Genomic DNA, 226,884 nt, shown 5'->3' on the forward strand with positions numbered 1-226,884 from the left:
AGTTGTCTTGGCCCTCAAGGTTCGTGCCGTGGCAGGCGGCGCATTGTGCCTTGTAGATGGCTTGGCCATTTTCGGTGGCCTTGGCATCGGTATAGGGCAGGAGACCGGCGGGGGCCTCGGCCCAGAGGGGGGAAGCGATGAGGCAAAAGGCGAGGGGCAGGCGGGACATGGTCATTCCGGTAATGCGTTGGGTTGGGACGTAGCATTACGTGGTGGCGGAGCAATGCAAATCACCCTTGCGTGAAGCTATCCGCACTGGACGCCGGGGAGCTTGGCATTTACCTCTTGGGGCAACAGGAGACTGCGCAAATGACCACCAAACCGCCTTTGACACTTTACCTTGCCGCGCCGCGTGGATTTTGCGCCGGTGTGGACCGGGCGATCAAGATCGTCGAGATGGCCCTGCAAAAGTGGGGTGCGCCCGTCTATGTGCGCCATGAGATCGTGCATAACAAGTACGTCGTGGACGATCTGCGCGAAAAGGGGGCGGTGTTTGTCGAGGAACTTGAGGAATGCCCGGATGACCGGCCGGTGATTTTTTCCGCCCATGGGGTGCCCAAGGCGGTCCCTGCCGAGGCGGCACGGCGTGAAATGCTATATGTCGATGCGACATGCCCCTTGGTGTCAAAAGTGCATATCGAGGCCGAGCGGCATCACGAGAACGGGTTGCAGATCGTGATGATCGGTCACGCGGGCCACCCCGAAACCATCGGCACCATGGGGCAATTGCCCGAGGGCGAGGTGTTGTTGGTGGAGACAGTGGCGGATGTGGCCGGGTTGGCTGTGCGCGATCCCGGGAAGCTGGCCTTCGTGACGCAAACCACGCTGTCGGTGGACGACACGATTGATATCGTGGCCGCCCTGCAAGCGCGGTTCCCGGCAATCAAGGGGCCGCACAAGGAAGACATCTGTTATGCCACCACCAACCGGCAGGAGGCGGTAAAGGCCATGGCCCCCAAGGCCGATGCGATGCTGGTTGTGGGGGCGCCGAATTCGTCGAATTCCAAGCGGTTGGTCGAGGTCGGGGCCAAGGCGGGCTGTTCCTATTCCCAGCTTGTGCAGCGCGCGGGTGATATCGACTGGCGGGCCTTGGAGGGGATTTCGAGCATCGGGATCACCGCCGGGGCCTCGGCCCCCGAGGTTTTGGTCAACGAGGTGATCGACGCCTTTCGCGAGCGGTACGAGGTGACCACCGAGGTGATGGAAACGGCGCAGGAGAACGTGGAATTCAAGGTGCCGCGTGTCATGCGGGAGGCGTCATGAGCCTGCAATTCTTGTTGACTGCCCTCGTGGTGGTCGTGGCCCCCGGCACGGGGGTGATTTACACGTTGGCCATTGGTCTGGGGCAGGGGCGGCGCGCGGCGACGATGGCCGCTGTGGGCTGTACCTTCGGGATCGTTCCGGCGCTTTTGGCGGCTGTTCTGGGCCTGGCGGCGATCATGCATACCTCGGCCTTGCTGTTTCAGGTGGTCAAGTTCGCCGGGGTGGCCTATCTTCTGTATCTGGCGTGGCAGATGCTGCGCGATAAGGGCGGCGTGGCGGTGCGCGCCGAGACGCGAGACCGCGCAGATAGGGCGATTGCCCGGCGCGGGGCCTTGATCAATATTCTCAATCCCAAGCTGTCGATCTTCTTTCTGGCGTTGTTGCCGCCGTTCTTGTCGGGCAATCCGGCGGCGGCGACTGCCGAGATGCTGGGGATGGGCGCGGTGTTCATGGGGCTGACTTTCGTGGTTTTCATGGGCTACGGGGTGTTTGCCGCCGCCGCGCGGGACAAGGTGTTGTCCTCGCCCCGCGTGGTGCGTTGGATCAACCGCGGCTTTGCCGCCGTGTTTGCAGGGCTGGCGGCGCGGCTTGCCATGGAGAAGGCCACATGACGGCGGTGCCGCGCGCCCCGCTGATCCTTGGGCTGGCGGGGTTGACCCCCTTTGTCTGGGGGGCTTTGACCGTGCTTTTGCCGGGGTTGGCGGACTGGACCCTGGCCAATATCGGGGCGCGGTTTGTCGGGCCTTACGTCATGTTGTTTTACGGTGCGGTGATCCTGTCGTTCATGTCGGGCGTCCTTTGGGGCTTTGCCGCGCAGCTTGAGGGTGCGCAGGCCGCCACGGGTTATGCCCTGTCGGTGATCCCGGCGCTTTGGGCGTTTTTCATGACCGGTGGAGGGCCGACCAGTTCGGGGATTTCCCTGATGGTGGGCTTTATCGGCATTCTGGGGCTGGACTGGATGTTCTGGCACCATGGCGCGGCGCCGGCGTGGTGGATGCAGTTGCGGGTGCTGTTGACTGTTGTTGTCGTGACCTGCCTCGCGATCGGAGTGTTCTTGTGACCTCGGACAAGGAGACGCTGGCCTATTATGGCAAGGCGGCGGGTGAGTATGCCGAGCGCACCGCGCATCTGGACAAGGACCCGGCGCTGGATGCTTTTCTGGCGCAGGTACCGCCGGGTGGGCGGGTACTCGACCTAGGCTGTGGCCCGGGTGTGATGGCGGCGCGCATGGCGGGCGAAGGATTTGCCGTGGTGGCAACCGATGCCGTGCCGGAAATGGTGGAGATGGCCGCTGTGTCCCCCGGGGTGGAGGCGCGCGTGGCGCGGTTCGATGAGATCGAGGGCGAGGCGGAGTTTGATGGCGTTTGGGCCAATTTCTCGCTTTTGCATGCGCCGCGCGGGGATTTGTCGGGGCATTTGCGGGCCATTCATCGCGCGCTCAGGCCCGGGGGGCAGTTTCATATCGGGATGAAGACCGGCGAGGGGGAGCGGCGCGATGAGCTTGGGCGGCTTTATACCTTTGTCACCGAGGTGGAGTTGCGCGGGCTGCTGGCGGACGCGGGATTCGCGCCGATCAGCGACAGGCGCGGGCGCGAAGCGGGAATGAGTGGTATTCCCGAGGATTGGATCACGATTTTATCGGAAGCGATTTAGAGCATGAGCAACTTGACCCTCTATTCCATGCCCTCGTCCGGCAATAGCTACAAGGTGCGGTTGTTGCTTGCGCTTTTGGGGCGGGATTACCGGCATGTGTCCTGCGAGACGCAATCGGCGGAACTGGAGCGGGCCAAGGCCGAGGGGCAGTTGCCCTTGGGCAAGCTGCCCGCGTTGCATCTGGGCGATGGGACGATCCTGTCGGAGTCGAACGCGATCCTGTGGTACCTTGGCGCGGGCAGTGATTGGGTGCCAAGCGACGCGCTCACGCAGGCGCAAATGCTGGGCTGGATGTTCTTTGAGCAAAACCGGTACGAGCCGGTGGTGGCGGTGCGCGCCTCGCTCAACACGTATCCGCACCTCAAGGATGAGGCGACACCGGAGGTCATGGCGAAGTTGTTGCAGGAGGGTCATGCCCTGCTGCACCTGATGGAGGATCACTTGCAGGGGCGGGCCTGGTTCGCGGGTGCATCCCCAAGCCTTGCCGATATCGCGCTTTATGCCTACACCCACACCGCCGGGGAGCGGGGTGGTTTCGAGATGAACCGTTTCCCTTTGATCAATGGTTGGTGCGCGCGGGTGGCGGCACTGCCGGGATATGCGGGGTTGTTCGATCATGGCTGAGCTTTTCGCCTATACCGATGGGGCCTGTTCGGGGAATCCCGGCCCGGGGGGCTGGGGGGTTCTGCTTCGGGCCAAGGAGGGCGACCGCGTTGTCAAAGAGCGCGAGTTGCAGGGCGGCGAGGCGGAGACCACCAACAACCGGATGGAGCTTTTGGCGGCGATCAATGCGCTGGAAACCCTGAGCCGCGCGTCGCAAGTGACCGTGGTGACCGATAGCGCCTATGTGAAGAACGGCGTGACGGGCTGGATTCACGGCTGGAAGCGCAATGGCTGGAAAACCTCGGCCAAGAAGCCGGTGAAGAATGCCGAGCTGTGGCAGCGGCTGGATTCCGCGCAGGCCCGCCATGACGTGACGTGGGAGTGGGTCAAGGGCCATGCGGGCCACCCCGAGAACGAACGCGCGGATGAACTGGCCCGCGCGGGGATGGCGCCCTTCAAGCCAAGCGCGCGGGCCGAATGAGTGCGCTGTCGCTTCTCGACTATGCCTCGGTGCTGGTCTTTGCCCTGACCGGGGCCTTGGCGGCCTCGCGCAAGCAATTGGACCTTGTGGGGTTTGCCTTTCTGGCCTGTCTGACGGCGGTGGGCGGCGGCACGTTGCGCGACGTTCTTCTGGATCGTAACCCGGTCTTCTGGATCGCGACCCCGGGCTATATCGGGATCGCTTGCGCGGCGGCGGGCCTGATTTTCTTTACCGCCCATCTGGCCGAAAGTCGCTATCGGTGGCTGTTGTGGCTGGATAGTTTTGCCTTGGCCGTGGCGGTTGCGGCGGGCGTCGCGGCGGCGCTGACCATGGTGCAGCCGTGGCCGATCGTGGTGATCATGGGCATCCTGACGGGCTGTGCCGGGGGATTGATGCGCGATGTGGTCTGCAACGAGGTGCCGCTGGTCCTGACGCAGGGCGAGCTTTATGTGTCGGCGGCTTTCGCCGGGTCGCTGCTGGCCGCGGTGTTGGCGGCCTTTACCGATGACATGACGATGATCCTTGGCGGCTGCGCGGTGGTCACCTGGGGATTGCGCGCGGGATCACTTGCGTTTGGCTGGCGCTTGCCGGTCTATCGGGGGCGCCCGCCAAGAGCCTAGGGTCCACGGACCCTGGTTATTTCCGCTTGGCGATATAGGTCTGGTAAAGCCAGATCAGCAGGAGCGCGCCCAGAACCGCCCCGATCAGCCCACCCAGAAGACCCGCCACGGTGAGCAGTATGCGCAGGACGAAACCGCCGATCAGCGCGCCCGCGATGCCGATGGCGATGGTCGTCAGGATGTCGGTTTCGAGTTTCATCAGGCGGGTGGCCAGAAACCCCGCCGCGGCCCCGACAATGACAAGATAGATGACGGTCATGGGCTATCTCCTTGAGCGCCAGTGAAATGGAACAATGATGAGCGCCCCGATGGAAGACAGGATCGCATCCATCCCGGCAGATCCGAAGTTGAACCCGAACATGATGCGGATGAAATAGAACAGGAAGGCCCCGCCGACGCAGATGATGATGGATTGCAGGTATCCATTGCGGGTGAAGCCGGATTTCTCGCTGATATATCCAACGATGCCAGCAATCACCACGGTTCCGAAGAGCCTTAGAAACAAGGGGTGTACCTCCTGTTCAGGTCAGTTGGGTGCCTGCGGGAAGGGCCATGCCGCGCAGGAAGGTTTCCGCATCCTGCGCGCCCTTACCCGCGCGTTGCAAGCGCAAAAGCCGGATCGCCCCTTCGCCGCAAGACACGGTGAGGATTTCGTCGAGGATTTCGCCGGGGTGGCCTTGGCCATTAGCGAGTTGCGAGGCCAGAAGTTTGATCCTTTGTCCCTCGACCTCGCTCCAGGCGCCGGGGAAGGGCGAGAGGCCGCGGATATGGGCATCGACCTCCGGGGCAGGGCGGGACCAATCCACGCGGGCCTCGGACTTGTCGATTTTCTCGGCGTAGGTGACACCCTCGTCGGGTTGAGGCTCGGGCGTGAGGCTGTCGAGGTTGGCAAGCGCCTCGGTGATCGCCTCTGCCCCCATGGCGGAGAGGCGGTCGTGCAATTCGCCGGTGGTTTCCGTGGCCCCGATGGGGGTGGCGCGGCGCAACAGGACAGGGCCGGTATCAAGGCCCGCCTCCATTTGCATGATGCAGATGCCGGTTTCCGCATCGCGGGCCATGACCGCGCGGTGGATCGGAGCGGCCCCGCGCCAGCGGGGCAGAAGCGAGGCGTGAATGTTGAGGCAGCCAAGGGGGGGCGCATCCAGCACCGCTTGTGGCAGGATCAGGCCATAGGCCACGACGACGGCCACATCGGCGTTGAGGGCGGCGAAGGCGGATTGCTCGGCCTCGCCCCTGAGGCTTTCCGGGTGGCGGACCTCAAGGCCCAGTTCAAGGGCGCGTGCATGAACGGGGGTGGGGCGGTCTTTCTTGCCGCGTCCGGCAGGGCGGGGCGGCTGGCAATAGACAGCAGCCACTTCATGCCCGGCCTCGACAAGGGCATCGAGGACAGGAACCGAGAAATCGGGGGTGCCCATGAAGATCACACGCATGGGTCAGCCTGCCTTTTTCGCTTTGCGCAGCAGCATGTCGCGCTTCATCTTCGAGAGGTGTTGAAAATAGAGCTTGCCGTTCAGGTGGTCGATTTGGTGTTGCACGGAAGTGGCCCAGAGACCGACGAAATCGCGTTCTTCCATCTCGCCCTGTTCATTGAGAAACCGCACGGTCACGGCGCGGGGGCGCTTGATGGTGGCCGAGACACCGGGGAGGTTGGGGCTGGCCTCTTCATGCGGGCGCAACTCGATACTGGAATGCAGGATCTCGGGGTTGGCCATGCGGATGGCCTGACCGCGTTCGGAGCTGGCATCGACCACGGCGAGGCGTTGCATCACGCCGATTTGCGGGGCGGCGAGGCCGACTCCGGGCATGGCCTCCATCGTGTCGATCATATCGGTCCAGATGGCGCGGATGTCGTCGGTGATCGCCTCGACAGGCTCGGCCACTGTGCGCAGGCGTTTGTCGGGCCACGGCAGGCAAGGGCGGGCGGGCATGATCAGGCCCTCGCCTTGGCCTGTTCGCGTTTCAGCTTTTGCATCTTGCGGGTGATCATCTGCCGCTTCATTGGGCCGAGGTAGTCGATGAACAGCTTGCCGTTGAGGTGGTCGATCTCGTGCTGGACACAGGTGGCCCAGAGGTCATCGAAAGTTTCGGTCTGTTCGTTGCCGTCGCGGTCGATCCAGCGGACATCGACGACTTTTGGGCGCCTTACCTCGGCGTATTGTTCGGGAATCGACAGGCAACCTTCCTCGTAGACGTTGGTTTCATCCGAGGAGGCGATGATTTCCGGGTTGAACATCACCAGCGGGCGGGGCTGTTCGCCCTCGTCCTTGACGCAATCCAGCACGATCAGGCGATCCATCACGCCGATCTGTGGCGCGGCCAGCCCGATGCCCGGCGCGTCATACATGGTTTCCAGCATGTCGTCGGCCAGCTTGCGCAGATCGTCCGAAAGGTCGAGCACCGGGGTGCAGACCTTTTTCAGGCGCGGATCGGGGTGAATGAGGATCGGGCGTTTCATGGCGTGGATTTATGTCATGCGCGTAGAGCGTGCAATGGGCCAATGTTTCACGGTGGCTGTCGGTTGCATGTGGGAGTCGGGTGATTTGTTCTTTTCTTTGGTTTTAAAATGGGAAATTCTCCCAAATTTGCAACCATTGTTAAAACATACTTCCAAATCTGTGTGCTTGTGTGGAATAACCGCCCTTGGCCCTTCTGGCCTACACCTCATGGGAAACAGGATATACCCTGCGCGACGACGCAGCAAGGAGACAGGCATGGATTTCGACCGCATTATCGACCGCCACGGCACCCATTCGCAGAAATGGGACATGATGGAAAAGATTTATGGTGTGCCCGCCAAGGACGGGATCGCCATGTGGGTGGCGGACATGGATTTCGAGCCGCCCAAATGTGTCTCGGAGGCCCTGCGCGGCATGGTCGACCATGGGATATTTGGTTACTACGGCGACGACCGCAGCTATCTTGAGGCGATCGGGTGGTGGATGCAGGAGCGGCACGGTTGGACCGTGAGTCCCGAATGGGTGTTTACCACCCATGGTCTGGTCAATGGCACCGCGATGTGCGTGGACAGTTTCACGCAACCGGGCGACGGGGTGGTTCTGTTCACGCCGGTGTACCACGCGTTCGCCAAGGTCATCAAAGCCGCGGGTCGGCGCGTGGTGGAGTGCCCGCTTGTGAACAATGCGGGCCGTTACGAGATGGATTTCGCCGCCTACGACGGGATGATGGACGGCAGCGAGAAGATGGTGATCCTGTGTTCCCCGCATAACCCCGGTGGCCGGGTCTGGACGCGCGAGGAATTGCAGGGGGTGGCCGATTTCGCCAAGCGGCATGATCTGGTTCTGGTCTCGGACGAGATTCACCATGATCTGGTGATGCCGGGGCAAAAGCACCTGCCGATGGCCACGGTGGACGAGAGCATCCTTGACCGGCTGGTGATGATGACGGCGACCACCAAGACCTTCAATATCGCGGGTTGCCATTCGGGCAACGTGATTATCGCCGATGGAAGCCTGCGCGCCAAATTCGGGGCGCGTATGGCGGCGCTTGGCCTATCGCCCAATTCTTTCGGGCTGGTCATGGCCGAGGCGGCCTATAGCCCGGGCGGGGCCGAATGGGTGGATGCGCTGGTCGGGTATCTCGATGGCAACCGCAAGGTGTTCGATGCCGGTGTGAATGCCATTCCCGGCCTCAAGTCGATGCCGCTTGAAGCGACGTATCTTGCATGGGTCGATTTCGCCGGAACAGGTATGGAACGGGCAGAGTTCACGCGCCGCGTTCAAGAGGATGCGCGTATCGCTGTAAACCACGGGCCGACCTTTGGCCAAGGTGGTGAGAGCTACCTTCGGTTCAATCTGGCCACGCCCCGCGCGCGGGTGGAAGAAGCCGTTGGTCGTCTGCAAGAGGCCTTTGCCGATTTGCAGTAATCGGGCGGGGCAACGAAAAACCGGGGCGCACAGCCCCGGTTTATAGGTTAGCTTTGCCGCTCGTAGCTGGCTTCGCGCTCAACCGGGGTTTCGCGCGGCGGGCGGCCGATCACGTCTTTGAGATCATCGAGTTCGATGAAGTTGTCGGCTTGTCGGCGTAGGTCGTCGGCGATCATCGGCGGCTGGCTGCGGATGGTCGAAACCACCGAAACACGCACGCCCTGCCGTTGCAGGCTTTCCACCAGAGGGCGGAAATCGCCATCGCCGGAAAACAGGACGATATGGTCGATACGCGGGGCCAGTTCCATGGCGTCGACGGTCAGTTCGATGTCCATGTTGCCCTTGACCTTCCGGCGGCCTTGACTGTCGGTGTATTCCTTGGCCGGTTTCGTGACCATGGTGAACCCGTTGTAGTTCAGCCAGTCCACCAGAGGGCGGATCGGGGAGTATTCGTCGTTTTCCAACAGTGCCGTGTAGTAAAAGGCCCGCAGCATTTTTCCGCGACGCATGAATTCCGTGCGGAGAAGCTTGTAATCAATGTCAAATCCAAGGGCCTTGGCGGCAGCGTATAGGTTTGAGCCATCGATGAACAGCGCGAGCCGTTCGTCTTTGTAAAACATAAAATGTCCTTCCGAATGTCTTGGCCCTGTTCGAGGGTTGGATTAAGTGAGTGGTCAAAACGAACAAGGCTATATTAATTAGATAAGTCGTGCGTAGGTGTTAGGCAAGCAGGCACGGTGGTTCAAAAGGATAGGGTTTTGTGTATGGCGGAACGGTGTTTGATCGCGCTTGGCGCCAATGTTCCATCGGGGATGGAGGCGCTGGAGCGGACCTTGCGTGCGGCCTTGGATCGCCTGAAAACCCTTGGGTTTCAGGGCTTGGAGGTCAGCCGGTTTTACCGTACCCCCTGTTTCCCTGCCGGGGCGGGGCCGGATTACTTGAATGCGGCGGCTTGCGTGAACTGGGCGGGAACTCCGGGCGAATTGTTGCGCATGCTGCATGAGGTCGAAGCGGAATTTGGCCGAGAGCGTGTACAGCGTTGGGGGCGCAGGACACTGGACCTTGACCTGATCGCGATGGGAGGCAGGGTTTTGCCCAATGCCGAAACGCAAGATGCATGGCGCGCCTTGCCCATGGAAGAACAGGTGGAAAAAGCACCTGCGCATCTCATCCTGCCGCATCCGCGAGTGCAAGATCGGGCTTTTGTTCTCGTGCCGCTGGCAGAGGTCGCGCCGGATTGGGTGCATCCGCGTCTGGGGCGAAGTGTGATCGAGATGCGGGATGCCTTGCCTGAAGATGCCTTGAATGAGGTTGTCGCCCTATGATTCCGGGCTTGTAAATATACGGTCAAGGCTTTAGATACACGGTTTCTGATACCCCTATGACTGCCTGATCGGAGGTCCCATGGCCCGCGTTACCACTGAAGATTGCGTTGACAAGGTTCCCAATCGCTTTGACCTTGTGATGCTTGCCGCGCACCGTGCGCGCGAAATCTCGGCCGGTGCGCCGATCACCGTGGACCGTGACAACGACAAGAACCCGGTCGTGGCCCTGCGCGAGATCGCCGAGGAAACCCAATCGGCCGACGAGCTGCGCGAACGTCTGATCGAGTCCAACCAGACCCAGATCGAGGTGGACGAGCCGGAAGAAGATTCCATGGCGCTTCTCATGGGCGGTGGTGCGGAAGCCGCCGACAAACCTGCCGACGACGATATGTCGGAAGAGAAGCTGTTGCGGGCGCTGATGGAGGCTCAGGGCCAGGGGTAACCCCGGCCCGCAGCGGAGATGCGGACCGTATGATCGCCTGCCAAGACCTGATTGACCTGGTCCGCGCGTACAACCCGAAGACAGATGCAAAGCTGATTTCGGCGGCCTATGAATATGGCCGCGAAATGCACGAGGGGCAGTTTCGCCACTCGGGGGAGCCTTATTTTTCGCATCCCGTGGCCGTTGCTGCCATCCTGACCGAACAACGGCTGGACGATGCCACGATCATCACCGCGCTGTTGCATGACACGATCGAAGATACCCGGGCGTCCTATGCCGCGGTCGCCGAACAATTCGGCAGCGAGATTGCCGATCTTGTGGATGGGGTCACCAAGCTGACCAACCTGCAACTGAGCAGCACCGAAACCCAACAGGCCGAGAACTTTCGCAAGCTGTTCATGGCAATGTCCAAGGACATGCGGGTGATCCTTGTTAAGCTGGCCGACCGTTTGCACAACATGCGCACGATCAAGGCGATGCGCCCCGAAAAGCAGCTCAAGAAAGCGCGCGAGACGATGGACATCTATGCGCCGCTTGCCGGGCGCATGGGGATGCAGTGGATGCGAGAGGAGCTGGAGGACCTGGCGTTTCGGGTAATCAACCCCGAGGCACGGGCCAGCATCATCCGCCGGTTCATCACCCTGCAAAAGGAAACCGGTGACGTGATCGAGCGAATCACCGGCGACATGCGGCGCGAGTTGGACAAGGCGGGGATCGAGGCGGATGTTTTCGGGCGCGCCAAGAAACCGTATTCGATCTGGCGCAAGATGCAGGAAAAGGAGATGGGGTTTTCCCGTCTGTCCGACATCTATGGGTTTCGCGTGATCACCCGGAAAGAAGAAGACTGTTATGGCGTTCTGGGGGCCATTCACCGCCGCTGGCGCGCGGTGCCGGGGCGGTTCAAGGATTATATCAGTCAGCCCAAGTCGAACGGCTATCGCAGTATCCATACCACCGTTTCAGGGCGGGACGGCAAGCGGGTGGAGGTGCAGATCAGGACGCAGGCCATGCATGACGTAGCCGAAAGCGGTGTGGCGGCGCATTGGTCGTATCGCGACGGTGTCCGCTCGGAAAACCCTTTTGCCGTGGACCCGGTCAAGTGGATTGCCGGTTTGACCGAGCAATTCGACGCGGAAGAGGATCACGCCGAGTTCCTCGAAGCTGTGAAGCTGGAGATGTACGCCGACAAGGTGTTTTGCTTCACGCCCAAGGGTGATGTGGTGAAGCTGCCGCGCGGGGCGACGCCGATTGACTTTGCCTATGCCATTCACACCCGGATCGGGCATGCCTGTGTCGGGGCCAAGGTCGACGGGATGCGTGTGCCCTTGTGGACGCGAATCAAGAATGGCCAATCCGTCGAGGTGATCACCGCCGACGGGCAGGCACCACAGGCCACATGGCTGGATATTGCGACGACCGGAAAGGCGCGGGCGGCCATCCGCCGTGCCCTGCGCGAACAGGATCGCGACCGCTATATCAAACTGGGTCGGGAACTGGCGCGATCGGCATTTGAGCATGTCTCGAAGAAGGCGACCGACAAGGCCTTGGATACTGCGGCCAAGACCCTTCGTCTCAAGGACCGGGACGAGGTTCTGGCGCGCTTGGGCAGTGCCGAACTGACCGCGCGACAGGTTTTGCACGCAGTCTATCCCGACCTCGCCCCGGGCGACGATGAAGAGGTGGGCCGGGAGCGGGCGGTGATCGGTCTTTCCCCGGATCAGAGCTTTGAGCGGGCACGTTGTTGCCAGCCCTTGCCGGGTGAGCGGATCGTCGGCATCACCTATCGTGGCAAGGGCGTGGTGGTGCATGCCATCGACTGCGAGGCGCTGTCGGCCTATGATGAACAGCCGCAACGCTGGCTGGACCTGCATTGGCACAGCGGAACACACCCGGCGGCGTATAGTGTGACGCTGGATGTCACGATCGGCAACGATGCCGGGGTGCTGGGACGGATTTGCACATTGATCGGAGAGCAGAAGGCCAATATCTCGGACCTGACATTCGTCGACCGCAAGCCGGATTTCTTCCGGTTGCTTGTCGATGTCGAGCTGCGCGATGCCGAGCACCTGCATGGGGTAATTTCCGCGCTCGATGCCGAAAGCGATGTGGCCGCCGTGGAACGGCACCGGGATCCGCGTCAGGCGGGCACGGCGCCATCAACCGAAGATTAGGAGCCCCCAAGGTGGTCTTCAAGCGACGTGACAGACGCCCCCTGTGGAAGGTGGTGGCCGATTTTTTCTGGCCGCGCGGCGGATGGACGCGTGCGTTTCATTACGTCAAACACCGCTTACGGCGGTTGCCCGACCCGCCGCATCGCATTGCGCGGGGCATCTTTGCGGGCATCTTCGTGACCTTCACACCGTTCTTCGGGTTGCATTTCTTTCTTGCGGCCTCTTTGGCGTGGATCATGCGCGGCAATATCGTGGCCGCGCTTCTGGCGACGTTCGTGGGCAATCCGCTGACTTTCGTGCTGATCGCGGCGAGTTCCCTGCAAACCGGGTATTTCCTGTTGGGTATGGGCACGCCGGTTGGCCATTCGGTCGAGCGTTCCCTGGGCGGCAAGTTCGTCGATGCGGGCACCGACCTGAAACACAACCTCTGGGCCATGTTCACCGATGAGCCCGCGGATTGGAGCCATCTGCATCTTTTCTATGACGAGGTCTTCTTTCCCTACATGATTGGTGGGTTGATCCCCGGGTTGATCACGGCGCTGATCGGTTACTACGTCAGCCTGCCGCTGATTCAGGCCTATCAGAACCGCCGCAAGGGGGCGCTCAAGGCGAAACTGGCCGCGCTCAAGGAAAAAGCCGCGCACAAGGCTGACGTTCGCAACAAACCCGACTAATCTGCCCGCGACTCGGAACAAAGAGGGACGCGAGATGGCAAGTGAAGGCAAGTTGCGGCTTGGTGTGAATATCGACCACGTGGCGACCCTGCGCAATGCGCGGGGAAGTCCCTATCCCGACCCTGTGCGCGCCGCGACACTGGCCGAGGAGGCCGGGTCTGACGGGATCACGGCGCACCTGCGCGAAGATCGCCGTCATATCGTGGATTCCGACATTGATGGCTTGATGGCCGCGCTAGGTGTACCTCTCAATTTCGAGATGGCCGCCACGTCCGAGATGCAAGCAATCGCCCTGCGCCACAAACCCCATGCAGTTTGCCTCGTGCCCGAAAAGCGCGAGGAACGCACGACCGAGGGCGGTTTGGACGTGGCGGGCGATGACAACAGGCTGGCCGATTTCATCGCGCCCCTGCGCGAGGCCGGGTGCCGGGTGTCGCTGTTCATCGGACACGAGGCACGGCAGATCGAGGCCGCGGCCCGGATCGGGGCGGCGGTGGTGGAACTGCATACCGGGGCCTATTGCGATTTTCACTACGAAGGCGATTTCGACAAGCGCGACAAGGAGTTGGAGGGGCTGCGCGCGGGTGCGGCGCTGGCAAGTTCCCTTGGCCTTGAGGTGCATGCCGGTCACGGGCTGACCTATGAAACGGTTACGCCGATTGCCGCCATGCCCGAGGTGATGGAACTCAACATCGGGCATTTCCTGATGGGAGAGTCGATCTTCCGAGGCCTCGGGCCTGCGATTGCCGAGATGCGCCGCCTGATGGATGAGGCGCGGGCATGACCCTGTGGCGGTATGCCTTGGTGTTCCTGGCCGTGGCCATCGGGGCAAGCCTTGCGGTGCAGGCCTTGCAGGGCCGGGTTGCCGGTGTGGTGGGGTCTTCGGCGCAACTGATGGTGCCGGCGATGATCGCTGCATTGATCGAAGGGCAGCAGTTCGTTCGCCACAATGGGCGCAAACCGGAAAGTCGTGAAATCTGGGGCTTTGTTTGGGGGGCGACGGGGGTGGCCGTGGCCTTGAATATCGGGTTGTCTTTTGCCGGGCAGGGGTATTTCCCCGAGTTCGAAAAACTGGCCATAGCACGGGTTTTTTCCAAGCAATTCATGATCTTGCTGGGGCTTTATGCGGGGGGGTATCTGCTTTGTAACCGATTTTTCGCGGGGCTTGGCGCGGGCAACCAACTCAGCCTCATGAAGGACAAGGATGACACCGAATGATCCTTGGTATCGGGACCGACCTGGCCAATATCGAGCGCATCCAGAATACTCTGGACCGTTTTGGCGACCGTTTTCGCAATCGCGTCTTCACAGAGGTTGAACAGCGAAAGGCCGAGCGCCGGGCCGATGTGGCGGGCACCTATGCCAAGCGCTGGGCCGCGAAGGAGGCCTGTTCCAAGGCGCTGGGCACGGGGCTTCGGATGGGGATCGCGTGGAAGGATATGGCCGTCAGCAATATCGACACCGGGCAGCCCACCATGGCGGTCACGGGCTGGGCCGCCGACCGGCTGACCGAGATGACGCCCGAAGGGTATGAGGCGGTGATTCATGTGACCCTGACAGACGATCACCCGTGGGCGCAGGCCTTCGTGGTGATCGAAGCGCGGCCGGTTTTCGCGAATCAATCCTAAGTCTCTGTTAACGCGGCATAACTCCATGCTGCAAAGCGTCGGTATCCTATCGGTATTGCGTCGGTTTTCGCGCGCCTGTCATGCATGGTTAACATGGCGGGCGCGGGGCTTGCCTTGACTCCCTGTTGCGGGCACCTCATGAAGCGGACAACACCTTATACCGGAGGGCGGGATGGCGAGCGACGGCAAGACAGGCAGCGGCATTTGGGAAACGGTGAAAACCGTTTTCTGGGCATTGGTGATTGCCGGCATTTTTCGCACGATTTTCTTTCAGCCGTTCTGGATTCCCTCGGGGTCGATGAAAGATACGCTGTTGATTGGCGATTTCCTGTTCGTCAACAAGATGGCCTATGGCTATTCCTATGCCTCCTGTCCGTCGATCCGTATCCCTGCGGTGGGACTGGATATCGACGCCAAGGATATTTGCGGATTCCTGGACGGTGACAACACCCGCATTCTGGGTGGCGAGCCCGAGCGTGGCGATATCATCGTCTTCCGTCATCCGGTGAATGGCACCGATTTCATCAAGCGCCTGATCGGCTTGCCGGGGGACCGGATACAGATGAAGGACGGAGTGCTTCATATCAATGGCGAGGCGGTCAAGCTGGAGGATGCAGGCACCTTCGAAGAGGAGTTCGCGGCACAGGGCCCGATGCGGCTTCGCCCGCGCTGTGAAAACGGCGTGGTGGGCGAAGGGGCGACCTGCGAAAAATCGCGCCAGATCGAGACATTCCCCAATGGTCAGGCGCATCAGATTTTGAATATCGGGCGCCAGAGGTCTGATGATACGGGCGTTTATACCGTGCCGGAAGGACATTACTTTTTCATGGGGGACAACCGTGACAATTCCACCGACTCGCGGTTTCCGCAGGCCGTGGGTGGGGTTGGGTTTGTTCCTTATGAAAACCTGATCGGGCGCGCCGGGCGGGTAATCTTCTCATCTGCGGGACGGTCGATGCTGTTTTTCTGGACATGGCGCGGCGACCGCTTTTTCGAGAAGCTTGACTGAGGCCCGCGATGAAGCTGTCGGGGGAGTTGAAGGCGTTCCAGACCCGGTTGGGACACGAGTTTAGCGATCCGGCCTTGCTGGTTCGGGCGGTGACGCATTCCTCGATGTCCTCGCCGACGCGCGACGACAACCAGCGGCTTGAATTCCTCGGTGACCGGGTGTTGGGGCTGGTCATGGCCGAAGCCCTTCTGGAGCATGACCGAGGCGCCAGCGAGGGTCAGTTGGCGCCGCGTTTCAACGCCTTGGTGCGCAAGGAAACCTGTGCCGAGGTGGCGCGCGAGATCGATATCGGGGCGGTGCTCAAGCTGGGACGCTCCGAGATGTTGTCTGGTGGGCGGCGCAAGATGGCGCTTCTGGGCGATGCCATGGAGGCGGTGATTGCTGCCGTTTACCGCGATGCGGGATTCGACGCGGCCAAGGCGCTTGTTTTGCGGCTGTGGGGGGGGCGGATCACAAGCGTCAAGGAAGATGCGCGCGACGCGAAATCGGCGCTTCAGGAATGGGCGCAGGCGCGCGGCTTGCAGCCGCCGGAGTATCTGGAGACCGCCCGCAGCGGCCCCGATCATGCGCCGCAGTTCACCATCAAGGCGCGGTTGTCGAGCGGCGAGGCCGAGAGTGCCACGGCGGGGTCCAAGCGGCAGGCCGAGCAGGCGGCGGCCAAGGCTTTGCTGGCGCGCGTCGAGGGGTAGGGAGCATTCAAAATGTGCCCTTCGGGCGCAGGTTTGATTTGGATGAGGGGCTTTGCCCCGTTTGGGCCTCAATCGCTCCCCCGGAGCGATTGCTAGACGGCCCAAACACCCCAGAGTATTTATCGAAAGATGAAGCGGGTTGTGGCGTGGCCTGAGGAAATAGGCTAGGGCTGCGCCGTTCATAAGGAATTGACGTGACATGAGCCAACGTGCCGGATTTATCGCCCTGATCGGGGAGCCCAATGCGGGAAAGTCGACGCTTCTTAACCGGATGGTTGGGGCGAAGGTTTCGATCGTGACACACAAGGTGCAGACCACGCGGGCGCGCATTCGCGGGGTGGCGATCGAAGGCGAGAGCCAGTTGGTATTCGTCGATACGCCGGGCCTGTTCCGGCCGCGCCGCCGGCTGGACCGGGCCATGGTGGCCGCGGCTTGGGGCGGCGCGGCGGATGCAGATGTGATCGTTTTGATGATCGAGGCGCACCGCGGGATCACCGAAGGGGTCGAGCGTATCCTTGAGGGGTTGGACGAGGTGGCGACCGGGCGCACCGTGGCGCTTGCCATCAACAAGATCGACCGGGTGAAATCGGAGGTTTTGTTGGGTCTGACCGAAGAAATGAATGCCCGGTATCCTTTCGCGAAGACCTTTATGGTCTCTGCCGAGAAGGGGCACGGGGTGGAGGATTTGCGCAGATGGCTGGCGGGCGAGGTGCCGGAGGGGCCGTGGCTGTACCCCGAGGATCAGATCGCCGATTTGCCGATGCGGATGATCGCCGCCGAGATCACGCGCGAGAAACTGACCCTGCGTTTGCATCAGGAGTTGCCCTATCAGTTGACGGTGGAAACCGAGAACTGGGAGGAGCGCAAGGATGGCTCGGCCCGGATCGACCAGATGATTTACGTGGCGCGCGACGGGCACAAGGGGATCATTCTTGGCAAGAAGGGCGAGACCATCAAGGCCGTCAGCAAGGCCGCGCGCGAGGAGCTTGAGGAATTCCTTGGCCGCAAGGTGCACCTGTTTTTGCAGGTCAAGGTGCGGCCCGGGTGGCTTGAGGAATCCGAGCGTTATTCCGAGATGGGGCTTGAATTCAAGGACGGCAACGCGTGACACGCCTGACGGCGGAATTCTGGGTGCAGGCCTATTTGGCGAGGCTACGGTTGCAGGACATCCCGGCCTTCGTCGTGGCGCATGGCGATGATACGGCGGGGGCGGTTCTGGTCAAGCTGAACACCTTGGACGGGCGGGCGACGGCCTTCCAGCGGTCCTTTGACCTGATGAGCGGGGCGCGACAGTGGGTCGTGCTGTCCGAGGGGGAGGAGCGTGCGGTGGATGAAGCCGTGGCAAAGCAGCGGTCGTTCGATCCCGATCTGTGGGTGATCGAGGTGGAGGATCGGGCCGGTCGGCATTTGCTGGATGAGCCGGGCCTGAGCGAGTGAGACATTGACGGTGATCAAGGCCGGTAGCGGCCTGTAACTCTAGCCTTTGGTCATCATGATCAAAGGGGGATCTCCATGAAAACGCATATTCTTGTGGCAACCGATGGGTCGGACACGGCGATGCGGGCGGTGGAATTGGCCAGCGAGATCGCGGCGAAATTCGAAGTGCCGTTGACAGTGGCACATGCCATGCACTTCGGGCGTCCACCCGAAGAATTGGCGCGTATGGCCGAGGTGGAGCACCTGGTCGAAGGCGCAAAAGCGCGTGCGCCGGTGGATTTTCCGGATGTTCCGGACACGATGATCGGACTGTTTCGTGATACCCGGCCCGGGGACGAATCGATGCGCTTGGTGACGATGATCGGTGACGAGTTGATGGAGCGCGCGGCGGAGCGCGCCAAGGAACTGGGGGTGAAAAGTGTTTCCACCCGGTCCGTTGTGGATGATCCAGCGGAGGGGATCTTGCATGTTGCCAAGGATGTCGGGGCGGAGATGATCGTAGTTGGTCATCGCGGGCTTGGGCGGCTGAAGCGAGCGGTTCTGGGTTCGGTGGCTCAGAAGGTGCTGGACCACGCCGATTGTACTGTCGTGTCGGTGCGTTGACGGCCATCAACACCGTCCCTCGTGGTCACGGGTAGGCTTGTGTCTGTTCAGGCGTCAACGAAGAGGACAGAAGGATGAGACAGACATTCTTGGGGCTGGCCGTGGCAGCGGTTTTCGGTCTTACAGCATGCGAGGATATGACCCGCGAGGAGAGCATGGTTGTAGGCGGGTTGACCGGGGCTGCGCTTGGCGTGGTGACAGCTGATGCACTTGGCGCTGATAGCGATTGGAAAATCATTACTGGACTGGCCGGTGCGGCGGCGGGGGTGCTGGTGGCGCAAAACAGGCACCGTAACCGCTGTGCCTATGCGCGTGGGGATGGCACGTACCTAGTGCGGCGCTGTCCGTGATTGAAGATTTAGCTTACGATAACTTTAAGAAGTTATTGTTTTTCGTTAGCTAATTTCAAGATTATAACTTCCGAGAGGATGTTGATCCAAATCTCGGGAGGGGTGACGTGTCTGCGGATAACGGCAGTATGACGGTAAAAGTCTGGCGTGGCGCCGGGCCAGTAGGGCAGTTCGAGACCTTCGAGGTGCCGCGGCAGGAAAGTCAGACGGTTCTGGATGTGGTGAGCTGGATTCAGCAATATGCCGATCCGACGCTGACCTATCGCTATGCCTGCCGGGTGGGGATGTGCGGCAGTTGCGCGATGATGGTGAATGGCGTGCCGCGTTGGACCTGCCGAACCCATGTGGGCAAGGTGGCCGAAGATGGCGTCTTGACGGTGGAGCCGTTGCGAAACCTGCCGGTGATCAAGGATCTGGCCGCCGACATGGACCCGTTTTTCGACAAATGGGTCAAGGCGGAGGCGGTCCATCATCCCAGTGCAACCCGGCATGATCCGATGCGCCCGGTGGACGTGGACAGCGCCGCGCGCCAGCAGGCCAATGCCGGCATCGAATGCATCAATTGCGCGGTCTGTTATGCGGCTTGTGACACGGTGGCGGGCAACCCGGATTACCTTGGCCCGGCGGCCCTGCAACGGGCATGGACCCTATACAATGATGAGCGCGAGGCGGACCCGGAGGCGGTTCTGGATGCAGTTTCCGGGCAGGGAGGCTGCCACAACTGCCATTCCATGGGCAGTTGCACACAGTATTGCCCGAACGAGTTGAATCCTTTGGCGGCGATTGCTGGGCTGAAGCGCGAGACGACCAAGCGGGTATTCCGGAGGCGCAAGGATGCTTGATTTACGGTTATACATGGCGCAGCGCCTGAGTGCGCTGATCATGGGCCCCTTGGTGTTGGGGCATATCGCGGTGATGATCTATGCCATTCAGGGTGGCCTGAGCGTGGGCGAGATATTGGGCCGCACGCAGGGGTCACTGGCGTGGTTTGCCTTTTACGGGTTGTTCGTGCTGGCGGTGTCCATTCACGCGGCGATTGGCCTGCGGGTGATCGTGCATGAATGGCTGGGCCTCAGGGGAGGGGCTTTGCAGGCGTTCACATGGGCCGTGGCATTGGGCCTTTTGGTGCTGGGAGGGCGGTCTGTCTGGGCCGTGACCTTCGCATGAAGGCCCCGGCGCGCGCGCACCCCCTATGGCTGGCTTTCGTGCTGCATCGGGTGTCCGGTTTGGCTTTGGCGCTATTCCTGCCGGCGCATTTCTGGGTTCTGGCCAAGGCGGTGACGGCACCGGACCAGTTGGACAGTTTCCTGCAACTGACCGAGCAACCCATGGTGAAGCTGGCCGAGTTTGGCCTTGTGTTCCTGCTGGCGGTGCATCTGTTCGGCGGTCTGCGCCTTCTGGCGCTGGAGTGGCTGCCATGGAGCGATACCCAGAAGTCCCTTGCCGCGGGTGCGGTCGGGGTGGCGGTGCTGGTTTCCGGCACGTTTTTCCTGAATGCGATATGATATGACCACACAGATCGACACACACGATACCGATATCCTGATCCTCGGCACCGGGGGGGCGGGGCTGTTTGCCGCGCTGCATGCCCAGCAATCGGCGCCCGAGGGGACGAAGATCACCATCGCGGTGAAGGGCTTGATCGGGAAATGCGGCTGCACCCGGATGGTGCAGGGCGGCTATAACGTGGCGCTTGGCGGCGGTGACACGGTTGAGCGGCATTTCATGGACACGATCAAGGGCGGCAAGTGGCTTCCCAATCAGGACATGGCGTGGCATCTGTGCAAGGAGGCGGTGACGCGTATCCACGAGTTGGAAAACGAGGTGGGCTGTTTCTTTGACCGCAACGGTGACGGCACGTTGCATCAGAAGGCCTTTGCCGGGCAGACCGCTGACCGCACGGTGCACAAGGGCGACCTGACGGGGATCGAGATCATCAGCCGCTTGATGGAACAGGTTCTTTCGCGCCCCGTCGAGAAATTGCAGGAGCATCGGGCGATCGGGTTGATTCCCACGCGGGACGGCAGCGCGCTTGCCGGGGTCTTGATGATCGACATGCGTACCGGGCGCTTCCGGTTGGTGCGGGCCAAGACGGTGCTGATGGGCACGGGCGGCGGCCCGACCATGTACAAGTATCACACGCCTTCGGGCGACAAGACGATGGACGGCCTTGCCATGGCCCTGCGCGCGGGGTTGCCCCTGCGTGATATGGAGATGGTGCAGTTCCATCCCACGGGTCTATTGGCGGGCGATCACACGCGGATGACGGGCACCGTTCTGGAGGAGGGGTTGCGCGGGGCCGGGGGGCAGTTGCTCAACGGAGCCGATCATCGGTTCATGTTCGATTATGACCAGAAAGGCGAACGCGCCACCCGCGACGTGGTGAGCCGTGGTATCTACGAGGAAATGCGCAAGAGCAACACGACCGAGAACGGTGGCGTCTATATCTCGATGAGCCATCTTGGGCCGGAGTACGTGGCCGAGAAGTTCAAGGGTATGGTGAAACGCTGCGCTGATTGCGGATTCGACCTTGCCGGGGGCAAGGTGGAGGTGGTGCCGACGGCGCATTACTTCATGGGCGGTGTCGTGGTGGATGTGGAGACACGTACCGCGATGGAGGGCCTGTACGTGGCCGGTGAGGATGCGGGCGGCGCGCATGGCTCGAACCGTTTGGGCGGCAACGGGGTGGCCAATTCCACCGTTTATGGCGGGATTGCGGGCGATACCATGGGTGCCGATATACGCACCATGGGAGCGTTGCGAGAGCCGGACCCCGAGGTTCTGGAGGCCGAGGTGGCCCGCGCGATGCAGCCTTTCAGCAAGACACCGGACCTGATCCAGCCGCTGCGCGACCGTTTGCAGGAGGTCATGTGGGACGACGTGGGTGTCATGCGCATCGCCGACAAGATCGTGCGGGGGCAGAAACAGGTCGCGTCGATCCGCGACGACCTGATGGAGGTCGGTGTCTCGGGCGAGGACCGGGCCTTCAACCTGACATGGCACGATTGGCTGAACATGGCCTCTTTGTGCGATATTTCCGAGGTAATCGCGGGGGCGGCACTGGCGCGGGAAAACTCGCGCGGGGCGCATTACCGCGAGGATTTCCCCGAAGAGGGGGATTTGGAAACCTCGTATTTCACCGTGGCGCGGCAAGTTGACGGCGCGCTTGAGGTCGGCCGCGAAGCGGTTGATTTTTCCATTGTTCGCCCGGGCGAGACGATCCTGCCTGAGGGGGAACCAGATACATTGGTGGCAGCGCAATGATTGCAATCGACACGATCCAAAGCACCGCCGAAACCCTGATGGACAAGGCGGCCATCGAAATTCCGCAGGATTACCTGGACGGGCTTCAAGCAGCGGCAAAAAGCGAGGATGGCGACCTGTCGTCATTCGTCTTGCAGGCCATGCTTGAAAACTACGAGGCCGCCAAGGAGGACCGCCGCGCCATGTGTGGCGACACCGGTGTGCCAAGATGGTTCGTCAAGATGGGCAACGAGGCGCAGGTCGAGGGCGGCATGTGCGCGCTTGAAACCGCGCTGCGGCGGGCCACGGCCAGTGCAACAAATGGCGTGCCGCTGCGGCCCAACCGGGTGCATCCGCTATGGCGGACGGATCACAACAACAACGTCGGTATCGGCGCGCCCGAGATCGAGTACGGGTTCGAACCCGAGGGCGACTGGATCGACTTGATCACGGTGCACAAGGGCGGGCTGTTCGGGACGGATTACCGGATGCTGTTCCCTTCGGACGGGATCGAGGGGATCAAGCGGTTTTACCTTGATACGCTGGTGGCCTTCGGCAAGCGCGGCCTTGCGTGTCAGCCCGCGATCATCGGCATCGGCCTTGGCGGGTCGAAAGATACCTGCATGGTTCTGGGCAAGCGGGCCTCGGTCCTGCGCACGGTGGGCAGCCGCAATTCCGACCCCAAGATTGCCGAGCTTGAGGATGAACTCAAGGAACTGGGCAATTCCATCGGCATGGGGGCTATGGGCTTTGTCGGCAAGAACATGGTCATCGATTGCAATATCGAGGTGGGCTATTGTCACACGGGCGGGATGCAGATGAGCGTGCATGCCTTCTGCCTGAGTTCGCGGCGCGCTGTGGCGCGGATATATCCCGATGGCCGCGTCGAATACCGCACCGACCCCGATTGGTTCACCCCCTACCAGCGGCGTGAAACGGTGGAGTGGGACCCGGCAGCATCGCAGGCGGCGGAGTGAGCAGGTCATGAGCACCGGCGCCCCTCTGGACGGCTTGCGTATCCTTGACCTGACGCATGTTCTGGCCGGGCCATATGCCACCGGGCAACTGGCCCTGATGGGGGCCGAGGTGATCCGTGTGGAACGGCCCGGATCGGTGGATTTCGTGCGCCGCCACGGGGGCGATGCCGCGATGCAGGACGCGGGGCTGGGGGCCTCGTTCCTGAGCCAGAACGCGGGCAAGCGTTCCACGGTGATCGACCTGAAAAGCGATGAGGGCCGCAATCTTGTTCTGCGCATGGCGACGCAGGCGGATGTCTTCGTTGAGAATTTCCGCCCCGGCGTGATTGACCGTCTGGGGTTGGGGTATGATGCGATACGTGCGGTTCGCCCTGATGTGATTTATGCCAGCATCTCGGGCTTCGGCCCTGATGGGCCAATGTCGGACCGTCCGGCGTATGACCATATTTTACAAGGCCTTAGCGGGCTGATGGCGATGACCGGCACACCCGAAAGCGGGCCGATGCGAGTGGGCTTTCCCATTGTCGATTACATCGCCGGTCAGGCACTTGTCGCCGCCATTTTGGGGGCAGTCATCCAGCGAGGCAAAGACCCGGGGCAGGCACAGCGTTTGCATGTGTCGATGTTGGATGCCGTGGTGAACCTGATGGGCCCTTATGCGATCAACTGGCAGGCGACGGGTGCGATGCGTGGGCTTGAGGGGAACCGGGCCTTTTCGGATTCGCCCTTTTCCGGGCGGTTCGATACCTCGGATGGGCAGATCGTGGTGACCGCGAACACGCCCGCGCAATCGGTGCGTTTGTGCGCCGCGATCGGGCGCGAGGATCTGGCCGAGGAGGCAGAGCCGGAGGCTGTGCGCGCGGCACTGGATACGGTGTTCGCCACGAAAGACACGGCGCATTGGGATGCGGCCCTTGCAAGAGCAGAGGTGCCGGCGGGGCCGGTTCTGGGGCTTGATGAATTGTTGTCGGATGAGCCGCTTTCGGCGCTGTTGTCATGGCACGATTTGGATGTGCCGGAACTGGGCCGCGCTTTTCGCGTACCGGGATTGAGTTTTCGCGCGCCCTGGGGGCCTGACAGTCTTGCGCCTGCGCCCCGTTTCGGGCGCGATACGCGCGATGTTCTGGCCATGCTGGGCCTTGAGGATGCAGAGATTGACCGGCTGTCAGGGGCTGGCATTGTTCACACGGAAACCGAAAAGGAGGACCAGTTATGAAACCACGTGAGGTCCGACTGAGCACGACACCGACGGATGAGGATATCGCCGCCCTGCGCTTGGGCGATATCGTCTACCTGGATGGGCTGATGTATACCGCGCGGGAAGGCGTTTACATGCGTGCATTGGAGGAAAAAGCCAATATTCCCATGGAGTTGCCATCGGAAAGCGCGGCGAATTTCCATTGCTCGCCCGCCGCCGTGATCCGCGAGGACGGCAGTTTCGACATGGGCGCGGTGACGGCGACGGCCTCGTTCCGCTTTGCCAAGTGGTTGCCCGAATGGATCGCCAAGACCGGCGCGAAACTGATCATCGGCAAGGGTGGGATGAGTTCCAAGGATTACAAGGAATACTTCGTGCCCAATGGCGCGGTGTACCTGTCGACCGTGGGCTATGGCACCGGCGCGCTGTTGGGGCGCGGGGTCGAGAACGTGGAAGCCGTGCATTGGAACGAGGAACTGGGCCTTGCGCAGGCGATGTGGGTGATCCGTTGCAACAAGATGGGGCCGTTCATCGTGGCCTCGGACATGGAAGGCAATTGCCTGTTCGAACGGGAAAATGAGAAGATTTCCAAGAACCTGGAGCATGTTTATGAGGGTACGAAGCCTGCCGTGTTGCGGCGGTATGGCGAAACTGACGACCGAAGCGACGAGGTGATCGGATGACCGACAACCCCTTTACCGGCGCGCCGGGGCGTGAGGAGACGACACCGGGGGTCTTTTCCGAGGCCGAGGTGGGCTTGGCGAACCGTAACTCGGGGGCCTTTCTTGAGATGCTTTCGCTGGATGTGACGCCGGTCGGGGCGCATTACCTGCTGACCCATTTCGATGTGCCCCTGTTGGAGGAAGGGGCGCATCGGGTGGTGTTTGACGGGGCCTTCGAGGCCCCTTTCGAAATGAGCTTGGAGGAGGTCAAGGCGGCGCCGAAGGTGACCATGCCGGTGACCATGGAATGCGCGGGCAATGGGCGGACGGGCATGAAACCACGCCCGTTTTCAATGCCTTGGTCCTATGAGGCGGTCGGCACAGCCGAATGGACGGGCACACCGCTTGCCCCCTTGATCGAAAGGGCCAAACCGCAGGCCGGGGTTGTGGATTTTGCCTTCGAGGGGGCGGATTTCGGCTATGACAAGGGGGTTGGTCATGCCTTTGGCCGGAGCCTGACGCCCGAGCAATTGGCCGATCTTGAGGTACTGCTGGTCTATGAGATGAATGGTCAGCCTTTGCTGCCGCAACATGGCGCGCCGCTGCGCCTGATCGTGCCGGGGTGGTACGGGATGGCGAGTGTGAAGTGGCTAAGCCGCATCACCGCCATGACCGAAAGATATCAAGGATTCCAGCAGGTTGAGACCTATCGCTTTCGCCAAGCCGCGGATGAACCGGGGGAGCCTGTCACCGAGATCAAGGTCAAATCCCTGATGGTGCCGCCGGGCGTGCCGGACTGGATTACCCGCAAACGCTGGCTGTCGCCGGGCAAGGTGACCTTGCAAGGCCGGGCGTGGTCGGGGGCCGGTGTGCCGGTTGAGCGGGTCGAGGTGCGGATAGGCGATACATGGCACGAGGCCGAGGTCGAGGCGCCCTTGGGGCGCTATGCCTGGTCGGGGTGGTCGTTCGAGTGGGAGGCCGAACCGGGGCATTACAGGCTGGCCTGTCGGGCGACAGACACCAACGGAAACGTGCAGCCCTTGGAGGCGGAGTGGAACCTGTCGGGGTTTGCAAACAATACGCTGCATGAGGTCGAGGTTTTCGTCGGCGATTAACCCGAGCCGCGAATCGGGGCTAAGACCTTGAGTTAACAAGAAAACCCCTTGTCGGCATCGCGTCGGTGTTACGTCGGTATCGCATCGGTATTTTTTCCCGCACCCCCCGGAATTAACAGGGCGTGCGGTGAGTTTTGTACGAAACGTACGTGAGTTTCGTACAGTTTGTCGGGCGTTCATCAGGCCTTGCTGTCGCCTTGGCGGTCAGCGGTGCGGTGAGTGCGAAATCTTGAAAAGATTTCGGTCCGATTTCTTTCGAAGAAATCGGCTGGGGGCCGGATCAGGCTTTGGCCTCCAAGGTCAGCGTTTCGAACTTGGAAAGGCTATCGGGCAGGGTTTCGACGCCGAGGCCGGGAGCGTCCGGGAGGTGGAACGTGCCCCGATGCAGAGTGCCCTCGGGGAGCAGATTATCGCGCAGGGGGTTGGCGTTGATGTCGAGTTCCAAGAGGCCGTCACCACCTGCGGCGGCGAGCAGGTGGGCAGAGGCCAGAAGGCCCACGCCGCCGCCGAGGAAATGCGGGCAGTAGGTGCGGCCTGCCTGGGTGATCTTCTGGGCCGCATCGAAGCAGCCGGTGACCCCGCCCCATTTGGCGACATCGGGCTGGATGTAGCTGAGGTGACCGTTGGCGATGGCGGTCTCGAAGCCGTCGGTCCCGGTGATGTTCTCGCCGCCTGCGAGGGGCGGGGCTTTGAGCACGGCGAGGCTGGCCCAATCGGTTTTGGGCGCATCTGCGGCGATGGGCTCTTCCAGCCAGCCGAGGCCAAGGTCTTGGGCCGCTTCCATGAAATGCCGGGCGGTGGCGGCGTCCCATGCTTGGTTGGCGTCGGTGAACAGGCGTTCGTTGTCTTTCAGATCGGCTTTGACCGTTTTGAGAGCGGCAAGGTCGGTTTCCATGTCGAACCCGATCTTGAGTTTGAAGGCGGTAATCCCTTGGGTTCGGGCTTTGTCGACCTCGACCTCGGCCTCGGTGATCTTGATGCCGCTGGCGTAGACCGGGACGGATTTTGCCGCGTCGGGATTCAACGACTGGGTCAATGGTAGCCCCGCGCGGCGCGCGGCAAGGTCGTGGCAGGCGGTATCGAGACCGGCCAGCACCTGGGCGAAGGGCCCCCATTCGCCGCATTGCAGGGCGCGGATGTGGGTTTGCCGGGTGAGGCGATGCCAAAGCCCGGCCGGGTCGTCCGAGGGCTGGCCAAGGACCAGTGGCGCGATGTCCTGAATCAGGAGGTTGGCGCGGTGTTCGGCCCCGGCGGCGGGCCAGTTGGCGAAAACCTCGCCCCAGCCGAAGGCGCCATCGTTGGCGGTGAGGCGAACGAAGACGGCAGGGCGGTCGCGCATGATGCCGAAAGAGGTGGCGACGGGGCGCGGGGTGGGCGCGCGGAAGACGCGGATTTGGATATGCTCGATCATGAGGTGAAGGCCCGTATCATAAGGATGATGCCCGACAGCAGGCACATGGAAATGAGAAGGCGGCGGAAAAGATCGTCGGAGAGGCGGCGGAAGACGCTGATGCCGATCTGTGCCGAGATGAGTGCGCCGGGAATGGCGATGGCGAGGTTCCAGAGCACATCGCGCGTATAGACCCCCTGCCACCAGAGCATCAGCGCGGTCAGGCCGAGGATCACCACGTTGAAGGGTTGCAGCACGGCGCGGGTTTCGGCCTTGGGCCATGGCCGCATGGAACACCACATGGTGGGCAATGCGCCCGAAAGCGAGGCTGCGCCGCCAAGCACGCCCCCGGCAAAGCCGACGATCATGTCGATCATCGGGGTGGGGCGGTCAAACTTGGGCAGGGCCCGGCGCAGGGTGAAGAACCCGCCATAAATCAGCAGGAAGGACGCAATGACCAGTTTCAGGCTGGCCGCGTCGATCACGGCGAGCGCTGCGATGCCGAGCGGAATGCCGACCACCCCCGGCCCCATGAACCGGATCATGCGCCGGGGTTGATCCCATATGGCGTGCCGGACGATCCAGAGGCCTTGCAGCCCGCTGGTGACCGAAAGCACCACGACGATGGCCACCGCCTGTGGCGGGGTCATGACGTTGAGAAAGAAACCAAGGGCGAAAAGGGCCGTGCCGAAGCCTGCCAGCCCGTTGATGAAGCCCCCCGCGGCGGCGCCGAGGGTGACCATGAGGATCGTTTCGGTTGACATTACGCCCCCCCGGTTTGGTGTCTTTCGGGCCCCGGCATGTCGGTGCCCGCACTATCGAGCAGGACCGTTTCGATCTCTTCCAGAACGCGCAGGCGGAGGCTGTCTCGGCGGTAGACGAGGCCGAGTTGGCGGACAGGGGCATCCGAGCCGAGGGGAATGCGTTCGATCGGGATCGGATTGTGCGGAGGGACGCAGCTTGACGGGACGATGGAGACGCCGAGGTTTGCGTAAACCATGCTTGAGATCGCCTCTAACCCGTCGAGTTCCATGCTTTCCTGCACCCGGATGCCTTTGCCCTGAAGCCAGCCTTCGATCATTTGCCCGACCACGGCATCGCGGTTGAATCGGATGAAGGGGCGGGAAGCCAGCAATTCGAGCGGGTCGTCACAGGTGGTGCCTTTGGCGGCCAGCAATTGCAGGGGTTCGTCGGCAATGTGACGATAATCGAATGCGGGTGGGATGACCGGCGGGCGCGAGACGAGGGCAACATCGAGTGTGCCGCGTTCGATCTGTGACATGAGTGGCGTGGTCAGGCCCGGATGGACCTGTACGTGCAATTCTGGGAAGGCGTGTTTGAGCCGGGACATTGCCACGGGAACCAGCCCTGTCAGGGTGGTGGGCACCGCACCGAGGGAGATATCCCCTTGAAGGGCATCCGCGCTGATGACCGAGGGCACGATGTTGTCATAAGCCCGCACCACTTCGCGGGCCTTGGCGACGATGGCGCGCCCCATGGGGGTGAGTGCGGGGGTGCGTTTGGCCCGGTCGAACAGGGTGATTTGCCATTCGTCTTCGAGGGCGCGCATTTGTTGGCTGACGGCGGCATGGGTCACGTGCACCGCTTCGGCGGCGGCGCTGAAGGTTTTGTGTTCGTCCACGGCGATCAGGGTGCGCAGCATACGGATCGACAAGTGCTGACTCCTTGTGTTAGCTGTGCTAACTGTTTTGGTAAGTGATTATTACTTCTATTAAGTTCACCTTAACGATATACGAAGTCAAGGGCACAAGAAAAGCGTAAGACTTTGGCCCGGACCAACAGATGAGAAAACTGGGAGGACGACATGACATTCAAATCAATCCTAGCGGCCGGAGCCATGGCTGCCGGGCTGACGGCAACGGCGGCTTTTGCAGAATATCCCGAGCGCCCGATCAACATGGTGATTCCATATGGTGCGGGCGGGGCGACGGATATTTCCGCGCGTACGATTGCCGAGCCCTTGGGCAATGCCGTGGGCAAGCCTTTGGTCATGGCCAATGTGACCGGCGCGGGCGGGGCCACGGGATCGGTGACGGTGCAGAACGCGCAGCCCGACGGCTATACCATGCTGTTCGCACGGGTCGGCTCGCATTCGGTGAGCCCGGCGATGAAGGCGACCCTGCCTTATACGCTGGATGATTTCCGGTTCGTGACCGTTTACGAGATCAACCCGGTGGCCTGTGCGGTGAACCCTTCGTCGGGGATCGAGAGCATGGATGACCTGATCGCCAAGGTGAAAGAAGGCGGCGTCACCTATAGCTCTTCCGGGGTCGGGTCGCTGCTGCATCTGGCGGGGGCCATGGTCTTGCGCGAGTTCGGGATCGAGAACCCGCTCGAAGCGGCCACGCATATTCCGCTCAAGGGCGGTGGGGCCGCGGCGACCGCAGTTCTGAACGGAACGGCAACCTTCATCTGCACCAACTCCTCGGCCTTGGCGAGTTTCGTGGCCAACGATCAGTTGAACCCGATCCTCGTGACCACGGCCGATCCGGTGCCGGGGTTCGATGCGCCGACGGCGGCGGATCTGGACAAGCCCGCGCTGCATCAGCTTGTCGGCTGGACCGGGATTGCCGGGCCCGATGGCCTGCCCGATGACGTGGCGGCCAAGTGGGGCGAGTGGATGGCAGAGGCCACCGCCGACGAAGGCTTCCTTGAGAAGATGACGGCGCGCGGCTCGGTCATTCGCCTGATGGACCCGGTGGAGGCCAATGAGTTTATCCAGACGCAATACGAGACCTTCCGCGCCTTGGTGGACGAGTTGGGGATGCGGATCGAAGGGTGATCCCGCGACCACAATCTTGACATGACGAAGCGCCGGGCCTGTCATGGCCCGGCGTATAACCGACAAGGGAGGGGTTGGTGAGCGAACGTCGTCTGCATTTGCAGCTTGGAGTCGGGGCCTGTGTTGCCTCGGGCCTGCTGATTTTCCTAGCGATACCGCAATGGGTCGCGGCACCCAGCAACATCAAGAACATCATCCTGTCACCGCTGTTCTGGCCCTATGTGCTGGCCGGGTGTACCGGGGTGGCCGGTTTGGGCCTGATTGCATCCGGTTTGCGGATGCCGGTTATCGCCCATGACCGCCCGACCGACCCCGAAGAAGGTCCGGGGGCCTTGGGCCGCCTGTTGGGCATGGCCTTGATCATGGTGATGACGATGTACCTGCTGCCGCGGCTTGGCATGGTCTGGACGTCGATGCTGTGCTTTGCGCTGACTGCCTTTCTGGTCAAAACACGCCATCCGAAACTGGCGGTCGTCTGTGCCGTTGTCATCCCATTGGCGCTTTATGCCTTTTTCGCGCATGTCGCGGGTGTGGCGATCCCGCAGGGTCATTTTGTGAGGCTGCCATGAGTTTTGTCGATAGCCTGATGGCGGGGCTTTCCCTGGTCGCCAACTTTGAATCCTTTCTGGCGCTGGCCGGGGGGGTGGCCATCGGTGTCATCGGCGGGGCGATTCCGGGGATGTCGGCCACCATGGCCGTGGCCCTGACCCTGCCGTTCACCTTCGCGATGCAGCCGATCACCGGCATTCTTTTGTTGCTCGGGGTCTACAAGGGCGGGATTTTCGGTGGGTCGATCCCGGCGATCCTGATCAAGACACCGGGCACGCCTGCCTCCTCGGCCACGATCCTTGATGGCTATCCCATGGCCGAGAAGGGCGAGGCGGGGCGCGCGTTGGGCATGGCGCTTTGGGCGTCCTGCACGGCGGACCTGATTTCAAACCTCGCGTTGATTGTCTTTGCCGGGTGGCTGGCCTCTTTCGCGCTGAGTTTCGGGCCGCCCGAGTTTTTCACCCTGATCCTGTTCTCGCTGACGATTATCGCGGGCGTGTCGGGCGAAAGCCTGTTGCGTGGGGCGCTGTCGGCCATTCTGGGGCTTTTGCTGGCCACGGTGGGGCTTGATCTGGTCTATGGCACGAACCGCTTTACCTTTGGTGATCCGAACATGATGGGCGGTTTGAACTTCATCGCCGTGCTGATCGGGTTGTTCGCCATTCCCGAGGTTCTGGCGATGGTCTGGCACCCGACGGCGCATCTGGGGAAGGCGCGGTCGCTTGGCAACAACTGGGTCAGTTTCGCCGATTACAAGAAGAGTTTCCGCTCGATTGTGCGCGGCAGTCTGATCGGCGTTTTCCTTGGCTCGATCCCCGGGATCGGGGCGGCGCCCTCGGCCTTCCTGAGTTATTCCGAGGCGCGGCGCAAATCCAAGGACAAGGCGAATTTCGGCAAGGGCGAGGTCGAGGGCGTGGCCGCCTCGGAAGCCGGTAACAACGGGGTTGCGGGAGCGACGCTTATCCCGCTTCTGGCGCTTGGTGTGCCGGGGGACGTGATCACCGCGATCATCATCGGGGCCTTCATGATCCACGGGCTTCAGCCGGGGCCGATGATGTTCATCCTCAACGTCGATCTGATTTACGGGCTGTTCATCGGGTTGATCGTCAGTTCGGTTTGCCTGTTTTTCATCGGCTCGGTGGCGATCAAGGGGTTCAAATACGTCGCCGACATTCCCAAGCGGCTGTTGATCCCGGGGGTTCTGGTGCTGTGCATCTATGGTGTCTTCGCGGTGAACAACAATATCTTCGACGTCGGCGTGATGTTCGCCATGGGCTGGGTCGGCTATGCGATGATGCGTTGGCGCATTCCGGCCGCGCCGTTCCTGATCGCTTTCATCCTCGGGCCGCTGTTGGAGGATAATTTCCGGCAGGCGATGCTGATGTCGGGCAGCGATTGGAAGATACTGTTCCGGGGGCCGATCACGTGGTTCTTCTGGTCTGTAACGGCAATCACCATTTTTGCGATCATCCGCATGGGTGTGAACGCGACGCGCGAAGGGCGTCGTGCCGCCAAGGATGCGGGGTAAGGCGATGCGTGGTGCGGACAGTCTTGTGCAAACGTTGGCCTCGGCGGGGGTGACGCGTATCTTTGCCCTGTCGGGGAACCAGATCATGCCGATTTTCGATGCCTGTCTGGAGGCCGGGATCGAGTTGATCCACACCCGGCACGAGGGGGCGACGGTGTTCATGGCCGAAGCCTATGCGCAACTGACCGGGCAGGTCGGCGTGGCGCTTGTCACCGCCGGGGGCGGTCTGGCCAATAGTGTCGGGGCGGTGGCCTCGGCGCGGGCGTCGGACACGGCCCTGTTGTTGCTGTCGGGGGATAGCCCGCGAGGGCAGGACGGCACCGGGGCCTTTCAGGAAATGGATCAGGTGGCAATCACGCAGGCGGTCACGAAATGGTCGTTCCGGGCCGAGGCGCCGGATGGCCTTGGGGCCGATGTGGCGCGGGCCATGGCGTGTGCCAGGGCGGGGCAACCGGGGCCGGTGCACCTTGCGTTGCCGTTCGATGTGGTCAAGGGCGCGGCTGATGGGGCCGTGCCTGTGGTCGAACTCACCGAAGACAGATCTGCGCCGGAGGATGTTGAGGCGGTCAGAACCCTTGTGGCGGAGGCCGAGCGGCCCTTGGTGTTGTTGGGGCCATCCCTGACGCCAACGCGGCACCCCGGGCTGTGCGATGAATTGTCCGCGGCGTTGAACGCGCCGGTTTTCGCCATGGAAAGCCCGAGGGGCCTGCGCGATCCGGCCATGGGGCGGATTGGCGAGGTGGTGGCGCGGGCCGATCTGGTGTTGTGCCTTGGCAAGCGGGTGGATTTCACCCTTGGCTTCGGGGCCGGGGAGGCCGGATGGATCACGGTGAGTGCCGATGAAGCCGATCATGCGATGGCGGCGGGAAACCTTGGCGTGCGGCACCGGGCCGGGGTCGTGACCCCGGCACTGGGCATGGCGCGGGCCTTGTGCGACGGGCCTGTGGCGCAAGTGCGGGATGACTGGCAGGCCGAGGCGGCGCGATTGGTGTCAATCCGGCCTGACGGGACGGGCGATGGCCTGACCTCGGCCACGTTATGCGCGGCGGTGCAGGAGTGCGTGGCGGGCTGTGACGAAAGCGTTGTCATTTGCGACGGCGGGGAGTTCGGGCAATGGGCACAGGCCCTGACCCGTGGCACGGCGCGGGTGATCAACGGCGTGTCGGGCGCGATCGGGGCTGGGTTGCCCTATGCCATGGCGGCGCATGTGGCGCGGCCCGGGGCGACTGTTTTCGCGCTGTCGGGGGATGGATCCATCGGGTTTCATTTCGCGGAGTTCGAGACCGCCGCGCGGCACGGTCTGCCGTTCGTCATGGTGATCGGCAATGACCAGCGATGGAACGCCGAGCATCAGATCCAGTTGCGCGATTATGGCGAGGAGCGGCTTTCGGGCTGTGGGTTGACGGCGGCGCGGTATGACTTGGCCGCCGAGGCCATGGGAGCGCATGGCGAGTTCGTGACACATGCGGCGGATTTGCGGCCCGCCCTGGAGCGGGCCGTGGCGAGTGGCAAACCCGCCTGCGTGAATGTTATGATCGAAGGTCTGCCTGCGCCGGTGGTTTAGGTGTCGCGCAGGGCCTGCCATGCCTCATATTGCGACAGGTAGACGGTGCCACCCATCTCTTGCAGGAAATGGCTACGTTGCAGGCGGTCCATGACCGGGCCTTTGACCTCGGACAGGTGCAGTTTGACGCCCATGGCCTTGAGGCGGGTATTGATGGCTTCAAGGCTTTCAAGCGCAGACATGTCCACCTCGTTCACCGCGGTAAATTGCAGGATGACGTGTTTGACGGCGCAATCCTCGGTGATGCGGTCGGCGATGTAATCTTCGAGGAACCGGGCGTTGGCGAAGTAGAGGCTTTCATCCACCCGCAGGGTGACGACGCTTGGGCAGGTGGTGACGCTGTGGCGCTTGATGTTGCGGAAATGTTCGGTTCCCGGGACAAGGCCCACCTCGGCCACGTGGGGCTTCGAGGTTTTGTTGAGGTGCAGGGCGATGGACAGGATCACCCCCGCCGAAACGCCGATTTCCACGCCGAACCCGAGGGTCAGGAGGATGGTCGTCAGGATCGCCGCGAAATCCGCGCCGGAATAGGCCCACGCGCGTTTCAGGATCGACAGGTCCACGAGGCTGAGCACGGCGACGATGATGGTGGCGGCCAGCGTGGCCTTGGGCAGGAAGTAGATGAGCGGGGTGAGGGCGAGGGCCGCGATGGCCAGCCCCACGGCGGTGAAGGCCCCGGCCGCGGGGGTGGCGGCGCCCGCGTCGAAGTTGACGACCGAGCGCGAGAAACCGCCGGTGACGGGATATCCGCCCGAGATCGCCGCCCCGAGGTTGGCGGCACCCAAGCCGATGAGTTCCTGATTGGGGTCAATGCGTTGGCGTCTCTTGGCGGCGAGCGTTTGCGCGACCGAGATCGATTCCACGAAGCCGATGATCGAGATCAGCACGGCAGGCAGGATCAGCGCCTTGATCAGGTCAAGCGAGGTGTCGGGCAGGGTGAAGGGCGGCAGGGATTGCGGCACGGTGCCGACGATTGCCACGCCCTGAGTGTCAAGCCGCAAGACCCCTGCAAGTGCCGTGGTGACGACAACGGCGGCGACGGGGCCTGCCTTGGTCAGCACATCCGCGAGGCGGGGGCCGAGGCCGAGGTTGAGCAGAAGCGGTTTGAGGCCCTTTCGGACCCAGAAAAGGAATGCCGCAGCCGAGCCGCCGATCAGCAGGGTGATCAAGTTGAAGGTGCCCAAGCCGCTCCAGAGGCTATGGAGCAGGTGGGTCAGGGTATGGCCCGAGGTCTTTATGCCGAGGATATGGCCCATCTGGCTGAGCGCGATGAGGATGCCGCTGGCGTTGATGAACCCGGCGATCACCGGATGCGACAGGAAGTTCGCGAGAAACCCCAAGCGCAACAGGCCGAGGCCCAGAAGGATGGCCCCCGACAGCCCCGCGAGAGTCAGGGCCGCCGTGGCATAACCTGCGGTGCCTTGGGCCGCGACCTCGCCAATGGCGGCGGCGGTCATCAGCGAGACCACGGCCACCGGCCCCACGGCCAGAACGGTGGAGGTGCCGAATAGCGCGTAGAGCACGATCGGCAGGATCGAGGCGTAAAGCCCCGCCTCGGGTGGCAACCCGGCCAGAAGCGCATAGGCCAGCGATTGCGGGATCAGCATGATCGTCACGATCACGGCCGCAACCATGTCCTGCGAGAAGGTCTCGCGGGTGTAGCTGCGAGCCCATGTCAGGATGGGCAGGTAGCGGGCGAGCGTGCGGGGCATGGGCGGGACCTTTCGGGAAAAGGGAAGACGGGCGCAGGGCGGGACCTGCACCTGTCATGCTTGAAAACGGGCGGAATCAGAGCTTGTTGACCGGCACCTTGAGCATCGGGTTGCCGTCATCATCCGAGGGCACGTCGCCTGCCCGCATGTTCACTTGCAGCGACGGGATGATCAGGCGTGGCATGGCCAGCGTGGCATCGCGTTCGGTGCGGAACTTGATGAATTCCTCGCGGGTCTTGCCGCCGCCGACGTGGATGTTGTGCTCTTTCTCTTCGGCCACGGTGGTTTCCCACGCGATGTCACGCCCGTTGGGGCCGTAATCGTGGCACATGAAAAGGCGCATGGCGTCGGGCAGGGCCAGCACCTTCTGGATGCTGTCGTACAGTGTGCCCGCGTCGCCGCCGGGGAAATCGGCCCGGGCCGAGCCGCCATCGGGCATGAACAGCGTATCGCCCACGAAGGCCGCATCGCCCATGACGTGGGTCATGCAGGCGGGGGTGTGGCCGGGGGTATAGATGGCGAAGGCCTGCATGTTGCCGATCATGTAGGTATCGCCATCTTCGAACAGGGCGTCGAACTGCGATCCATCGCGTTGAAACTCGGTGCCTTCATTGAAGATCTTGCCGAAGGTATCCTGCACCACGAGGATATTGGAGCCGATGCCGATTTTCCCGCCCAGTTTGTCCTGAATATAGGGCGCGGCGGAAAGGTGGTCGGCGTGGACGTGGGTTTCGATGATCCACTCCAGCTTGAGCCCCTGTTTTTCGACCTGCGCGATCAGTTCGTCGGCGTGGTCATAAGTGATGCGGCCCGCGGCATAATCGATGTCCATGACTGAATCCACGATGGCGCAGCTGTCCGAAGAGGGATCTTTGACGATGTAGGAGATCGTGTTCGTGGCCTCATCAAAGAAGGCCTGAACCTTGGGCTTGATCTCCATGTTGACGGGGTACTCTGTCATGGGGTGGACTCCTTTGTCGGTTTGTCAGGATGTGCCGTGCGCGCTGTGGCGCGCGGCAAGGTTTTGCAGGGCCTTGGCAAGCATAATGCCTGCGATCAGGGATGCGGTGAAGATCAGGACCTCGGGTTTGAAGGCGCCCAAGGCGGGCAGGGCCGCGCCGGGGCAGAAGCCCGCGATGCCCCAGCCCACGCCGAAGACGGCCGAGCCGCCGAGAAGACGGGCATCGATGGTGCGGTTTTGCGGGACGTGGAAGGTATCGTCCATGACGGGTTTCTTCGGGCCTTTACCAAAGATCAGGCGGTAGCCAATGAAGGTGACAACAAGGGCACCGCCCATGACAAAGATGAGCGAGGGATCCCAGGAACCTGCCACGTCGAAGAAATTGAGCACCTTGGCGGGGTTGGCCATGCCCGAGATCATGATGCCGAGACCAAAGAGAAGCCCGATGAGGTAGGTGATGATGATACGCAGCATTGGGTTACCCTCCGATCACGTGGCGCAGCACGTAAACCGTGATGCCCGTAAAAAGCATGAAGGTGAGTGTGGCGGCGATGGAGCGCGGCGAGAGCCGCGCATTGCCGCAGACGCCATGGCCACTGGTGCAGCCCGACCCGAAGGTGACGCCAATCCCCACGAGGATGCCGCCGACGATCAGCATCGGGGTGCTCACGGGGACCTCGATGTTGGGCATTTGGCCAGAGGTGACCAGCATCAGCGCGGGGGCTGTGACCATGCCGGCCAGAATGGCGGCGCGCCATGTCCAATCGCGCGGCGAGGTGGGCTGCATGAAGCCGGCCAGAATGCCGGTGGCTCCCATGACGCGGCCCAGTGTCAGCATCAGAAGGACACTGGCCAAGCCGATCAGCGTACCGCCGATCAGGGATTGTAGGGGGGTGAAGTCGGTGATCATGTCTTGCGTTTCCTGTTCCTGTCCTGTGGTGCGGTACGCCTTTTGTAGCTGTACCGGCTAACATGGGGTCGCGCACCCCGCAGTATCGCAGAATGATATATAGTGAAAGCTGAATGTGTCTACCCCGTGGGCTGAATTTAATTGCGGCAGTTGTCAGGGTAGGGGTTGCCGGATGTTTCAAAGCAGCCGAAGGCTTGCTAAGCATTGATTGGCCTTATTCTTCGGCTTGATATGTCCATCAGACAATTTTGCGGAGCTTTTCAGTGGTGATTCCCTTTCATGTGACGGAGATGCTGCGCCGGGTGATGGCGCGCTATGATGCGGAAAAGACCCCGCAGAAGATGGCCCCCAACGACGATGCCTTCAGCCTGCTGCGGCCCATGCGCAAGATCAGTCAGGCGACGGTTGAAAAATACTGGGCGCGGTTGAGGCCCACGGCCTGCGCTGCGGATCAGGCAGAACTGGCCGATCCGGTGACGATGGCGCAGGCGGAGCAATACAGCGCCAATATCGAGAATTTCATCGGCACGGTGAAACTGCCGGTGGGGATCATCGGGCCGCTGCGCCTGACGGGGATGAATGCCAACGGCGATTATCACGTGCCGCTGGCCACCAGCGAGGCGGCTTTGGTGGCCTCATATGCGCGGGGGGCGGCGGCGGCCACGAAGGCGGGCGGAATCAGCACCGCCGTTTTGTACGAGGGCGTCATTCGCACGCCTGCCTTCGTGATGAAAGACCTGCTGAGCGCCGGGCAGTTCGTGGAATGGGTGGTGCGCAATGTCGAGGATTTGCAGGCGGCGGCAGAGGCCACGACGCGGCATGGCAAACTGGTGTCGCTGGAGCCGTTCATCGACAACAACATCGCCTTCTTGATCTGCCGCTATACCACCGGGGATGCAGCGGGGCAGAACATGGTGACGATTGCCACGGATGCCCTGTGCCAACGCATTGCCGAAGCCTGCCCCGTACCGATCGAGGCGTGGTATATCGAGGGGAATTTCTCGGGCGACAAGAAAGCCTCGGCGCTTGGCATGGTCACGGGGAGGGGCCGGAAGGTAAGTGCCTCGGTCATCTTGCCCCGCGAGGTGGTGGAGCAGGTGCTTGGCACCACGGTCGAAGACATGCTGGCCTATGGGCGGGTGGCGAATTTGGGCTCGCTTCTGTCGGGGCAATTGGGGGCGCAGGCGCATTATGCCAACGGCTTGGCCGCGCTTTACATCGCCACCGGGCAGGATGCGGCCTGTGTCGCCGAAAGCGCCATGGGGGTCACGCGGATGGAGCCACGGGGCGAGGATTTATATGTTTCGGTGACCATGCCGAATATCCTTGTGGGATCGGTCGGCGGCGGCACCGGATTGCCCAGCCAGTCGGCGGCGCTGAATATCCTTGGATTGAAGGGTGCGGGCCATGGTGCGGCCCTGGCCGAGATCGCGGCGGCCACCTGCCTGTGCGGCGAGATTTCCATTGTTGCGGCGATTTCGGCGGGCGATTTCACCCGCGCGCATGAAAATCTGGCGCGGCACAGATGAGTTTCGCAGCAGCCCTTTGGACCTATCAGGCCCAACGCTTTCCCTTGAAGAAGACCGCGCCCTTGCTGGCGGTGTTTTCGGCGGCGAGCATCTGTGTTTCGTCGCAACTGGCAGGGCGGGATTTGCCCGGCTGGCCCGCCTTCGTGGCCGGGTTCGTGGTGGCCATGGCGCTGTTTTTCCAGATGCGGGTTTGTGACGAGTGGAAGGACGCCGAGGATGACCGGCTTTATCGCCCCGAACGGCCCATTCCGCGCGGACTGATCGCGCAGAGCACGGTCTTGTGGCTTGGGGCGGCGACGTTGCCCTTGGCGGCGGGGGCGGTGTGGCTGTGGCATCCGCCCGCCTTGTGGCTGTTGGCGCTGGTCTGGCTGTGGCTGGCGGCGATGACACTGGAGTTCGGCGCGCCGGAGTGGCTCAAGGCGCGGGCGGTTTTATACCTTCTGAGCCACATGATGATCATGCCGCTGATCGACCTGCTGTTGACAGGGTTGGAGTGGGTGCCCGGCGGCGGGGCCGCGCCGCAGCTTTGGCTGTTTCTGGCGCTCTCGTTCGTGAATGGCTGTGTGCTGGAGATCGGTCGGAAGCTGTGGGCGCCGGAGAACGAGATTGTGGGGGTCGAGACCTATTCGGGCCTTTGGGGGCCGGGGCGGGCGGCGCTGATCTGGATGGGCTGTGTTGTACTGTCGGCCGCGTTGTTGGTGGGCACGGGGTTTGCCACTGGCGTTGGATGGGTCACGGTGGGTTTGGCGGCTGTGGCGCTTTTGGCCTGCCTTTGGTCGGCTTGGCGGTATCGCGCGACCCCCACGGCCAAGGCGCAGGCGCGGATGGATACCGTGGCCGGGCTTTGGGTGTTTTTCTGTTATGCAACGGCGGGGTTCCTGCCCTTTGTCATCGGGTGGTTTGAATGAGATTTGTTTTGACTTCGGATCAGGCGAAGGACGCGGAAGTGGTGGGTGGCAAGGCGGCGGCGCTGTCGCGACTGGCGCGCGAAGGGTTTGCCCCGCCCGCGTTTTTCGTGATCTTGGCCGATGCCTTTGACCACGGGAAAACTGGGCCTGTGATGGGGAAGGGCCTGAAGGCCGAAGTCACGCGCGCCTTGGCAGATTTGGGCGCGGGGCCTTATGCGGTGCGCAGTTCGGGGCGCGCCGAGGATGGGGCCGAGCATAGCCATGCCGGGCAGTTCGATACGGTGTTGAATGTCGAAGCGGGTGAGATTTTGGCGGCAGCCAAAAAGGTCTGGCAATCGGGGTTTTGTGACACGGTGGAGACCTACCGCGCCAAGACCACGGGCGACGGGGCGGAGGCCCCGGCGGTGATCGTGCAACGGATGGTGGACGCCCGCGCCTCGGGTGTCGCCTTTTCGGCGGATCCGGTGAGCGGGCAGCGCGGGCGTGTCGTGATCTCGGCCATCCAAGGGCTCGGGGAGCGCTTGGTTTCGGGCGAGGCGGATGGCGAGAATTGGGCCTTGGATGGTGCGGGGCAGGTGGTGACCGCCCCCGATGCACCGCAAGCCCTGAACGCGGAGGAGGCCCGCGCGGTGGCCGATCTGGCGCGGCGGACCGAGGCGGGTTTTGGCCACCCGCAGGATATCGAATGGGCGATGGATGCGGAGGGCCTGCATATCCTGCAAGCGCGGCCCATCACCACGGCGCTTTTGCCTGCAGCACAGCCCGACAAGACCCTGACCATTTTCGACAATTCCAACATCGTCGAAAGTTATCCGGGGATGGTCAGCCCGCTGACCTACTCCTTTGCCCTGCATGTTTATGCCCGGGTCTATCGCGCTTTCGTGCGGCTTTTAGGGGTCCGCATGGCGGTTGTGGCCGAGAATGCCGCCGTCTTCGACAACATGCTGGGGCGTGTCGATGGGCGGGTCTATTACAACCTTGTGAACTGGTATCGCGCACTGGCGCTGTTGCCGGGGTTTGCCCTGAACCGCGACCACATGGAAACCATGATGGGGGTGTCCGAGCCGATGCCGCGCGAGGTGACCGATGCCATCGGGCCGCCGCCGGCCACGGGGCTGGCGCGGGTGCGGGAATACGCCAATCTGGGGCGTGTTGGCGCGGGGCTTTTGTGGCAGGCTATTCGGTTGCCGCGCACCCGGCGAGATTTCTATGCGCGGTTGAATGCGGCGTTGGAGGGCGATCTGGAAATTGCCACGGCCAATGCCAGTGAATTGGCGCGCGAATACCGGCGGATTGAAAGTACACTTTTGGACCGTTGGGATGCGCCCCTAGTCAATGATTTCCTGTGCATGATGGCCTTCGGGGCCTCGCGCAAGGTGATGGAAAAATGGCTGGGCGAGGCGGGGCTACAGCTTCATAACGACGTGATGATCGGGCAGGGGGATATCGTCTCGGCCGAGCCTGCACAACGGATCGCCAAGATGGGCGCGATGGTGCGGCAGGCCGGGCTGGCCGAGGCATTGCGGGCGAAGGGCATGGCGGCGCTGGAGGATGCGCCGGAGATCCGCGCCGAGGTTGAGGCGTATCTGGAGCGGTTCGGCGATCGCTGCACCGAGGAGTTGAAGCTGGAAAGCATCCCCCTGAGCGAGGACCCCAGTAGCCTTTTGGCGGCGGTTGCGGCCTCGGCCGGGCGTGCGGAGGGGGCCAAGCACGCGGTGCGGGAGCCGGATTGGCAGGCGCTTTTCGCGGGTAAGCCGGTGAAGCGCGTTCTGGCGCGGTGGATCATCGGCTGGACCAAGGCGCGGGTGCGCGACCGCGAGAACCTGAGGTTCGAACGCACACGGATTTTCGGCCATGCGCGGCGGGTGTTTCTGGGGATTGGCCGCGAGTTGACAGCACGCGGGCACCTGGCCGCGCCGCGTGACGTGTTTCACCTGACCACGCAGGAGGTTCTGGGTGCCGTCGAGGGGTTCAACCTGTCGCCGGATTTGAAGGGCATCGTGGCAATGCGGCAGGCCGAGGACGCGGCATCAAGCGGGCGGCCCGATCCGCCCGAGCGGATCGAGGTACGAGGGCCTGCGATCCTGCCCCACTGGCAGGAGGACGAGGGCCCGCGCGACGACAGCCGTCGCAAAACCGGCACGGGCTGTTCGGCGGGGCAGGTGCGGGCCAGGGCGCGGGTGATCCGCGATCCGCGCACCGAGGCGCTGGAGCCGGGCGATATTCTGGTTGCGCGGCATACCGACCCCGGCTGGATCGCGGTGTTTTCCAATGCTTCGGCCATCGTGGTTGAGCGCGGCTCGCTTTTGTCGCACTCGGCGATCGTGGCGCGGGAGTTGGGCATTCCATGTGTTGTCGGCCTGAAGGGCGCGACGCAGTGGATCGAGGACGGTGAGACATTGGCCGTCAACGGGGCCACGGGCGAAGTGGAGCGCGTTGATGACGGGAAGTGAGATCGAAAGCCGCGCCGCGTTTGACCACATCCGCTATGCGCAACTCTGGGAAGATGCCGATGTGTTGACCCAAGGCTTGGGGGAACAAGCGGGCCAGACGCTGGTTTCGATTTGCTCGGCGGGGGATAATGCACTGGCCATGCTGACGCTGGACCCCGCGAAGGTGGTGGTGGTGGACCTCTCCCCGGCGCAGATCGCCTGTTTGCGGGTGCGGATCGGGGCCTATCGGGCGTTGTCGCACGCGGAGTTTCTGGAACTCATGGGATCGCGGCCAAGTGCGCGGCGCGGCGCGCTTCTGGCGCGGGCTTGTGAGGGTTTGGATGCGGAAACACGCGCCTTTTGGGAGGATCTTGCACCCGAAGTCGAGGCGCATGGGCTTGGTGGTGTGGGTAAATTCGAACGCTATTTCCGCATCTTCCGCCGCTGGCTTTTACCGCTTGTTCATTCGCGCCGGACCATCGCGGCGATATTCGAGCCGCGCGACCCCGAGGCGCGGGAAGAATTTTTTGACAAACGCTTTAACACATGGCGTTGGCGGCTGTTGATGCGGGTCTTTTTCTCGCGTTTCGTCATGGGGCGGATGGGCCGTGACAAGGCGTTTTTCGACCATGTGGAGGGCAGCCCGGCACAGCATGTGGCGCGGCGGTTGCGCCATGCCGGGGTTGGGACCGACCCGTCGCAAAACCCATACCTGCACTGGATCATGACAGGCACCCATGGTCCGGCGTTGCCGATGGCGTGGCGGGAAGAGCACTTCGAGGTGATCCGCGACAGGCTGGGCCGGTTGGACATTCGGCCCGGATCGTTGGAAGCCTTTGTTTCAACGGGGGAAAAGGCGCATGGGTTCAACCTTTCGGATATTTTCGAATACATGTCACCGGATGTGTTTGCGCAGGTTTACGGTACGATCCTCGGGGCATCGGCACCGGGGGCGCGGCTGGTTTATTGGAACATGATGGCGCCGCGCCGGGTGCCCAAGGTTTATGCCGACCGGGTCGAAAGCTTGAGCGACCTTGAGGATCGCCTGAAGGCACAGGACATGGCGTTTTTCTATTCCGATTTCGTTGTGGAAGAGGTGCGCGGGTGAGCGTGGCGGTGCAAATCGGTTTGGCGGTCGCTTCGGTTGCCGTGTTGCTGGGGCTGATGGCGCTTGTCCGCAAGGGAGCACGTGCCATGGGCCTTGGCTCCGAGGTGCAGAGGAAACTGGTGCATGTGGGCACCGGGCTGTATGCGCTGACCCTGCCCTGGCTGTTCCCGGAGCGCTGGCCTGTTTACATGCTGATCGGACTGACGCTGGCCGTGATGCTGCTGCTGCGCCTGCCGCGCTTTGCCAATGGGATCGGCGGGGCGCTGCATGGGGTTGAGCGCCGGTCCTACGGGGATGTCCTGTTGGCGGCCTCGGTGGGGCTGTGTTTCTTCTTTGCCAATGGTGATGCGCTTCTTTATGTGTTGCCGCTCGCGGTGCTGACGCTGGCCGATGCCGCCGCCGCGCTTGTTGGTACACGATATGCCACGCGGCTTTACCGGGTCGAGGAGGGCTACAAGAGCGTTGAGGGCACGGTAGCATTTTCCCTTGTGACGCTGCTTTTGTCGATCATCTGCCTGATGTTTCTGGTCGACCTGCCGCCGGGGAACATCCTTGCGCTGTCCGTGATGGTTACCGGCTTTGCCTCGTTGGTCGAGGCGCAAAGCTGGCGCGGGTTCGACAACCTGTTCCTGCCGCTTGGCCTGTTGGTTTTCCTGTCGGTGCATGTCGATAGCAACCTTGTGGAACTGGTTGTTTTCGCGGTGCTTTTCCTGATCGCGATTGTAGGCTTTCGGCTGGTCGGAACGCGCGCGGGGCTAAGTGCGCATGCCTGCCGGGTTTACGTGGTGGCGATGTTTTTGGTGTTGGCCGTGACCGCGCCACAAAACGCTCTGCTGCCTGCCTTGGTCCTGTTGTCGCATGCCTGGGCCAAGGTTCAGGCGCCGGGGCAGGATGACCATGGCGATCTGGATGTCGTGGCGGCTCTGGCGATCATCAGCTTTGGCTGGCTGGCTTTGGGCGATGCCACGGGATGGAGTGCGATTGGCTTTTACGGATTGACCGCGATGGGAATGACGATGGGGTTGTCGGTGATCGCGCTCTGTGGGCATCTCCCATGGATCATACTGATTTCACTGGGCCTTTTGGGGTTGCGTGAGGCCGTTATCGTAGTGAATTCGGACGCCTCGAACTGGGCAGAGCCCTTGGGGGGGGCTCGCCGGGGCGACGTTGGTGTTGACGGCGCTCATGGCCAAGTTTTGGCCATGGGCCTTTGCCAGCGACCGGGTTTTGAAGTTAACCCTCTTGTCGCTGTTTTTTCCATTGATTGCATATATTTACATGACATTCACACAGGTCGCTGATGTAGGGGTGCCAAGATGACGAAAGAGGTTTTGAAGACAGATGGCGGGCGCCTGACATTGTATTGGGATGCACCTGAATGGGATGGCGTGCCAACGGTGGCAATTGGAGACATCGCCTTTCGGTCGCGCGCAGACGGGAAGCAGATTTTGCAACAAGCCATTGATATGGCAGGGGAAAAAGGCTTCGACCGTATGGTCGGGCCAATGTCGGGGGATACATGGCATAGTTACCGTTTCGTCAGTGAAAGCGACGGGAGTCCGGCGTTCTTGATGGAGCCCAAGGAGATGCCGGAGGCGCGGGCGGCGTTTCATGCGGCGGGGTTTTCGGTGATTGGGCGCTATTTCTCGGCGCGGCAATCCCTTGAGGACATCGGCGCGTCGCCGCCGGAGAGTGAAGGGTTTCGGATCGAGGCATGGGATGGGGCCGATCCAGAAAACTTGTTCCGGCAGGTGTTCCATGTGTCCTCTCAAGCTTTTGAAAACAATGCCTTTTATAAGCCGATCACGGTGGAGCAGTTCCTTACGATGTATATGCCCATCGTGCCGATGCTCAAGAAAGAGCTGATCGTTTTCGCCCGAACGCCCGAGGGGGAATTGGCGGGGTTCCTGTTTGCTATTCCTGACTATGCGCATGGGCCGGAGAGTGAAACCGTGATCCTGAAAACCTATGCCAGCCTTGTGCGCGGGGCCGGGCGGGCCTTGGTGCATGCCTGTCAAACTGCGGCTAAGTCATTGGGGTACAAGCATTTAATCCATGGTTTGATCCATGATGCCAACCAATCCGCTGAGCGCAGTGAACAGGAAGGTGGCAAGATTTTTCGCCGCTACGAATTGTTGGGTCTTGAGCTAAATGACTGATTTGCTTGATCATTTCGACGCGGCCGTGGCACGGCACCCGGAGCGGGTGGCGATTGTCGATGGCAGCGGCCGGGAGGTCACGTTTCAGGAATTACAAAGCCTTTCCAGAGGGTTAGCGGAAGAATGGCGGGCCAAGGGAGTGCGACCCGGCGACCGGGTGCTTATGGCAATGGGGGTTAACGTCGAGCTTTATGCCAGCCTTGCCGCCCTGTGGTCCTTGGGGGCGACGGTGGTTTTGCCGGAACCTGCCATGGGGCTGAAGGGGCTGCGCCATGCGGTGGCGACGACCAAGCCAAAAGCCTTTTGTGCCAAGGGGTTATACAGGTTCCTGAAGTTGATTATACCGGGGCTTTGGAGGGTGCCGGTTTTGCGCCCCCACGCGCCAGCGGAGGTAACAGAGGTTAAGGAACGGGTTAACGAGGCGGTGGCGCTCATCTCGTTTACCTCGGGGACCACGGGGGCACCCAAGGCGATCCCGCGGAGCCATTTTTTCCTTATGGCACAGTATGATGCGGTCGCGTCGATCTTGGAGAGCGAGGGGGAAGAGCGCGATCTGGTGGCATTCCCTGTCTTTACCTTGGTTAACCTTGCGGCGGGGCGAACCTCGATCCTGCCCTGTTGGAAAATGAGCCGATTGGCGCGCCTGACGCCGGCGCGATTGGGGGATTGGTTGCGCGAAACCGGGGCGACACGGGCGCTTTTACCGCCGTCGCTGGCGGGGCTTTTACCCGGGGCGGGCAAGACCGGCCTGCGCCATGTGTTCACCGGGGGCGGTCCTGTTTTTCCCAATGTTGTCAAACGCCTGCAAGATGATCTTGGGGTTGATGTGACCTGTGTCTATGGCTCCACCGAGGCGGAGCCGATTGCCCATCTGAAGGGCCAAGAGATCGACGCAGAGGACATGGAGGAAATGGCGCGGGGGGCGGGCCTTTTGGTGGGCCGCCCGGTGCCGGAGGTGCGATTAAGGATTTGTGAGGGTGAGATCGAAGTCACCGGAGATCACGTTAACAAGTCTTACCTCGACCCCGCGCAGACCCGTGAGAACAAGATTTTCGAGGGGGACGACGTTTGGCACCGCACGGGGGATGCCGGGCGCTTGGACACGCAAGGGCGCTTGTGGCTTTGGGGTCGGGTGGGCGATGAGGTTGACGGGCCGGATGGGCCGATCCACCCTTTCGTCGTGGAAGTGGCGGCAGCCGGGTGGAAAGGTGTAACCCATTGTGCATTAATGGAAAAATCAAATTCCCCGGTCCTGCTGATCGAGGGTGAGCGGCGGTATTTGCCAGAGTGGAAAGAGGCCGCGCGGACCTTGGGGATCGAAAAACTGGAGCTTGTATCGGCCATGCCGATGGATGCGCGGCACCATTCCAAGATCGACCGGGTGAAACTGGCCCGGATGCTGAATGGTTAACGTACGAGTCGTACGTTTTAACCATGGGTTTCGTACGAAAATCCGGGGGACCAACCAGAGTTTCGTACGAGTCGTACGAAACGCGGTGCGCCTGCGCGCCCGGCGGTCCGTTTTTTCGCAATAGCCCGATGGTGAATTCTTTGATCTTTGCTCTGGACCTGTGGCCGGGGACGCGCGACGCTGTGGGGGACCGCATGTGATGAGCCGGGATTTTTCAGGGGCGCTGCCCCTTGGTTGAAAATGGGATTTTCAACCCACCCCGGGATACTTGTGAAAAGAAGAAAGGGGGGCGTCATGCGCGCATCCGAGAGGTTCGATCAGGATTTAGGCGCGCGGCTGAACGGGCTGCGCGAAGAGGGGCTTTACAGGCGCGAGCGGGTGATCACCTCGATGCAGGCCGGAGAGGTTTCGTTGGAGGGGGGAGCGGAGGTGGTGAACCTGTGCGCCAACAACTACCTTGGCTTGGCCGATGATGCGCGGGTGATCGCGGCGGCGCATGAGGCCTTGGACCGCTATGGGTTCGGGATGGCCAGCGTGCGGTTCATTTGCGGCACCCAAGAGGAACACAAGGCGCTGGAGGCGCGGATCGCGGCGTTTCTGGGGATGGAGGATGCGATCCTTTATGCGGCGGCGTTCGATGCCAACGCGGGGTTGTTTGAAACGCTTCTCGGGCCGGAGGATGCGATCATCTCGGATGCGCTCAATCATGCGAGCATCATTGACGGGGTGCGTTTGTGCAAAGCGCAGCGGTATCGCTATGCCAATTCGGATATGGCGGACCTTGAGCGCTGTTTGCAGGAGGCGCAGGGCGCGCGGCATCGGATGATCGCCACCGACGGGGTGTTTTCCATGGACGGTTATATCGCCAAGCTGGAGGCGATTTGCGATCTGGCCGAACGCTATGACGCGATGGTCATGGTGGATGATTGCCATGCCACCGGGTTTCTGGGCGAGACCGGCCGGGGGAGCCATGAGCATTGCGGGGTCATGGGGCGGGTGGATATCCTGACAGGGACACTTGGCAAGGCGCTTGGCGGGGCCTCGGGCGGGTATACCGCGGCCAGTGCGCGGGTGGTGGATTGGCTCAGGCAACGCTCGCGGCCGTATTTGTTTTCCAACACGCTGGCGCCGGTGATTGCCGGGGCATCCCTGACGGTGTTCGATTTGTTGGAGAGCGAGGGTGCGGCGATGCGCGCGCGGCTTTGGGAGAATGCGGCGTATTTCCGCGAGCGGATGGGGGCCTTGGGTTTCGAGTTGTTGCCGGGAGAGCATGCGATCATTCCGGTGATGTTGCGCGACCCGAAGCTGGCGCAGGACATGGCGGCGCGCTTGGGCGAGCGGGGGGTTTACGTGACCGCCTTCAGCTTCCCGGTGGTGCCGAAGGGGCAGGACCGGATCAGGACACAGATGAGCGCGGCGGTCACGCGCGAGATGCTGGATCGGGCGATTGATGCCTTCGAGGCGGTGGGCCGTGAACTGGGGGTGATCTGATGGAAAACCGGATGAAGGCGCTGGTCAAGGCGCGGCCCGAGCCGGGGCTTTGGATGGAGCATGTGCCGGTGCCCGAGGTTGGCCCCGGTGAGGTGCTGATCAAGGTGCGCAAATCGGCGATATGCGGCACGGATGTGCATATCTGGAAATGGGATGAGTTCAGCGCCAAGACGGTGCCGGTGCCCATGGTGGTGGGCCATGAGTTCATGGGCGAGGTGGTGGATTGCGGGCCGGGGGCCGGGAAGTACCACCTTGGCCAGCGGGTGAGCGGCGAGGGGCATATCGTGTGCAATGCCTGCCGCAATTGCCGTGCGGGGCGGGGGCATTTGTGCCGCAATACCAAGGGGGTGGGCGTGCAGAGGCCGGGGAGTTTCGCGGAATACATCTGTTTGCCGGAAAGCAACGTGGTGCCGATCCCCGATGACATCCCCGACGAGATCGCGGCGATTTTCGACCCCTTCGGCAATGCGGTGCATACCGCGTTGAGTTTCGACCTGGTGGGCGAGGATGTTCTGGTGACCGGCGCGGGGCCGATCGGCATCATGGGCGCGCTGGTGGCGCAGCGGGCCGGGGCGCGCAAGGTGGTGATCACCGATATAGCCCCCTATCGGCTGGAGCTGGCGCGCAAGATGGGGGTGCAGCACGTGGTGGATACCTCGGCGGTGACCCTGCGCGAGGTGATGTCGGATATCGGCATGAGTGAGGGGTTCGACGTGGGGCTTGAGATGTCGGGGGCGGCGCCGGCGATGCAGCAGATGATCGCGCGGATGAACAACGGCGGGAAGGTGGCGTTGCTCGGGATCGCGCCGACGGCATTCCCCGTGGATTGGAACACGGTGATTTTCAAGATGCTGCATATCAAGGGCATCTATGGCCGCGAGATGTACGAGACGTGGTACAAGATGATCGCGCTGGTGCAATCGGGGCTGGATGTTTCGGGGGTGATTACCCATCGGATCGGGATTGATGAGTTCGAGGATGGCTTTGCCGCCATGATCTCGGGGCAGTCGGGGAAGGTGGTGATGGATTGGGGGGGCGCCTGAGCGGCGGCCCCCGCCTTACATCTGCCCCGGCAGGTAGGTGACGATGCCGGGGAATACCGCGATCAGGACCAGGGCGGCGACCATCAGCAGGAAGAAGGGCAGCGCGGCCTTGGCGACGAAGAGGATGTCGCGCCCGGTGAGCGACTGGATCACGAAGAGGTTGAAGCCCACGGGCGGGGTGATTTGCGACATCTCGACCACGATCACGAGGAAGATCCCGAACCAGAGCGGGTCGATCCCGGCCTCAAGCACCATGGGCATGATCACCGAGGCGGTCAGGACCACGACCGAGATACCGTCGAGAAAGCAGCCCATGATGACGAAGAACACCGTCAGCGCGGCCAGAAGCGTGAAGGTGGACAGCCCGAGGGAGCCGATCCATTCGGCAAGGATGCGCGGGATGCCGGTAAAGCCCATGGCCACCGTCAGGAAGGAGGCCCCGGCGAGGATGAAGGCGATCATGCAGGAGGTGACCGTGGCGCCCATCAACCCGTCGATGAATGTTTTCTTGGTGAGTGAGCCGCTGCTCCAGGACAGGAGGAGGGCCAGCACCACGCCCACGGCGGCGGCATCGGTGGGCGAGGCGAGGCCTGCGTAGATCGAGCCGATCACGCCGAGGATAAGCAGGACGACCGGGATCAGGCGGCGGGATTGCCGGAGCCGCTCGGCAAAGCCGACGTGGAGCGTTTCATCGGGAAGGCGCTTGCGGTTGAGCAGCGCCCAGAGGATCACGTAGCCCACGAAAAGCCCGACCAGAAGCACACCCGGCAGGACGCCCGCGACGAAGAGCCGGGCGATGGATTGTTCGGTGGCCACGCCATAGACGATCAGGATGATCGAGGGCGGGATCAACAGGCCGAGGGTGGCCGACCCGGCCAGCGTGCCGATGATCATTTTCTCGGGGTAGCCGCGCTCTGACAGTTCGGGGATCGAGAGTTTGCCGATGGTGGCGGCGGTGGCCGCCGAGGAGCCGGAGACGGCGGCGAAGATCCCGCAGGCAAAGACATTGACGTGGAGCAGTTGCCCTGGAAGGCGGGTGAGCCATGGCGAGAGCCCCGCGAACATATCGTCCGAGAGGCGCGAGCGGAACAGGATCTCACCCATCCAGATGAACAGCGGCAGGGCGGCAAGCGCCCATGAGTTGCCATGCCCCCAAAGGGTGGTGGCCATGACAAGGCCAAGGGGGGCGCCGCTGTAGAGGGCCATGGCGGCCATGCCGACGCCCAGAAGCGCGAAGGCCACCCAAAGTCCCGCGCCGAGAAAGGCGAAGAGCAGGACAAGCAGGATGATGGACAGAAGGGCAATGGACATGGCCGGGCCTCACTCGTTCAGAAGGGTTTCGCCCTTGTCCGCCCAGCTGGCCGGGTGGCCGCGCAGGAGGCTGACAAGTTCATCGGCGAGGGCGAGGGTGAGCACCGCGAGGCCAAGGGCCACGGGAAGTTGCGGAATCCACAGAGGGACCGAGACCATGCCGGAACTTTTGTCGCCGAATTCATGCGATTCCAGCACCAGCAGCACCATGTACCATGTCCCGAAACCGGCCATGCCGAGGGCCAGCGTGGTGACCACGATCTCGGCCACGTGGTTGGCGCGTTGGCCGAGCCCCTGGGTGATGAGCGTGACGCGGATATGGCCGCCCTTGCGCAGGGTATAGGCCAGCGCAAGGAAGCTGGAGGCGGCGAGGAAAAAGCCGGTGAAATCGGCGTAGGAGGGGATCGTCACGCCGAGGCCGGTGCCGGTGAGGGCGGCGGTGATCTTGTCCGCGAGATTGAGGCCGACCTGTGCAAAGACCAGGGCCACGATCGCCACGATAAAGAGCGCCGCAAGGCCGCCAGCCGCACGATAGAGCATGTCGAGTGCGCGCCGCATGAGTGGTGTCTCCCTGTGGGTGGAGGGGGTGCCCGGGCGCGTCTTGCGCGCGCCGCGGGCTTTGGTCGGCTTAGCCCTGGTAGGCGTCGAGAAGCTGCTGGCCGGTGTCGCCGGCGTCTTCTTTCCAGCTTTCCAGCATTTGCGCGCCGATTTCGCGCAGGCCGGTCATCAGGTCATCGGAGGGGTCAACCACGGTGATGCCGTTTTCCTTGAGGACCTCGACCATTTCGGCGGATTCCGCCTTGCTCATCTCCCAGCCGCGGGTTTCGGCCTTGGCGGCGGCATCGAGGACGGCCTGTTGGGTGTCCTCGTCAAGGCGACGGAAGGCGCGCTTGTTCACCACGACGATGTTTTTCGGAATCCAGGCCTGGATGTCGGTGTAATGCGACAGGAAATCCCATGCCTTGGAGTTCACGCCGGTGGAGGGCGAGGTGATCATCGCCTCGACGCGGCCGGTGCTGAAGGCCTGCGGGATGTCGGGCACTTCGACCTGTGTCGGGGCCGCGCCCGCGAGGTTGGCGAACTGTTCCAGTGTGGCGTTGTAGGTGCGGAATTTCAGGCCCGCGAGGTCATCGACCGAGGCGATTTCCTTGGTGGTATAGAGCCCCTGCGGCGGCCACGGCACGGCGTAGAGCGGCATCAGGCCCTGTTCGTCGAGCAGGCCGGTGATGACCTCTTCCTGCGCGTCCCAGAGCTTCATCGCCTCGTCATAGCTGGTGGCGAGGAAGGGCAGGGAGTCGGCACCGAAGACCGGGTTGTCGTTGGCCAGAAGCGACAGGAAGAATTCGCCCGCGGGGACCTGCCCGCTGCGGACCGCCTTGCTGATTTCGGGGTGTTTGAAGAGCGACCCCGCCGAGTGGACCTTGATCGACAGATCGCCGCCGGTGGCCTCTTCGATGTCCTTGGCGAACTCGTGGATGTTCTTGGTGTGGAAGGTGGCGTCGGGGTATGGCGTGGGCATATCCCATGTTTCGGCACTGGCCGGAATGCTGAGCGCGGCGATGGCAACGGCGGCCCCGCCAAGAAGTCGTGACATAAACATCGGTTTTGGCTCCCTGTGTTTGTTATGATGTGGGAACACTGGGTTAACGTTTGCAATTTGTCAACGTTTTGTCATTTTTAGATCGCGGTCGCGACTGCCCGTCCGCGCGGTAGCCCCAAGGCGCGCTTGGACATCGGCGCGGTGGTTTGGGCGAACGGGCAATTGTCATGGGCCGGGAAATGTGAAAAAGTTTGTAAAACGCAGGTGTTTTGACAGCGATGAGGGCGAAAGCATGGTTCAACCCCAATCCGACAACCGCCGTATTGTATCATCCCGGCATCTTGCCGAGGGCGAGGGTTGGGAAATGTCGGAGTTCGAGTTTGGCCTGATTATCGCGTTCAATGCGTTTTCGCGGTGGATGACCCGCTGCATGGCGGCGGCGGGGCAGGCGGATCTGAACCCGCTGGATATCCTGATCTTGCACAACACGAATCATCGCAACCGGGACAAGCGGCTGTCGGATATTTGCTTTTTGCTCAATATCGAGGATACGCACACGGTGAATTACGCCTTGCGGAAATTGTCCAAGGCCGGGCTGATCGTTTCGGAGAAGCGCGGCAAGGAAGTGTTCTATCGAACTTCGCAGGAGGGGGCCGCGCTTTGTGAGGCCTATCGCGATGTGCGGCGACAGTGCCTTTTGGATGTCTCGGGTGGAACCGGCGTGTCAGGCGAGGAACTGCGCGAGTTTGCCCGGACCCTGCGGGCCCTTTCGGGGCAATACGATCAGGCCAGCCGCGCGGCAGCCTCCTTGTAACGTCACGCGGTTGCGGCTTTGGCCCATATCTCTTCGATGCGGGTGGCAAGGGTCATGGGATCGACCGGCTTGGTGATGACGGCCAGGGCACCTTTGCGCAGCAATTCCTGAGACAGGGAATCCTCGGCTTTGGCGGTGAGGAAAATGGTTGGCAGATTGCCTCCGGCGGGTTGCTCGGAAATCTTGCGCCAGACATCTTCGCCCGACATGTCGGGCATCATCATATCAAGCAAAAGCATCTGGGGCTGGACGGTTTCGACGGCATCCACGGCCTCTTGTCCGGTGGCGAACTGGTGCACCTCGAAGGACCCCACGGTTTCCAGGGCCATCTGGATAATGACGCGGATATCGACATCGTCGTCGACATGGAGGATCGTTTTCAAAGTGTCTTGTGGCACGCCTGTCTCCTGTTTGGGGGCGATTGGAAAGGGTAGGATGCGCGCGGCAGTCATGCCGCTCCGGTGGTTTTTGTCCGCGGGGCATCGGTCTGCACGACGCGATGTTCGGGGATTCGGAATGAAAACGTGCTGCCTTGGCCCACTTCGGATGCGCAATCGACCGGATATTCAAGACGATGCAGGATTGCCGCCACGATCGCAAGGCCAAGGCCGGTGCCCGGCCTTTTGCTACCGTCCCCGGCGCGGGCCTGTGAAAAGGGTTTGAACAGCATGGTCTGATGATCTTTCGCGATTCCGGGCCCCTCGTCAGAGACGGAAAACAGAATGCTGCCGTCTTTGGGCGTGACCCCGAATGTTACGGTGCCGCCCTTGGGAGAATACTTGATGGCATTGGAGGCGAAGTTGGTGATGACCTGCGCCACGCGGTCGGGATTTCCAAGGACCGTGGCACTGTCCAGATGGGTTTCCACGTCAAGCGTGACATCGTTTTCGGCGGCGATCCCCGAGACCAGCTCAAGGGTGTCGTGCAGGCACTGAAGGATGTCCATCTCGGCAATCGAGAAATCCATCTTGTTGCCCTTGATCTTCTCGAAGTCGAGAATGTCGTTCACGATGGACAAAAGCCGGTCGGTATTGCGCGAGGCGATATCGACGATGCAGCGCGCATTTTCATCAAGGTTGGCCACCGCCCCGGCCTGCAACAGGCGCAGCGCGCCGTGGATTGAGGTCAGTGGGGTGCGCAATTCGTGACTGACTGTCGAGACGGTTTGCAGCTTGGCGTTTTCGAGGGTCTTGCGGCGGGACAGGTCGCGCACGACCGAGAGGAAGAAGTTGCCCTCGCCCTTCGTTTTGAGAAGTTTTGTCGAAACTTCGATCGGGCCGCTGGGGAAGGTCAGTTCGACGATGAGCATATCCTGCCGACCGTCCAGCAGGGGGGCGGTTTTGCGGTGAAAGGCGTCGGTGTCGAAGGTGGCGACGGTGTCATGGATGCACTTGTCACGCGCCTGTTCCATGGTCCAGCCGAGGCGCTGGCGCGCCGCCCCGTTCAAGTAGCGAAAGCGCATCGTGTCACAGGCATAAACGTAAACCTCGTCCTGCAAATCTTCGAGCACGGTTTCGAGGAAAGACAGGTCTTCCGTTTCGGGCAAGGATGGGCTTGCCGCGATCTGCAAGTGGCTTTGTCTGTTTGCGTCTTGATGCATTGTTACTTTCCTACCCTGAACGCTTTGTTACAAAACTTATAAAGCAACCATACGGTTGTCTTAGGGCCTGATCGTGGTCATCTTTGGGCAGGCGCGGGTTAACCATGTCGGAGACTGGCGTCATCATGCGGCATACCCCAATTTACACAGCCTGACCGGAAGCGTGATTGTGAAGGTGCTGCCATTCCCCAGTTCGCTGTCAACGGTGATGTCACCGCCGTGCAGGTTGATGATTTCGCGGGTGATGGCCAGCCCGAGCCCCGCGCCCGAATTGCGGCGTGTCACGGATGTATCGACCTGCACGAATTGATCGAAGATGTCCTCGTGATCCTTGGCCCCGATGCCGCAGCCCGTATCCCGGATGGTGAGCCGGATTTGGTTTTCATCCTGTTCGGAGGAGATATAGACGCCGCCCGTTTCAGTGAACTTGATGGCGTTGCCGATCACGTTGATCAGGGCCTGCCGAAGGCGTTTGGCATCGGCCAGGAGAATAACGTCGCTGACATCGCTTTCAAGAGTGAGGCCTTTTTCAGCGGCCTTGAGTTCAAGCGTTTTCGTCACGCTTTTCACAATGTCCCGAAGGTTGCATTGGGCGGTGTAGAGGTGGATTGTTTCGGCCTCGAATTGCGCCCGGTCCAGAATGTCGTTGATCAGGCCCAGCAAGTGATCACTGGATGATGCGATCCGGTTGGACATATTCGCGATCTCGTTGTGCAGCTCGGTCAGTGCGCGTTTCTGTGCGTCGGCCTCATGGCCTTTGGCGATGCTGTCCTGGACCTTCTTGAAGGCGGGCAGAACCGACAGGTTTTCGAGAAAGCGGGCGTACCCGATGACGGAAGTCAGGGGCGTGCGCAACTCGTGACTGATGATGTTGAGGAAATCGGTCTTGGCCCGGTTTGCGGCTTCGGCTTTTTCGCGTGCCAGTTTCAGTTCGGTCACATCGACGCGGAAGCCGGCGGTGTTGCCCTCTGGTGAACGGGTTTCCGCGATCTGGAGCCAGCGGCCGTCTGCCAGCTTTTGTTCGACGGGCTCACAGGGGTTGCGGTGGGCCGCAAGCCGTTCCTGAAGCCATTCTTCCTCACGTCCGATCGCCTCGTCGTACTGGCCTTCCTCAAGACCGGTGCGGAGAATGTTTTCGAATGTATTACCGGGATATATCGCGTCGCCTGACAGGGTGTAATAGCTGCGATATTTGTCATTGGCGAACACGAGGCGGTCATGCTTGTCATAAAGCGCGAACCCGTCTTCGATGGAGTTGATGGCCGAGCGGAGCTGATTTTCGGTAATGGATTTGGACCGGTACATCGTCCAGAGGGCCAAAAGCAGAAACCCCAAAAGCCCGTACGCCAAAGCGGTTGCCACCCAGACCGCGAGTGATGCGCCGGGTTCTTGTGGCCAGCCTGTGCTGGGCCGCAGGCCGATTTGCCATGTGCCTGTATCGGTTGGAAGATTGCGCAAGACCGGGTGGAGATTGAAAACAGTCGGGTCGCCGTAGAGCAGCCCGGCGGGGCGCGCCCTTTCGTTGAGCTTGCGCAGTGCGATATCCATGTGACCGGGGCCGTGGTTTTGCATGGTTTGGGCGATCAGCCTGTCGCGATCAATGATCAGGGATATGATGCCTGTTGCAGGGCCGCCGTTGTTTTGATCCTCCTCGGCGTAATAGGGGGAGCGCTGGATGAAGGCGGTGCCCCCCTGAACAAGGTCAATGGGCCCCAGAAGCTTGGTGTCTCCGCTGCGCAAGACCTCATTGACCGCTGGGAACTGATCGGGAATGTCGCGATAATCCAACCCGATCGCGGCCTGATTGCTTTCGAACGGATAAACCCGGTCGACAATGAAGCCATCGGAGCGGGCGGCATTGATGATCGAGGGCGATGTTTCGACCAAGGGCTTCACAAGTTGTTGGTATTCCTGTTGGTTCAGGTTCGGGTGCCGTTCGATGACGGATCGTATCGCGTGCGCGATGACCTCGAATTTTATGATTTCCCGTTGCAGGGAGCGCGCAATCATCTCGGCTTCGCGGCTGGCGTCTTGCACGGCTTCCTGGCGTGCGTCTCTCAGCAGAAAAGCATTGATCTTGTTCGCGGTTATGGTGGTCATGAGAATGGTCAACGTGACCGCGATCATGACCGCGATGGGGAAATCGCGCGGTTTGAAGACTTTGTTCAGCCTGTCAGGTTTTCCAACCACTTTTATAGGCCCCTTTCGTGGTGTTCTTATTGGCCGTGCGCGTGCCAGTGGCGGTTCGTGCAGCGTGGCTATTCTTCGTTCAGTTCCTGCTCAAGGCGGTCAAGAAACCCGTTTATCCGGGTGTCGAGCTCGGCCAGATCATGTTCTTGCAACGCGCTTTTGGATGTCGCCATGATCCGCGCTTCCAATTCATGTGCCTGCGTGCCCAGGCGTTTGAGGCCGAGGCTTCCGGCGACGCCGCTGATCCGGTGGGCTTCAAACTCGACAACGGAAAGGGCGTCGCCCATATCCATGCTGCCGTTTTTGGCCGAGACCCATGCCGTTTCAATGCGGCAGATGCGTTCGTCCAGCCCATCGCAAAAGTTATTTCGAAGGGTCAGAAGTGCCTGTTCGAAATTGGCGCCGTTTTGCGATTGCCGGTCGGGGGTTTGGGCGAGTGTCCGAGTCATGCGCTGTCTCGCATAAAGATTTCATCGTTGTGTCGGGGCGGCTGACCTGCCGCGTCGCGCGCCTTGCTGATAAGGGTCGTCGGGCATTGCATACGCCACAGGCTGACATGGGTGGGGGCGCCCATCCTGACGGTCGGGACGGTCATGTCGAGGTTCGCCAACCGCAAGCGGAGCTTGGTCATTTCCTCTTGGAAGTTGCGTTCGAGGCTCTGGGCATCGGGATTGGGGTGATCCAGCAGAAGCGCCACGACATCCCCTTTTCCGGGGCAGACCAACATATGGGGGCAAAAATCCAGAGTTCTTGAGACCGCCAGCGATACTTCCCCCATCAGGACCGCGTAATAGGTCGGGTCCATCATGCGGAAATAGCTTTCGGCGTTGAGCATGTGAAAGCCGATGGCACAGCTTTGGCGCAGGCGGATATTTCCCTGTTTCAACAGGAAATTTTCCATCGACATCATGCTGATCGAACTTTGGACATCTTCCAGGATGATTTCGTCTTCGAAATTCATGGGGGCGTAGAGCGCCGCTTCCTGTCCCAGAAGGTGCTCGTGCAGGAGGCGTGTCTGGGCACGTTCTTCCAGAATGGAATTCGCCATTTCGAGCCGGATTTTCAGCTCTACCGTATCAAGCGGCTTGGTGATGTAGTCATTGGCACCGGCCATGAAGGCCGCATCGATCGAGGCCTTGTCGGTCAGGGACGAGATCATGATGATCGGTGTGCTCATGTGGTGCGGGATCGCGCGGATTCCCCGGACGATCTCGATGCCATCCATCGGGATCATCCGGATGTCGACAAGGAAGCAATCGAACGGATTGTCGGTGTCAGACGCTTTCTCAAGCGCCTCCTGCCCTGTGTAGGCGGTTTCGACATCTGAGATACCGAGTTGTGCAAGCCGTGTTTGCAGCAGGTCGCAAAATGTCGGTTCGTCGTCTATCGCAAGAACGCGCATTGTTTTTTCCTGGCTCGATTATTGTTCTCGCTGAAGTTGTTCTCGTGATAGTTGGGCGAAATTAAGGCAATTGGCAAACTGAAGGCGATTATTAACAGTAAATTCTTCTTTAGGTTGAGTTTGTGGCGCGTATTTCCCGTTAATGAGGTTCAATCCTTTGAGTGTAGCGGTTTTGTTGTGAAAACGGAAAAAATTGGCGCCTGCACGAGCCGAGCTTTTGAGGCCAGCTTCGGGCAAGTGGGCGTCGTGCCGTGGGCCTGCTCGTGGCGTGTTATAACAAGTTTTGCAGGATTTGCGCCGCAATTCGGGGCGCGGGTTTGACAGGGCCGGGGGGAGTTGGTACCGCTTTGCGTAACCGTTGGGGTGCCTTTTCAAGGCTGAGAGGCGTGATTGCGTCAACCCATCGAACCTGACCCGGGCAATGCCGGCGTAGGGAACGGTCTTCTATATCTGGATGGACAGTTTCCGCGTTCGGTGCCCTTGGTAAACGGAGCATCGACATGGCTCATGTGTCGGCGATCATCGCAGGCAGTGATTGGGGGGCGGAATGACCTGTTTTACCGTTATCGGCGCCGGGGTGGCGGGGCTTGCCGTTGCCACCGAACTGGTCGGGCGCGGGGCAGAGGTGCAGGTTTACGACCCCTCCGGCCCGCCGGGTCCGCATGGCTGTTCATGGTGGGCCGGGGGCATGTTGGCCCCGTGGTGCGAATATGAAAACGCAGAAGAGCCGGTTTTGCGCCTTGGGCAGGAGGCCATTGGCTGGTGGGCGGACAAGACCGAGGTGGCGCATCGCGGAACGCTCGTGGTGGCCGCGCGCCGGGACATCCCGGATATGCGCCGGTTTGCCCGGCGCACGGAGGCGTTCCGCGAGGTCGGCCCGGAGTTGGCCGAGCTTGAACCCGATCTGCCCGGATTTTCCAGGGGCCTGTTTTTCGAGGGGGAGGCGCATCTGGACCCGCGCAAGGCATTGCAGGACCTTTACAAGGGACTGCAGGCCAAGGGGGTGCCGTTTCACAGGAAGCCGGCGCCGCCACGCCTGAAAAATGCCATTGATTGCAGGGGGTTACATGCCCGCGACATCCTGCATGATCTGCGTGGGGTGAAGGGCGAGATGCTGGTTATTCGCTGCCCGGATGTGAACCTGTCGCGGCCCGTGCGCCTGCTGCATCCGCGTATCCCGCTTTATATCGTGCCGCGCGGCGACGGGATTTACATGCTGGGCGCGACGATGATCGAAAGCGAGGACAGCAGCCGGATCACCGCGCGGTCCATGCTGGAACTGCTCAGCGCGGCTTATGCGCTCAACCCTGCCTTCGGCGAGGCGGAGGTTCTGGAAATCGGCGTCGATCTGCGCCCGGCGTTTCCCGACAACCTGCCGCGTATTCGCAGGCTGGGACATACGATTTATGCCAACGGGCTGTATCGGCACGGGTATCTTCTGGCGCCTGCGCTGGCGCGGGGGGTGGCCGATCTGGCCCTGAACAACAGACATTCGGAGATGGTCGATGAAGATCGTAGTTAACGGAGACCCCCGCGAGGTCACCGCCGCCACCCTGTCGGGTTTGCTGGCGGAATGCGGCTTTTCCGGGCGGGTTGCAACGGCGGTGAACGAGGCGTTCGTTCCTGCGGGCCTGCGGGAGCAACACAGGTTGAACGAGGGTGACCGGGTCGAGATCGTCGCCCCGATGCAGGGGGGATAAGCCATGAAGACGTTTTATGGGACCGAATTGCCCAATCCTTTGATGCTGGGCACGGCGCAGTATCCAAGCCCGGCCATCCTTGAACAGGCGTTCAGGGAAAGTGGCGCGGGGGTCGCCACGGTTTCCTTGCGCCGGGAAGGCGCCGGGGGCGCGGGACAGGCCTTTTGGCAGGTGATTCAGGACCTTGGTGTTCTGATCCTGCCCAACACCGCCGGGTGCCATACGGTCAAGGAGGCGGTGACGACGGCCCAGATGGCGCGCGAGGTCTTTGGGACCAAGTGGATCAAGCTGGAACTGATCGGCCACACCGATAGCTTGCAGCCAGATGTGTTCCAACTGGTCGAGGCGGCCCGCATCCTGACCGACGAGGGGTTCGAGGTGTTCCCCTATACCACCGAGGACCTGATCGTGGCCGAGCGCCTGTTGGGCGCGGGTTGCGAGGTGTTGATGCCATGGGGCGCGCCGATCGGGTCGGGGCGGGGCCTGACCAATGAATATGCCCTGCGCGCGATGCGGGCGGAGTTCCCCGATGTTCCCTTGGTCGTCGATGCGGGGATCGGTTTGCCCAGCCATGCCGCACGGGCGATGGAGCTGGGCTTTGACGCGGTGCTGCTGAATACCGCCGTGGCGCGGGCCGGGGACCCGGCGGCGATGGCGCGGGCGATGATGGGGGCGATTCAGGCCGGGAAACTGGCGCATGAGGCCGACCCCATCGAGGCGCGGGACATGGCCGAAGCCTCGACCCCGGTGATCGGAAAGGCCTTTTTGTCATGACGCTTGATCGGTTTTACCCCATTTTCGACCATTCCGATTGGCTGCGCCGGATGCTGCCGCTGGGCGTGAAGCTGGTGCAGTTGCGGATCAAGGACCAGCCCGAGGACGTCATCCGAGACGAGATTGCCGCATCGCGGGACCTGTGCCGCGCGCATGGGGCGGTTCTGGTGGTGAACGACCATTGGCGGGAGGCCATCGAACTGGGCTGTGACTGGGTGCATCTGGGGCAGGAGGACCTTGATGAGGCGGATTTGCAGGCGATCCGCGCGGCGGGACTGAAACTGGGCGTGTCGACCCACGACGAGGCGGAGTTGGAGCGCGTGCTGGACATGCGGCCCGATTACGTGGCGCTGGGCCCGGTCTATCCGACGATCCTGAAGAAGATGAAATGGCACCAGCAGGGCCTGCCGAGGGTTGCCGAATGGAAGGCCCGGGTCGGTGTTGTGCCCCTGGTCGGGATTGGTGGCATGTCGGTGGAGCGCGCGCCGGGGGTCTTCGAGGCGGGGGCGGATATCGTCTCGGTCGTGACGGATATTACCCTGAATACCGACCCCGAGGCGCGGGTGCGCGCGTGGATCGAGGTGACGCGATGAGCCGCTATGCCCGCCAGATGATCCTGCCGGAGGTGGGCGCGGAGGGGCAGGCCCGCATCACCGGGGCGCGTGTTCTGGTTGTCGGGGCCGGTGGGCTGGCCGCCCCGGCCTTGCCGTTGCTGGCCGGGGCCGGTGTGGGCCATCTGACGATCGTCGATGCCGATAGGGTTTCCCTGTCGAACCTGCACCGGCAAACCCTGTTTGCCGAGGAGGATTGCGGGACGCCCAAGGCCGTGGTTGCCGCGGATCGCTGCCGGGCGATCAACGGGGAAATCAAGGTTGAGGCGGTTGAGACCCCCCTGACCCCGGCCAATGGGCCGGGCCTTGTGGCGGCGGCGGATCTGGTTCTGGATTGCGCGGACAGCTATGCCGTCAGCTATACCCTGAGCGATATTTGCATGGCGCAGGGTGTGCCGCTTATCAGTGCCTCGGTTCTGGGGCTCGGGGGCTATGCGGGCGGGTTTTGTGGCGGGGCGCCATCGCTGCGCGCCCTGTTCCCCGAGGCCCCGGACAGCGGGGCGAGTTGCGAAACCGCTGGTGTTCTGGGGCCGGTTGTCGGGATGATCGGGGCGATGCAGGCGCAGATGGCGTTGAGTGTTCTGCTGGGGCTTGCGCCCTCGCCACTAGGGCAGTTGGTGCAGTTCGACGGCCTGCGCTTTCAGTCCAGCAGTTTCCGTTTCGATGGCGCGCCGGAACCTGACGCGCGGTTTGCCTTTGTCGCGGCCTCGGAGCTTGGGGCAGGGGACAAGATCATCGAGTTGCGCGAAGATGGCGACCCTTTGCATCCGTCGGCGCACCGCCTGGCTGCCGCCGAAGTGTCCGGGCATTTGCCCGACCCCGGGACGCGCCTCGCGTTGTGCTGTGCAACGGGCCTGCGGGCGTGGCGGACGGCCGAGCAGGTCAGGCAGGTCTGGCCCGGGGAGATTGTTCTTGTGGCTGCGGCGGCGTCCTGATCAAGGCCGACCGGGGTGGTTTTCGCCCGCCACAATCGCTATTGGCGAGGGGGCTGAATTCCCGCCCTGTCGGGCATTTGGTTAATAAAGGTTAACCTCGTCGCCGAGGATTGATATAAATCATTATTAACAAGGGAAAATGTTCCATACTTGGCGTATTCGGGCAGGTGCGGTGTGCATCGGTTTACGAATCCCGCCGCAGAAGTCTGGAGTTTCCGGTGACCGCCTTGATGGAGCAAGTACAATAGCGCGCCTTGGAAAGACAGTGATCGTGACTGGCGGGAGTGGATTCCTGGGGTCGTGGCTATGTGATCGGTTGCTGAAGGAAGGCCACCGGGTCATTTGCATCGACAACTTGATGACAGGCCGGATTCAGAACATCCAAGCCTACCTGAGCCTGCCGAATTTTACCTTCTGGCAGCAGGATATCATCAACCCGGTCTATATCGACGAGCCGGTACACCAGATTTACAACCTTGCCTGCCCGGCCTCGCCGAAATGCTATCAGGCCGATCCGGTACACACTTTCAAGACCAGTGTTATCGGGGTCATGAACATGTTGGAACTGGCCGGCCGGCACGGTGCGCGGCTTTTGCAGGCCTCGACATCCGAGGTTTACGGCGACCCCGAGTTCAACCCGCAAAGCGAAACCTATTTCGGCAACGTCAATGTCTATGGGCCGCGTTCCTGCTATGACGAGGGGAAGCGCGCGGCGGAAACCCTGATCCGCGAATACCACCTGCATCGCGGTGTCGACACGCGCATCGCGCGGATATTCAACACCTACGGACCGCGCATGCGGTACGATGACGGGCGCGTTGTTTCAAATTTCATTGTCGAGGCCCTGAAGGGTGAGGATATTACCGTTTACGGTGACGGGTTGCAGACGCGATCCTTCTGTTTTTACGAGGATCTGATCGACGGTCTGGTCCGGCTTATGCACGCGTCTTCCGAAGTGGATCATCCGGTGAATCTTGGCAATCCGGACGAGCACACGATACTGGACCTCGCCGAGCGGGTGATCGAGATGACCGGCGCGAAATCCCGGCTTGTGTTCTCGGACATGCCACAGGACGACCCGCACATTCGTCGGCCCGACATCGCCTGTGCGATGCGAGAGCTGGACTGGAAACCCAAGGTGCCGCTGCAAGACGGGTTGGCCCGGACCGTTGCTTATTTCCGGCAAGACCTGCAAGACCGTGGCGCCACGGAGGTGGCAGGATGAGCGGTGAACCCATTTTGGTGACCGGCGGCGCGGGGTATATCGGCAGCCATGTGTGCAAGCAGCTGTCGAAGGTCGGGAACCTGCCGGTGGTGATGGACAATCTTTCGGTCGGTCATGCCGATGCGGTGAAATGGGGGCCGCTTGTAACGGCCGATATTCGCGATACGACGGCGGTCGAGGCCACGCTGCGCGATTACGGGATCAAGCGCGTGATGCATTTCGCCGCCTTTGCCTATGTCGGCGAGTCCGTCGCGCATCCAATCGCGTATTACGACAACAATGTCGGGGGCATGATCTCGTTGCTCAAGGCCTGTGGCGCAGCCGGTGTCGAGTCGCTTATCCTGTCCAGTAGCTGTGCCACCTACGGCATCCCCGAGCACCTTCCGATCTCGGAGGACACGCCGCAAAATCCGGTCAATCCTTATGGCCGGACAAAGCTTATCTGTGAACACATGCTGCGCGATGCGCAAACGGCACCTGGCCTGCGCTTTGCGGCGTTGCGGTATTTCAATGCGGCGGGGGCCGACCCCGAGGGCGAGTTGAGCGAAAGACACGACCCGGAAACCCATGTCATCCCGCTGGCCTTGATGGCCGCCGCCGGACGGCGGGCGCATTTCGATGTCTATGGCACCGATTACCCGACGCCGGACGGCAGTTGCATTCGCGATTTCATCCATGTCGAGGACCTGGCGCGCGGCCATGTCGAGGCCTTGGCGCATCTTGACGCCGGGAAAGACAGCTTTGCCGTCAATCTTGGCACCGGGAAAGGGCATTCGGTTCTGGAACTTGTGGCGGCGATTGAGCGATTGACGGGATCACGCCTGCCGGTGCGCCATCGGCCCAGACGGGCAGGGGACCCGCCTGTTCTGGTGGCTGATGCCGCGAAAGCGCGGGATTTACTTGGTTTCGAGGCACGGTCAAGCGATCTGGATACCCTGATTCGTGATGCAATGCCGGGATTTGTGGGACCCATGCAATGACCCCAGCGTTCCAAATCCTTGAAGGATATAGTATACTTACCGGATATAGAGGCGCATATTCCAAGGCGCCCCGTTAAGAAGGGAGACGAAAATGACGTTCCTGATTGCGGCGAAAGACCATTGCGGGGGGCGATGGTTGTCCGTTTTGGCACTGGCCTGTGCCGGAGTTTTTTCATTTGCTCCAGTCCATGCCGCCCCGCCGGGTGAATTGCCCTTCGGTGTTTATGACCCGAATGGCGATTTCGAGTCTGATCCCGAAGTGACCATCGAACATTTGTTCCTGCCGTGGGAAGACGTTTTCCTGCCAAGCCTCGTGGATGCCGATGTTTACGCCAAGGATCGAAATCGCGCCATTCTGGCGACGATCGAGCCTTGGACATGGTCACGCTCGGAGCGCAACAGCCCGGATATCCTCAAGCGTAATCTGGCGTCGGGTGAGTATGACCAGTACATGCGCGGTATCTGTGCGGTTCTGGGCACGATGGAAAGCCCGGTCACCGTGCGCTGGGCCCAGGAGATGGATGACTACACCAGTCAGTTCATCTGGGCAGGCTGGCAGCCCGGACAGTATATCGAGGCGTATCGCCGGGTCGTCGATATTTGCCGGGAAGAAGCCCCGAACGTGAATTACATGTGGTCGCCGCTTGGATATGAAAACCTTGCCGAATTCTATCCCGGCGACGATTACGTGGACCTTGTCGGGGTATCCGTCTTCGGCTTGCAGGCGTGGGAGCAAGAGAAGTTCGGCGAGGAATTGAGTTTTGTCGATATTCTGACGCCGCGCTATGAGCGTGCCGTGGAATTCGGCAAACCGGTTGTGGTGGCCGAATTGGGATACGTCGGTGATAGCGACTATGTTCAAAAATGGGAGAACGACGTGCGCCAGGCCTATCCGCAGTTCCCGGAGTTGGTGGGCGTGGTCTATTTCAACCAACACGAGGTTTACCCGTGGCCCGATGGCTATGGCCTGCCCGATTGGCGTATCGATCACCGGGTGACGGACCAATAACGCCGGACAGCCAGTTTTTTGGGGGGCGCTGCCGTTGCAGCGCCCCTTTTTGTATGAGGTGGTGTGTCAAATGGCGAAAATCCGCTAGCGTTCGAAGGGCCGGAAAAGCGCCGCCTGAGTTTTGGCGCTAGTTTTAAGAAATTATTCAGAAAATCAGCCTAAGCCTGTCTGTCATTCGAAAGGTTTTGTCACGAACAGACCCTGCAAATGCCGCAAAAAGACCACGCTTATGTGGTCCTTTGGGAATTGCGAGTTGCTCGTGTCAAAGGTTGCACGGTATTTGTAGCTTGTGAGGGAAACCTCGCGTTACAGGCAAGTCAGCAGTGACTACCGCAAGATTGGACCTTTGATTTTACCGCTTTGGCGGGCGGGTGACGTTTTGCTGGTCAGATCCTCAACAAGGGGCAGACGAATGAAGACTATCGGAGCATACACGAAGCGCGCCATCGCCATGAGCTTGATTTCGGCGGTGACGCTATCGGCGGCCCCTGCATTGGCAGGTGGCAAGGTGGGTCAGAACGGGCGCGCCATTCAGGTGAGCTATGATTGGCTGAGCGAGTCCAGTTCCTCGCGTCTTTCGGCAGCAGAGCGCCGCCGTCTTGCCGCGCGTATCGCGAAACACGGCAATGGCTCGTATATCTGTTCGCCCTCGGGGTTCGGGAAGAAATCGCGCTGCTACGCGCGGTGACGTGATCTAGGTTAACCCGGCTGGGGCATTCTTGAGCGCGCTTTCGGGGCCAACCCGCCCCGCTTGGGCGCCGGGGGTCTTGCGCCTATTCATCCTGCCAGGGCGATACGAATTGGTAATGTACCGGTGCGCCGCGCCCCCTGAGCCCGGCGCCCGAAACGACGTATTGCACCTTGACGAACTGGTACTTTCCCAAGCCCGATGAGAGTGCATAAAGCCCATCCATCCCACGTAAATACAAGGATGCCGTTGCAAGGGTGACCAGCAGCGGGATCATCGCCATCTGCGGCGCAAGGGTGCGTAACGCCCGGCCAAAACCGATCTGGTGGTCGCGGATATGGCGCACGACGATCACGATGACCACGACCAGATAGGCAAAACCGCTGATGAAGGTGAGCAGGTAAAACCCGGCCGCGTCCTGCAAGAAATCCACCATGATCACCGGAATGAAACAGCCAAGGGCCAAGCCGACATAGGGCAACACCACCCGAAGCGGCAGCTTTATGTCAACGGCTTCGCCCTTGGGCGTTATCCGGAAATCCACGAACCCTCCGAATACGCGGTCTCGTACGGCCATGAGACAGCCCCATAAAACCCAGGGCCATTGCAATGCGGGAAACAACGCCTTTTCCCAGCTCCAGACGCGCCCATCCTTTGGGCGATAGAAACCATCGCGTTTCAATGAGACGGAAAAGGCGATCATGGCCAGGGTCGGTGCGGTTATATGCAAGATGAACTGGGGATATGTCACATCGGCATAGCGTATGTCGAAGAGTACCGCGACGATCGGCACAAAGTAGAAAACGACCATCACCCCGGCGATGATGGGGTAAAGCAACTGGCACAGCACGAACTGGTAACGCAGGCGCCTTGGCAGGTCCTGAAAATATCTCGGTGTATGGAAGAGCAACAAGGATACAAGGCTGCGTGACCACTGGAATTCCTGTGTGCACAGGTCGCTGACCGTGGCTGGCCCGTCCCCCATGGCGATAGCGTCGAAGGCATGCACGCCTTTCCAGCCGCCCGCACTCATGATCATGGTCGTGGAGTGATCCTCGGCCAGTTCCGGCCCGAGGCCGCCAACCTGTTTCAACGCCTTTGTCCTGACGGCGTAGTGTGACCCGATGCACATGGGCGTCAGGGTTCCGGCATAGCCGCATTGGAATATTCCGTGAAACCCGGCCTCGGTATGAAGGCGGGTGCGTGCGGCCCAGCTTTCGTCGGCATTCGCGCCACAGATGCTTGGCGCGCTGACATAGCCGACCTCGGGGTCGGCGAAGCCGCGCATGATTTCCTCAAGGTAGGTGGGGCGTGGCACGTGGTCGGCATCAAATTGTGACACGAAATCATACTGGTCATAGCCGTAATGATCATAGAAATAGGCAAGGTTGCCTTCCTTGCACCGCGTGCGGCGCGGCCAGCTTTGGCGATGGTAATCGGGACGGTCCTTGCGTGTGGAGATTTTGACGCCATGCGCCTTGCACCAGGCGATGGTTTCTGGCTGCGGGTCTTCGTCGGCCAGCCATGTATCGTGCGGATAGGTCTGGGCGAGCATTGCCTCAAGCGTTTTCCTGACCAGTGAAAACGGTTCGGACGGGGTTTTGGTGACAATCATCGCCACGCGAACATCATCCGGGTTTGGGGGATCGAGCGCCGGAACAACGGCCCGCCGCGACACGACGATCAGCAGGATTTGCAGTATGAACAACCAACTGAGGGCAAAGGTTACGACCCAGTAACGCGCCCCGGGCAGGATGTGATCGGGATGTAGCCACCACGCCCAGAACCACAGTGCTGCCAAGGCCCAGATTATCGCCAGAATATGATATTTTATGCGTTTGCGGCCTTGCAGGAGAGGCTTTGTATAGGTCGTCTTGCCGGACTCCTGCCGGGGTTTGGGCGATGTCTCAGATGTGACTGTGTCAGGCGCCGATTTCATCGCTTGGTCCAAACCGTCAGGGAAGGCGTGCAAAATGTCTTGCGTTATGAATCAGGTTATCCGCTTGTCCTTTAAAGACAAGCTTTGAAACTTGCGGAAGCGGTGGAAATCAGTCCTCAGTGGGATGTATGGCGGGCAGGTAGATCCCCAAGGGGATCTACTCGGCCACAAAGATTTCCGGCGACGGGTTGCGAAGTTCCCGGGCGAAGTAGGGAATTGTCCGGCGCAATCCCTGTCGCAAGCTCACCTTCGGCTGCCAGCCCAGCAACGCCTTGGCCTGAGTGATGTCAGGGCACCGTTGCAACGGGTCATCCTGCGGTAAAGGCTGGAACGTGATCCCGGATTTCGAGCCGACCTCTTCTATGACAATCTCTGCCAGTTCGCGCATGGTGAACTCGCCGGGGTTGCCGAGGTTGACGGGAGTGTGGATCGGCGGCTCGGAATGCATGAGCAGAACAAGACCGCGCAAGAGATCGTCGACATAGCAGAACGAGCGGGTCTGCAACCCGTCCCCATAGATCGTGATGTCGTCACCACGCAGGGCCTGCGTGACGAAATTTGAAACCACGCGCCCATCTGCGGGGTCCATTCGCGGCCCGTAGGTATTGAAAATCCGTGCAATGCGGGTGTCGATCCCTTGCCGGAGACCGGATTCGTAGAAAAGGGTTTCGACGGCGCGTTTGCCTTCATCATAGCAGGCGCGCGGCCCCATGGTGTTGACGTTGCCATGATATTCCTCGGGTTGCGGCGTTATATCGGGATCGCCGTAAACCTCGGATGTCGAAGCCTGAAGGATGCGCGCGCCTTTCGCCTTGGCCAACTCAAGCAGGGTTTCGGCACCGTGCACGTTGGTCCAGAACGTCTTGATCGGGTCAAGCTGGTATCGCGGTGGCGATGCCGGGCAGGCCATGTTGTAGATCAGGTCGATCTTGGCCTCGGTCCAATAGCGTTCGGTCACGTCGTGCCGGACAAATTCGAAGTTTGGCCGGTCGAGAAGGTGCGCGATATTCGCTATTCGTCCTGTCGACAGGTCGTCAAGGCACAGGACGCGGTCCTTCCGCTTGATATAAATGTCGCAGAGTTGAGAGCCGAGAAATCCCGCCCCTCCTGTAATCAAAACCGTTGTAACATCACTTTTTATTGTATGGAGCGGACCGAGCTTTGCGACGCTCACAGTGTCTACCGAGTCGTACAACATTGTTTTCCCCCACAAAGTGGGCACACAATGCGCCTGCTCGTTGGATTTTCTGGATTGTTCCCCCAATCAGATCATGACGCGATCTGGAAACATCCGCGCAATCGAAGGTTTTTCCCCCGTGTTTTTAAAGTGTACCCAGCATCCAAAATTGGACGTTTCAACAAATTTAGTACGAACCCTTGGCGACATTTCGTCAATGACTATCGCGGCGAACGTACGAAATAGCAATAAATTCAATCAATTAGTGTGATTCCGCGCGGCGCGACCACTTTTGCGCGAGTCCACGGGGAAGTGGTGATCACTCTTGTCGTAGGCCATGACGGCTGAGGTCCGCGGGTGGGCGGCTTTCTGCCATGCGGCCGGGTAGGGGGGCGCAACGGTTGACCCTTGGTCGCGTTGCTTTAAACGCAAATGAAGTGATGAGTATCTGGCGCCGTGTGGAGACTGCTTCAAGAAGAAAGCGCTCCGCCTGCGCCGCAAGCGATGTCTGGTCGCAGGTTGATTGGTGGGGATAGTCGAGCAGATCTTCGATCTCCGTTCATGTTTGCCGGAATACGCGCGGGCTTGTCCTGTCGTGTCGTGGCTGTGCAAATGATCGGAAAATCGTCTCGTTACGGCCTCATTTCCGCCGCCCTGATTTGCGACCATCAGAGGCCAGATCGAGGTGGACATGACCAGATTTCTACTCATCTTTGCGACACTTTTGGCGCTTGCCGGGCAAGCGACCGCGCAGAAGGCCGGGGTGGGTGCGTGGGAAAACCCGCGCCGGACCATGATGTCGTGGATAGAAGAGACCCCAGCCTTGGGGTGGTATTACAATTGGCGCACCGATCAAATCCATTCACGCAAACACACGGCACGTGATGTCGAATTCGTGCCGATGATCCACGGGGCCAAGGACATCAACAAGCGCATCCGTTCGGATGTTCCGGTGCGGGCGCTTTTGGGATTCAACGAGCCCGATGGCGGGCAGGGCGCCCATCAGGCGAATATGCCCATCCGGGAGGCTGTGCGCCTTTGGCCGCGGCTTGAGCGTCGGGGCCTTCGCCTGGGCAGTCCGGCCACGACACAGGGGCAGACGCTTGGCCGCAATTCGTGGCAGCGGCGCTTCATGAACCAAGTCGAGGCCAAGGGCCTGCGGGTCGATTTCATGGCCGTGCACTATTATTCGACCACCGGCGACGTCAGGGAGTTTCAAAGGTGGCTGAAAGCGGTTTATGCCGAATATCGCCGCCCGATCTGGGTAACCGAGTTCGCCTTTATAGATTGGCGCCGGCCAAGCAGCGCGTCATACGCGAAAAACGCCAGGTTCATTCAGCAATCCATGCTCATGATGGAACGTCTGCCCTTCGTTGAGCGCTATGCGTGGTTCGCGGCCAATCCCTATCCTTGGAAAGGCCGCGCGCCACAAATTAATCTGGTCAGCAATGATCTGGCTCGTACCCCAGTGGGGCGGGCTTTTGATCAGGCGTTGTCGCAAATTTCCGGTGTCCGGGTGTCGTCGGCGGACTGATCCGGCCGCGCCGTGTGGCCACCTCTATTGACCAAGCCGCTTTTTCTGACGGGCAAAGCGTTTGGCATAGACATTTCCCCTGACCAGATTGTCACGCGGTGCAAAAACGCTCCAAGCCCAGTTTTGACCGGTTGGAGATTGCCAGATCGTGCCCTTCTCGTCCTTGGCATGGCGCCAGCAACGTTTGTTTTCCACGCTGCCGTATTCGGGGCTTGTCCAAGTGGCGTCAACGCAAAGCCGACCCTGTGAGGTGGCATACCACTTGCCTTCGCCAATCTCGTTGTCCCCTGCAATGGCGGTGAATGTGCCGTCATTGCCAAAGTATCCGTGGCCGTTTTTCCAAGTCCAGGTTTTCCCCAGGAAGGTATCGGCCACGGCCCGGGCCTCCAACGGCTTGGCATTGATGCCTGGCCGCTGCCCGGTGACATACTGGTACCGGTATTCGTAGATATTGCCGGTGACGAGGTCGTCGCGGGGATCGAAGCGCGAGAAGTTGTACCAAAGACCGCCTTCAAGCGGGGCTTGCCAAACCTGTTTTTGTTCGTCCGCGACATGCTTCCAGCATTTCTTGGCCGGTGCCGCCGTGTTTCCACTGGACCACTCGGCCTTGAAGCAAACCTTGCCGCCCGGTGCGGTGTACCATTCGCCTTTGGCGCTTTGCGTGCGCCCTACAACGGCCTGAAAGCTTCCGTCCGGCCCAAAGTAGGCGTGGCCGTCGTCCCATTCCCATGTCTTGTTGCTGAAAGCCTGAGACAGCCAGTCCTGAGCTATGGGCAAGGGGTTGTGTTCCGGGGTTTCAGCCGAACTTATGCTCCCGATCATGGCGACCACGGAGAAGACGGCGAAAAAGTCTTTCAATTTCATGGCAATAATCCCCAATAATCATGTTATCATACCAGAGAATTCACAAATATTCCAGATACTTGTAGCGATTATGCCTGATCGGGGCCTTTGGAATACCGGGGGTCTGTTGCGTATTTTGAGGCAAAACATCTGCAACCGCGCACTACATAATTGCTTTGTCGGGTGCGCTGCCCCTTGGCGGGCATTTCTTTCATCTCGGGTTCGTGCTTTTAATCGGTCATGGACAAGTTGTCAGTCATGTACGCGTTTTGCCGGATCGTCGAGCGCAGCAGCTTTGCACGTGCTGCAGAGGATATTGGTGTATCGCCGGCCTTGTTGAGCCGTGAGGTGAAGCTTTTGGAAGAAAGCCTTGGGGCGAGTCTGCTGACCCGCACGACGCGCAGCATGTCGCTGACCGAGAATGGTCAGCTATTTTATGACGAGGCCCATCGGATTCTCGGTGCTGTCGGCCAAATGGAAGACCGCATCCGAAAAGGGGCGGGGGAGGTCAGCGGACACCTCAAGATCAACGCGCCGAGTTCCTTCGGGCAGATGGTGATCGCGCCCATGCTGCCGGATTTCGTGGAACGGTATCCCGACTTGCGCCTGACCCTGTCGCTTGATGATCGCGTTGTCGACATGATCGAGGGCGGCTTTGATGTCTCGATCCGCATTCGACCGTCCATGCCCGATTCCGCGCTTATCGCCCGAAAGATCGGGACCATGCGGCAACGCATCTTCGCCGCTCCGGGATATGTCGCCAAGCATGGCGCACCAAAGTCACCGGGCGAGATTGTTCAGCATCGTATCATCGGGTTCCTGCTTGCGGACCACCTGACGTCTTGGGCTCTGCACAGGGATGGCGAGGTCACCGAAGTCCCGGTGGACCCTTCGATACGGGTCGGGAACAGCCTTGTGCTCAGGGATCTTCTGATCGCGGGGCAGGGGATCGGGACCTTGCCGGATTTCATCTCGGATGCGGAAGAGTCAAAAGGGGCGCTTGTCCGAGTGCTGCCGGATTATGACCTTCCGGCGCCGGGGATTTTCGCGGTCACCGGATCGCGGCTTGGGCTTGATGCGCGCGTTTCGGCATTCCTTGAATATCTTTACAAGGTGCTGCGGCGCTGACATTCTTCAATCAGCGTAAAGAGTGATCTTACATCGCGCCGGTTATTCCGCCGCCTTCCATGACCGATCTTCTTGGCAGTTCAAACCAAGCCAAGGAGATTCCCATGACCCGGATCCTTATTGCCTATTATTCCAGCTATGGCCATGTGCGCGCACTGGCCGAGGCCGAAGCCGAAGGGGCCCGTGGTGTGCCCGGCACGACGGTCGACATCCGCCGGATTCCCGAAACAGTTCCAGAGGCCGTTCGCGAAAGCGCGGGTTACGTGGCCGATGACACCCCCGAGGCGTCGCCGGCCGATCTGGCGAATTACGATGGCATCCTTTTCGGCACGCCCACCCGGTTCGGGATGATGGCGGGGCAGATGAAGCAGTTTCTCGATCAGGCGGGCGGCCTTTGGGCGCAAAACGCACTGGTCGGCAAAGTCGCGGGCGTCTTTGCCTCGACCGGCTCCCAGCACGGCGGCCACGAGGCCACCCTGCTGTCCACACAGATTCCGCTCCAGCATTTCGGCATGTTGATCGCGGGGATGCCCTATACATTCGCGGGCCAGACGTCGCGCGAGGGCATCATCGGGGGCGCGCCCTATGGTGCGGGGACGATTGCCGGTGCCGACGGGGCGCTTGCGCCGACCGAGACAGACCTTGCCGGTGCCCGCTTCCAGGGGGCGCATGTGGCGCGGATCGCCGCACAGCTCGCGGCGGGTGCAGATAGGTCGGAGGCGGCATGATGACCCGTTCTCTGACCATAGATTTCTACCATGACGTTGTTTGCGTCTGGTGCTTCAATATCTCGTCCCGAATGCGCAGGTTGGTGTCCGAATGCGATCTCGACATTCGCCACCGGACCTTCGTGCTTCAGGACAGCGAGCAGGCGATGGCCGAACGCTGGGGCACCCCCGATCAGGCCCGCGAGACCATTCTTGGCCACTGGGCCGCTTGCCGAAGGGCCAGCGATCATCCCGAAGACATCAACATCGACGGGATGCGCCAAGCGGGGTTCGATTACCCGCATGGCATGGTGGCGGCGCTGGCCTGCAAGGCGGCCGAGCTGATCTCGGGGCACACCGGCCATTGGGATATGTTCGACCGCTTGCAACACGCGCATATCACCGAGGCACGCAACATCGCGGACCGCGATGTCGTGGCCGGGTTTGCCGCATCCATTGGGTATGACCGCGCCGCGTTCGTAACGCTGCTGGACGATCCCGAAACAGCGCGGCGCGTGGAGGCCGACCGCCAACACGCGCGACGCTTTCAGGTCTACAGCATTCCGACGCTGATCGTACGGGAGACCGGGACACGCCTTGTGAATGGGCCGGTCGAGGACCTGCGGGCCCAGCTGAGCTTTGCCCTTCGCCTTGCCGAACAGCGGGAGGGAGCGGTCTGATGCGGTGTCTTGCCCCTCTTCAGCGGTGGTATCGCGCGCGGCGCCGCCTGCGCGGCGTGCCCGATGACCTTCCCCGTACCTTATGCGCGACATAGGGCTTGAACCACGAGCCGAGTTGCGCCGCCTTCCGTCCACGCTCCATTGGTGAGCCCTTAGCGGAGATGCATGTCATGTCTCGAACTTCCGATATTCTTATCACGGCGCTTGCCCCGGCCATCTGGGGCAGCACCTATTTCGTCACCACAGAGTTCCTGCCGGCGGGCTACCCGATCACCCTTGCGGTGTTGCGGGCCCTGCCGGCGGGCCTGCTGCTTCTGGCCGTCACACGGTGCCTGCCGCCGCGTGATTGGCTGGGCCGGGTGTTCCTGCTCGGGGCGCTGAACTTCGCGGTGTTCTGGACGCTTCTGTTCGTTGCGGCCTACCACCTGCCGGGGGGCGTTGCCGCGACCGTGACCTCGGTGCAGGCCCTCATCGTGATCGGCATGGCGCGCGGGTGGCTGGGCACACCCGTCCGCTCGGCGGCTGTCATCGCGGCCATCACGGGGATCACGGGCGTCGGCCTTCTGCTTCTCGGGCCGGGTGCGGCGCTTGATCCGGTCGGGGTCACCGCGGCCCTTGGCGCCGCGGCGGCCATGGCCGCGGGAACCGTCCTCAGCCGTAAATGGCAACCCCCGGTCGCCGCCTTGAGCTTTGCGGCGTGGCAGTTAACCGCAGGTGGCCTTATCCTCCTGCCTCTGTCACTCATCGTGGAACCCGCCCTGCCGCCGCTTACGCTGACCAATATCGGCGGACTTCTTTGGCTCGGGCTGATCGGGGCCGCGGTGACCTACTGGATCTGGTTCCGGGGTGTTGCCCGGATTGAACCCGGCGCGGTTTCGATGCTCGGGATGATGAGTCCTGTGACCGCGGTTGTCCTTGGCTGGACATGGCTTGGACAGGCCTTGAGCCCACTCCAGATACTCGGCGCGATCGTGGTGTTGGCATCGGTCTGGGTCAGCCAAGCGGCGAACCGCCCCGGCGGGATGGCGATGCCGCGGTTGTTTATGCGGCGCAGGCCTTCGATCTGACTTTGCAAGGTTCGAATATTGCGCAGAAGCAAGGAGGGCGCCCCGATCCCTTCATGAAAACAGGCATATTGCGGGCTCGTGATGCGAGCCTGCTTTGCCATGTCATCATTTGTGGATCATGGCGTGACCGACTGTCCTGTCATCTTCGTTGGCGACATGGGGCAGGTGGGCTACCGGCCCGAGCACCCCATGCAGATGATCTTGTCATTGGATGAAATGACAGCCGCCGCCTGAAGGCTGAAGGCGGCCCAGGGATCGAAGTGCGAAGGGGGCTTTGGTCTTCCTCCAGCGAGACTTCATTGGATGTCGCCACCTGCGCTTACTGCCAAGGACACCTCATCGTTCAATACTGCGGCCCACTGGACGAGATGCAAAAGGGAATGACGCTCTGATCAAACAAGCGCTGTTTTGAAAGAAGAGATCGCCTTTCCAACGTCCTCATCGCGCCGTTTCTTGGGAGTCACGCAGGCCATCGCGCGGGGGCGCTGGATGAACGTGGGACGGTCCGGCGAAAGGCAGCTACAGAGGCAATACGGACATTTGGCAGTGGATTCCTTTGTTGCTGTTGCACGAGCGTTCTGATCGCGCTTTATCCGGGGGGATGAGGCCGCCCCGAACATGCAGGACGGCCCAGATGGATCACACGGGTTGCACCGTCGGACGAAACAGGATTTCGTTTACATCGACGTTTTCAGGTTGCGACACCGCGAACGAGACCATGTCGGCCATCGTGTTCGCAGGAACCGCGATCTGGCTGACAAACTCACGCACATTGTCGCCGAGTTCGGGTTCGGTGATGTGCTGGGTCAGTTCGGTGTCCACCGCGCCGGGCGAGATGACCGTGACACGCACGTTGTAGTCCTTAACCTCTTGACGCAGCCCCTCGGAGAGAGACCGGACGGCATGTTTTGTCGCACAGTATACGGCGCCGGACGCAACCGTGATGTGGCCATAGACGGAAGAAACATTGATCACCTGGCCTGATTTCTGTTCCTTGAAAATCGGCAGGGCGGCGGCGATGCCGTAAAGCGTGCCTTTGATGTTCACATCGATCATCTGGTCCCATTCGTCGATCCGCAGGCTTTCGAGCGGTGAAAGCGGCATCAGACCCGCATTGTTGAAGATCACGTCAACACGGTCGAACCTGTCCTTCGCAGTATCGACGAGAGCCTGAACATCGGCGCGCTTGGTGACATCCGTGGCGACAGCGACCGCTTCGCCGCCGGCCTCGGTGATGTCCTTCACGATGCCGTCGAGCCGGTCCAGCCGCCGCGCGCCGAGGGCGACCTTGGCCCCATTGGCGGCGAGATCCCGGGCGGTTGCCTCGCCCATACCGCTGGAGGCGCCGGTGATGACGATGACTTTTCCTTTGATGTTGTCGGTCATGATTTTTCCTTTTGCATTGGACAAGATCGAGTAACAGCGATCCAAGGTCGGACCGCCTGCATATGTGTTTGGAATTGGGTTTTGGGATCAGTCGGTTGCTTCGATGCGGACCGGAATGGACCCATCCCGGATCAGAGCGTCGATCGGCCCGTCGAATTCGCCCAGGCGAACGAGACCGCGAGACTCCTGAAACGGCTTGTAGAAGATCGCAAGATTGCCCCAGGGCGCATAAAGCGTGATGTCGCCCGTCTCGGGCTTGTAACTGGCGGGCGCGCCGGAGGTGTCAATCTCACGCGGAAGATCTGCGACCTTCTCGATCCCGTGGTAATCCGTCAGCGTCACTTCCAGCGGAAGCATTGCGGCGAAGTCCTGTCCCGGCGTCGTGTCGTCAAGTGTGGCGAACAGCACGTTACCACCGACGGTCACCTGGATTCTGGTCATGGCGGAGTGATCCTTCGTTTCTACTACGGTGTCGGCCAGTGCCGGACCGACAAGGGACAGCACCGACGATATCGTCACAACTATGATCCTGGACAGCTTCATCATCGAAATCCCCTCGATTACGGATGACATAAACCTACACGCTGCCTCTTTAATCTGCTTTTTGCCACTACCTCTCATGAGGAAAATTCATCAATCCGAGAGTCGCAGGCGAACCCCGGATATCATCCCGTCATGCGAGAGGACGGCACCGGAAACGTCTGTTGCATGTAGAGATGGGCCCACACGGCCAATGGAAATTAACCGTGCCAGAGAACGTGATGGCATGACTGGCGGCAAGGGCGATCTTACCGGAACGGCATACATCAAGCCTGTGTTCCCGGCCTGTGACCGGTTCGTCGTGGCGGTCCGCAGGCCATGACGATACCTGTGTCGAAACGGACACTCCATCGACACATGAGTTGTGCACATATATCCTGAACATGGCGCCCAAATATCAACGACCAACAGATCACGGAATTCTTCATGCTCCGAGAGAACATTCAAGACTTGATTGCGCTTGCCGCAGTCGCCGAGGAGCGCAGCTTTACCCGCGCCGCCGCCCGCCTGAATGTCTCGCAATCGGCACTCAGCCATACCATCAAGGGGCTGGAGCAGCGGCTTGGATTGCGTCTTCTCACTCGGACGACCCGGTCGGTTGCTCCGACGCTGGAAGGCGAGGATCTGTTGGCAGCATTGAACCCGTGTTTCGAGACAATCGAGGCTCGGCTGCAAGCCTTGAACGATTCACGGGATGTGCCTTCGGGGACAGTGCGGATTGCCGGGGTGGAATATGCAATCGAGTCTCTTCTGTGGCCCAAGCTTTCGCCGGTGTTGAAGCAATACCCGGACGTCAAGATCGAGTTCGTCATGGACTATGGATATACCGACCTGGCCGAAGCGCAATGTGATGCAGGCGTGCGCTATGGCGACCAAGTGAGCGAAGGCATGATCGCCATGCGTATCGGCCCTGATGAACGCATGGTCTGCGTGGGCGCGCCATCCTATTTTGAAACAGTCGGCACACCCGAAACACCGTACGACCTTGCAAACCACCAATGTATCAATCTGCGCCTGTCGAACCACGGCGCGCTCTATGCGTGGGAGTTCGAGGATACGGACGGAAACGAGATCCGCATAAAGGTGCGGGGGCAGGCAATCTTCAACACGATCAATCCCGTGTTGCGGGCGGCGAAAGATGGTCACGGTCTTGCGCTGGTTCCCGAGAGGCTGGCGCAGGAGCTTCTCGACAAGGGCGATCTGCGGATCTGCCTGGGCGATTATTCGCCTTATTTTCCGGGGTTCCACCTTTACTACCCCAGTCGGCAGCGTCCATCTTCCGCGTTCGAGGTGGTGCTTGAAGCACTGCGAGAGCGGGGCTGAGGATTTATTAGGGTCCCTCATGAATGGCTTGCAGATTTGGGCCATTAACCGCAGCGCAGGGTTGCTCCATATCTGCGGAGACTGAATACCATCCTCAAGGAGTTGCCGATGAAGATCTATCTCACCGCCTCCGCTCTTGCATTGATCACGACAACTGCTGTGGCTCAGGACGCTTCGGGAACCACATGGAGCAAGAGCAGGCATCGGGGCCCGAACGCCCCGTTCGTCTAATCCGAAAAGGAGCTAGCAGGACATGAAGATCGGGATTCTCGGATCGGGATTGATGGGCGCCAATCTGGGCAAGCTATGGGCCCGAGAGGGGCATGAGGTAATCTTTGCTTACTCCCGCAGCGTGCAAAAGCTCGAACGCCTCGCGCAAGAATGCGGTGGATGTCATGGATCCGTTTCCGATGCTGCGAACACGGCCGATGTTCTGTTGCTGGCGGTCCACTGGTCCCGTATCGAGGATCTGCTGGAAAAGGCGGGCGAACTGTCGGGAAAGGTTGTTCTGAACTGTTGTGTCCCCCTCAACGAGACAGATACCGAAATCGCAGTCGGCACGACAACCTCGGGCGCCGAAGAACTGGTCCGGTTGCGGCCGAAGGCGCGGTGGGTGTCGTGTTTCAACACGGTCCCGTCCGAAGCCTTCGAGCCGGTATATGCCCGCAAGGGTGCCATCCCCCAGCCGCAGGTGCTGATGTATGGCGACGACGCGGGCGCGAAAGACGTCGCTGACGGCCTGATCCGCGAGATCGGCTTCGAGCCGCTCGAGGCAGGCCCTCTGCGAACCGCCCGGTTTGCAGAACCCTTCGCCATGGTCACCGCCGAGCTGGCCTATTCCCAGCCCGGCGGTCCAGCTCTGACCTATCGTTTTGAAAAGCTGCGCTGACTGCGCGGGAAAGGAAAGACATGAAAATCACGCGATCCGGTGCAAACCCGTCCAATCCCGGACCCGAGGACTATTTCACAGGCACAGTTCGCATCGATCCGTTGTTCGCAGCCGAAGACCCGGGGAGGGCCAGCGGCGCGCAGGTCACGTTCGAGCCCGGTGCGCGTACGGCATGGCATACGCATCCGGCGGGCCAGACACTCATTGTAACATTCGGTCGGGGCCGCGTTCAGCGCGACGGCGGCCCTGTCGAAGAAATCCGCCAGGGGGATGTTGTCTGGTTTCCCGCCGGGGAAAAGCACTGGCATGGGGCCGAGCCGGATACGGCCATGAGCCATATCGCCATTCAGGAAAGCATCAATGGCTCACCCGTCACCTGGATGGAGAAAGTTTCGGATGAAGACTACGGCGGTTGAAATCCGCCGATGTCCCGATCAGCCGTGGCTTTGCAGCGGCAGGGCCCTACCATCCAAAGCAACAAGGGGAATCATCGAAGCGCCGCCCCGACCGCAACACAGACCCGAAAGGAGTTCTCATGCAGCTTAACATCAATGGAACGACCCATGAGGTCGACGTCGAGCCAGATACCCCGCTTTTGTGGGTCATCCGCGAAGAGATCGGGCTGACCGGCACGAAATTCGGGTGCGGGATTGCACAATGCGGAGCCTGCACCGTGCTGGTCGATGGTCAGCCCACCCGGTCCTGTGTGACCCCGGCCGAGGGGCTTGAAGGGGCAAAGATCACCACGATCGAAACCGTTGAGAATGATCCGCTCGGCAAAAAGGTGGTCGAGGCCTGGGTCGATCACCAGGTACCGCAATGCGGCTATTGCCAATCCGGGCAGGTGATGGCGGCGACCGCGCTTCTGGCGCAGACCCCGAACCCGAGCGAGGCGGACATCGACGCCGCGATGACCAACCTTTGCCGCTGTGGCACCTATAACAAGGTCCGCGCCGCCATTCGCAGCGTTTCGGAGGCCTGAACCATGAAAGACCTGACACCAGACCCCAACCGCCCGCTCAATGTCTCGCGCCGTGGCTTTATGACTGGAACCGCTGCGCTTGTCCTCTCGGTCAGCCTTCCGACACGGAACGCCCGCGCGCAAGGCGAAGCCGCTCCGGTCGACGCGTATCTGACACTGAAGACGGATGGCACGGCCACCCTGCAAAGCCCGTTCATCGAGGGCGGGCAGGGCGTCTTTTCGGCATTGGCGCAGATCGTCGGCGAAGAGCTCGATCTCGACCCTGCGCAGATTGCCGTGGAATGTGCGCCTCCCGGCGACGCCTACAAGACCATCGACGGCGCCCGCTTTACCGGCGGCAGCCTGTCGATCCGGTCAAGCTATACCCTCATGCGGACGCTCGGTGCATCCGCCCGCGCGATGCTGGTGCAGGCGGCGGCCGAAAACTGGGGCCTGGACGCCAGCGAAGTGACGACCGAGCCCGGCCATGTCCTGCACGAGGACAGCGGCAAGCGGGCCGGGTACGGCGACTTTGCCGAAGCGGCGATGGATATGCCCGTGCCCACGGATGTCAGCCTGCGCGATCCCGCCGATTTTCGCTGGATTCGCCAGCCCTTGCCGCGCTTCGATGTGCGGTCCAAATCCACGGGACAGGCGAAGTACAGCATCGACGTCGACGTCGATGGCCTTCTGAATGCTGCCGTGCGTCACGCACCGCGCCTTGGTTTGACGCCGGTGTCGGTGAACAACCTCGATGACATCGAAGCGATGCGCGGCGTGCATTCCGTGCATATGCTGGACGGCGCCGTCGCCGTTGTGGCCGATAAGTTCTGGCAGGCCCGGCGCGCGGTCGAAGCCGCGAAGATCGCGTGGGAGGCAGGCGATTCCAACTACCCGATGCCCGCCGACTTCTCGTCGACGGGATTTCATGAGGTACTGCGGGCCGAGGCCGGACCCGGCGTCGAAGTGGAAGCCGAGGGCGATGCGCCTCAAGCGCTGGCAAACGCCGAGACCGTGATCGAGGCGGACTACGACGCGCCCTTCCTTGTCCATGGTCAGCTTGAGCCGCCCTCGACAACCGCACGGTTCAACGAAGACGGGACGCTCGATCTGTGGCTGCCCAACCAAGCGCCTGAAATGTTCCAAGGGGCTGCGGCGGGCGCCGCCGGTATCCCCGCGGAAAACATCCGCATCCATTCGCAGCTTCTGGGTGGCTTTTTCGGGCGGCATTTCCTTTATGCCGGCGCCAGCCCGTTTCCGCAGGCCATCGAACTGGCCCGTGCCACGGGTCGTCCGGTCAAGGTGCTGTGGACCCGCGAGGAAGAGTTCCTGCGCGATGCGAACCGACCCATGGCGGTTGCCCGGTTCCGCGGCGCAGTCGATGCAAACGGCCCCTCCGCACTGACGATCGAAGCGGTCGGCGAAGGCCCTGTCGGTCGCTGGTTCGGGGCGCCACCGGGCCAGGACGGCTCGGCGCACGAGGGCCTGAGCGGAAAACCCTACGCTATCGACAACCGGCGGGTCGGACATGTCTTCGTGCAGAACCCGGCGATGATCGGTTTCTGGCGCTCGGTCGGGCACTCGATGAATGACTTCTTTTATGAAGCGTTCCTCGACGAGCTGGCGGATGCGGCGGGGCGCGATCCGTTCGAAATGCGCCGCGGCTTGCTGGAGGGATCGGACCGCCACCGCAGGTTGCTGGAGGCCGTCGCGGACCTGTCCGGCGGCTGGCAGGGCGCGGCCTTCGACGCCGAGGACGGCAGCCGCCGGGCGCGCGGCGTGGCCATGGCCTCACCTTTCGGCTCGGAGACGGCCACTATCGCCGAGGTCTCGCTCGACGGCGGCGCAGTGCGCGTGCATCAGGTCTGGGTCGCGATCGACCCGGGGCAGATCGTCAATCCGGCGGTGATCGAGGCGCAGGTCCAGTCCGCCGTCGCGCTCGGCGTGTCGCAAACACTGGTCGAGGAACTGGTCTACGAGAACGGCGAGCCGCAGGCGCGCAATTTCGACCTCTATCCCGTCCTGCGCCCTGATCAGATGCCCGAGGTCCATGTCCGGATCGTCGAAAGCGGTGCCACCATGGGCGGAATCGGCGAGCCCGGCCTGCCCGGGGTCGCACCGGCTATCGTCAATGCCGTGGCGAACCTGACAGGACAACGGGTACGCAGCCTGCCGATGTCAAAACACGATTTCGGATAAGGCAAATGGATAGCCGGCGTATTGTACGCGGCGGCAGAACCTGATCGGCCGCTTGATCTCTGCTCAGCACAGCGATCAAGCGGCCGTGCCCTTCTAAACAATATCCAGAAATTCATGACGGTAGATCAGGCATGTGTCTCTCGCTGACCAAGGTCACCGCCTGATGACCGCGCATCGGAACGTATTGTGGGGAACGACCTTCCGATTGTCAGGAATTGGCCGGGGTTGAACATTCGGTCGCGCAGGTCCAGAGCGGAATCAAGGCCGCAGGCCGCTGCGCATCTCTGGGCCGCCGCCCCCGGTACGGCGATTTGGCAAAGCTAAAGAAGAAGTGGCTGGGGTGGTAGGATTCGAACCTACGATACACTGTACCAAAAACAGCTGCCTTACCACTTGGCTACACCCCAACGGTGACGCGCTAGTTACTCTGGTCAGGCATCGGTTTCAAGAGTGCACCGTTAAAAAAATCGCGGCTTTTTGAAATGACCGTTAAAAGCCGCTCACTCAAGGATTTCACCGGCCTTCACGCCCCATAAACTCGTCTTGGGGGCCCAGCCTTCGTAACCGCCTGCCGAGATGTCGCACCAGTCGGTGCTGCATTCTTCAAGATGGGCGATCACGCCCATTTCCAACCGTGCCACTACCATCGCCCCCTCCACGGGTTTCGACAATAGTTCCAGCATGTCTTTCTCAACGATGGCCGTGCGGGCGCCGGACAGCAGGGAATAGTGAATCCAGCCCCCCGCACCATCGCGGTCGCGCACCCGGCGCCAGTGGCCGTGCTCGGCGGTGATCTCAAGCGGAACATCCTTGCGCTTGAATACCCAGTCGATTCTATGGGTCAGGCTGGGCCCGCGCCGCACGTTGCCTTCCGAGGCCTTCATCGACACGAAGCGGGGCAGCGGCAGGTTGGTCACCGGTCCACGATCCTGGGCCCGTGCCGCCCCTCCGACGATCAGGGCCACAGCCACGGCCAATGCCACGCTCGTTTTCATCCGCATCTTCCGATTTCTGCCCGATACTCACGGCGGGGTTCTTGTGCCCCGGCCTTTCCTGCGTCACTCTGACAGCAATGCGCGGGATTTGGAAGATGAAGGAGGCCCCCATGGCATCTGATCGCCTGAGTGTTGTCGTAACGCGACGCTTGCCCGACCCGGTCGAGCAGCGATTGGGCGAATTGTTCAACGTCCGATTGCGCGAGGAGGATACCCCCATGACCCGCGAGGAATTGATCGCGGCGGTGCAGGAGGCGGATGTTCTGGTGCCCACCTTGACCGACAGGATCGATGCAGGGCTCATCGGGCAGGCCGGCGAACGGCTCAAGCTGATTGCAAACTATGGCGCGGGGGTCGATCATATCGACGTGCAGACCGCGCGGGAACGTGGCGTTCTGGTCTCCAACACGCCGGGTGTTTCGGCCGATGACACCGCCGATATGGCGATGGGGCTGATTCTGGCCGTCACCCGCCGCTTGCCCGAAGGGCTGGCCGTGATGCAAAGCGGAAACTGGCAGGGCTGGGCACCCACCCGGCTTCTGGGTGGGCGCATCGCGGGGCGGCGCCTTGGTATCCTTGGCCTTGGCCGCATCGGTCAGGCGGTGGCCCGCCGCGCGGCGGCCTTCGGGATGGAAATCCATTATCACAACCGCCGCCGCCTGCGGTCGGAAATCGAGGATGAGCTTGCCGCGACCTACTGGGAAAGCCTTGATCAGATGGTGGCGCGCATGGATGTAATTTCGATCAACTGCCCGCATACCCCGTCAACCTTCCACCTGATGAATGCCCGGCGTCTGAAACTGATGAAACCCGATGCGGTGATCGTGAACACCTCGCGCGGAGAGGTGATTGATGAAAACGCCCTGACCCGCATGTTGCGGGCTGGCGAAATCGCCGGGGCCGGTCTGGATGTGTATGAAAACGGGGCCGAGGTGAACCCGCGGCTTCGGGATCTGGAGAACGTGGTTCTCTTGCCGCACATGGGCTCGGCCACCGTGGAAGGACGGCTTGAGATGGGCGAGAAGGTGATCCTGAACATCAAGACCTTCGACGATGGCCACCGCCCGCCGGATCAGGTGGTTCCGGCGATGCTGTGATCCATTATCGCACCCGTCCCGGAGGTCCGGCCATGAAACGACTCGTCCCGCTCTTGCTGTCGCTGGCGCTTGCCTTGCCGTTGTACGCTCAACAGGCTGCCGATGCGGTGGCCCCCGAAGGGGCAGGTGCGGGGGCGGTTTCGAGCTCACCTGCGGTGACCAAGGCACAAGAGGCGAAGGCCGCTGGCCGCCCCGTCGCGGCGCGCGACTGGATGATCTCGGCGGCCAACCCGCTCGCGGTCGAGGCCGGGGCAAAGGTCTTGCGTGCGGGCGGCACCGCGGCCGACGCCATGGTGGCCGTGCAATCGGTGCTGGGGCTTGTGGAACCGCAAAGCTCCGGCATGGGCGGCGGGGCCTTCCTTGTCTGGTATGATGCCGCGACAGGGCAGGTGACAACGCTGGACGGTCGCGAAACCGCGCCGCTTGCCGCCACCCCGCGCCTGTTTCAGGACGATGAGGGCGAACCACTGCAATTCTACGATGCGGTCGTCGGGGGCCGTTCGGTCGGTGTGCCGGGCACGCCCGCCCTGATGCAGGCCGCGCATGACCGTTGGGGCACACGGCCTTGGGCCGGGTTGTTTAAGGAAGCCATCCGGCTGGCCGACGACGGTTTCGCCGTCAGCCCCCGACTCTCGACCATGGTGGCGGGCGATGCCCTGCGGCTGTCGCGGTTCGAGGCCACGCGCGACTATTTCATGCCAGACCTGCAATTGCTGGAGGTGGGCCAGACCCTGAAAAATCCCGCCTACGCCGAAACCCTCCGCCAGATCGCAGGGCAGGGGGCAAAGGCGATCTACACCGGCGAGATCGCCCGCGACATTGTAAAGACCGTCCGCACGGCACCGGGCAACCCCGGTGTGCTGCAAGAGATCGACCTAGCGATTTACGAGGTTCACGAACGCGCCCCCACCTGTATTGAATACCGCGCGTATGAGGTCTGCGGCATGGGCCCGCCATCCTCGGGTGGCTTGACCGTGGGCCAGATCCTCGGGCTTCTCGAACCCTTCGACTTGGTCGCGCTCGGCCCTGACAGCCCCGAGGCATGGCGCCTCATCGGCGATGCCAGCCGCCTCGCCTTCGCCGACCGGGGCCGTTACATGGCCGACAGCGATTTCGTGCCGGTGCCGGTCAAGGGCCTGCTCGACAAGGCATATCTCGGCAAACGCGCCGACCTTCTCAAAGGCGACGACGCGCTGCCCGAGGTCACCCCCGGAACCCCCGAATTCGACCATGCCCTGAACCGCGCCGACGACGAGTCGATCGAATTTCCCTCGACCTCGCATATTTCCATCGTCGATGGCATGGGCAACGCACTCTCGATGACCACCACCATCGAAAACGCGTTCGGTTCGCGCCTGATGACCCACGGGTTCCTGCTCAACAACGAATTGACGGATTTCTCCTTTCGCACGCACCGCGATGGCCGCCCCATCGCCAACCGGGTGGAACCGGGCAAGCGGCCCCGCTCATCCATGGCGCCCAGCATCGTTCTGAAAGACGGCAAGCCGATCCTGATCGTCGGCAGCCCCGGCGGCAGCCGGATCATCGGCTACGTGGTCAAAACCCTGATCGCCCACCTGGATTGGGGCATGGACGTGCAAGAGGCCATTGACCTGCCCAATCTGGTCAATCGGTTCGGCCCCTATGACGTGGAGCCCACAAGCCCCCTTGCCCCCGCGTTGCAATCACTCGGCTACGAGGTCAACACCCGCCCGCTGATCTCGGGCCTCCACGCCATTGCCATCGGTGATACCCTGCAAGGCGGGGCCGACCGGCGGCGCGAGGGCGTGGCTCTGGGCGACTGACCTTCCCATCCCCCGCGCCTGCGTGTATCCGGGGCGAAAAGACCCCCTGCAAGAAAGACGCCCCCATGCCCGAAACCATGCTTCTGATCCAAATGCTTGTCGTGCTCCTCGTGATCGGGGGCTTTGCCGGGGTCCTTGCCGGCCTTCTGGGCGTCGGGGGTGGCATCGTTCTGGTGCCGGCTTTTTTCTATGCCTTCCAGACGCTTGGCTATGACGGCCCGCAACTGATGCAGATCTGCCTTGCCACCTCGCTGGCCACGATCATCGTCACCTCGGTGCGCTCGGTCCTGAGCCACAACAAGAAGGGCGCGGTGGATTGGGGCATTCTGCGCACATGGGCGCCGGGGATCGCGCTGGGCGCGATATTGGGCGTACTGGTGGCCTCGAACCTGCGCTCCAACACCCTGCAAGGGATCTTTGGCGTGCTGGGATTGGTCATCGGGGCCTACCTCGGGCTGGGCCGGTCCGAATGGCGGCTGGGTGCGGCAATGCCCAAGGGGGCCACCCGCGCCGTGCTTTCGCCGATGGTCGGGTTTCTCTCGGTTTTGATGGGCATCGGCGGCGGAAGCTTCGGCGTGCCTCTGATGAGCCTTTACGGCACGGCCATCCACCGCGCCGTGGCCACCGCCGCGGGCTTTGGCGTGACCATCGCCGTGCCCTCGGTGGCAGGGTTCCTGTTCCTTGAAATCGCCGCCGAAAACCGCCCGCCGTTCACCATCGGGGCGGTTAACCTCGTGGCCTTTTTCATCGTGATCGCCATGACACTCATCACCGCGCCCTGGGGCGTGAAACTGGCCCATGCGATGGATCCCAAGCCGCTCAAACGTGTCTTCGCGGTGTTCCTGACGCTGGTGGCCCTCAACATGCTGCGCAAGTCGCTCGGATGGTAGAGGGGCTGCTTGAGAAAGGCTGGACGCGCTTCCCGGCGGAACAAGGCGTTCTGGAGTGGGCGGAGGAGGCCCGGCGTGTCGCGCTTGACCGCATTAACGACCCCGAAGAACAGGCCAAATGGCTGCAATGCGAAGGCACATGGTTCGTGGGCGTCGATACCCTGCCCAATGATGCAACCGGCGCAGTGGGGCAGGCGGGGCAACTCCCCGGAGCCGCCATCGCCGCGGCGCGCAGCCTTTACGGCAACCTGCCCCTTCACCCCGGCCAGGTCTCGGTCACCTACCCGGGTTATCCAAAACCCCGCCAAGGCGAAGGCGAGGCCGCCTTCCGCTACCGGCTGAAGCGGGATGCGGCGCATGTGGATGGCCTGATGGCCGTGGGGGAGGCCCGCCAGCGTATGCTGCGCGAACGCCATGCCTATATTCTCGGCCTGCCTCTCACCGCCACCGGCCCCGGCGCCAGCCCCTTCGTGGTCTGGGAGGGCAGCCACAAGATCATGCAGGCCATGTTTGCCGACCGTCTGGGGGCAGACCCCGAACCAGACTGGGGCAACATCGACTTGACCGAGGCCTACCAAGCGACGCGCCGCGAGGTGTTCGAGACCTGTAAACGCGTCGAAATAAGCACCCAACCGGGGGAGGCCTACCTTGTCCACCGCATGGCCCTGCACGGCGTCGCCGCCTGGACTCCGGGTGCCAAGGCCCCGCTCGAAGGCCGGATGATCGCCTATTTCCGTCCCGAACTGCCCTTCGGCACCCGCGACTGGCTGGACCTGCCCTGACCAAATTGAGCGCGCTTCGCGCGCGCCTTATATCTCGTCAATCGCCTGCGGCGCTTGCCTCGGGATGCCTCCGGCGGGGGTATTTCACCAAGAAAAAGCCAAAGCTCTTTTCGGCTTCATTTTTCTTGAAATACTCTGGGGGGTTTGGGCCGTCTTGCAATCGCCCCGGGGGCGATTGAGGCCCAAACGGGGCAGCGCCCCTGATTCCTGCAAAACCTGTGCGGCGCAGCCGCGCCTTTTGGTTAGCCGCGTGCCAGTCGCGCGGCACGTCCGCCGCGGCGTTTCTTGAGAAGGCTGGCGCGGTCGGGCAAGGCGTCGATCACCTCGCGGCGGGCTTCGGCACTCATTTTCGACCAGCGGGTGATCTCGTCGATCGAGCGGTAGCAGCCTGTGCAGATACGCGCCTCGGGGTGTACCACGCAGACCCGCACGCAGGGGCTTTCGATCTCGTCGCGGCTCCAGACCTTGTCGTCACTCACGTCTCTGTCCTCATGTGCCTTAGGCGGTCCAATGCACCTTGCAGGATATAGGAGGCGGCGACATTGTCGATAACCTCGGCGCGACGCTTTCGTGTCGCATCCGCTTCCAGAAGCGCCCGTTCGGCGGCCACGGTGGACAAACGCTCGTCCCAGAAGGTGATCGGCAGGTCGGTGAGTTTTTCCAGGTTACGGGCAAAGGCGCGGGTCGATTGACAGCGCGGGCCTTCGCTTCCGTCCATGTTGCGTGGCAGGCCGAGGATGATCCCGCCGGCCTCGCGCGCCATGGCGATCTCAAGTAGCCGCGCGGCATCCAGACCGAATTTCTTGCGCTTGATGGTTTCCAAAGGCGAGGCCACCGACAGAAGCCTGTCGGACAGGGCGACGCCGATGGTCTTGGTCCCAAGATCAAGGCCCAAAAGACCCCGGCCCATTGGTACGGCCACGGCAAAGCCTTCGATCTCCTCGTAGATCATTCTGCCACGCCCGCCGCCTGCGCTGCCTCGCGTACGAGAGCCATGGCCTCGGGCGCCTCGGCAAAGCGCGTCTGAGCCTCGCCCCAGATGGCGGCGGCCCGGTCGGTTTCGCCCATCACGCCGAGGGCGCGGATCAGGCGGGCCCATTCGGCAGGGGTGCCGCCCTCGTTGGCAAGCCGTTCGGACAGGCGCTGCACCATGCCCTGGATCATCTGCTGACGGTCCTCCGTGCTCATCTCGCCCGCGGCTTCGATATCCGCAGCGCTCGGGCCGGGGGCCGTTTGCCCCGGGGCGGAGGGCAGTTGGTAATCGGTCACGCCCGCGCGCCAGGCCAGTTCCTCGATCCGCTCACGGATCGTCGGCACCCAAGGCGCCGAAGGATCGCTTTCGCGCAGCAGCGCATCCCATGTCCGGAAGGCTCCGTCGGGCCGGTCCACTTGCATCAGGTAAACGCCCAGGTAATACCGTGCCGTCGGTTCGTCCGGGTTGCGTTCCAGCGCCGCGCGCAGGGCCTGTTCGGCCTCTTGGCTGACATATCCACCCGCCGCACTGATCATCAGGTCGGCCATATGGGCGTAATCCCCGGCGCTGGCCCCGTTCCCCTTGGCGGCAATCAGCTTGGCTTGCGCCTCATGTGCCGCCGTGAAATTGCCAAGCGCCGCCTCGTTGCGCACCAGAAGGGTCAGCCCGCGCAGATCGCCCCCGCGTTCGGCCACCGTCTGGCGCAGCTTTTCCATCAATTCCAGGAACTCGGGGCTGGCCTCGGGGGTCACGTCGGGGGCGGGGACCTTTGCCTCGGCCTCGGCCTGGGTCAACCGGTTTTGCCGCGCCTCATCCGAGACCGCCAGCCGCGTTTTCAGGGGCAGGTCGCGATATCCCGGCGCGCCGACTTGGCTATAAAGCGCGAAAGATCCACCAGCCAATCCAAGGATCACCAACCCCGCCACGATAAGGCCCGCACGCCCCGGTTGCCCGCCGCTTTCACCGCCCGCGCGCAATTGCGCATCCGCCGCCAGCACCCGGCGCGAGACCTCGGCGCGCAGCCGTTCGGCCTCGGCCTCGGAAATCACCCCGCGCGCAAGATCGCGGTCCACTTCCTTCAACTGGTCGCGATAGACCTGCAAATCATAGGCCGCAGGCGGCGCATCGCCCACCCGTCCGCGCAACAGGGCAAGCCCCAGTATCAAGCTGACAACTAGGGCCAACACCCCGGCGATGATCCAAAATAACATGGCTTCTCCCCAAAATCCGCCCCCTCATGTAGCCATCGTGCCCGCGTGATGAAAGAGACAAGAGGTCACAATCGCGCCGATGCGCGCCGATGTCGCTTATCGCGCAATTTATGCCGCGCAGAATGGGATTCCAAAGGCGATCCTGTACCATACCGGAATCCATGCGGCCCCCGGGCCCGCGAATCCATCAGATTTCTGAGAGCGCGCATGAAACGTTATTCCGCCTTTGCCGTCGCCCGCGAAGCCCTGCGTTACCACATGGGGTGGGAGCGGGCCTGGGCCTCGCCCGAGCCGAAGAAAAAATACGATGTCATCATCGTGGGGGCAGGGGGCCACGGTCTCGCCACCGCCTATTACCTGGGTAAAAACTTCGGGATCACCAATGTGGCGATCCTTGAAAAGGGCTGGCTGGGGGGCGGCAACACGGGCCGCAACACCACGATCATCCGCTCCAACTACCTGCAGGATCCTTCGGCGGCGATCTATGAAAAATCCCGCTCGCTCTATGAAACCCTGTCGCAGGATCTCAACTATAACGTCATGTATTCGCCCCGCGGCGTGATCATGCTGGCCCAGACCGAGCACGAGGTGCGCGGCTACAAGCGCACGGCGCAGGCCAACGCCCTGCAAGGCGTCTCGACCGAGTTCATCTCGCCCCAGCGCGTCAAGGAAATCGTGCCGATCATCAACCTCGACGGCCCGCGCTATCCGGTCCTTGGTGGCCTCTGGCAGGCCCGCGCCGGCACCGCGCGCCACGATGCCGTGGCCTGGGGCTTTGCCCGCGCCTGCTCGGCCATGGGCATGGACATCATCCAGAAATGCGAAGTCACCGGCGTGTCGCGCGACGGCGACAAGGTCACCGGGGTGACCACCAACCGCGGCGATATCGCCTGCGATAAACTGGGCATCGTCGTGGCGGGCAACTCCGGCCACCTTGCCGATATGGCGGGCTTCCGCCTGCCCATCGAATCCGTCTCGCTTCAGGCGCTGGTGTCCGAGCCGATCAAACCCTGCATGGATTGCGTGGTGATGGCCAACACCGTGCATGGCTACATGTCGCAATCCGACAAGGGCGAAATGGTCATCGGTGGCGGCACCGACGGCTTCAACAGCTACACCCAACGCGGCTCCTTCCACCATATCGAGGAAACCGTGCGCGCCCTCGTGGAGACCTTCCCGATGGTCGCCCGCCTCAAGATGCTGCGTCAATGGGGCGGCATCGTCGACATCACCGGCGACCGCTCGCCGATCCTGTCGAAAACCCCGGTCGATGGCGTCTTCATCAACTCCGGCTGGGGCACCGGCGGCTTCAAGGCCACCCCCGGCTCGGGCTGGGGCTTTGCCGAGCTGATCGCCAAGGGCCACTCGCCGCTTTGCGATGAATTCTCGCTCACCCGCTTCAAAGAAGGCCGGTTTATCGACGAATCCGTCGCCGCCGGCGTCGCACACTAAGGAGGGAAAGACATGCTCATTCTCGATTGCCCCTGCTGCGGCGTGCGCGGCGAAGAAACCGAATTCCACTCCGGCGGCGAGGCGCACCTCAAACGCTTCGGCCCCGGCTCCTCGGATGACGAGTTCCACGGCTACCTTTTTGAGAAGGTAAACCCCAAGGGCGTGCATTTCGAACGCTGGCGGCATGTCAACGGCTGCGGCAAGTGGTTCCACGCCGCCCGCTGCACCATGACGCTTGAGGTTTTCGGCACCTACTCGGCCCAAACGCTTGAGCCACCGCAAGAGATCAAGGACAAGATCACAGCCAAGCGCCCCGGCTGGAGCTGGAGAGAATTCTCATGAGGCTTCATCTTTCCGAAAATACTCACATTCCGACCATCACCACTGGCACGAGGGCCTAGGACATGAGCACACGTCTCGCCACTGGCGGCCGCCTTCTCAATAAATCCCGCACGCTGGGCTTCTCTTTCAACGGCAAACAGTTGAAGGGCGTCGAGGGCGATACGCTCGCCTCCGCGCTTCTCGCCAATGATCAGATGCTCGTCGGGCGGTCCTTCAAGTATCACCGCCCGCGCGGCATCGTCGCCTCGGGTGGGGAAGAACCTAACGCGCTCGTCGGTCTGGGCGAGAACAACAAGTTCGAACCCAACCAGCGCGTCACCACGACCGAGCTTTTCGATGGTCTGACCTGCGCCTCGCAGAACCACTGGCCCAGCCTCGAATTCGACGTAGGCGTCATCAACTCCAAGCTTTTCGCGCGCTTCCTGCCCGCGGGCTTCTATTACAAGATGTTCATGCATCCGCGCCCCCTGTGGAAGCACGTCTATGAGCCCTTCATCCGCCAGTCGGCGGGTCTGGGCAAGGCGCCGCGCGACCGCGATCAGGACCGCTATGAACATTTCTACGCCTTCTACGACGTGGTGGTAATCGGCGGCGGCGTCGCCGGGCTTCAGGCCGCCAGATCGGCGGGGCAGGCCGGGGCCAAGGTCCTGCTGATGGAACAAGACCCCCACTGGGGCGGTCGCGCCCCCGTGGATGGCGGCACCATCGACGGCGACACCCCCGAGGCCTTCGTCGAGGCCACGCTGGCCGAGTTGCGCGACATGCCCAACGTCACCCTGCGCAACCGGATGATGGCGGCGGGCGTCTATGACCACGGCTATGTTCTGGGCTACGAGCGCGTGAACGATCACACGCCCGAGGCCAAGGGTCCCCGGCATCGCCTCTGGCGTATCCGCGCGGGGCAGGTCGTCACCGCTACTGGCGCCATCGAACGTCCGCTCAGCTTTGCAGGCAACGACATTCCCGGCGTGATGCTGGCCTCCGCCGTGCGCGACTACGCGGTCAACTACGGCGTGTCGATCGGCGACCGCACTGTCGTTGTCACCAATAACGACGATGCCTACCTCACCGCGATCACCCTCAAGGAAATCGGCCTTGATGTGCCGGTGATCCTCGATGCCCGCGCTTCGGGCGGTGGGGCTCTGGCCGACCGTGCCCGCGAGATGGGTATTCGCGTCGAGACCGGCAAAGGCATCGCCAAGGTCAAGGGCAACAAGCGCGTCGAAGGCGTGGCCATCTGTGCGCAGGCCGGCGAAGGCGCCGTGCTGGAAGAGGTCAAGTGCGATGCGGTCGCCATGTCGGGTGGCTGGTCGCCGGTCGTGCACCTCTGGTCGCATTGCGGCGGCAAACTCCTCTGGGACGAGGATGAGGCCATGTTCCGCCCCGACTCCGACAAGGCGCCGACCGGCGACGATGGCAAACCCTTCGTCATTGCCACCGGCGCGGCCAACGGCATGTTCGGCCTTGCCGACACCCTGAGCGATGCGCAAGCCGCCGGGCAGGCCGCCGCCACCGCGACGGGCCACAAGGGCAAGGCCACCAAGGCCCCGGCAGGTGAGACACCGCAATATGCCCCCATCGAACCCGTCTGGCTGATGCCGCAGGGCGCCAACATCAAGCTGCGCATGAAAGCATGGCTCGATTACCAGAACGACGTGAAGGTGTCGGACGTGCAACTGGCCGCCCGCGAGGGCTTCGAGTCGGTCGAGCACGCCAAGCGCTATACCACGCTCGGCATGGCCACCGATCAGGGGAAACTCAGCAATATCAACGGTCTGGCGATTCTCTCGGATGCGCTCGGGCAGGCGATCCCGCAGACCGGGACCACCACCTTCCGGCCGCCCTATACGCCGATTTCGCTGTCCTCCATCGCGGGCAATGCCATCGGCGACACCTTCCAGCCGATCCGCAAATCGCCCATGCACGACTGGCACGACGAGAACGGCGCCCATTGGGAGCCGGTGGGCGCATGGCGCCGCCCCTATACCTTCCAGAAACCGGGGGAAAGCGTCGAAGAGGCCGTCAACCGCGAGATCACCCAGACTCGCGAAAGCCTCGGACTGCTGGATGCCTCGACGCTTGGCAAGATCATCGTCAAGGGCCCCGACGCGGGCAAGTTCCTCGACATGCTCTACACCAACATGATGTCGACCCTGAAACCGGGCCGCTGTCGTTATGGCCTGATGTGCGGCGAGAACGGCTTCCTCATGGATGACGGCGTCGTGGCGCGAATCGACGAGGATACCTTCCTGTGCCACACCACCACCGGCGGGGCCGAATCGATCCACGCCCACATGGAGGAATGGCTGCAAACCGAATGGTGGGACTGGAAGGTTTACACCGCCAATGTCACCGAACAATACGCCCAGATCGGCGTTGTCGGCCCCAAATCCCGTGAAACCCTGCAAAAGCTCACCGATGACGACATCAGCGCCGAAGGCCTGAGCTTCATGGGCTGGAAGGACATCACGCTGAATAACACCACTGCGCGAGTTTACCGCATTTCATTCTCTGGAGAGTTGAGTTATGAAGTCTCCGTGCCTGCCAGCCAGGGGCGCGCTCTTTGGGACAGGTTGATGCAGGCTGGGGAAGAGTACGGCGTGACCCCATACGGTACCGAAGGACTGCACGTGATGCGGGCCGAGAAAGGTTTCATCATGATCGGTGATGAAACCGACGGTACCGTCATTCCCCAGGACCTGATGATGCACTGGGCCATTTCCAAGAAGAAAGAGGATTACCTGGGCAAACGCGCGCAGGAACGCTCCTTCATGGCCGATCCCAACCGCTGGAAACTGGTGGGGCTGGAAACCACCGATGGCAGCGTCCTGCCCGACGGTGCCTATGCCGTGGCCGAAGGCACCAATGCCAACGGGCAGCGCAACGTGCAGGGCCGGGTCACCTCGACCTACCACTCGCCCACGCTGGGCCGTGGCATCGCCATGGGCCTTGTCCACAACGGGCCCGACCGCATGGGCGAAGTGCTCGATTTCCCCAAGGTGGATGGCACCGTGGTCAAGGCGAAAATCGTCGATCAGGTCTTCTTTGACAAGGACGGAGAAAAGCAGAATGTCTAACGCAGCTGTCAGCGCCCTCAATGGCGCCACCGTACAGGGCTTTGCCCGCGTCGAAGAGATGGGCCTTCAGGGCATGATCACCCTGCGCGGCGATCTGGCCTCGGACAAGGTGAAGAAAGCCGTCAAGGAGGCCACCGGGCAGGACATCCCCGCCACCCGCACCATCAACGCGGGCGAGGGCGGCGCGGTGGCATGGATGTCGCCCGATGAACTGCTCATCATGGTGGGCTACGACAGCGTGACCGACACGCTGGCCGCGATCGAAACCGCGCTGCAAGGCGAACACTTCCTTGCCGTCAACGTCTCGGATGCGCGTGCCATGTTCCGCGTCACCGGCACCGGGGGCGGGGTTCGCGAAGCACTGGCCAAGCTCTGCCCGGTCGACATGACCCCGGGTGAGTTTGAGCCGGGCATGTTCCGTCGTAGCCGCATGGCGCAAATCCCCGCCGCCATCTGGATGCCCGATGCCGAAACGGTGCAGATCGTCTGCTTCCGCTCGGTGGCCGAATACACCTTCAACCTGCTGCGCGACGCGGTGGCCGAAGGTGGCGAGGTCGGGCTCTTTTCCTGACGGTTTTAGATGGATTTATGCGCCTTTGGGCCTTGACCTTACCGGGTCAAGGCTACCATGTAGTGGCATATGAATTTTCAAAACGAACAGGGGGCCCTCATGGCTTTTGAACTTCCCGATCTTCCCTATTCGCATGACGCCCTTGCCGACCACGGCATGAGCCGCGAAACCCTGGAATACCACCACGACATCCACCACAAGGCCTATGTGGACAATGGCAACAAGGCCATCGCCGGGACCGAGTGGGATGGAAAATCCGTCGAAGAGATCATCAAGGGCACCTACGACGCCAAGGCGATCGCCCAGTCGGGTATCTTCAACAACGCCTCGCAGCACTGGAACCACACCCAGTTCTGGGAAATGATGGCGCCGGGCGGCACCGGGATGCCCGGTGACTTGGAAAAAGCGCTCACCGAAAGCTTTGGCTCGGTCGATGAATTCAAATCGCAATTCGCCGCCGCAGGTGCGGGTCAATTCGGCTCGGGCTGGGCGTGGCTTGTGAAAGACAGCGACGGTTCGCTCAAGGTCACCAAGACCGAAAACGGCGTGAACCCGCTCTGCTTCGGCCAGACCGCGCTTCTGGGCTGTGACGTGTGGGAGCACTCCTACTACATCGACTTCCGCAACAAGCGTCCGGCCTACCTCGACAACTTCCTGAACAACCTCGTGAATTGGGAAAACGTCGCCTCGCGCATGTAATCGCGAGTTTGAACGACTGTTCACCGCGCCCCTCGGCCCCTGCTGGCCGGGGGGCGTTTTTTTTAAAAAAAAATCTGTGCCACCGGGTTTGCGTTTCATCAATGACATCGACGCGACCGAGGCAAGAATGATAAAATGTCCAAGGGCAACAGATAGACGCGGCACCTGTGGGCCAAGTCTTGGCACGCTGGCAACGCCCCTCTGGGTGGTCCGCGCCTAAGGCAATCTTGCCCGCAAGATTGCGGCCCGTAACGAATGAAACCGTGCCAGCCACCTCCGGGCGGGATGCACCGCCTCACGGACATGGGAAAGGGGGATGGCGGCACAGATCGGGGAGAAGACAAAGATGCCAGTTTTGACAAACGGAACATGGGTTCTGATTGCCGATGGCGAAAAAGCCCTCTTTCTCAGAAATACCTTGGACGCAATCAATCCGGGGTTCGAGGTCGTGAAAAAAGAGGAACAGGATAACCCCTCGGACTTTGAACAATCCGCCAATCGCCCCGGGCGGATGCACGATGGTGCAGAGCATCAGCTTTCCGCGATGGATGACACCGACTGGCACGAACTGGCCAAGGAGCGTTTTGCCGATGATCTGGCGGACAAGCTTTATGCTTACGCGCACAAGGGGGCATTTGACCGGATCGTTCTGGTGGCCTCGTCCCGGGTTCTGGGCCAGTTGCGCAAGACACTCCACAAGGAGGTCGAGACTCGCATCGTCGGTGAATTGGCCAAGGATCTCACGAACCACCCGCTCGACAAGGTCGAGACCATGCTCAAAAAGGAATTCGATCCGAACCTGTAAGGGCGCGGCCGGGGCTTGGGCGGATCAAGTCAGCCCGGGGTTTAAACCATGAACAACGCCTGACGTTCACGCGGGGATCTGGGCCTGAACTGGGTCACGGCCTCGATGTGCCTCTCGTCTTTTGGTCAAGCACGGCCACTATTGATGGCCTTGATACACGCACCGCATTTCGCTTTGTACCTGAAGCGTCCCGCCTTATACCTGAGACAGGAATGGGGCGGGGCGCCGCGCAACATATGAGCGTTGCGCACATTTCGCCAAAATCCAGTGGTTCAGGTTTTGGACGAACGCTGTAGGATAGCAGCCACCGGTAGAAGCGCGAGCACCGACTGTGTGGTGCCTGGCATTTTGCGAAACGCTTACGTGCCGGGGGTGTCCGCTGGCCTTGGGGGCAACACCTGCCCCGCGATGCAAAGTTCACCGTAACGATGTCCCGATCCGCTGTACCGGGCCTGCCCCGATCCAAACAGGGCGCCTCGGTAGGCTCGCTGCCAAGACACAAGGGCTTAGCCCCAAGGCACCGTATGGTCAGCCGGGAGGTCCGCGCAGGTGCCCAACGTCTGAATGAGACTCTCGATGAGATCCGGGCAGGCCATTTTGTGACGCTGCCGGTCGGATCGTGTCGTGTTGCGGTGTGTCGATGCCCGTTTCCATCCCGATTCCCGATCTGTTGCTGGGTTTCAAGATGCCATCCAAAGGTTAGCAAAGGGTTTAAACGTACGAGTCGTACGATCGCCCGAAATCATCGCCCGATTTTCGTACGAAACGCGCGTACAAAACGTACGACTCGTACGGTTTCCCGCTTGCCATTCCGCGCGCCATACCCCACCCCTTGAGCGTGGCCAAAACGAACGGGAATGATGATGCGCGAGCCGGTCAAAGGTGTTCTTGCAATGGTGTCTTGTTGCACCATCTGGGGTCTTTCGGCCATCTATTACAAATTGCTCGAACATATCCCGCCAATCGAGATATTGGCCCATAGAACCCTGTGGTCATTGGTTTTTTTCGCCTTGGTCCTGATCGTTCAAGGCCGGTTTCACATGCTGGTATCCGCCGTGGGCACCCGCCGTTCGGCGGCGGTGATCGGCGCGGCGGCGCTTCTCATCTCGCTCAACTGGTTTACCTTCATCACCTCGATTCAACTAGGGAAAGCGGTCGAGGCGTCCCTGGGCTACTACATCTTCCCTCTGGTCAGCGTCATCATGGGTGCCATCGTCTTCAAGGAACGGTTGGGCCGGGTGCAACTCATGGCCGTCATGCTGGCCGGATTGGCGGTCGTGACCCTGACGGCGGGCCTCGGTGTGGCCCCATGGATCGCCCTCGTCCTGGCCATGAGCTTTGGTATGTACGGTGTTGTAAAGAAAGGCCTTTCCGTCGGGCCCGTGGTCTCGGTCACGGCCGAGGTTCTGATGCTGTCGCCCATCGCCATCGCGGTTCTTGGCATCGTGCACGGCCAAGGCGGCGGCACCTTCGCCACCAACTGGCACGACAGCCTTCTATTGGCCTTTTCCGGCATCCTCACCGGCCTTCCCCTGATCCTGTTCAGCTACGCCACCAAGCGCGTGATGCTGTCGACCATCGGGCTTGTCCAGTACTTGAACCCCAGCCTGCAATTCCTTGTTGCGACACTGATTTTCCGCGAAGTCTTTAGTGTCTGGCACGCCATTGCCTTCGGTATGATCTGGACGGCTTTGGCGCTCTATACCACCTCGGCCCTGCGTCAGGACAGGGCCGCGCGCAGGGCCGCCATCAGTTCTTGAACATCCTCGATTTCCTCGATGAACCCAAGCAGGCTTGCATCGGCGAACCCTTCGTCGATCACGTGGTTCATCAATCGCATGAGGGGCGTCCAGTAGCCATCTGTATTCAATAGATAAATCGGCTTTTCATGAAGGCCCAGTTGCCGCCATGTCAGAACCTCGAAAAACTCGTCCAATGACCCGGCGCCCCCGGGCAGAACCACGATCACGTCCGAATTCATGAACATCACTTTCTTGCGTTCATGCATGGTTTCGGTCACCACGTAACGGGTCAGGTCGGTCTTGCCCACTTCCCAGCGCACCAGATGCTCGGGGATCACGCCGAAGGTCTCGCCACCCGCAGTTTGCGCCGCCCGCGCCACGGCCCCCATCAATCCAACGTCCCCCGCTCCGTAAACGAGGCGATACCCAGCTTCGGCAAGCAAGGCGCCAAGCCGGGTGGCCTCGGCTTCATAGGCGGGCTTGCCCCCCGCGCGTGAGCCGCAAAAGACACAGACCGAATGTGTTGACATGAAATTGTCCCCGTTTGTCAAAGGGTTGTTTTGACCAGTGATAGCCTTGTTGCTATGGTCCGGCAAGCGTGTGGCGTGGGGACGTCTCACAGGGGGAAGAGCATGAGCAAACTCGGTGGACTGGCTAGTGGACAGGGGCTTGCGATGACAGCGGCGGTGGTCGTTGTCATCGGCGGTGGCCTTGGGCTCTGGGGATCGGGGATATTGACCCGAGACACCCCTGTGGAAACGGCTGAACCTGTTGTTTTGAAAGACGAAAACCATGTGTCGCCCTCGGAGCCCGACCAACCCACGGCTGAAGCAGCGGCCCCGGTGGATATGCCCGAGGCCCCCCGGATTTCCAATTTCCGCTTGTCGCCTGACGGGGCTTTGCTGGTGGCGGGGCAGGCCACGGCAGGTTGGGACGTGGCCGTGCTTCTGGATGGCACGGAATTGACGCGGGTGCCCACCGAACCCGATGGGGCCTTCGTGGCCTTTGACGATATCGCGCTCAGTTCAGATGCGCGTGTCCTGACCTTGACCATGTATGCACCGGATGGAACGGCATCGCTTGCCTCCAAGGATGAGATCATCGTGGCACCGATGTCAGCGCCTTCGCAGGTCGCTACGATCGAAGGTTCGGATGCGCCTGAGATACCAGTCGCCGCACCGGAGCAACCTGCCCCGGACACAACTGCGAAGGATGCACCCGATCTCGCGGCGACCTCCACTCAACCTTTTGAAGCAGATGGGAAAAAACCTCCGGCCCAGACGGTTCTTCTGTCCAATGCCAGTGGGGTTGAAGTGCTGCAAACCGCTGCCCCACAGGCGACGTCCCCCGAGGTCATGGAAGGTGTGGCACTCGATGCCATCACCTATGCCGAGGATGGAGACGTGCGCCTTACGGGACGGGGTCAGGGGCAGGGGTTCGTCCGGATTTACCTCGACAACAAGGCCGTGACCTCATCTCGTATCACCGAGGACGGGGCGTGGCGCACCGACCTGCCAAGCATCGATACAGGGGTCTATACCCTTCGCGTCGATGAGATGGACGCCGGGGGGCAGGTAACGTCGCGCGTCGAAACCCCCTTCAAACGCGAGGCCGAGGAGGTTGTGGCCACTCAAGGCGATCTAGATCAAAGCGTGCGGGCCGTGACGGTCCAGCCAGGCTCGACTCTCTGGGCCATTTCGCGTCGCAACTATGGTGAAGGCACCATGTATGTCCGCATCTACGAGGCCAACCGAGACCGCATACGCGACCCGGACCTGATTTATCCCGGACAGGTCTTTACGGTGCCCGAGGGCGACTGAAGGCAGGGGTGGCCTTTCGGCCCGTCGCGGCCTATCTGTGGACGGTATATTCAAGACAGGCCGATCCATGCGCCGCAACACCCTGACAACAACCGAAATGCCCGCCAATGGCTGGTCCACGATCCGCCGGGTCGTGCCTTACCTGTGGCCCGAGGGGCAGACATGGGTGAAGCGCCGCGTGGTTCTGGCATTGCTTACGCTTTTCTTCGCCAAGCTCGTGGCGGTGGGCACGCCCTATTTCTACAAGGCCGCCGTGGATGCGCTGGCGGGCGAGGGGCAAAACCCGGCCTGGATGCTGGGCGCGGGGGCCGTGGGCCTGACGGTGGCCTATGGCATGGCGCGTCTGATGAACGTGGGATTTCAACAGCTTAGGGACGTGATCTTTGCCCGCGTGGCACAACGTGCCCTGCGGCAACTTGCGCTTGAGACCTTCACGCATATTCACCGCATGTCCCTGCGCTATCACATCACCCGCAAGACCGGCGGCCTCAGCCGCATCATCGAGCGCGGGGTGAAAGGCGTCGAGTTCCTCTTACGGTTCCTGCTGTTTTCCATCGGGCCACTGGTGCTGGAATTGCTCTTGATCAGCATCGTCCTCTGGACGCTGTTCGATTTCTGGTATCTCGCGGTGGTCGTGGGGGTGATCGCCGCCTATGTGGGGTTCACCTTCAAGGTGACCGAATGGCGCGTGAAGCTGCGCAAGCGGATGAACGATCAGGACACCGACGCCAACCAAAAGGCCATCGACAGCCTGTTGAATTTCGAAACGGTCAAGTACTTTGGCGCCGAAGAGCGCGAGGCCTCGCGCTATGACGCGGCGATGGAGGGGTATGAGGCGGCGGCGCTGCAAACCTCCTATTCACTGGCGTTCCTGAATTTCGGGCAATCCCTGCTGATCACAAGCGGGTTGGTCGCGGTCATGGTGATGGCCGCACTCGGCGTGCAGAACGGCAGTTTGACCGTGGGGGACTTCGTCATGGTGAACGCCTACATGGTCCAGATCACCATGCCGCTGAACTTTCTGGGAACCGTGTATCGCGAAATTCGGCAATCCCTCGTTGATATGGGGGAAATGTTCGGATTGTTAGAACAAGCGCCGGATGTCGTGGATAAATCTGATGCCAAGGTTCTGAATGTTAAAGGTGGTGAGGTTCAGCTTGAGAGCGTGGAGTTTGGGTATAACCCCGAACGCCCGATCCTGAAAGGGGTCGATCTGCGCGTAGGCCCGGGGGAAACCGTGGCTGTGGTCGGGCCTTCGGGCTCGGGGAAATCCACCATCGGCCGGCTGCTTTTCCGGTTTTACGATGTGCAGGGCGGCGCGTTGCGGATCGACGGTCAGGACCTGCGCGACGTGACGCAGGACAGCCTGCACGCCGCCATCGGCGTGGTGCCGCAGGATACCGTGCTGTTCAACGATACCGTGGGCTATAACATTGCCTATGGTCGTGACGGGGCGACTCAGGCCGAGATCGAGGAGGCCGCCAAGGCCGCGCAAATCCATGACTTCATCCAAGGCCTGCCAGACGGCTACAATACACAGGTAGGCGAACGCGGCCTGAAACTCTCGGGCGGCGAGAAACAGCGCGTCGGCATTGCCCGGACCCTTCTCAAGAACCCGCCGATCCTGCTTCTCGATGAGGCGACAAGCGCGCTGGACACCGAGACCGAGCGTGACATCCAAGGCGCGCTGAAGCGTGCAGGTGAGGGGCGTACCGTCATCACCATCGCGCATCGTCTGTCCACGGTGGCCGATGCCGACCGGATCGTGGTGCTTGAAGAGGGCCGCATCGTCGAAGCGGGCACTCACGCGGATCTCTTGGCAAGACAGGGGCGCTATGCCGCTCTGTGGCGGCGCCAACAAGCGGACGAGGCGGCCTGACGACACCGTAATTTCCTTGCAATCTCCATCTTTTGACCACGGTCTGGGAACAGGGTGGCGCGCATGACACAAGTGGAGTCCTTCAAGATGCCGCAACGGGCGGTCTGGATCTGGATGCTATTCGCGGCGGAGCTGGTGGCGATCGTGGTTGCCTTTCAGGTTCTGGCCTCGGTCGAGTGCCGATTGACCAGCCTTGAGGTGGCCTGCCGCGGTTTGCGCGGTACCGTGGTGCGGACCATGTGCTTTGGCTGTATGGTGGGCATTTACCTTTGGGCACGATCTCCGGCCCGGCGTGACTTTGCGGCCATGGCCGCTTCGCAAGAGGCGGGCACGCCATGGATGATCCTGCACGCGGTTGGCCTCGGGGTGGCCTTCCTGCCGCTGCTTCTGGTGCCCCAGGCCGAGATGAACACGATGTTTGGCCTGATCTTCCCTGTGCTGGTGGCCGGTGGTGCCATGGCCGCAGTGGGAGGGCTTTTCTGGCTGGCGCGGCCCGGTGATTGGCGGGCATGGCTGCGACCGCGCTGGCGCGAGCTTCTGGGGCTGAGCGTGGTGGCTCTTGTACTGCCGGATGTCGCCGATTTGGTGGCGCCGCTGTGGTATTGGCAGGTGCTGACCGAGATCACCTTTTTTGGTGTGGCGGTCCTTCTGACGCTTCTGTCCGGTATGCCAGTGGTGAATCCCGAGGCCCAGATCATCGGCACCAACGGTTTTCTTGTAGCGGTGGCTGACAGCTGTTCGGGGATCGAGGGGTTTGCCCTGATTACGGCCTTTCTGGGGCTCTACGCCATGCTCTTTCGCGATACCCTGCGAATGGGGCGGTTCTGGCTGGTGGTCTGGCCGGTATCGATTTTCCTGAGTTGGCTTCTCAACGTGGTGCGGATTACCGTGTTGATCCTCATCGGCGCCCATGCCTCGCCCGAATTGGCCGTGAACGGCTTTCACAGTTTTGCAGGCTGGCTGTTTTTCACGGCTCTGGCCATCGGGGTCCTGATCGCGGTGAGCAAGCTTCGCTGGCTTCATAAAGAAGCGGCAGCCTGGGGTGCCACGCCCCTGTCACATGACGGTATGGCGGCCCGCATCCTGCCTTTCGTGGTTTTCATGCTGTCGGGGATCGTGGTGAATGCCTTCTGGCAGGCGCCCGAACTGGGCTATCCCTTGCAGGTTCTGGGCATGGCGGGGGCGCTTTGGTATGTACGCCGCCCTCTGAGAGCTTATTTCGCGCGGCCCTCTTGGTTGGCTCTGCTGGCGGGGCTTGCGATTGGGGTCGGGTGGGTCCTGATGGCCCCTGCGCCCGAAACGCCCGCGTCGGCGCTTACCGCACTCACGCCGGCGGTTTTCGCGGCTTGGGCGGCGGTACGCATCCTTGGCACGGTGGTTTTCGTGCCGCTGATCGAAGAGTTGTTTTTCCGCGGCTACCTGCAAACCCGGATCGACGATGGCACTTGGCCGCGCCGTATTCTGGCGATCGCCTTGTCTGCCGCGGCCTTTGCCCTGTTGCATGGCCGCTGGATCGAGGCCGGGGTTGCCGGGGTCATCTTTTCAGCGCTCTATATAAGGAAAGGGCGGCTGGCTGATGCCATAACCGCCCATGCCGTGGCCAATGCCCTGATCGCCGTTCTTGCCGCTTGGCGAGGCGATTGGACCTTGATCTGATGTTTACTGCGCGCGGCGGCGCTTGAGTTCCCACGCCAAGGCCAGAGTGGCCAGAACAGCCGCCAATGCCAGAAGGCCGGTCGAGGCATCGATTTCCGGAACCGCCGACGCGGTCGAGGTGTCTGTCGACGAGCCCGAAGAACCCGACCCCCAATTGTACCACGAATCCCACCAGCTATAGCTTTGGGCCGATGCCATTACAGTGGTGCTTGCATAGGCAAGAGCGGCAAGCGTGGATGTTTTAAGAAATTTCATGGTTACAGTCCCCAGATGTCTATCTTGTTTCATCATACACCAAATTCGAATTATGGCAAAAACTTGGTGCACGGTGACTCGGTTTGTTGCCAAACTGGAAACGCCTTGGGGCTCATCGTGAAATTGTACGGCGAAATGCGATAAAAATTCCCAATCCGCAGGGGATTGAGGCGAAAAGGTGGCCGTGTCCGGTGATTCGATACGGGGCTTATTCGGCCGCGCGTAGAGGGCGGCCGTTTTCGTCTTTTTCCATCCTTGATTTGTCGCGATCAGCGACCACGCTCTTGATGGCTTGGGCATCCGGCGCGCCGCCTTGCTCGTCCTCATACGCGCTCCAATCGCCATGCTCGCTCCACAGGATTTCGGGGGCCGGGGTATGGCCTGCGGCACGGTTGAGCGCCCAGTCCTGCGCGGCGCGGCTACTGCGCCCGAGCGAGAGCATAGCCAGACCCCGCGCGCCCCATTGTACATAGGTCGTTGCCCAGACCCGCAGCGCCAGCATTGAGGGTGTGAAAACCAGTGTCAGAACCGTCGCGATACCAAGGCCGAAAACCACCGCCGTGGCCAGTTGTTTCCACCACAGGGCAGTGGGCGAGTTGAAGGAATAGCCGCCGTTGATGAAATCAAGGCTCAGGCCGAACATCATTGGCGCAAGGCCCGCCATGGTGGTGATCGTGGTCAGCAACACGGGGCGAATGCGCGCCTCGGCGGTGCGGGTGATCGCATCGATCCGCGGCATGTAGCGGCTGTATTCCTGGTAGGTGTCGATCAGCACGATGTTGTTGTTCACCACGATCCCGGCAAGCGCGACAATCCCGGTGCCGGTCATGATGATCGAAAACGGCTGGTTCATCACCAGCATCCCGATCAGGACCCCGGTGGTCGAAAGCACAACTGCCAGCAGAACCAGAACTGCATTATAAACGCTGTTGAACTGCGCCAGAAGGATAATGAACATCAGCCCCAAGGCCCCGGCGAATGCCTTTTGCAGGAAGGCGCCGGATTCCTCCTGATCTTCCTGATCGCCGGTCCATTCATAGGAGACACTGGCGGGCAGAACCCCACTGTCCAACCATTCCGTCAAGACCTCGATGCGTTCGTTGGCGGTGATCGGCACATCGATGCTGTCGTCACCTTCTCCGGGAACGGTTTTGGTCAGCCCCTCTTTCACACCCGCCTTCACATCGAAATATCGGGTCTGGTCCACCCGGTCGATCTGGGCAAGTTTCTGCACCGGCTCGCGGGTGATGAAGTTGGACAGCGGCACAAGCCCATCCCCCGTGCGCACCTTGAGGGTGTCCAGCGTACTGAGAACGCGGTCTTTCTCGGGCAGGCGCACGCGGATGTCGATCTCTTCATCCGACGATGGCACCCGCATCGTATCAAGCAGGATCCCCCGCGTCACAAGTTGCACCATGGCCCCTACGGTGGCGACATCCGCACCATAGCGGCCCGCCTTTTCCACATCGACATTGATCTGCCAGTCGATCCCGGGCAGGGGCAGGGTATCTTCCACCAACGTCAGGCCACGCATGCCTTCGAACTGCTCCCGCGCGAGGCTTGTGGCCTCTTTCAACTCGTCCCAATTGTCGCCTTTCAGACGCAAATGCACCGGCTTGGCCGAGGCCGGGCCGCGGGCCTGTGCGAGGATCTCGATCTTGATGCCGGGGATTTGCTCCAGTTGCGCGGTCAACTCGTCGATGATCGTGTCACCGTCATAGGCTTCGGCACTCACCGCGCGCCGCACGGTATAGTCGATGACCGGAATGGTGAACCAGGCCTCGGTTTCGGTCGGGCGGTCTTCCCACGGGATGGTTTCAAGTTGCACCTGACCGATGGTATCCAAGGGGGGCTGCGCGCCGCCGGTATTGTTGTTCAGCCCGCCTTCACCCGCAAAGGCAAAGGCCGTTTCAACACCGGGGTGTTGCAGGACGATACGCTCCACCTGTTCGACCAGTTCATCTTTCTGATCAATCGACAGGTTGCCGCGCCCACGGACATAAACGATGGCCTGCTCGGGTTCGGATTCAACAAAGAACTCGGTGCCGTTGTTGTTGTTCACATAGTAGATCAGGACCGACCCGACGAGAACAAAGATCATCGCGAAGGCCACCAGCGGCATGACCGGGTTGGCGGCAATCGCATGTATGACCCAGCCAAAGGGGGACCGGCGATAGCCCGCTTTCACCCGGCCCGCCCGGTTTGGGAAAAGTTTGGATTTGGCCCATGCTATGGCGTTCCGGAATCGCCGGAAAATCGCCATCACGCCCAGAAGCAGCGCCACCACCCCGGCGATCGCCATGGCGGCCAGCGTCACGACGCCCAGCAGGATCATGAAAACCGTGGCCAATGTGGGGATGACCGATGTCACGATGCGGCCCGCGTCCATGTCGGCGAACTGGGCCGAGACATCGCCCAATAGCAGTGGGAGCACCGCTCCAGCGACAAAGACAGCCCCCGCCGCCACCGGGAAAAGCAGTATATGCCACAGCCAATACCCATCACCGATCTGCGAAATACGCGTGTTGAACCAGCGTTCCGTACGCCCCGTGACCCCGCCCATCACCGGCAAGTAGACCAATGCCACCAGAAGCGAGGCACTGAGAACGAAGATCAGCGTCACGGGCAACATCCCCATGAACTCACCCGGCACCCCCGGCCAGAACAGCATCGGCAGGAAGGCGCAAAGCGTGGTGGCCGTTGAACTGACCACCGGCCAGAACATCCGCTTGGCGGCTTCGACATAGGCGTGCATCGGGCCTTCACCCTCGGAAATCCGCTTGTCCGCGTATTCCACCACCACGATGGCCCCATCCACCAGCATCCCGACGGCAAGGATCAGGCCGAACATCACGATGTTCGAGACCGCGACACCCATCACCGCCAAAAGCGCAAAACACAACAGGAAGGACGTGGGGATGGCAAAGCCCACCAGAAGGGCCGGTCGGATGCCTAGCGCGGCCAGCGTCACGATCATCACCAGCGCGATAGCCGTCAGGACAGAGCCTTCAAGCTGTTTCACCATGGATTCCACGGTGCGCGATTGGTCGTTCGAGGTGCCGACGTCGACTGCCGCGCGCAGTTTGTCGGGCCAGTTCGCCTCGGCCTTGGCCACGGTCTCGCGCACCAAATCGGCGGTCTCGATGATGTTGAACCCTTTGCGTTTGACCACCTGCAAGGCAACGGTGTTCTCGTCGTTGAACCGCGCGGTGCCCTTGCGGTCTTCGAAGGTCAGGTTGATCCGCGCCAGATCGCCCAGTGTGACCACCCGGTCACCATTGGTTTTCACCGGCAGGTCATAGATGTCGCGGGTCTCGTCGAAGGATGACGGGATCTTGACGGAAAACGCCCCGCTTTCGGTCTCGACTTCACCGGCGGCGATCAGTTGGTTGTTGTTCTGGACCACATTGATCAATTCGCCCGCCGTGACGTTGTAGGCCTCAAGGCGCAGCGGGTCGATCACCACCTCGACCATCTCGTCGCGATTGCCCGCGATCCCGGCCTCCAGGATCGGCTCCAGCCCTTCCAGATCGTCCTGCAAATCCTTGGCCAGCCGCGCCATGGTACGTTCGGGGACATCGCCGGTCAGGTTCACGATGATGATCGGGAACTCGGAAAAATTGATCTCGTTGATGGTATATTTTTCCGCGCCCTCGGGAAACTTGGCCTCGGCCGCGTTCATCGCATCGCGGACATCGGCCATGATCTTGGTCTTGTCCCAGCCGAATTCGAATTCAAGGGCCACACCGGCATAGTTTTCCGCCGCAGTGCCGGTCATTTCCTTCAACCCATCGAGATCGGAAAGCTCGGTCTCCATCACCTTGACCAGCAGTTTCTCGCTATCCTCGGCGGAAATGCCGGGAAACTGCACCGAGACGAAAAGCGCCGGAATCTCGATATCCGGTTCGCCTTCCTTCGGCAGGCTGACATAGGCAAGACTGCCCGCCAGAATGGACAGCACGATAAACGCAACGACCATCCGCGCCCGGGCGGCGGCCCAGTCGACGATGCCGGTCATTGGCCCAACTCCTGATATGTCGGGTCAACCTTGACCCCATCGGTCACGTATTCCTGACCGATGGTGATGACATTCGCCGTATCAGGCAGGCCAGAGAGCCACACACCGTTGGGTGTGTCGCGCAGCAGGGAAACGGCGGCGAACCCGGCTTCGTTCTCGTTTGTCACCAACCGCACGCCCAACGTCCCCTCATCATTCAGGGTCAGCGCCGATTGCGGCAACAGGTGCGCTTTGGTGCCATCGGCGGCGATGGTGATCTCGGCGGTCTGGCCGTCGCGCAGGGTCAAATCGGGATTGGGCACCCGGATATCCACCCGGAAGGTACGGGTTGTCGGATCGGCCTTGCGCGACAGGAAGGTGACTTCGCCCTCCACACGCCCGCCCGAAGCCAGATCGGCCACCGCCAAGGCACCGGTTTCTACCCGCGAAACCTCGGTTTCAGGGACATACCCCACCAGCATCACGGGATCGAGTTGGATTACCGTGGCGCAAAGCCCGCCGGGTTGCAAAAGGCTGCCAAGTTCGGCGGTGTCTGTTTCCAGAAGCCCCGCGAATGGCGCAGTGATGGTCAGCCGCTCAATCTCTTTTTCCGCTGCCGCAACGGCGGCCTCGGCGGATTGGATGGAACTCCGCGTGGTCGCAAGGCCCGAGCGCGCGGTTTCCACCGCTGCTTGTGCTGAACTTACCGCGGCCTTGGTCGCGGCGACACGGGTTTCCGAGGCAAAGCCATCCTGCGAAAGCGCCTGCGCGGCGCGGTCGTTGATCTGTGCTTCTTCCAGACGCGACTGCGCCTCGGTCAGGCGCGCTCGGGCCTCGGGGACACGCGCCTGCGCTTCTGCAAGGCGTGCTTGCGCCTCGGCCAGCGTGGCATCCCGGGTGCCCGGGTCAATCCGACACAGCGTATCGCCTTCGTTGACCATGGTGCCCTTGCGCAGCGGTTCGGAAATCACCTGACCTGAGGTTTCAGCGCGCAGATCCACCTGCCGGAAGGCCTCGGTCTGGCCGCGCAGAACCACTGCACTGTCAATTTCGCGTGCTTCCGATCGGATCGCGACCACGCCCACGGTTTCGAATTCGGGCGCGGCCTCGGGGGTGGCCTCTTGCCCGACATCTGCCTGTGGCGCTTCGTCGCCGCCAAGCACGGCGGTGATCCGCTCGCGCTCGAAAACGAAGGCATAAATCATGCCAATCACCACGAGCGCGGCCAGAATAGGAAAAAGTCGCATCTATCAAACCTTCCGCACATGCAGGCAGGGCCGTGCAGTCTTTGCCGACCTTGCTACATGACATACGCTGAACTGTCCGGTTCAGATTAGCCGTTTCGACCTGATGCTTCAAGTCAGGCATTCCTGCAACCATGCAGGCTGGGCTGTGCGCAGGTGCTGTCATGTTGGCTGCCCCTTGGCAGGGGCGGGGCTTCGCGATAAGAGGGGGCAATATTCGCAAAGGGGGCGCGCGTGAGCGAGACCGACAGTTTTATCGACGAAGTGACCGAAGAGGTCCGGCGCGACCGCTTGTTTGGCATGATGAAGCGCTATGGCTGGATCGCGGCCCTTGCCGTGCTGCTGATCGTCGGCGGCGCGGCCTGGAACGAATGGCGCAAGGCGCAGGATCGCGCCGCTGCGGAAGCCTTCGGTGACTCGATCAAGACCGCGCTGGAACTGCCCGAGCGGGACGCCCGCGCCAAGGCGCTGGCCGCGATCGAAGCGCCCGATGCGGGCGGGCAGGCCGTGGTCGATCTGTTGGCCGCTGCCGAACTGGGCACCGCGAATGCCGCAGAGGCCGCCACCCGCCTTCTGGCCGTGGCCGACCGCGACGGGATCGAACCCGTCTACCGGCAGTTGGCCACGCTCAAGGCCGTGGCGTTGCCCGGCTCTGGCCTGTCGCCTGAGGACCGGCGCAATCGGTTGGATGGCCTTGCGCTCTCTGGTGGCCTCGTACGGCTTCTGGCCGAGGAACAACTGGCGATGATCGAGATCGAAACCGGCGATACATCCGCCGCGATCGACCGCCTGACTCAGGTGGCGCAGGATGCGCAGGCAACGGCGGGCTTGCGTCGGCGCGTTTCACAAGTGATTGTAGCCCTCGGTGGCGACCTGCCCGAAACCGGCTTTGCCGGTCAGGGCGGCACCGAAGGCTAAGGACCACCCGCGTGTCACCCAAGACCGCGAGTGAAAGGTTAGGAACGGGGGCGAAAGCGTTGAAATCCACAGCAATCTTTCTGGGACTTGCCGCAGTTGTGTCGCTCGCGGCGTGTGACAAACGCGAAGCCATCCTTCAGGGTGAGCGCGAGAATATCCGCTCGGTCCTCACCGATGAGGTGGCCGCGGCCACCGACGCGGTGCCGGAAAACCGTGCCCTGCCGTTGTCATTGCCCGCGACTCGCGCGAATGCCGACTGGCCACAGGCCATCGCGACCCCCGCCACCCGCACCGCGCATCCCGCGCTGGGGGCCAATCCGCAACGTATCTGGTCGGTCAACATTGGCTCCGGCGATGGTCGCCGCACCCGTATCACCGCTGATCCGGTGGTGGCCGGAGGCCGTGTCTTCACCCTCGATTCGCAGGCGCAGGTCACCGCGGTCAGCACCGCGGGCGAGGTCCTTTGGACAACCGACCTGACCCCGGCAAATGACAGGTCTTCGGATGCGTCGGGCGGCGGGCTCGCCTATGGCGACGGTAAGATCTTCGTCACTTCGGGCTTCGGTATGCTGACCGCGCTTGACCCCGCCACGGGGGCGCAAATCTGGCAACAGGACCTTGATGCCACCTCCACCGGCGCCCCGACCGTCCGCGATGGTCTTGTCTACCTCGTCGCGGGGGATGAAATCGCCTGGGCGGTGAATGCCGACACGGGCCGCATCGAATGGCGCCTAGGTGCCACGCCTGACATCAACAACGTGTTGGGCGGTCCGGCCCCGGCCGTGACCGACAAATATGCCGTCTTCGCATTTGGCGCGGGTGAATTGCAGGGCGCCTTCCGCAAGGGCGGTTTGCGCCTGTGGGATGCACAGGTCGCCGGCACGCGCGATGGATACTCCAGTGCTCTGGTCGACGACATCACCGGCGCGCCGGTGGTCGATGGGGAAACCATCTATGTCGGCAATCACTCGGGCCGCACCGTTGCCCTCAACATTGCCAATGGCGAACGCCTCTGGACCGCCAACGAAGGCCCGCTCGATCGCGTCTGGCCTGCGGGCGACTCGATCTTCATGGTCTCGGACCGCAATCAGCTTCTGCGCCTCTCCGCCGAAGACGGAAGCCGCATCTGGGCGCAAAACCTGCCGTTCTTCACCAAGAAGCGGCCGCGCCGTCAGACACAGATATTTGCCCACCACGGGCCGGTGATCGCGGGGGGCCAATTGATCGTGGCCTCCTCGGACGAAAAGCTGCGCTTTTTCGACCCGGTGAACGGTGCGCTGCGCCGCGCGGTGGACCTGCCCGGTGGGGCCACCTCGAACCCGGTGGTCGCGGGGCGCACGCTTTATGTCGTGTCGAAGAAGGGGCAATTGCACGCTTTCCGTTGACGCGTCGATGCTGTAACAGGGCGGCTTGATCCGCTCCGGAGCCTGAACCATGAGTTTCACCCTTGCCATCGTGGGCCGCCCGAACGTGGGCAAATCCACGTTGTTCAACCGCCTTGTCGGCAAACGTCTGGCCTTGGTCGATGACCAGCCCGGGGTCACGCGCGACCTGCGCGAAGGTGAGGCGCGCTTGGGTGACCTGCGGTTCACCGTCATTGACACCGCCGGCCTTGAAGAAGCGACAGACGAGTCGCTTCAGGGCCGGATGCGGCGGCTGACCGAACGCGCGGTGGATATGGCCGATGTTTGCCTCTTCCTGATCGACGCCCGCGCCGGGGTGACCCCCAGTGACGAGGTCTTCGCCGATATCCTGCGCCGTCGCGCCGATCACGTGATCCTTGCCTGCAACAAGGCCGAAGGCAGCGCCGCCGATGCCGGTGTCTACGAATCCTATGGCCTTGGCCTTGGCGAGCCGGTGCGCCTGAGCGCCGAACACGGCGAGGGCCTCAACGAGCTTTACACGCTTCTCGCGCCGGTGGCCGAAACCTTCGAGGCCCGTGCCGCCGCCGATGCCCCCGAGGTCGAAGTGGATGTGAACGAGGACGGCGAGGTTGACGCCGACGCGCCCCGCAAACCCACTGTCGACAAACCCTTGCAAGTGGCCGTGGTGGGGCGTCCCAACGCGGGGAAATCCACCCTGATCAACAAGATTCTGGGCGAAGATCGCCTGCTGACAGGCCCCGAGGCCGGGATCACCCGTGACTCCATCTCGCTGACGCTGGATTGGGACGGGATGCCGACCCGGATCTTCGACACCGCCGGGATGCGCAAACGCGCCAAGGTGCAGGACAAGGTTGAAAAATTGTCCGTCGCCGACGGCTTGCGGGCCGTGAAGTTCGCCGAGGTGGTGGTGGTCCTGCTCGACGCCGCCATCCCGTTTGAGCAACAAGACCTGCGCATCGCCGACCTTGCCGAGCGCGAGGGCCGCGCCGTGGTGCTGGCCGTCAACAAGTGGGACGTGGAAACCGAGAAACAGCAAAAGCTGCGCGACTTGCGCGAAGCCTTCGAGCGCCTGCTTCCGCAACTGCGTGGCGCGCCCTTGGTCACGGTGTCGGCCAAGACGGGCCGGGGGCTGGACCGCCTGCGCGCGGCGGTGGAAAAAGCGCATGATGTCTGGAACACCCGGATTTCCACCGCGCAACTGAACCGCTGGCTTACCGGTATGGTCGAGGCGCACCCGCCCCCCGCACCGGGCGGGCGGCGGATCAAGCTGCGCTATATGACACAGGCCAAGACGCGCCCGCCTGGGTTCGTTGTGATGTGTTCGCACCCCGACAAGCTGCCCGAAAGCTATTCACGCTACCTGGTCAACGGGTTGCGGGAAGATTTCGACATGCCGGGCACGCCGATCCGGCTGCACATGCGCTCGCAATCGTCCAAGAACCCCTACAAGAACAAGAAGAAATCAACGCCTTCCCGTTTGCGAAAGCATATCCACGGGCGCGGTGGGGCGCAGGGTTAAGCGGGACGCACGCGCAGGGCGGTGACCACCAAAACGGCGATTCCACCTGCGCATAGCACCAGCACAGCGACATTGGATGTGCCTAGATTGGCCACGATGACGCCGATCAAAGCCCAGATGACCGCGCCTGCATATTCCGGGGCATCGCGGCGCAGCATCGTCACCACCAAGGATATAACTAGGGCCAGCACGATCATCGCCAACGCTGCTAGTTGTGCATTGATGATTCCATGCCCGGCCAGCATCAGCCCCAAGGCCACGCAGGAGGCCGCCGTCAGCCACCCGGCATAAAGCGCAATCGGCGTACGCATCCATATCCTGTCCGCCGCGCCCGCACTGAGCAGCGCCCAAAGGGCGGTGACCAGCATCCCCCAGATCAGCACCGTGGCCCAAAACGGTGACATCTGCGCCACCGGAATCCATGCCGCGCCAATCACGAGACTTGCGATCAAGGGCCAGCGCATCGCGTCCCAGTCCGCCGCCTCGGCGCGTTTCAGCAGGCCAAAGATGGCTCCCGCGATGAGCCAAAGGTAAATCACCCCCCAAATGGCAAAGGCATAACCCGCTGGCTGTACTGGCGGGTCGACTTGCGGGATCGGGAATTGATCGGGACGAAAACCGGCAAACCCATCCGTCATCAAGGGGGACAGGGCAAAGGCCATGGCGGCGGTCACAACGAAGATGGCTTTCATCCGTTCCATGAATGTCATTTGGGCCGCGCTTTGCCCATGGTCAATGCCAAGACGTGATTATTCCCGCTATGCGGGTCTTGCCCCGTCGTCAAAGCGACACATCTGGTGTGTTAGGCCGATGTATTGAAGGGCCTGTCCCATGGTTTCCAATTGCACGAGGCATGCCATGACCGCCAATGAAATCAAAACCCATACCCGCAATTTCGCCCGCAAAAGCGATGCCTTGGGGGCATTCTCGCTGTTGGGCACGTTCGCCACATACATGGCCGCGCTCTGGACCGGGGCGACCTACGTCACCAACCCGCTGATCGCGATCCCGATGGTCGTGGTCCTCGCCTTCGCCTCGGTGCGGCTATACGTTTTGCAACATGACTGCGGGCATTATTCCCTGTTCGCCACGCGCCGCTTGAACGATTGGGCCGGACACCTTCTGTCGCTGCCCTCGCTCACGCCCTACCGGGTGATGCAGTACAATCATAACCTGCACCACGCCTACCTTGGAAATCTCGACCACCGCGAGACGACCGAGGTCTATACAATGACCCTTGCGGAATGGCAGGCCGCGCCTTGGCGGCGGCGGCTTTGGTACAGGCTCTATCGCAACCCTGTCCTGATGCTGGGGCTGGGCGGGGTTTACGCCTATTTCATCGCCTACCGCTGGCCGGTGAATACCCGCAAGGTGGGCGTCTTAGGGGTGGTGCTGCATAACATCGCGGTTTTGGGCTATGTCGCAACGATCTGGTGGGCGTTTGGCTCGGCAGGGCTGGCCATCTGGGCCGCAAGCGCGGTTCTGGCAGGTGCCATCGGGGTCTTTCTCGTCTACCTGCAACATAATTTCGAGGACACCTACTGGGACCGCAAACCCGATCTGGATTTCCACAAGGCCACGTTGGACGGGTCAAGCTCCCTCGACCTGGGCTGGCTGTGGGACCTTGGCACCGGCAATATCGCCTATCACGACCTGCACCACTTCAACCCCGGCGTCCCATCATACCGCTTGCGGGCCTGCCAAAAGGCGCTACCCATGCACCTGCGCCCGCATGAGCCCATTCGCTGGCCCGAGGCGTTGCGCGCGTTCCGCCTGAAGCTTTGGGATGAGGAGGCGGAGCGCTTGGTGCCTTTCCCGAAGAGCCGCGAGGACCAGCACACCGTACCGGCGGAATGAGCTGGGGCAGGGGGCTTTGCCCCCCTACGTTGAAAATCCCCGGATTTTCAACGCTCCCCCCAGGATATTTTTAAAAAGAAGAAGCGGCCTGTCAGGCCAACTCCCCTTCGGCGGTGAGCTTGGTCTTGCCGCGCAGGTAGGGGTGCAGAACTTCGGGCAGGGCGACCGAGCCATCGGCCTGCTGGCCGTTTTCCAGCACCGCAATGAGGCAACGCCCCACCGCAAGGCCCGAGCCGTTGAGCGTGTGCAGGAATTGCGGCTTGCCGCCGCCCTCGGGCTTGAAACGGGCGTTCATCCGGCGGGCCTGAAAGTCACCGCAGACCGAGACCGAGGAAATCTCGCGGTACGTGTCCTGCCCGGGCAACCAGACCTCGATGTCATGGGTGCGCCGCGCGCCAAACCCCATGTCGCCGGTGCACAGCACGATGGTCCGGTACGGCAGGCCGAGCTTTTCAAGGATGCCCTGCGCACAGTCGGTCATCCGGTCCAGCTCGCCGCGGCTGTGATCGGGGTGGGTGATCGAGACCATCTCGACCTTTTCGAACTGGTGCTGGCGCAGCATGCCCGCCGTGTCCTTGCCCGCGCTGCCCGCTTCCGAGCGGAAACACTGGGTATGGGCCACGAAGCGCTTGGGAAGGCTGCCCTCCTCGACGGTCTCGCCATTGACGATATTGGTCAGCGGCACCTCGGCCGTGGGCACCAGCCACCAGCCGTTCGTGGTCTGATAGCTATCCTCGCCGAACTTGGGCAATTGGCCGGTGCCGTACATCATGTCATCGCGCACTAGGACGGGTGTCCATGTCTCGGCCAGCCCGTTTTCCTCGACATGCGTATCAATCATGAACTGCGCCAGGGCCCGGTGAATCCGCGCCACCGCGCCCTTGAGCACCACGAAACGCGACCCCGAGAGTTTCGCGGCCAGTTCGAAATCCATGCCCGGTTTCACACCGTCCAGCTCGAAATGCTCTTTCGGCGTATAATCGAACACCTTGGGCGTGCCCCAGCGGTGAATTTCGACGTTATCTTCTTCGTCGTCGCCGTCGGGGATGTCGTCCATCGGCAGGTTGGGCAGACCCATCAGCATATCGGTGAGCTTTTGGTCCAGCTCCTTGGCCTCACCCTGCATCGCGGCCACCTCGGCCTTTTTCTCGCCCACGAGCGCGCGCAGCCGTTCAAACGCCTCCTCGTCGCCCTTGGCCTTGGCGGCGCCGACCTCCTTGGAGGCCTTGTTCTGCTCGGCCTGTGCGGTCTCGGCGGCAAGGATTTTGGCGCGCCGCGCCTCGTCCAGCTCAAGAATGGGGGCCGAGGCCCCGTCCACCCCACGGCGGGCCATGGCGGCGTCAAAAGCTGCGGGGTTTTCACGGATCGCGCGGATATCGTGCATGGGTCTTGTCCTTGAACCTCTGAGTCGTCGCCCGCCTTATGCACCAGATTTTTGATGAGGTGTAGGGTGTGCGTCATGCCGGCGCAGAGGAGCCGCCCTTTGGGGGGGCTAGGTCGCCGATAAGCCACTGAGGCCAGAATCGCGGGCTGTGCCACATCCCCGCGGAGCATTGTCGTGTGTCGCCGCCCCTTTGGGGCGCTTTCATCAATCCCCCGCAACCTAACCACGAAAACCGCCTCGCGCCCACCCTCGCAACCGTACCGACGCGATACCGACGTTTTACCGACGTCAAACCGACGCGGTTTTCGCACCTTGCAAATACCCCGCCCCGCCCATAGTTTCCGCCACAATCCGGCGGCAGCTCCGCCCCTATGAATTAAGGACACATCCCATGGAAGCCATTGGCCAGTTCATCCCCCTCATCCTGATTTTCTTCATCATGTACTTCCTGCTGATCCGTCCGCAGCAGAAGAAACTCAAGGAACATCAGGCCATGGTCGAGGCCCTGCGCCGGGGCGATCAGGTGGTCACCCAGGGGGGGCTGATCGGCAAGGTCTCGAAGGTCAAGGATGGCGACGAGATCGAGGTCGACCTGGCCGAGGGCGTGCGCGTCCGCGTTGTCAAATCCACCATCGCCCAAGTGTTGTCGAAGACCGAGCCGGCAGAGGGCTGACAGGCCCTTTCCCCATCTCTCAACTTATTGAAAAGGCAGGATAATGCTGCAAATCGACCTGTGGAAACGTGTGGTGATCTGGGGCCTCGTGGCGCTTGGTTTGCTGTTGGCCCTGCCCAATGCCTTTTACCCGCGGGTTGAGCGGTACAACGATGCCACGGCGGCCATCGAGGCCGGGGTGGAAGACCCGCAAGTGATGGAAGATTCTGGCCTCTGGCCCGATTTCCTGCCGTCTGATCTGGTCAATCTGGGGCTGGATTTGCGCGGTGGGGCGCATTTGCTGGCCGAGGTGCAGGTCGAGGATGTCTATGCCGCGCGAATCGAATCCATGTGGCCCGAGGTGCGTGACCTGCTGCGTGAAGAGCGCGATCGTGTCGGCCCCATTCGCCTGCAACCCACTGAAAACGCGGAGCTTCGCGTGCGTCTGGTCGAGGGGGCCGAGGAGGTCTCTTATGCCGCCTCGCTGGTGCGCGGCCTTGCCCGCCCGGTGACCAGCCTCACGGGGGCCGGGGCCTCGGACATCGACGTGACCACGCAGGGCGCCGACATCATCGTGCGCCTGTCCGAGGCCGAGCAACGCGCCACTGACGAGCGTACCGTCCGCCAAGCCCTTGAAATCATTCGCCGTCGGATCGACGAGGTCGGCACGCGGGAACCCAACATTCAACGCCAAGGCGCCGACCGTATCCTGATCCAGGTGCCGGGCATCGGCAGCGCCGCGGAGTTGAAAGACATCATCGGCACCACCGCGCAGCTGACCTTCCAACCGGTGGTCAGCCGCACGCAGAACGCCGACGAACGCCCCGGCGCGGGCAACGAGGTTCTGCCAGCCCTCGATCAGGAGGGGCTTTATTACATCCTCGAAAAGGCCCCGGTGGTGACCGGCGAGGAACTGACCGACGCACAGCCCGATTTCGATCAGAACGGACGCCCCGCCGTGTCCTTCCGCTTCAACCCGGGCGGCGCGCGCAAGTTCGGCGATTACACGGCGGAAAACATCGGCAACCCCTTTGCCATCGTGCTGGATGGCGAGGTGGTCAGCGCCCCGGTGATCCAAAGTCACATTCCCGGTGGTTCGGGGATCATCACCGGCAATTTCACCGTCGAGGAAAGCACCAACCTTGCCGTGCTCCTGCGTGCCGGGGCCTTGCCAGCCGGGCTTGAGTTTCTCGAAGAACGCACCATCGGCCCGGAACTCGGCGCTGACAGCATCGAGGCCGGACAGATTGCCTGTATCGTGGCCTTCGTTCTGGTGCTGGTCTTCATGGTGGCCAGCTATGGCACCTTTGGGGTTTTCGCCAATATCGCCCTGATCATCAACGTCGGGTTGATCTTCGGCCTGCTCAGCATGATCGGCGCGACGCTGACCCTGCCGGGGATTGCCGGGATCGTGTTGACCATCGGGATGGCGGTGGACGCCAACGTGCTGGTCTTCGAGCGGATTCGCGAAGAACTGAAATCGGCCAAAGGGCCGGCACGGGCCATCGAACTGGGGTATGAAAAGGCGCTGAGCGCGATTGTCGATGCCAATATCACCACGCTGATCACAGCCGTGATTCTTTTGATCATGGGGTCTGGCCCGGTGCAGGGCTTTGCCTGGACGCTGATGATCGGGATTTTCACGTCCGTGTTCACGGCACTCTTCGTCACGCGCCTGATCATTGTCATCTGGTTTGAACGTAAACGCCCCAAAACCGTGCTTCAGGGCCGTGCCCTGCGCCTGGTTCCCGAAAGCACAAGCTGGGATTTTTTCCGCCGGTGGAAGGTGTCATTGGGTGTCTCGGCTGTCCTGATCGTGATCGCGGCAGGCTCCTTCATGCTGCAAGGTCTGAACTTCGGGATCGATTTCCGGGGTGGCACCACGGTACGTACGGAAAGCGCCCAACCCATCGACATCGGCCAGTATCGCGACGCGATCCAGCCACTGGACCTGGGTGACATTTCCATCACCGAGGTTTTCGACCCCACCTTCGGCCCCGAGCAAAACGTTTCGATGATCCGCATCCAGGCCCAGGAGGGACAGGAGAGCGTCAGCGCCGAGGTCGTGGCCAGTGTCGAGGCCGCGCTGCAACAGGCGGTGCCGGATATCGAGTTCACCTCGGTCGAATCCGTCGGCCCCAAGGTCTCGGGTGAGTTGATCAATGCCGCCATCATCGCGGTCTCGCTCGCCATCGGGGCGGTGCTTGTCTACATCTGGTTGCGGTTCGAATGGCAGTTTGCCGTGGGGGCCGTGGCCGCGCTTGTGCATGACGTGGTGCTGACCATCGGGATATTCTCGGAACTGCAAATTCAGTTCGATCTTGCCATCATCGCCGCGCTTCTGACCATCGTGGGCTATTCGCTCAACGATACGGTGGTGGTCTTCGACCGGGTGCGCGAGAACCTGCGAAAGTACAAGAAAAAGCCGCTGTCCGAGGTGCTGAACCTCTCGATCAACGAAACCCTCAGCCGAACGATGATGACCTCGGTCACCACCCTCCTGGGGCTGCTGGCGCTCTATATGCTGGGGGGCGACGTGATCCGTGGCTTCGTTTTTGCGATGATCTGGGGCGTGGTGGTCGGCACCTATTCCTCGGTCTTCGTGGCCAGCACCATTTTGCTTTGGCTCGGGGTCAAGCGTGACTGGTCCAAGCCCGACGCCAACGCCGGGAACCAGTTTGCCAACGTGGATGCCTGATGCCCTGATCACGGCCGGGGCCACCCCCGGCCTGATCTTCCTGATGCTTGCCATCGGCGTGGCGGGTATCGTGCGGGGCTTTACCGGGTTCGGGACGGCGCTGATCTTCGTGCCTGTCGCGGGAATATTCTTGCCGCCCGCCGTGGTCATCGGGGTGATGGTCATCACCGGCATCTTCAGCACTGGCGCCCTGCTGCCCCGCGCATGGGGGCAGGCCAGCCGCGCCGAGGTGGGGCTTCTGGCACTGGCCGCGCTGATCACGGTGCCCTTGGGTATCTGGCTTCTGGAGCGGCTGGATGGCCTGACCATCCGCTGGATCGTGGCGGGCGTTGCGGGGCTTACACTGACGGCCCTGATCTCGGGCTGGCGCTTCTCGGGCCGGGTCTCGCGCCCGGGGCTTGCGGGCATCGGCGGCGCGGCGGGGGTCGTGGGTGGCCTGACGGGCCTGACCGGGCCGGTGGTGATCCTCTTCTATCTTGCCGGTCAATCGGCGGCCCAGACGGTGCGCGCCAATACCATCCTGTTCCTTGCCGCGCTCGACGTGGTGATCGCCGTCAATCTTTTCCTGCGCGGCTCCATCGCATGGGAAACCCTCTGGCTGGCCCTGATCCTTGCGGTGCCCTATTTTACCACCACGATGATCGGCCAATCGCTGTTTGACCCGCACCGTGAGCGTCTGTACCGATGGGCCGCCTATGGCGTGATCGGCCTTGCGGTGCTGACCGGCCTGCCGATCTGGGAATAAGGGGGCTGCCATGCAACTCAACGAGATGAGCTTTGAAAACGCGACACCCATCGAGGGCTACGGCCCGGGCTTCTTTCGCGTTGGCGGCGGGATGATCGAAGGCGCGGCACTGGTCACCGTGCATGGTGCGCGGGGCTGGGGCGGCTATGACGACACCGCGCCGCTGTTGGAACTGGCGGAAGAGGTCGACGTGATCTTCATCGGCACCGGGGCCGAAACCGCGCATGTGCCGCCCGCCTTCCGCGATACATTGGAAGAGGCGGGCCTCGGGGTCGAGGCGATGAACTCCCCCGCCGCCTGCCGTACATACAACGTGCTTCTTTCCGAAGGCCGCCGGGTCGCCCTCGCGGCGCTTGCGGTCTGAGAATATTCACCACGGCTTGATTTAGGTCACTTTCCGCCGCCGCACCTTTGGGGTAGGGACATCTGCATGGGATTGAATGTATCCGACCTCACCATCGCGCGCGGCGGGATCAAGGTGCTCGAAGGCATCGGCCTCCGGCTTGAGCCCGGTCAGGCACTTGTCCTGCGCGGCCCAAACGGGGTGGGCAAGACAACCCTTCTGCGCACCATCGCCGGGCTGCAACCACCCCATTCCGGGCAGGTCGAAGCAGACCCCGAAACGCTGGTTTATGCAGGCCACGCCGATGGTCTCAAACCCACCCTGACGGTCGAGGAAAACCTGACCTTCTGGGCGCGGGTCTTTTGCACTCCCGATATTGACCCCGCCATAGACGCCTTTCAGCTCGACGCCCTGCGCACCCGCCCCGCCGGGGCCCTGTCGGCAGGCCAGAAGCGTCGCCTCGGGCTGGCGCGCCTTCTTGTCACCGGGCGGCCCATCTGGATTCTGGACGAACCCACCGTGTCGCTGGATGTCGAGGCGGTGCAAATGTTCGCGGACACGATCCGCAGCCATCTGGGGCAGGGGGGCTCGGCGCTCATCGCCACCCATATCGACCTTGGCCTGCCCGATGCGCAAATCCTTGATGTCGGCCCCTTCCGCGCCCGCGCCATGGACCCCGAAGACTTTGACGAGGCTTTCCTGTGATCGCGCTGCTGACCCGAGATTTGAAACTCGCCATGCGCGCGGGCGGGGGCTTTGGCCTCGGCCTTGCGTTTTTCCTGATCGTGGTCACGCTGGTCCCCTTCGGCGTCGGCCCGCAATCCGAGCTTCTGGCCAAGATCGCGCCGGGTATCCTCTGGCTGGGTGCGCTTCTGGCCTGCCTGCTGTCGCTGGATCGCATCTTTGCACTGGATTGGGAGGACGGAAGCCTCGACCTGCTGGCCACCTCGCCCTTGCCGATGGAGGGCATCGTCACCGTCAAGGCGCTGGCCCATTGGCTGACCACCGGCCTGCCGCTGGTCCTTGCCGCGCCGCTGTTCGGCCTGCTGCTCAGCCTGCCCCCCGCAGGTTACGCTCCGCTTGTCCTGTCGTTGCTGCTGGGCACCCCGGCGCTCAGCGTGATCGGCACCTTCGGCGCGGCGCTCACCGTGGGCCTGAAACGCGGTGGCCTGCTTCTGTCGCTGCTTGTCCTGCCGCTTTACGTGCCCACATTGATCTTCGGGGCCGAGATGGCCCGCCGGGGTGTCGAGGGCCTTGAGACCACAACGCCGCTCCTGATGCTGGCCGGCATCACCTGCGGCACCATCGCGCTTTTGCCTTTCGCCTCCGCTGCGGTATTGAAGGTCAACCTGCGCTAGCCAACGGGAATGCCGATGAACCTGAATTCACTCTGGGAATATGCCAACCCCAAGAAATTCATCCAGACCACCGAAAAGGTGCTGCCCACCATTTCGGTGCTGGCGGTGCTCTGCCTCGTGGTGGGGTTGATCTGGGGGTTCTTCTTCACGCCCGAGGATTACCGTCAGGGCTCTACCGTCAAGATCATCTACCTGCACGTTCCCTCCGCGCTGATGGCGATCAACGCGTGGATCATGATGCTGGTCACCTCGCTGGTCTGGATCGTGCGCCGCCACCACGTCAGCGCACTGGCCGCCCGCGCCGCGGCCCCCGTGGGCGCGGTGATGACGGTGATCGCGCTGGCCACCGGCGCCATCTGGGGGCAGCCGATGTGGGGCACGTGGTGGGCCTGGGACCCACGCCTGACCTCTTTCCTGATCCTGTTCCTGTTCTATCTCGGCTATATCGCCCTGTGGGAAGCCATCGAGAATGACGATACCGCCGCCGATCTCACCTCGATCCTCTGCCTCGTGGGCTCGGTCTTTGCGCTGCTGTCGCGCTATGCCGTCAACTTCTGGAATCAGGGGTTGCATCAGGGCGCTTCGCTCAGCCTCGACAAGGAAGAGAACGTCGCCGACGTCTTCTATTACCCGCTGCTTGTCTCCATCGCGGGCTTCGTTCTGCTTTTCCTTGCGTTGGTTCTGCTGCGCACCCGTACCGAAATCCGCGCGCGCCGGATGCGCGCGCTTCTGGCCCGTGAACGGATGGGATAAGTGAAATGATGCCTGATCTTGGAAAATACGCCGAGGCGGTCCTGTCGTCTTATGCCGTTTCTCTCGCTTTGTTGATCGTGTTGGTCTGGCTCAGCCTGCGGCGCTCTGCCAAGGTGCGCAAACAGCTTGAGGACGTTGAACAGAAGGCCCGCAAACATGGCTAAACTCTCCCCCTTGATGATCGCGCCCCCGGCCATTTTCGCCGGTCTGGCCGCGCTTTTCTTCGTCGGGATGCTGCGTGAAAACCCCGATGAACTGCCCTCGACCATGACGGGCAAACCCGCGCCTGCGGTGCAGGTCACGCCACTGGGCGACAAGCCTGTCTTCACCGATGCGGATATCCGCTCGGGCGGGGTGAAACTCCTGAATTACTGGGCAAGCTGGTGTGCCCCCTGCCGGGTGGAACACCCCAAGCTGGAAGAGCTTGCCGATCAGGGCATCACCATCTACGGCGTGAACTACAAGGACAAGCCGGGCAACGCCTTGGGATTCCTGCAAGAACTGGGTGATCCCTATACCGCCATCGGCGCCGATGAAAACGGCCGCATGGCGCTGAACTGGGGGGTCTACGGCGTTCCCGAGACCTATGTGATCGACGGGCAGGGCAACATCGTGCTGCGTTTCGCCGGGCCGATCACCGATCGCGTTCTGGAAAACCAGATCATGCCAGCGATCGAAAAGGCCAAGGCCGGGGAATAACCTGAAGCGTTTCGCGAAACGCTTCAGTCATCACAATACTGACCCGACTGAGATGAGGGCAGGGGGCAGGCTTGGTCTTGGCCGCTGTCCCCCATGGCGCCCACGACCGCCAGTAAACTCAGGATCGCCGCTTGGAAGATGATCAATGCCGCGCGCATGTGCCTGCCTCTCGTTGTCTTGTTATAAGACCTATCTGGGCAGGACAGCCGCGGATTTTTAGGGGGAAGGTCCCGCGCGCGACATCACGGATGCGCGATGGGCGGAAATCGGATCATCTGCCACGCAAAACCGCGCCGGGGTTCATGATGCCCACGGGATCAAGGGCCGCCTTGATCGCCCGCATCGCCGACAGATGCGCCGGATCACCATAGCGTTCGAGGTCCTCCACCTTCAGCCGCCCGATACCATGCTCGGCACTGACCGAGCCTTCCATCTCATGCACCAAGTCATGCACCACGCGTTTGACCTCATCGCGCAAATCGAGGTGGTCCGCGCGGCTTTCCCCCGGGGCGGGGAAGACGTTGTAATGCAGGTTGCCATCCCCCAGATGCCCGAAACAGTTGATCCTGAACTCCCCCAACCGCGCGATATGGTCGGGGGCCGTCGCGATGAACTCGGGGATCGCGCTCATCGGCAAGGAAATGTCATGCGAACTGATCGACCCGATCAGGCGGTTGGCCTCGGGGATCTGCTCGCGCACCTCCCAGAACTCGTGCCGCTGCGTCTCGTTCTGGGCGATCATGCCGTCGCTCACAAGCCCGGCCTCAAGCGCCTCGCCGAACAGGGTTTCCAAGGCCTCCGCCGGGTCCAGCCCCCGCGCCAGCCCCACGTCGATCAAGACGAACCATTCCGGCATCTCGGCAAAGGGTTGCCGGATGTCGGGCAGGGTCTCTGCCAGAAAGTCCAGCCCCGCCTTGTGGATCAGTTCAAAGGCACTCACGCCATCTCCCATATGATCGCGCGCCATGGACAAAAGCGACAGCGCCGCTTGCGGGTTGTCCACCACCATCAAAGCCGTGCCTTCCCCCGCCGGTCGCGGGGCCAGCCGCAGGCTGGCTGCGGTGATCACGCCAAGCGTGCCTTCGGCGCCGATCAAAAGGTCCTTGAGGTCATAACCCGCGTTATCCTTCCGCAGGCGTTTCAGCCCATGGTAAATCTGCCCATCAGGCAGGACAGCCTCGATGCCAAGGCACAATTCCCGCGCATTGCCATATCGCAGCACGTTGACCCCGCCCGCATTGGTCGAAAGCAGCCCGCCGATCCGCGCGCTGCCCTTGGCGGCAATCGACAGGGGGTAGAGCCTGTCGGCCTCCAGCGCCGCGTCATGCACATCCGACAGGATCGCCCCGGCCTCGACCACCATGGCGTTCTCCTCCGGATATATCCCGCGAATGGCGCGCATCCGTTCAAGGCTCAGAAGAACGGGGGCTGGCCCATCGGAAACGATCTGCCCGCCCACAAGTCCGGTGCCGCCGCCATAGGGGATGACCGGAACGCTGGCCTCATGCGCCAGGCCGATGACCTTGGCCACATCCTCCACGTTGTCCGGCGCCACGACCACGCCCGCTTGCCCCGCCCACCGGCCTCGCGGTTCTTCAAGGTAATTGGGGGTGATCTCACGCAATGCGCCCTCGGGTAGCGTGGCGTGCAAGGTATCGACAAAGGCGGGGGTGACAGGCTTCAGGCTCATACCAGATACCTATCACGTCAGGCGCGATGGTCTAGCGCCAAGCCCGTTCGAAAGGCCTTGGCCCGCAAAAGAAAATGCAGCCCCGAAAGGCCGCCCCTTGCCGGATGCGTTGATGGTCGTGACCATCAAAAGGGCGATCCGCTGCGCCGAACCCGTGTTGGATATTCGGTCGCGAAGGTCCAGCGCGGAATCAAGGCCGCAGGCCGCCGCGCGTCGCCGCACCGCGGCCCGTCGAGGCGCGGCTATTTCAATGTCCGCTCCGCACCCGCAAAGCCGATACTCTGAACGATGGACCCGGCGCCTCGTTCTCTGCAATGGCATTGGTCAATTTAGAACCAAGGCGCGGCAACGGCCCGTCGAACCAACAAAAAAGGGCGGCCCCGAAAGGCCGCCCCTCTATCTTGTCTGATCCGAAAATCAGGCCGCCGATTTGGCAAGGTTACGCAGCACGTAGTGCAGTACGCCACCGTTCTCGACGTATTCCTTCTCCACCGCCGTATCGATGCGCGACTTCAGGGTGATCTCCTTGGTCGTGCCATCGGCATAGGTGATGGTGCAAGGGATCTCGGCCTGCGGTTTCATATCGCCTTCCAGCCCGGTGATATCGAAGCTCTCTTCGCCGGTCAGGTTCAGGGTCGTGCGCGTGTCACCCCCGGTGAACTCGAAGGGAATCACGCCCATGCCAACCAGGTTCGAGCGGTGAATACGCTCAAAGCTTTCGGCGATCACGGCCTTGACGCCCAGAAGGTTGGTGCCCTTCGCGGCCCAGTCCCGGCTGGAGCCCGCGCCGTATTGCTCACCCCCCACCACGATCAGCGGCGTGCCCTGCTCCTGGTAGGCCATGGCGGCCTCGAAAATCGAGGTTTGCTCGCCATCCGGGCCCTTGGTGTAGCCGCCTTCGACACCGTCCAGCATCTCGTTGCGGATGCGGATGTTGGCGAAGGTGCCGCGCATCATCACCTCGTGGTTACCCCGGCGTGAGCCATAAGAGTTGAACTCGCGCACCGGCACCTGGCGTTCGGTCAGGTATTCCCCGGCCGGGGTCGAGGGCTTGAAGCTGCCTGCCGGGCTGATGTGGTCGGTGGTGACCATGTCACCCAGAAGCGCCAGCATCTTGGCGCCCTTGATGTCGGAAATCGTGCCCGGCTCCTTCGCCATCCCTTGGAAATAAGGCGGGTTCTGCACATAGGTCGACTGCGGCGGCCAGTCATAGGTTTCCCCTTCCGAGGTCTCCACTTCCTGCCACTTCTCGTCGCCCTTGAAGACATCGGCGTATTTCGACTGGAACGCTTCGCGCGTCACGGTCTTTTCGACCAGATCGGCGATTTCCTTCTGGGTCGGCCAGATGTCCTTGAGGTAGACGGGGTTGCCGTCCTTGTCCTCGCCCAGCGGCTCGGAACTCAGGTCGATGTTCATGTCACCGGCCAGCGCATAGGCCACGACCAGCGGCGGGGAGGCGAGGTAGTTGGCGCGCACATCGGGGCTGATCCGGCCTTCGAAGTTCCGGTTGCCCGACAACACGCTGGTCGCCACCAAGTCGCCCTCGGCAATCGCTTCCGACAGCTCTTGCTGGATGGGGCCCGAGTTACCGATACAGGTGGTGCAGCCATAGCCGACAAGGTTGAACCCGATGGCGTCAAGGTGATCTTGCAGGCCCGCGGCCTCAAGATACTCGCTCACCACCTGAGAGCCGGGCGCCAGCGAGGTCTTGACCCATGGCTTGCGGTTGAGGCCCAGCTCATGCGCCTTCTTGGCGACAAGGCCCGCGCCGATCATGACGTAAGGGTTCGAGGTGTTGGTGCACGACGTGATCGAGGCAATCACGACCGATCCGTCGCGCAGCTCGTAATCCTCGCCCTTCACCTTTACCGATTTGCGCGGATCGATCAGGGCGTCGGGGGCAGGGCCCTCGGCGGCCATATTGGTCGCGGCACTGGTTTCATCCTCGCCACGGTAGTCCGAGACGACGTCAAAGAACTTGGCCGCGGCCTGATCCAGTGCCACGTAATCCTGCGGACGTTTCGGGCCCGAGATGGCGGGCACGATAGTGCCCATGTCGAGGCTCAGGGTGTCGGTATAGACCGGCGCATAGCTGGCGTCGCGCCAGAACCCGTTTTCCTTCGCATAGGCTTCGACCAGCGCCACGCGATCCTCGTCGCGGCCCGTGTTGCGCAGGTAGCGCAGGGTTTCGTCATCGATCGGGAAGAAGCCACAGGTCGCGCCGTACTCGGGCGCCATGTTGGCAATCGTTGCCCGGTCGGCCAGCGGCAGCTTGTCCAGACCGTCGCCGTAGAATTCCACGAACTTGCCGACAACGCCCTTCTCGCGCAGCATCTCGACGACCTTCAGAACAAGGTCGGTGCCGGTGGTGCCTTCGACCATCTCGCCGGTCAGTTCGAAACCCACGACCTCGGGAATCAGCATCGAAATCGGCTGGCCCAGCATCGCGGCCTCGGCCTCGATGCCGCCCACACCCCAGCCCAGAACGGCCAGGCCATTGATCATGGTGGTGTGGCTGTCGGTGCCGACAAGCGTGTCGGGATAAGCCACTTCGACACCGTCTTGGTCCACATCGCTCCACACGGCCTTGGCCAGGTATTCAAGGTTCACCTGGTGGCAGATGCCGGTGCCCGGCGGCACCACGCGGAAGTTGTTGAAGGCGCCCTGACCCCACTTGAGGAATTGATACCGCTCCATGTTGCGCTCGTATTCGCGGTCCACGTTCATCTGGAAGGCGCGCGGGTTGCCGAACTCGTCGATCATCACCGAGTGGTCGATGACCAAGTCCACGGGGTTGAGCGGGTTGATCTGCTCGGCCTTGCCGCCCAGTGCCACGATCCCGTCACGCATCGCCGCCAAATCCACCACGGCGGGAACGCCGGTGAAATCCTGCATCAACACGCGGGCCGGACGATAGGCGATCTCGCGGGGGTTCTTGCCGCCCTTGGTGGCCCATTCGGAAAACGCCTTGATGTCGTCGACCGACACCGTCTTGCCATCCTCGAACCGCAGCATGTTTTCCAGCACCACGCGCAGCGCGGCCGGCAGTTTCGAGAAATCGCCAAGGCCGGCGTCCTCGGCGGCTTTGATGGAATAATAGGCAAATGTCTTGCCGTTGACGCTCAATTCCTTGCGCGTCTTTGTGGTGTCATGTCCGACGGTGATAGGCATTGTTGGCCTTCCTTTCACGTTCAAGGCAGGAATAGGAATTCGCTGGCCTGCTTCTGACCGATTTGAAAAGACCGATCAAGAGGAGTCAGGCGAAATTGTATACTATTGCACACAAATTGCCGCAGAATCATCGTGAAATCAAGTCTCACCGGCTACTGACGAAACCTTGATTGGCTGTTTCAGCCATGTGTACATAAAACATATGAGGTAGTCAGAACCGTCACGAACACAGGACCCCACCATGCCATATCTGCGCCGCTGGATTGTCGCCATGCTGATGCTGGCCAGCCCCGCTATGGCCGAAGGGCCCGGGCCCGTGGTGGTCGAGCTGTTCACCTCGCAGGGCTGCTCCTCCTGTCCGCCCGCGGATGCCTACCTGCATGAACTGGCGGCGCAAGATGGCGTCGTGGCACTGGCCCTGCACGTGGATTACTGGGATTACATCGGCTGGAAAGACAGCTTCGCCAGCCCCGCCCATACCGCCCGGCAAAAATACTATGCCAAGGCCCAGGGGCATCGCATGGTCTATACGCCGCAGATGATGGTCGATGGTACCTACGGTGTCGCGGGGACCAAACCCGAAGCCGTGGCCGCCGCCATCGCGAAACATCGCGCAACACCCAACCCCGTGAAACTCGACCTGCGCCGCGAGGGCGACACACTGCACATTCTGGCCACGCCCCGTGACCCGTCACCGGGGCGCATGGATGTGACGTTGTTCCGCTATGAACCCAAGGCCAGCGTGGCGATCAAATCCGGCGAAAACGCGGGCCGCACCCTCAGCTACGCCAATATCGTCACCAAGATGGAACCCTTGGGCACATGGAGCGGGGCCAAACCCCTGCGCCTGACATATCCGATCAAGGGCGACCGCCCCGTCGTTGTCCTGATCCAGAAAGCGGGCCACGGCCCGGTGACAGGCGCGGCCAAGCTGGAGTGAGGGCCGGGACCAAAGGCTGGCGGGACGATCCTGTGGGCAAAGCCGATGACGGCTTGGCGCGGGCGGGGCCGACATTGCAATAGCCGCGGCTCAGCGATGCGCGGCGGTCTTCGGCCTTGATTCCGCGCTGGACCTTCAAGATCGAAAGTCCCAACAGGCCTCAAAATCGTCATGTGAAGCACTTCGGCTAAGCGTCAGCCACGCATCCGAAACTCATTCACCCTTCATCAAGCGATCCGCCTTTTTGCGCACCAGAACCGTGCGCAGATCGTGCATCGCCAGCAACAGGGCGTCGGTGATCTCTTCCAATTGCTCGTCCGTGGCGCGCGACTGCGCCCAATGGGTCGTGGTGTTCAGGTAATCCACCGCCCGTAAAATATCGTCGATGTCACGATGGGCGAGGATTTCGGCGCGCTCGGCCATCCATTCCTCGATGGCGGCAATATCGGCTTCGCTCAACTCGCGGTCGCCATGCGGTTTGATCTCGGCTTTGCGGATATTGACCACGGCGATCTGGTCCATGTCGATCCGCCGCTGCCGGTTCTCGGTATCGACACGGAACACGAAGGCGCCGTTCTCGCGGACCCTGAAGTAATATTCCGGCAGGTCTCCGGCCATGGTGCCCCCTGTCTAACGACACGCTTTGTGGCGTGCATCATGCTGTCTTTAGGCCGTTACAATCCACAAATCGGCGGTCTGATCAATATTGCCCGTGCCACGGGGGGCGCTTTTCGCCCCGCCTGCGGCATTCGGATCAATGTAATCCGGCGCGCGCGGCCTTACCGAAGCCCCCCGCAAAACCGCTCGATCCGGGTGCAGGCCTCCTCCAGCATCTCGTCCGAGGTGGCGTAACTCACCCGGAACGCGGGCGACAACCCAAAGGCCGCACCAAAGACCACGGCCACGCCTTCCTCCTCCAGAAGGGCGGTGGCGAACTCCTCGTCAGTCTTGATCGTTGCGCCCCCCGCACTGGTCTTGCCCATCAGCCCCGCAATCGACGGATAGACATAAAACGCCCCCTCCGGCACCGGGCAGGTGATCCCCTCGATGGCATTCAGCCGCGCCAACACCAGATCGCGACGGCGTTTGAAGACCGCGTTGTTTTCGGCAATGAAATCATGCGGCCCGGTCAGCGCCTCCAGCGCCGCCCATTGGCTGATCGTGCAGGGGTTCGAGGTGCTCTGGCTCTGGATCTTGCGCATCCCCCCGATCAACACCTCCGGCCCGGCGGCATATCCGATCCGCCAGCCGGTCATCGCATAGGCCTTGCTGACCCCGTTGCAGGTCAGGGTGCGATCATAAAGCCCGGGCTCCACCTGCGCGGGCGTGCAGAAGTCGAACCCGTCATAGGCCAGATGCTCATACATATCGTCGCTCATCACCCAGACATGGGGATGACGCATCAAAACATCCGTCAGCGCCTTCAACTCATCCCACGCATACCCCGCCCCGGTGGGATTGCTGGGCGAATTGAAGATGAACCACCGGGTCTTCTCGGTGATCGCGGCCTCCAAGGCTTCGGGCGTCAGCTTGAAATTGGTCTCGACCCCGGCCTCGGCAATCACCGGCGTGCCACCCGCCAGCAACACCATATCGGGGTAACTGACCCAATAGGGGGCGGGAATCACCACCTCGTCCCCGGGGTTCAGCGTCGCCATCAGCGCGTTGTAGAGGATCTGCTTGCCGCCCGTTCCAACACTCACCTGCGCCGGGGAATAATCCAGCCCGTTGTCGCGCTTGAACTTGGCACAGACCGCCTCTTTCAACTCGGGGATGCCATCGGGCGCGGTATAGCGTGTCTTGCCCTCTTCGATGGCCCGGATGCCCGCCGCGCGGATATGCTCGGGCGTGTCGAAATCCGGCTCCCCCGCGCTCAGGCCGATCACGTCCTTGCCCGCCCGGCGCAATTCCGCCGCCTTGGCGGTCATAGCGATCGTCGGAGACGGTTTGACGCGCGATAGTGTCGCGGAAAGAGGGTTCATGACAAGCTCCGGTTTGTATCACTTCTTCGAATGTCTTAGAGTCCGCGACAAGACGTATCAAGCACCCTGCACGATCACGCGAAAGGAAACCCGATGAACGAGCAAACCAACGATGGCTGGTTCGACCCCGAGGCCACCACCTTCGGCGACCGCGTCGCCGGGGCCCGCGAACAGGCGGGCATGTCGCAGGCGGAACTGGCCAAACGCCTTGGCGTGAAACTCAAAACCCTCAAAGGCTGGGAAAACGACCTGAGCGAACCGCGCGCCAACAAACTGTCGATGATGGCCGGGTTGCTCAATGTTTCGCTCCTGTGGCTGCTCTCGGGCGAGGGCGAAGGCCCCGACGCGCCCGGCGAGGAAGGCGAACTGTCGCGCGACGTTACCGAGATGCTGACCGAGATTCGCGACATCCGCACCCATATGGCGCAATATGTCGACCGCCTGGGCCGTCTGGAAAAAACCCTGCGCTCCAAACTCAAGGACGAGGCGGGTGCCTGACGAAACCCCCGACATCCGGCTCAAACGGCTCTACATGCGCTCCATTCGGCGTGGCATCAAGGAAATGGACATCATCCTTGGCCGCTACGCCGAAACGCGCCTGCCCGAATTGGACAAGGCCAGCCTCGACACATACGATGCGCTGCTGTCGGAAAACGATCAGGACCTCTACCAATGGGTGACGGGGCAGGCCTCCGCACCCGACGCGCTGGCCCAGATGATCGCCGACATCGCCCGGCTGTCCAACGCAAGCGGCGCCAAATAATTCGGATTTTACACGCTCCCCGCAGGGTTTAACCGATTATTCGGCAATTTATCCCAATGTCCTCCCCGAGCAGTATCGCATGGAGACGGACATGAGTTTGCACACCCCCTTCGAGGCCCCCGCGAACAAGCAGGGTTTCATGACAGGCTATCTTGACGCCCTGGCGCTGGTCGAACGGCTGCACCGGCTCTTGCTGGATGTCATCAAGGATGAATTCGAACGCGTCGGCGTGCTTGAAATCAACGCCGTACAGGCGCTTTTGCTGTTCAACATCGGCGATAACGAGGTGACCGCGGGGGAGTTAAAAACCCGCGGTTACTACCAGGGCAGCAACGTCAGCTACAACCTCAAGAAACTGGTCGAGATGGGCTATATGCACCACCAACGCTGCGAGGTGGACCGCCGCTCCGTTCGGGTGCGCCTGACGGATAAGGGCCGGGGCATCCGTGATGTGGTGGCAGACCTGTTCGAACGCCACGCCGACGGAATGCAGGCCAAGGGTGTTCTGGGCCTCGACGGGATCGATCAGATCACCGGCGCCCTGCGCCGCGTCGAACGCTATTGGACGGACCAAATCCGTTATATCTACTAATCGGGGGCCAAGTGCTCTTGGCAAGCAATGGACGCCTCCGGCGGGGGTATTTACGCCAAGAAAAAGCACCATCGCCCGGTTTTTTCTTGGGTCAAATACCCCGGGGGAGGCGCCCGAAGGGCGGCGGGGGCAGCGCCCCCAAAACCCACGTGCAGCTTATCCGCGCGGCGACCGGGGGATCGCGCCGCCCAGCATGATATCGTTGATCTCGCGATACAGCTTCCGGGTCATGGCATTGCGAAAATCCCCGAACCCGTTGGCGGTCTCGACAAAGGCATTGCGCCCCCGGATCACCTCGTTTCGATAAAAGCCAAGCACCTCGTCGTCATGGCCAAGGATGACAAGGCCGTTCACCGTCACATCCGCCAAGGGAAAATGCCGATAGGCGATGCGTGGCCCGAAGCCCTCGTTGTTCACCCCGTCGCCCGAAACGTCGATCACCCGCCTCTCGCAGGTCGGCGCGCGTGACAGCATCTGCGCGGCATAGCCGATGCCATAACCCATGGCCGTGGGAAATTCGCTCTCGCTGCGCGTTGCCCCGGCCAGTGCATCGACCGCCCGGTCAATATCCGCCTCCGCCTGCAACAGTACCCAGTCCAGCAGCACGGTCTGCTTGTATCGTCCGCTCCACTCATAAACCGACAGCGCAACCGCGCCCGTACCCCCGCGCAGGACAGCATGGCGTACCTCCGGGGCATTCAGTGCCGCGGCCAACCCGATGCGCTGCAAGTCATACTCCACCTCGTCCACCGATGAGGAGACATCCAAAGCCAAGACCAGCGCCAGCCGACAGCCCTCGGCCCCGGCGGGCAGTGCCGCCAGGGCCCAAAGCCAGATCGCGGCGACAAGCCTTACCAATGGCCCGTGTTTTCCATGCTGGCCCAAGGCTCGGCCGGCTCCAGCGCCTCGCCCTCCTGCAACAATTCCACCGAGATATTGTCGGGGCTGCGTACAAAGGCCATGCGCCCGTCGCGCGGCGGGCGGTTGATGGTCACGCCGTTGTCCTGCAAATGCTGACACATCTTGTAGATATTCCCCACCGAATAGGCCAGGTGCCCGAAATGGCGGCTGTCATCGGGCAGGGCGTCATCGCCATCCCAGTTATAGGTCAATTCAACCGGGCACTCTTCCTGTCCCTCCGGCGCCATGAAGACCAGCGTAAAGCGCCCGGCCTCCACATCCATGCGCCGCACCTCTTTCAGGCCCAGCAACTCGTAGAATTCCTTGGATTTATCCAGGTCCTTCACCCTCACCATGGTGTGCAGGTATCTCACGCGCATTCTCGGTTCTCCTTTGCGTTTGCACTTCCACGAAAGGATAGCGGCTCAATTGCGCCTGTCGAGGGAGGCGCGGCGCAGAGACTTCAAAAGGTCGAGCGAAAGCCAATCGACAGGCCGAATTCCCGGCTGTCGAATAGCGATACATTCGACTGGGTGCGCGCGTAATTCAGGCCAAGCGTGGGCGCAAAACTCATGTATTCCAGCTTGGAAAAGGTGAACTCGGCCCCGGCCACGAGTTTGCGGTCGCTGCGCGCCGAGGGACCATAGCGGGCCCGGTCATACTCCCGCCCGACAAGGGCCAGCGAAAACCGGCCCCGCGTCCCCAGAACCTCTGCCTCCGGGGCGTAATTCACCGAGGCCACAAGCGCGTCATGGGCAATCGCCGAGGAGTCCGAGGTCGTCTCCGCCACCGACAGCCCCAGCGTCAGCTTTCCCTTGCCTGCCACCGGCGTTCGCCAATACCCCGAGAACCGCAGGGTTTCGGAGGATCGCGCGCGGATGTCATGGCGCGTCTGGTCCTCGTACGACAGGCCCAGCCCCGTCAATCGCCCGCCGCCCAGGGCCCAATCGCGCCCAAGGTCAAGCCGTGCATATTGCGCAAGCGGGTCATGCCCATACCAGTTGTGCCCGAGTGTCAGGTCAATCGTGCTCTGCGCGCGCCCCGAGGCGTCGGGCAGGGTCGCCCCGCCAAAGACCTCCAGTTCGGTGAAGGCATAATCGCTGGCCTTCGCGGTCGGAACGGCGCTCTTGGCCTCGTCCGACAAGGAATACCGCCGGTCATCCACCGATACCCCAAGATGCAGCTTTGGCGCGGCTTTCGCGGCCGTCGGCGTGATGTCCCGCCGCAATGTCAGGGAACTGCTGTACTCCACCCCGGAGAGTGGCACCGCCGAGGGATCAACAAAGGTGACCCCGCCAATGGTAAAGGTGTTCGAGGTCGGCCCGCCGTTGATATTCGACGAGGGCTTGACCGAAAAGGCAAGTCGCGTCGTCATCGGGTTGGCCGCCCGCACCCGCGCGAACTGTGCCTTGGCCGCACGATCCAGCACGGGCCGGTCCGAGGCCTGCCGGGCCCGCCGCAACCACCATTGCGCGGCGCCATAGCGGCCTTGCCCGCTCAGGGCCTGCGACAGGGTGTAAGCGGCGGCGAATTTCTCGTCCCCCGTGTCTGCCACCCGCCAGGCCCGGCGTGCCGCGATCTCGCTTTTGTCCGGACGGCCCAGTTTCGCCTCGGCCCGCGACAGGATCATCAGGGCGGAATAATCCCGGGCATCGGCCTCCAGCAGGCCAAGGGCCAGGGCATGGGCCGCCATGGGCCGGTCCTGCCGCAAGAACACCGTTGCCAGATCGCGCGCGTCGGGGCGCGTGAGGCGGCTTTCTTCGGCCGTGACTGGGACGGGGGCCACCACCGCCAGCAGGCCAAGGATCAGCAGGCAACAGCGGGCCAACCACGCGCCCATGACGCGGCGCTCGGGCGTCCCCAAGCAAGCTGGCCCAGACCCTATCGGCATTGCCATGCCCCCGCGCGCCCCAGCCCCGCTTACGGTGTCGCCACGACATCGGTGGCAATCACGCCGATCTCCCGCGCCTGCCCGTCGCCGGTGATGAAGGTCGACTTGGTCTCGCTGCTTTCGATCACGGCGGTAGCCGGCAGGTCACTGGTATCGGCCCCCAAAACGCCAAGCTGTATCCCCTGATCGACCTGCTCCTGGATGGCGTCGCGGTTCTGCGCATTCAATCCCGAGATCGTCCCGCTCGTGGTGCGCTCTTCGATGACGGTCAGGCCAGTGTTGCCAATTTCCACTTCGACTTGCTCGGTATTGGTCCAGGTGAGCTCCTCATAGAACACCTCCTGAATTTCACCGGGCCCCTCGATCACCACGCTGGCCGCGATTTCGTTGCCATTCGGACCACCGATGAAGCCCTGATAATCCCCGGTATCGAAATCGCTGCCGTCGCGGGGGTTGCGTGTCACGGCGGTGCCCCCGGTAAAGGTGCCGGTCTGGTTGTCGAAAGACACCCGTTTGAGGACAATCGGCGGCAGATCGGCCCGCGCCGCCCCGCCGGTGGTCGTGCGGGTCCGGCCGGTGACCTCGCCGATGATCGAGCCCTGGATATTCCCGTTGGGATCAAGATCCAGCACGTCCAGCAGCAACCGCGCATCGCCCTGGACAAGCTCGATCCCCGTCCGGTCATTCTTGTTGCGCAACCCGGCATAAGTGCCAAGATAAACGTATTCCCCGACACCCGAGGGCAACTCGTAACTGTCGCGCTTCACGTTCGCGCCACCATAGCCGAAATCCCCCCAATCCCCGAGGGCCGCCGCGGCGCGCACGTCGTCACCGGGGATAAAGACGGCATAGTGGTCGATCTGCCCGGTCGTCGCGGTGCGGCGGCTTTGGAAAATGCGCGTGTTGCCATTCTGCTGCAACAGGTCATACCGGCCCTCGGGCCCGTCAAACGGCAGGTTGTTCACCACCAGTTCGTCGTTCGCCGCGTCGTATTCGACATCATTGAGCGTCAGCCCCTCGTCCGGGGCAAAGGCGAACAGGGAATTCACCGTGGTCGGGTCCGCTGTCTCGACCGTCTCCGTGTCCCCACCGCTTTCAACGGTCACGTCTTCATCGGGATCGAAAGGGTTGCTGCCACCACCGCAGGCCGCAAGAAAGAAAACTTGCAAAAAAACACTACCCAACAACCGTGTCATGATACACCCACCTCAAATAGCACTTGTGATAATCACTCGCCTAAATCGGGAAAATTCTTCGTTTTCGTAGAAAAGTCAATCGAATATCACTCGAAAGTTGCAGGGAATGCCCCGGCTGTGGCATGAGGGTCAGCACCCCGCATATTGTCGTTTTGTCCCGCCATTCCGCGATATATAGTTTGACGCGACTCGCCCCGCTTGACGAAAGGAAGCCCCATGCCCCTCAGCCCCGAACAACAGGCCGAAATCGACGCACAGCGCGGCGCGCCGCAATCCACCCTGCGCACCACCGCGCCGGGCATGGAAAAACACCTCTATACCGCCTACCCGGTGCTCGATCACGGGTTTGTCCGGGTGATCGACTACATGGGCGACGATGCCGCCATCTGTCAGGCCGCCCGCGTGTCTTACGGCAAGGGCACCAAATCGGTCAGCAACGACGCGGGGCTGATCCGTTACCTGATGCGCCACTGGCACTCCACGCCGTTTGAAATGTGCGAGATCAAGCTGCACGTCAAACTGCCCGTCTTCGTGGCGCGCCAATGGATCCGCCACCGCACCGCCAACGTCAACGAATACTCCGCCCGCTATTCGATCCTCGATCGGGAATTCTACATTCCCGCCCCCGATCACCTCGCCGCGCAATCCACCACCAACAACCAGGGCCGGGGTGAGGCCTTGCAGGGCGAGGAGGCACAGCGCGTCCTGCGTCTCCTGCAAGAGGATTCCATGCGCGCCTATGACCACTACGAGGAGATGATCAGCCAAGAGGGCCAACAGGGCCTCGCGCGTGAGCTGGCGCGCATGAACCTGCCCGCCAATGTCTATACCCAATGGTATTGGAAGGTCGATCTGCACAACCTGCTGCACTTCCTGCGTCTGCGCGCCGACCACCACGCCCAATACGAAATCCGCGTCTATGCCGAGGAACTCTGCAAGATCGTCGCCGATTGGGTCCCCGCCGCTTATGGCGCCTTCGAGGATTACCGCATGGGCGGCGCGACCCTCTCGGCCAAGGGCCTCGACTGCATCCGCCGGATGCTGAAAGGCGAGGAGGTGACCCAGGAAACCTCGGGCATGAGCAAAGGCGAATGGCGCGAGTTTCAGGAGTTGTTGGGGTAACTCAGCTTGCCCAACAAACCGACGCTGGGGGGCTTGCACGCCACTATCAACCCACACCGCCCGGCTCTGCCGGGCCACGCCCGACCCTCCCCCCGGGAGGGCGTTTTGCAACGGTTGTAACAGGGAATGTCCGTCTGCCCTAATTAGACCGACACGCATCCAACCCCCGTCCCAATGCCCTCCCAGGCTCGGGCGTGGCCCTCTGTTGCAATACAGCTTCTAACTTTACCGGAGCCGCGCCAATGCCGACGCGCGCGGGGGAGTTTGAATCCGTATGAGCGGCAGCACTTTATCCTAGCCACATCCGAAAAACCTCAATCGGCGCTCTGCAATGGCCAAAAAGCCGCCGCGTCACGCCGGAGGCGTGCCATCATCATGTCGGCGCCCCTTTGGGCCGACGGGGCGCGTCGGTTTTGGCGCGGCGGGCCTGCGACCCTCGATTCCGCGCCGGTGCTTCGCTCCATGGGCAGGGCAAAACCTATGACATCTCGAAACCACATGCCGCCACTCTCCCCGCAATGCGTTAACACCGCCTGACACCACCGTGCGCCGGTCTCGGGGCAGGGCGAATTGGGGGGGAAGGGGCAATCTGTACAGTTTGTACATGCTGCCCCTCAGGTCCCCCGATTTCTGTACAAAATGCGCGTACAAAACGTACGACTCGTACGAAACAGTTTCGGCACCCCCGGATTTTCGTACGAAACTCGGGGGGTAAGCGTACGACTCGTACGAAAATTTGGACGGCGCTACTGTCCGGCTGGCGTGGTCAATAAGACTCACTCGTTCAGATTGTTTCTAAGGTGTCCCCATCCCGGGTCCAAAAGGTTTGACAGGGGCGGGGGATCGGCTACGATTGCTCGCAGTAATTGGATTATTTTCCTGCGTTTTCAAGAGGTTCCACATGCGCTTCACCCTCTCCGCCGCTCTTCTCGCCGCCGTCATCGCGGCCCCGGCTGCCGCCGAAGGCCCGAAAATCTATGCCTTCCAATCCGGTGCCAACTATTGTCCGAACGGCTTGCAGCCGATCACCATGAACGGTGTCATCTGCTGTGGTGAGCCCAATCAAACCCAATCATATCAACAGGTTATGCGCCATCCGGTCGCCAAGCCGCGCCATGTCAGGCGCGCCCGCATGGTCGATACCTGCGCCGAGGGCGTCAAGGGCTGCTACTAAGCCCTTGGGCCGAAATTTCGGTTTGATTACAAGGGCTTGAGGTCGCCAGCCATCTGGCGTCCGTCTTTGCCCTCCACCAATTCATAGCCGACTTTCTGATTGTCCGCCAACCCGGTCAGGCCTGACCGCTCGACTTGGCTGATGTGGACGAAAATATCGCTACCGCCTTGATCTGGCTCGATAAATCCGTATCCCTTCGTGGTGTTGAACCACTTCACGGTGCCGGTGGGCATGCCGTTTCTCCTTCTGATCTTCATCGTCCCCGGATCCTGCCGGGCCAAGCGCCAACCCCCGTAAAGCATTGGCACCCAAGGATGATTACACGGGCAATGTAAAAAGCAAGCGAAACCCCCGTGACTGTTTCCCCGCTGCCCGTTATTGAGGCGGAAAACATGGGGAAATGCGATGATCATGTACGGTTTGAAAACCTGTGACACCTGCCGCAAGGCCTTGAAATCATTGCCGGAAGCGCAGTTCGTCGATGTCCGCGCCGAGGGCGTTCCCGGTGACGTGCTGAATTCCGCTTATGAGGCTTTGGGTGATGCTCTGCTCAACACCCGCTCCACCACGTGGCGGGGCTTGGACGAGGCCACCCGCGCCCGCCCACCCCTTGATTTGCTGGCCGACCACCCGACCCTGATGAAGCGCCCACTCATCGATGTCGACGGCCGCTTCTACCTTGGTTGGGGCAAGGACGTGCAAGCTCAACTGCTTGGATAATCAGGAAAAATGCTTATTTCCGTTGAAACGGTTAGGAGAGTGTGATGCGAAACGCGGCTTTGGTTCTTGGCATTATCGGCGGGTTGCTTGCCTTGTTCGTGGGCTTCTTCAGCTACGGCTACACCGAATTCGTGGACCAATACGGCGAGATCGAAGGGCTTGCCGAACAGGTGGACCGCGTGGGCCTGATCCGCACAGTGAGCTTTTTGTCGCCACTTCTGGCAATCGCGGGCGGAGCCATGGCCAAGATCCGCGCACTTTGGGGTGGGGTGCTTATGCTGATCTCGGCCGGGGCGATGTTTTATGCGTTTGATTTCAATGTCTTCACCATGTTCCCTATTGGGTTCACGGTGTTGGGTGGTCTGCTTGCGATCGCGGCGGGGAAGCCGGATGAGCCCAAGGCGCATTTCTGAGCAAAACCCGATCCAGCGATAGCGGCCCGGCCCCTTTGATCACCAATACCAAAAGCAGGAAGATCCATAACGCGCGTTGATCCATGATCACGGCATCGGGCATCTTGTCGAACCACGCGCCGAGGGTCGATGCCTCGTTGATCACGCCGTGGCCATAGAGATCGGTCAGGGTTTGCACGATGACAAAGCCGATCATGCCGAAGGCGGACAATCGGGTCAGGAAACCGATAACAATCAGAAAAGGCAAAAGAAATTCTGCCCAGGTTCCCGCCAGAACCACCAGCGTGTGAAACAGGCTCAACTGGCTGCTATCATACCCCACGGCCTCCATGGCGCGTGGAAAGATCTGTGCATAGGCCCCCAGCGAAGGCGAGACAATCCCGAACAGGCCATCCCCCAATTTGGTCAAGGCAGAAACCCAGAAGTACACAAGAAACAGCGCCGCAAAGAGGAACCGTGCCACCGTCGGAAGAAGCCATTCGGCGCGCGTTAGCTTACGCGCCGCGGTGTGATACAGGGATAAGAAAAGGGGCATGGTTTAATCCTCCGCCTGAACTTCGGTAATAGAAGAGGTGTCGAGCAGTAGGGTGAGCAGCCCTGCAAGATCGAGGTCTGGTGCATCTTTCACGGCAATCTCAAAGGCGTCCTCCATGGTTGCCCCAGACATGAGTGCCGAGACGAAAGCCCCGCCACCAGAGGAAAGAACGTGGCATGTTGGGTCATAGGCAGGTCTGGTGACAAGAACATCCTGCGCGACATCGTGTGGTTTGGGCGCACCGTCTTCCAGTGTGTAGGACCAGATCGCATGAACGGGCCAGGATGATCGAACCACCCTTAGGGTGGGGGCCAGTATGATACGGGAAGCGGACAGTTTTTCATCCGACAACCCGGACAAGGCCGCGGGGGCGACAGGCGTTGAATCCGCTGCGTGGTAGGATTCGCGCAAGGCTTGCTCTAGCCGCGCGACATCGGCCAAGTATCCGAGGTGCTGTAAGGGCTCGAACTTCTCTAAAAAATCCGAAAAGTTAGCGCCATAGTACATGATCATCGGGCTTGTCGGCGGGTGCTGGCGCAAAAAGAGGCCGGCAACCCTTTTGAAGTTTTCAGGCCCGATGAGTTTGACGACTGCGGGAAAGCTGACTTCGAGGGCTTCAGTCAGGCTTACAGCGACATTGTTGCGATAGACGGAAAAACGCGCCCCCGCGGGCCGGTCTTGCCCGTCGCGCAATCCACTTGGAACGGGACGAGTGTTGTCCAGCAGGGCGTCGTGAAACTGATCTTGATCCACAGTCATGCCTGCACCCTGTCAAGGGCCTTCGCGGCCCGTTTGGCTTCGGCGGCAAGTTCAGGCCACTCGGGAACATTGGCGTCCCATTCAATCAACAAGGGCCGCGGGCCGCTGCGCTCAAGCACATGATCCAGCAAGTCCCAGACCGGGTCGGCCACCTCGCGGCCATGGCTGTCGATGAGAAGGGGGGCGTCATGGTCATCTTCGTCCTCATCATGCCCACCCAGGTGGATTTCACCAACCTTATCAATGGGAAAGGCGTCAATGTAGGCACGTGGATCAAGCTTCAGATTTGTGGCGGAAACAAAGACGTTGTTCACATCCAGAAGCAGGCCACATCCCGTTCTGCGCGACACTTCGGTCAGGAATTCAGTCTCGGAATAGGTGCTTTCGGCAAAGGCGAGATAGCTCGACGGGTTTTCCAGAAGCATCTGACGGCCCAGAACCTCCTGTACCTCGTCGATGTGATCCGCCACGCGTTGCAGGGTGGTGGCGGTATAGGGCAGGGGCAGCAGATCGTTCAGGAAGTGACTATCGTGTGTGGACCACGCCAGATGCTCGGAAAAACTGGCCGGTTGAAGCCAGCTGCACAGATGTTTGAGCCGCGCAAGGTGCTCGGGGTCAAGCCGCCCTTCGCCTCCGATGCTCAGGCCCACACCATGCACGGAAATCGCGAAACGCTCGGCTAGGTGGCGCAGTTGCGCCAGCGGTCGACCGCCGTCGCCCATGTAATTCTCGGCATGGATTTCAAGCCACTCAACGGGGCGGGCATCCTCCAGTATGTCTTTGAAGTGCTGGGGTTTGTAGCCGACACCCGGCGCGGGGGGAAGCTCGGGAAAGCGGGGGGCGGTATCAAGCATGGGGCACCTTTTGAGAAGATGAACTTGAGAAGATGAACATGGGTGCGCCCAACAGGGCGCACCCTGACTGGTTTTAGGACGGCATGTCGCGGTCCAACGGTTCGAGGCTTCCCATGCGATCGCCGGGAAGTTCGATTTCTGTGCAGGTGCCAGCATCAACCAGCGTCCAGGCGTTACCTTGATAATCCACGGTCGAGGTGCCCGCACAAGTGGTCCCGGCTCCGGCCTTGCAGTCGTTCTCGCCAGCCAGTGAAACGCCATAGCATTTCTCTTGCTCTTGAGCGGCGGCAGGCGTGCTGTGCGCGGCCAAGGCTGCTGTCATTGCGCCAGCGATGGCGACTGTTTTCATGGTCTTGGACATAATCGGAATCTCCCTTGAAGGTTTCAACTTTCATCGCTGCCCTGATTGCAGGATCAGCAATGCCGCAAGGGTAAGTTCAGGGATCATCACAGGGCTATTCACGAGCGCGTTAAACACGGCTGCGTCAGGTGACGTGAGGTCGGCGGGAATGGGAAGGTGCTGAAATCAGGTAATAAAATGCCAAAAAGCAAACGGGCCGCGTAATTTGTTACACGGCCCGTTATACGTTTTTTGGATAATGTTACAGAAGATCGGGTGGTGTTGCCTCTTTCGACAAGGCGTCGATCGTGCTGTCGAGAGCCTCGACACTGGTTTTCTTTTCGCCGAGGCGACGAACGGAGACCGTGTTGTCCTCCACTTCCTTCATACCGCAGGCGAGGATCACCGGCACCTTGCCCACCGAATGTTCGCGAACCTTGTAGTTGATCTTCTCGTTGCGCAGGTCGGCCTCGGCACGGACGCCCGCAGCGTTCAACTGATCGACGACGTTCTGCACGTAATCGTTGGCTTCCGACACGATCGAGGCGACGACCACCTGACGCGGGGCCAACCAGAAAGGCAGCTTACCTTCCCAGTTCTCGATCAGGATGCCGATGAAGCGTTCGAAAGACCCAAGGCAGGCCCGGTGCAACATGTAGGGGCGGTGCTTTTCACCATCGGCGGCAATATAGGTTGCGCCAAGGCGTTCCGGCAGGTTCGGGTCAACCTGGAAGGTGCCGCATTGCCAGACCCGTCCGATGGCGTCGGTCAGGTAGAAGTCAAGCTTGGGCCCGTAAAACGCCCCGTCGCCCGGCTCCAGCGTATAATCGCGGCCCACGGCCTTGATCGCGTTTTCGAGCGCGCCTTCGACGTAGTCCCAGCTTTCATCGGTGCCGACACGTTTTTCGGGCCGGGTGGCGAAGCGGATTTCGAACTCGGGGAAGCCGAGCTCGCGATAGACATCCGCGAGAAAGTCGATGAAACGCGCGCATTCTTCCTGAATTTGCTCTTCGGTGCAGAAAATATGTGCGTCGTCTTGTGTGAACCCGCGCACCCGCATGATGCCATGCAGCGCGCCCGAGGGTTCGAACCGCGCGCAGGAGCCGAACTCGGCCAGGCGCAGCGGCAGGTCGCGATAGGATTTCAGGCCTTGATTGAAGACCTGCACGTGGCAGGGGCAGTTCATCGGCTTGAGTGCGTTGATCCGGGTCTGATCCTTGTTCTTGGCCGACGCATCGTCGTTCTCGCCGTCGCGGCTCTCGTCGACTTCGACCACGAACATGTGGTGTTGATACTTGTCCCAATGGCCGGAGGCCTCCCAGAGTTTGCGATCAACGACTTGCGGGGTGTTGATCTCGTTATAGCCACCTGCGCGCTGTTTGCGGCGCATGTAGTCTTGCAGCGCGGTATAGATCGTCCAGCCGTTGGGGTGCCAGAAGACTTGCCCGGGGGCCTCTTCCTGCATGTGGAAAAGGCTCATTTCGCGGCCCAGTTTGCGGTGGTCGCGTTTTTCCGCCTCTTCAAGGAAATTCAGGTATTTCTTGAGTTTTTCCTTCCCCGTAAAGGCAACACCGTAGATGCGTTGCAGCATCTTGCGGTCGGAGTCGCCGCGCCAGTAGGCCCCCGCGACGGACATCAATTTGAAAGCATCTGCCGGGACTTGGCCAGTGTGTTGCAGGTGCGGGCCGCGGCAGAGGTCTTGCCAGTGGCCGTGCCAGTACATGCGAAGGGGTTCATCCCCGGGGATGGCCTCGATCAGTTCGACCTTGAAGGGTTCGTCATTGTCGCGATAGTGCTGGATCGCGCGGTCGCGATCCCAGATTTCGGTGCGGACCTCGTCACGTAGGTTGATGATTTCCTTCATCTTTTTCTCAATCGCCCCAAGGTCTTCGGGGGTGAAGGGTTCATCGCGGTCGAAGTCGTAGTACCAGCCGTTCTCGATTACCGGGCCAATGGTGACCTTGACGCCGGGATAGAGCTCCTGAACGGCGCGGGCCATGATGTGGGCGAGGTCGTGGCGGATCAGTTCGTTCGCCGGCGCCTCATCCTTCATGGTATTGATATTAATGGAAGAATCCTGATCGATCGGCCATTGGAGATCCCAGTGCTGATCGTTCACAGTGGCCGATATGGCCTTCTTCGCGAGGGATTTGGAGATGTCGGCAGCGACTTCGCCGGCGGTGATGCCAGCCTCATAAGAACGCGCGTTACCATCCGGAAAAATAAGGGAAATCTGGGCCATTGGCCTGATGCTCCTCGTCAGTTTGGCGCCCACGGAACGCCCGGTTGCGGGTTGTTTGGTTCGCGGGTCTTTTGGCCTTTGAGCGGCGCCAAGTCAAGCACGGGTATGTCGTACGAGTCGTACGCTGGCCCCCCCATTTTCGTACGAAAATCCAAGGGTGCGCCCGAGATGTCGTACGAGTCGTACGAAACGCGGCCCGATTTTCCGCCATTTTCCACCGCCACCTCGCATCCCGCCATCGGGTGGGCCTGTTTCCGCCTGCGGCGGTATGCAGTGGGGTTCGATAGTGTGCTTATCGAACAAGTTTCTGATCGGAAACAACCTTTTCCACTTTGTGTGCAGCGGTATCCGGGAGGGGGCCGAGGGAGCCGTCCAGATGAGTAGCAACACATTGACGCAGTTGAAAATTTGATCTGGCCGTGTCGGAAACGATGCGTATATTGCCGCATATCACCTATCGAGAACTTCTTGTGAGCATCGCCATCTGGGGGAGCGAGACATGCCAAAGTATAATGAGACATTCGAACTGTCTGTTGAGGATGTGGACTTGATCGAAACCGCCTTGCGCCAAACCAAGAGCGAATTGGCAGGCCAAATGGTTGAGCAGGATGAGGTTGACGAAGAGGTTGATCAGTCGGTTCGGCAGATTCATGATCTTTTGGGCCGCTTGCACAATCAAAAAGTCTTTTACCGCCCGCACCAGCAGCCCTACATCGGTGGTTGACCGATAACGGAACTGCAAAGGGACGAATTTGCCGCATTTGTTCGAACGCCTGACAGGGCGCGAAAGCGACCCTGTCGAGGCTGGCAACGGGGTGCGCCATATCATGGCGCTGAGCCTGTCCAAAACGGCTGACGGTCTGATCAATCCAAAGTTGGTGTTGAGCTGGCTTTTGGGGGTCTTGGGCGTGCCTGCGGCTTTTATCGGGATGCTGGTGCCGATCCGTGAAGCCGGGGCGTTGCTACCGCAGGTCCTGATGGCTGGATATTTGCAATCGATGAGGGAGCGGCGCTGGGTCTGGGTGCTGGGCAGTACAGGGCAAGGGATTGCCGCACTATTGATCGCAGGCGTTGCTTTGGTTGTCGAAGGCTGGGCCGCGGGGCTTGCGGTATGTTTGATCCTTGTGGGGCTGGCGATATCGCGTGCGGCATGTTCCGTGTCCTATAAGGACATTCTGGGCAAAACCGTCGGGCAGGCACGCCGTGGTGCCGTGACGGGAAGCGCGGGGTCGGTCGCCTCGGGCGTGGTTTTCATTTTCGCTTTGCTACTGGTTACCGGAGTGTTGCAGACCAAAACATCCGTTATAGGAGCAATTGCAGTCGCCGGGGTCATGTGGCTTTTGGCAGCGCTGACGTTGGCGCAGTTGCGCGAAGAGGATAGCGAAACCGATGGTCCGGCGGATGTAAGCAGTTATTGGCGCATCCTGCGCGAGGATGTGAACCTGCGCCGCTATATCATGGTCCGGGGGCTTTTGGTGTCGACGGCGCTGGCGCCGCCTTATCTGGTCGTCTTGGGTACGCAGGCGGGATCGACGGCTTTGGGTATGTTGGGGGCGCTTGTGCTGGCCTCCTCGGCGGCCGGGTTTATCAGCGCCTATGTTTGGGGCTGGATGGCGGATCGGTCTTCGCGCCTGATGTTGTTGCTGGCAGGAGTCCTGGGCGCGCTGACCATGGCGGCCGCGATGGGCGCGCATCTTGCGGAGATGACCGGAGAGATTTGGGTGATTCCGACGATCCTGTTCGGTCTGATGGTGGCCTATCATGGGGTTCGGCAGGCACGATCAACCTACCTTGTGGATATTTCGCCGCAAGACCGACGGTCTGTGAACGCGGCCGTGGCCAATACGCTGATTGGCGTGATCTTGTTGCTATCTGGGCTTTTGGGGGGTGCGCTGACGTGGATCGGCCCATTGGGGGCGTTGAGCTGTTTTACGGTCATGTCCCTGACAGGCGGTTTCATGGCCTTGTCGCTCAAGCCGGTGTGAAATGTGTGCAGATGTGCGCGCATGTATGCGATTGTCTATGTAACAGCCTGTCACAAAAAGAGATTTTTCTTTTATGTCAGTTTTGTTAACGCTGGAGATGCCGTGTTTTGCATGGCGTAAATGGCAACAAGAGGCATGAGAGCCCCCGAAATGGCACAGTCCGACAATGGGACAACCCTGACTGAGCAATATGTTCAATTGACCCGTGAAGCGCCGCGCAAGATGTGCGCCTCGGAGGGCGAGAGCAACGGCAACATGACGCAGGCCGCGCGTGAGGCGGAATGGTCGCTCAGGCGGATAGAAGGGCGGGTCGGGTCGATTACCTGACACGCGGCCCTTTGCGGCTTGCATCTGCCCCCTGCTTTCGGCGACGGTTGCGCCGAACGAACAGATTGGGGAGGTAGGAATGACGCAGCCTGAGTTCTACACCTCGCCGCAGGGACGGCGACTGGCCTATCATCAGAGTGAGGGCGAGGGGCCCGGCGTGGTGTTCCTGGGCGGGTTCAAATCCGACATGGAGGGCACCAAGGCGGTGTATCTGGAGGATTGGGCTCGGGCGCAGGGCCGGGCCTTTTTGCGGTTCGATTATTCCGGGCACGGGCAATCGTCAGAGGAGTTTACCGCTGGCGGCATCGGAGATTGGGCCGAGGATGCGATGGCGGTGATTTCGGCGCTGACCGAGGGGCCGCAGGTTTTGGTAGGATCGAGCATGGGAGGGTGGATTTCCCTGCTGTGTGCGCGGGCGATGCCGGAACGCGTGGCGGGCATGGTGACCATCGCCGCGGCCCCTGATTTCACCGAAGATTCCATGTGGGCGGGATTTGATGCCGCACAGCGCGCGACGCTGGAGGCTGAAGGGCAGGTGGCGCTGCCGAGTGACTATGGAGAGCCCTATATCATCACCAAGCGGTTGATCGAGGATGGTCGCGAGAACCTTGTTCTGCGTGATCCGCTGGCGCTTCCCTTTCCGGTTCGATTTTTGCAAGGAACCGCCGATGAAGATGTGGATATGTCGGTTGCATTGCGGCTTTTGGACCATGCCGAGGGAGGGGATATGCGCCTGACCATCGTTGAGGGTGCCGATCACCGATTTTCCGATGCCGACTGCCTGGCCTTGATCGGGACCTCGATCGAGGAGGTGACCACGCGGGTCGGGCACGTGTGACGTGGACGCGCGTCCGGGGTGCAACGCGGCGTTGAGAGTGGTTGAGTGTTGGCAGCCTTTGCTTGACCTGCCGGTGTTCTGTGTCAAGGTGGATGGCGAGGCAAGAGGGCAGTCAGCCCCTATGAAACAAAGGATATTCCACGATGCGTGAGCCGCTGGTGTTCCTGCCGGGCATGATGTGTGACGCGCGGGTGTTCGCGCCGCAAGTGGTGGCGCTCAGCCGTGAGACCATGGTCAGTGTCGCGCCCATCAGTTTTGGGGAGCGGATCGAAGAGATCGCTTCGGGGCTGTTGGATATGTTGCCGCGACGGTTCGCGGTGGCGGGGCTGTCCATGGGCGGGATCGTGGCCATGGAACTCATGCGCAGGGCCCCGGAACGGGTGACGCGGATCGCCTTGATGGATACCAATTCCTTGGCCGAGACACCACAATCGGCGGCGGAGTATGAGCCTCTGATCATCAAGTTGCGGGCGGGACGTTTGGGAGAGGCCGTCGAGGGGCTGTTGCCGCCCGAGAGCCTTGCGCCCGGGGCCGGGCGCACCGCCTTGATGGCGGATGTGCAAGCGATGGCCGCGTGTGCCGGGCAAGAGGTCATCATCCGGCAGATGCGCGCGCTTCAGCGTCGGCGCGATTACCAATCGACGTTGCGGCGCTGCAAGGTGCCGGCGCTTGTGTTGTGTGGGGAGCATGACCAGCTGACGCCGGTAAAACGACATGGTTTCATGGCGGATCTCATTCCATATGCCGATTTTCAGGTGATAGAGGGCGCAGGGCATTTGCCCACGCTGGAGGCGCCGGAGGCGGTGACGCGCGCCTTGCAGGCCTGGCTTGCTCAGCCATTCGTGCTGCAAACCCGGGCCGATGCCTGAACGGGAAAGCGCCGCCAGAGTGCGGCTTCGCCGCATCCGCAGGCGCGTGCAGGTTTGGACCAAGCGGCACATCCCGCCCGGCATGCGCCTGCTATTGGGGCTGATCCTGATGGGCTTTGGTGTTTTGGGTTTTCTGCCGGTACTTGGGTTCTGGATGTTTCCCTTGGGCCTGGCGGTGGCGGCCCTGGACGTGGTGCCGGTTTTGCGTTGGTTGAAGGGGCGAACACGTAAATAAATGTTTGGAATCTTGATTTCTTCTTAAGGTAGAGAGCTTTGCGGTTTCTTCATGGTTGAGTTATGATTCTTCGGGGTGCCGTCAAGTTGTTCGAGGTTACCTGTAAACTTTGAATTTGTTGGCGTAATTCGTCTCTGGTCAAGGTAGTTTGAGAATTGTTGAATGTCTGATCGCAAGCCTCGCTTGAAATCGAATTTGTCATGCCATCTGGATGAACCCCGGATGAGGGCAGTTTATGTCAGTGATGCGCTGGCGACGGGCTGTGCAGAGCAGGTGGCGCAAGCTTTACACGACTTGCATCATTCGGGGCGCCTCCCAGAGGAATCCGCCAGAAACGCCGAGGATTTGACGCTTCGTGATTTGATGGAAATCCTGCGCAATTCCGGGGTGCAATTGGTCGCGATCCGGCGGCCCGACTCGTGATTCACCGGCCCTGATCAGGCAGCTGTGTTCTTGTTCGCGGCTTTCTGCTTGGCTTTGGCTTTGCGCGGCTTCGTGCGGTTGCGCTCTGCTGGGGCCTCGGAATTTGCATCGATGAAATCGAGAACCAGCGGGCGGATGTTGTTGCGCCAACTGCGGCCCGCGAAAATGCCGTAATGCCCGGCCTCGGGTTCGAGGTGGCTGGCTTTTTTCCCGTCGGGCAGGCCGGTGAGCAGGTCGAGGGCCGCCACGCATTGGCCGGGGGCCGAGATGTCATCCTTGGCGCCTTCCACGGTTTTCACCGCGACGCTGGTGATCGCGCCGATATCGACCTTGTGGCCGTCTACGACAAATTCGTTTTTGGCGATCTCGCCGTTTTTGAAGATGCGTTCGACGGTGGAAAGGTAAAACTCGGCCGGCATGTCCATGACGGCGAGATATTCATCGTAGAATTTATTGTGCGGGTCATGGTCGCTGGCTTCGCCGCGCGAGACGCGGGCGATCTGATCCATGAAGGCCTGACCGTGGCGTTCGGCGTTCATCGACATGAAGGAGCTGAGCTGTAGCAGGCCGGGGTAAACAAGTCGGCCCACGCCCGAGTATTTGAAACCGACGCGCTGAATCATGGTTTCCTCGAGTTGGCCCATGGTGACGCGGCGACCGAAGTCGGTAACGTCCGTAGGCGTCGCATCGGGGTCAATCGGGCCGCCAATGAGTGTGAGGCTGCGCGGTTGCGCCTTGGGGTCAAGCTCGGCCAGGTAGGCGGTGGCGGCCAGCGTCAGCGGTGCGGGCTGGCAGACGGCGATCACGTGCAGATCGCTGCCCAGTTCGCGCATGAAGTCCATCAGGTAGAGGGTGTAATCCTCGACATCGAATTTCCCGGCAGAGACGGGGATGTCGCGGGCGTTGTGCCAATCGGTGACATAGACCTCGCAATCGGGCAGGAGCGAGCGGACGGTGGAACGCAGGAGCGTGGCGTAGTGGCCTGACATGGGCGCCACCAGAAGAACGCGGCGGTCCATTTCCTCGCGGCCCGTCACGTCGAAATGGATCAAGTCGCCAAAGGGGCGTTCGACCACGGTTTCCACGTTGACCAGATGATCGCGGCCATCCTCGCCGGTGATCGATTCAATTCCCCAATCGGGCTTGACGACCATGCGCTGGAAAGTGCGTTCCGTCACTTCGCCCCAGGCGGCCATCCATTGCAGCGCGGGGTTTGGCGTGAGCGCAAAAATTGGATAGGATGCCATGGAGAGGGCCGACGCGCCCAACCACTGATTGGTATTGCGGAATGTTTCCATCAGGTCGTAGGTCGTCATATAGCGCATCGTCGTCTCCTGTTTTCCGGGGTCGCCGGATCGTATTGCCGCACTGCGCCCACCGCACGGGCGACGGTATGCTGCATAGCAGAAAGTTAAAAGGAATTCTTTAATATGGCAACGCAAGAGGATGTCGCAGGCCAGAATCTTGAGAAAATGAACGAGAACCTGGCCCGTGTCGAAGAACTGACGCAGCGTTTGGTTCAGGCGTTTTCGGCACGCAATCCGGCGAATCCCGCACTGAACGGTCCCGATCAGGAGTTGTTTGCCAAGGCGGCCAGCTCGCTCTGGGCGGAGATGTTGGAGAACCCCGGCAAGATTTATGAAAAACAGCTTGAATACTGGGGGAAGTCGGTGCGCCATTTCATGGAGGCGCAGCAAGGGTTGATGCAGGGGCAATTGCCCGAGGGCGATGATACGGAGGATGATCCTCTCAAGGGGGATAAGCGGTTTTCCAATCCGCTTTGGGAGACGAACCCGTACTTTCATTACGTCAAGCAACAGTATGCCCTGAACAAGCAGGCCATCGAAGCGGCGGTTGCCGAGGCCGATGACCTGTCGCCGGTCGACAAGCGGCGGCTTGAGTATTTCTCAAGCCAGATCGTCGACATGATGAGCCCGACGAATTTCCTTGGGACCAACCCTGACGCCTTGGAAAAGGCGGTGGCGACCGAGGGGGAAAGCCTTGTGAAGGGGTTGGAGAACCTTGTGGCCGATCTTGAGGCCAACAAGGGCGAGTTGGTCGTGCGGCTGGCCGATGACAGCGCTTTTGAGCTGGGCGAGAATATCGCGACGACGCCGGGTGAGGTGGTGTATCGCAACCGGATGATGGAGTTGATCCAGTACACCCCCACCACCGAGCAGGTGCATGAAACGCCCTTGGTGATCTTCCCGCCGTGGATCAACAAGTTTTACATTCTCGATCTCAAGGAACAGAACAGCCTGATCAAGTGGATCACCGATCAGGGCTATACCCTGTTCGTGGTCAGTTGGGTGAACCCGGATGCCACATATGCCGATGTGCGCATGGACGATTACGTGGACGAAGGGTTCATGACCGCCATTCGGGAGGTGAAGGCGATCTGCGGTGTCAGCCAGGTGAATGCCGTGGGCTATTGCATTGCGGGGACCACCCTGCACCTGGCCTTGGCGCTGATGGCCAAGCGAGGCGACAAGAGCGTGAAATCGGCGACCTTCTTTACCGCGCTGACGGATTTTTCCGAGCAAGGGGAATTCGTACCCTTCCTACAGGAGGATTTCGTGGACGGGATCGAGGACGAAGTGCAGGAGCAGGGGGTTCTGCGATCCTTCATCATGTCGCGAACCATGTCGTTCCTGCGGTCCAATGACTTGATCTATACGCCGGCCATTCGCAGTTACATGATGGGCGAGACGCCCCCGGCCTTTGATCTGCTCTATTGGAACGGGGATGGCGCCAACCTTCCGGGGGCGATGACGATGCAATACCTTCGGGGGCTTTGCCAGAAGAACGCCTTTGTCACCGACGGGTTCGAGATTTGCGGGGAGACGGTGCATATCAAGGATGTCACCGTGCCGTTGATGTCGGTGACCTGCGAGACCGATCATATTGCCGCGTGGAAGGATTGTTACCGTGGGTTCCAGCAGACGGGTTCGAAGAACCGGACCTTCATCCTGTCGCAGTCAGGCCATATCGCGGGGATCGTGAACCCGCCCAGCAAGAAGAAATACGGCCACTATACCAACAGCAATCTGGATCAGGACGCCGACAGCTGGCGCGAGGGTGCGCGGTATCACGAAGGGTCGTGGTGGCCGCGGTGGGAAGCATGGCTGAAGAAGCGGTCTGGCAAGATGATTCCGGCCCGTGAACCGGGCGATTCGGAGCATCCACCGCTTGGTCCGGCGCCCGGCAGCTATGTGCGCAAAAAGGCAAGCCTCTGATAAGGCGTCGATTTTCGGGCGCAGGCCGGAATTTGCTGCGGTGCAGAAAAAAGACTTGAAATGCTGCGCTGCGGCATGCATATTCTTTGCAGACGCAGAAACGCGGGGATCCTCCCGCAGCGAGATAGCAAGGAGCCTGACTCATGGCTAAAGCACAAGACTTCAACACCGTGATGAAAGACATCATGGGTGCCTTCCCCGTCGACACCAAATCGATGGAAGACGCTTTCAAAAACCAGGCTGCTCTGAACGAGAAGCTTTCGGGTGTTGCCCTGGACGCGGCTGAGAAATCGGCTGAGTTGTCGAGCAAATGGACCAAGGAAACCCTGGCCAAGATGTCGGACATGACCAAAGCCAAGGCCGAGCCCGCCGATTACGCCAAGGCGATGACCGATTTCGCATCGGCCAATGCCGAAGTGGCCGCCGAGAACATGGCCGCCTTCGCCGAGATCGCCAAGAAAGTTCAGATGGATACCGTCGAACTGATGATGGCCGCCGGCAAGGACTTGCAGGAAGACGCAGCGAAAGCCGTCAAGAAAGCCACCGACGACGTGCAATCGGCTGCCAAGAAAGCAACCGCTGCCAAGTAAGCGCGAACTAAAACGTATTCCATCTCCTCCCTGAAAAGGATGCGTTTGCGCGAGAGCGAGCCCTGCAAGGCTCGCTCTTTCTTTTTGTGCTGCGGTAGCATAGGCTGTGCTGCAGCGCTGCATATTCTGGGAGGACCGTGCCTTGGCCGAGACCAACAAGCCGCTATTGATCAAACGCTATGCCAGCCGGCGCCTGTATAATACCGAGACGTCCGATTACGTGACGCTGGATGATATTGCCGAGTTCATTCGCGACGGGCGCGAGGTGCAGATCATCGACCTGAAATCGGGCGATGACCTGACCCGTCAGTATCTTTTGCAGATCATCGCGGAGCATGAGAGCCGCGGCGAAAGCGTTTTGCCGATCAACGTGCTGAACGATCTTGTGCGCAGCTATACCTCGCAGGCGACAAGCGTTGTCCCCGAGTTCCTGGCGGCGAGTTTCGAGATGCTCCAGAAGGGGCAGAGCCAGATGATGGAAAACATGAGCAAGGCCAATCCTCTTGCCACTATGCCGGGGATGGATGCCATGCGCGCCCAGCAGGAAGCCTTCATGAAGGCCATGACGGGTGGCATGGGTGGCATGAGCACGGTGCCCGGTGCGACGCAGGGCGCCGAGGGTGACGGCGACAGTGACGGCGATGAAGATCTTGACGAGATCAAGAAGCAGTTGGCCGAGTTGCAGCAAAAACTTTCCAAGATGGACAAGTAAGCCCAGATGGTCGACAGCCCCGGGCGGATCACCCTTTGGGGGATCGAGGTGTTCATGGCCACCGCCGACGAGCGGTCTATCTCGGCTGCGGCCAAGCGGTTGGGGGCCAGTCCATCGGCAGTCAGCCAGCAGTTGACCAATCTGGAAGGCGCGGTCGGCGCGACATTGCTGCAACGCAATGCGCGGCCCGTGCGCCTGACGCCGGCGGGCGAAATCATGAAGCGCCACGCGCAAGTTATTCTGAACGAGGCGACGCAGGCGCGCGCAGAGCTGGCCATGTCAGACCTGTCGCATCTGACGCGGTTTCGCCTTGGCATGATCGAAGATCTGGAGGCGGATGTGACGCCCCGGTTGCTGACCCATATGGCCGAGGAATTGAAGGGCTGCCAGTTCCTTCTGGAGACTGGGGCCAGCCATTACTTGTATGATTTGCTGGATGCCCGCGCGTTGGACGTCATCGTGGCCGCCGAGCTTGGCGCCGAAGATGCATGGGTCGAGGTGCATCCCTTGTTGCGCGAAGGGTTTGTCGTGGCTGCGCCCAAGGGTGAGGTGGACCAGGACGGGGATGTTTTGAGGCAACTCAAGCGGATGACCATGGTGCAGTATACGCAGCGCCATTACATGGGGCGGCTGGTCAATGCGCATCTGGCCAAGCAGAACCTGACCTTGCGGCACCGCTTCGAGATCGACAGTTACCACGCCATTCTGGCGCTGGTCGGGCGTGGGGCGGGATGGACCATCCTGCCGCCCTTGGCACTTATGCGGGCACAGCGTTTTGCCGATCAGATCGATGTTCTGGAACTGCCGTTCGAGCCACTAACCCGGACGATAAGCCTGACTGCACGTAAGGATATCCTGGGCGAGATGCCCGCGCAGGTGGCCGCAACGTTGCGGCCGATATTTCAGGAGCAACTGGTGACGCCCGCGATCGCGCGCCACCCGTTCATGGCCGATAGCCTGACCTTGTTGTGATCAAGTGCCGTAGGCACGTAGCCCGCCGGTGGCCTCTTGCGCGGCGTCCAGCAGCGCATTGGCGATGAAATCCAGCTCGTCGCGCGTCAGGCGCGCGGGCAAGCGGCAATCGCAGGCTTGCATGAGCATGGCACGCGTGCGCGGTAATTCCTGCGCAGGGCCGGGGATGAATTGCCAGTTCCAGAAGGCGCGGGCGTTGTCGGTGCTTTGGCCGAAGACCTGTACCTTGACCCCGCGTGCAGCGGCGGCTTGGGCGAAGGCGAGGGCCTCGGCCTCGGACAGGTCCACGAGGTTGAACTGGATGGAATCCGGGGCGCGTTCTTCCTTGGCCAGTTTCGGCGGTACTTGCAGGAAGGGTGAGGTGTTCAGGCGCTCGGCCACATAATCGTGGTTGGCGCGCCCGTCGCGAACGCGGCGGGGGATTTCGGCCAGTTGCGGGCGGATGATCGCGGCGCTGAGGTTGCTGAGGCGCAGGTTATAGAGCGGCAGTTTGTTCTGCCAGCGGGCGAAGGCGGCTTCGAGGGCGGGGTCGTCACCCGCCATGTGCTTGGCCCAGTTGTGTTCATAAGCACCGGACATGATGACGGCGCGCGCCACGAGGTCGGCGTCGTCGGTGATCATGATGCCACCTTCGCCGGCGTTGACCAGCTTGTAGGACTGGAAGCTGAAACAGCCGATTTTGCCAATCGTACCGATCTTGCGACCGTCCCAGAGGGTGCCGAGGGAGTGGGCGGCGTCTTCGATGACGGGGATGCCGCGCGCATCGCAAAGCGCCATGATCGCGTCCATGTCGGAGGTGTGGCCGCGCATGTGGCTGACAATCACGGCGGAGATGTCGTCATCCAGCCGGGCGGTGAAATCCTCGATGTCGATGCGGTAATCCTCGCCGACTTCGCACAACACGGGCTGGCAATCGGCGTGCACGATAGAGGAGGGAACCGCGGCGAAGGTGAAGCCCGGGATCAGGACGCGTGCGCCGCGCGGCAGGTCAAGCGCCTTGAGCGACAGGAAAAGCGCCGCCGAGCAGGAGGACACCGCGAGGGCGTATTTGCTGCCCATGACGCTGGCGAATTCACGTTCCAGAAGGGACACCGGCGCATCCTGTGGCGCGGTATAGCGAAACAGGTCGCCGGACTGCAGCAGGCGGTCGATCTCGGCGCGGGCGGCTTCGGGGATGGCTTCGGCGTCGTGGACGTTGGGCGCTTGGGTCATGTTTTCGGTTTTCCTGAAGTCATGTTTCGGAAAACCTAAAACAGGTCAGGCCACATCCCAAGTGAAATTTTCGCGACAGTGCGTCGCGCGCGGTTTTCGGGTCACATCCCCAACCGATCACGTAGGGCGTACCATGTCATGGCAAGGGCCAGAAGCGGGCTGCGCAGGGCGTGGCCGCCGGGGAAGCGTGGGGCTGGTACCTTGGAGAGAGTGTCAAAGCCGCTGGCCTCACCGGCTATGGCATCGGCCATGAGTTTGCCCGCATGGGTGGCGGTGCCCACGCCATGGCCGGAGTAGCCCGAGGCCGAGAGCATGTTGGGGGCAAGGCGCGCAAGGTAGGGCATGCGTTTCATGGTGATGGCCAGCGTGCCGCCCCAAGTGTAGTCGAACCGCACGTCTTTAAGGTGCGGGAAGATCTGCGCCATCGGTTTGCGCACGGTGGCGTCGATGTCGGGGAAGCGGTAGCCATAGCTTTCGCCGCCACCGAAAAGCAGCCGGTTGTCGTGGCTGAGGCGGAAGTAATTGACCACGAATTTCGTGTCGGCCACGGCCACGTCTTGGGTCAGGACGCGGGCGGCATCATCGCCCAGGGGTTCAGTGGCGGCGATGAAGTTGTTGATTGGCATGACCCGGGCCGAGACCTGCCGGTCCAGCCCGCCGAGATAGCCATTGCAGGCCAGGATCACGTGATCGGCCTGCACCTTGCCCTGATCGCATTGCAGGGTGGCGGGGCTGCCTTTGGTGATGTCGCTGACCCATGAGTTTTCGAAAATGCGGACCCCGGCGGCCTGCGCGGCGCGGGCGAGCCCGAGGGCGTAGTTCAGCGGGTGCAGGTGCGCCGCCGTCATGTCCAGCGTACCGCCCTTGTAGCTTGGTGACGGGCAAAGGGCTTGTGCTGCGTCGTGATCCAGCTTTTCGAGCGCGGTGTAGCTGTAACGATCGGCCAGATGGTCGGCGTAGGCGTGTTCCCCGGCCACCTCTTTTTCGGTGAAACACATATGCGCCACGCCGGGTTTCAGGTGGCAATCGATCTTGTGCGTCTCGATGAGGGATTTGGTAAGGGCCTTGGCCTCTTCGGCCAGATCCCAGAGTTTCGCGGCATCCTCAGGGCCCATCAGTTTTTCCAGCCCGTCCTGTTCCATGCGCTGGCCGGAGCCCAGTTGCCCGCCGTTGCGCCCCGAGGCGCCGAAGCCGACGCGGTGGGCCTCCAACAGCACCACGTCAAGCCCTCGTTCGGCCAGATGCAGGGCCGCCGAAAGGCCGGTATAGCCCGCCCCCACGATGCAGACATCCGCGCGAATGTACCCGCGCACCCTGTCGAACGGGGGCAGGGTGTTGGCGGTAGCGGCGTACCAGCTGTCGGGGTATTCACCGCGGCGGTCATTCGAGAAGAGCAGGTTCATAAGGGTCACCTGTGGTGTTTTTGGGGGCGCTGCCCCCGACGCTGAAAATCGGGGATTTTCAGCGCCTCCCCCGGGATATTTTTAAAAAGAAGAAGGGGCGGGATGTGTCAGACGTTGAGCAGCAGATGCTCGCGTTCCCAGGGGCTTATGACTTGCAGGAATTCGTCGTATTCGGCGCGTTTGACGATCGAATAGACGCGGGCGAATTCCGGACCGAGGATGGCATGCAGGTCTTCGGCATTGTCGAAAAGTTCGAGGGCAGACCCCAGAACGCGGGGAATGTCAGCCTCGCCCTCGTAGGCATCGCCCTTGAATTCGGCGTCGGGTTTGGTTTCGTTTTGCAGCCCCAAAAGCCCGCAGGCGAGGCTGGCCGCGATGCCGAGGTAGGGGTTGCAATCCATGCCCGCCAGCCGGTTTTCCACGCGCCGGGCCTCGGGCGAGGCAAGTGGCACGCGGATGCCGGTGGTGCGATTGTCGCGGGCCCAGGCAAGGTTGATTGGGGCTGCGTGGTCCTTGACGTAGCGGCGGTAGGAATTGACGTAGGGGGCAAAGATGGCGATGGCATCGGGCAGGTGTTTTTGCAGGCCGCCGATGAAGTGGTAGAAGGCGTCGGTCGCCTCGCCGTCTGGCCCGGCAAAGATGTTCTGGCCGGTGTCCATATCCAGAAGCGAGTGGTGGATGTGCATGGAGCTTCCGGGTTCGTCCTCGATCGGCTTGGCCATGAAGGTGGCGAAGCAATCGTGTTTCAGGGCCGCCTCGCGGATCAGGCGTTTGAAATAGAAGACCTCGTCGGCGAGTTTTACCGGGCTGCCATGGCGCAGGTTGATTTCAAGCTGTCCGGCGCCGCCTTCCTGGGTGATGCCGTCGATCTCGAAGCCCTGGGCCTCGGCGAAATCGTAGATGTCGTCGATCACCGGGCCGAATTCATCGACGGCGGTCATGGAATAGGCCTGTCGCGCGGCGGCGGGCCGGCCAGAGCGGCCCATCATCGGCTGGATTTCATGCGCGGGGTCGAGGTTGCGGGCGACAAGGAAAAACTCCATCTCGGGCGCGACCACGGGTTTCAGGCCGCGTTGGTGATAGAGATCGACCACGCGTTTCAGGACATTCCGGGGCGCGCAGGGGATGGGTTCGCCTTCGCGGTCGAAGGCGTCGTGGATGACCTGTAGGGTCCAGTCCCCCGTCCAGGGGGCGGCCGTGGTGGTGGACATATCGGGGCGCAGGATCATGTCGCGTTCGATGAAGCCTTCCTCGCCCGCAGCTTCGCCCCAATCGCCGGTGATCGTTTGGTAGAATATCGAGTCTGGCAAGTGGAAGTGTTGTTGGCGGGCGAACTTTGAGGCTGGTACGGCCTTGCCCCGGGCGATGCCGGGCAGGTCGGCAATGATGCATTCCACCTCGTCGAGGCGGCGGCCTTCGAGATAGCTTTGCGCCGCGTCGGGCAGGGTGTCTTTCCAGTCGGCCATGTTCAGCGCTCCTGTTTGAAGAATTCGGCGATGCGCCGGGCGATGGTATCACCAGAGGTTGGTGCGGCAAGGCGTGCCTCGGCTTCGGCCAGAAGGTCGTCGGGGACGACACCTTGGCCGCGATGTTTGATCAATTGTTCGACCATGCGGGATGTGAACTCGGGGTGGGGCTGGATGGAGTAGGCGCGGTTGCCATAGAGCAGGGCGGCATTGGCGCAGAAATCGTTGGACCCGATGACCCGTGCTTCGGGCGGGAGGGTGACGACCTGATCCTGGTGCCATGCGTTGAGATCAAGGGGGGCGCCTTCCATCTCATATCTGGTCCGGCCTACCGCCCATCCCCCCTTGAATTTCTCGACGGTCCCGCCAAGGGCCTGTGCAATGATCTGGTGGCCAAAGCAGACGCCAACGAGGGGGCGGCCATCGGTATAGATGTCGCGGATGAAGGTTTCGAGCGGGGGAATCCACGGGTGATCCTCATAAGCGCCGTGCTTGGAGCCGGTGATCAGCCAACCGTCCGCATCGGACGGGGTATTCGGATAGTCTTGATCGACGACATTCCATGTTCGAAAGGTGAAGCCATGCCCATCAAGCAGACGGGCGAACATGGTGTCATAGTCACCCAGCTCCCCCAGTACCATTTCGGGGGCGTGGCCGGTTTGTAGAATGCCGATCTTCATGCTGCTCTCATAATTTGATCAAATTATAGGGTAACGGTTGTTCCGCTATGCGGCAAGACCCTGCTTATGCGGTGTCGAGATAGACGCGCCAATGGGTGTCTTCCGGGCGGCTCGCCAGCAGGCGCAACTCCTGGCGTTTGGTCATCACGAGGTTGCGAACCAGCTCCGGGGGAAGGATGCGGGGCATGAGGGGGCTGGCCTCAAAGCGGTCGATGGCGGTGGACCAGTCGGCGGCCATTTGTGGCAGGTCGTGGTCATAGGCATTGCCGGTGATGGGGGCGGGGGGCGTCATGTCGTCCTCGATCCCGATGAAGGCGGCGCCAAGAATGGCGGCAAACATCAGGTAGGGGTTGATGTCGCCGCCTGCGACGCGGTGTTCGATGCGCCGGGCCGAAGGTGGGCCGCCGGGAATACGCAGGGCCGCGGTGCGGTTTTCATAGGCCCAGCCCGCGCCCGTGGGGGCATGGGCCCCGGGCACAAGCCGGGCGTAGCTGCCTGCATGGGGGGCAAAGATCAGCGTGCTATCGGCCATGGCCGCCAAGCAGCCGGCGACAGCGGCGCGCAGGATGTCCGAGCCGTCATCGCCACCATTGTCAAAGATGTTGCGGCCCGTCTCGTCCAGAACCGAAAAATGCATGTGCATGCCGTTGCCCGCGTCATCGGCGAAGGGTTTGGCCATGAAGGTCGCGGCCAAGCCATACTTGCGCGCCAGCCCCTTGATCAAGGTCTTGAACAGCCATGTGTCATCGGCGGCGCGCAGGGCCTCCTGATGATGCAGGGTGATTTCGAATTGCCCGATTCCTGACTCGCAGGTGGCGGTCTGGGCGGCGATGCCCATGGCGGCGCAGCCGTCATATAGGGCATTCAGAAAGTCGTCGAAGGCGTCGAGTTGCGCGACCGACAGGATCTCGGGGGTTTCAAGCGGGCGGCCTGTTCTGGGGTCTTTTGCCGGGGCCAAGCCTTCACCGCTGTCATCAACGAGGGTGAATTCCAGCTCGGTCGAGGCGATCACGGTCCAGCCATGAGCGGCGTATCGTTGCAGTATATTTTCAAGGGCGTGGCGCGGGTCGCCGTCAAAGGCTGTGCCGTCCTCAAAGTGCATGGTCATGGGGACCAGCGGCGGTGACCCGTCGAGCCACGGCATCGGTACGGGGCCGCGCCCTGTCGGTCGCAAGATGCCATCGGCATCACCGGTTTCGAACACCAATGGCGAGCCATCGATATCGGCCCCGAAAATATCAACGTTGAGCACCGAAAGCGGCATACGCACCGCGCCTTTACACAACTTTTCGGCATAGCTTGCCGGCACGCGCTTGCCACGCATCTGGCCGTTGAGGTCGCAGGTGGCGACGCGGAAGGTAGAGTGGTCTGACAGGTCCATGGGAGCGATCCTTGCGCCTTTTCGAGGCTCAGGCTAATCGCTTGGATCGGACAATGCCACCATAATTTGATCAAAAATATTCTGCCGAACACCGATGTCAGTCTAACGTCTGTAATCTGTCGGTGTCGCGTCGGTGGTTTTTTCTTGGGTCAAATACCCCTGGGGGGAGTCGCCCGAAGGGCGGCGGGGGCAAAGCCCCCATACCGCCGAGCGGTCTACCCCGCGATCGAAGCCTGATAGATGCTGTCGATCGATGCGGCGATGGTCGCATTGAACTCATCATCCGATTGCTGCGCTGAAAGCCCTTCGGTCAGGGCGCGGCTGAAGCTGGCGATCATGCCGGTGTTTTGCGACAGGCGGGTGTTGGCCTCGTCGCGCGAATAGCCACCCGAAAGGGCCACCACGCGCATCACGCGGGGGTGGTCAACCAGCGGTTTGTAGTGATTGGCCGCCTCAGGCAGGGTCAGTTTGAGCATGACCTGTTGATCACCCGGCAGGGCGTCCAGTTGCGCCTTGATCTCGGCCAGAAGAATCCCTTCGGCCTCGGCCTTGTCGGCGATCGAGATGGTCACCTCGGGCTCGATGATCGGCACGAGGCCATGGCCGAGGATCTGTTTGCCGACCTCGAATTGCTGCGCCACCACGGCCTTGATGCCTTCGGCATTGGCGGCATTGATGACCGAGCGCATCTTGGTGCCGAAAATACCGGCCTTCACGGCACGCTCCAGCAGGGCGTCGAGGTCGGGCATGGGTTTCATCATTTGTACACCCTTCTCTTCTTCGGCGAGGCCCTTGTCGACCTTGAGGAAGGGAACGACACCGCGATCTTCCCACATGAATTGCGCAGTCGGTTTCCCGCCCATTTGGCGGTCCATGGTCATCTCGAACAGGATCGCGCCGACCACCTTGTCGCCGGTGAAGGCCGGGGCTTGGGCGATGCGGGTCCGCATGGCGTGGACCAGATCGAACATTTCGCCATCGTTGCCATAGGCGTTTTCCTCAACTCCGTAGAGGCGCAGGGCCTTGGGGGTGGACCCCCCCGATTGATCGAGGGCCGCGATAAAGCCTTTGCCACTGCGTACCTGTTCTGCCTGATGTTCGTTCGACATGATCTGACCTCTGGATTCGGAATAAAATACGTGCGGGCGCACCAGTTGGCCCGCTTCTAGGCGAGGGGGGCGGGCGTTGCAATTCTGGTGGCGCTAACAGCGGTTGCCGCCGTGGCAGTTTGCTTAAGTGTCGTCTTTTCAGGGTGCGCGCGGCGGGCTTGTGTGGCCGGGCGGCCTGTGCGGTGCCCGAAATCTTCAAAAGATTTCGGACCGATTTCTTTTCAAGAAATCGGTGGGCGCTACTGCCGCACCTCCGGATCAGGCCTTGAGCGCGGCCACACCCGGCAGGTCTTTGCCTTCCATCCATTCAAGGAAGGCGCCGCCGGCCGTGGAGATATAGGTGAAATCGCCCGCAGCCCCCGATTTATTGAGGGCGGCCACGGTATCACCGCCGCCTGCGACGGAGATAAGCCTGCCTGCTTTGCTAAGCTGAGCGGCGTGAAGGGCGGCGGCGTTGGTGGCGGCATCGAAGGGCGCGATTTCGAAGGCCCCGAGGGGGCCGTTCCAGATCAGCGTCTTGGCCTTGTCGAAGGCGGCGGTGATGCGCGCCACAGCTTGCGGGCCTGCGTCGAGGATCATCGCGTCTTCGGGGACGGCATGGGCGGGGACGGTTTCGTTCTCGGCCCCGGCGGCGAATTCGCGGGCGACCACCACATCGGCCGGCAGCAGGAGTTCACAGCCCGCCGCGCCGGCCTTGGTCATGATCTCGCGGGCGGTATCGGCCATGTCGTGTTCACACAGCGATTTGCCGACATTCAGGCCCTGGGCCGCGAGGAAGGTATTAGCCATGCCGCCGCCGATCACCAGTTGATCGACCTTTTCCACGAGGTTGCCCAGAAGGTCCAGTTTGGTGGAGACCTTGGCGCCGCCGACGACGGCCACCACGGGGCGTTGCGGCGTGGCGAGCGCGGCTTCGAGCGCTTCGAGTTCGGCCTGCATCAGGCGGCCGGCGCAGGCGGGCAGGTGGCGGGCCAGCCCTTCGGTGGAGGCATGGGCACGGTGCGCCGCCGAAAAGGCATCGTTGCAGTAGATATCACCGAGGCCCGCAAGGCGGGTGGCGAATTCGGGATCGTTGGCCTCTTCGCCCGGGTGAAAGCGGATGTTTTCCAAGAGCAGCACCTCGGCGCCCTTGGCTTCGGCGGTGAGGTTCTCGGCCCCGTCGAGTGTTTCGATGAACTGGACAGAGCGGCCAAGGGCCTGTTCGAGGGCCGGGACGATGGGGCGGAGGGACATTTCGTCGACGACCTTGCCCTTGGGGCGGCCGAAGTGGGCGATCAGCATCGGCTTGCCGCCCTTGTCGAGGATGTCATTGACCGTGGGGGCGATGCGGATGATGCGGGTGGCGTCGGTGACGATGCCGTTTTCGATGGGCACGTTGATGTCCACGCGGGTCAGGACCGTTTTGCCGTCGAGGTCCATATCATCAAGGGTTTTCCAGCTCATGCCCAAGTCTCCGTCTTCCACTTTTACGCCGGCCTCTCTTGGCCTGTTGGGGGCGGGGCGTCAAGGTGGCGCTTGTCCATTGCCGCGCGAGGCCATAGGTATCGGGGAAACTTATCACAGGAGGAGGCCCGAATGGCCGAGATCAAGGACCCTGAAAACACCATTTTGGTGGAACTCAAAGATGGCACCGTGACCATCGAGTTGATGCCGGATGTGGCCCCCGGCCATTGCGAGCGAATGAAGGAACTGGCGCGCAGTGGGCAGTATGACAACGTGGCTTTCCACCGGGTTATCGATGGCTTCATGGCGCAGACGGGCGATGTGGCCAATGCCAACATGGAAAAGGATTACAACCCGCGCATGGCGGGCACCGGCGGCAGCGACCTGCCCAACCTCAAGGCCGAGTTCAGCCGTATTCCGCATGATCGCGGCACCATCGGCGCGGCGCGCAGCCAGAACCCCGACAGCGCCAACAGCCAGTTCTTCATCAATTTCAGCGATAACCATTTCCTGAACGGTCAATACACGGTCTATGGCCGGGTGGTCGAAGGGATGGAGCATGTGGACGCCATTCAACGTGGCGAGCCGCCCGCGAACCCCGACCGGATGGTCAGCGTCAAGGTGGCCGCCGATGCTTAAACTGGCCGCTGTATTGAGTGTCGTGGCAGCACCCGCACTGGCCACGGGGTTGGAAATCGAAGTGTCGGGCGAGGCCAACGGGGTGATCAAGATCGACCTGTTGGAGGACGTGGCCCCCGGCCATGTGGCGCAGATCACCGAACTGGCCGAAGAGGGAGCCTATGACGGGGTCGTCTTTCACCGGGTGATCGACGGCTTCATGGCGCAGACCGGCGATGTGGAGTTTGGCCTGATCGAGGGCGGTGACATGCGCCGCGCCGGCATGGGCGGCAGCGACAAGCCGGACCTCAAGGCCGAGTTTTCGGACATTCCCTTTGATCGCGGCGTGGTGGGCATGGCCCGCAGCCAGAACCCCGACAGCGCCAACAGCCAGTTCTTCATCATGTTCGAGCCGGGGCATTTCCTGAACGGGCAATATACCGTCGTGGGGCGGGTGACCGAGGGGATGGAGGTTGTCGATGCCATCAAGCGCGGCGAAGGCCGCAATGGTGCGGTGATCGGTCAACCCGATGTGATGACATCCGTCACGGTGACGGAATAACAGGTTGGCAGGTCCGACGGGATATGAGCCGCTCAATACCCTCAAGCCTGTGGCTGAGGGCATCTGGCTGATCGACGGGCCTGCCATAACATTCATGGGCTTGCCGTTTTCGACCCGTGCCACGGTGGTGCGCTTGGAGAACGGCGATTTGTGGGTGCATTCGCCCACGCAATTGACCGATGGCTTGCGCGAAGAATTGGAGGCTGTCGGACCGGTGGCGCATCTGGTCGCGCCGAACTGGATTCATTATGCGCATGTCGCCGAGTGGCTGGCGGCCTTTCCCAAGGCCGCCTTCTGGGCAGCGCCCGGTGTCGTGGCGCGGGCCGAGAAGAAGGGGCTGACGTTGCCGAAACCCCGAGATTTGCAGGCCGACAAAGCCGAAAGACCTTGGGCTGGCCAGCTACGGCAGATGATCGTGCAGGGCAGTAAAGCGCATCGCGAGGCCGTGTTTTTTCACAAGGCCAGCAAGACATTGATCCTGACGGACCTGATCGAGGCCTTCGAGTCCGAGAAACTGCCGGTCTGGATGCGGCCCTTGGTCTGGATCGCGGGGATCGACGACAGCGACGGGAAGATGCCGCCCGATATGCGCTGGAGCTTCAGGGACAAGGCGGCATTGGCCCGGGATGTAGAGGCCATGATCGGCTGGGAACCCGAGCGGGTGATCCTTGCGCATGGGCGGTGGTATGAGCGCAATGGCGTGGCCGAGTTGGAGCGGGCCTTTCGCCGGGTGTTGAAGGATCATCGCTGGGACAAATTGGTCAAGCATGCCAAGGACAAGCACGCGGAGCGCTCTGATAAGTGATGGCCTCTAACGGGCCAGCCAAAGACCTGCGACGATGATCTGGACGGCCAGGATCGTGAAGAGATAACGGCGGAACGGCTGTTTGCGGGTTTTGTGTGAAAACCCGTGGATAGCGGCAAAGATGCCCGGCGTGCCGCCAAGGGCCGCGAGCCAGAGCAGGCGGCGTTCCGGGATGCGGCGGCGGCGCTTTCGGGCGGCGCGTTTATCCAATGCCATCCACAAAAATGCCGCGATGTTGATCGCGGTGATCCATATCAGGGCAAATTCAAAGAGATTTGGCATGGCGGGCCTGTGGTTTGGCGAACCTGTGCGATAGCTGCTGATTGGGCCGCTCGCAAGGGTGCTGCACTGCGGCGTGAAATTTTTGTTGATTTTTTCATGGATTCGGTTGAGCGTGAAAAACGGGACGAATTTTTCACGGAAGTTACATGCAGCAAAACGCGATCAGCACGTCACAAACGCTCGGAAAGGACCTGCGGGCCCTGCGCAAGGCGCGGGGTCTGACCCTGTCGGATTTGTCCGAGATTTTGGGGCGGTCGGTTGGATGGCTGAGCCAGGTGGAGCGCGACCTTTCGGAGCCGTCGATCAGTGACCTGCGCGAGATCGCGGCGGCACTGGGCGTGCCGATGTCGATGCTGTTCGGCCATGCGAGCGCGCCGGTGGAAGAACAGGGCTATGTCGTGCGGGCCGGGGCACGGCGGCCCATGGGCGCGGGCGAGGAAGGGTTGGTCGAGGAGTTGCTTTCGCCCGACCTGACCGATGATTTCGAGGTGATCCACTCCACTTTTGCGCCGGGATCGAAAATGCGAGTGCCCGCCAAACGGCCGACGCAGGAGGTGGGTTATGTCATTTCCGGGCAGTTGGAGTTGCAGATCGGAGAGCGGGTGTTTTCGCTTGGGCCCGGCGACAGTTTCCGCTTTCGTGGAGAGCTTTATAGTTGGTCCAACCCGCATGACACCCCTTGCGTGGCGATCTGGGTAATCGCCCCGCCGGTGTATTGAGGGGATGAAATGAGTTTCGAGGCTTGGACCATATTCGCGCTGTTTTGGGTGGTGTTCGTGACCACGCCGGGGCCGAACCATTTGAATTGCCTGCGCAACGGCATGACCGTGGGGTTTCGCCGGGGGCTTTGGGGTGTCTTGGCGATCCTGTGTCAGGCGAGCCTGTTCCTGACGCTGTCGGCGGCGGGGGTGACGGCGCTGATCGCCACTTCGCCTTTTGGGTTTGCCGTGGCCAAGTGGATCGGGGCCGGGGTCCTGATCTGGTTGGGGGCGCGCGGCTGGATCATGGCACGGCGGCCCGTTGCAGAGGAACCCGTCACGCGTGGGTCGGTGTTTTGGCGGGGATTCATGATCGCGACCATCAACCCGAAAAGCGTGGCAGGGTATCTGGCGGCCTTCAGCCAGTTCGTGCAACCCGATGTGCCGATCTGGGAGCAGATGTGGGTTATTTTCCCCACGGCCCTGACCATCACCGCGCTGAGTTACACCGGCTTTACCGCCTTGGGCGCGGGATTGGGCCGGGTGGCGTTGAACGCGGTGTTCAACGTCTGGCTGCGCCGCGCGATGGCCGCCTGTTTCGTGGCCTATGGCGTGGCGCTTGGCGCGGCTTCGGTGCCGGGAAGGGGGTAGGCGATGCTTTGGGATGTTTTGACCGGATTCGAGCCTGCCCTTCTGGCAGGGTTCATTGCCGCCGGGTTGCTTTTGAATATCACGCCGGGGCGGATTTCGTCTTTGTCTCGGCCAGCGGGATGCGGGGCGGGCCGCGCATGGGGATGGCCGCCGCCTTGGGCGTCAATCTGGGCATCGTTGTGCATGTGGCGATGGCGGCTGCGGGATTGTCGGCGATATTGCTGGCGCGGCCGGCGCTTTATGACGTGATCCGCTATGCCGGGGCGGCCTATCTTGTCTGGCTGGCAGTACAGGCGTGGCGCCATGCCGATAGGGTCGAGGAAGGACGCGCCGCGCAAAGCCTGTGGCGCGCGGTACGGCGTGGGTTCGTGACCAATGTGCTGAACCCCAAGACGGCGCTGTTCATCTTTGCCTTCATTCCGCAGTTCACCGACCCCGCGATCGGCCCGCTTTGGGCGCAGATCGTGGTTTTGGGGGCGATATTTACCGGGTTTGGCTTTGCCTTTTCGCTGTGCCTTGGCGCGGCGGCGGGGGGATTTGCCCATGTCTTGCGGGCCCGTGCGGGGCTTTTGAACCGTGTGGCGGGAGTGATGTTTGCCGGGCTGGCGGCGCGGCTGATCTGGGATTGAGGCAAGGGCCCTGGCAAACGGGGCCAGTACAAAGGGAGAAAGACATGGCGGATTTGCCAAACAAAGCAAAGGTTGTGGTGATTGGCGGCGGCGTTGTCGGGGCCTCGTGTCTTTATCATTTGGCCAAAAAGGGCTGGAGCGATTGTGTACTGCTGGAGAAAAACGAGCTGACCGCCGGGAGTACTTGGCACGCGGCGGGCAATGTACCATCGTTTTCGACCTCATGGGCCATCATGAACATGCAGCGCTATTCCATCGATCTTTATGCCCGCTTGGGCGAAGAGGTGGATTACCCGATGAATTACCACCAGACCGGATCGATCCGGTTGGCGCATTCCAAGGAGCGGATGCAGGAGTTCGAGCGCGCCAAGGGTTGGGGCAAGAACCAAGGCATGGATCTTGAAATTCTGAGCGTCGAGGAGATCAAGGAACGCTATCCCTTCATCGAAACCCATGACCTTGAAGGCGCGTTATACGATCCCAACGATGGCGATATCGACCCCGCGCAAATCACCCAAGCCTTGGCCAAGGGCGCGCGTGACATGGGGGCAAAAGTTATCCGTTTCTGCCCCGCGACCGGGGTGAGCCAAGACGGCGAGGGGTGGATCGTACATACCGACAAGGGCGATATTGCCTGTGACTACGTGGTGAACTCGGCCGGGTATTACGCGCAGCGCGTGGGTGAGTGGTTCAAGCCCTATGGCGGGCGGACCGTGCCGATGATGGTCATGAGCCATCAATATGTCCTGACCGAGGAGATCCCCGAGATCGAGGCATGGTCGAAGGCCAATGGCTGTAAGAAGCTGCCGCTTTTGCGGGATGTGGACGTGTCCTATTACTTCCGGCAGGAAAAGCATGGCTTCAACATCGGCCCCTATGAGCCGAATTGTAAGGCGGAATGGGCCGAGTCGGGTGAGGCGATCCCCGAGGATTTCTCGTTCCAGCTTTGGTCGGACGATCTGGACCGGATCGGGGACATCGTGGCCGATAGCATGGAGCGTGTGCCCTTGGCGGCGACTGCGGGGATCAGCCAGATCATCAACGGCCCCATCCCCTATGCCCCCGATGGCATGCCCTTGATCGGGCCGATGCCGGGGGTGAAGAACGCCTTTGAATGCTGTGTCTTTACCTTTGGCATTGCCCAAGGGGGCGGCGCGGGCAAGGTGCTGGCCGAATGGGTGATTGATGGCGGGACCGAGTGGGATATGTGGGCCGTCGATCCGCGCCGTTACACCGATTACACCGATCACGACTATTGCGTGGCCAAGGGGATGGAAGTCTATGGTCACGAATACGCCATGCATTTCCCGCACCACGAATGGCCCGCGGGCCGCGACAAGAAGTTGTCGCCGGTGCACGAGAAGGTCAAGGCGCTGGGCGGTCAGATGGGGGCTTATAATGGCTGGGAGCGGGCCAATTGGTTTGCCAAGCCCGGCGATGACACCAGCGAAGAGGCCACGCAAACTTGGAATCGCAACGGGCCATGGGCCGTGCGCGTCAAGGAAGAATGCGAGGCGGTGCGCGATGCCTGTGGCGTGCTGGATCTGCCCGGGTTCACCCGGCTTAGGGTTTCCGGTGCGGGGGCCGATGAGTGGTTGCGCGGCTTCGTGACCGGTGGCTTGCCCAAGGTGGGGCGGATGAACCTTGTTTACGTGGCCGATGATCGGGGTCGTATCCTGACGGAGTTTTCCTGTATCCGGTTGGAGGAGGACAGTTTCGTTTTGATCACCGCCGCCACGGCCCAGTGGCACGATGGCGAATTGGTGCGTAATGCCTTGCCCGAGGGGTTGGAGTGCTGCGAAACCACCACCGAGCGGGATGCTTTGCTGGTGGCCGGGCCGCAAAGCCGCGAGGTGCTGTCCGGGCTGACCGATGCCGATTTGTCCCTGCCGTGGCTGAGCCATCAGCATTGTACGGTGGCGGGCCAGAAGGCGTTTTTGATCCGGGTGAGTTTCACCGGCGAGTTGGGCTGGGAAGTGCATGCCGAGAACGAGGCCATCCCGGCGATTTACGACGCGCTTCTTGAGGCCGGGGCCAAGCCCTTTGGCATGTATGCGTTGAATGCCTTGCGGATCGAAAAGGGCTATCGCGCGTGGAAAGGCGATTTGTCGACCGATTATTCGATGTTGGAAGGGGGATTGGAGCGCTTCGTGACGTTCGACAAGCCTCAGGAGTTCCCCGGCAAAGCCGCCCTGTTGGCCGAGAGACAGCAAGGCCGCAAAAAGGCCTTTGTGCAGTTGATCGTGGATGCGGGTGAGGCGGATGCGCCTTACATGGCCCCGATCTGGCACGAGGGCCAGATTGTCGGTGAGGTGACCAGCGGTACATGGGGCTACCGTGTCAATGCCTCGGTCGCGCTGGCCATGGTGCGGGCCGAGCTGGCGGTGCCGGGAACCGAACTGGAGGTCGAGATTTACGGTGAGCGGTGTCGCGCCGTTGTGCAACCCGATGCGCCCATGTGGGACCCCGAGAACGAAAGGCTGTGGGCGTGACGAGAGGGGCAACAATGTCAGGTGTCTATCTGACCCGCCACGGCGGGCCAGAGGCGCTTGAATGGCGCGAGGATATTCCCATGCCAAGCCCGGGGCCGGGGGAGGTGTTGGTCAAGGTGCTGGCCGCTGGTGTGAACAACACCGATATCAACACGCGCGAGGGGTGGTATTCGGCGGATGTGACGGGGGCCACTGGTGAGATGCAGGAGGGCGTTGAGGCCGGCGGCTGGGCCGGGGCCTTGCGCTTACCGCTGATCCAGGGCGGCGATCTGTGTGGCCGGGTGGTGGCCCATGGGCCGGGGGCCGGGGCGATTGCTGTGGGCCGCCGCGCGACTTGTCCGATCAACCAGCCGCGCCCTAGCCCGGAAAACCCCGTGGGTTTCGAGGCCTTGGGCTCGGAATACGATGGGGCTTTTGCGGAATATTGCGTGGTGCCGGAGGGCGATCTTTACGATGTCACCGAGGCGCCACTCAGTGATGTCGAGATTGCCGCGATGCCCTGTGCCTTTGGTACGGCGGCGGGATTGTTGGACCGGGTGGGCTTTGGCCCGGGGCAACGGGTGTTGATCACCGGCGCCTCGGGCGGGGTTGGGTTGGCCGCAGTGCAACTGGCCGCGCAGGACGGGGTGGAGGTTGTCGGCGTCGCCTCCCCCGCCAAGACCGATATCGTGCAAGAGGCCGGGGCGGCACAGGTGTTGACCCGCGAGGACACTCCGCCAGCGGAGACCTTTCATGCGGTGATTGATCTGGTGGCCGGTCCGGCGTGGGCGGCCCTGATCGATGCCCTACGCCCCGGCGGGCACTACGCCGTGGCCGGGGCCATCGCCGGGCCTATGGTGGAGGCCGACCTGCGGCGGATCTATCTGCGCGACATCACGATCCATGGCTGTACCTATCAATCGCGAGAGGTGTTCGCGCAGCTGGTCAAGAAGATCAACGCGGGGCAACTGACGCCGAAGGTTTCCAGAACCTATGCGATGCGCGACATCCGTCAGGCGCAGAAAGATTTCATGGCCAAGACCTATGCGGGCAAGCTTGTGCTGCTGCCGCCCGACGGGGCGACGTCGTAAAGGAAACAGCTCGATGACCAGAATAACCCTTCTAGACGGATCGATCGGCCAGGAAGTGGTCAAGCGCGCGGGGGAAACCCCGACCCCGCTATGGTCGACGCAGGCCATGATCGACCATCCGGACTTGGTTGAGCAGGTGCATCTGGATTATCTGCGCGCCGGGGCAACCGTGATCAGCACAAACACCTACGCGGTTTTGCGGGATCGGTTGGCGCGGGTCGGATTGGAGGACCAAATGGGGGCATTGACCGATGCCGCCATCGCCGCCGCGCAGCGTGCAAGGGTCACCTGTGGCCGGGGGCGCATTGCCGGGGTGGTCGGGCCACTGGTTCAATCCTACCGCCCCGACCTCAGTCCGCCTGCACCCGAGGCCGCCCAGATTTACGCCGAGCCGGTGGCCCATTTGAAAGATCAGGTGGACCTATTGTTGCTTGAGACCATGGCCTCGGTCGATCAGGCCGAAGGATCCTTGCGCGCCGCCTCTGGACAGGGCCTTCCGGTTTGGCTGGCCGTTACGGTGGATGATGCCGATGGAAGCAGCCTGCGTTCGGGCGAGCCGCTCGCCGATCTTGCCCCGCTTGTGGCACACTTTCGGCCCGACGCGCTTTTGATCAATTGTTCGCGCCCAGAGGTCATTGCCCCGGCGCTGGAGGTGCTCAAAACCTTCGGCCTGCCCTTCGGGGCCTATGCCAATGGCTTCACCGCGATCAGCGAGGGGTTCCTGCAAGAGGCCCCCACCGTCGATGCCCTCAGCGCGCGGCACGACCTTGGCCCCGAAGCCTATGCGGATTTCATCATGGACTGGATCGCGCAAGGCGCCACGATTGTTGGCGGCTGCTGCGAGGTGGGGCCGGAGCACATTCGCGCCATGGCGCATAAGATCAGGCAGGCGGGCCATGAGATCATCTGATTTACGGGTTTTTTCTTGGCAAAAATACCCCGGGGGTAACGTTGAAAATCCATGGATTTTCAATGTAGGGGGCAGCGCCCCCGACCGGTCGGATCGCGCAAGCGATCCGAGACATGACTTCAAGGCAAAATGAGGAAAACAATGGTTGATCTCCCGCAAAAGGCCCGTGTGGTCATCATCGGTGGTGGTGTGGTGGGTTGCTCGGTGGCCTATCACCTGACCAAACTGGGCTGGCGCGATGTGGTTTTGCTGGAACGCAAGCAATTGACCAGTGGCACCACATGGCATGCCGCAGGTCTCATCGCGCAGTTACGGGCGACGGCGAATATGACCAAGCTCGCCAAGTACTCGCAAGAGCTTTACGGCAACCTCGAAGAGGAAACCGGCGTTGCCACCGGATTCAAGCGGGTGGGGTCGATCACCGTGGCCCTGACCGAGGAGCGGCGCGAGGAGATCTACCGTCAGGCGGCCATGGCCCGCGCCTTTGGCGTGGATGTCGAGGAAATCAGCGCAGCGGAGGTGCAGGCCAAATATCCGCATCTGAATATCGAGGGCGTCAAAGGCGCGGTCTATCTGGACAAGGACGGGCAGGGCGATCCGGCCAATATCGCGCTGGCCTTGGCCAAGGGCGCGCGGCAGAGCGGCGCGGTGATCAAGGAACGTGTCAAGGTCAGCGGCGTGGCGCGCAGTGGGCAACGGATCACGGGCGTCGATTGGCAGGCCGAGGATGGCGGCGCGGGGCATATCGAGGCCGAGATGGTGGTCAATTGCGCGGGTATGTGGGGCCATGAAGTGGGCCGGATGCTGGGCACCAATGTACCGCTTCAAGCCTGCGAGCATTTCTATATCGTCTCGGAACCCATCGAGGGGTTGAGCCAGTTGCCTGTCCTGCGGGTGCCGGATGAATGTGCCTATTACAAGGAAGACGCGGGCAAGATGATGCTGGGTGCGTTCGAGCCCACATCCAAACCATGGGGGATGCAGGGTATCCCCGAGGATTTCGAGTTTGACCAACTGCCCGAAGATTTCGACCATTTCGAGCCCATCCTGGAATGGGCCGTGAACCGGATGCCGATGCTGGGCGAGGCGGGGATTCATACCTTCTTCAACGGGCCGGAAAGTTTCACGCCGGACGATGCCTATCACCTTGGGCGCTGCCCCGAGATGGAAAACGTCTGGGTTGCCGCCGGGTTCAACTCGGTCGGTATTCAAAGTGCCGGGGGCGCGGGCATGGCGCTGGCCCAGTGGATGGAGGATGGCGCGAAGCCCTTTGATCTGGGCGATGTGGATATTGCCCGGATGCAGCCTTTTCAGGGCAACAAGCGCTACCTGGTGGAGCGCTCCACCGAAACCCTGGGCCTGCTTTATGCCGATCATTACCCGTATCGCCAGAAGGCGACGGCACGTGGTGTGCGACGTTCGCCCTTTCATGTGCAACTTCTGGAGCAAGGCGCGGTCATGGGTGAGGCCGCCGGATGGGAGCGGGCCAACTGGTTCGCCGAGCCGGGACAAGAGCGGGAATATGACTACAGTTGGGGGCGGCAGAACTGGTTTGACAATGCCGCGGTCGAGCATGCCGCGATCCGTGGTGGCGTGGGCATGTATGACATGTCGAGTTTCGGGAAACTGCGGGTCGAGGGGCCGGAGGCCGAGGGGTTCCTCAATCATGTCTGCGGCGCGGATATGAGCGTGCCGGTGGGCAAGATCGTCTATACCCAGTTCCTGAATGACCGGGGCGGGATCGAGGCGGACGTCACCGCCACCCGGCTGTCGGAAACCGCCTATTTGGTGGTGACCCCGGCGGCGACGCGGCTGGCCGATGAGACATGGCTGCGCCGGCATCTCGGGGGCCGCATGGTGGTGATCACTGATGTAACGGCGGGCGAGGGGGTGCTGGCCGTCATGGGGCCGCGCGCGCGGGAAGTCATGCAAGCGGTTTCGCCCGATGATTTCAGCAACGCGGGGCATCCTTTTGGCCATGCCCGGCAGGTCGAGATCGGCATGGGGCTGGCGCGGGCGCACCGGGTGTCTTACGTGGGTGAGCTTGGCTGGGAAATCTATGTCAGCGCCGATATGTGCGGCCATGTTTTCGAGACCTTGATGGAGGCCGGGGCCGCGCATGACCTGACCCTGTGCGGGATGCATGTGATGGACAGTTGCCGGATCGAAAAAGGGTTCCGGCATTTCGGGCATGACATCACCTGCGAGGATCATGTTCTGGAGGCGGGGCTTGGTTTTGCGGTGTCGAAAACCAAACCCGATTTCATTGGTCGCGCGGCGGTGGAGCGCAAGCGCGACGAGGGATTGCGCCATCGCATGGTGCAATTCCGGCTGAGCGACCCCGAGCCGATGCTCTATCATAACGAGCCGATCCTGCGGGATGGGCAAATCGTCGGATACTTGAGTTCGGGCAACTATGGCCATCACCTTGGCGGGGCCATTGGGCTTGGCTATGTGCCCTGCGAGGGGGAAAGCGCGGCGGAGGTTCTGGCCTCAAGCTATGAGATCGACGTGGCGGGTACGCGCGTGATGGCCGAGGCGAGCCTGAAACCGATGTATGACCCATCATCCGAACGCATGCGCGGCTAATCCCCCTCGCAATCGGGCTGTGATCGGGCTATGGCCACAGTCAACGGATTGGGAGTGAGAGAATGGAAGACGAGGTTTTGGCGCGTATCTCGGCCTCGCCCGCGCGGCGTGTCATGGGGGTTCTGTCGATGGGCGCCCTTGGGGTGATCCTTGTTTACGTGGGGTTTGCACGTCCGCCCGACAGCTTTGCCTGGCAGATTGTCCTGATCGTTTTCGGGGTGGCCGCGCTGTTTCTGGCGGATCGGATGCGGCGGGCCACGGCGGAGGTTCTGGAATTGACCCGAACCGAGTTGCGCAGCACCGACGGGACGGTGATTGCGCGTGTCGAGGAAATCGAGCATCTGGACCGTGGGTTTTTCGCGTTCAAGCCGTCGAACGGGTTTTTGATGCGGTTGAGCACAAAGAAAAAGGCCCGGTGGGAACCAGGCCTGTGGTGGTGCTTGGGGCGGCGTGTGGGAATTGGTGGCGTCACGCCTGGGTCGCAATCCAAAGCCATGGCCGAGATCATGGCCGCCCTGATGCATCAGCGTTCTGAGTAGCGGCAGCCCCGTCTGTCGGTGTCTAGACCGGCTACAGTGTCATTTGTAGTCGACCTTGGGCACCAAACGCGGTGCGGTGAATATTCTCGTTTCGACATTGAGCGCATCGCCCAAGCCGACCTTGAAGCTGGGTGTGTAGACCGAGACCGCTTCGACGAGAATGATCTGCTGTCCTTCGATCAGTTCCGGCAAGCGATCCGTTTGTTCGTTGATGGACGTATCGTCCAGATCCTCTAATGTGCCAGTCCCGCGTGTATGCGACCAAGATACATGGTATTTTTGAGTGTCTTCATCGTATTCAACAACCGAAACGCGAATTTGGTTTTCGCCTTCATCATTGGTCATGTCATCAAAGACTGTCAGGGTCCGATCCAGATAGTTGGAGGTGATAGCAAATTCTTCGCGCGAAATCATGTCTGCGATGGTATAGGTCGCCTTTTCGCGCGCGCTTTGATAGCGGTGAACTTCGTGAAACTCATACGTGGCCGCCGTGGCCCAGAACAGCATGGGCAGGGCGATCACCGTTTCCACCATGATGCTGCCATGTGTGTCTTTGCGGAAGTCTTTCAGAAGGCGTTTCAATCGTTGAAAAAGCATTTTACTTGGGCTCCTGAACAAATGCCGTCATCGCAACGATGCTAGCGTCGCCGCTTGCGTCTTTCGTGAGTTTGCTGCCCAAAAGCGCCGCCGGGAACAGCGGGCGATATTTGTAGCAGGCCCGCAAAACCATCAAATCATTCTCGCCACCGGTTTGAAATGCGACGGGATTGGTTTCTTCGGCGCGATCGGTGCAGTCGACAGTGTCACTCAGCGACGTATAGTTGCGAATGCTTTTCTGCCGCATTTCAAGGCGAAGCGATTCCTTGCAATGAGCAACCGATAGGGCATTGTCGCAGATCTTGTCCTTGATCTCATCATGCTGCCAGTCCGCGCCGGTGCCGAGACGAATTTCACGGACGGTCATGTCGAGGCCGCGCTCAAGTAGGGCGTAGCGCATGGTGATGAAGCCAAGTTCGACCGCGATCAAGAGCAAGGCAATGAAGACCGGGAAGATGATCACGAATTCCACCGTGACTACACCTTCAGTGTCGTCTCGGAAGCGCCGGAGAAGGGGAAGCTTGAGACGTCTCATTGGGTCAACTTCAAGGCCATGACATTGGAGGCGATGGCGCCGAATGTCTGATTGATATCCAATGTCGTCGAGATGAAGTGATTGGCCGGCGTACTGGCACATTTCTCAAGTTCCTCGGCGGCAGTATCACCTTCGCCCAGTTCGAAGGCGATGGTGTAGATCGTTACCCCCTCATTATCGGCGGCATTGCAGACATCCTCCATGCGCGAGTTCTTTTCATAAGGTGTCAAGCGCGAGGAGGAGCCCGAGTTGTATTGATTGTAAGCGCCCCAGTCACCGCTGATGTCGCCGTATTCATAGGGGGTCATAAGGCCCCAGGCCTCTTCCCAGGAAAAACGCTCGTAGAACTTGTCTTCAGGTTGAGTGAAGTTTTCCTCGACATAATCAAGGGTCTCTTCTGCCAAGTCGATCGTATCCACGGCCACATTGAAACCAGCCGACAAATTGCTCAGATTCCCGTTGTATTCGGTCAGTTCGTCGATTTTGGCGTTGAACTCCGACGTGGAGTATCTATCGCCGTCAGAGAAACCCTGGTCTGGATCGAGCTTGATGTATTCATGCGACGAAGGGGAATAGAGGTAGAAGGACGGTTCGGGTTGCCCGGTCATGTCGGCCCCCACTTCCACTTCGTTGTACTCGCATGTCCAATACCAGTACGCACCGCAGAGCCATTCGCTATAAGACACGTGCCCCCATGGCGTGGTTGCGCGAACGAATACCATTTCCGTTTCCGCCGCTGCCGGTTCATTGAGCAGGTAGAGGTTAGAGTTGGGCCCACGGTAATCGCTGGAGGCATGGCTTTCGGGTACATCGGGATCCAACAGATTGTTCGGATCGCTCAGGAGATAGGTGTTGGAGTTGGCCCCGTCGCCCATGACGACCATGATCTTCATGGCCTTGGGGCTGCTGTAGGATTCGGGAAGTGTCTCAAAATCGGAATCGACGAGCATGGTGTGCGTCGTCGTCAGGTTCCCGTCGTTGTCGACTTCAGGGATGTCCTGTGTATTTGCTTGCAGGGCAGTTGCAACCGGCTGGAATTTCGGGTCCAGCAGGGCGGCGCCCCATTTGACGCCCATGTCAGACGATGTACCGCCCGCCGCGGTCAGTGCATCAATCTTGTCATGCAGATCGGCCTCGTTGCTTGAGTAGGCAAGGATTTCGAAACGCGGATCGGCATAGCAAGACGAGTTGTAGGCGCTTGAATAGCCGTTCTCGATGTCACCGTTGCCGACGGTGCCGAAATCGGCGTTGTTCCAGCTACCGTAGTCGACCGAGGTGTAAATCGTTTGCGCGTAGTCGCGATCGGGATCGATATAAGGATCCGCGAAGTCGCCGTCGTCAAACGAAAGGCAGCGTGTGTAGTGATGTGTCGTGTTGGCGCTCAGCGCATTGTAGATCGCCGCGGGCGGTGGTGCGTTGAAGCTGTAGGGCACGATTGAGAAGGCGACCTTGCCACCCTCGGAATTGTTCAGGATTTGTGTGACGAAGTCTTTCGCGGCATCTTGGAGCGCATCCAGGCGATCACCGGCCATAGAGCCGGACACGTCGAGCACAAGGGCGATTTCAAGCTGTTGAACACTTGTACGCGCGGTCGAGGCCGCGGCGGCGCTCAGGGTCTCGACGCCGGTCAGGCGCATAAGGTGGGTGTCGAGTGTCTCGCTGGCTGATGCCGAGACTTTTGCCGAGGCTTGCGTCACGACAATATCGCCCTCATTGATGGCATGGAGGGCATCTTCGAGGCCGGCTTTCTTGAAGTGATCCTTGAGTCGGTCTTCGGCGTCAGGTGTGTCGGGATCTTCGTCATACGGTACGGTTGCGGCTGACAGCACGGCGGCATCAAGATTGGCCTGAAGCTTGGCGCGGTGCATTTCTTGACGCATGACGTCAACACCGAAGCTGGCGATCAGCAAAATGATAAACAGGAGATAAAGTGTTAAAAGTGTAGCGCCGCCATCTTCATCATGGCGAAACCGTTTTGACGCAATCAGCCGTGTATGAACACCCGCCAACTTTTTGCAGCGCGACTTCAAATTGATCGTTCGCATATGACCACCTCGTAGGACGGACTTCGCCCATTGCCACGGAATAAACTCCGAATTTTATGTACTCCGGAGTTGGCAGAATTAGGGCGAAATTAGGAAAGAAAGTGGCGCACCGGGGCCCATACGGTGACGATACGTATTGTTTTCAAGGATTGTCCTGAAAACTGGGATAATTCGCGCGGCAAGGTAAAACTTGGCAAGTCTTGTTCGCTGTGGGTGGACAAAATTGTCGCATGCTTTAACGATACCTGAACGTAATGATTGCTATCAAAGCTGGCGGCAAGACCAGCCCACACCGGGGAGAAAGACATGACCAAGACCAAGGAACCCACATTTCGCGAAAGCGTAGACTTGATGTTCAACCGCGCGGTTTCGCTGATGGATCTCCCCCCCGGGCTGGAAGAAAAGATCAGGGTATGCAACGCGACGTATACAGTACGGTTCGGCGTGCGCCTGCGTGGTCAGATTCATACATTCACCGGCTATCGCAGCGTGCATTCGGAACATATGGAGCCGGTCAAGGGTGGTATTCGGTACGCGACATCGGTCAATCAGGACGAGGTCGAGGCCCTGGCGGCGTTGATGACCTACAAGTGTGCGCTTGTGGAGGCTCCTTTCGGGGGGTCGAAAGGCGGGCTGTGTGTCGATCCGCGCGAGTGGGATGAACATGAGCTTGAACGCATCACCCGGCGCTTTGCCTATGAATTGGCCAAGCGCGACCTGATCCATCCTTCCCAGAACGTGCCCGCGCCTGACATGGGCACGGGTGAACGTGAGATGGCATGGATCGCGGACCAGTATCGCCGGATGAATACCACCGATATCAACGCGCGGGCCTGTGTGACAGGCAAGCCGGTGAATGCGGGTGGTATCCAGGGCCGGACCGAGGCCACCGGCCGTGGTGTGCAATATGCCCTGCGCGAGTTCTTCCGCCATCCCGAGGATGTCAAGAAGGCGGGGCTGAGCGGTAAGCTGGACGGTAAGCGCGTTGTGGTGCAGGGGCTTGGTAACGTGGGCTATCACGCGGCGAAGTTCCTGTCAGAGCAGGACGGCTGCAAGATCACGGCGGTTATCGAGCGTGACGGCGGGTTGATGGATGAAAACGGCCTTGATGTCGAAGACATCCGCAACTGGATCGCCAAGCATGGCGGCGTGGACGGGTATCCTTCGGGCAAGTACATCCGGGATGGCTCGAAGTATCTTGAGCACGATTGCGATATCCTGATCCCTGCGGCGCTTGAAGGGGTGATCAACCTCGACAATGCCGAGAACATCAAGGCGCCCTTGATCATCGAAGCGGCGAATGGCCCGGTGACGGCCGGGGCCGATGCCATACTTCGCCAGAAGGGTACGGTTATCATTCCCGATATGTATGCCAACGCGGGTGGTGTGACGGTGTCCTATTTCGAATGGGTCAAGAACCTGAGCCATATTCGCTTTGGCCGGATGGGCCGCCGTCAGGAGGAGGCTCGGCACGAATTGATCGTCAACGAGCTTCACAAGCTGGATGAGCATCTGGGCGAAAAATGGTCGATGTCGCCGGACTTCAAGCAAAAGTACCTGCGCGGGGCCGACGAGTTGGAGCTTGTACGCTCGGGCCTCGATGACACGATGCGCACGGCGTATCAGTCGATGCGTGCAATCTGGCACGAGCGCGAAGATTGCGAAGACCTGCGCACGGCGGCCTATCTTGCGTCGATCGAGAAAGTCGCCGCCAGCTACCGCGCCTTGGGCCTTTAAGGGGCCATCGTGGCCTTGACGGTGCGCAAGGCCTGCCGGTGCGGCGGGGTTCAAATGACTTTAGCAGTGCCCGCCCCATCGGCGGGCACGCGCGTGACATGCCATTGCAGGGATTGCCAGACAGCGGCGCAAGCCTTTGGTGGAGGGGTCGATATTCTCAATCCTGCTGGTGGCACAGAGATTTGGCAGACCACGCCAGATCGCTTGTGCTTCGAGCGGGGTGAAGAGCTTTTGGAGATACGGCGGCTTTCGCCCAAGGGGCTTTATCGTTGGGTCGCACGCTGTTGTGATACGCCGATGATCAACACCATGAACAAAGTGCATCTGCCCTTTGCTGGGGTTGTGTTGCGCCAATCAGAGGTGGAGGGCGAGGCGGCATGCCTTGGCCCGTCGCGATGTCTGGCCTTTACCAAGGATGCAATGCCCGGGGCGGGCACCCCTGCGGCCGACCGTGGGTTTTACGGGGCCGCTTTTCAAGTTCTGGGGCGTATGGCCCAGGCTTGGCTTTCGGGGCGGGCGAGGCGCAACCCGCTTGTGGCCGAGGATGGCACGCCGATTGCCCCGGTCAGCGTGATCTCCAGGGAAGCGCGTCAGGCGGCAACTCCAGAGCACCTGCACTAGAACGGATTGGACTGCTTCAAGGGGGTCATGGCGTGGCGCTTGGCGGCCGGGAAAAGGGCGTGGGAAAATAATCGCTTTCCGGCCTTGGCGGCCATTGCCATCGGGCATGGAACTTGGTTCACTCCGCGGCGAAGTATCAGGGAGATGGCGATGCGCTTTTCCGGTTTGCGCGTGTTGAAAGAGGGGTTGACGGGCAACAAGGGCTGGCAGGCGCATTGGCGCGATGCGACGCCAAGAGAGGCCTATGACGTGGTGATCATCGGCGGCGGCGGGCATGGCCTTTCGACCGCTTATTACCTTGCCAAGGAGCACGGGATCACCAATGTCGCAGTGCTTGAGAAGGGATACCTTGGTGGCGGCAACGTGGGGCGCAACACCACGATTGTTCGCGCCAATTACTTCCTGCCCGGCAATTCGGAATTCTACAGCCATTCCCTGAAACTTTGGGAGGGGCTGGAGGAGGACCTGAATTACAACGTCATGCATTCTCAGCGCGGGCAGATCGGATTGTTCCACTCCGATGCGCAGCGGGATGCGGCGATCCGGCGAGGCAATGCCATTCGCAATCAAGGGGACGATGCCGAACTGCTCAGCGTGGCGGACCTCAAGCGGATGCTGCCCTATCTGGATTACGACCAGGCGCGCTTCCCGATCTACGGCGGGTTGTTGCAGCGCCGCGCGGGGACCGCGCGGCATGATGCCGTCGCCTGGGGCTATGCCCGCGGGGCGAGCGAGCGGGGCGTGGACCTGATCCAGAATTGCGAGGTCACGGGGATTGATATCGAGGGTGGTGTGGTCAAGGGCGTGCAGACCACGCGCGGCGCGATCCGGGCCAAGAAGGTGGCGATCATCGTGGCCGGAAGGTCCAGCCAAGTGGCGCAAATGGCGGGCATGCGCCTGCCCATTGAAAGCCATGTCTTGCAGGCCTTCGTGACCGAAGGCCTCAAGCCCTGTATCGACCACGTGGTGAGCTTCGGCATGGGGCATTTTTATATCAGCCAGTCGGACAAGGGCGGGCTTGTGTTTGGCGGGGATCTGGATTTCTATGCTTCCTACGCGGCGCGCGGCAACCTGCCCATGGTCGAGCATGTGATGGAGGCGGGCATGACCCTGATGCCCGCCATCGGCAAGGCCAAGGTGTTGCGCAGTTGGGGCGGCATCATGGATATGACGCCCGATGGCTCGCCCATCATCGACAAGACCGGGGTCGAGGGCCTCTATCTGGATGCGGGCTGGTGTTACGGCGGGTTCAAGGCGGTGCCGGGGTCGGGATTCGGTATGGCGCATCTGGTGGCCACGGACAGGCACCACGAACCCGCGGCGCGGTTCCGTCTGGATCGCTTCCGCACTGGGCGGGGCCTGATGGACGAAGAAGGCACCGGCATGCAGCACAACCTGCATTGAGGCGCGGCATGGGTATCTGGACGAAACGGATGAGTTGGGAGAGCGCGGCATGAGGATCACTTGCCCTTATTGTGGAGAGCGTGACCGGCGAGAGTTTTATTATCAGGGCGATGCTGTCGCGCTTGACCGTCCCGAGCCGGACGCCGGGGAGGCGGCATGGGATGACTACATCCACAACCGTGACAACCCGGCGGGGGTGACCCGCGATTTGTGGTATCACGAAAGTGGTTGTGGCGCTTGGGTGGTTGTCACGCGCAATACCGTCACGCATGAGGTTTTGAATTGCGAGTTGGCGTCAGAGGCCAAGGAGGCGGGCGCATGAGGCTTGCAGGAGAGGGACAGATCGACCGCAGCCGCCCGGTCAAGTTTCGGTTCGACGGGGTGGAGTACGAGGGACTGGCGGGTGACACGCTGGCCTCGGCGCTATTGGCGAATGACATTCGGATGGTGGCGCGGTCGTTCAAGTATCACCGTCCACGCGGGATCATGACGGTCGGGAGCGAAGAACCCAATGCGCTTGTCACCCTCGGGCTTGGCCCGGCGCAGGATCCTAATGTGCGGGCGACCATGGTGGAACTGTCCGAGGGGCTGATGGCCCGACCGCAAAATTGTTGGCCCTCGCTGGGGTTCGATATGCTGTCGCTCAATGACTTGGCCGCGCCGTTCCTTGGGGCAGGGTTCTATTACAAGACATTCATGTGGCCCAAGGCGGCGTGGGAAAAGCTGTATGAGCCGTTTATCCGGCGCGCAGCGGGGCTTGGCGCACTGTCGATGGAGGCCAATGCCGACCGATATGAGAAGGCCTTTGCGCATTGTGATCTTCTGGTGATCGGGGCGGGGCCTGCGGGGCTGATGGCGGCCTTGGCGGCGGGGCGTGCGGGGGCCGATGTGATCCTGTGCGATGAGGATATGCGCACCGGCGGGCGGCTTAACGCGGAACGCCTTGAGGTTGGCGGGCAGAGCGGCGCGGCATGGGCTGAGGCGGTGACCGCCGAGTTGCACGAGATGCCCAATGTGCGGGTGATGACCCGCACCACGGTCACGGGCGCTTATGATCAGGGCACCTATGGCGCGCTTGAGCGGCTGGCCCCGGACGTGGCCATGCGCCCCGGTGCCCCGCGTGAGTGTTTCTGGCGGATCGTGGCCAAGCGCGCGGTTCTGGCGGCGGGGGCCTTGGAGCGGCCCGTGGGTTTTGCCAACAACGACCGGCCCGGCGTGATGATGGCGGGCGCGGTGCGGGCCTATGTCAACCGCTGGCGGGTCAGCCCGGGGCGGAGCGTGGCGGTTTTCGGCAACAACGACAGCGCACATCGCACCGCCGCCGACCTGATCGCGGCGGGCGTGCATGTCAGTGCCCTGATCGACAGCCGCGCGGAGGCGCGCTGTGATCTGGACGTGCCGTTTTATGCGGGCCGCGAGGTGAGCGCCGTGCACGGCGGGCGTGGGGTCGAGGCGATCTCGATCAGTTCCATCAGTGGGGTTGAGAAAATCCAGACCGATACACTGGCCGTGTCGGGCGGTTGGAACCCGTCTGTGCACCTGACGTGCCATATGAACGGGCGCCCGGAATGGAATGAGCGGATCGCGGGGTTCATCCCGAAGGAGGGAGCCATCCCCGGAATGGTGACCGCCGGGGCCTGTCGTGGCGACTTCTCGACCCGTGCTTGCCTTGAGGGCGGTTTGGCCGCCGCGCGTGAGGCGATGCAGGATTTGGGCCGGTCGGTACCGGAAATTGATCTGCCCCGCGCCGAAGATAGCGCTTATGATATAGCACCGCTTTGGGTGGTCCCGGGCAAGGGGCGTAAATGGCTGGATTTCCAGAATGACGTGACAGTCAAGGACGTCAGGCAGGCGGCCACCGAAAACTTTCAAAGCGTGGAGCATATGAAGCGCTATACCACGCAGGGTATGGCGCCGGATCAGGGGAAGAACTCCAACATCGGGGCCTTGGCGGTGTTGGCCGATGCCACCGGGCGGAGTATTCCCGAAACAGGCACCACCACGTATCGTCCGCCCTTCGTGCCGGTGTCGATCGCGGCCATGGGCGCGGGCGGGCAGGGCAAGGGGTTTGCGCCCGAACGGTTCACCTCCTCGCATAAGGCGAGCGTTGCGCGCGGGGCGCCGATGATCGAAGCGGGGCTCTGGTTCAGGCCCAGCTACTTCCCGCAAAAGGGCGAGACCCATTGGCGGCAATCGTGTGACCGCGAGGTGCGCATGGTGCGCGAGGCCGTGGGCGTGGCGGATGTCTCGACCCTTGGCAAGATCGACATTCAGGGGCCGGATGCCGGGGCGTTCCTGGATTTCGTCTATACCAATATGTTCTCGACGCTGAAGGTGGGACGCGTGCGCTATGGCCTGATGCTGCGCGAGGATGGCCACGTGATGGACGATGGCACCACCGCGCGCTTGGGCCAAAACCATTACCTGATGACCACCACCACGGCGGCAGCCGGGCAGGTGATGCGGCATCTGGAATTCGTGCATCAGGCCTTGCGGCCCGATCTGGACGTGCGGTTCACCTCGGTCACCGAACAATGGGCGCAGTTTGCCGTGGCGGGCCCCAAGGCGCGAGATGTGCTGAATGGTTTGCTCGACGCGCCGTTGAACGATGAGAATTGGCCCTTCATGTCCTGTGGCTCGGTCACTTTGGCCGGTGTTGGCGGGCGGCTGTTTCGCATCTCCTTCTCGGGCGAACATGGCTATGAAATCGCGGTGCCGTCGCGCTATGGTGATGCGCTGTTCCGGGCCTTGGTCAGCCGGGCCGAGGGCTTGGGCGGCGGGCCTTACGGGATGGAAGCACTCAACGTCTTGCGGCTTGAGAAGGGCTTTATCACCCATGCGGAAATTCATGGACGCGTCACCGCCTTTGACATCGGCATGGAGCGCATGATGAGCGCCAAGAAGGATTGCATCGGCAAAACCGCCGCCTCGCGTGAGGGTCTCAACGGCCCGGAGCGAGAGCAATTGGTGGGCCTGCGCCCGGCGGGTGAGGTCAAGATGCTGGTGGCCGGGGCGCATTTGTTCAACGCGGATGACGCGGCGGTGCGGGAGAATGATCAGGGCTATGTCACCTCGGTCGGCTATTCCCCGACATTGGAGACCAATCTCGGCCTTGGTTTCCTACGCAATGGCCGGGCGCGGCATGGCGAGGTGGTGCGCATGGTGGACCACCTGAATGATGTGGAGACCCTGTGCGAGGTCTGTGACCCGGTGCAGTTCGATCCAGAAGGAGGGCGGATGCGTGGTTGAGTTGAAAGCAAAAACGCCCTGTGATGGTTTGTTGCCGCTTGAGGTGGGCGCGCTGCGTCTGAGCGAGGTAGAGACCGGGCCGATAACCTCGGTCGCCGCTTTCAAGGGACAGGAGGCCGCGTTGTGCAAGGTCATGCAGGCAGCGTATGGTCTGGACATGCCCGAGCCTAATCGGGTGAATGAGGCTGGCGAGGTGCGCGCAATCTGGTTCGGCCCGCAGATGGCACTTTTGACAGGCGTTGTCGCCGAGGACGGCCTGTCGACCCACGCAGCCCTGACCGATCAGTCGGATGCCTGGGCGGTTGTTCGACTGGACGGCGTGGGGGCCGCCGATGTCTTGGCACGCTTGACGCCGATTGACCTTCGAAAGGACACTCTTGGCCCTGGAAAAACGGCGCGCACGGAAGTGCAGCATATGCAGGCTTCTGTCACCTGTCTGGGCAAGGAAATCTATCAGATCATGGTCTTCCGGGCCTTCGCGGAAACACTTGTGCATGATCTGAAATGCGCGATGCAAGCCGTGGAGGCGCGGCGGGTCTGAGGGGACGCAATGGCGGAGTTTCCCCGGCGCACCCCCTTTCATTCCTTGGCAGGGGCATTAAGTTGAACGCGATGATTCAAGACACCACGAGGTGACCATGACCCGCTTTGCCGTGCTTATTTCTGCCCTTGTTCTTGCCACACCTTTGGCCGCGCAAGACAAGGAAAGCATTTGTTCCACTTCGGCCGGGATCGTGGATGCCGCGGTTGAAGCGCGTACTGAGGGAATGGGCCAGAAAAAAGCGGTGCAGACCATCGGCAATGGCCTTGAGGGCGATGCGGCGATTTACAAGGCTGCCGTTCAGCCGATCGTCAATTGGGTCTACGGCCTTGAAGAAGCGCAACTGAGCGAAGAGGTCGGCGCAACCTACGAGAAGGCCTGTCTGGCGCAGTAAACTCTGCGCCTCACCGGCTTGCTCAATCGGTCGGCTTGCCCATATATGGACGTATGAGCCTGCCCCCCGGATTCCTTGACGAGCTACGCTCGCGCCTGTCGTTGACCGATGTCGTCGGGCGCAAGGTGATGTGGGATACCCGCAAATCCAATCAGGGCAAGGGCGACATGTGGGCGCCGTGCCCTTTCCACCACGAAAAAACCGCCAGCTTTCATGTCGATGACCGGAAGGGGTTTTATTACTGCTTTGGCTGCCATGCCAAGGGTGATGCGATCTCTTTCGTGCGTGAAACCGAGAACGTGGATTTCATGGAGGCGGTGCGTATTCTGGCCGGTGAGGCGGGTATGCCGATGCCCGAGCGTGACCCTAGGGCACAGGAAAAGGCCGACCGCCGCACCCAGCTTATTGAAATCATGGAAATGGCGGTGCAGCATTTTCGCCTGTCGTTGAAGACGGGTGCGGGGGCTGCGGCGCGCGACTATCTGGCCGGGCGGGGTCTTGAGGAGGCTGCACAGGAGCGGTTTGAGATCGGGTTTGCCGCCGATGCCTGGCAGGGGCTATGGGATCACTTGAAGAACAAGGGTGTCGAGGATCAGTTGATCCTCGATGCGGGGTTGGCCAAGCCCAGCCAGAAGGGCGGGCGGCCCTATGATACCTTTCGCAACCGGATCATGTTCCCGATCCGCGATCCGCGTGGGCGGTGTATCGCCTTCGGCGGGCGGGCCATGGACCCCAACGATAACGCCAAATACCTCAACTCGCCCGAGACCGAGTTGTTTGATAAATCCCGCACGCTTTATCATCACGGGCCTGCGCGTGAGGCGGCGGGCAAGGGCCAACCCCTGATCGTCGCCGAAGGCTACATGGATGTGATCGCACTGGCCAAGGCGGGGTTCGGGGCTTCGGTGGCGCCCTTGGGGACCGCGGTGACCGAGCATCAGTTGCAGATGCTTTGGCGCATTGCGGATGAGCCGATCATGGCGCTTGATGGCGATACGGCGGGCCTTCGGGCGGCGTACCGGGTGATTGATCTGGCCTTGCCGCTTCTGGAGGCGGGTAAGAGCCTGCGGTTCGTGTTAATGCCCGAGGGGCAGGACCCGGATGACCTGCTGCGCTCCAAGGGGGCAAGCGCGGTGCAAAAGCAGCTGGATGAGGCGATGCCCATGGTGCAGCTTTTGTGGCAACGCGAGACCGAAGGGCGCGATTTCGATAGCCCGGAACGCAAGGCGGCCCTCGACAAGGCCCTGCGCGAAAAGATCAAGCTGATCCGTGACCCGTCGATCAAGGCGCACTATGGTCAAGCGGTGAAAGACCTGCGTTGGCAATTGTTCAGTCCACGACGCAGTGTTGGGCAGGGGCAACCGCGCACAGGCAAGTGGCAGCCCATACCGACCGCACGCGCGAGTACCAAGTCATCGCTATTGGTCGCGGCAGGTGAAGACGCGCGGACCCATGTCCGCGAAGCTGTCATTCTGGCCAGCTTGCTGTGTTGTCCGCAGCTTTGCGATGAGTTCGAGGATGCGCTTGAAGGGATGGAATGTACCGATCCCGACCACAACCGCCTGCGGGATTTGATCCTGCGGTTCGCGCCCGATGGGGCAGATGTCTTGCATGAAAGAATAGAGGCCACGATGGGGTTTGAGGCTCTTGAAAGGCTCTTGTCCCAGCCCCATGTCGCCATAATCCCCGCCGTGCGTCGCCGCGGCGACACCGAAGCTGCACGCATGACCGTTGCCGAGGAATTGGCCAAGCTGAAGGCCGAGGCGGGTTGGAGTGCGGAAGTGAGTGAGGCCTCGGAAGAGATTGCTGGCATTGCGGATGAAGCCATGACATGGCGGCTTGGGCAGGCGGCGGAAACGCGCAATCGCGCACAGCGCAGCCAGCAAGAAGACAAGGCCGAGTACGAGGTTGGGGATAACGGTGCGCGAATCAGTCGTGACGAACGTGACGCTTTCGAGGCGTTGCTGGAAAGGATCAATTACTCCAAGTCAGGCCATTGAAGGGCTTTTGGCTAGGAATATGTAAGGAAAACAGGGTAAACGGGTGTGCGAATCATGCGAACGCGTTATTGATTCGATTTTAAGAATCACCCGATCGCCCTTTCGTTCAGGAGAGCTCCATGGCCGCCAAGGACACCGACGACCAGAAACCCGAAGATCAGGAGGCCGAAATCTCGCTCGATATGAGTCAGGCCGCGGTCAAGAAGATGATCGGGGAGGCGCGTGAGAAAGGCTTTATTACCTACGATCAGCTGAACAAGGTGCTGCCGCCCGATCAGGTGAGCAGTGAGCAGATCGAGGACGTGATGTCGATGCTCAACGAGATGGGCATCAACATCATCGAGGCCGAAGAGGCCGAGGAAGAGGAAAGCAAGACCACCGCCGTTGCCGAGATCGGCAAGAAGGGTGAGATCACGCTTGGCTCGGGCAAGGAAGAAAAACTTGACCGCACGGATGACCCGGTGCGCATGTACCTGCGCGAGATGGGGTCGGTCGAACTGCTGAGCCGCGAGGGCGAGATCGCCATTGCCAAGCGGATCGAGGCGGGGCGCAACACGATGATCGCGGGCCTGTGCGAAAGCCCGCTGACCTTCCAGGCGATCACCATCTGGCGTGACGAACTTCTGGGGGAAGACATCCTGCTGCGCGATGTGATCGACCTTGAGACCACCTTCTCGGGCCAGATGGGTGATGAGGAAGAGGGCGCCGAGGATAGCGTTGTTGCCGAAGCGGCGAATGTCACCTCCGCGCCCAAGGAGAAATCGGAAGACAGCCAGCCGGAACTGGACGCCGATGGCAATCCGATCGCCAAGGACGATGACGACGAGGAAGACGAACAGGCCAACATGAGCCTCGCGGCCATGGAAGCCGCCCTCAAGCCGCGTGTCCTTGAAACGCTGGATCGCATCGCCGAGGACTTCTCGGAACTCAGCGAAATGCAGGACAGCCGGATTTCGGCCACCCTGAACGAGGACGGGTCATTCAGCGAAGCCGCCGAGGCCAAGTATCAGAAATTGCGCTCGGAAATCGTGGAACTGGTGAATTCGCTTCACCTGCACAACAACCGGATCGAGGCCCTGATCGACCAGCTTTACGGCATCAACCGCCGGATCATGCAGATCGACAGCGCGATGGTGAAACTGGCCGACCAAGCCCGCATCAACCGAAAGGAATTCGTCGAGGCGTATCGGGGCCGCGAGTTGGACCCGACGTGGCTGGACGACATGGCACAAAAGCCCGGTCGTGGCTGGCAGATGTTCATGGAGCGCAACCCCGAAAAGGTGGCCGAGCTGCGCGCCGACATGGCGCAGGTGGGGCAGTACGTGGGGCTGGACATCAGCGAGTTCCGCCGCATCGTCAGTCAAGTCCAGAAGGGCGAGAAAGAGGCCCGTCAGGCCAAGAAGGAAATGGTCGAGGCCAACCTGCGGTTGGTGATCTCGATTGCCAAGAAATACACGAACCGTGGCCTGCAATTCCTTGATCTTATTCAGGAAGGCAACATCGGCCTGATGAAGGCGGTGGACAAGTTCGAGTATCGCCGGGGCTACAAATTCTCGACCTATGCCACGTGGTGGATCCGTCAGGCGATCACCCGCTCGATCGCCGACCAGGCGCGCACCATCCGTATTCCGGTGCATATGATCGAAACGATCAACAAGCTGGTGCGGACAGGGCGGCAAATGCTGCATGAAATCGGCCGTGAACCCACGCCCGAGGAACTGGCCGAGAAGCTGCAGATGCCGCTTGAGAAGGTTCGCAAGGTGATGAAGATCGCCAAGGAACCGATCAGCCTTGAAACCCCCATCGGGGACGAGGAAGACAGCCAGCTTGGCGACTTCATCGAGGATAAAAACGTTGTTCTTCCGCTAGATAGCGCGATTCAGGACAACCTGAAGGAAACCACGACGCGGGTTCTGTCGAGCCTGACACCACGCGAGGAGCGGGTTTTGCGGATGCGTTTCGGCATCGGTATGAACACCGACCACACGCTGGAAGAAGTGGGCCAACAGTTCAGCGTGACGCGCGAACGTATCCGGCAGATCGAGGCCAAGGCGTTGCGCAAGCTCAAACACCCGAGCCGTAGCCGCAAGTTGCGCTCGTTCCTGGATCAATAAGCGCCGGTATGTCCTTGTTTTCCAAGCTTTTTGGCGGCGGAAAGCCCAAGCCTGAACCGGAGGCGGAGACGGAAACCTATGAGGGGTTCCGTATCACGCCTGCGCCGCAAACGGACAAAGAGGGCTTTCGCGTGGCCGCGCGGATCGAAAAGGAGATCGACGGCGAGGTGAAGGTGCATCAACTGGTGCGGGCCGATACCTTGCGGTCTTTGGACGAGGCGCAGGAGTTTTCCCTGCGCAAGGCCAAGCAGCTTATCGACCAGCAGGGCGAGCGGATTTTCCGCTAGGCCCGCAGCCTGCCGATTTCTGTACAGATTGTACGTTTGACCCCGGAGTTTTGTGCAAACCTCCGGGGTTTCGTTCGTGCCTCTGTACAAGTTGTACATTTCGTACGAGTCGTACGCTTGCCCCCGGTGTTTCGTACGAAAATCGGGGGGTGCCGGGCGGGGAACGTACGAACCGTACGAGTCGTACGATTTGAGCGTGCGCGGTGTTTACCATTGCGTAGGCTTCGTAAACGCGCGCCCCGATGCGCCCCTTGGGTTAAGGCTTGGTTGCCCATGCGTACGCAGGCCGAGAGTAAACGGGCCGTGCGCCCTGTTCACGGCATTGAAAGGGTTGGTCCGGGGCGGTTTGCGCGTGCTACACCCGAGCCAAATGACCGTCAGGGAGCTTGCCGGATGCGAAAGACGATCCTGAGTTTTGCGATGCTCATCGCCGCCAGTGGCGCGGCCCGCGCCGAGGGTTGTTTCGGCCCGGGTGTGCCGCTGTTTCATTGCACCGTGGCGGGCGGGGCAAATTCCGTTGACCTGTGTTTGCAGGGCGATGTTGCTTATTACCGCTTTGGTCCGGTGAATGCTGTGGCAGAGATGCTGTTGGCGCGGCCCGTGACCGAGGTTCATATGTGGCCGTGGAACGGCATCGGGCGAACGATCTACGAGGAGGCGGGTTTTACCAACGGCGCCTTCGATTACACCGTGCATTACGCGATTGATCGCATTCCCGAAGGGGGGGAGATGACGGCCGAAATCTCGGGCGGGGTGACGGTGATCAAGGGGGATCAGACCATGGCGCAGATGACCTGCGATGCCGGGTCGGTGACGATCAATGATGTCTATCCGCTGTACGAGGCCAAGGCGGCGGCGGGCCAGTGTTGGGATCGTGAGGCCTTTCAATGGGGGCCATGTTGAGCGCGTCGCAGACAGAGTTTCAGATCGGCACCCGGGGGCAGGGCCTGTATGAGTTTACCCGCGAGGTGCGGAAGTGGGTCGGCCAGCAGGCTGTGCAGGCGGGGCTGTTGACGCTGTTCGTGCGGCATACCTCCTGTTCCCTGATTGTTCAGGAGAATGCCGACCCCGAGGTTCAGACCGATTTGCGCAATTACTTTGCCCGGCTGGTGCCGCCCACGACGGACCCCACGATGGCCTATCTGACACATACCTACGAGGGCCCCGATGACATGCCCGCGCATATCAAGGCGGCGATGATGCCGGTGAGTTTGAGCATTCCGGTCAGCGGTGGCGTGCCCGTGTTGGGCACATGGCAGGGGATTTACCTGTTCGAGCATCGCGATGCGCCGCACAGCCGGAAGGTGGCGGCGCATCTGGCCTGACGGTTAGCCGGTGGGCATGATCGTCAGGTTGCGGACATCTGCGCGCTTGGGCTGTTCCAACGCGAAGATCACCGTTTGGGCCACATCCTCAGGCTTGAGCTTGTCGGGTTTGGGTTGCTCGAAGAAGGGGGTATCGACCATGCCCGGTGCGATCACGGTACAGCGCCCGCCCCAACCGCGCATCTCCTCGCTCATGTTGCCGCCGAAGCCGTGGACGAACCACTTGGACGCGCCATAGACCGAGCCGGGCAGGTGAATTTGCCCGGCGACCGAGCCGGTCAGGATCAGGTGGCCTTTGGTGTCTTTCAGTGCCTCGTAGCTGGCCTTGACCGTCCAGAGCACGCCCATGACGTTGAGGTCCATCATCGCCTGCCATTCGTCCGGGTCGCCCTCGGCCACGCCGGGGGTATCGAGGCCCATACCCGCGTTGGCGAAGACGGCGTCGATCTGGCCGAACTTGTCCTTGGTGGCGGAGACGGCGGCGGTCAGATCGTCGTATTTGGTGACGTCGCCGGTTATGGCGAGGGCGCTGTCGGCGCCCAGCTCCTGCACGAGGGTCTTAAGTTTGTCGGCGCTACGGGCCATGAGGGCCACGCGCCAGCCCTTGGCCACGGCGGCGCGGGCGGTTTCGGCCCCTATCCCAGAGGAGGCACCGGTGATGAAAAGGGTCTTGTCGGTCATGTCATGGCCTTTCTTTTGCTGGCGTTGACCCTGACCTAAGCCGGTTTTCGCGTTCTTAAACCCCCGGTGCCCTGCTTATCTAGCGGTGTAAATTCCCCTCTACCCAAAACCTTGCGGGTGTCCTATAGTGGCTGTGGATAACTGGGCTTGAGACCCATGACCGAAGAGGCAGAGAAGAAAAGGGGGACGGCCCATGCGCTGCCCGTTTTGTGGAAATGTTGACACCCAGGTAAAAGATTCCCGACCGGCCGAGGATCATGTTTCGATCCGGCGGCGGCGGTTTTGCCCGGCCTGTGGCGGTCGGTTCACCACCTATGAGCGCGTGCAGTTGCGCGATCTGGTGGTGGTGAAAACCAATGGGCGGCGCGAGGATTTCGACCGTGACAAGCTGGAACGCTCGATCCGGATCGCGTTGCAGAAGCGCCCGGTGGAGCCGGAGCGCATCGAGCAGATGATTTCCGGCATCGTGCGGCGATTGGAAAGCATGGGCGAGACGGATATCCCGTCGAAAACCGTGGGCGAGATCGTCATGGAAAGCCTGGCGCGGATCGATACCGTGGCCTACGTGCGCTTTGCCAGCGTCTACAAGAATTTCCAGGCGGCCGATGATTTCGACAAATTCGTGAGCGAGTTGCGCCCCGACGAGGCGATCGCCGAAGCCAAGCAATCGGACGAGTGAGCCGGGACACCGACGCGCGGTTCATGGGGCTGGCCCTGTCGCTTGGGCGGCGGGGGCAGGGGCAATGCTGGCCCAACCCGGCGGTGGGTTGTGTCCTGGTGCGCGACGGGCGGATCGTCGGGCGCGGCTGGACCGCGCCGGGTGGGCGGCCGCATGCCGAAGTTGTGGCTTTGGCGCAGGCGGGCGCGGCGGCAAAGGGGGCCACGGCCTATGTCACGCTGGAGCCTTGCGCGCATCATGGAGAAACCCCGCCCTGTGCCGAGGCTTTGGTTCAGGCGGGGGTGGCGCGGGTGGTGTCATGTTTGACCGATAGCGACCCGCGGGTGTCGGGCAAGGGGTTCGATATTCTGCGCGCGGCCGGTGTCGAGGTCGAGACCGGGGTGCTGGCCGAGGAGGCGGCGCGCGATCTGGGCGGGTTCCTGAGCAAGGCGGCGGGCGGGCCGCCGCATGTCACCCTGAAACTGGCCACCTCGTTCGACGGACGGATCGCCACGGCGACGGGCCATAGCCAGTGGATCACCGGGGGCGCGGCACGCCGCATGGTGCATGGGATGCGCGCGCGGCATGACGCGGTGATGGTGGGCGCGGGCACGGCGCGGGCGGATGACCCGATGCTGACGGTGCGCAATATGGGCGCAATACGCCAGCCCGTGCGCGTTGTGGTCTCGCGCCGCTTGGATATTCCCTTGATGTCGCAGCTGGCGCGTACGGCGCGGGAGGTCCCCGTTTGGTTATGTCACGGGCCGGATGCCGATGCGGCGCTGGTCGAGGCGTGGGAGGGCGTGGGTGCGGAGGTGATCCCCTGCGGCTTGACGGGGCGGCAGTTGGATATGGCCTCGGTTCTGGAGCGCTTGGGCGAGGTGGGGCTGACCCGGGTGTTCTGCGAAGGCGGGGGCGCGCTGGCGGCCTCGCTTCTGGCCGGGGATCTGGTGGATGAGTTGATAGGCTTTACCGCGGGGTTGGCCATCGGAGCCGAGGGCCTGCCGGGGATCGGCGCGCTGGGGCTGGAGCGGCTGGACGAGGCGCGGCGGTTTGAGCTGGTCGAGACCCGCGACATTGGCGGCGACGTGATGCACCGCTGGCACCGGCATTAGATCGGGGGCGCTGCCCCCGTCGCCCTGTGGGCGACTCCCCCGGAGTATTTTCAGAAAGATGAAGCTTCATATGTGTCGGGCTTCATCTTTCCCCAAATACTCCCGCCGGAGGCATCCGCCGTTTGCCAAGAGAGATGATGTTTGAGTTGCGTGTTACCGCCAGAGCCAAGCGTGGCTGGCCAGTGCGCCTTGCAGTTTCGCCGTGAGGCGGTTGGCGGGGCCCGGCTGTGGCAAGGGGCCGTGGGCGAGGCGGTCGATCACCAGTTCGGCGGGGCAGGCTGTGTCTGTGACGGGGTCGTAATAGCGGGGATAGTCGATGAGGGTGGCGTGGACCAGCCCGTCGAGGGAGGGCCGGGCGGTGCGGCGTGGGGACGGATTGCCCAGATCGCGGGTGAGGCCCCATCCGGCGTAGAAGGGCGCGCCGGTGGTGGTGACGCGCAGGCCGCGCAAGAGGGCTTCGAACCCCAGGAGCGAGGTCATCGTCCAGACCTCTTGCACGTGGTCCAGCAATTGCGCCGGGTCGGTGTTGGGGAGCACGGCCTCTGCCAGCGTTTTTAGCTTGTCTTCGGGGATCGCACCCGGGCGCAACCCGGCTTCGACATCGGGGTGGGGTTTGTAGAGGATCACCGCTTCGGGGTTGGCCTTGCGGGCGGTTTGCAGCAGGGCGAGGTTGGTGTTCACCTGCCCCGCGCCAAGCCGGATGGAGGCGTCATTCTCGACCTGACCGGGGACAAGGATGCGGTGGCCTTGGGGCAGGTCGGGCAATGGGCCGCCGAGGTTGTATTTCGAGAGTTTGAGATCGATCAGCTTGGCGATGAGCGCCTCGGCGCGGCGTTGTTGATCGGGGCGCAGGGTGGCGCGTTTGGCGATCAGGGTTTCAAGGCGTGAGGGCTGACCGGGGTCGTAGTAGATGCCCAGATCATCCAGCACCAGCGAGAGTGGCGGGATCAGGTCGGCGCCGAGGCCACGTGAGCGCAGGAAGCCATCCTCAAGGCGCAGGGCACCTTCGGGGGCCTCATTCGCGCGGTTGGCCCAGACCATGTGGCGGCGTTGGCCGTTGGCCTTGGAGTTGAAGCTGACCCCGCGCGGTTTGCCGAAGAATTGCTGAAGTGGTTTGCGTTTCCAAAGGCGCATGCCGTGGGCTGCCCAGCCGTGCCTGTCCTCGCGCCATGCACGGGTTTGGGCGGCGAGGGTTTCGATCGCCTCTTCCATGGTGCAGAGCCGGTCGTGGTAGGGGTCGTACCATGTGGGGTAGAGCACCATGGCCCCGGCGAAAAGCTGTGCGCGGCTGAGGGGGCGGCCCCGGCGGGGCAGGGGGGCGGGGTGGTGATCTTGGGTTAGGTCCCATCCGGCATAGAAGGGGTGCCCGAAGACATGCGGTTTGTGGCCCGCGAAAATCGCCTCGAACCCCAGTTGCGAGGTGACGGTATAGACGGCGATGGCCCCGTCGAGCAGCGCCCATGGGCTGACCGGATCGGACAGGAGCGTGATGCGGTCGGTTCCATCGTCGGGCCCGAAATAGCCCGGGCGGTGGCCCGTCATGGTTTCGGGGTGGGTCTTGATCACGATGCGGGCACCGGGGTGGTCGACCTGCGCGGCGGTCAGCATCTCGCGGAAGGTATTGGCATCGGCCCCGCCGTGGGTGACCGAGGCATCGCCGCGGGTCTGGTCGATCACCAGAACATAGCCGGGATCGGGGCAGGGGGTATGGGGGTCGAAGCCGGAATATTTGCTGAGCTGCGCCTCTTGCATGCGGGCGATCCCGGCGCGGGCGCGGTCCATCAGGGTGGTGTCGTCGAAGGGGTGGGTGGCCAGCAGGGTTTCGAGATCGGACGGCGCGCTGGCGTCGAAGTAGATGCCTGTGTGGTCGATGATGAGGCCCAGGGGCGGCTCGCCCTCGCGGCCCGGGTGCAGCGAGCGCAGGAAGGCATCTTCGAGACGCAGGAGGGCGGCGCCGGTTTTCGCGGCCATCGCCTCGCCGCGCTGGGCGTAGGGGCTTTTGCCCCAGACGGCGATCAGGTCGTCCGGGTCGGGGCGGCCAAGGTGCAGCGGCAGGCCCGCAAGCGCCATGATACGGCGGATGCGGGATTGGCGCAGGAAGCCCGCGTTGAAATAGAAAACCCGCCGCGAGGATGTCGCGGCGGGTTGTTTCGGATCGGGTGCGGGCATCAGCCGCCGCCGAGCGCGTCGCTGGCCGTTGTGACGGTGCTGACCGCGCCGAGCGTGCCGGTGAGGGCCGAGATGACTTTGCTCCATTGGGCGAAGGGCGCTTCGGTGACGTAGAGCGTATCGTCGTCGCGCACCGAGAAGTCGCGCGCCATGAACATGCCGTTGGGCTTGGTCAGGTCCAGCACGTAGATCAGGCGTTGTGCGCCCTGAAGGTCGGTGCGGCCCAGAACCTGGTTGGCGATGGCAGCGGGTTCGTTGCGCATGACGAAGACGCCGGTGGGGTCGGAGGCGGTGGCGCTGAGGCCGCCGACCTGTGCCAGGGCCTCGACCGCGCTGAGGGTTTGCGATTCAAAGGGGACACGGGCCTGTGCGCCGGTGGCGCCGAGCGCTGTGAAGGCGCGGGTGTCTTCCTCGACAAGGATACGGTCGCCCGCGCGCAATGCGATGTCGAACTCGGGGTGTTTGAAGAGGTCCTGGAACCAGACCTTGGAGCGCTGATCGCCGCGGATCACGGTGATCTGGGCAATCTCGGGTTCGATGGCGATGCCGCCCGCGTTGGCCAGCATGGCCGAGAGGGTGCGGGTGGGCCGTTCGATCGGGTAGACGCCCTGGCCGCCCACGGCGCCCACGAGGCTGACCGTGGAGCCGTCGCCGGCGAGGCGGCGAACCTGGACCTGCGGATCGGGGGTTTGTTCGTCGAGTTTGGAGGTGATGATCCGGCGGATCGCCTCGGGGGTGTTGCCCGCGGCGCGGATGCGGCCGGCGTAGGGGACAAAGATGAAGCCCGCGCCATCGACCTGTACTTCTTCGAGGACGGTCTGGTTGGCGGCTTCGCCCGCAAGCAACCCATCGTCGACGTTCTCCCAGATCGTCAGGCCGAGTGTGTCGCCCGGGCGGATGGTGTCCGAGCCGAGCCGCCCCGCGTTGCGGAATTCTTCGGTAAAGCCAAGGGCGGGTTGCACGGCGGTGGCGCGCGTCACGCGGTCATTGACGGTGACGACGAAGGCGTCGCCCTGACGCTGCACGGAGCCGGAATAAATCTCGCGCTTGTTGGGGCCCACGCGGGGCAGGATACCACAGGACGAAATCATCGCCACCATGGCCACAAGGGCGACGGACCGCGCCCAACGGTTCGGTTTGGAATTCACTGCTCGGTCTCCTCGACCTATTTCTGCCTCGGTCTTCTTTTTTTGTCACTTTAGCCAAGGTTGTCTGAAAAATCCAGAGTCTTGGCGGGGTTGGCTCAGGTGACCAGCTGCAACTGTTGCCTTGGGGCCGCGGTGCCGGATTTGAGCGCATCGTAGGGGTCTTCGGGGGCCAGCATCATGTCGACGGCTTGTCGCAGGAGTTGCCGACGGCCGCTGGAGGAATAGAAGCCGCCCGCCACCTGGCTGGTTTCCAGGAGGTAGCGGCGGTAATCGGTATAGGCGCGCCGGTCGGGGCGTTCGGCCCCGGCGAAGAAATCGCGCAGGGGTTTGGTGCTGACGAACTCGGGCTTGGCGTAGACGGCGGCGCCGAAGGTCTTGAGCGGGATGCCGCGCCAGAGCACCTGTTGGGCGGCGGTGGAATTGACGGTGACGGCGCTGCGCGCCTCGTTCAGAAGCTGGGCCAGTTTGCCGCCGCGCACGTAATGCACGCGGTCGGCGATCCCGGCGGCGCGGGCCAGCCGTTTCAACTCGGCCCGGATGGGGGCGCGGCCATCCTCCAGCGGATGGGCCTTGATGACGAGGTGATGATGCGGAGGAGCGCCATGGGCGAAGCCGTCGATCACGGTTTCCAGGAACTCGGCCATGGTGGAAAAGGGTGAATGGGCCTGGAAGGAGCTGTCGTGTTCCAGCTGCAGGAGTGCCAGGTGATAGGGGAAGCCGCCATGCCGGATGCGCCATGTGGCGATGCGTCGGTCGATGGCCTGTGCGGGCATCAGGAGCAGGCGTTGCAGGTAGAGCTTGAACTCCTGCGTCACGCTGAGCGCCCGGTGGGGGCGGAAACTTTTGTAGCGCCGGTTCAGGAGCATCACGCAGCCATGGTAGACCGCGCCGTAAAAGATGTGCTGGCGCATGTCGCCCCAACTGGCCGGGGGCAGGGGGGCGTCCATGTCGGAGTTTCGCAGCGCCGCGCGCATCTGCGGGACGGTCATCTCCATCAGCCGGGAATGGCCGTTGGTGCCGCCGCGTTCGTATGTCACCCAGTAGGGGCGCATGTAGCCTTCCTCGAAGACATGCACGCGCAGCCCGCGGGCCTTGGCGGCCTTGACTGCCTCGGCGTGGATCGGGCGGGTGTCGCCGTAAAGCACGAGGTCGGTGACGGTTTTATCGGTAAGCAGGTTTTCAATGGTGTCGGGCCAGTCTTCGTGGCTGCCGAGATAGGGGATGTAGCTGTGCCGGTTGCGCCAGAAGGCCCGATCACCCGCGTTGAACCCCACGCGCCAGACTGTGGCCCCTGCGCGTTCCAGCATACGACCCAGACGCGCGAAGAAAGGCCCGTGGGGGCCTTGCAGGAACATAAATACCCGATTTTCGCCTGTCAGCGTGCTCATGACCGTAATGACCCTTCAACGCCTGCGTATACACCATGCCTGACTAAAGTTTGAATAGGGCAAAAATGTGGCTGTGGCTTTGGCGCGTCCGGTGAAGGATGCTTTGGCAAACACGCATGCCAAAGCCGGGCCTTGGTGGGACGACAGCCTGCCGGATTACCAGAGTTGGTCAAGCATTCGGGGCTCGTGGGTCATGTTCAGGTCCCCAAGCGCACGCAGCCTTGCATGGGCCGCCGCCGAGAGGGCCTGACAATCGGCCAGAGCCTCGGCCATGCGCGCATGACTGAATTCGGTCAGAATCCGGGATGCCAATGCCTCTTCACCCACCTCCAGAAGGCGTTCTGCCGCGCGCAGGGTGTCGGGGATGCGGGCATTCACGTTTGCCTCGATTGCGCGCCAATGTGTCCAGACCTCTGTCAGGATCGGGTCCGGTTTCTGGATGGCCAAGTGCATCAGCCGCTTGAAGTCATGAAAGGCGGACGGTCCGGTCTCGATGCCTTGGGGCACGAGGGACACCGTGTCGGGGTCCTTGTCCTTCTTGCGGCAATCGAGAAACCGATGGCTTTCGCCCGTCGTCAGGTAGCGGTGCTGGCGCCAGGCCGGCGGAACCGTGTCCTGCCCCAGAAAAACCGGCAGGAGCGGCGCGGTGACCGGGCCGACCGGTGCGTGCCACATCATGCGCAATGCGTCATGCGCGGGATGGATCAGCGGGACGACCTGACCATAGCCGGCGGTGTCACCCGTCAGGCGCTCGGTGCTGATGGACCAGAACACGTCTTCCAGCGCGATCTTTTCCGGCCGTTCGGCGCGGGCGCGCATCTCGTCCTCGATCCAGGTGACACCATCCCAGCGATGCTTGCCGTCCCCATAGATGCGGTTGACGTGGAATGGTCCGTCTTCTGGAGACCACCAGCCCTGTTCGCGGGCCGTGTCGAAGAAATGCGATGGGAAAAGGACGTCATCATCCGGGGTCTGAGGGATTTCGCCGATGTACCCCGGGCGCGAGGCGCGGATGCTGTCCGGGCCGAGCCGTTCGGCGCACCACAGGCCACGGCCCCCGGCAAACTCGATCACCACCCAGGCCTCGTCGGGGTCGGCGATCATGTGGGAATTTCCGCCATAGGTGGAATAGCCATGTGTGGCGATCAGTTTCCCGATCAGTTCCACGCCGTCACGGGCGCTACGGGCGCGTTCCACCACGATGCGGGCAAGATCCGAATAGTTCGGCCCGGTCTGGTCCTTCGGTGTCATGGCGATCAAGTCGGCCCGGGACGTTGACCAGATGTCGCGCACCGCGACCCCGCATTCGTTCAGCCCGCCATTGGTCAGCGGCGCGGGCACACCAAGATAGTAACTGTAGTTCACCCGCATGTTGCGCAACGTCTCGGACGCTTGCGGGATCTCGGTGAGGTGGCCGGGCATGTCCGCCTGTGGCGTCACGCCGACGGTGAGTGTCGCGCCCTCGGGGGGCTCTGCGCGGGGGGTGATTTCCAGCCAATGGCTGCTGGGTTCGTCCCCGTAACCGGCCAGATAGGCCGCCCCGTCGGCCGTGTGGTTGCGCCCGATATAAATACCATAACTCATGTGTTTTTGTCTCTTGTTGGGATATGCGCCGTTATTGGCCGAGTGGAAAATGGCAAGCGTGCCGCCGCCCATCCGCCATTGTCACATGTGGCGGTTTCTCGGCGCGGCAAAGGTCTTGTGCGAAGGGGCAGCGCCCCGCGAAATCACAGCCCTTCGGACGGTTGAGAAGGCTTGGCACCTCACCCGAGATCGACACATGCGCGCGGCGCCTGTCTGGGTCGGGTTGCGGCACGCCTTCGACCAGGGCTTGGGTGTAGGGATGCACCGGGCGGGCAAAGACCTCGTCCGTGCGGCCCTCTTCGACGATGCGGCCCAGATACATGATGGCCAGCCGGTCGGCGATGTGGCGCACCACGGGCAGGTTGTGGGTGATGATCAGGTAGCCCAACCCGTGTTCGGCCTGAAGGTCGGCCATCAGGTTGAGGATTTCGCCCTGCACCGACACATCCAGCCCCGCGGTGGGTTCATCGGCGATGATCAGCTTGGGGTTCAACGCCAAGGCTCGCGCCACGCCGACGCGCCGCGCCTGCCCGCCCGACAGCTCATGCGGATAGCGTGACAGGAAGGGCTTGGGCAGGCGTACCATCTCGGCCAGTCGCTCGGCCTCGGCGTCAAGGTCAACGCCGGTGACGCCGTGAATCTGGAACGGTTCGGTGATCAGGGCGCGTATGGATTTGCGCGGGCTGAGCGACCCGACCGGGTCCTGGAACATCATCGCCATGTCGCGCCGCAGGGGTTTGAACCGGCCTTCCGGCATGTTGCGAATTTCCTGCCCCTCGAAACGCACGCTGCCGCCTTGGGCCGGCACGAGGTTCAGCACGCACCGCCCCAGAGTTGTCTTGCCGGATCCGCTTTCGCCAACCAGCCCCACGGTTTCGCCGGGGGCGACCGAGAGGCTGACATCCAGCACCGCGTCCACGTGGCGTTGGTCGATGCCTTTCAGGCGCGCGCGCAGGGGGCCGACGGTTTCGAACTGCACGTTCAGGTCGGAGACCTCAAGCAGTGGTTCGTCGCTTTTCACGCGGGCGGGTTTACTGACGCTGGCCTCGCCTTGGCCCACGGTCATCACGTCCAGTGGCGGTGGCCAGCTTGGATCGTGGTGCGGCCCGTCGAGGAGGTGGCAGCGTGCCAAGCTCATCCCGCCACGGGCGACATCCGGCGGAGTATTTTCGCGGCACACCGGCAGGGCGCGTTGGCAGCGCGGCGCATAGATGCACCCCGAAAGCGCCTTGGTCAGGTCAGGGATGTCGCCGGGGATCACCGGCAGCTTGCGCGAGACATCGTCGATCCGGGCCGGGTCGCATTCCAGCAGCGCGCGGGTATAGGGGTGCTGCGCGTTGTGAAATATCTCATGCACTTCACCGGCTTCGACCACTTCGCCCGCGTACATGACAACGACGTCATCACAGAGTTCGGCAATCAGTCCGAGATTGTGCGAGACCACCACGACCGTCGCATCCAGTTCTTTTTGCAGGTCCTGCAACAGGTGGATGATCTGCGCCTCCATGGTCACGTCCAGCGCCGTTGTCGGTTCGTCCGCCAGCAAGAGTTGCGGCCCGGTCAGCAGCGCCATGGCGATGCCCGCGCGCTGGCGCATCCCGCCGGAAAAGTGGTGGGGATACTGATCAATCCGCTTGTCGGGGTCGGGGATGCCGACCTTGCCAAGCATTTCGACAGCCATGCGCCGTTTCTCGGCGGCCGAGACATCGGGCCGTCGGTACAGGATATCGCGCATTTGCCGACCATAGGTCAGCACCGGGATCTGGCTGGTCATCGGGTCTTGGAAGACGACCGAGATTTCCTCGCCGCGGGTGGCGCGCAGTTGTGTTTCGCTGGCGTGCAGCAGGTCACGGTCGCCAAAGCGGACTTCGCCGCCCATAACTTCGGCGTTCTTGGCCAGAAGGCCGAGCAGCGCCCAGAGTACGGTGGATTTGCCCGAGCCGCTTTCACCCACGATCCCGATGATCCGGTTTTTGCGAATGGGAAAGCTTATGTCGCGCAGCGCCTTGACCCGTCCGCGCGGCGTGCGAAAGTCGACTGACAGGTTACGGACGTCCAGAAGTGTCTCGGGTGTGTGTGTTGCATCCTTGGGCATATCAGCGTCCTTTCCCCATGCGAGGATCGAAAATGTCGCGCAGCGCTTCGCCGAGGAAGGTAAAGCCCAGCGTCGTGAGGATCAGCGGGATACCCCCGGCGATCACCATCCATGGTGCGTCGCGGATCACCAGATACCCCTCGTTCAGGATCGTCCCCCAACTGGCGGTGGGGGGCAGTACACCAAGCCCCAGAAAGCTTAGCCCGGCTTCGACGGTGACCACCACCGGCACGTCCATGGCGGCAAGGATCAGCAAAGGGCCGACGACGTTCGGCATCACGTGATGCAGCAGCGTCCGCGCCATGCTGGCCCCCAGCGAGCGTTCGGCAAGGATGAAATCGGTATTGCGCAGGGTCAGCGTGGCGGTGCGAGCCACGCGGGCATATTGCGGGATCGAGGTGATGATTACGATGGCCAGCACCATGCCAAGGCTTGGCCCGGTCAGTGCCACGGTGGCCAGCGCCAGCACGATGGTCGGGAAAGATCGCACAGTGTCGAACAGCAAAAGCAGCAGGCTGTCCAGCCAACGGGGGCCGAAGCCGGCAATCATGCCGAGGATCAAGCCCACGACCAAAGCGACAGAAACGCCAATGGCCGCGATCTTCAGCGCCACGCGCCCGCCATAGAGGATGCGCGAAAGAGTATCCCGCCCCAGTTGGTCCGTCCCGGCAAGGTGGTCCAAGGTCGGGCCGGACAGCCGTGCAGGAACATCCAGTGCGTTCGGGTCGTACGGCGCAAGCCAATGCGCGAAAATGGCGCTGGCAAAGAACAGGGTGACAAGGATCAGCCCGGTCAGTCCCTGCCAATTGGTCAGGAACATGCGCAGCTTTTCGCGGCGCTCGCGGGCGGCGGATTCACGGACTTCGGCTTCGGTCAGGTGATCGGGAAGCCCCGATGCATCGACTGCCGGAATACCGGTTTCGGATTCAGAGAGATTCTCGGACACGGGGATCAAACCAAGCTATGAGGATGTCGGAAAACAGGACGACGAATATATAGAGGCCGGTGGCCACCAGAACCGCGCCCTGCACGATCGGGAAATTGCGCGCCATCACGGCATCGAAGATCAGCTTGCCGATGCCGGGGCGGGCAAAGATGATTTCGGCAAAGACGGTTGAGGAAATCATGCCGCCAAAGCCCATGCCGATCAGCGTGATGGTGGGAAGGATGGCGACGCGCAGGGCGTAGCCGAAGATGACCCGTCGGGGCCGAAGGCCGAAGGCCCGCGCCGAACGAATGTAATTCTCGCCCATCACTTCAAGCATCGAGGCCCGCACCATGCGCGCGAGATAGCCCACCCAACTGAGCCCGATGGCGAAGGCCGGAAGGATCAGGTGGGAAAGCTGATCGCCGATGTTTCCGGGTTCACCCGCCCCGATGGCCGGAAGCCAGCGCAGTTGCACCGCGAATATCAGCAGCGCCCAGATGGATACGAGGAACGAAGGAACCGCGATGGTGCCGACCGATAAAACGCCGGTGACGCGGTCAAGCCAACTGTTGGGTTTGACCGCTGCAAGGCAGCCCAGGGGAATACCGATCAACATGGCCCATCCCATCCCGGCGCCGACCAGCGCGAGGGTAAAGCCGACCCGCTCCATGATGATCGCCGTCACGGGGCGGTCCGAGAACACATCAAGGCCGAGGTCGCCGGTCATGGCATTGCCGATATAGATCAGGAACTGTCGCCAGACCGGCTCATCCAAGTGCATCTTCGCGGCATACCGGGCGATGGCCTCTTCCGTTGCGCGTGGCCCAAGGGCGATGGTCGCCGGATCTCCGGGGATCAGGTGCAGCAGCGAAAACAGCACAAGCACGACGAGGCAAATCACCACCGCCGACAGTCCCAGCCGCTTTGTCAGATAATAGAGCACAGGGGTCCTCCTCCTTCGCGGGGCCGCATCAGCGGTCGGGCCACACACATTTACGTGGCGGCCCGACCGGTATGGCCACGACGATCAGGTCTTGGTGAAGCGCCGGTAGTTCAATTCGCCCGAGGGCGCGGCATTCACACCCACAGCGGTGCTGTGAACGAAGGCTTCCGGCTCATGGTTGATCCAGACATAGGCGCCGGTGTTCTCCATGATTTCCTGCATCCGCACATAGATGTCGTGGCGCTTTTGCGGGTCGGTTTCGTTGATGCCATCCTGGTACAGGCGGTCGTATTCCTCGTCTGTCCAGCGTTCCCAGTTCCAGATGCCGACCTGGTCCGAAGTGAACCATTGCGTGGCCTCATAGGGGTCGGGCGTGGTGCCGAAGCGCATCAGCCACAGTTCAAGGTCCTGCCATGTGTCGCCCTTGCTTTCCTGCCCCATTTCCCAGAAAGGCCCGCTGTCGAGCGGCAGCACCTTCACGGTGATCCCGATCTGCATCAGGTTGGCCTGGATGATCTGGGCGGCCAGCATCCGTTCCTGGTTGTTCAGGGTTCGCAAGGTCAGTTCAAGGCCGGAGGCGCCAGCCTCGTCCAGCAGCGCGCGGGCCTTGGCGGGGTCATAGTTGTAGCCCGCGCTGTCGCGCTGGCCGGTCAGCCCCGGACAGATGATACCATGGGATTTGGCCGTGGTGCCCGAATAGGCGCCTTGCAGGATCGTATCCACGTCGACCGCGTGCTGGATCGCCTTGCGCACCCGGATGTCTTGCAGCTTGGGGTGCTCGGTGTTCATGCCCATCCACATGTATTGCAGTTCGCCGGCCACGGCGATGCCGGTGCCCTCGGGCATGTCCTTGGTGTAGCGCGCCAATGTGTCGGCGCCGACCTCGGTGCAGTCAAGCTCTCCGGCCTCGAAGGCCAGTTCCGCGGCCTTGACCTCGGTGATGACGTTGCATTCCACCCGGTCAAAGGCCGGTTTCGGCCCGGTCCAGTCGGGGTTTGCCGAGAACACCGCGCGCTGGCCCGGTGTCGCCTCATAGGTATAGGGGCCGCAGACGGCGGGGAACGAGGTCGTGAACTTGCCGCCCGCATCGGCCATGGCCTTTTCGCTCAGAACCGCGCCAGGCCCGTGGCAGAGCGTGATCATGATGAAGGGCGCAAAGGGCTTGTTCAGAACGATGGTGCCCGTGCGGTCGCCGGTCACTTCGACATGGTCCAGCGCGTCGAAGTATCCCGACCAATCGCTGTCTTTCATACGCTCGTAGGAAAACTTGACGTCCGAGGCCATGACCGGGCCGTAGCCGTTCGACCAGACAAGCCCCTCGGCCAGTTCAAAGTCGATGTGGGTGGCGTCGCGCTGTTCCAGCTTGGTGACGAAATAGGTCGGCTCCCAGGTGAAGGTGTCACCGTCGCGGGCGTATTGTGCCAGGAAGGGCAGGCATTGTTTTTGCGCCTCGATCTCGATGCCCCCCGTCATGAACCCGGGGTCCAGCACGTCGTTGTCGCCGTCTATGCGCAGACGCAGCGTACCGCCGGTTTGCGCGAAGGCCGCCGTTGTCCAGGCCGGGGCCAGCCCCAATGCGCCCAGTGCCGCGGTTGTGCCGAGAAAGCCGCGGCGGGTTGTTCCTGTGTGTTTCATGTTTCTGTCCTCCCTAGACAATCCCTGACCGGAGCATGGCATGATGACAAAACCGGTCAATTTCGCATTATTTCGCTATCTGACGCATTTATCGCGCCTTGTTGCTTACATATGGTCGCGCGAAATGCGCTCTTCCCAGTGTTTTTCAATCACCAAGTCATCCCCTTCCCAGGCTCGTAGTTCGGCCGTGATGATGAAGTCATCGACATCGGCGCGTAGAAGAGTCCGGGTTTCGGAGTGCACCGACCAATCGCCACGGCTAAGCCCGTACTGCCATTCGGTGCGCCCCCAGGCCGAGGTTACATCCTCCAGCGTCACGCCGTATGTCTCGTACCCCTGCTTGTGCAGGGTAAGATCATTGGTCAGCAGCCGCGTGATGCCTCCGCCGTCGGCGATCTGCATCTGTATGTCACCCTTCGCCGCGTCCTCGACAATTCGGAAATGGGTTTCGGCCTCGGCAATCTGTTCGGTCGGGGGCGGCGGGCCGGCCACTGGCGGATCGAAGTCAGCCAGAGTCTCGTCCAGAGCCGCAGGTGCGCGCAACGGTAACTCCAGCGCGCTACCTTCTGTATGCACGCGCAAGGTGACCGGCTCGGGCGCGGGCCAGATCATCGGGAAATAGCTGCTCGACAGTGCCAGTCGGAGGCGATGCCCGGCTGGCAGGGCCTGCGCCACATGTTTCATCGGGATGGTCACGTCATAGACCTTGCCCGGCACCAGCAGTTCGGGGCTGTCATGGCCTTGGCGGTGGTTCAGGTTGAATACACCGAAGGACAGGCGTGTGCTGCGGCCATCAGGATGCACATCCACCAGCCGCGCGGCCACCTGTGCCACGGGTCGATCCACGCTGAGGCGCAGATGCAGGTTGGCATCGCCTGCAAAGGCCAGACCGTCCTCGGGGATGTCGATGTCGAAGCACAGGCTGCCGGCGTCCTCTCGCCGCTGATCCACGGGGGCATCCCCCGGGGTTCCGTAGCCACACCATTTGCCCGAGGCCATGCCGACATCCGCGGGGCTGTGGTGGTGGAGAACGGCCGTTTCGGATGGTTTCTCAAGGCTCAATTTGCCTTTCGGCGTCAGGTGAAACGGTGTCCGCGCCACTTGCGGTGAGGGCCAGCTGGGTTCTGCAATCCAACGGCCCGGGCGGGCCTCGTAGTGCCCCTTGGGCGAGACACTGTCCTGCATGTAGAGCCGCAACATCGGCTCTTCCATGATTCCGGTATCGCGCCCCTTCAGCCAATGATCCCACCAGCGCAATTCGTCCTGAAGAAAGCCAATGGCCGGGCCGGGTTCGCCCAGATGCGGGTAGCGATGCGCCCAAGGCCCCACCAGGCCCTTCTTGGGCCCCGGCAGGTTTTCCATGAGGCGAAACACGCTGCGCGGGTAGCCATCGGCCCAGCCCGACACCGCATAAACAGGGATCTGCACCTTCGACCAGTCCTCACAGATTGACCCATGTTGCCAGAAGGCATCGCGCCGCTGATGCTCAAGCCAGTTCTTCAGCCAGAGCCCGCTGCCCTCAAGGCGCTCAAGCCACATGTCGCGCCATTTTTCACCGACATTCGCCGGGTCGGGGGGCAGGGTATTCCGCCCGAACATGATGGAGGCCCAGCTGAGTTGTTCACCCAGCAGGCAGCCGCCCATGTAGTGAATATCGTCAGCATAGCGGTCATCGGTGGAGCACAATGTCACCACCGCCTTGAGCGCGGGGGGTTGCAGGGCGGCGATCTGCAAGCCGTTGAAGCCGCCCCATGAAATGCCGATCATGCCCACGCTGCCATCGCACCACGGTTGTTCCGCGATCCAGGCGATGGCGTCACAGCCATCCTGCAATTCCCGAGGCAGGTATTCATCCACCATAAGCCCTTCGGAATCGCCCGCGCCGCGCAGGTCCAGCCGGATCACCGCATAGCCATGCCCGGCAAGGTAGGGCTGCATCGATGCATCGCGCGCGGTGGTGAAATCGTTTTTTCGATAGGGCAGGTATTCAAGGATCGCGGGAACCGGCGACTCCTCCGCGCCTTCGGGCATCCAGATGCGCGCGGCCAGCTTGCAGCCATCCGGCATCGGGATTTCCATATGGTGGATTTCCCGCACTTTGTGGGGATAGCCATCAACCTGCTCAATCATTTCAGCCCTCCGTTCACCTTGCACCCCTGCGGTGCTGTTGTTGTGCGGAAGTCTACGTGGCGCATGAACAAGAGCAATTTCGCGACCATTCGCGAATTGACGCGCCTATCGCTTCATCTTAACAATGGCGCATGTCTGAAGAACTTCGCCAAAACCTCGCCCTGCTTTGCAGTTACCATCCCTCCATTGCCGAAGTTTGCCGAAGGCTGGAAATCAACCGCCAGCAGTTCAACAAGTATCTCGCGGGAAACTCGCATCCTTCGCGCCGCAACATGCGGCGGATTTGCGATTTCTTCGGGGTCTCGGAGGCCGAACTATTGCTGGACCCCCGGCAATTCGAGGACATCGTCGCGCTCAAACGAAAGCCGATCCAACAGGAGGCGCTGAGCAAGCAATTGCTCCATCTCGACAGGTTGTATCAGCAAAGCCAGGACTTGGAAAAATACCTCGGGTATTATTTCAGGTACTTCTATTCCTTCGGCAATCAGGGAAAAATCATTCGCTCCCTCGCGCTCATCTACAGGGAAGACAACAAGTATTACTGGAAGAATATCGAGATTCTGCGCGACCCCGAAACCGGACGCTCGAATGGGTTGAACAAATACGAGGGTGTCTTGTTCTATCTTGCCGACCGCCTGTACATTCTTGAATATGAGGCGATCGAAGTGAATACGATCACACAGGCAACGTTTTATCCCAGTCACCGAAACCGGATCGGTCTCTTGCTTGGCATCCAGACCGGGGGCCCTACGCGTCGCGGACGCAAACCCGGTGCCTCGAAGGTCGCATTGGAATACCTGGGGCGCGATATAAATGTTCGACAGGCGATGAAGAGGACCGGGCTGTTCGATCCCGGTGATGGCTCGGTACGATCTGAAATCCTATCTTTGATCGAGAACACAATCGAGCCGTCGTCCTTCGTCCTTGACGTGGACGAGCCCTGATACATATGCCGTTCCACACTTGTCGTTCTTTCCCGAGAGCGTTACCTCGGGGTGGAAACAGATCAAGGGGTAAGACGCATGTTCACCGGGATTATAACGGACGTGGGCCGGGTGCAGGCCTTGGACAAGCGCGGCGATCTGCGGGCGCGGATCGGCACGGGCTATGATATGGCGGGTGTCGACATGGGGGCCTCGATCGCTTGTGACGGGGTTTGCCTGACGGTCGTGGACAAGGGCGCGGATTGGTTCGATGTGGATATCAGCGCCGAAACGGTTTCGAAAACCAACCTTGACGGATGGACCGAAGGACGGCGAGTGAACCTTGAGCGCGCCCTCAAGGTCGGTGACGAATTGGGGGGGCATATCGTGTCAGGCCATGTGGATGGTCTGGCCGAGGTTGTCGCCATGGCAGATGAGGGTGACAGCACCCGCGTGACCCTGCGGGCGCCGGAAAGCCTTGCCAAGTTCATCGCGCCCAAAGGCTCGGTTGCGCTGAATGGCACGTCGCTGACGGTGAACGAGGTCGAGGGGTGCGATTTCGGGATCAATTTCATCCCGCACACCAAGGAGGTGACCACTTGGGGCGATGTGGCTCTGGGCGACCGGGTGAACCTTGAGATCGACACGCTGGCCCGGTACGTGGCGCGCCTGAACGAGATGGGTTGACCTGTCGGCGGGGTATATTCCGCCGGGCAACATATTCACAAAACATATTGCGTATCCGGGCGTGGCCCCTATCCTTGGGACAAATCACCAAAGGGAGGGAAATCATGAGCCTGTTGAAACCCACGCGCCGCGAGTTGTTCAAGATGGCCGCCGCCGCGCCGGCCTTTGCCATGCCCATGGCCGTGCGGGCCGAGTTGGGCGCGCCCGAGGGCGGCAACCCCTCGCATTTCAAGTTCTCGGTGGGGGATGCGCGGGTGACCATCGTGTCGGACGGGTATTTCCGTCTGCCGACCAGCGGTTTGGGCGTGAATGCCGACCCCGAGGAGGTGCAGGCTTTCCTCAAGCGGCATTTCCTGTCGCCTGAGTTGGGCTATTCCCACACCAACCACCTGTACGTCGAGGTGGGCGACGCCAAGGTTCTGGTCGATGTCGGGTCGGGCAACCGGTTCATGGAGAATGCAGGCAAGCTGATGGGGAACCTTGAGGCGGCGGGGATCGACCCCTACGGGATCACCCATGTGGTGATCACCCATGCGCACCCCGATCACATCTGGGGTATTCGTGACGGGTTCGACGAGGCGATCATCCCTGATGCCGAGTACCTGATGGGGCAGGCCGAACACGACTACTGGATGCAGGACGGCCTGGTGGAGCGCGTTCCCGCGGAAGATCAGCAATTCGTGTTGGGCGCGGTCAACTCGATCGAGGTGGATGGCGCGGAATGGACGCTGGTGCAGGGCGGGCACGAGGTGGTGCCGGGCCTGACCATGATCGACACGCCGGGCCATACGCCGGGGCATATGTCGTTGCGGGTGGATAGTGGGGACCAGACCCTGATCGCGCTGGGCGACAGCATGAGCCACGCCTATACGAATTTCGCCCATCCCGAGTGGTACAACGGGTTCGACAGTGATGGCGATCAGACCGTGGCGACGCGCAAGCGGCTTCTGGATATGTGCGCCGAGGACCGGATCGCCATTCTGGGCTATCACTTCCCGTTCCCCGGTGTGGGGCATGTGCAGCGGGATGGCGATACCTATCGTTTTGTCCCGGCGCTCTGGCAGTTCTGAGCGGGGCGTGATCTGAGAAAGGAGGGCCGGGGCAGGGCGTTGCCCCGGCTTTCTCGTGTCAGCCGCGCGGCACGGCAGCGCGGTAGATGTACCACGTCGCGTGGCCCAGGATCGGCAGCACGATGATCAGCCCGAGGAAGAAGGGCAGCGTTCCCAGCAACATGAGCATGGCCACGATGAAGCCCCATGTCGCGACGGTCACGGGGTTTTTCCGGGCCACTTTGAGGGATGTGACCACCGCGATCACCAGTCCGACCCGCTGGTCAATGAGCATGGGTAGCGTTGTCAAACTGATGGCCAGCACCAATGCGGCGAAGGCGGCCCCCACGGACATGCCGAGGATCACCATCATCCAGCCCGCGCCGGTGGTGGCCACGTCGAGGACAAATTGCCCGAGGCTTTCGGGTGGCTGAGGGCCGAGGGTCCATTGGTAGATCTGCATGGCTGCAAGTATCCACAGAAGGAAGAGGCCGAGCAGGTAGACTGCCATGACGAGGATTGGCCCGACATTCCGGGCCTTGAGCACCGCAAGCGCAGCGCCCCAGCCCACAGCGTCGTCACGCTCGCCCCGGCGGCTCATTTCGTAAAGCCCGACGGCGGCGATGGGGCCCAGAAGCAGAAAGCCCGCACCAAGCGGAAAAAGCATGGGCAGAAGTGCCTGATGGAAGGCGATGACAGACAGGCAGACCCCGATGATCGGGTATATGATCATGAGGAACATCACGTCGCTTCGGAAGCGTTTGAAATCTTCGTAGCCTTTGCGCAACGCAATGCGCAGGTCGTCTTGGGTCAGGGTCCTGACCTCGGGTGGTTGGGTGATTTCACCGCCCAATGCGCTTGTTGCATCGCCGACGGCGTGACCCGCGCCCGAGAGGCCCTGTGCGGCCCATGACAGCGGGTTTCCGATTGTTTTGACCATAGTGCCCTCCTTTGTCCATCCGGATGAGTGGAACACGCATCGCGGGTAGGGGATGGCGGGCCTTGGCAGGGGGCGGAAGACCCGCCTTCTGAGAAGTGTAACATGCCTTGGGGCGCGGTGTGGTCACGATTTCGGGACTTGCGCGGTGGCGTGCCTCATAAAACCCCGATATCTGCCAATGCGGCGGAAAGATCGGCGGGCAGGTCGTCTTCTTCCTGCCGGTGGGCGGGCAGATCGGCGGGGGCGTCCTCGGGCTTGAGATAGCGCCAGCCCTGGAAGGGGCGTTTGGGGGCGCTGGAGGTGCGGATGACCTCAGTGTCCAGCACGAAGGCGCAACGACGTATGCCGTCGTTGCCGATCACCTCGTCGAACCGCACAAGGCGCTGGCGGCATTGCACGAGACCCTGCACCACCCAGTAGATCGAGCCGCCCTCAAGCAGTTCGGCCTCGCGTTTGGGCCACATGCGGGTGATGTGCCGGGGCAGACCATCGGGGCCCTTGGCGCGGGTCGAGGATTGCCACTGGATCAGGCTGTCGACACTTTCCGATCCGACGCTGAGTTTTATGAGGTGCAGTTTGGCCATGCGATTCCCCCGTTTCAGGGCATATAGGGTAGTGGAAATGTGGGTGGCTTCAAGCTATTGTGGGTCTCCGCCCAAGACAGGATTCGCCCGATGACACGCTTTGCTGCCCCGATTGCCCAGTCCATCTGGGACATGAAATACCGCCTGAAAGAGGCCGATGGCACACCGATTGACGAAACGGTGGAGGATACATGGCGCCGCATTGCCCGCGCCTTGGCCAAGGTGGAAAACGACCCGGACCATTGGGAAGAGCGGTTTTATGCCGCCCTGGAGGATTTCAAGTACCTGCCCGCGGGCCGGATCACCGCCGGGGCGGGCACCGCGCGGAGTGTGACGCTGTTCAATTGTTTTGTCATGGGCACGATCCCCGACGATATGGGCGGCATTTTCGAGATGCTGAAAGAGGCCGCGCTGACCATGCAACAGGGCGGCGGGATCGGCTATGACTTCAGCACCATCCGGCCGAGGGGCGCCGAGGTGAAAAGCGTGGCCGCCGATGCCAGCGGGCCGCTGTCGTTCATGGATGTCTGGGACGCCATGTGCCGGACGATCATGTCTGCGGGCTCGCGCCGGGGCGCGATGATGGCGACCATGCGCTGCGATCATCCGGATATCGAGGATTTCATCACCGCCAAAGCCGACTCGGCCCGGTTGCGGATGTTCAACCTGTCGGTGCTGGTGACGGATGCCTTCATGGAGGCGGTGAAGGCCGATGGGCCGTGGGACCTGCGGTTCGGGGACAAGGTGTACAAGACCGTCGAGGCGCGTGATCTGTGGAACCAGATCATGCAGGCCACCTATGATTATGCCGAACCGGGTGTGATCTTCATCGACCGGGTGAACGCCGCCAACAACCTGAACTACTGCGAGACGATCAGCGCCACGAACCCCTGTGGCGAGCAACCCCTGCCGCCCTATGGGGCCTGCCTTTTGGGGTCGATCAACATGGCGCGGCTGGTGCGTGATCCCTTCGGCGAGGGGGCCGAGTTGGACGAGGCGGCACTGAACGATCTGGTCGCCACCGCCGTGCGGATGATGGACAACGTTGTGGATGCCTCGAAGTTCCCGCTGGAGGCGCAGGCACAGGAGGCCGCGGCCAAGCGGCGGATCGGGCTGGGCGTGACGGGGCTGGCCGATGCCTTGTTGATGGTCGGCATGCGCTATGGCAGCGACGAGGCGGCGGCACAGACCGAAGCCTGGCTGCATCAGATCGCGCGGGCGGCCTACCTGGCCAGTGTGGAGCTGGCCAAGGAGAAGGGGGCGTTTCCGCTGTTCGATGCCGAGGCGTTCCTTGCGTCCGGTGCGATGCAGGAGATGGACGCGGATGTGCGCGACGCCATCGCCGAGCATGGCATTCGCAATGCGCTTTTGACCTCCATCGCGCCCACCGGCACGATCAGCCTTTATGCCGGGAACGTCAGTTCCGGGATCGAGCCGGTCTTTGCCTATAGCTATACCCGGAAGGTCCTGCAAAAGGACGGCACCCGCACCGAGGAAGAGGTGGTGGATTACGCCGTGCAGATGTGGCGCGAGCGGTTCGGCGATGCGGACCTGCCCGAGTATTTCGTGAATGCCCAGACGCTGGCCCCGCAGGATCACGTGAAAATGCAGGCCGCCGCGCAGCGCTGGATCGACAGTTCGATTTCCAAGACGATCAACTGCCCCGCCGATATTTCCTTCGAGGCGTTCAAGGATGTCTACCTTCAGGCCTACGAAACGGGCTGCAAGGGATGCACGACCTACCGGCCCAACGATGTGACGGGGAGTGTGCTGAGTGTGTCGGAAAGCGCGGACAAGGCCCCTGGCGAGGCCCCGGATCAGGTCCGGGGGGCGATGCCGCCCGAGGGGGGCGAGATCGTTTACATGTCCGAGCCGCTGGACCGCCCGACCGAGTTGGAAGGCGCGACCTACAAGCTCAAGTGGCCCGACAGCAACCATGCGATCTATATCACCGTCAACGACATCGTGTTGAACGGCCACCGGCGGCCGTTCGAGGTGTTCATCAATTCCAAGAACATGGAGCATTTCGCTTGGACCGTGGCGCTGACGCGGATGATCTCGGCGGTGTTCCGGCGGGGGGGCGATGTGTCTTTCGTAGTCGAGGAGTTGAAGGCCGTTTTCGACCCGCGCGGCGGGGCGTGGATGCAGGGCAAGTACATTCCTTCGATCCTTGCCGCGATTGGCGGTATCCTGGAGCAGCACATGATCTCGATCGGCTTTTTGGAGGGCGAGGGACTTGGCCTCAAGAGTGATCCGACGCAATCGGTGGTGAACCTAGATGCGCCACGTGGCCCGGCCTGCCCGTCTTGCGGCAGTTTCGACATGCGCATGGTCGAAGGTTGTATGACCTGCGGCAGTTGCGGGCACTCGAAGTGTGGCTAAGGCATTGGGGGTGGCAGGTGTTTGTCGTTACGGGCGTAGTTATGCCAAATCGGCTGATTTTACTGCCACGCGTCGGCGAAAGTTTTGCCAAGGGAGTCTAAGTATCTGTAAAACAGATACTTTTTAAGAACTCCCTTGGCAGGCCCTGAGGAGACATTCTGGTCCAGAATATGACCGGGCTTGGTGGGGGCTGCCGGAAGCGGCCCTCTTGGTGAGGCCGCGTCGGACAGCCCCCACCCCGGCCGGTCTCGCTTACACAAACATCTACACAATCTAACCGGAGCAGGGATCTTCTGACGCGCCCCACGACTGGGCGCGCATTTCCACAAGGAAAGGTGATCCCTTGAAGCATATTCCCGACATCCATGCCCTGCTCCGGCACATTAACAAGCTTGGTGATTTTCTGCGCTGGCTTCGCGCAGAAGGTGACAGTCTTGTCGCCTCGGCCGAGCTGCTCGGTGGCCAGAAATGGGCCGAGCGCGCCCGCAGTATCGTTGCGGTTGTTCAGAATGGCCACGACCTCGGCGCCCGCCGAGGGGAGCTCCTTGCCCTACAAAGGCTATTGAACCTTGATTTCACCACCGCTCTTGGCAGCCCAGAGGCAAAGCGCTTTGCGGCCATCCATCCGGATGATCCGCGGGCCGATGCTGCGCGACGATGCGCAGAGGCGCTTTGCCGAGGCCTGCGGGCGCTTGAGGCCCTGCGTCTGGCTGGCGTCGTCAACGTGCGGGAGGCGGTGTGATGCAGGGCAGTCAATCGACAAAGCTGGCGCAAGCGCGTGTCTTGACGCTCTATGTCGGCCGGTGGCTGGATCTGCTTGATTTCCAGGCCCACCAGGCGGCGCCACCCTTCTCCCCGAGCGTTTCCACCTATCACGACATGCTGGACCCGAACGGGACGGATGCCGCCCGGCTCGCGGCTTGTTGGGCAATGCAACACCATGTTCGACGCCGCGCTGAAGCCGAACGAATGCACGGCGAAGCTGCCTACGCCCGCCTCCGTCCGGTTGATCCCTATGGTCACCGCTGGCGCACCACGCGCGAAGGTGCAGCCCTGGAGACGATTGCTTCTATGCTCTCATCGGCAATCGAGCTCTTCAGTAGCAGCACCAATGAGGCCGCCAGGTGAGAAAAAGTGGGGTCGCAAGGATGTGACCCCACTCTTCTGCAGGAGTTATGTTAAACCCGCAGTTCAGGCTTCAATAGCGCGCTACCGGATGAGGTTCACCCATCGTATTCAAAGAAAAACGCCGCCCGAGGGCGGCGTTGGTCTATCTCTTATGCGTTACGGCTTACGGGGTGCAGTTCTGGAAGTTGGGTGGCGTGAGTGCTCCAGCATTAGCAGCGAAATTTTGACAAAGAGTCACATTCGGATTCACCGTCCATCCGGACAGATTTTGGTTAAAGGCGACGGCATTTTGGAACATGCCGTGCATAGCCGTCACGCTCGATGTGTCCCAAAAACTGATGTCCTGGTTGAACGCGTTGGCGTGACCGAACATACCCCACATCTCCGTGGCACTGGACGTGTCCCAGCTTCCGATGTCCTGATTGAAGGCGCTGGTTTCGAAAAACATTTGGTGCATATCGGTGACGATCGAGGTATCCCAACTGCTGATGTCCTGATTGAATGCGGTGGTATAGGAGAACATTTTACCCATATCTGTCACGCTTGAAGTATTCCAAGCGCTGATATCCTGATTGAAGGCGTCAGTGAAGCTGAACATGCTACTCATGTCCGCTACGCTCGAGGTATCCCAACCGCCGATGTTCTGGTTGAAGGCCTCGGCGTTGAAGAACATAAGGCTCATATCCGCTACGCTCGACGTATCCCATCCGCTGATGTCCTGATTGAACGCCGATGCACTGATAAACATTCCGCTCATATCAATCACGCTCGACGTGTCCCAGTAGCTGATATCTTGGTTGAAGCCATTATCGAGGCGGAAAAGATTTGAAAAATCAGTGACCTGGCCGGTGAAAATATTGCTCTGTGAATTGGCGAAGGTATAGCTGTTATTGTCGGGACCAGTGATCGCGTAACTTTCATCGCCGCCGGCTTCGCTGGAAGCCACCGCGCGCAGCATCGTGTTATCCACGATCAACATGCCCTCGCAAACTGATCCGGTGCCGACGGGGGCGATTGTCCCTACATTGGTCGGATCATAGCACTCGCTGTCAGTCACGGGCTCTGAGCCTCCTGCGGATTCGCTGCCAGCACCAGCTCTACCACCTGCTTCCTTGTTCGCGACCTCTTTGGCCAAACCATCGAAGGTGTCTTTTGCCGTGGTGCCGTATTGGAGTACCGCGCTGATGGCCAAGATGCTGATCAGTCCTACCAGTAGGCCGTACTCTGTTGCACTCGCCGCTCTGTTGTGCATCGAAAGCCTCATCATATTTCCCTTTGTTCTCTTGTGGCTTCTCAGCAAATAGGAACAGGCGGTGCGCGCCAGAAACAGTCTGTTCTGAAAACCCGAACTCAAAAGGCGAGCCATATACCCCTTTGGGTAGCCCGGAATGTTCCGAAGTTTTTGATCTGGATTTCGGGAGATCGCGACCCCACCCAGCGGAACCCCTCGTCTGATTTGACAGCTTCGGTGGCGGGGGCTTCGTTTAACATGGAGCCACCTGGCGCACAGCCCTTGATGGGCCCGCGCCTACGAATGGCGACAGCAGATCAGATTGCCCACAGCGAGCTCTTGTCGCCAGGTCGACTATTCGGGACCTGTTTGAGACTATCCAATGCTGTCTTCGCGTGGAGAGTTCTTGGAATTTACAATCAGAGTTTGCTGGCCGACGCGCGCCGGGTGCCGTCCACAAACACTATCGGTGACACCTGTTCACCTCTTTCGGCCGCTTCATTCTTGATTTGCAGCAGCCGGGCATCTTTCTTGCCCATCTGGCCCACATCGACCACGACATAATAACCGTGAAGGGCTTCTTCTGCAGTCTTGTAGGTCTCCAGCTGCTTCGTGTACCCGCTCACGAGTTTGCCGTTGCGAGACAGCTTGATCTCGACCAGCACGCGGCCCGCGTACCCTTGCGATACCTTGAAATCGACCGGGCCGTTGCCAGTATCCGCCTCGGGCGTGAGGTCCAGATTGTTGGCTTTGCAGTAGGCATGCGCCACAGCGAAAAATAATCGCTGCGCCGCCTTTTCTGGTCGCGGCGCACCCGCATGATATAGTTCTTCAGAGAACCGGCGGTCTTCGATCAGAAATTGAAATTGCTTGATGATCTGCTCGACCACACTCACGACGCCTGCGTAATCCAGGGTCGGTGGCTTTTCGATCGTCATGGGTGCCTGGTCGGCGAGCGTTGTCGCCAACCTGCGCCAGAATACTTCGCCGAGCGGATCGCCAGACAGGTCATAGGGCTGGGGATCCGCCCCTTTTATCATTTCCAGGAAGGTCTCAAACTCGTCTCGGCCATTGAGCGCCCATCGGCGCAATTTGTCCTTGTCCTTCCGGCTCCGGACTTCCCAGAGCGCTGCAATCTGGTCGTTTACCCGGCTTCTGAGTTGCTCGTTTTTCGAGGCTGCGTCAGCGACACCCGACCAGTCCGTTACAACGGGGAGATCGCGCAGGGCATCCGCAGGAACCAAGATAACCGGCTCGCCCTGAGATAGGTGCGGATTGGCGGGCAGTGTCGCCTCAAAGGTCTTGCCGTTGCGAAGGCTTATTTGCATGGGCTTCCCGGCCACGCCCAACTCAGCAAGTACGCGGTTGTTGAATTTCAGCAGATCACCCAGAATGACGTTCGTCGTCATATCGCTGATGCGGTCTGGGCCAACGCCTTCTTCGAACAGTGCCATCGCGACGAAAAGATCGGGGTCCTCCACGCCCAACGAGACGATTTGCTTGGCCGTTTCGATGAAATGACCGGTCATGTGCGCACCCGATCCACTGCCCGACACTGACTCGGCACCGTATCCAAGGCAGCTCCACTTGATCTCAGGGAAGGACAGCAGGCGTTGCGCGCTACGCCAAGCAACATCGTTCGGGCCGGTTGTCCTGCTCAGGAACTTAATGACATTTGTGAAATGCTGCTCGTATGTGCGCCTGGCCCCCTTTGCGATTTCGGGGTGGCGGCTCTTGGCAAGCAGTAGTGGGTCGATGAACAGGCGTGTATCGACATTCAATGTCGGATCAAGCACGCCGGCCTTTACCATCGCTTCCGGAGATATCCTGAAGTGGTCAGAGAAGCGCTCAGGGTTTCTTACCTTACCCATTGATACATCTCACTAAGAACATGACACGGCGCAACCCGATGTACTGGCACAGCCCGCTTCCTTCAGGATTCGCGAACCGTCGTGCGCGGGTGAGACTTGGCATATCCCTTTGATACAAACCGCCCGGATATCGCGCTGCGCGCGCTGCCGGTCGATCCGCCACCCCGTGCTTCTTTTACAGTGGTCTTGGGGCTCTTCTTGCCGTGTTTCGCCGTCACATAGCGACCGCTGATTGCGCTGCGATAACTGCCGCCTGCTGATTTCTTCGCCATCTCTGAGACCTCCATATGATGTGTCCAAGGCTGTGAACTCCACCACATATACCACAAACTGCATGAAGCACAAAGAGTGAACGCCATTCGGTGCCACAAGACAATGCGGGCGGTGACGTCGCGCTGTTTGTCGATCAAGGCATTTGAAGCTGGCGCCTCTGGCACGCAGTGAAAACACTCCGCTGATCCGGGAAATGGCCGACAAGGGTGGGGCTGTCTGACGCGGCCCTCCTGATGAGGCCGCGTCGGAAAGCCCCCACTCCGCCGGTCTCGCTGACACTCACTCTCCTGCGAGGTTTCCCGATGACACGACGCGGCATGCTTTCTCTCACAACCGCCCTGAGCCTGGCTTTCTCGCCTGTGGCCGGACACGCCCAAGATCGCCAATTCTCCTACGCTGCTAACGAAGCGGCCTCTTCCGTAAGCGCAGGGGGCGGAATAAATATCGGCCTTTTCCTGGGCGGCCTTGTAATCGCCGGAGGTCTTGCCGCAACTATGATTGATTACACTATGTTTGGTTACGATAAAGAAGGCGTTAGTTACGACCCGACTCCCCTCCCTGGTCCAAGACCCGGCCCAGGGCCTCGATCGATCGACCCCAGACCCCGCGCGTCTTACGAGACCAACGAGTACCACCGTAATTGGGGGCTCGACTCGATGAATGCAGCGGCACGCTATGCCGATGGCGGGACTGGTCTTGGCAGTCTTATCGCCGTTTTTGACAGTGGCGCAGACGTCAATCATGTTGATCTTGCCGCGAATATCGACGACAGCCTGTCGCATACCTACTATGAAGCGCCCAACAACGATATCTCCGATGTCTTCGATGACAGCGGGCACGGCACCTACATGGCGCATATCATCGCCGGAGCTAAGAACGATGTCGGCAGTCACGGCGTCGCATTCGATGCTGATCTAATGATCCTCCAAGGAATCGCCCACCAAGGGAAGCGACGGGTCCAGCTACACGGTTCATTGGCCCATGCCACGCGGAGCGCGATCAGTGCCGGCGCGCAGGCTATCAATCACAGCTGGATTTTCTTCGACGAAGAAAAACGGACCCGCACGATCGACCGCTACTCCAGCAGATCTCATCTCGAAGGATTTTTTGGTTCTGACGTGATGGATGCGTTTGACACTGCCGTGGAAAACGACCTGGTGATGGTTTTTGCAACCGGAAACGATGGGCTTGCCCAGCCCTCGAACACTGCCGGCATGGCAGTTCTCTTCCCGGAAATGGGTAATCACGTTCTTGGGGTCACTGCGATTGATCGGAATGACCAGATCGCAAGTTCTGCCAATAGATGTGGCGACGCGCGTAATTTCTGCCTCGCTGCACCGGGCGTCGGCATCTACGCCGCCCACGCCGATGAGCAGCGAAACGGAATCTTCAGCGGCACCAGCGGCACCTCGCCCGCAGCCGCGCACGTTAGCGGCGCCGTCGGCGTGATGGCGAGTAACTTTCCTGAGCTCACCGGGGCGGAGATCACGACGATCCTGCGTGATACCGCGCGCGATCTTGGTGCCGCCGGCGTGGATTCCGTCTACGGCCACGGCGCGCTCGATCTGGAGAATGCGGTCATGCCACAGGGGGAAATCACCCTTCAAACTACATCGACGCTGGGGGAGCGCGAAATTGCTGCTTCTGACAGCCATGTCTCCGCTCCTGGCGTGATGGCCGCGGCGCTTTCGCAATCCTTCGGGGATACCAGCGTGATGGTCACCGACGGCTACGACCGTGGCTACACCGCGTCGCTTGGCGCCTTCGTGGGTTCTGGGTTCGACAGTGCGCGCTCCCTTGACCGGATGGATGCCTTTGTCCAAGGACATGACAGTGCATCGCAAATCCGCGGGAACGACACGACCCTGGCGTTCTCGATGTCGAGCGGGGCCGCGCTTCCCGATGATCCCTATGCCGGGCTTTTCGAGACCGCCGGATCAGTTTCCATGGCCGCCGATCTTGGCGCGACTCGGGTCACCGTCGCGTCGGCCTTCGCCGGACGCGACAGTGCCATGGATGGGTATTATGCTTCGCTGGGTGCTGCCCATGATTTCGGCGGGGTCATGCTGGAAACCCGCTTCGGACTGACCCGGGAGCGCGACAGCTTCCTCGGCACTCAGGTGAGTGGTGCTTTCGGTGGAATCGACAGCCAGACCACCTTCGCCTCTCTGGGTGGGCAGATCGACATCGGCGCGGGGGCGGCTTTGAGCGCGACCGCCACGCTGGGTGAGACCTCGTTCGACGGCTCCAACCTGCTGCGCAAGGGTAGCGGGATTGGAACCCAGTCTATCCGCCTGGGTTATGAAGCCCGCGACATCATCGCGGCTTATGACAGCTTCGCTTTCGCGGCCTCCCGCGAGATGTCGTTGACTGGTGGCGAGATGACCGTCGCTCTGCCCACGGCACTCGGTGCCGCGGAAGGGAGCACGCGTTCCTCGGATGTCACGGTCGAAACCCAGAGCATTGCGATGGAACAGGTATCCGCGCCGCTCGACCTGGAAATGCGGTATACGCGCCAGGTGGGCCTGGGGCGCTTCGCCCTCGGCGCCAACTGGCGGCCCGATGTCTCCGGGCACGAAGTCGTGAGTGTCGGATATACCGTTCGGTTCTGACAATGCACCTATTCGAAGATCCGGACCGGCGCTCTCTCAAGCGTCGAGTCCGGTCTTCACCACCATAAGAAATGGTGCCGGGGCGCACCCCTACTGCCACAATAAGGAGGTGAACTGGACCTGCAGGATTTCCAGGCTCAAAAGGCAGCGCCAGCCTTCTACCCGAGCGTTTCCACTTACCACGACATGCTCGACTCAGAAGGCACGGACGCGGCCCGGCTCGCGGCTTATTGGGCAATGCACCAACACATTCTGCGCCGCGTCGACGCCGAACGCTCGCTGGGTGAGGCCACCTACCCGCGTCTCCGTCCGGTTGATCCCTACGACCAACGCTGGCGCACGACACGAGACGGTGCAGCCTTGGAGACGATTGCTTGTATGCTCTCAACCGCAATCGAGCTTTTCGAATCTGGCTCCAACCAATTTAGAGCTTGAAAATGGGTCGCTTTTATACCTGGCCCGTGCCCAGTATTTAGGAATTGCCCACGAGTGGACATCTTTATAGTAAAAAAACAGCCGCCGGGTATTCCGGCGGCTGTCTCAGTTTGCTTGCGTTGTGGAAACCAAAAGGGCCGTTTTTGTATTTTTCTTCGCCCAGTCGTGTTAGGGGGTTGGGCAGGTGCCCCATTGCGGCAGATTAGCGGAGCTGATCGAGGTTTCGAACAAGAGTGGCTCGCTTGGGATATTCGAAACGCACCAGCCACTGATATCCTGATCAAAAGCAAGGGGTCCATCACCTTCGGATCCGTTATCATAGAACATGGTGTCCATATCCGTCACACTTGACGTATCCCACGCGCCAATGTCCTGGTTGAACGAAAGCGCTTCTCGAAACATGGCTCCCATATCGGTAACATTCGACGTGTCCCAGGCTCCAATATCCTGGTTGAAGGCGTCGGTGGCTGTAAACATGAAGGACATATTAGTCACACTCGAAGTGTCCCAGGAGCCGATGTCCTGGTTGAAAGCGTCGGCGCCTATAAACATGAAGGACATATTAGTCACACTCGACGTATCCCATCCGCCGATGTCCTGGTTGAAAGCGATGGCAGTGCGGAACATTTCGTTCATATCTGTCACACTTGAAGTATTCCAGGAGCTGAGATTCTGATTGAAGGTGTCAGCACTTTCGAACATCCGACCCATATCCGTCACACTTGATGTATCCCACCCACTGATGTCCTGGTTGAATTCGTCAAGATAAGTGAACATGCCTTGCATATTCGTGACGCTTGAGGTGTCCCATCCTCCAATATCCTGGTTGAAGAGATCGGCGCTGTAGAACATTCGTCCCATATCCGTCACGTTTGACGTATCCCAGTAGCCGATATACGGGTTTGTGGAATCTGCAAAGAAAAGATTAGAGAAATCAGTTACTTGCCCGGTGAAGACGTTATATTGGGAATCGGCGAAAGTGTAGGTATTGCTGTCAGGACCGGTGATTGCGTAGCTTTCATCGCCACCGGCGCCGCTGGAGGCGGCAGGACGCAGCATTCCGTTATCAACGATTAGCATTCCTTCGCATCCGGTCCATCCGGTGCTACCGATCAGACCAACGTTTGCAGGATCGTAGCAGTCGCCACTGGTAACCGGCGTTGAACCAGCGCCAGCATCAACTCCACCACCTGATTCCTTGTTAGCGATATTTGCCGCCAAGCCATCGAAGGTGTCGCGTGCCGTGGTTCCGTACTCAAACACAGCGCCAATTTACAGGACGCCAATCAGTCCAAGCAGAATGCTGTACTCCGACATGCTTGCGCCCTTGTTGTTCGTCGTAAGCCTCATTGTATTTCCCTTTGTTCTATTGCGGCTTCCCAGCAATTAGGAACAGGCGGTACGCGCCAGAAACAGTTTGTTCTGAAAATCGGCACTCAAAAGGCGAGCTTTATATCCCTTTGGGGTATCCCAGAGTGTTCAAAAGTTATTGCTCTGGATGTCGGGAGATCGTGAGCATACTGAACAAAGAAGGCTTTGCCCTTACTTTGGGTGGCATACGAACTGTTCCATAGATGCTGACTTCAGACACCGTTCCTCGGGAGCGCTCAGCTTTGCTGCGATCGCTACGTCCATCGGCAGAGAGGTCGGACTCCAGTCAATTGCTGCGTTGGGCACGAATGACTGCAAGGCGCAAAATGCAAATTTGCGCGTCCTGATCGATGGACACAGATGATGCAGTGTGGCCGCGTGTCGAGCTTAGACTGTTACTCCGGTATTGCCCCGGCCAGCACGGGCCGTCCATCTTCACGCCATTCAGGAAGACCGCCGTCAAGCCGCTTTGCGTTCAGCCCATGCTTGCGCAAGGCCGCGACTGCCTGATGGGCATAGATGCAATACGGGCCACGGCAGTAGGCGACGATCTCAGCGTGGGGGTCAAGTGAGGGCAGCATACGTTCCAGATCGGCCAACGTGATGTTGCGCGCGCCGGGGATATGCGCACTGGCGTATTCATCCGCGGGGCGCATGTCCAGAACCGTCACGGACCCTTCGGCCAATCGTGTGGCAAGCTCATCTCGGCTGACCGGTTCGGGCGCGTCTTGCCCGTCAGAGAGCCCCCGCAGGATGCGCTCGACCTGCGCCACGTTCCGCTCGGCGACGATACGCAGCAGGTCCATCAGTGCCAGCGTATGTCCGTCGGTCAGCCGGTAGATCACCGCCTTTCCGTCGCGCCGGCTGGTGACAAGGGCGGCGCGGCGCAACTGTTGCAGATGCTGCGAGCAATTGGCGATCGTGAGCCCGGTCTTGTCCGCCAGGGCCTCCACACCGCGTTCCCCTTGCGCGAGTTGTTCGAGGAGCGAAAGCCGCGCAGGTGCCGACAGCGCGCGGGCGACAAGCGCATATTCTTCGAGCAGGGCCGTCTTCGGGCTGGTTGACATCGGGGCTTCTCAACCTTAATCGTTCAAGTGATGAATTGAATGATAGCGATTTCGCCGCTTTCCGCAACCCCAAGGGTCAAACCGATGTCCGAAACCATCCTGTCCGCCGAACCTGCAATCCGGCTCAGCATCTTTCTTGGCGTGCTGGTGGCGATGGCGCTTTGGGAAGTGGCGGCGCCACGGCGGCGGCGGGACATCCCGCGCGTCATTCGCTGGACGAACAACCTTGGTCTCGTGGTGCTCGACACCGTGATCCTGCGACTGACCTTTCCGATTGTCGCGGTGGGTCTGGCCGTGATGGCCGAGGATAGCGGCTGGGGTCTGTTCAACAACATCGATGCGCCCGTATGGGTGGCCATCGTCGCGTCCATGTTGCTGCTCGATCTGGCGATCTATCTGCAGCACGTGATGTTCCACGCGATCCCCGCGCTGTGGCGGCTGCACCGGATGCACCACGCCGATCTCGACTTCGACGCCACCACGGGGCTGCGGTTCCACCCGGTGGAGATCCTCATCTCGATGGGCATCAAGCTGGCAGTGGTCGCCGCCCTCGGCCCGCCCGCCATAGCGGTGCTGCTGTTCGAGGTGATCCTGAATGCCACCGCGCTTTTCAACCACGCCAACATCGATCTGCCGCGCCCGGTGGACCGGGTGCTGCGCCTCATCGTCGTGACGCCGGACATGCACCGCGTCCACCATTCCGTCGATCCGCGCGAGA

General features: G+C 61.5%; 223 protein-coding genes, 1 tRNA gene and 1 riboswitch (2 of these 225 cut by a window edge). Of the genes, 142 read left to right on the forward strand and 82 right to left on the reverse strand.

All coding sequences use genetic code 11. The annotated features are described in order from the left end of the window. On the reverse strand, positions 1–169 hold the 5' end (the start) of the coding sequence (locus FDP25_RS12715) for a c-type cytochrome (RefSeq protein ID WP_154152271.1). It extends 278 nt beyond the left edge of the window; 169 of the gene's 447 nt are visible here — the first part of the coding sequence; it begins with the start codon at positions 167–169; its stop codon lies off the left edge, out of view. A 140-nt stretch (positions 170–309) separates the two neighbouring features. On the opposite strand from FDP25_RS12715, the gene ispH reads away from it, so the two are divergent. Genes ispH through FDP25_RS12750 form a run of 7 tightly spaced genes read left to right on the forward strand, consistent with a single transcriptional unit; the run spans position 310 to position 4,620 of the window. After that, entirely contained in the window at positions 310–1,263 is a 954-nt protein-coding gene (ispH, locus tag FDP25_RS12720) for a 4-hydroxy-3-methylbut-2-enyl diphosphate reductase (RefSeq protein WP_154152274.1), read from the forward strand. After that, entirely contained in the window at positions 1,260–1,874 is a 615-nt protein-coding gene (locus tag FDP25_RS12725) for a LysE family translocator (protein WP_154152277.1), read from the forward strand. Before ispH ends, FDP25_RS12725 begins: the two co-directional genes overlap by 4 nt. Beyond that, positions 1,871–2,323 carry a DUF3429 domain-containing protein gene (locus FDP25_RS12730; RefSeq protein ID WP_154152280.1) on the forward strand — a complete coding sequence of 151 codons (453 nt, stop codon included), beginning with the start codon at positions 1,871–1,873 and terminating at the stop codon, positions 2,321–2,323. The genes FDP25_RS12725 and FDP25_RS12730 overlap by 4 nt, the downstream gene beginning before the upstream one ends. Beyond that, positions 2,320–2,916: a class I SAM-dependent methyltransferase gene (locus tag FDP25_RS12735; RefSeq protein WP_343032042.1), complete on the forward strand. Its 597-nt coding sequence runs from the start codon at positions 2,320–2,322 to the stop codon at positions 2,914–2,916. The genes FDP25_RS12730 and FDP25_RS12735 overlap by 4 nt, the downstream gene beginning before the upstream one ends. A 3-nt stretch (positions 2,917–2,919) precedes the next feature. After that, a complete protein-coding gene (locus FDP25_RS12740; protein ID WP_154152283.1) occupies positions 2,920–3,540 on the forward strand; it encodes a glutathione S-transferase family protein in 621 nt (206 codons plus the stop codon). After that, a complete protein-coding gene (rnhA, locus tag FDP25_RS12745; RefSeq protein WP_154152286.1) occupies positions 3,533–4,000 on the forward strand; it encodes a ribonuclease HI in 468 nt (155 codons plus the stop codon). Before FDP25_RS12740 ends, rnhA begins: the two co-directional genes overlap by 8 nt. Beyond that, positions 3,997–4,620, forward strand: coding sequence for a trimeric intracellular cation channel family protein (locus FDP25_RS12750; RefSeq protein WP_154152289.1), 624 nt, complete (start codon positions 3,997–3,999; stop codon positions 4,618–4,620). Before rnhA ends, FDP25_RS12750 begins: the two co-directional genes overlap by 4 nt. Before the next feature lie 16 nt (positions 4,621–4,636). Here the strand turns inward: FDP25_RS12750 and FDP25_RS12755 are convergent, their stop codons facing one another. From FDP25_RS12755 to def (FDP25_RS12775), 5 genes are read right to left on the reverse strand one after another with little or no spacing between them, the layout of a single operon-like run. Beyond that, the gene (locus tag FDP25_RS12755) at positions 4,637–4,879 is read right to left on the reverse strand and encodes a GlsB/YeaQ/YmgE family stress response membrane protein (protein WP_154152292.1); all 243 of its coding nucleotides are present in this window, start codon (positions 4,877–4,879) and stop codon (positions 4,637–4,639) included. A gap of 3 nt (positions 4,880–4,882) precedes the next feature. After that, a complete protein-coding gene (locus FDP25_RS12760) occupies positions 4,883–5,125 on the reverse strand; it encodes a hypothetical protein (RefSeq protein ID WP_154152295.1) in 243 nt (80 codons plus the stop codon). Positions 5,126–5,141: 16 nt separating this feature from the next. Continuing rightward, a complete protein-coding gene (gene fmt / locus FDP25_RS12765; RefSeq protein ID WP_154152298.1) occupies positions 5,142–6,050 on the reverse strand; it encodes a methionyl-tRNA formyltransferase in 909 nt (302 codons plus the stop codon). Positions 6,051–6,053: 3 nt separating this feature from the next. Next, positions 6,054–6,548 carry a peptide deformylase gene (gene def, locus FDP25_RS12770; protein ID WP_154152301.1) on the reverse strand — a complete coding sequence of 165 codons (495 nt, stop codon included), beginning with the start codon at positions 6,546–6,548 and terminating at the stop codon, positions 6,054–6,056. A 2-nt stretch (positions 6,549–6,550) separates the two neighbouring features. Beyond that, complete coding sequence (def, locus tag FDP25_RS12775) at positions 6,551–7,075, reverse strand: peptide deformylase (RefSeq protein ID WP_154152304.1); 525 nt, start codon at positions 7,073–7,075, stop codon at positions 6,551–6,553. Between the two features lie 256 nt (positions 7,076–7,331). On the opposite strand from def (FDP25_RS12775), the gene FDP25_RS12780 reads away from it, so the two are divergent. After that, positions 7,332–8,504, forward strand: a complete 1,173-nt coding sequence (locus FDP25_RS12780; RefSeq protein ID WP_154152307.1) for a MalY/PatB family protein — start codon at positions 7,332–7,334, stop codon at positions 8,502–8,504. A gap of 47 nt (positions 8,505–8,551) precedes the next feature. Here FDP25_RS12780 and FDP25_RS12785 read toward each other — a convergent pair whose 3' ends face one another. Next, positions 8,552–9,124 (reverse strand): LabA-like NYN domain-containing protein, encoded by a 573-nt coding sequence (locus FDP25_RS12785; RefSeq protein ID WP_154152311.1) that lies wholly within the window; start codon positions 9,122–9,124, stop codon positions 8,552–8,554. Between the two features lie 144 nt (positions 9,125–9,268). On the opposite strand from FDP25_RS12785, the gene folK reads away from it, so the two are divergent. From folK to FDP25_RS12890, 21 genes are all read left to right on the forward strand, one after another. Then, positions 9,269–9,829 carry a 2-amino-4-hydroxy-6-hydroxymethyldihydropteridine diphosphokinase gene (folK, locus tag FDP25_RS12790; protein ID WP_154152314.1) on the forward strand — a complete coding sequence of 187 codons (561 nt, stop codon included), beginning with the start codon at positions 9,269–9,271 and terminating at the stop codon, positions 9,827–9,829. Between the two features lie 79 nt (positions 9,830–9,908). After that, positions 9,909–10,271: a DNA-directed RNA polymerase subunit omega gene (gene rpoZ, locus FDP25_RS12795; RefSeq protein WP_154152317.1), complete on the forward strand. Its 363-nt coding sequence runs from the start codon at positions 9,909–9,911 to the stop codon at positions 10,269–10,271. A gap of 29 nt (positions 10,272–10,300) precedes the next feature. Further along, complete coding sequence (locus tag FDP25_RS12800) at positions 10,301–12,442, forward strand: RelA/SpoT family protein (protein WP_154152320.1); 2,142 nt, start codon at positions 10,301–10,303, stop codon at positions 12,440–12,442. Positions 12,443–12,453: 11 nt separating this feature from the next. Then, positions 12,454–13,116: a DUF2062 domain-containing protein gene (locus tag FDP25_RS12805; protein WP_343032043.1), complete on the forward strand. Its 663-nt coding sequence runs from the start codon at positions 12,454–12,456 to the stop codon at positions 13,114–13,116. Positions 13,117–13,150: 34 nt separating this feature from the next. After that, positions 13,151–13,900: a pyridoxine 5'-phosphate synthase gene (locus tag FDP25_RS12810; RefSeq protein ID WP_154152323.1), complete on the forward strand. Its 750-nt coding sequence runs from the start codon at positions 13,151–13,153 to the stop codon at positions 13,898–13,900. Beyond that, positions 13,897–14,334, forward strand: a complete 438-nt coding sequence (locus FDP25_RS12815; protein WP_154152326.1) for an ABZJ_00895 family protein — start codon at positions 13,897–13,899, stop codon at positions 14,332–14,334. The genes FDP25_RS12810 and FDP25_RS12815 overlap by 4 nt, the downstream gene beginning before the upstream one ends. Continuing rightward, positions 14,331–14,744 (forward strand): holo-ACP synthase, encoded by a 414-nt coding sequence (gene acpS / locus FDP25_RS12820; RefSeq protein WP_154152329.1) that lies wholly within the window; start codon positions 14,331–14,333, stop codon positions 14,742–14,744. The genes FDP25_RS12815 and acpS overlap by 4 nt, the downstream gene beginning before the upstream one ends. Positions 14,745–14,916: 172 nt before the next feature. Next, a complete protein-coding gene (gene lepB, locus FDP25_RS12825) occupies positions 14,917–15,753 on the forward strand; it encodes a signal peptidase I (protein WP_154152332.1) in 837 nt (278 codons plus the stop codon). A gap of 8 nt (positions 15,754–15,761) precedes the next feature. Further along, on the forward strand, positions 15,762–16,442 hold the full coding sequence (gene rnc, locus FDP25_RS12830; RefSeq protein ID WP_154152335.1) for a ribonuclease III: 681 nt from the start codon (positions 15,762–15,764) through the stop codon (positions 16,440–16,442). A gap of 199 nt (positions 16,443–16,641) precedes the next feature. Further along, a complete protein-coding gene (gene era / locus FDP25_RS12835) occupies positions 16,642–17,550 on the forward strand; it encodes a GTPase Era (protein WP_154152338.1) in 909 nt (302 codons plus the stop codon). Beyond that, positions 17,547–17,879 (forward strand): DUF1491 family protein, encoded by a 333-nt coding sequence (locus FDP25_RS12840; protein ID WP_343032045.1) that lies wholly within the window; start codon positions 17,547–17,549, stop codon positions 17,877–17,879. Before era ends, FDP25_RS12840 begins: the two co-directional genes overlap by 4 nt. Before the next feature lie 75 nt (positions 17,880–17,954). Further along, positions 17,955–18,482, forward strand: a complete 528-nt coding sequence (locus FDP25_RS12845; RefSeq protein WP_154152341.1) for a universal stress protein — start codon at positions 17,955–17,957, stop codon at positions 18,480–18,482. Positions 18,483–18,556: 74 nt separating this feature from the next. After that, positions 18,557–18,832, forward strand: coding sequence for a glucose-6-phosphate isomerase (locus FDP25_RS12850; protein ID WP_154152343.1), 276 nt, complete (start codon positions 18,557–18,559; stop codon positions 18,830–18,832). A 128-nt stretch (positions 18,833–18,960) separates the two neighbouring features. Beyond that, positions 18,961–19,674: a succinate dehydrogenase/fumarate reductase iron-sulfur subunit gene (locus tag FDP25_RS12855; protein ID WP_154152345.1), complete on the forward strand. Its 714-nt coding sequence runs from the start codon at positions 18,961–18,963 to the stop codon at positions 19,672–19,674. Continuing rightward, entirely contained in the window at positions 19,667–19,999 is a 333-nt protein-coding gene (locus FDP25_RS12860; protein WP_154152348.1) for a succinate dehydrogenase, read from the forward strand. The genes FDP25_RS12855 and FDP25_RS12860 overlap by 8 nt, the downstream gene beginning before the upstream one ends. After that, positions 19,996–20,337, forward strand: coding sequence for a succinate dehydrogenase, cytochrome b556 subunit (sdhC, locus tag FDP25_RS12865; RefSeq protein ID WP_154152351.1), 342 nt, complete (start codon positions 19,996–19,998; stop codon positions 20,335–20,337). The genes FDP25_RS12860 and sdhC overlap by 4 nt, the downstream gene beginning before the upstream one ends. A gap of 1 nt (position 20,338) precedes the next feature. Further along, the gene (locus tag FDP25_RS12870; protein ID WP_425500514.1) at positions 20,339–22,096 is read left to right on the forward strand and encodes an L-aspartate oxidase; all 1,758 of its coding nucleotides are present in this window, start codon (positions 20,339–20,341) and stop codon (positions 22,094–22,096) included. Next, a complete protein-coding gene (locus FDP25_RS12875; RefSeq protein WP_154152357.1) occupies positions 22,093–23,052 on the forward strand; it encodes a fumarate hydratase in 960 nt (319 codons plus the stop codon). Before FDP25_RS12870 ends, FDP25_RS12875 begins: the two co-directional genes overlap by 4 nt. A 7-nt stretch (positions 23,053–23,059) precedes the next feature. Continuing rightward, positions 23,060–24,268, forward strand: a complete 1,209-nt coding sequence (locus FDP25_RS12880; protein ID WP_172982799.1) for a CaiB/BaiF CoA transferase family protein — start codon at positions 23,060–23,062, stop codon at positions 24,266–24,268. After that, positions 24,265–24,933 carry a fumarate hydratase C-terminal domain-containing protein gene (locus FDP25_RS12885; RefSeq protein ID WP_154152363.1) on the forward strand — a complete coding sequence of 223 codons (669 nt, stop codon included), beginning with the start codon at positions 24,265–24,267 and terminating at the stop codon, positions 24,931–24,933. The genes FDP25_RS12880 and FDP25_RS12885 overlap by 4 nt, the downstream gene beginning before the upstream one ends. Continuing rightward, positions 24,930–26,027, forward strand: a complete 1,098-nt coding sequence (locus FDP25_RS12890; RefSeq protein ID WP_154152366.1) for a molybdopterin-dependent oxidoreductase — start codon at positions 24,930–24,932, stop codon at positions 26,025–26,027. Before FDP25_RS12885 ends, FDP25_RS12890 begins: the two co-directional genes overlap by 4 nt. Positions 26,028–26,307: 280 nt before the next feature. Here FDP25_RS12890 and FDP25_RS12895 read toward each other — a convergent pair whose 3' ends face one another. From FDP25_RS12895 to FDP25_RS12905, 3 genes are read right to left on the reverse strand one after another with little or no spacing between them, the layout of a single operon-like run. Next, entirely contained in the window at positions 26,308–27,438 is a 1,131-nt protein-coding gene (locus FDP25_RS12895; protein WP_154152369.1) for a mandelate racemase/muconate lactonizing enzyme family protein, read from the reverse strand. Beyond that, positions 27,435–28,181: a sulfite exporter TauE/SafE family protein gene (locus FDP25_RS12900; RefSeq protein WP_154152372.1), complete on the reverse strand. Its 747-nt coding sequence runs from the start codon at positions 28,179–28,181 to the stop codon at positions 27,435–27,437. Before FDP25_RS12900 ends, FDP25_RS12895 begins: the two co-directional genes overlap by 4 nt. Further along, a complete protein-coding gene (locus FDP25_RS12905) occupies positions 28,181–29,092 on the reverse strand; it encodes a LysR family transcriptional regulator (protein WP_154152375.1) in 912 nt (303 codons plus the stop codon). Before FDP25_RS12905 ends, FDP25_RS12900 begins: the two co-directional genes overlap by 1 nt. Before the next feature lie 150 nt (positions 29,093–29,242). Here FDP25_RS12905 and FDP25_RS12910 point away from each other — a divergent pair, with 150 nt between their 5' ends. The 4 genes from FDP25_RS12910 (at position 29,243) to FDP25_RS12925 (ending at position 33,861) form a co-directional block, all read left to right on the forward strand. Then, entirely contained in the window at positions 29,243–30,220 is a 978-nt protein-coding gene (locus FDP25_RS12910) for a Bug family tripartite tricarboxylate transporter substrate binding protein (protein WP_154152378.1), read from the forward strand. A gap of 77 nt (positions 30,221–30,297) precedes the next feature. Further along, a complete protein-coding gene (locus FDP25_RS12915) occupies positions 30,298–30,789 on the forward strand; it encodes a tripartite tricarboxylate transporter TctB family protein (protein ID WP_343032046.1) in 492 nt (163 codons plus the stop codon). Next, positions 30,786–32,297, forward strand: coding sequence for a tripartite tricarboxylate transporter permease (locus FDP25_RS12920; protein ID WP_154152381.1), 1,512 nt, complete (start codon positions 30,786–30,788; stop codon positions 32,295–32,297). Before FDP25_RS12915 ends, FDP25_RS12920 begins: the two co-directional genes overlap by 4 nt. A gap of 4 nt (positions 32,298–32,301) precedes the next feature. Then, positions 32,302–33,861, forward strand: coding sequence for a thiamine pyrophosphate-binding protein (locus FDP25_RS12925; RefSeq protein ID WP_154152384.1), 1,560 nt, complete (start codon positions 32,302–32,304; stop codon positions 33,859–33,861). On the opposite strand, the gene FDP25_RS12930 is transcribed toward FDP25_RS12925, so the two are convergent. From FDP25_RS12930 to FDP25_RS12945, 4 genes are all read right to left on the reverse strand, one after another. After that, positions 33,858–35,573, reverse strand: a complete 1,716-nt coding sequence (locus FDP25_RS12930; protein ID WP_154152387.1) for a SulP family inorganic anion transporter — start codon at positions 35,571–35,573, stop codon at positions 33,858–33,860. The two genes, FDP25_RS12925 and FDP25_RS12930, sit on opposite strands and share 4 nt — an antisense overlap. Before the next feature lie 76 nt (positions 35,574–35,649). Then, complete coding sequence (locus tag FDP25_RS12935; protein ID WP_154152390.1) at positions 35,650–36,534, reverse strand: MBL fold metallo-hydrolase; 885 nt, start codon at positions 36,532–36,534, stop codon at positions 35,650–35,652. Positions 36,535–36,558: 24 nt separating this feature from the next. Further along, a complete protein-coding gene (locus FDP25_RS12940; RefSeq protein WP_154153480.1) occupies positions 36,559–37,005 on the reverse strand; it encodes a DUF6691 family protein in 447 nt (148 codons plus the stop codon). A gap of 7 nt (positions 37,006–37,012) precedes the next feature. Then, a complete protein-coding gene (locus tag FDP25_RS12945) occupies positions 37,013–37,444 on the reverse strand; it encodes a YeeE/YedE family protein (protein WP_154152393.1) in 432 nt (143 codons plus the stop codon). Positions 37,445–37,707: 263 nt separating this feature from the next. Here FDP25_RS12945 and FDP25_RS12950 point away from each other — a divergent pair, with 263 nt between their 5' ends. From FDP25_RS12950 to tdh, 9 genes are all read left to right on the forward strand, one after another. Next, positions 37,708–38,973 (forward strand): hydroxymethylglutaryl-CoA reductase, encoded by a 1,266-nt coding sequence (locus FDP25_RS12950; RefSeq protein ID WP_343032047.1) that lies wholly within the window; start codon positions 37,708–37,710, stop codon positions 38,971–38,973. Next, complete coding sequence (locus FDP25_RS12955; RefSeq protein ID WP_154152396.1) at positions 38,970–39,881, forward strand: UbiA family prenyltransferase; 912 nt, start codon at positions 38,970–38,972, stop codon at positions 39,879–39,881. Before FDP25_RS12950 ends, FDP25_RS12955 begins: the two co-directional genes overlap by 4 nt. After that, on the forward strand, positions 39,878–42,334 hold the full coding sequence (locus FDP25_RS12960; RefSeq protein ID WP_154152399.1) for a PEP/pyruvate-binding domain-containing protein: 2,457 nt from the start codon (positions 39,878–39,880) through the stop codon (positions 42,332–42,334). Before FDP25_RS12955 ends, FDP25_RS12960 begins: the two co-directional genes overlap by 4 nt. Then, the gene (locus tag FDP25_RS12965) at positions 42,321–43,421 is read left to right on the forward strand and encodes a BtaA family protein (protein ID WP_154152402.1); all 1,101 of its coding nucleotides are present in this window, start codon (positions 42,321–42,323) and stop codon (positions 43,419–43,421) included. The genes FDP25_RS12960 and FDP25_RS12965 overlap by 14 nt, the downstream gene beginning before the upstream one ends. After that, the gene (locus FDP25_RS12970; protein WP_154152405.1) at positions 43,418–44,722 is read left to right on the forward strand and encodes a diacylglycerol/polyprenol kinase family protein; all 1,305 of its coding nucleotides are present in this window, start codon (positions 43,418–43,420) and stop codon (positions 44,720–44,722) included. Before FDP25_RS12965 ends, FDP25_RS12970 begins: the two co-directional genes overlap by 4 nt. A gap of 15 nt (positions 44,723–44,737) precedes the next feature. After that, positions 44,738–45,580, forward strand: coding sequence for a GNAT family N-acetyltransferase (locus FDP25_RS12975; protein ID WP_154152408.1), 843 nt, complete (start codon positions 44,738–44,740; stop codon positions 45,578–45,580). Next, on the forward strand, positions 45,573–46,991 hold the full coding sequence (locus FDP25_RS12980; RefSeq protein ID WP_154152411.1) for an AMP-binding protein: 1,419 nt from the start codon (positions 45,573–45,575) through the stop codon (positions 46,989–46,991). Before FDP25_RS12975 ends, FDP25_RS12980 begins: the two co-directional genes overlap by 8 nt. Positions 46,992–47,285: 294 nt before the next feature. Then, positions 47,286–48,482 carry a glycine C-acetyltransferase gene (locus tag FDP25_RS12985; RefSeq protein WP_154152414.1) on the forward strand — a complete coding sequence of 399 codons (1,197 nt, stop codon included), beginning with the start codon at positions 47,286–47,288 and terminating at the stop codon, positions 48,480–48,482. 11 nt (positions 48,483–48,493) lie between these two features. Beyond that, positions 48,494–49,525, forward strand: coding sequence for an L-threonine 3-dehydrogenase (tdh, locus tag FDP25_RS12990; protein WP_218939984.1), 1,032 nt, complete (start codon positions 48,494–48,496; stop codon positions 49,523–49,525). A 15-nt stretch (positions 49,526–49,540) separates the two neighbouring features. On the opposite strand, the gene FDP25_RS12995 is transcribed toward tdh, so the two are convergent. From FDP25_RS12995 to FDP25_RS13005, 3 genes are all read right to left on the reverse strand, one after another. Continuing rightward, on the reverse strand, positions 49,541–50,836 hold the full coding sequence (locus tag FDP25_RS12995) for a TRAP transporter large permease (protein WP_154152420.1): 1,296 nt from the start codon (positions 50,834–50,836) through the stop codon (positions 49,541–49,543). 9 nt (positions 50,837–50,845) lie between these two features. Then, positions 50,846–51,394, reverse strand: a complete 549-nt coding sequence (locus FDP25_RS13000) for a TRAP transporter small permease (RefSeq protein WP_154152423.1) — start codon at positions 51,392–51,394, stop codon at positions 50,846–50,848. Between the two features lie 70 nt (positions 51,395–51,464). After that, positions 51,465–52,436, reverse strand: a complete 972-nt coding sequence (locus tag FDP25_RS13005; RefSeq protein WP_154152426.1) for a TRAP transporter substrate-binding protein — start codon at positions 52,434–52,436, stop codon at positions 51,465–51,467. A 232-nt stretch (positions 52,437–52,668) separates the two neighbouring features. Here FDP25_RS13005 and FDP25_RS13010 point away from each other — a divergent pair, with 232 nt between their 5' ends. Next, a complete protein-coding gene (locus tag FDP25_RS13010; protein ID WP_154152429.1) occupies positions 52,669–53,190 on the forward strand; it encodes a winged helix DNA-binding protein in 522 nt (173 codons plus the stop codon). Positions 53,191–53,192: 2 nt separating this feature from the next. On the opposite strand, the gene FDP25_RS13015 is transcribed toward FDP25_RS13010, so the two are convergent. From FDP25_RS13015 to FDP25_RS13035, 5 genes are all read right to left on the reverse strand, one after another. Then, positions 53,193–53,588, reverse strand: a complete 396-nt coding sequence (locus tag FDP25_RS13015; protein ID WP_172982800.1) for a response regulator — start codon at positions 53,586–53,588, stop codon at positions 53,193–53,195. Positions 53,589–53,638: 50 nt separating this feature from the next. Continuing rightward, positions 53,639–54,790 (reverse strand): PAS domain-containing sensor histidine kinase, encoded by a 1,152-nt coding sequence (locus FDP25_RS13020; protein ID WP_154152435.1) that lies wholly within the window; start codon positions 54,788–54,790, stop codon positions 53,639–53,641. A 123-nt stretch (positions 54,791–54,913) separates the two neighbouring features. Continuing rightward, positions 54,914–56,980: an ATP-binding protein gene (locus FDP25_RS13025; protein WP_154152438.1), complete on the reverse strand. Its 2,067-nt coding sequence runs from the start codon at positions 56,978–56,980 to the stop codon at positions 54,914–54,916. 68 nt (positions 56,981–57,048) lie between these two features. Next, positions 57,049–57,429, reverse strand: a complete 381-nt coding sequence (locus FDP25_RS13030; protein WP_154152441.1) for an Hpt domain-containing protein — start codon at positions 57,427–57,429, stop codon at positions 57,049–57,051. After that, complete coding sequence (locus tag FDP25_RS13035) at positions 57,426–58,382, reverse strand: response regulator (protein ID WP_154152444.1); 957 nt, start codon at positions 58,380–58,382, stop codon at positions 57,426–57,428. The genes FDP25_RS13030 and FDP25_RS13035 overlap by 4 nt, the downstream gene beginning before the upstream one ends. A gap of 349 nt (positions 58,383–58,731) precedes the next feature. Then, positions 58,732–58,835: riboswitch (TPP riboswitch) on the forward strand. Positions 58,836–58,929: 94 nt separating this feature from the next. Between FDP25_RS13035 and FDP25_RS13040 the strand changes: the two genes are divergently transcribed. The 9 genes from FDP25_RS13040 (at position 58,930) to FDP25_RS13080 (ending at position 66,304) form a co-directional block, all read left to right on the forward strand. Continuing rightward, entirely contained in the window at positions 58,930–59,904 is a 975-nt protein-coding gene (locus FDP25_RS13040) for an FAD-dependent oxidoreductase (protein WP_154152447.1), read from the forward strand. Continuing rightward, entirely contained in the window at positions 59,888–60,082 is a 195-nt protein-coding gene (gene thiS / locus FDP25_RS13045; RefSeq protein WP_154152450.1) for a sulfur carrier protein ThiS, read from the forward strand. The genes FDP25_RS13040 and thiS overlap by 17 nt, the downstream gene beginning before the upstream one ends. A gap of 3 nt (positions 60,083–60,085) precedes the next feature. After that, positions 60,086–60,856: a thiazole synthase gene (locus FDP25_RS13050; protein WP_154152453.1), complete on the forward strand. Its 771-nt coding sequence runs from the start codon at positions 60,086–60,088 to the stop codon at positions 60,854–60,856. Then, the gene (locus FDP25_RS13055; protein WP_154152456.1) at positions 60,853–61,449 is read left to right on the forward strand and encodes a thiamine phosphate synthase; all 597 of its coding nucleotides are present in this window, start codon (positions 60,853–60,855) and stop codon (positions 61,447–61,449) included. Before FDP25_RS13050 ends, FDP25_RS13055 begins: the two co-directional genes overlap by 4 nt. Continuing rightward, a complete protein-coding gene (locus tag FDP25_RS13060; RefSeq protein ID WP_154152459.1) occupies positions 61,446–62,402 on the forward strand; it encodes a HesA/MoeB/ThiF family protein in 957 nt (318 codons plus the stop codon). The genes FDP25_RS13055 and FDP25_RS13060 overlap by 4 nt, the downstream gene beginning before the upstream one ends. A 271-nt stretch (positions 62,403–62,673) precedes the next feature. Next, on the forward strand, positions 62,674–63,627 hold the full coding sequence (locus FDP25_RS13065; RefSeq protein ID WP_343032048.1) for a UDP-glucuronic acid decarboxylase family protein: 954 nt from the start codon (positions 62,674–62,676) through the stop codon (positions 63,625–63,627). Further along, positions 63,624–64,607, forward strand: coding sequence for a UDP-glucose 4-epimerase GalE (gene galE / locus FDP25_RS13070; protein ID WP_154152465.1), 984 nt, complete (start codon positions 63,624–63,626; stop codon positions 64,605–64,607). The genes FDP25_RS13065 and galE overlap by 4 nt, the downstream gene beginning before the upstream one ends. Before the next feature lie 91 nt (positions 64,608–64,698). Further along, entirely contained in the window at positions 64,699–65,616 is a 918-nt protein-coding gene (locus tag FDP25_RS13075; protein ID WP_154152468.1) for a glycoside hydrolase family 26 protein, read from the forward strand. Between the two features lie 412 nt (positions 65,617–66,028). Beyond that, entirely contained in the window at positions 66,029–66,304 is a 276-nt protein-coding gene (locus tag FDP25_RS13080; protein ID WP_154152471.1) for a hypothetical protein, read from the forward strand. 85 nt (positions 66,305–66,389) lie between these two features. Here the strand turns inward: FDP25_RS13080 and FDP25_RS13085 are convergent, their stop codons facing one another. Both FDP25_RS13085 and FDP25_RS13090 read right to left on the reverse strand, forming a co-directional pair. After that, positions 66,390–68,243 carry a glycosyltransferase family 2 protein gene (locus FDP25_RS13085; protein ID WP_154152474.1) on the reverse strand — a complete coding sequence of 618 codons (1,854 nt, stop codon included), beginning with the start codon at positions 68,241–68,243 and terminating at the stop codon, positions 66,390–66,392. A 157-nt stretch (positions 68,244–68,400) separates the two neighbouring features. Beyond that, positions 68,401–69,417 (reverse strand): UDP-glucuronic acid decarboxylase family protein, encoded by a 1,017-nt coding sequence (locus FDP25_RS13090; protein ID WP_343032049.1) that lies wholly within the window; start codon positions 69,415–69,417, stop codon positions 68,401–68,403. Between the two features lie 694 nt (positions 69,418–70,111). Here FDP25_RS13090 and FDP25_RS13095 point away from each other — a divergent pair. After that, on the forward strand, positions 70,112–70,954 hold the full coding sequence (locus tag FDP25_RS13095) for a glycosyl hydrolase (protein WP_154152480.1): 843 nt from the start codon (positions 70,112–70,114) through the stop codon (positions 70,952–70,954). 24 nt (positions 70,955–70,978) lie between these two features. On the opposite strand, the gene FDP25_RS13100 is transcribed toward FDP25_RS13095, so the two are convergent. Further along, entirely contained in the window at positions 70,979–71,818 is an 840-nt protein-coding gene (locus FDP25_RS13100; protein WP_154152483.1) for a DUF995 domain-containing protein, read from the reverse strand. Positions 71,819–72,037: 219 nt separating this feature from the next. On the opposite strand from FDP25_RS13100, the gene FDP25_RS13105 reads away from it, so the two are divergent. From FDP25_RS13105 to FDP25_RS17335, 5 genes are all read left to right on the forward strand, one after another. Continuing rightward, positions 72,038–72,925, forward strand: coding sequence for a LysR family transcriptional regulator (locus FDP25_RS13105; RefSeq protein WP_154152487.1), 888 nt, complete (start codon positions 72,038–72,040; stop codon positions 72,923–72,925). 104 nt (positions 72,926–73,029) lie between these two features. Beyond that, positions 73,030–73,653 carry an NAD(P)H:quinone oxidoreductase gene (gene wrbA, locus FDP25_RS13110; RefSeq protein ID WP_154152490.1) on the forward strand — a complete coding sequence of 208 codons (624 nt, stop codon included), beginning with the start codon at positions 73,030–73,032 and terminating at the stop codon, positions 73,651–73,653. After that, positions 73,650–74,312, forward strand: a complete 663-nt coding sequence (locus FDP25_RS13115) for a DsbA family oxidoreductase (RefSeq protein ID WP_246175838.1) — start codon at positions 73,650–73,652, stop codon at positions 74,310–74,312. Before wrbA ends, FDP25_RS13115 begins: the two co-directional genes overlap by 4 nt. A gap of 170 nt (positions 74,313–74,482) precedes the next feature. Next, positions 74,483–75,379, forward strand: a complete 897-nt coding sequence (locus tag FDP25_RS13120; RefSeq protein WP_154152493.1) for an EamA family transporter — start codon at positions 74,483–74,485, stop codon at positions 75,377–75,379. 99 nt (positions 75,380–75,478) lie between these two features. Next, entirely contained in the window at positions 75,479–75,613 is a 135-nt protein-coding gene (locus tag FDP25_RS17335; protein ID WP_281350468.1) for a hypothetical protein, read from the forward strand. A 405-nt stretch (positions 75,614–76,018) separates the two neighbouring features. On the opposite strand, the gene FDP25_RS13125 is transcribed toward FDP25_RS17335, so the two are convergent. After that, positions 76,019–76,765, reverse strand: coding sequence for an SDR family oxidoreductase (locus tag FDP25_RS13125; protein WP_154152496.1), 747 nt, complete (start codon positions 76,763–76,765; stop codon positions 76,019–76,021). An 87-nt stretch (positions 76,766–76,852) separates the two neighbouring features. Beyond that, complete coding sequence (locus FDP25_RS13130; protein WP_246175839.1) at positions 76,853–77,338, reverse strand: cyclophilin-like fold protein; 486 nt, start codon at positions 77,336–77,338, stop codon at positions 76,853–76,855. Between the two features lie 393 nt (positions 77,339–77,731). Here FDP25_RS13130 and FDP25_RS13135 point away from each other — a divergent pair, with 393 nt between their 5' ends. The 5 genes from FDP25_RS13135 to FDP25_RS13155 all read left to right on the forward strand — a co-directional run bounded on the left by FDP25_RS13135 (position 77,732) and on the right by FDP25_RS13155 (position 82,677). After that, positions 77,732–78,628, forward strand: a complete 897-nt coding sequence (locus tag FDP25_RS13135; protein ID WP_154152499.1) for a LysR family transcriptional regulator — start codon at positions 77,732–77,734, stop codon at positions 78,626–78,628. Positions 78,629–78,881: 253 nt separating this feature from the next. Then, positions 78,882–79,517, forward strand: coding sequence for an NADPH-dependent F420 reductase (locus tag FDP25_RS13140; RefSeq protein ID WP_154152502.1), 636 nt, complete (start codon positions 78,882–78,884; stop codon positions 79,515–79,517). 20 nt (positions 79,518–79,537) lie between these two features. Then, a complete protein-coding gene (locus FDP25_RS13145) occupies positions 79,538–79,933 on the forward strand; it encodes a (R)-mandelonitrile lyase (RefSeq protein WP_154152505.1) in 396 nt (131 codons plus the stop codon). Positions 79,934–80,052: 119 nt separating this feature from the next. Beyond that, positions 80,053–80,499 (forward strand): (2Fe-2S)-binding protein, encoded by a 447-nt coding sequence (locus FDP25_RS13150; RefSeq protein ID WP_154152508.1) that lies wholly within the window; start codon positions 80,053–80,055, stop codon positions 80,497–80,499. 3 nt (positions 80,500–80,502) lie between these two features. Next, a complete protein-coding gene (locus FDP25_RS13155) occupies positions 80,503–82,677 on the forward strand; it encodes a xanthine dehydrogenase family protein molybdopterin-binding subunit (RefSeq protein ID WP_154152511.1) in 2,175 nt (724 codons plus the stop codon). Between the two features lie 332 nt (positions 82,678–83,009). Here the strand turns inward: FDP25_RS13155 and FDP25_RS13160 are convergent. Together FDP25_RS13160 and FDP25_RS13165 are read right to left on the reverse strand one after the other, a co-directional pair. Further along, positions 83,010–83,084: transfer RNA gene (locus FDP25_RS13160), tRNA-Gln, on the reverse strand. A 93-nt stretch (positions 83,085–83,177) separates the two neighbouring features. Next, positions 83,178–83,678 carry an SH3 domain-containing protein gene (locus tag FDP25_RS13165; RefSeq protein ID WP_154152515.1) on the reverse strand — a complete coding sequence of 167 codons (501 nt, stop codon included), beginning with the start codon at positions 83,676–83,678 and terminating at the stop codon, positions 83,178–83,180. 104 nt (positions 83,679–83,782) lie between these two features. Here FDP25_RS13165 and FDP25_RS13170 point away from each other — a divergent pair, with 104 nt between their 5' ends. From FDP25_RS13170 to FDP25_RS13185, 4 genes are all read left to right on the forward strand, one after another. Further along, positions 83,783–84,769, forward strand: a complete 987-nt coding sequence (locus FDP25_RS13170) for a 2-hydroxyacid dehydrogenase (protein ID WP_154152518.1) — start codon at positions 83,783–83,785, stop codon at positions 84,767–84,769. A 32-nt stretch (positions 84,770–84,801) separates the two neighbouring features. Then, positions 84,802–86,574: a gamma-glutamyltransferase gene (gene ggt / locus FDP25_RS13175; protein WP_154152521.1), complete on the forward strand. Its 1,773-nt coding sequence runs from the start codon at positions 84,802–84,804 to the stop codon at positions 86,572–86,574. A 65-nt stretch (positions 86,575–86,639) separates the two neighbouring features. After that, positions 86,640–87,464, forward strand: coding sequence for a sulfite exporter TauE/SafE family protein (locus FDP25_RS13180; RefSeq protein ID WP_154152524.1), 825 nt, complete (start codon positions 86,640–86,642; stop codon positions 87,462–87,464). Then, positions 87,458–88,246 (forward strand): hypothetical protein, encoded by a 789-nt coding sequence (locus tag FDP25_RS13185; protein WP_154152527.1) that lies wholly within the window; start codon positions 87,458–87,460, stop codon positions 88,244–88,246. The genes FDP25_RS13180 and FDP25_RS13185 overlap by 7 nt, the downstream gene beginning before the upstream one ends. A 242-nt stretch (positions 88,247–88,488) precedes the next feature. On the opposite strand, the gene FDP25_RS13190 is transcribed toward FDP25_RS13185, so the two are convergent. From FDP25_RS13190 to ccmI, 3 genes are read right to left on the reverse strand one after another with little or no spacing between them, the layout of a single operon-like run. After that, a complete protein-coding gene (locus FDP25_RS13190; protein WP_343032051.1) occupies positions 88,489–88,725 on the reverse strand; it encodes a DUF1289 domain-containing protein in 237 nt (78 codons plus the stop codon). Next, positions 88,722–89,198, reverse strand: a complete 477-nt coding sequence (gene ruvX / locus FDP25_RS13195; RefSeq protein WP_154152530.1) for a Holliday junction resolvase RuvX — start codon at positions 89,196–89,198, stop codon at positions 88,722–88,724. The genes FDP25_RS13190 and ruvX overlap by 4 nt, the downstream gene beginning before the upstream one ends. Continuing rightward, on the reverse strand, positions 89,195–90,430 hold the full coding sequence (gene ccmI / locus FDP25_RS13200) for a c-type cytochrome biogenesis protein CcmI (RefSeq protein WP_154152533.1): 1,236 nt from the start codon (positions 90,428–90,430) through the stop codon (positions 89,195–89,197). The genes ruvX and ccmI overlap by 4 nt, the downstream gene beginning before the upstream one ends. A gap of 207 nt (positions 90,431–90,637) precedes the next feature. Between ccmI and FDP25_RS13205 the strand changes: the two genes are divergently transcribed. From FDP25_RS13205 to rarD, 7 genes are all read left to right on the forward strand, one after another. Continuing rightward, entirely contained in the window at positions 90,638–91,882 is a 1,245-nt protein-coding gene (locus tag FDP25_RS13205) for a sarcosine oxidase subunit beta family protein (protein ID WP_154152536.1), read from the forward strand. Between the two features lie 12 nt (positions 91,883–91,894). Further along, positions 91,895–92,224: a sarcosine oxidase subunit delta gene (locus FDP25_RS13210; RefSeq protein ID WP_154152540.1), complete on the forward strand. Its 330-nt coding sequence runs from the start codon at positions 91,895–91,897 to the stop codon at positions 92,222–92,224. A gap of 62 nt (positions 92,225–92,286) precedes the next feature. Then, on the forward strand, positions 92,287–95,301 hold the full coding sequence (locus FDP25_RS13215) for a sarcosine oxidase subunit alpha family protein (RefSeq protein ID WP_154152543.1): 3,015 nt from the start codon (positions 92,287–92,289) through the stop codon (positions 95,299–95,301). Next, positions 95,294–95,872, forward strand: a complete 579-nt coding sequence (locus tag FDP25_RS13220; RefSeq protein ID WP_154152546.1) for a sarcosine oxidase subunit gamma — start codon at positions 95,294–95,296, stop codon at positions 95,870–95,872. Before FDP25_RS13215 ends, FDP25_RS13220 begins: the two co-directional genes overlap by 8 nt. Positions 95,873–95,971: 99 nt before the next feature. Beyond that, positions 95,972–96,571, forward strand: coding sequence for a superoxide dismutase (locus FDP25_RS13225; protein WP_154152549.1), 600 nt, complete (start codon positions 95,972–95,974; stop codon positions 96,569–96,571). A 346-nt stretch (positions 96,572–96,917) separates the two neighbouring features. Next, a complete protein-coding gene (locus FDP25_RS13230; protein ID WP_154152552.1) occupies positions 96,918–97,376 on the forward strand; it encodes a host attachment family protein in 459 nt (152 codons plus the stop codon). 863 nt (positions 97,377–98,239) lie between these two features. Beyond that, entirely contained in the window at positions 98,240–99,136 is an 897-nt protein-coding gene (rarD, locus tag FDP25_RS13235) for an EamA family transporter RarD (protein WP_154153492.1), read from the forward strand. Here the strand turns inward: rarD and FDP25_RS13240 are convergent. Next, positions 99,097–99,648 carry an LOG family protein gene (locus FDP25_RS13240; RefSeq protein WP_154152555.1) on the reverse strand — a complete coding sequence of 184 codons (552 nt, stop codon included), beginning with the start codon at positions 99,646–99,648 and terminating at the stop codon, positions 99,097–99,099. The two genes, rarD and FDP25_RS13240, sit on opposite strands and share 40 nt — an antisense overlap. Positions 99,649–99,750: 102 nt before the next feature. Between FDP25_RS13240 and FDP25_RS13245 the strand changes: the two genes are divergently transcribed. The 3 genes from FDP25_RS13245 (at position 99,751) to xrtE (ending at position 104,473) form a co-directional block, all read left to right on the forward strand. Further along, complete coding sequence (locus FDP25_RS13245) at positions 99,751–100,938, forward strand: LysM peptidoglycan-binding domain-containing protein (protein ID WP_172982801.1); 1,188 nt, start codon at positions 99,751–99,753, stop codon at positions 100,936–100,938. A gap of 67 nt (positions 100,939–101,005) precedes the next feature. Continuing rightward, on the forward strand, positions 101,006–102,817 hold the full coding sequence (locus FDP25_RS13250) for an ABCB family ABC transporter ATP-binding protein/permease (RefSeq protein WP_154152561.1): 1,812 nt from the start codon (positions 101,006–101,008) through the stop codon (positions 102,815–102,817). A gap of 63 nt (positions 102,818–102,880) precedes the next feature. Then, positions 102,881–104,473: an exosortase E/protease, VPEID-CTERM system gene (xrtE, locus tag FDP25_RS13255; RefSeq protein ID WP_246175840.1), complete on the forward strand. Its 1,593-nt coding sequence runs from the start codon at positions 102,881–102,883 to the stop codon at positions 104,471–104,473. Positions 104,474–104,476: 3 nt separating this feature from the next. Here the strand turns inward: xrtE and FDP25_RS13260 are convergent, their stop codons facing one another. From FDP25_RS13260 to FDP25_RS13270, 3 genes are all read right to left on the reverse strand, one after another. After that, positions 104,477–104,728, reverse strand: a complete 252-nt coding sequence (locus FDP25_RS13260) for a VPEID-CTERM sorting domain-containing protein (RefSeq protein WP_246175841.1) — start codon at positions 104,726–104,728, stop codon at positions 104,477–104,479. 208 nt (positions 104,729–104,936) lie between these two features. Continuing rightward, complete coding sequence (locus FDP25_RS13265) at positions 104,937–108,746, reverse strand: efflux RND transporter permease subunit (protein ID WP_154152564.1); 3,810 nt, start codon at positions 108,744–108,746, stop codon at positions 104,937–104,939. Further along, entirely contained in the window at positions 108,743–109,972 is a 1,230-nt protein-coding gene (locus tag FDP25_RS13270; protein WP_154152567.1) for an efflux RND transporter periplasmic adaptor subunit, read from the reverse strand. The genes FDP25_RS13265 and FDP25_RS13270 overlap by 4 nt, the downstream gene beginning before the upstream one ends. Positions 109,973–110,203: 231 nt before the next feature. On the opposite strand from FDP25_RS13270, the gene FDP25_RS13275 reads away from it, so the two are divergent. The 3 genes from FDP25_RS13275 to der all read left to right on the forward strand — a co-directional run bounded on the left by FDP25_RS13275 (position 110,204) and on the right by der (position 113,791). Next, positions 110,204–110,887, forward strand: a complete 684-nt coding sequence (locus FDP25_RS13275) for a hypothetical protein (RefSeq protein WP_343032052.1) — start codon at positions 110,204–110,206, stop codon at positions 110,885–110,887. 74 nt (positions 110,888–110,961) lie between these two features. Then, positions 110,962–112,272, forward strand: a complete 1,311-nt coding sequence (locus tag FDP25_RS13280) for a PQQ-like beta-propeller repeat protein (RefSeq protein ID WP_425500525.1) — start codon at positions 110,962–110,964, stop codon at positions 112,270–112,272. Positions 112,273–112,321: 49 nt separating this feature from the next. Further along, entirely contained in the window at positions 112,322–113,791 is a 1,470-nt protein-coding gene (gene der, locus FDP25_RS13285) for a ribosome biogenesis GTPase Der (RefSeq protein WP_154152573.1), read from the forward strand. Here the strand turns inward: der and FDP25_RS13290 are convergent. Then, positions 113,788–114,492, reverse strand: coding sequence for a hypothetical protein (locus FDP25_RS13290; protein WP_246175842.1), 705 nt, complete (start codon positions 114,490–114,492; stop codon positions 113,788–113,790). The genes der and FDP25_RS13290 overlap by 4 nt on opposite strands. Positions 114,493–114,649: 157 nt before the next feature. Between FDP25_RS13290 and FDP25_RS13295 the strand changes: the two genes are divergently transcribed. Further along, positions 114,650–115,648: a fatty acid desaturase gene (locus tag FDP25_RS13295; RefSeq protein WP_154152576.1), complete on the forward strand. Its 999-nt coding sequence runs from the start codon at positions 114,650–114,652 to the stop codon at positions 115,646–115,648. A gap of 91 nt (positions 115,649–115,739) precedes the next feature. Here FDP25_RS13295 and serS read toward each other — a convergent pair whose 3' ends face one another. Continuing rightward, complete coding sequence (gene serS / locus FDP25_RS13300; RefSeq protein WP_154152579.1) at positions 115,740–117,032, reverse strand: serine--tRNA ligase; 1,293 nt, start codon at positions 117,030–117,032, stop codon at positions 115,740–115,742. Between the two features lie 391 nt (positions 117,033–117,423). On the opposite strand from serS, the gene yajC reads away from it, so the two are divergent. The 9 genes from yajC to FDP25_RS13345 all read left to right on the forward strand — a co-directional run bounded on the left by yajC (position 117,424) and on the right by FDP25_RS13345 (position 124,280). Continuing rightward, a complete protein-coding gene (gene yajC / locus FDP25_RS13305; RefSeq protein WP_154152583.1) occupies positions 117,424–117,705 on the forward strand; it encodes a preprotein translocase subunit YajC in 282 nt (93 codons plus the stop codon). Between the two features lie 43 nt (positions 117,706–117,748). After that, positions 117,749–120,382, forward strand: coding sequence for a protein translocase subunit SecD (gene secD, locus FDP25_RS13310; RefSeq protein WP_154152586.1), 2,634 nt, complete (start codon positions 117,749–117,751; stop codon positions 120,380–120,382). Beyond that, the gene (locus tag FDP25_RS13315) at positions 120,375–121,127 is read left to right on the forward strand and encodes a sulfite exporter TauE/SafE family protein (RefSeq protein WP_154152589.1); all 753 of its coding nucleotides are present in this window, start codon (positions 120,375–120,377) and stop codon (positions 121,125–121,127) included. Before secD ends, FDP25_RS13315 begins: the two co-directional genes overlap by 8 nt. Positions 121,128–121,137: 10 nt before the next feature. Continuing rightward, entirely contained in the window at positions 121,138–121,491 is a 354-nt protein-coding gene (locus tag FDP25_RS13320) for an Mth938-like domain-containing protein (RefSeq protein ID WP_154152592.1), read from the forward strand. Positions 121,492–121,557: 66 nt separating this feature from the next. Further along, the gene (gene ccmA / locus FDP25_RS13325; RefSeq protein WP_154152595.1) at positions 121,558–122,175 is read left to right on the forward strand and encodes a heme ABC exporter ATP-binding protein CcmA; all 618 of its coding nucleotides are present in this window, start codon (positions 121,558–121,560) and stop codon (positions 122,173–122,175) included. Beyond that, complete coding sequence (gene ccmB, locus FDP25_RS13330; protein WP_343032053.1) at positions 122,172–122,828, forward strand: heme exporter protein CcmB; 657 nt, start codon at positions 122,172–122,174, stop codon at positions 122,826–122,828. The genes ccmA and ccmB overlap by 4 nt, the downstream gene beginning before the upstream one ends. 15 nt (positions 122,829–122,843) lie before the next feature. Then, positions 122,844–123,581, forward strand: coding sequence for a heme ABC transporter permease (locus FDP25_RS13335; protein ID WP_154152598.1), 738 nt, complete (start codon positions 122,844–122,846; stop codon positions 123,579–123,581). A 5-nt stretch (positions 123,582–123,586) separates the two neighbouring features. Next, positions 123,587–123,745 (forward strand): heme exporter protein CcmD, encoded by a 159-nt coding sequence (gene ccmD / locus FDP25_RS13340; RefSeq protein ID WP_154152601.1) that lies wholly within the window; start codon positions 123,587–123,589, stop codon positions 123,743–123,745. After that, the gene (locus FDP25_RS13345; RefSeq protein WP_154152604.1) at positions 123,738–124,280 is read left to right on the forward strand and encodes a DsbE family thiol:disulfide interchange protein; all 543 of its coding nucleotides are present in this window, start codon (positions 123,738–123,740) and stop codon (positions 124,278–124,280) included. The genes ccmD and FDP25_RS13345 overlap by 8 nt, the downstream gene beginning before the upstream one ends. Positions 124,281–124,303: 23 nt before the next feature. Here the strand turns inward: FDP25_RS13345 and FDP25_RS17340 are convergent, their stop codons facing one another. The 3 genes from FDP25_RS17340 to acnA all read right to left on the reverse strand — a co-directional run bounded on the left by FDP25_RS17340 (position 124,304) and on the right by acnA (position 129,141). Continuing rightward, positions 124,304–124,438: a hypothetical protein gene (locus FDP25_RS17340; protein WP_281350469.1), complete on the reverse strand. Its 135-nt coding sequence runs from the start codon at positions 124,436–124,438 to the stop codon at positions 124,304–124,306. A 113-nt stretch (positions 124,439–124,551) separates the two neighbouring features. Next, the gene (locus tag FDP25_RS13350; protein ID WP_154152607.1) at positions 124,552–125,970 is read right to left on the reverse strand and encodes an FAD-binding oxidoreductase; all 1,419 of its coding nucleotides are present in this window, start codon (positions 125,968–125,970) and stop codon (positions 124,552–124,554) included. A 417-nt stretch (positions 125,971–126,387) separates the two neighbouring features. Then, on the reverse strand, positions 126,388–129,141 hold the full coding sequence (gene acnA, locus FDP25_RS13355) for an aconitate hydratase AcnA (protein WP_154152610.1): 2,754 nt from the start codon (positions 129,139–129,141) through the stop codon (positions 126,388–126,390). Positions 129,142–129,382: 241 nt separating this feature from the next. Here acnA and FDP25_RS13360 point away from each other — a divergent pair, with 241 nt between their 5' ends. After that, the gene (locus FDP25_RS13360; RefSeq protein WP_154152613.1) at positions 129,383–130,081 is read left to right on the forward strand and encodes a DUF1223 domain-containing protein; all 699 of its coding nucleotides are present in this window, start codon (positions 129,383–129,385) and stop codon (positions 130,079–130,081) included. 213 nt (positions 130,082–130,294) lie between these two features. On the opposite strand, the gene FDP25_RS13365 is transcribed toward FDP25_RS13360, so the two are convergent. Both FDP25_RS13365 and FDP25_RS13370 read right to left on the reverse strand, forming a co-directional pair. After that, positions 130,295–130,699 carry a hypothetical protein gene (locus tag FDP25_RS13365; RefSeq protein ID WP_154152616.1) on the reverse strand — a complete coding sequence of 135 codons (405 nt, stop codon included), beginning with the start codon at positions 130,697–130,699 and terminating at the stop codon, positions 130,295–130,297. A gap of 161 nt (positions 130,700–130,860) precedes the next feature. Further along, on the reverse strand, positions 130,861–132,063 hold the full coding sequence (locus FDP25_RS13370) for a pyridoxal phosphate-dependent aminotransferase (RefSeq protein WP_154152620.1): 1,203 nt from the start codon (positions 132,061–132,063) through the stop codon (positions 130,861–130,863). Between the two features lie 93 nt (positions 132,064–132,156). Here FDP25_RS13370 and FDP25_RS13375 point away from each other — a divergent pair, with 93 nt between their 5' ends. From FDP25_RS13375 to FDP25_RS13385, 3 genes are all read left to right on the forward strand, one after another. After that, positions 132,157–132,561: a helix-turn-helix domain-containing protein gene (locus FDP25_RS13375; protein ID WP_154152623.1), complete on the forward strand. Its 405-nt coding sequence runs from the start codon at positions 132,157–132,159 to the stop codon at positions 132,559–132,561. A 34-nt stretch (positions 132,562–132,595) separates the two neighbouring features. Then, the gene (locus FDP25_RS13380) at positions 132,596–132,826 is read left to right on the forward strand and encodes a succinate dehydrogenase assembly factor 2 (RefSeq protein ID WP_246175930.1); all 231 of its coding nucleotides are present in this window, start codon (positions 132,596–132,598) and stop codon (positions 132,824–132,826) included. 91 nt (positions 132,827–132,917) lie between these two features. Next, on the forward strand, positions 132,918–133,418 hold the full coding sequence (locus FDP25_RS13385; protein WP_246175844.1) for a MarR family winged helix-turn-helix transcriptional regulator: 501 nt from the start codon (positions 132,918–132,920) through the stop codon (positions 133,416–133,418). Between the two features lie 156 nt (positions 133,419–133,574). Here the strand turns inward: FDP25_RS13385 and FDP25_RS13390 are convergent, their stop codons facing one another. The 4 genes from FDP25_RS13390 to FDP25_RS13405 form a co-directional block, all read right to left on the reverse strand. Continuing rightward, on the reverse strand, positions 133,575–134,276 hold the full coding sequence (locus FDP25_RS13390; protein ID WP_154152633.1) for a DUF1194 domain-containing protein: 702 nt from the start codon (positions 134,274–134,276) through the stop codon (positions 133,575–133,577). Then, entirely contained in the window at positions 134,270–134,698 is a 429-nt protein-coding gene (locus FDP25_RS13395) for a VOC family protein (RefSeq protein ID WP_154152636.1), read from the reverse strand. Before FDP25_RS13395 ends, FDP25_RS13390 begins: the two co-directional genes overlap by 7 nt. 83 nt (positions 134,699–134,781) lie before the next feature. Beyond that, complete coding sequence (locus tag FDP25_RS13400; RefSeq protein WP_154152639.1) at positions 134,782–136,182, reverse strand: porin family protein; 1,401 nt, start codon at positions 136,180–136,182, stop codon at positions 134,782–134,784. Positions 136,183–136,238: 56 nt separating this feature from the next. Further along, on the reverse strand, positions 136,239–137,405 hold the full coding sequence (locus tag FDP25_RS13405) for a hypothetical protein (RefSeq protein WP_154152642.1): 1,167 nt from the start codon (positions 137,403–137,405) through the stop codon (positions 136,239–136,241). A 216-nt stretch (positions 137,406–137,621) separates the two neighbouring features. On the opposite strand from FDP25_RS13405, the gene thyX reads away from it, so the two are divergent. Beyond that, positions 137,622–138,527, forward strand: coding sequence for an FAD-dependent thymidylate synthase (thyX, locus tag FDP25_RS13410; RefSeq protein WP_154152646.1), 906 nt, complete (start codon positions 137,622–137,624; stop codon positions 138,525–138,527). Positions 138,528–139,428: 901 nt separating this feature from the next. Next, entirely contained in the window at positions 139,429–139,701 is a 273-nt protein-coding gene (locus FDP25_RS13415; RefSeq protein WP_154152649.1) for a hypothetical protein, read from the forward strand. A gap of 26 nt (positions 139,702–139,727) precedes the next feature. Here FDP25_RS13415 and FDP25_RS13420 read toward each other — a convergent pair whose 3' ends face one another. Then, positions 139,728–139,934, reverse strand: coding sequence for a cold-shock protein (locus FDP25_RS13420; RefSeq protein ID WP_154152652.1), 207 nt, complete (start codon positions 139,932–139,934; stop codon positions 139,728–139,730). A 172-nt stretch (positions 139,935–140,106) separates the two neighbouring features. Between FDP25_RS13420 and FDP25_RS13425 the strand changes: the two genes are divergently transcribed. Together FDP25_RS13425 and FDP25_RS13430 are read left to right on the forward strand one after the other, a co-directional pair. Continuing rightward, positions 140,107–140,421, forward strand: coding sequence for an arsenate reductase family protein (locus tag FDP25_RS13425; protein ID WP_154152655.1), 315 nt, complete (start codon positions 140,107–140,109; stop codon positions 140,419–140,421). A 44-nt stretch (positions 140,422–140,465) separates the two neighbouring features. After that, positions 140,466–140,834: a hypothetical protein gene (locus FDP25_RS13430; RefSeq protein ID WP_154152658.1), complete on the forward strand. Its 369-nt coding sequence runs from the start codon at positions 140,466–140,468 to the stop codon at positions 140,832–140,834. On the opposite strand, the gene FDP25_RS13435 is transcribed toward FDP25_RS13430, so the two are convergent. The 5 genes from FDP25_RS13435 to thrS all read right to left on the reverse strand — a co-directional run bounded on the left by FDP25_RS13435 (position 140,767) and on the right by thrS (position 145,564). After that, positions 140,767–141,369, reverse strand: a complete 603-nt coding sequence (locus FDP25_RS13435) for a DoxX family protein (protein WP_154152661.1) — start codon at positions 141,367–141,369, stop codon at positions 140,767–140,769. The genes FDP25_RS13430 and FDP25_RS13435 overlap by 68 nt on opposite strands. Positions 141,370–141,372: 3 nt before the next feature. Then, positions 141,373–142,128 (reverse strand): HvfC/BufC N-terminal domain-containing protein, encoded by a 756-nt coding sequence (locus tag FDP25_RS13440; RefSeq protein ID WP_154152664.1) that lies wholly within the window; start codon positions 142,126–142,128, stop codon positions 141,373–141,375. After that, positions 142,125–142,982 (reverse strand): MNIO family bufferin maturase, encoded by an 858-nt coding sequence (gene bufB / locus FDP25_RS13445; protein ID WP_154152666.1) that lies wholly within the window; start codon positions 142,980–142,982, stop codon positions 142,125–142,127. The genes FDP25_RS13440 and bufB overlap by 4 nt, the downstream gene beginning before the upstream one ends. A gap of 73 nt (positions 142,983–143,055) precedes the next feature. Next, positions 143,056–143,343: a BufA1 family periplasmic bufferin-type metallophore gene (locus FDP25_RS13450; protein ID WP_154152669.1), complete on the reverse strand. Its 288-nt coding sequence runs from the start codon at positions 143,341–143,343 to the stop codon at positions 143,056–143,058. Between the two features lie 241 nt (positions 143,344–143,584). Further along, positions 143,585–145,564 carry a threonine--tRNA ligase gene (thrS, locus tag FDP25_RS13455; RefSeq protein ID WP_154152672.1) on the reverse strand — a complete coding sequence of 660 codons (1,980 nt, stop codon included), beginning with the start codon at positions 145,562–145,564 and terminating at the stop codon, positions 143,585–143,587. Between the two features lie 499 nt (positions 145,565–146,063). Between thrS and FDP25_RS13460 the strand changes: the two genes are divergently transcribed. The 7 genes from FDP25_RS13460 (at position 146,064) to FDP25_RS13490 (ending at position 150,241) form a co-directional block, all read left to right on the forward strand. Further along, positions 146,064–146,288, forward strand: a complete 225-nt coding sequence (locus FDP25_RS13460; protein ID WP_154152675.1) for a hypothetical protein — start codon at positions 146,064–146,066, stop codon at positions 146,286–146,288. A 28-nt stretch (positions 146,289–146,316) separates the two neighbouring features. Then, entirely contained in the window at positions 146,317–147,549 is a 1,233-nt protein-coding gene (locus FDP25_RS13465; protein WP_154152678.1) for an MFS transporter, read from the forward strand. A 135-nt stretch (positions 147,550–147,684) separates the two neighbouring features. Then, the gene (locus FDP25_RS13470; protein WP_172982803.1) at positions 147,685–147,876 is read left to right on the forward strand and encodes a hypothetical protein; all 192 of its coding nucleotides are present in this window, start codon (positions 147,685–147,687) and stop codon (positions 147,874–147,876) included. A 79-nt stretch (positions 147,877–147,955) separates the two neighbouring features. After that, positions 147,956–148,714 carry an alpha/beta fold hydrolase gene (locus FDP25_RS13475; RefSeq protein ID WP_154152684.1) on the forward strand — a complete coding sequence of 253 codons (759 nt, stop codon included), beginning with the start codon at positions 147,956–147,958 and terminating at the stop codon, positions 148,712–148,714. A gap of 143 nt (positions 148,715–148,857) precedes the next feature. Further along, positions 148,858–149,583 (forward strand): alpha/beta fold hydrolase, encoded by a 726-nt coding sequence (locus FDP25_RS13480; RefSeq protein ID WP_154152686.1) that lies wholly within the window; start codon positions 148,858–148,860, stop codon positions 149,581–149,583. Positions 149,584–149,602: 19 nt separating this feature from the next. Beyond that, on the forward strand, positions 149,603–149,818 hold the full coding sequence (locus tag FDP25_RS13485; RefSeq protein ID WP_246175845.1) for a hypothetical protein: 216 nt from the start codon (positions 149,603–149,605) through the stop codon (positions 149,816–149,818). A 222-nt stretch (positions 149,819–150,040) separates the two neighbouring features. Next, the gene (locus FDP25_RS13490) at positions 150,041–150,241 is read left to right on the forward strand and encodes a hypothetical protein (protein ID WP_154152692.1); all 201 of its coding nucleotides are present in this window, start codon (positions 150,041–150,043) and stop codon (positions 150,239–150,241) included. 14 nt (positions 150,242–150,255) lie between these two features. On the opposite strand, the gene phaZ is transcribed toward FDP25_RS13490, so the two are convergent. Beyond that, positions 150,256–151,566, reverse strand: coding sequence for a polyhydroxyalkanoate depolymerase (gene phaZ / locus FDP25_RS13495; RefSeq protein ID WP_154152694.1), 1,311 nt, complete (start codon positions 151,564–151,566; stop codon positions 150,256–150,258). A gap of 105 nt (positions 151,567–151,671) precedes the next feature. On the opposite strand from phaZ, the gene FDP25_RS13500 reads away from it, so the two are divergent. The 4 genes from FDP25_RS13500 to FDP25_RS13515 all read left to right on the forward strand — a co-directional run bounded on the left by FDP25_RS13500 (position 151,672) and on the right by FDP25_RS13515 (position 155,751). Beyond that, positions 151,672–153,477 (forward strand): PHA/PHB synthase family protein, encoded by a 1,806-nt coding sequence (locus tag FDP25_RS13500; protein ID WP_154152697.1) that lies wholly within the window; start codon positions 151,672–151,674, stop codon positions 153,475–153,477. A 143-nt stretch (positions 153,478–153,620) separates the two neighbouring features. Then, on the forward strand, positions 153,621–154,067 hold the full coding sequence (locus tag FDP25_RS13505; protein WP_154152700.1) for a phasin family protein: 447 nt from the start codon (positions 153,621–153,623) through the stop codon (positions 154,065–154,067). A 142-nt stretch (positions 154,068–154,209) separates the two neighbouring features. Further along, a complete protein-coding gene (phaR, locus tag FDP25_RS13510) occupies positions 154,210–154,779 on the forward strand; it encodes a polyhydroxyalkanoate synthesis repressor PhaR (protein WP_154152703.1) in 570 nt (189 codons plus the stop codon). Positions 154,780–154,785: 6 nt separating this feature from the next. Beyond that, positions 154,786–155,751, forward strand: a complete 966-nt coding sequence (locus tag FDP25_RS13515; RefSeq protein ID WP_154152706.1) for a LysR family transcriptional regulator — start codon at positions 154,786–154,788, stop codon at positions 155,749–155,751. Here FDP25_RS13515 and FDP25_RS13520 read toward each other — a convergent pair whose 3' ends face one another. From FDP25_RS13520 to FDP25_RS13550, 7 genes are all read right to left on the reverse strand, one after another. Further along, a complete protein-coding gene (locus FDP25_RS13520; RefSeq protein WP_154152709.1) occupies positions 155,752–156,963 on the reverse strand; it encodes a DegT/DnrJ/EryC1/StrS family aminotransferase in 1,212 nt (403 codons plus the stop codon). 101 nt (positions 156,964–157,064) lie between these two features. Next, positions 157,065–158,366 carry an NAD(P)/FAD-dependent oxidoreductase gene (locus tag FDP25_RS13525; RefSeq protein WP_154152712.1) on the reverse strand — a complete coding sequence of 434 codons (1,302 nt, stop codon included), beginning with the start codon at positions 158,364–158,366 and terminating at the stop codon, positions 157,065–157,067. 107 nt (positions 158,367–158,473) lie between these two features. Further along, entirely contained in the window at positions 158,474–159,832 is a 1,359-nt protein-coding gene (locus tag FDP25_RS13530) for a glutamine synthetase family protein (protein WP_154152715.1), read from the reverse strand. 2 nt (positions 159,833–159,834) lie between these two features. Further along, positions 159,835–160,512, reverse strand: coding sequence for a type 1 glutamine amidotransferase (locus FDP25_RS13535; protein ID WP_154152718.1), 678 nt, complete (start codon positions 160,510–160,512; stop codon positions 159,835–159,837). Positions 160,513–160,576: 64 nt separating this feature from the next. Next, positions 160,577–161,893, reverse strand: a complete 1,317-nt coding sequence (locus tag FDP25_RS13540; protein WP_154152721.1) for a glutamine synthetase family protein — start codon at positions 161,891–161,893, stop codon at positions 160,577–160,579. Positions 161,894–162,108: 215 nt separating this feature from the next. Next, entirely contained in the window at positions 162,109–163,002 is an 894-nt protein-coding gene (locus FDP25_RS13545; protein WP_154152724.1) for a fructose bisphosphate aldolase, read from the reverse strand. A gap of 258 nt (positions 163,003–163,260) precedes the next feature. Next, on the reverse strand, positions 163,261–164,445 hold the full coding sequence (locus FDP25_RS13550) for a phosphoglycerate kinase (RefSeq protein ID WP_154152728.1): 1,185 nt from the start codon (positions 164,443–164,445) through the stop codon (positions 163,261–163,263). Between the two features lie 132 nt (positions 164,446–164,577). Here FDP25_RS13550 and FDP25_RS13555 point away from each other — a divergent pair, with 132 nt between their 5' ends. The 3 genes from FDP25_RS13555 to FDP25_RS13565 are packed head-to-tail and all read left to right on the forward strand — an operon-like array spanning position 164,578 to position 166,430. Further along, entirely contained in the window at positions 164,578–165,084 is a 507-nt protein-coding gene (locus FDP25_RS13555) for a peptidylprolyl isomerase (protein WP_154152732.1), read from the forward strand. Next, a complete protein-coding gene (locus FDP25_RS13560) occupies positions 165,077–165,625 on the forward strand; it encodes a peptidylprolyl isomerase (RefSeq protein ID WP_154152736.1) in 549 nt (182 codons plus the stop codon). Before FDP25_RS13555 ends, FDP25_RS13560 begins: the two co-directional genes overlap by 8 nt. A gap of 4 nt (positions 165,626–165,629) precedes the next feature. Then, complete coding sequence (locus tag FDP25_RS13565; protein WP_246175846.1) at positions 165,630–166,430, forward strand: DUF4336 domain-containing protein; 801 nt, start codon at positions 165,630–165,632, stop codon at positions 166,428–166,430. A gap of 6 nt (positions 166,431–166,436) precedes the next feature. On the opposite strand, the gene FDP25_RS13570 is transcribed toward FDP25_RS13565, so the two are convergent. Further along, positions 166,437–166,712, reverse strand: a complete 276-nt coding sequence (locus FDP25_RS13570) for a DUF1294 domain-containing protein (protein ID WP_154152738.1) — start codon at positions 166,710–166,712, stop codon at positions 166,437–166,439. A gap of 146 nt (positions 166,713–166,858) precedes the next feature. Here FDP25_RS13570 and FDP25_RS13575 point away from each other — a divergent pair, with 146 nt between their 5' ends. The 8 genes from FDP25_RS13575 to FDP25_RS13610 all read left to right on the forward strand — a co-directional run bounded on the left by FDP25_RS13575 (position 166,859) and on the right by FDP25_RS13610 (position 176,290). Then, entirely contained in the window at positions 166,859–167,431 is a 573-nt protein-coding gene (locus FDP25_RS13575) for a helix-turn-helix domain-containing protein (RefSeq protein ID WP_154152741.1), read from the forward strand. Positions 167,432–167,440: 9 nt separating this feature from the next. Continuing rightward, positions 167,441–168,061, forward strand: coding sequence for a LysE family translocator (locus tag FDP25_RS13580; protein WP_154152744.1), 621 nt, complete (start codon positions 167,441–167,443; stop codon positions 168,059–168,061). Between the two features lie 137 nt (positions 168,062–168,198). Continuing rightward, positions 168,199–168,690: a LysE family translocator gene (locus tag FDP25_RS13585; protein ID WP_246175847.1), complete on the forward strand. Its 492-nt coding sequence runs from the start codon at positions 168,199–168,201 to the stop codon at positions 168,688–168,690. 44 nt (positions 168,691–168,734) lie between these two features. Beyond that, the gene (locus FDP25_RS13590; protein ID WP_154152747.1) at positions 168,735–171,182 is read left to right on the forward strand and encodes a GcvT family protein; all 2,448 of its coding nucleotides are present in this window, start codon (positions 168,735–168,737) and stop codon (positions 171,180–171,182) included. Positions 171,183–171,196: 14 nt separating this feature from the next. Then, entirely contained in the window at positions 171,197–172,252 is a 1,056-nt protein-coding gene (locus FDP25_RS13595) for a zinc-binding dehydrogenase (protein WP_154152750.1), read from the forward strand. A 13-nt stretch (positions 172,253–172,265) separates the two neighbouring features. Continuing rightward, positions 172,266–173,162, forward strand: coding sequence for a homocysteine S-methyltransferase family protein (locus FDP25_RS13600; RefSeq protein ID WP_154152753.1), 897 nt, complete (start codon positions 172,266–172,268; stop codon positions 173,160–173,162). A 141-nt stretch (positions 173,163–173,303) separates the two neighbouring features. Continuing rightward, a complete protein-coding gene (locus FDP25_RS13605) occupies positions 173,304–175,751 on the forward strand; it encodes a GcvT family protein (protein ID WP_154152756.1) in 2,448 nt (815 codons plus the stop codon). A gap of 62 nt (positions 175,752–175,813) precedes the next feature. Continuing rightward, positions 175,814–176,290 carry a hypothetical protein gene (locus FDP25_RS13610; protein ID WP_154152759.1) on the forward strand — a complete coding sequence of 159 codons (477 nt, stop codon included), beginning with the start codon at positions 175,814–175,816 and terminating at the stop codon, positions 176,288–176,290. 39 nt (positions 176,291–176,329) lie between these two features. Here FDP25_RS13610 and FDP25_RS13615 read toward each other — a convergent pair whose 3' ends face one another. From FDP25_RS13615 to FDP25_RS13625, 3 genes are read right to left on the reverse strand one after another with little or no spacing between them, the layout of a single operon-like run. Next, the gene (locus FDP25_RS13615; protein WP_154152762.1) at positions 176,330–176,887 is read right to left on the reverse strand and encodes a TadE/TadG family type IV pilus assembly protein; all 558 of its coding nucleotides are present in this window, start codon (positions 176,885–176,887) and stop codon (positions 176,330–176,332) included. 1 nt (position 176,888) lies between these two features. After that, a complete protein-coding gene (locus tag FDP25_RS13620; RefSeq protein WP_343032054.1) occupies positions 176,889–177,359 on the reverse strand; it encodes a TadE/TadG family type IV pilus assembly protein in 471 nt (156 codons plus the stop codon). Positions 177,360–177,418: 59 nt separating this feature from the next. Further along, positions 177,419–179,467 carry a VWA domain-containing protein gene (locus FDP25_RS13625; RefSeq protein WP_154152768.1) on the reverse strand — a complete coding sequence of 683 codons (2,049 nt, stop codon included), beginning with the start codon at positions 179,465–179,467 and terminating at the stop codon, positions 177,419–177,421. Between the two features lie 306 nt (positions 179,468–179,773). Between FDP25_RS13625 and FDP25_RS13630 the strand changes: the two genes are divergently transcribed. The 12 genes from FDP25_RS13630 to FDP25_RS13685 all read left to right on the forward strand — a co-directional run bounded on the left by FDP25_RS13630 (position 179,774) and on the right by FDP25_RS13685 (position 193,139). Next, positions 179,774–181,204, forward strand: coding sequence for a Glu/Leu/Phe/Val family dehydrogenase (locus FDP25_RS13630; protein WP_154152771.1), 1,431 nt, complete (start codon positions 179,774–179,776; stop codon positions 181,202–181,204). 21 nt (positions 181,205–181,225) lie between these two features. Then, positions 181,226–181,825 (forward strand): DUF6151 family protein, encoded by a 600-nt coding sequence (locus FDP25_RS13635; protein ID WP_343032072.1) that lies wholly within the window; start codon positions 181,226–181,228, stop codon positions 181,823–181,825. 150 nt (positions 181,826–181,975) lie between these two features. Then, positions 181,976–183,229, forward strand: a complete 1,254-nt coding sequence (locus FDP25_RS13640; RefSeq protein WP_154152777.1) for a sarcosine oxidase subunit beta family protein — start codon at positions 181,976–181,978, stop codon at positions 183,227–183,229. Positions 183,230–183,278: 49 nt separating this feature from the next. Then, positions 183,279–183,551 (forward strand): sarcosine oxidase subunit delta, encoded by a 273-nt coding sequence (locus FDP25_RS13645; protein WP_154152780.1) that lies wholly within the window; start codon positions 183,279–183,281, stop codon positions 183,549–183,551. Further along, on the forward strand, positions 183,548–186,478 hold the full coding sequence (locus FDP25_RS13650; RefSeq protein WP_154152783.1) for a sarcosine oxidase subunit alpha family protein: 2,931 nt from the start codon (positions 183,548–183,550) through the stop codon (positions 186,476–186,478). Before FDP25_RS13645 ends, FDP25_RS13650 begins: the two co-directional genes overlap by 4 nt. Further along, positions 186,471–187,019 (forward strand): sarcosine oxidase subunit gamma, encoded by a 549-nt coding sequence (locus FDP25_RS13655; protein WP_343032055.1) that lies wholly within the window; start codon positions 186,471–186,473, stop codon positions 187,017–187,019. Before FDP25_RS13650 ends, FDP25_RS13655 begins: the two co-directional genes overlap by 8 nt. Before the next feature lie 97 nt (positions 187,020–187,116). Continuing rightward, positions 187,117–187,413: a DNA primase gene (locus FDP25_RS13660; RefSeq protein WP_154152786.1), complete on the forward strand. Its 297-nt coding sequence runs from the start codon at positions 187,117–187,119 to the stop codon at positions 187,411–187,413. Positions 187,414–187,466: 53 nt separating this feature from the next. Then, complete coding sequence (gene dnaG, locus FDP25_RS13665) at positions 187,467–189,413, forward strand: DNA primase (RefSeq protein WP_154152789.1); 1,947 nt, start codon at positions 187,467–187,469, stop codon at positions 189,411–189,413. Between the two features lie 119 nt (positions 189,414–189,532). Further along, positions 189,533–191,527, forward strand: coding sequence for an RNA polymerase sigma factor RpoD (gene rpoD, locus FDP25_RS13670; RefSeq protein WP_154152792.1), 1,995 nt, complete (start codon positions 189,533–189,535; stop codon positions 191,525–191,527). Positions 191,528–191,535: 8 nt separating this feature from the next. Beyond that, positions 191,536–191,814 (forward strand): HlyU family transcriptional regulator, encoded by a 279-nt coding sequence (locus FDP25_RS13675; RefSeq protein ID WP_154152796.1) that lies wholly within the window; start codon positions 191,536–191,538, stop codon positions 191,812–191,814. A gap of 393 nt (positions 191,815–192,207) precedes the next feature. Continuing rightward, the gene (locus tag FDP25_RS13680; protein WP_154152799.1) at positions 192,208–192,717 is read left to right on the forward strand and encodes a hypothetical protein; all 510 of its coding nucleotides are present in this window, start codon (positions 192,208–192,210) and stop codon (positions 192,715–192,717) included. After that, entirely contained in the window at positions 192,711–193,139 is a 429-nt protein-coding gene (locus FDP25_RS13685; RefSeq protein WP_154152802.1) for a secondary thiamine-phosphate synthase enzyme YjbQ, read from the forward strand. Before FDP25_RS13680 ends, FDP25_RS13685 begins: the two co-directional genes overlap by 7 nt. Before the next feature lie 3 nt (positions 193,140–193,142). On the opposite strand, the gene FDP25_RS13690 is transcribed toward FDP25_RS13685, so the two are convergent. Continuing rightward, the gene (locus FDP25_RS13690; protein WP_154152805.1) at positions 193,143–193,820 is read right to left on the reverse strand and encodes an SDR family oxidoreductase; all 678 of its coding nucleotides are present in this window, start codon (positions 193,818–193,820) and stop codon (positions 193,143–193,145) included. Positions 193,821–194,013: 193 nt separating this feature from the next. Here FDP25_RS13690 and nrdR point away from each other — a divergent pair, with 193 nt between their 5' ends. Further along, entirely contained in the window at positions 194,014–194,499 is a 486-nt protein-coding gene (nrdR, locus tag FDP25_RS13695) for a transcriptional regulator NrdR (RefSeq protein ID WP_154152810.1), read from the forward strand. Further along, positions 194,496–195,593: a bifunctional diaminohydroxyphosphoribosylaminopyrimidine deaminase/5-amino-6-(5-phosphoribosylamino)uracil reductase RibD gene (gene ribD, locus FDP25_RS13700; RefSeq protein ID WP_343032056.1), complete on the forward strand. Its 1,098-nt coding sequence runs from the start codon at positions 194,496–194,498 to the stop codon at positions 195,591–195,593. Before nrdR ends, ribD begins: the two co-directional genes overlap by 4 nt. Before the next feature lie 153 nt (positions 195,594–195,746). Here ribD and FDP25_RS13705 read toward each other — a convergent pair whose 3' ends face one another. From FDP25_RS13705 to FDP25_RS13745, 9 genes are all read right to left on the reverse strand, one after another. Further along, positions 195,747–197,762 carry a capsular polysaccharide biosynthesis protein gene (locus FDP25_RS13705; RefSeq protein ID WP_154152813.1) on the reverse strand — a complete coding sequence of 672 codons (2,016 nt, stop codon included), beginning with the start codon at positions 197,760–197,762 and terminating at the stop codon, positions 195,747–195,749. Beyond that, positions 197,762–198,862: a polysaccharide biosynthesis/export family protein gene (locus FDP25_RS13710; RefSeq protein ID WP_154153520.1), complete on the reverse strand. Its 1,101-nt coding sequence runs from the start codon at positions 198,860–198,862 to the stop codon at positions 197,762–197,764. Before FDP25_RS13710 ends, FDP25_RS13705 begins: the two co-directional genes overlap by 1 nt. A 143-nt stretch (positions 198,863–199,005) precedes the next feature. Beyond that, positions 199,006–200,298 (reverse strand): capsule biosynthesis protein, encoded by a 1,293-nt coding sequence (locus FDP25_RS13715; RefSeq protein WP_154152816.1) that lies wholly within the window; start codon positions 200,296–200,298, stop codon positions 199,006–199,008. A gap of 156 nt (positions 200,299–200,454) precedes the next feature. Then, complete coding sequence (locus FDP25_RS13720; protein ID WP_154152819.1) at positions 200,455–201,882, reverse strand: C69 family dipeptidase; 1,428 nt, start codon at positions 201,880–201,882, stop codon at positions 200,455–200,457. A 31-nt stretch (positions 201,883–201,913) separates the two neighbouring features. After that, positions 201,914–203,977, reverse strand: coding sequence for a dipeptide ABC transporter ATP-binding protein (locus tag FDP25_RS13725; RefSeq protein ID WP_154152822.1), 2,064 nt, complete (start codon positions 203,975–203,977; stop codon positions 201,914–201,916). 1 nt (position 203,978) lies between these two features. Next, entirely contained in the window at positions 203,979–204,923 is a 945-nt protein-coding gene (locus FDP25_RS13730; protein ID WP_343032057.1) for an ABC transporter permease, read from the reverse strand. Beyond that, positions 204,904–205,848 carry an ABC transporter permease gene (locus tag FDP25_RS13735; RefSeq protein ID WP_343032059.1) on the reverse strand — a complete coding sequence of 315 codons (945 nt, stop codon included), beginning with the start codon at positions 205,846–205,848 and terminating at the stop codon, positions 204,904–204,906. The genes FDP25_RS13730 and FDP25_RS13735 overlap by 20 nt, the downstream gene beginning before the upstream one ends. Before the next feature lie 84 nt (positions 205,849–205,932). Further along, complete coding sequence (locus FDP25_RS13740) at positions 205,933–207,483, reverse strand: ABC transporter substrate-binding protein (protein WP_172982804.1); 1,551 nt, start codon at positions 207,481–207,483, stop codon at positions 205,933–205,935. 105 nt (positions 207,484–207,588) lie between these two features. Beyond that, complete coding sequence (locus FDP25_RS13745; protein WP_154152828.1) at positions 207,589–209,613, reverse strand: CocE/NonD family hydrolase; 2,025 nt, start codon at positions 209,611–209,613, stop codon at positions 207,589–207,591. Positions 209,614–209,744: 131 nt separating this feature from the next. Here FDP25_RS13745 and FDP25_RS13750 point away from each other — a divergent pair, with 131 nt between their 5' ends. The 3 genes from FDP25_RS13750 to FDP25_RS13760 all read left to right on the forward strand — a co-directional run bounded on the left by FDP25_RS13750 (position 209,745) and on the right by FDP25_RS13760 (position 212,293). After that, positions 209,745–210,557, forward strand: a complete 813-nt coding sequence (locus FDP25_RS13750) for a helix-turn-helix domain-containing protein (protein WP_154152831.1) — start codon at positions 209,745–209,747, stop codon at positions 210,555–210,557. 78 nt (positions 210,558–210,635) lie between these two features. Continuing rightward, a complete protein-coding gene (locus FDP25_RS13755; protein ID WP_154152834.1) occupies positions 210,636–211,223 on the forward strand; it encodes a riboflavin synthase in 588 nt (195 codons plus the stop codon). Positions 211,224–211,327: 104 nt separating this feature from the next. Beyond that, the gene (locus tag FDP25_RS13760) at positions 211,328–212,293 is read left to right on the forward strand and encodes an MBL fold metallo-hydrolase (protein ID WP_154152837.1); all 966 of its coding nucleotides are present in this window, start codon (positions 211,328–211,330) and stop codon (positions 212,291–212,293) included. A gap of 58 nt (positions 212,294–212,351) precedes the next feature. Here FDP25_RS13760 and FDP25_RS13765 read toward each other — a convergent pair whose 3' ends face one another. Next, positions 212,352–213,212, reverse strand: a complete 861-nt coding sequence (locus FDP25_RS13765) for a DUF2189 domain-containing protein (RefSeq protein ID WP_154152840.1) — start codon at positions 213,210–213,212, stop codon at positions 212,352–212,354. Positions 213,213–213,367: 155 nt separating this feature from the next. Further along, positions 213,368–213,796 (reverse strand): DUF1489 family protein, encoded by a 429-nt coding sequence (locus FDP25_RS13770; protein ID WP_154152845.1) that lies wholly within the window; start codon positions 213,794–213,796, stop codon positions 213,368–213,370. A gap of 90 nt (positions 213,797–213,886) precedes the next feature. Between FDP25_RS13770 and FDP25_RS13775 the strand changes: the two genes are divergently transcribed. The 3 genes from FDP25_RS13775 to FDP25_RS13785 all read left to right on the forward strand — a co-directional run bounded on the left by FDP25_RS13775 (position 213,887) and on the right by FDP25_RS13785 (position 217,306). Further along, entirely contained in the window at positions 213,887–216,178 is a 2,292-nt protein-coding gene (locus FDP25_RS13775; RefSeq protein WP_154152848.1) for an adenosylcobalamin-dependent ribonucleoside-diphosphate reductase, read from the forward strand. Positions 216,179–216,521: 343 nt separating this feature from the next. Further along, positions 216,522–216,920, forward strand: coding sequence for a hypothetical protein (locus FDP25_RS13780; RefSeq protein WP_154152851.1), 399 nt, complete (start codon positions 216,522–216,524; stop codon positions 216,918–216,920). After that, positions 216,920–217,306 carry a hypothetical protein gene (locus tag FDP25_RS13785; RefSeq protein WP_154152854.1) on the forward strand — a complete coding sequence of 129 codons (387 nt, stop codon included), beginning with the start codon at positions 216,920–216,922 and terminating at the stop codon, positions 217,304–217,306. The genes FDP25_RS13780 and FDP25_RS13785 overlap by 1 nt, the downstream gene beginning before the upstream one ends. A gap of 163 nt (positions 217,307–217,469) precedes the next feature. On the opposite strand, the gene FDP25_RS13790 is transcribed toward FDP25_RS13785, so the two are convergent. The 3 genes from FDP25_RS13790 to FDP25_RS17145 form a co-directional block, all read right to left on the reverse strand. Next, positions 217,470–218,672 carry a BspA family leucine-rich repeat surface protein gene (locus FDP25_RS13790; RefSeq protein WP_218939975.1) on the reverse strand — a complete coding sequence of 401 codons (1,203 nt, stop codon included), beginning with the start codon at positions 218,670–218,672 and terminating at the stop codon, positions 217,470–217,472. Positions 218,673–218,956: 284 nt separating this feature from the next. Continuing rightward, positions 218,957–220,348: a hypothetical protein gene (locus tag FDP25_RS13795; RefSeq protein ID WP_154152857.1), complete on the reverse strand. Its 1,392-nt coding sequence runs from the start codon at positions 220,346–220,348 to the stop codon at positions 218,957–218,959. A gap of 122 nt (positions 220,349–220,470) precedes the next feature. Further along, a complete protein-coding gene (locus tag FDP25_RS17145) occupies positions 220,471–220,818 on the reverse strand; it encodes a hypothetical protein (protein ID WP_218939976.1) in 348 nt (115 codons plus the stop codon). 519 nt (positions 220,819–221,337) lie between these two features. On the opposite strand from FDP25_RS17145, the gene FDP25_RS13805 reads away from it, so the two are divergent. Further along, complete coding sequence (locus tag FDP25_RS13805) at positions 221,338–223,293, forward strand: S8 family peptidase (RefSeq protein ID WP_172982805.1); 1,956 nt, start codon at positions 221,338–221,340, stop codon at positions 223,291–223,293. Positions 223,294–223,896: 603 nt separating this feature from the next. On the opposite strand, the gene FDP25_RS13810 is transcribed toward FDP25_RS13805, so the two are convergent. Together FDP25_RS13810 and FDP25_RS13815 are read right to left on the reverse strand one after the other, a co-directional pair. After that, on the reverse strand, positions 223,897–224,991 hold the full coding sequence (locus FDP25_RS13810; protein ID WP_218939977.1) for a BspA family leucine-rich repeat surface protein: 1,095 nt from the start codon (positions 224,989–224,991) through the stop codon (positions 223,897–223,899). Between the two features lie 503 nt (positions 224,992–225,494). After that, positions 225,495–226,166, reverse strand: a complete 672-nt coding sequence (locus tag FDP25_RS13815; RefSeq protein WP_154152866.1) for an ArsR/SmtB family transcription factor — start codon at positions 226,164–226,166, stop codon at positions 225,495–225,497. Positions 226,167–226,250: 84 nt separating this feature from the next. Here FDP25_RS13815 and FDP25_RS13820 point away from each other — a divergent pair, with 84 nt between their 5' ends. Further along, positions 226,251–226,884 carry the 5' portion of a sterol desaturase family protein gene (locus FDP25_RS13820; protein ID WP_154152868.1) on the forward strand. It continues 218 nt past the right edge of the window, so the window shows 634 of its 852 coding nt (coding positions 1–634); the start codon lies at positions 226,251–226,253; its stop codon lies beyond the right edge, outside the window.

This window comes from Roseovarius bejariae, assembly GCF_009669325.1.
Lineage (GTDB): Bacteria > Pseudomonadota > Alphaproteobacteria > Rhodobacterales > Rhodobacteraceae > Roseovarius > Roseovarius bejariae.

Bases quoted from the DNA above. Each gene is read 5' to 3' on its own strand.
- ispH (WP_154152274.1), top strand. From the start codon at position 310: ATGACCACCAAACCGCCTTTGACACTTTACCTTGCCGCGCCGCGTGGA.
- FDP25_RS12725 (WP_154152277.1), top strand. From the start codon at position 1,260: ATGAGCCTGCAATTCTTGTTGACTGCCCTCGTGGTGGTCGTGGCCCCC.
- FDP25_RS12730 (WP_154152280.1), top strand. From the start codon at position 1,871: ATGACGGCGGTGCCGCGCGCCCCGCTGATCCTTGGGCTGGCGGGGTTG.
- FDP25_RS12740 (WP_154152283.1), top strand. From the start codon at position 2,920: ATGAGCAACTTGACCCTCTATTCCATGCCCTCGTCCGGCAATAGCTAC.
- rnhA (WP_154152286.1), top strand. From the start codon at position 3,533: ATGGCTGAGCTTTTCGCCTATACCGATGGGGCCTGTTCGGGGAATCCC.
- FDP25_RS12750 (WP_154152289.1), top strand. From the start codon at position 3,997: ATGAGTGCGCTGTCGCTTCTCGACTATGCCTCGGTGCTGGTCTTTGCC.
- FDP25_RS12755 (WP_154152292.1), bottom strand. From the start codon at position 4,879: ATGACCGTCATCTATCTTGTCATTGTCGGGGCCGCGGCGGGGTTTCTG.
- fmt (WP_154152298.1), bottom strand. From the start codon at position 6,050: ATGCGTGTGATCTTCATGGGCACCCCCGATTTCTCGGTTCCTGTCCTC.
- def (WP_154152301.1), bottom strand. From the start codon at position 6,548: ATGCCCGCCCGCCCTTGCCTGCCGTGGCCCGACAAACGCCTGCGCACA.
- def (WP_154152304.1), bottom strand. From the start codon at position 7,075: ATGAAACGCCCGATCCTCATTCACCCCGATCCGCGCCTGAAAAAGGTC.
- FDP25_RS12780 (WP_154152307.1), top strand. From the start codon at position 7,332: ATGGATTTCGACCGCATTATCGACCGCCACGGCACCCATTCGCAGAAA.
- FDP25_RS12785 (WP_154152311.1), bottom strand. From the start codon at position 9,124: ATGTTTTACAAAGACGAACGGCTCGCGCTGTTCATCGATGGCTCAAAC.
- folK (WP_154152314.1), top strand. From the start codon at position 9,269: ATGGCGGAACGGTGTTTGATCGCGCTTGGCGCCAATGTTCCATCGGGG.
- rpoZ (WP_154152317.1), top strand. From the start codon at position 9,909: ATGGCCCGCGTTACCACTGAAGATTGCGTTGACAAGGTTCCCAATCGC.
- FDP25_RS12800 (WP_154152320.1), top strand. From the start codon at position 10,301: ATGATCGCCTGCCAAGACCTGATTGACCTGGTCCGCGCGTACAACCCG.
- FDP25_RS12810 (WP_154152323.1), top strand. From the start codon at position 13,151: ATGGCAAGTGAAGGCAAGTTGCGGCTTGGTGTGAATATCGACCACGTG.
- FDP25_RS12815 (WP_154152326.1), top strand. From the start codon at position 13,897: ATGACCCTGTGGCGGTATGCCTTGGTGTTCCTGGCCGTGGCCATCGGG.
- acpS (WP_154152329.1), top strand. From the start codon at position 14,331: ATGATCCTTGGTATCGGGACCGACCTGGCCAATATCGAGCGCATCCAG.
- lepB (WP_154152332.1), top strand. From the start codon at position 14,917: ATGGCGAGCGACGGCAAGACAGGCAGCGGCATTTGGGAAACGGTGAAA.
- rnc (WP_154152335.1), top strand. From the start codon at position 15,762: ATGAAGCTGTCGGGGGAGTTGAAGGCGTTCCAGACCCGGTTGGGACAC.
- era (WP_154152338.1), top strand. From the start codon at position 16,642: ATGAGCCAACGTGCCGGATTTATCGCCCTGATCGGGGAGCCCAATGCG.
- FDP25_RS12845 (WP_154152341.1), top strand. From the start codon at position 17,955: ATGAAAACGCATATTCTTGTGGCAACCGATGGGTCGGACACGGCGATG.
- FDP25_RS12850 (WP_154152343.1), top strand. From the start codon at position 18,557: ATGAGACAGACATTCTTGGGGCTGGCCGTGGCAGCGGTTTTCGGTCTT.
- FDP25_RS12855 (WP_154152345.1), top strand. From the start codon at position 18,961: ATGACGGTAAAAGTCTGGCGTGGCGCCGGGCCAGTAGGGCAGTTCGAG.
- FDP25_RS12860 (WP_154152348.1), top strand. From the start codon at position 19,667: ATGCTTGATTTACGGTTATACATGGCGCAGCGCCTGAGTGCGCTGATC.
- sdhC (WP_154152351.1), top strand. From the start codon at position 19,996: ATGAAGGCCCCGGCGCGCGCGCACCCCCTATGGCTGGCTTTCGTGCTG.
- FDP25_RS12870 (WP_425500514.1), top strand. From the start codon at position 20,339: ATGACCACACAGATCGACACACACGATACCGATATCCTGATCCTCGGC.
- FDP25_RS12875 (WP_154152357.1), top strand. From the start codon at position 22,093: ATGATTGCAATCGACACGATCCAAAGCACCGCCGAAACCCTGATGGAC.
- FDP25_RS12880 (WP_172982799.1), top strand. From the start codon at position 23,060: ATGAGCACCGGCGCCCCTCTGGACGGCTTGCGTATCCTTGACCTGACG.
- FDP25_RS12885 (WP_154152363.1), top strand. From the start codon at position 24,265: ATGAAACCACGTGAGGTCCGACTGAGCACGACACCGACGGATGAGGAT.
- FDP25_RS12890 (WP_154152366.1), top strand. From the start codon at position 24,930: ATGACCGACAACCCCTTTACCGGCGCGCCGGGGCGTGAGGAGACGACA.
- FDP25_RS12895 (WP_154152369.1), bottom strand. From the start codon at position 27,438: ATGATCGAGCATATCCAAATCCGCGTCTTCCGCGCGCCCACCCCGCGC.
- FDP25_RS12900 (WP_154152372.1), bottom strand. From the start codon at position 28,181: ATGTCAACCGAAACGATCCTCATGGTCACCCTCGGCGCCGCCGCGGGG.
- FDP25_RS12910 (WP_154152378.1), top strand. From the start codon at position 29,243: ATGACATTCAAATCAATCCTAGCGGCCGGAGCCATGGCTGCCGGGCTG.
- FDP25_RS12920 (WP_154152381.1), top strand. From the start codon at position 30,786: ATGAGTTTTGTCGATAGCCTGATGGCGGGGCTTTCCCTGGTCGCCAAC.
- FDP25_RS12925 (WP_154152384.1), top strand. From the start codon at position 32,302: ATGCGTGGTGCGGACAGTCTTGTGCAAACGTTGGCCTCGGCGGGGGTG.
- FDP25_RS12930 (WP_154152387.1), bottom strand. From the start codon at position 35,573: ATGCCCCGCACGCTCGCCCGCTACCTGCCCATCCTGACATGGGCTCGC.
- FDP25_RS12935 (WP_154152390.1), bottom strand. From the start codon at position 36,534: ATGACAGAGTACCCCGTCAACATGGAGATCAAGCCCAAGGTTCAGGCC.
- FDP25_RS12945 (WP_154152393.1), bottom strand. From the start codon at position 37,444: ATGATCACCGACTTCACCCCCCTACAATCCCTGATCGGCGGTACGCTG.
- FDP25_RS12955 (WP_154152396.1), top strand. From the start codon at position 38,970: ATGAGTTTCGCAGCAGCCCTTTGGACCTATCAGGCCCAACGCTTTCCC.
- FDP25_RS12960 (WP_154152399.1), top strand. From the start codon at position 39,878: ATGAGATTTGTTTTGACTTCGGATCAGGCGAAGGACGCGGAAGTGGTG.
- FDP25_RS12965 (WP_154152402.1), top strand. From the start codon at position 42,321: ATGACGGGAAGTGAGATCGAAAGCCGCGCCGCGTTTGACCACATCCGC.
- FDP25_RS12975 (WP_154152408.1), top strand. From the start codon at position 44,738: ATGACGAAAGAGGTTTTGAAGACAGATGGCGGGCGCCTGACATTGTAT.
- FDP25_RS12980 (WP_154152411.1), top strand. From the start codon at position 45,573: ATGACTGATTTGCTTGATCATTTCGACGCGGCCGTGGCACGGCACCCG.
- FDP25_RS12985 (WP_154152414.1), top strand. From the start codon at position 47,286: ATGCGCGCATCCGAGAGGTTCGATCAGGATTTAGGCGCGCGGCTGAAC.
- tdh (WP_218939984.1), top strand. From the start codon at position 48,494: ATGAAGGCGCTGGTCAAGGCGCGGCCCGAGCCGGGGCTTTGGATGGAG.
- FDP25_RS12995 (WP_154152420.1), bottom strand. From the start codon at position 50,836: ATGTCCATTGCCCTTCTGTCCATCATCCTGCTTGTCCTGCTCTTCGCC.
- FDP25_RS13000 (WP_154152423.1), bottom strand. From the start codon at position 51,394: ATGCGGCGCGCACTCGACATGCTCTATCGTGCGGCTGGCGGCCTTGCG.
- FDP25_RS13005 (WP_154152426.1), bottom strand. From the start codon at position 52,436: ATGTTTATGTCACGACTTCTTGGCGGGGCCGCCGTTGCCATCGCCGCG.
- FDP25_RS13010 (WP_154152429.1), top strand. From the start codon at position 52,669: ATGGTTCAACCCCAATCCGACAACCGCCGTATTGTATCATCCCGGCAT.
- FDP25_RS13020 (WP_154152435.1), bottom strand. From the start codon at position 54,790: ATGCATCAAGACGCAAACAGACAAAGCCACTTGCAGATCGCGGCAAGC.
- FDP25_RS13030 (WP_154152441.1), bottom strand. From the start codon at position 57,429: ATGACTCGGACACTCGCCCAAACCCCCGACCGGCAATCGCAAAACGGC.
- FDP25_RS13035 (WP_154152444.1), bottom strand. From the start codon at position 58,382: ATGCGCGTTCTTGCGATAGACGACGAACCGACATTTTGCGACCTGCTG.
- FDP25_RS13040 (WP_154152447.1), top strand. From the start codon at position 58,930: ATGACCTGTTTTACCGTTATCGGCGCCGGGGTGGCGGGGCTTGCCGTT.
- thiS (WP_154152450.1), top strand. From the start codon at position 59,888: ATGAAGATCGTAGTTAACGGAGACCCCCGCGAGGTCACCGCCGCCACC.
- FDP25_RS13050 (WP_154152453.1), top strand. From the start codon at position 60,086: ATGAAGACGTTTTATGGGACCGAATTGCCCAATCCTTTGATGCTGGGC.
- FDP25_RS13055 (WP_154152456.1), top strand. From the start codon at position 60,853: ATGACGCTTGATCGGTTTTACCCCATTTTCGACCATTCCGATTGGCTG.
- FDP25_RS13060 (WP_154152459.1), top strand. From the start codon at position 61,446: ATGAGCCGCTATGCCCGCCAGATGATCCTGCCGGAGGTGGGCGCGGAG.
- galE (WP_154152465.1), top strand. From the start codon at position 63,624: ATGAGCGGTGAACCCATTTTGGTGACCGGCGGCGCGGGGTATATCGGC.
- FDP25_RS13075 (WP_154152468.1), top strand. From the start codon at position 64,699: ATGACGTTCCTGATTGCGGCGAAAGACCATTGCGGGGGGCGATGGTTG.
- FDP25_RS13080 (WP_154152471.1), top strand. From the start codon at position 66,029: ATGAAGACTATCGGAGCATACACGAAGCGCGCCATCGCCATGAGCTTG.
- FDP25_RS13085 (WP_154152474.1), bottom strand. From the start codon at position 68,243: ATGAAATCGGCGCCTGACACAGTCACATCTGAGACATCGCCCAAACCC.
- FDP25_RS13095 (WP_154152480.1), top strand. From the start codon at position 70,112: ATGACCAGATTTCTACTCATCTTTGCGACACTTTTGGCGCTTGCCGGG.
- FDP25_RS13100 (WP_154152483.1), bottom strand. From the start codon at position 71,818: ATGAAATTGAAAGACTTTTTCGCCGTCTTCTCCGTGGTCGCCATGATC.
- FDP25_RS13105 (WP_154152487.1), top strand. From the start codon at position 72,038: ATGGACAAGTTGTCAGTCATGTACGCGTTTTGCCGGATCGTCGAGCGC.
- wrbA (WP_154152490.1), top strand. From the start codon at position 73,030: ATGACCCGGATCCTTATTGCCTATTATTCCAGCTATGGCCATGTGCGC.
- FDP25_RS13115 (WP_246175838.1), top strand. From the start codon at position 73,650: ATGATGACCCGTTCTCTGACCATAGATTTCTACCATGACGTTGTTTGC.
- FDP25_RS13120 (WP_154152493.1), top strand. From the start codon at position 74,483: ATGTCTCGAACTTCCGATATTCTTATCACGGCGCTTGCCCCGGCCATC.
- FDP25_RS17335 (WP_281350468.1), top strand. From the start codon at position 75,479: ATGTCATCATTTGTGGATCATGGCGTGACCGACTGTCCTGTCATCTTC.
- FDP25_RS13125 (WP_154152496.1), bottom strand. From the start codon at position 76,765: ATGACCGACAACATCAAAGGAAAAGTCATCGTCATCACCGGCGCCTCC.
- FDP25_RS13130 (WP_246175839.1), bottom strand. From the start codon at position 77,338: ATGTCATCCGTAATCGAGGGGATTTCGATGATGAAGCTGTCCAGGATC.
- FDP25_RS13135 (WP_154152499.1), top strand. From the start codon at position 77,732: ATGCTCCGAGAGAACATTCAAGACTTGATTGCGCTTGCCGCAGTCGCC.
- FDP25_RS13140 (WP_154152502.1), top strand. From the start codon at position 78,882: ATGAAGATCGGGATTCTCGGATCGGGATTGATGGGCGCCAATCTGGGC.
- FDP25_RS13145 (WP_154152505.1), top strand. From the start codon at position 79,538: ATGAAAATCACGCGATCCGGTGCAAACCCGTCCAATCCCGGACCCGAG.
- FDP25_RS13150 (WP_154152508.1), top strand. From the start codon at position 80,053: ATGCAGCTTAACATCAATGGAACGACCCATGAGGTCGACGTCGAGCCA.
- FDP25_RS13155 (WP_154152511.1), top strand. From the start codon at position 80,503: ATGAAAGACCTGACACCAGACCCCAACCGCCCGCTCAATGTCTCGCGC.
- FDP25_RS13165 (WP_154152515.1), bottom strand. From the start codon at position 83,678: ATGCGGATGAAAACGAGCGTGGCATTGGCCGTGGCTGTGGCCCTGATC.
- FDP25_RS13170 (WP_154152518.1), top strand. From the start codon at position 83,783: ATGGCATCTGATCGCCTGAGTGTTGTCGTAACGCGACGCTTGCCCGAC.
- ggt (WP_154152521.1), top strand. From the start codon at position 84,802: ATGAAACGACTCGTCCCGCTCTTGCTGTCGCTGGCGCTTGCCTTGCCG.
- FDP25_RS13180 (WP_154152524.1), top strand. From the start codon at position 86,640: ATGCCCGAAACCATGCTTCTGATCCAAATGCTTGTCGTGCTCCTCGTG.
- FDP25_RS13185 (WP_154152527.1), top strand. From the start codon at position 87,458: ATGGTAGAGGGGCTGCTTGAGAAAGGCTGGACGCGCTTCCCGGCGGAA.
- ruvX (WP_154152530.1), bottom strand. From the start codon at position 89,198: ATGATCTACGAGGAGATCGAAGGCTTTGCCGTGGCCGTACCAATGGGC.
- ccmI (WP_154152533.1), bottom strand. From the start codon at position 90,430: ATGTTATTTTGGATCATCGCCGGGGTGTTGGCCCTAGTTGTCAGCTTG.
- FDP25_RS13205 (WP_154152536.1), top strand. From the start codon at position 90,638: ATGAAACGTTATTCCGCCTTTGCCGTCGCCCGCGAAGCCCTGCGTTAC.
- FDP25_RS13210 (WP_154152540.1), top strand. From the start codon at position 91,895: ATGCTCATTCTCGATTGCCCCTGCTGCGGCGTGCGCGGCGAAGAAACC.
- FDP25_RS13215 (WP_154152543.1), top strand. From the start codon at position 92,287: ATGAGCACACGTCTCGCCACTGGCGGCCGCCTTCTCAATAAATCCCGC.
- FDP25_RS13220 (WP_154152546.1), top strand. From the start codon at position 95,294: ATGTCTAACGCAGCTGTCAGCGCCCTCAATGGCGCCACCGTACAGGGC.
- FDP25_RS13225 (WP_154152549.1), top strand. From the start codon at position 95,972: ATGGCTTTTGAACTTCCCGATCTTCCCTATTCGCATGACGCCCTTGCC.
- FDP25_RS13230 (WP_154152552.1), top strand. From the start codon at position 96,918: ATGCCAGTTTTGACAAACGGAACATGGGTTCTGATTGCCGATGGCGAA.
- rarD (WP_154153492.1), top strand. From the start codon at position 98,240: ATGCGCGAGCCGGTCAAAGGTGTTCTTGCAATGGTGTCTTGTTGCACC.
- FDP25_RS13240 (WP_154152555.1), bottom strand. From the start codon at position 99,648: ATGTCAACACATTCGGTCTGTGTCTTTTGCGGCTCACGCGCGGGGGGC.
- FDP25_RS13245 (WP_172982801.1), top strand. From the start codon at position 99,751: ATGAGCAAACTCGGTGGACTGGCTAGTGGACAGGGGCTTGCGATGACA.
- FDP25_RS13250 (WP_154152561.1), top strand. From the start codon at position 101,006: ATGCGCCGCAACACCCTGACAACAACCGAAATGCCCGCCAATGGCTGG.
- xrtE (WP_246175840.1), top strand. From the start codon at position 102,881: ATGACACAAGTGGAGTCCTTCAAGATGCCGCAACGGGCGGTCTGGATC.
- FDP25_RS13260 (WP_246175841.1), bottom strand. From the start codon at position 104,728: ATGAAATTTCTTAAAACATCCACGCTTGCCGCTCTTGCCTATGCAAGC.
- FDP25_RS13265 (WP_154152564.1), bottom strand. From the start codon at position 108,746: ATGACCGGCATCGTCGACTGGGCCGCCGCCCGGGCGCGGATGGTCGTT.
- FDP25_RS13270 (WP_154152567.1), bottom strand. From the start codon at position 109,972: ATGCGACTTTTTCCTATTCTGGCCGCGCTCGTGGTGATTGGCATGATT.
- der (WP_154152573.1), top strand. From the start codon at position 112,322: ATGAGTTTCACCCTTGCCATCGTGGGCCGCCCGAACGTGGGCAAATCC.
- FDP25_RS13290 (WP_246175842.1), bottom strand. From the start codon at position 114,492: ATGGAACGGATGAAAGCCATCTTCGTTGTGACCGCCGCCATGGCCTTT.
- FDP25_RS13295 (WP_154152576.1), top strand. From the start codon at position 114,650: ATGACCGCCAATGAAATCAAAACCCATACCCGCAATTTCGCCCGCAAA.
- serS (WP_154152579.1), bottom strand. From the start codon at position 117,032: ATGCACGATATCCGCGCGATCCGTGAAAACCCCGCAGCTTTTGACGCC.
- yajC (WP_154152583.1), top strand. From the start codon at position 117,424: ATGGAAGCCATTGGCCAGTTCATCCCCCTCATCCTGATTTTCTTCATC.
- secD (WP_154152586.1), top strand. From the start codon at position 117,749: ATGCTGCAAATCGACCTGTGGAAACGTGTGGTGATCTGGGGCCTCGTG.
- FDP25_RS13315 (WP_154152589.1), top strand. From the start codon at position 120,375: ATGCCTGATGCCCTGATCACGGCCGGGGCCACCCCCGGCCTGATCTTC.
- FDP25_RS13320 (WP_154152592.1), top strand. From the start codon at position 121,138: ATGCAACTCAACGAGATGAGCTTTGAAAACGCGACACCCATCGAGGGC.
- ccmA (WP_154152595.1), top strand. From the start codon at position 121,558: ATGGGATTGAATGTATCCGACCTCACCATCGCGCGCGGCGGGATCAAG.
- FDP25_RS13335 (WP_154152598.1), top strand. From the start codon at position 122,844: ATGAACCTGAATTCACTCTGGGAATATGCCAACCCCAAGAAATTCATC.
- ccmD (WP_154152601.1), top strand. From the start codon at position 123,587: ATGATGCCTGATCTTGGAAAATACGCCGAGGCGGTCCTGTCGTCTTAT.
- FDP25_RS13345 (WP_154152604.1), top strand. From the start codon at position 123,738: ATGGCTAAACTCTCCCCCTTGATGATCGCGCCCCCGGCCATTTTCGCC.
- FDP25_RS17340 (WP_281350469.1), bottom strand. From the start codon at position 124,438: ATGCGCGCGGCATTGATCATCTTCCAAGCGGCGATCCTGAGTTTACTG.
- FDP25_RS13350 (WP_154152607.1), bottom strand. From the start codon at position 125,970: ATGAGCCTGAAGCCTGTCACCCCCGCCTTTGTCGATACCTTGCACGCC.
- acnA (WP_154152610.1), bottom strand. From the start codon at position 129,141: ATGCCTATCACCGTCGGACATGACACCACAAAGACGCGCAAGGAATTG.
- FDP25_RS13360 (WP_154152613.1), top strand. From the start codon at position 129,383: ATGCCATATCTGCGCCGCTGGATTGTCGCCATGCTGATGCTGGCCAGC.
- FDP25_RS13365 (WP_154152616.1), bottom strand. From the start codon at position 130,699: ATGGCCGGAGACCTGCCGGAATATTACTTCAGGGTCCGCGAGAACGGC.
- FDP25_RS13370 (WP_154152620.1), bottom strand. From the start codon at position 132,063: ATGAACCCTCTTTCCGCGACACTATCGCGCGTCAAACCGTCTCCGACG.
- FDP25_RS13375 (WP_154152623.1), top strand. From the start codon at position 132,157: ATGAACGAGCAAACCAACGATGGCTGGTTCGACCCCGAGGCCACCACC.
- FDP25_RS13380 (WP_246175930.1), top strand. From the start codon at position 132,596: ATGCGCTCCATTCGGCGTGGCATCAAGGAAATGGACATCATCCTTGGC.
- FDP25_RS13385 (WP_246175844.1), top strand. From the start codon at position 132,918: ATGAGTTTGCACACCCCCTTCGAGGCCCCCGCGAACAAGCAGGGTTTC.
- FDP25_RS13395 (WP_154152636.1), bottom strand. From the start codon at position 134,698: ATGCGCGTGAGATACCTGCACACCATGGTGAGGGTGAAGGACCTGGAT.
- FDP25_RS13405 (WP_154152642.1), bottom strand. From the start codon at position 137,405: ATGACACGGTTGTTGGGTAGTGTTTTTTTGCAAGTTTTCTTTCTTGCG.
- thyX (WP_154152646.1), top strand. From the start codon at position 137,622: ATGCCCCTCAGCCCCGAACAACAGGCCGAAATCGACGCACAGCGCGGC.
- FDP25_RS13415 (WP_154152649.1), top strand. From the start codon at position 139,429: ATGCGCTTCACCCTCTCCGCCGCTCTTCTCGCCGCCGTCATCGCGGCC.
- FDP25_RS13420 (WP_154152652.1), bottom strand. From the start codon at position 139,934: ATGCCCACCGGCACCGTGAAGTGGTTCAACACCACGAAGGGATACGGA.
- FDP25_RS13425 (WP_154152655.1), top strand. From the start codon at position 140,107: ATGATCATGTACGGTTTGAAAACCTGTGACACCTGCCGCAAGGCCTTG.
- FDP25_RS13430 (WP_154152658.1), top strand. From the start codon at position 140,466: ATGCGAAACGCGGCTTTGGTTCTTGGCATTATCGGCGGGTTGCTTGCC.
- FDP25_RS13435 (WP_154152661.1), bottom strand. From the start codon at position 141,369: ATGCCCCTTTTCTTATCCCTGTATCACACCGCGGCGCGTAAGCTAACG.
- FDP25_RS13440 (WP_154152664.1), bottom strand. From the start codon at position 142,128: ATGACTGTGGATCAAGATCAGTTTCACGACGCCCTGCTGGACAACACT.
- bufB (WP_154152666.1), bottom strand. From the start codon at position 142,982: ATGCTTGATACCGCCCCCCGCTTTCCCGAGCTTCCCCCCGCGCCGGGT.
- FDP25_RS13450 (WP_154152669.1), bottom strand. From the start codon at position 143,343: ATGTCCAAGACCATGAAAACAGTCGCCATCGCTGGCGCAATGACAGCA.
- thrS (WP_154152672.1), bottom strand. From the start codon at position 145,564: ATGGCCCAGATTTCCCTTATTTTTCCGGATGGTAACGCGCGTTCTTAT.
- FDP25_RS13460 (WP_154152675.1), top strand. From the start codon at position 146,064: ATGCCAAAGTATAATGAGACATTCGAACTGTCTGTTGAGGATGTGGAC.
- FDP25_RS13470 (WP_172982803.1), top strand. From the start codon at position 147,685: ATGAGAGCCCCCGAAATGGCACAGTCCGACAATGGGACAACCCTGACT.
- FDP25_RS13475 (WP_154152684.1), top strand. From the start codon at position 147,956: ATGACGCAGCCTGAGTTCTACACCTCGCCGCAGGGACGGCGACTGGCC.
- FDP25_RS13480 (WP_154152686.1), top strand. From the start codon at position 148,858: ATGCGTGAGCCGCTGGTGTTCCTGCCGGGCATGATGTGTGACGCGCGG.
- FDP25_RS13490 (WP_154152692.1), top strand. From the start codon at position 150,041: ATGAGGGCAGTTTATGTCAGTGATGCGCTGGCGACGGGCTGTGCAGAG.
- phaZ (WP_154152694.1), bottom strand. From the start codon at position 151,566: ATGCGCTATATGACGACCTACGACCTGATGGAAACATTCCGCAATACC.
- FDP25_RS13500 (WP_154152697.1), top strand. From the start codon at position 151,672: ATGGCAACGCAAGAGGATGTCGCAGGCCAGAATCTTGAGAAAATGAAC.
- FDP25_RS13505 (WP_154152700.1), top strand. From the start codon at position 153,621: ATGGCTAAAGCACAAGACTTCAACACCGTGATGAAAGACATCATGGGT.
- FDP25_RS13515 (WP_154152706.1), top strand. From the start codon at position 154,786: ATGGTCGACAGCCCCGGGCGGATCACCCTTTGGGGGATCGAGGTGTTC.
- FDP25_RS13520 (WP_154152709.1), bottom strand. From the start codon at position 156,963: ATGACCCAAGCGCCCAACGTCCACGACGCCGAAGCCATCCCCGAAGCC.
- FDP25_RS13525 (WP_154152712.1), bottom strand. From the start codon at position 158,366: ATGAACCTGCTCTTCTCGAATGACCGCCGCGGTGAATACCCCGACAGC.
- FDP25_RS13530 (WP_154152715.1), bottom strand. From the start codon at position 159,832: ATGGCCGACTGGAAAGACACCCTGCCCGACGCGGCGCAAAGCTATCTC.
- FDP25_RS13535 (WP_154152718.1), bottom strand. From the start codon at position 160,512: ATGAAGATCGGCATTCTACAAACCGGCCACGCCCCCGAAATGGTACTG.
- FDP25_RS13540 (WP_154152721.1), bottom strand. From the start codon at position 161,893: ATGGACCTGTCAGACCACTCTACCTTCCGCGTCGCCACCTGCGACCTC.
- FDP25_RS13545 (WP_154152724.1), bottom strand. From the start codon at position 163,002: ATGTCGAACGAACATCAGGCAGAACAGGTACGCAGTGGCAAAGGCTTT.
- FDP25_RS13550 (WP_154152728.1), bottom strand. From the start codon at position 164,445: ATGAGCTGGAAAACCCTTGATGATATGGACCTCGACGGCAAAACGGTC.
- FDP25_RS13555 (WP_154152732.1), top strand. From the start codon at position 164,578: ATGGCCGAGATCAAGGACCCTGAAAACACCATTTTGGTGGAACTCAAA.
- FDP25_RS13560 (WP_154152736.1), top strand. From the start codon at position 165,077: ATGCTTAAACTGGCCGCTGTATTGAGTGTCGTGGCAGCACCCGCACTG.
- FDP25_RS13570 (WP_154152738.1), bottom strand. From the start codon at position 166,712: ATGCCAAATCTCTTTGAATTTGCCCTGATATGGATCACCGCGATCAAC.
- FDP25_RS13575 (WP_154152741.1), top strand. From the start codon at position 166,859: ATGCAGCAAAACGCGATCAGCACGTCACAAACGCTCGGAAAGGACCTG.
- FDP25_RS13580 (WP_154152744.1), top strand. From the start codon at position 167,441: ATGAGTTTCGAGGCTTGGACCATATTCGCGCTGTTTTGGGTGGTGTTC.
- FDP25_RS13585 (WP_246175847.1), top strand. From the start codon at position 168,199: ATGGGGATGGCCGCCGCCTTGGGCGTCAATCTGGGCATCGTTGTGCAT.
- FDP25_RS13590 (WP_154152747.1), top strand. From the start codon at position 168,735: ATGGCGGATTTGCCAAACAAAGCAAAGGTTGTGGTGATTGGCGGCGGC.
- FDP25_RS13595 (WP_154152750.1), top strand. From the start codon at position 171,197: ATGTCAGGTGTCTATCTGACCCGCCACGGCGGGCCAGAGGCGCTTGAA.
- FDP25_RS13600 (WP_154152753.1), top strand. From the start codon at position 172,266: ATGACCAGAATAACCCTTCTAGACGGATCGATCGGCCAGGAAGTGGTC.
- FDP25_RS13605 (WP_154152756.1), top strand. From the start codon at position 173,304: ATGGTTGATCTCCCGCAAAAGGCCCGTGTGGTCATCATCGGTGGTGGT.
- FDP25_RS13610 (WP_154152759.1), top strand. From the start codon at position 175,814: ATGGAAGACGAGGTTTTGGCGCGTATCTCGGCCTCGCCCGCGCGGCGT.
- FDP25_RS13615 (WP_154152762.1), bottom strand. From the start codon at position 176,887: ATGCTTTTTCAACGATTGAAACGCCTTCTGAAAGACTTCCGCAAAGAC.
- FDP25_RS13625 (WP_154152768.1), bottom strand. From the start codon at position 179,467: ATGCGAACGATCAATTTGAAGTCGCGCTGCAAAAAGTTGGCGGGTGTT.
- FDP25_RS13630 (WP_154152771.1), top strand. From the start codon at position 179,774: ATGACCAAGACCAAGGAACCCACATTTCGCGAAAGCGTAGACTTGATG.
- FDP25_RS13640 (WP_154152777.1), top strand. From the start codon at position 181,976: ATGCGCTTTTCCGGTTTGCGCGTGTTGAAAGAGGGGTTGACGGGCAAC.
- FDP25_RS13645 (WP_154152780.1), top strand. From the start codon at position 183,279: ATGAGGATCACTTGCCCTTATTGTGGAGAGCGTGACCGGCGAGAGTTT.
- FDP25_RS13650 (WP_154152783.1), top strand. From the start codon at position 183,548: ATGAGGCTTGCAGGAGAGGGACAGATCGACCGCAGCCGCCCGGTCAAG.
- FDP25_RS13660 (WP_154152786.1), top strand. From the start codon at position 187,117: ATGACCCGCTTTGCCGTGCTTATTTCTGCCCTTGTTCTTGCCACACCT.
- dnaG (WP_154152789.1), top strand. From the start codon at position 187,467: ATGAGCCTGCCCCCCGGATTCCTTGACGAGCTACGCTCGCGCCTGTCG.
- rpoD (WP_154152792.1), top strand. From the start codon at position 189,533: ATGGCCGCCAAGGACACCGACGACCAGAAACCCGAAGATCAGGAGGCC.
- FDP25_RS13675 (WP_154152796.1), top strand. From the start codon at position 191,536: ATGTCCTTGTTTTCCAAGCTTTTTGGCGGCGGAAAGCCCAAGCCTGAA.
- FDP25_RS13680 (WP_154152799.1), top strand. From the start codon at position 192,208: ATGCGAAAGACGATCCTGAGTTTTGCGATGCTCATCGCCGCCAGTGGC.
- FDP25_RS13685 (WP_154152802.1), top strand. From the start codon at position 192,711: ATGTTGAGCGCGTCGCAGACAGAGTTTCAGATCGGCACCCGGGGGCAG.
- FDP25_RS13690 (WP_154152805.1), bottom strand. From the start codon at position 193,820: ATGACCGACAAGACCCTTTTCATCACCGGTGCCTCCTCTGGGATAGGG.
- nrdR (WP_154152810.1), top strand. From the start codon at position 194,014: ATGCGCTGCCCGTTTTGTGGAAATGTTGACACCCAGGTAAAAGATTCC.
- FDP25_RS13705 (WP_154152813.1), bottom strand. From the start codon at position 197,762: ATGCCCGCACCCGATCCGAAACAACCCGCCGCGACATCCTCGCGGCGG.
- FDP25_RS13710 (WP_154153520.1), bottom strand. From the start codon at position 198,862: ATGGTGGCGATGATTTCGTCCTGTGGTATCCTGCCCCGCGTGGGCCCC.
- FDP25_RS13715 (WP_154152816.1), bottom strand. From the start codon at position 200,298: ATGAGCACGCTGACAGGCGAAAATCGGGTATTTATGTTCCTGCAAGGC.
- FDP25_RS13720 (WP_154152819.1), bottom strand. From the start codon at position 201,882: ATGAGTTATGGTATTTATATCGGGCGCAACCACACGGCCGACGGGGCG.
- FDP25_RS13725 (WP_154152822.1), bottom strand. From the start codon at position 203,977: ATGCCCAAGGATGCAACACACACACCCGAGACACTTCTGGACGTCCGT.
- FDP25_RS13740 (WP_172982804.1), bottom strand. From the start codon at position 207,483: ATGAAACACACAGGAACAACCCGCCGCGGCTTTCTCGGCACAACCGCG.
- FDP25_RS13745 (WP_154152828.1), bottom strand. From the start codon at position 209,613: ATGATTGAGCAGGTTGATGGCTATCCCCACAAAGTGCGGGAAATCCAC.
- FDP25_RS13750 (WP_154152831.1), top strand. From the start codon at position 209,745: ATGTCTGAAGAACTTCGCCAAAACCTCGCCCTGCTTTGCAGTTACCAT.
- FDP25_RS13755 (WP_154152834.1), top strand. From the start codon at position 210,636: ATGTTCACCGGGATTATAACGGACGTGGGCCGGGTGCAGGCCTTGGAC.
- FDP25_RS13760 (WP_154152837.1), top strand. From the start codon at position 211,328: ATGAGCCTGTTGAAACCCACGCGCCGCGAGTTGTTCAAGATGGCCGCC.
- FDP25_RS13765 (WP_154152840.1), bottom strand. From the start codon at position 213,212: ATGGTCAAAACAATCGGAAACCCGCTGTCATGGGCCGCACAGGGCCTC.
- FDP25_RS13770 (WP_154152845.1), bottom strand. From the start codon at position 213,796: ATGGCCAAACTGCACCTCATAAAACTCAGCGTCGGATCGGAAAGTGTC.
- FDP25_RS13775 (WP_154152848.1), top strand. From the start codon at position 213,887: ATGACACGCTTTGCTGCCCCGATTGCCCAGTCCATCTGGGACATGAAA.
- FDP25_RS13785 (WP_154152854.1), top strand. From the start codon at position 216,920: ATGCAGGGCAGTCAATCGACAAAGCTGGCGCAAGCGCGTGTCTTGACG.
- FDP25_RS13790 (WP_218939975.1), bottom strand. From the start codon at position 218,672: ATGGCTCGCCTTTTGAGTTCGGGTTTTCAGAACAGACTGTTTCTGGCG.
- FDP25_RS13795 (WP_154152857.1), bottom strand. From the start codon at position 220,348: ATGGTAAAGGCCGGCGTGCTTGATCCGACATTGAATGTCGATACACGC.
- FDP25_RS13805 (WP_172982805.1), top strand. From the start codon at position 221,338: ATGAATGCAGCGGCACGCTATGCCGATGGCGGGACTGGTCTTGGCAGT.
- FDP25_RS13815 (WP_154152866.1), bottom strand. From the start codon at position 226,166: ATGTCAACCAGCCCGAAGACGGCCCTGCTCGAAGAATATGCGCTTGTC.